Source organism: Aestuariivita boseongensis, from assembly GCF_001262635.1.
In the GTDB taxonomy this organism is placed as follows: domain Bacteria; phylum Pseudomonadota; class Alphaproteobacteria; order Rhodobacterales; family Rhodobacteraceae; genus Aestuariivita; species Aestuariivita boseongensis.
The window spans coordinates 1-180,906 of sequence record NZ_JXYH01000002.1 but is presented as its reverse complement, the minus strand read 5'-3'; the positions used below and the strand labels follow the sequence as shown (position 1 = coordinate 180,906).

General features: G+C 60.8%; 178 protein-coding genes, 4 tRNA genes and 1 other RNA gene. 103 read left to right on the top strand and 80 right to left on the bottom strand.

Annotation, left to right across the window (positions count from 1 at the left end; all coding sequences use genetic code 11):
* The 3 genes from TR61_RS01880 to TR61_RS01870 all read right to left on the bottom strand — a co-directional run.
* Positions 1–2,520 (bottom strand): type I polyketide synthase (locus TR61_RS01880; RefSeq protein WP_157440796.1); only part of this gene is annotated, 2,520 nt, incomplete at its 3' end.
* A gap of 263 nt (positions 2,521–2,783) precedes the next feature.
* A tRNA-Asn gene (locus TR61_RS01875) sits at positions 2,784–2,858 on the bottom strand.
* Positions 2,859–2,951: 93 nt separating this feature from the next.
* Complete coding sequence (locus tag TR61_RS01870) at positions 2,952–3,866, bottom strand: MBL fold metallo-hydrolase (RefSeq protein WP_050927839.1); 915 nt, start codon at positions 3,864–3,866, stop codon at positions 2,952–2,954.
* A gap of 39 nt (positions 3,867–3,905) precedes the next feature.
* Between TR61_RS01870 and TR61_RS01865 the strand changes: the two genes are divergently transcribed.
* Complete coding sequence (locus TR61_RS01865; protein WP_050927838.1) at positions 3,906–5,216, top strand: ATP-binding protein; 1,311 nt, start codon at positions 3,906–3,908, stop codon at positions 5,214–5,216.
* Positions 5,217–5,263: 47 nt separating this feature from the next.
* On the opposite strand, the gene TR61_RS01860 is transcribed toward TR61_RS01865, so the two are convergent.
* Positions 5,264–5,340: transfer RNA gene (locus tag TR61_RS01860), tRNA-Ile, on the bottom strand.
* A gap of 113 nt (positions 5,341–5,453) precedes the next feature.
* Here TR61_RS01860 and purM point away from each other — a divergent pair.
* From purM to rnd, 3 genes are all read left to right on the top strand, one after another.
* The gene (gene purM / locus TR61_RS01855) at positions 5,454–6,503 is read left to right on the top strand and encodes a phosphoribosylformylglycinamidine cyclo-ligase (protein WP_050927837.1); all 1,050 of its coding nucleotides are present in this window, start codon (positions 5,454–5,456) and stop codon (positions 6,501–6,503) included.
* Positions 6,500–7,099, top strand: coding sequence for a phosphoribosylglycinamide formyltransferase (purN, locus tag TR61_RS01850; RefSeq protein ID WP_082181802.1), 600 nt, complete (start codon positions 6,500–6,502; stop codon positions 7,097–7,099). The genes purM and purN overlap by 4 nt, the downstream gene beginning before the upstream one ends.
* A gap of 147 nt (positions 7,100–7,246) precedes the next feature.
* Complete coding sequence (gene rnd / locus TR61_RS01845) at positions 7,247–8,404, top strand: ribonuclease D (protein ID WP_050927836.1); 1,158 nt, start codon at positions 7,247–7,249, stop codon at positions 8,402–8,404.
* A 6-nt stretch (positions 8,405–8,410) separates the two neighbouring features.
* On the opposite strand, the gene TR61_RS01840 is transcribed toward rnd, so the two are convergent.
* Positions 8,411–8,935, bottom strand: a complete 525-nt coding sequence (locus TR61_RS01840; protein WP_050927835.1) for a hypothetical protein — start codon at positions 8,933–8,935, stop codon at positions 8,411–8,413.
* Positions 8,936–9,069: 134 nt separating this feature from the next.
* On the opposite strand from TR61_RS01840, the gene TR61_RS01835 reads away from it, so the two are divergent.
* Entirely contained in the window at positions 9,070–9,483 is a 414-nt protein-coding gene (locus TR61_RS01835) for a SufE family protein (RefSeq protein WP_050927834.1), read from the top strand.
* Positions 9,484–9,516: 33 nt separating this feature from the next.
* On the opposite strand, the gene TR61_RS01830 is transcribed toward TR61_RS01835, so the two are convergent.
* Both TR61_RS01830 and TR61_RS01825 read right to left on the bottom strand, forming a co-directional pair.
* Complete coding sequence (locus TR61_RS01830; protein WP_082181801.1) at positions 9,517–10,179, bottom strand: DUF1638 domain-containing protein; 663 nt, start codon at positions 10,177–10,179, stop codon at positions 9,517–9,519.
* A gap of 94 nt (positions 10,180–10,273) precedes the next feature.
* Positions 10,274–10,975 (bottom strand): corrinoid protein, encoded by a 702-nt coding sequence (locus TR61_RS01825; protein ID WP_050927833.1) that lies wholly within the window; start codon positions 10,973–10,975, stop codon positions 10,274–10,276.
* Between the two features lie 215 nt (positions 10,976–11,190).
* Between TR61_RS01825 and TR61_RS01820 the strand changes: the two genes are divergently transcribed.
* The gene (locus TR61_RS01820) at positions 11,191–12,291 is read left to right on the top strand and encodes a PA0069 family radical SAM protein (protein WP_050927832.1); all 1,101 of its coding nucleotides are present in this window, start codon (positions 11,191–11,193) and stop codon (positions 12,289–12,291) included.
* Positions 12,292–12,350: 59 nt separating this feature from the next.
* Here TR61_RS01820 and TR61_RS01815 read toward each other — a convergent pair whose 3' ends face one another.
* A complete protein-coding gene (locus TR61_RS01815; RefSeq protein ID WP_050927831.1) occupies positions 12,351–12,833 on the bottom strand; it encodes a fasciclin domain-containing protein in 483 nt (160 codons plus the stop codon).
* 591 nt (positions 12,834–13,424) lie between these two features.
* Between TR61_RS01815 and TR61_RS01810 the strand changes: the two genes are divergently transcribed.
* From TR61_RS01810 to TR61_RS01785, 6 genes are all read left to right on the top strand, one after another.
* Positions 13,425–13,811, top strand: coding sequence for a hypothetical protein (locus TR61_RS01810; RefSeq protein WP_050927830.1), 387 nt, complete (start codon positions 13,425–13,427; stop codon positions 13,809–13,811).
* A gap of 140 nt (positions 13,812–13,951) precedes the next feature.
* Positions 13,952–14,176 carry a hypothetical protein gene (locus tag TR61_RS01805; protein WP_157440795.1) on the top strand — a complete coding sequence of 75 codons (225 nt, stop codon included), beginning with the start codon at positions 13,952–13,954 and terminating at the stop codon, positions 14,174–14,176.
* A complete protein-coding gene (locus TR61_RS01800; protein WP_050927828.1) occupies positions 14,169–14,537 on the top strand; it encodes a hypothetical protein in 369 nt (122 codons plus the stop codon). Before TR61_RS01805 ends, TR61_RS01800 begins: the two co-directional genes overlap by 8 nt.
* Positions 14,524–15,153, top strand: coding sequence for a hypothetical protein (locus TR61_RS01795; protein ID WP_157440794.1), 630 nt, complete (start codon positions 14,524–14,526; stop codon positions 15,151–15,153). Before TR61_RS01800 ends, TR61_RS01795 begins: the two co-directional genes overlap by 14 nt.
* Before the next feature lie 456 nt (positions 15,154–15,609).
* Positions 15,610–15,801, top strand: a complete 192-nt coding sequence (locus TR61_RS01790) for a hypothetical protein (RefSeq protein WP_050927826.1) — start codon at positions 15,610–15,612, stop codon at positions 15,799–15,801.
* Positions 15,798–17,462: a hypothetical protein gene (locus tag TR61_RS01785; protein ID WP_050927825.1), complete on the top strand. Its 1,665-nt coding sequence runs from the start codon at positions 15,798–15,800 to the stop codon at positions 17,460–17,462. The genes TR61_RS01790 and TR61_RS01785 overlap by 4 nt, the downstream gene beginning before the upstream one ends.
* A 276-nt stretch (positions 17,463–17,738) precedes the next feature.
* Here TR61_RS01785 and TR61_RS01780 read toward each other — a convergent pair whose 3' ends face one another.
* The gene (locus TR61_RS01780) at positions 17,739–18,002 is read right to left on the bottom strand and encodes a hypothetical protein (RefSeq protein WP_050927824.1); all 264 of its coding nucleotides are present in this window, start codon (positions 18,000–18,002) and stop codon (positions 17,739–17,741) included.
* A gap of 252 nt (positions 18,003–18,254) precedes the next feature.
* On the opposite strand from TR61_RS01780, the gene TR61_RS01775 reads away from it, so the two are divergent.
* Positions 18,255–18,902 carry a recombinase family protein gene (locus TR61_RS01775; protein ID WP_050927823.1) on the top strand — a complete coding sequence of 216 codons (648 nt, stop codon included), beginning with the start codon at positions 18,255–18,257 and terminating at the stop codon, positions 18,900–18,902.
* Between the two features lie 127 nt (positions 18,903–19,029).
* On the opposite strand, the gene TR61_RS19815 is transcribed toward TR61_RS01775, so the two are convergent.
* From TR61_RS19815 to TR61_RS19810, 7 genes are all read right to left on the bottom strand, one after another.
* Entirely contained in the window at positions 19,030–19,209 is a 180-nt protein-coding gene (locus TR61_RS19815; RefSeq protein WP_157440793.1) for a hypothetical protein, read from the bottom strand.
* 822 nt (positions 19,210–20,031) lie between these two features.
* Positions 20,032–20,535 (bottom strand): HNH endonuclease, encoded by a 504-nt coding sequence (locus TR61_RS01770; RefSeq protein WP_082181800.1) that lies wholly within the window; start codon positions 20,533–20,535, stop codon positions 20,032–20,034.
* Positions 20,536–20,581: 46 nt separating this feature from the next.
* Complete coding sequence (locus tag TR61_RS01765) at positions 20,582–22,648, bottom strand: ATP-dependent DNA helicase (protein ID WP_050927821.1); 2,067 nt, start codon at positions 22,646–22,648, stop codon at positions 20,582–20,584.
* 22 nt (positions 22,649–22,670) lie between these two features.
* Entirely contained in the window at positions 22,671–23,765 is a 1,095-nt protein-coding gene (locus TR61_RS01760) for a hypothetical protein (protein ID WP_157440792.1), read from the bottom strand.
* A gap of 11 nt (positions 23,766–23,776) precedes the next feature.
* Complete coding sequence (locus TR61_RS01755) at positions 23,777–24,310, bottom strand: type I-E CRISPR-associated protein Cas6/Cse3/CasE (protein WP_050927819.1); 534 nt, start codon at positions 24,308–24,310, stop codon at positions 23,777–23,779.
* Positions 24,307–25,107: a hypothetical protein gene (locus tag TR61_RS01750; protein WP_050927818.1), complete on the bottom strand. Its 801-nt coding sequence runs from the start codon at positions 25,105–25,107 to the stop codon at positions 24,307–24,309. The genes TR61_RS01755 and TR61_RS01750 overlap by 4 nt, the downstream gene beginning before the upstream one ends.
* A complete protein-coding gene (locus tag TR61_RS19810) occupies positions 25,107–25,796 on the bottom strand; it encodes a hypothetical protein (protein ID WP_157440791.1) in 690 nt (229 codons plus the stop codon). The genes TR61_RS01750 and TR61_RS19810 overlap by 1 nt, the downstream gene beginning before the upstream one ends.
* A 194-nt stretch (positions 25,797–25,990) precedes the next feature.
* Between TR61_RS19810 and TR61_RS01740 the strand changes: the two genes are divergently transcribed.
* Positions 25,991–26,440, top strand: a complete 450-nt coding sequence (locus TR61_RS01740; protein WP_172676918.1) for a hypothetical protein — start codon at positions 25,991–25,993, stop codon at positions 26,438–26,440.
* 60 nt (positions 26,441–26,500) lie between these two features.
* Here the strand turns inward: TR61_RS01740 and TR61_RS01735 are convergent, their stop codons facing one another.
* Entirely contained in the window at positions 26,501–26,743 is a 243-nt protein-coding gene (locus TR61_RS01735; RefSeq protein WP_050927815.1) for a hypothetical protein, read from the bottom strand.
* Between the two features lie 417 nt (positions 26,744–27,160).
* Positions 27,161–28,360, bottom strand: coding sequence for an integrase family protein (locus TR61_RS01725; RefSeq protein WP_050927813.1), 1,200 nt, complete (start codon positions 28,358–28,360; stop codon positions 27,161–27,163).
* Between the two features lie 118 nt (positions 28,361–28,478).
* On the opposite strand from TR61_RS01725, the gene TR61_RS01720 reads away from it, so the two are divergent.
* Positions 28,479–28,564, top strand: a tRNA-Leu gene (locus TR61_RS01720).
* Between the two features lie 20 nt (positions 28,565–28,584).
* Here the strand turns inward: TR61_RS01720 and TR61_RS01715 are convergent.
* Positions 28,585–29,505 (bottom strand): hydrogen peroxide-inducible genes activator, encoded by a 921-nt coding sequence (locus TR61_RS01715; protein WP_050927812.1) that lies wholly within the window; start codon positions 29,503–29,505, stop codon positions 28,585–28,587.
* A 231-nt stretch (positions 29,506–29,736) separates the two neighbouring features.
* Between TR61_RS01715 and TR61_RS01710 the strand changes: the two genes are divergently transcribed.
* The 8 genes from TR61_RS01710 (at position 29,737) to TR61_RS01675 (ending at position 38,370) form a co-directional block, all read left to right on the top strand.
* Entirely contained in the window at positions 29,737–32,004 is a 2,268-nt protein-coding gene (locus TR61_RS01710) for a putative monovalent cation/H+ antiporter subunit A (protein ID WP_082181798.1), read from the top strand.
* The gene (locus TR61_RS01705; protein WP_050927811.1) at positions 32,001–32,420 is read left to right on the top strand and encodes a Na+/H+ antiporter subunit B; all 420 of its coding nucleotides are present in this window, start codon (positions 32,001–32,003) and stop codon (positions 32,418–32,420) included. Before TR61_RS01710 ends, TR61_RS01705 begins: the two co-directional genes overlap by 4 nt.
* A gap of 3 nt (positions 32,421–32,423) precedes the next feature.
* Complete coding sequence (locus tag TR61_RS01700) at positions 32,424–32,789, top strand: Na+/H+ antiporter subunit C (protein WP_050927810.1); 366 nt, start codon at positions 32,424–32,426, stop codon at positions 32,787–32,789.
* Positions 32,786–34,285 carry a Na+/H+ antiporter subunit D gene (locus tag TR61_RS01695; protein ID WP_050927809.1) on the top strand — a complete coding sequence of 500 codons (1,500 nt, stop codon included), beginning with the start codon at positions 32,786–32,788 and terminating at the stop codon, positions 34,283–34,285. The genes TR61_RS01700 and TR61_RS01695 overlap by 4 nt, the downstream gene beginning before the upstream one ends.
* Positions 34,282–34,764: a Na+/H+ antiporter subunit E gene (locus tag TR61_RS01690; protein WP_050927808.1), complete on the top strand. Its 483-nt coding sequence runs from the start codon at positions 34,282–34,284 to the stop codon at positions 34,762–34,764. Before TR61_RS01695 ends, TR61_RS01690 begins: the two co-directional genes overlap by 4 nt.
* Complete coding sequence (locus TR61_RS01685) at positions 34,761–35,066, top strand: MrpF/PhaF family protein (protein ID WP_050927807.1); 306 nt, start codon at positions 34,761–34,763, stop codon at positions 35,064–35,066. The genes TR61_RS01690 and TR61_RS01685 overlap by 4 nt, the downstream gene beginning before the upstream one ends.
* Positions 35,063–35,407 carry a monovalent cation/H(+) antiporter subunit G gene (mnhG, locus tag TR61_RS01680; RefSeq protein ID WP_082181797.1) on the top strand — a complete coding sequence of 115 codons (345 nt, stop codon included), beginning with the start codon at positions 35,063–35,065 and terminating at the stop codon, positions 35,405–35,407. Before TR61_RS01685 ends, mnhG begins: the two co-directional genes overlap by 4 nt.
* A 692-nt stretch (positions 35,408–36,099) precedes the next feature.
* Positions 36,100–38,370 (top strand): Hint domain-containing protein, encoded by a 2,271-nt coding sequence (locus TR61_RS01675; protein WP_082181796.1) that lies wholly within the window; start codon positions 36,100–36,102, stop codon positions 38,368–38,370.
* Between the two features lie 79 nt (positions 38,371–38,449).
* Here the strand turns inward: TR61_RS01675 and TR61_RS01670 are convergent, their stop codons facing one another.
* Both TR61_RS01670 and TR61_RS01665 read right to left on the bottom strand, forming a co-directional pair.
* Entirely contained in the window at positions 38,450–39,058 is a 609-nt protein-coding gene (locus tag TR61_RS01670) for a nucleotidyltransferase family protein (RefSeq protein ID WP_050927806.1), read from the bottom strand.
* Positions 39,059–39,096: 38 nt separating this feature from the next.
* Positions 39,097–41,505 carry a GcvT family protein gene (locus tag TR61_RS01665; RefSeq protein ID WP_050927805.1) on the bottom strand — a complete coding sequence of 803 codons (2,409 nt, stop codon included), beginning with the start codon at positions 41,503–41,505 and terminating at the stop codon, positions 39,097–39,099.
* 303 nt (positions 41,506–41,808) lie between these two features.
* On the opposite strand from TR61_RS01665, the gene TR61_RS01660 reads away from it, so the two are divergent.
* The gene (locus TR61_RS01660) at positions 41,809–44,223 is read left to right on the top strand and encodes a GcvT family protein (protein ID WP_050927804.1); all 2,415 of its coding nucleotides are present in this window, start codon (positions 41,809–41,811) and stop codon (positions 44,221–44,223) included.
* Positions 44,224–44,258: 35 nt separating this feature from the next.
* On the opposite strand, the gene TR61_RS01655 is transcribed toward TR61_RS01660, so the two are convergent.
* The 5 genes from TR61_RS01655 to TR61_RS20110 all read right to left on the bottom strand — a co-directional run bounded on the left by TR61_RS01655 (position 44,259) and on the right by TR61_RS20110 (position 49,945).
* Positions 44,259–45,884, bottom strand: a complete 1,626-nt coding sequence (locus TR61_RS01655; RefSeq protein ID WP_050927803.1) for an MFS transporter — start codon at positions 45,882–45,884, stop codon at positions 44,259–44,261.
* Between the two features lie 4 nt (positions 45,885–45,888).
* A complete protein-coding gene (locus TR61_RS01650) occupies positions 45,889–47,223 on the bottom strand; it encodes an HlyC/CorC family transporter (RefSeq protein WP_050927802.1) in 1,335 nt (444 codons plus the stop codon).
* A 105-nt stretch (positions 47,224–47,328) separates the two neighbouring features.
* Positions 47,329–48,276, bottom strand: a complete 948-nt coding sequence (locus tag TR61_RS01645) for a site-specific tyrosine recombinase XerD (RefSeq protein ID WP_050927801.1) — start codon at positions 48,274–48,276, stop codon at positions 47,329–47,331.
* A gap of 4 nt (positions 48,277–48,280) precedes the next feature.
* A complete protein-coding gene (locus TR61_RS01640; RefSeq protein ID WP_050927800.1) occupies positions 48,281–49,789 on the bottom strand; it encodes a hypothetical protein in 1,509 nt (502 codons plus the stop codon).
* Between the two features lie 6 nt (positions 49,790–49,795).
* Complete coding sequence (locus TR61_RS20110) at positions 49,796–49,945, bottom strand: hypothetical protein (protein WP_172676917.1); 150 nt, start codon at positions 49,943–49,945, stop codon at positions 49,796–49,798.
* 80 nt (positions 49,946–50,025) lie between these two features.
* Between TR61_RS20110 and TR61_RS01635 the strand changes: the two genes are divergently transcribed.
* Positions 50,026–50,616, top strand: a complete 591-nt coding sequence (locus TR61_RS01635) for a shikimate kinase (RefSeq protein WP_050927799.1) — start codon at positions 50,026–50,028, stop codon at positions 50,614–50,616.
* A complete protein-coding gene (aroB, locus tag TR61_RS01630; RefSeq protein ID WP_050927850.1) occupies positions 50,616–51,722 on the top strand; it encodes a 3-dehydroquinate synthase in 1,107 nt (368 codons plus the stop codon). The genes TR61_RS01635 and aroB overlap by 1 nt, the downstream gene beginning before the upstream one ends.
* 379 nt (positions 51,723–52,101) lie before the next feature.
* On the opposite strand, the gene ssb is transcribed toward aroB, so the two are convergent.
* A complete protein-coding gene (gene ssb / locus TR61_RS01625; RefSeq protein WP_050927798.1) occupies positions 52,102–52,587 on the bottom strand; it encodes a single-stranded DNA-binding protein in 486 nt (161 codons plus the stop codon).
* A 187-nt stretch (positions 52,588–52,774) separates the two neighbouring features.
* On the opposite strand from ssb, the gene TR61_RS01620 reads away from it, so the two are divergent.
* Together TR61_RS01620 and TR61_RS01615 are read left to right on the top strand one after the other, a co-directional pair.
* Entirely contained in the window at positions 52,775–53,359 is a 585-nt protein-coding gene (locus TR61_RS01620; RefSeq protein WP_050927797.1) for a lytic transglycosylase domain-containing protein, read from the top strand.
* Positions 53,360–53,433: 74 nt separating this feature from the next.
* Entirely contained in the window at positions 53,434–54,840 is a 1,407-nt protein-coding gene (locus tag TR61_RS01615) for a sulfotransferase family protein (protein ID WP_050927796.1), read from the top strand.
* A 51-nt stretch (positions 54,841–54,891) separates the two neighbouring features.
* On the opposite strand, the gene TR61_RS01610 is transcribed toward TR61_RS01615, so the two are convergent.
* From TR61_RS01610 to miaA, 4 genes are all read right to left on the bottom strand, one after another.
* Positions 54,892–56,979 (bottom strand): dipeptide ABC transporter ATP-binding protein, encoded by a 2,088-nt coding sequence (locus TR61_RS01610; RefSeq protein WP_050927795.1) that lies wholly within the window; start codon positions 56,977–56,979, stop codon positions 54,892–54,894.
* 105 nt (positions 56,980–57,084) lie between these two features.
* Positions 57,085–58,278, bottom strand: a complete 1,194-nt coding sequence (locus TR61_RS01605) for an ABC transporter permease (protein WP_050927794.1) — start codon at positions 58,276–58,278, stop codon at positions 57,085–57,087.
* A gap of 13 nt (positions 58,279–58,291) precedes the next feature.
* Positions 58,292–59,344, bottom strand: a complete 1,053-nt coding sequence (locus TR61_RS01600) for an ABC transporter permease (RefSeq protein WP_050927793.1) — start codon at positions 59,342–59,344, stop codon at positions 58,292–58,294.
* Positions 59,345–59,625: 281 nt separating this feature from the next.
* Positions 59,626–60,492 (bottom strand): tRNA (adenosine(37)-N6)-dimethylallyltransferase MiaA, encoded by an 867-nt coding sequence (gene miaA, locus TR61_RS01595; protein ID WP_050927792.1) that lies wholly within the window; start codon positions 60,490–60,492, stop codon positions 59,626–59,628.
* A gap of 115 nt (positions 60,493–60,607) precedes the next feature.
* Here miaA and pyrH point away from each other — a divergent pair, with 115 nt between their 5' ends.
* The 7 genes from pyrH (at position 60,608) to TR61_RS20105 (ending at position 66,293) form a co-directional block, all read left to right on the top strand.
* On the top strand, positions 60,608–61,345 hold the full coding sequence (pyrH, locus tag TR61_RS01590; RefSeq protein ID WP_050927791.1) for a UMP kinase: 738 nt from the start codon (positions 60,608–60,610) through the stop codon (positions 61,343–61,345).
* A gap of 60 nt (positions 61,346–61,405) precedes the next feature.
* A complete protein-coding gene (frr, locus tag TR61_RS01585; protein ID WP_050927790.1) occupies positions 61,406–61,969 on the top strand; it encodes a ribosome recycling factor in 564 nt (187 codons plus the stop codon).
* An 8-nt stretch (positions 61,970–61,977) separates the two neighbouring features.
* The gene (locus TR61_RS01580; RefSeq protein ID WP_050927789.1) at positions 61,978–62,733 is read left to right on the top strand and encodes an undecaprenyl pyrophosphate synthase; all 756 of its coding nucleotides are present in this window, start codon (positions 61,978–61,980) and stop codon (positions 62,731–62,733) included.
* Positions 62,733–63,524 carry a phosphatidate cytidylyltransferase gene (locus TR61_RS01575; RefSeq protein WP_050927788.1) on the top strand — a complete coding sequence of 264 codons (792 nt, stop codon included), beginning with the start codon at positions 62,733–62,735 and terminating at the stop codon, positions 63,522–63,524. The genes TR61_RS01580 and TR61_RS01575 overlap by 1 nt, the downstream gene beginning before the upstream one ends.
* Entirely contained in the window at positions 63,524–64,699 is a 1,176-nt protein-coding gene (gene dxr, locus TR61_RS01570; RefSeq protein ID WP_050927787.1) for a 1-deoxy-D-xylulose-5-phosphate reductoisomerase, read from the top strand. Before TR61_RS01575 ends, dxr begins: the two co-directional genes overlap by 1 nt.
* A gap of 6 nt (positions 64,700–64,705) precedes the next feature.
* On the top strand, positions 64,706–66,058 hold the full coding sequence (rseP, locus tag TR61_RS01565; protein ID WP_050927786.1) for an RIP metalloprotease RseP: 1,353 nt from the start codon (positions 64,706–64,708) through the stop codon (positions 66,056–66,058).
* A 79-nt stretch (positions 66,059–66,137) separates the two neighbouring features.
* Positions 66,138–66,293 carry a hypothetical protein gene (locus TR61_RS20105; RefSeq protein WP_172676916.1) on the top strand — a complete coding sequence of 52 codons (156 nt, stop codon included), beginning with the start codon at positions 66,138–66,140 and terminating at the stop codon, positions 66,291–66,293.
* 22 nt (positions 66,294–66,315) lie between these two features.
* On the opposite strand, the gene TR61_RS20100 is transcribed toward TR61_RS20105, so the two are convergent.
* Positions 66,316–66,471 carry a hypothetical protein gene (locus TR61_RS20100; protein WP_172676914.1) on the bottom strand — a complete coding sequence of 52 codons (156 nt, stop codon included), beginning with the start codon at positions 66,469–66,471 and terminating at the stop codon, positions 66,316–66,318.
* On the opposite strand from TR61_RS20100, the gene bamA reads away from it, so the two are divergent.
* From bamA to lpxB, 6 genes are all read left to right on the top strand, one after another.
* A complete protein-coding gene (gene bamA / locus TR61_RS01560) occupies positions 66,470–68,755 on the top strand; it encodes an outer membrane protein assembly factor BamA (protein WP_050927785.1) in 2,286 nt (761 codons plus the stop codon). The two genes, TR61_RS20100 and bamA, sit on opposite strands and share 2 nt — an antisense overlap.
* A 7-nt stretch (positions 68,756–68,762) precedes the next feature.
* Positions 68,763–69,326, top strand: a complete 564-nt coding sequence (locus TR61_RS01555) for an OmpH family outer membrane protein (protein WP_082181793.1) — start codon at positions 68,763–68,765, stop codon at positions 69,324–69,326.
* Positions 69,327–69,398: 72 nt separating this feature from the next.
* Positions 69,399–69,863 (top strand): 3-hydroxyacyl-ACP dehydratase FabZ, encoded by a 465-nt coding sequence (gene fabZ, locus TR61_RS01550; protein ID WP_050927848.1) that lies wholly within the window; start codon positions 69,399–69,401, stop codon positions 69,861–69,863.
* Positions 69,860–70,654 carry an acyl-ACP--UDP-N-acetylglucosamine O-acyltransferase gene (gene lpxA, locus TR61_RS01545; RefSeq protein WP_050927784.1) on the top strand — a complete coding sequence of 265 codons (795 nt, stop codon included), beginning with the start codon at positions 69,860–69,862 and terminating at the stop codon, positions 70,652–70,654. Before fabZ ends, lpxA begins: the two co-directional genes overlap by 4 nt.
* Entirely contained in the window at positions 70,654–71,568 is a 915-nt protein-coding gene (locus tag TR61_RS01540; RefSeq protein ID WP_050927783.1) for an LpxI family protein, read from the top strand. The genes lpxA and TR61_RS01540 overlap by 1 nt, the downstream gene beginning before the upstream one ends.
* The gene (gene lpxB, locus TR61_RS01535; protein ID WP_050927782.1) at positions 71,568–72,728 is read left to right on the top strand and encodes a lipid-A-disaccharide synthase; all 1,161 of its coding nucleotides are present in this window, start codon (positions 71,568–71,570) and stop codon (positions 72,726–72,728) included. The genes TR61_RS01540 and lpxB overlap by 1 nt, the downstream gene beginning before the upstream one ends.
* Here lpxB and mnmA read toward each other — a convergent pair.
* Entirely contained in the window at positions 72,725–73,870 is a 1,146-nt protein-coding gene (gene mnmA / locus TR61_RS01530; RefSeq protein ID WP_050927781.1) for a tRNA 2-thiouridine(34) synthase MnmA, read from the bottom strand. The genes lpxB and mnmA overlap by 4 nt on opposite strands.
* 137 nt (positions 73,871–74,007) lie before the next feature.
* On the opposite strand from mnmA, the gene sciP reads away from it, so the two are divergent.
* The 5 genes from sciP (at position 74,008) to TR61_RS20465 (ending at position 79,684) form a co-directional block, all read left to right on the top strand.
* On the top strand, positions 74,008–74,286 hold the full coding sequence (gene sciP / locus TR61_RS01525) for a CtrA inhibitor SciP (protein ID WP_050927780.1): 279 nt from the start codon (positions 74,008–74,010) through the stop codon (positions 74,284–74,286).
* Between the two features lie 100 nt (positions 74,287–74,386).
* Positions 74,387–75,103, top strand: coding sequence for a response regulator transcription factor CtrA (ctrA, locus tag TR61_RS01520; protein ID WP_050927779.1), 717 nt, complete (start codon positions 74,387–74,389; stop codon positions 75,101–75,103).
* Between the two features lie 142 nt (positions 75,104–75,245).
* A complete protein-coding gene (ligA, locus tag TR61_RS01515) occupies positions 75,246–77,363 on the top strand; it encodes an NAD-dependent DNA ligase LigA (RefSeq protein WP_050927778.1) in 2,118 nt (705 codons plus the stop codon).
* The gene (recG, locus tag TR61_RS01510; protein ID WP_050927777.1) at positions 77,360–79,450 is read left to right on the top strand and encodes an ATP-dependent DNA helicase RecG; all 2,091 of its coding nucleotides are present in this window, start codon (positions 77,360–77,362) and stop codon (positions 79,448–79,450) included. The genes ligA and recG overlap by 4 nt, the downstream gene beginning before the upstream one ends.
* A 111-nt stretch (positions 79,451–79,561) precedes the next feature.
* Positions 79,562–79,684, top strand: a complete 123-nt coding sequence (locus tag TR61_RS20465; RefSeq protein ID WP_281178026.1) for a hypothetical protein — start codon at positions 79,562–79,564, stop codon at positions 79,682–79,684.
* A 257-nt stretch (positions 79,685–79,941) separates the two neighbouring features.
* On the opposite strand, the gene TR61_RS01500 is transcribed toward TR61_RS20465, so the two are convergent.
* On the bottom strand, positions 79,942–80,394 hold the full coding sequence (locus tag TR61_RS01500; protein WP_050927847.1) for an iron-sulfur cluster assembly scaffold protein: 453 nt from the start codon (positions 80,392–80,394) through the stop codon (positions 79,942–79,944).
* Between the two features lie 67 nt (positions 80,395–80,461).
* Between TR61_RS01500 and hisI the strand changes: the two genes are divergently transcribed.
* Complete coding sequence (gene hisI, locus TR61_RS01495) at positions 80,462–80,821, top strand: phosphoribosyl-AMP cyclohydrolase (RefSeq protein ID WP_050927775.1); 360 nt, start codon at positions 80,462–80,464, stop codon at positions 80,819–80,821.
* 58 nt (positions 80,822–80,879) lie between these two features.
* On the opposite strand, the gene gluQRS is transcribed toward hisI, so the two are convergent.
* From gluQRS to TR61_RS01475, 4 genes are all read right to left on the bottom strand, one after another.
* On the bottom strand, positions 80,880–81,713 hold the full coding sequence (gluQRS, locus tag TR61_RS01490; RefSeq protein WP_050927774.1) for a tRNA glutamyl-Q(34) synthetase GluQRS: 834 nt from the start codon (positions 81,711–81,713) through the stop codon (positions 80,880–80,882).
* Positions 81,710–82,315 (bottom strand): class I SAM-dependent DNA methyltransferase, encoded by a 606-nt coding sequence (locus tag TR61_RS01485; protein WP_050927773.1) that lies wholly within the window; start codon positions 82,313–82,315, stop codon positions 81,710–81,712. Before TR61_RS01485 ends, gluQRS begins: the two co-directional genes overlap by 4 nt.
* 21 nt (positions 82,316–82,336) lie before the next feature.
* On the bottom strand, positions 82,337–83,692 hold the full coding sequence (gene trmFO / locus TR61_RS01480; protein WP_050927772.1) for a methylenetetrahydrofolate--tRNA-(uracil(54)-C(5))-methyltransferase (FADH(2)-oxidizing) TrmFO: 1,356 nt from the start codon (positions 83,690–83,692) through the stop codon (positions 82,337–82,339).
* A 212-nt stretch (positions 83,693–83,904) separates the two neighbouring features.
* The gene (locus TR61_RS01475; RefSeq protein ID WP_050927771.1) at positions 83,905–84,690 is read right to left on the bottom strand and encodes an enoyl-CoA hydratase; all 786 of its coding nucleotides are present in this window, start codon (positions 84,688–84,690) and stop codon (positions 83,905–83,907) included.
* A 58-nt stretch (positions 84,691–84,748) separates the two neighbouring features.
* Here TR61_RS01475 and TR61_RS01470 point away from each other — a divergent pair, with 58 nt between their 5' ends.
* On the top strand, positions 84,749–85,207 hold the full coding sequence (locus tag TR61_RS01470) for a PaaI family thioesterase (RefSeq protein WP_050927770.1): 459 nt from the start codon (positions 84,749–84,751) through the stop codon (positions 85,205–85,207).
* On the opposite strand, the gene TR61_RS01465 is transcribed toward TR61_RS01470, so the two are convergent.
* Together TR61_RS01465 and TR61_RS01460 are read right to left on the bottom strand one after the other, a co-directional pair.
* Positions 85,204–86,244: a TFIIB-type zinc ribbon-containing protein gene (locus TR61_RS01465; protein WP_050927769.1), complete on the bottom strand. Its 1,041-nt coding sequence runs from the start codon at positions 86,242–86,244 to the stop codon at positions 85,204–85,206. The genes TR61_RS01470 and TR61_RS01465 overlap by 4 nt on opposite strands.
* Complete coding sequence (locus TR61_RS01460) at positions 86,244–86,552, bottom strand: hypothetical protein (RefSeq protein WP_050927768.1); 309 nt, start codon at positions 86,550–86,552, stop codon at positions 86,244–86,246. Before TR61_RS01460 ends, TR61_RS01465 begins: the two co-directional genes overlap by 1 nt.
* 254 nt (positions 86,553–86,806) lie before the next feature.
* Here TR61_RS01460 and rplM point away from each other — a divergent pair, with 254 nt between their 5' ends.
* Positions 86,807–87,265 (top strand): 50S ribosomal protein L13, encoded by a 459-nt coding sequence (rplM, locus tag TR61_RS01455; RefSeq protein WP_050927767.1) that lies wholly within the window; start codon positions 86,807–86,809, stop codon positions 87,263–87,265.
* A gap of 5 nt (positions 87,266–87,270) precedes the next feature.
* Positions 87,271–87,777: a 30S ribosomal protein S9 gene (gene rpsI, locus TR61_RS01450; protein ID WP_050927766.1), complete on the top strand. Its 507-nt coding sequence runs from the start codon at positions 87,271–87,273 to the stop codon at positions 87,775–87,777.
* A gap of 154 nt (positions 87,778–87,931) precedes the next feature.
* On the opposite strand, the gene TR61_RS01445 is transcribed toward rpsI, so the two are convergent.
* Positions 87,932–88,249, bottom strand: coding sequence for a DUF1476 domain-containing protein (locus TR61_RS01445; protein WP_050927765.1), 318 nt, complete (start codon positions 88,247–88,249; stop codon positions 87,932–87,934).
* 163 nt (positions 88,250–88,412) lie between these two features.
* Here TR61_RS01445 and purC point away from each other — a divergent pair, with 163 nt between their 5' ends.
* The 6 genes from purC to TR61_RS01415 all read left to right on the top strand — a co-directional run bounded on the left by purC (position 88,413) and on the right by TR61_RS01415 (position 96,480).
* Entirely contained in the window at positions 88,413–89,171 is a 759-nt protein-coding gene (purC, locus tag TR61_RS01440) for a phosphoribosylaminoimidazolesuccinocarboxamide synthase (RefSeq protein ID WP_050927764.1), read from the top strand.
* Positions 89,172–89,242: 71 nt separating this feature from the next.
* Positions 89,243–89,473 (top strand): phosphoribosylformylglycinamidine synthase subunit PurS, encoded by a 231-nt coding sequence (gene purS / locus TR61_RS01435; protein WP_050927763.1) that lies wholly within the window; start codon positions 89,243–89,245, stop codon positions 89,471–89,473.
* Positions 89,474–89,477: 4 nt separating this feature from the next.
* The gene (gene purQ / locus TR61_RS01430; RefSeq protein ID WP_050927762.1) at positions 89,478–90,146 is read left to right on the top strand and encodes a phosphoribosylformylglycinamidine synthase subunit PurQ; all 669 of its coding nucleotides are present in this window, start codon (positions 89,478–89,480) and stop codon (positions 90,144–90,146) included.
* A 165-nt stretch (positions 90,147–90,311) separates the two neighbouring features.
* Positions 90,312–91,988, top strand: a complete 1,677-nt coding sequence (locus tag TR61_RS01425) for a sensor histidine kinase (RefSeq protein WP_245626791.1) — start codon at positions 90,312–90,314, stop codon at positions 91,986–91,988.
* Between the two features lie 26 nt (positions 91,989–92,014).
* Positions 92,015–93,349 carry a sigma-54-dependent transcriptional regulator gene (locus TR61_RS01420; RefSeq protein ID WP_050927761.1) on the top strand — a complete coding sequence of 445 codons (1,335 nt, stop codon included), beginning with the start codon at positions 92,015–92,017 and terminating at the stop codon, positions 93,347–93,349.
* Between the two features lie 452 nt (positions 93,350–93,801).
* Complete coding sequence (locus tag TR61_RS01415; protein WP_050927760.1) at positions 93,802–96,480, top strand: Rne/Rng family ribonuclease; 2,679 nt, start codon at positions 93,802–93,804, stop codon at positions 96,478–96,480.
* A gap of 136 nt (positions 96,481–96,616) precedes the next feature.
* Here the strand turns inward: TR61_RS01415 and TR61_RS01410 are convergent, their stop codons facing one another.
* On the bottom strand, positions 96,617–96,850 hold the full coding sequence (locus tag TR61_RS01410; protein WP_050927759.1) for a sulfurtransferase TusA family protein: 234 nt from the start codon (positions 96,848–96,850) through the stop codon (positions 96,617–96,619).
* 135 nt (positions 96,851–96,985) lie between these two features.
* Between TR61_RS01410 and TR61_RS01405 the strand changes: the two genes are divergently transcribed.
* From TR61_RS01405 to TR61_RS01390, 4 genes are all read left to right on the top strand, one after another.
* Complete coding sequence (locus TR61_RS01405; RefSeq protein WP_050927758.1) at positions 96,986–97,744, top strand: cytochrome c biogenesis CcdA family protein; 759 nt, start codon at positions 96,986–96,988, stop codon at positions 97,742–97,744.
* A gap of 92 nt (positions 97,745–97,836) precedes the next feature.
* The gene (locus tag TR61_RS01400; RefSeq protein WP_050927757.1) at positions 97,837–99,099 is read left to right on the top strand and encodes a hypothetical protein; all 1,263 of its coding nucleotides are present in this window, start codon (positions 97,837–97,839) and stop codon (positions 99,097–99,099) included.
* Complete coding sequence (locus TR61_RS01395; protein WP_050927756.1) at positions 99,096–100,448, top strand: cytochrome P450; 1,353 nt, start codon at positions 99,096–99,098, stop codon at positions 100,446–100,448. Before TR61_RS01400 ends, TR61_RS01395 begins: the two co-directional genes overlap by 4 nt.
* A 100-nt stretch (positions 100,449–100,548) precedes the next feature.
* The gene (locus tag TR61_RS01390) at positions 100,549–101,415 is read left to right on the top strand and encodes a fructose bisphosphate aldolase (RefSeq protein WP_157440789.1); all 867 of its coding nucleotides are present in this window, start codon (positions 100,549–100,551) and stop codon (positions 101,413–101,415) included.
* Positions 101,416–101,511: 96 nt separating this feature from the next.
* Here TR61_RS01390 and TR61_RS01385 read toward each other — a convergent pair whose 3' ends face one another.
* The 4 genes from TR61_RS01385 to fumC are packed head-to-tail and all read right to left on the bottom strand — an operon-like array spanning position 101,512 to position 103,542.
* Entirely contained in the window at positions 101,512–101,742 is a 231-nt protein-coding gene (locus TR61_RS01385) for a hypothetical protein (protein ID WP_050927755.1), read from the bottom strand.
* Positions 101,743–101,765: 23 nt separating this feature from the next.
* Complete coding sequence (locus TR61_RS01380; RefSeq protein WP_050927754.1) at positions 101,766–101,984, bottom strand: ribbon-helix-helix domain-containing protein; 219 nt, start codon at positions 101,982–101,984, stop codon at positions 101,766–101,768.
* Entirely contained in the window at positions 101,981–102,154 is a 174-nt protein-coding gene (locus TR61_RS01375) for a DUF4169 family protein (protein ID WP_050927753.1), read from the bottom strand. Before TR61_RS01375 ends, TR61_RS01380 begins: the two co-directional genes overlap by 4 nt.
* Positions 102,151–103,542: a class II fumarate hydratase gene (gene fumC / locus TR61_RS01370; RefSeq protein WP_050927752.1), complete on the bottom strand. Its 1,392-nt coding sequence runs from the start codon at positions 103,540–103,542 to the stop codon at positions 102,151–102,153. Before fumC ends, TR61_RS01375 begins: the two co-directional genes overlap by 4 nt.
* Before the next feature lie 195 nt (positions 103,543–103,737).
* Between fumC and TR61_RS01365 the strand changes: the two genes are divergently transcribed.
* Positions 103,738–104,301, top strand: coding sequence for a hypothetical protein (locus TR61_RS01365; protein WP_342669388.1), 564 nt, complete (start codon positions 103,738–103,740; stop codon positions 104,299–104,301).
* Here TR61_RS01365 and TR61_RS01360 read toward each other — a convergent pair whose 3' ends face one another.
* A complete protein-coding gene (locus tag TR61_RS01360) occupies positions 104,302–104,772 on the bottom strand; it encodes an SspB family protein (RefSeq protein ID WP_050927751.1) in 471 nt (156 codons plus the stop codon). It abuts the gene before it with no gap.
* A 304-nt stretch (positions 104,773–105,076) separates the two neighbouring features.
* Here TR61_RS01360 and TR61_RS01355 point away from each other — a divergent pair, with 304 nt between their 5' ends.
* Positions 105,077–106,846, top strand: a complete 1,770-nt coding sequence (locus TR61_RS01355) for a LysM peptidoglycan-binding domain-containing protein (RefSeq protein WP_172676915.1) — start codon at positions 105,077–105,079, stop codon at positions 106,844–106,846.
* 16 nt (positions 106,847–106,862) lie between these two features.
* Here TR61_RS01355 and ssrA read toward each other — a convergent pair.
* Positions 106,863–107,210, bottom strand: a transfer-messenger RNA (tmRNA) gene (ssrA, locus tag TR61_RS19570).
* A gap of 1 nt (position 107,211) precedes the next feature.
* The gene (locus TR61_RS01350; protein WP_050927749.1) at positions 107,212–107,562 is read right to left on the bottom strand and encodes a DUF4345 family protein; all 351 of its coding nucleotides are present in this window, start codon (positions 107,560–107,562) and stop codon (positions 107,212–107,214) included.
* A gap of 122 nt (positions 107,563–107,684) precedes the next feature.
* On the opposite strand from TR61_RS01350, the gene TR61_RS01345 reads away from it, so the two are divergent.
* Positions 107,685–108,290: a M23 family metallopeptidase gene (locus TR61_RS01345; RefSeq protein ID WP_050927748.1), complete on the top strand. Its 606-nt coding sequence runs from the start codon at positions 107,685–107,687 to the stop codon at positions 108,288–108,290.
* Here TR61_RS01345 and TR61_RS01340 read toward each other — a convergent pair.
* Complete coding sequence (locus TR61_RS01340; protein WP_050927747.1) at positions 108,277–109,017, bottom strand: FadR/GntR family transcriptional regulator; 741 nt, start codon at positions 109,015–109,017, stop codon at positions 108,277–108,279. The two genes, TR61_RS01345 and TR61_RS01340, sit on opposite strands and share 14 nt — an antisense overlap.
* A 72-nt stretch (positions 109,018–109,089) precedes the next feature.
* On the opposite strand from TR61_RS01340, the gene TR61_RS01335 reads away from it, so the two are divergent.
* The 16 genes from TR61_RS01335 (at position 109,090) to TR61_RS01260 (ending at position 125,578) form a co-directional block, all read left to right on the top strand.
* Positions 109,090–109,869 (top strand): DUF2182 domain-containing protein, encoded by a 780-nt coding sequence (locus TR61_RS01335; RefSeq protein ID WP_050927746.1) that lies wholly within the window; start codon positions 109,090–109,092, stop codon positions 109,867–109,869.
* Positions 109,870–109,872: 3 nt separating this feature from the next.
* Positions 109,873–110,577, top strand: coding sequence for a DUF1326 domain-containing protein (locus tag TR61_RS01330; protein ID WP_050927745.1), 705 nt, complete (start codon positions 109,873–109,875; stop codon positions 110,575–110,577).
* Positions 110,577–111,092, top strand: coding sequence for a DinB family protein (locus TR61_RS01325; protein WP_050927744.1), 516 nt, complete (start codon positions 110,577–110,579; stop codon positions 111,090–111,092). Before TR61_RS01330 ends, TR61_RS01325 begins: the two co-directional genes overlap by 1 nt.
* Complete coding sequence (locus TR61_RS01320) at positions 111,083–112,186, top strand: dimethylsulfoniopropionate demethylase (protein ID WP_050927743.1); 1,104 nt, start codon at positions 111,083–111,085, stop codon at positions 112,184–112,186. The genes TR61_RS01325 and TR61_RS01320 overlap by 10 nt, the downstream gene beginning before the upstream one ends.
* A gap of 60 nt (positions 112,187–112,246) precedes the next feature.
* Positions 112,247–113,236, top strand: a complete 990-nt coding sequence (acuI, locus tag TR61_RS01315) for an acryloyl-CoA reductase (protein WP_050927843.1) — start codon at positions 112,247–112,249, stop codon at positions 113,234–113,236.
* A 189-nt stretch (positions 113,237–113,425) separates the two neighbouring features.
* Positions 113,426–113,842, top strand: a complete 417-nt coding sequence (locus TR61_RS01310; protein WP_050927742.1) for a universal stress protein — start codon at positions 113,426–113,428, stop codon at positions 113,840–113,842.
* Between the two features lie 49 nt (positions 113,843–113,891).
* Entirely contained in the window at positions 113,892–115,625 is a 1,734-nt protein-coding gene (locus TR61_RS01305) for a BCCT family transporter (protein WP_050927741.1), read from the top strand.
* Positions 115,626–115,693: 68 nt separating this feature from the next.
* Complete coding sequence (locus tag TR61_RS01300; protein WP_050927740.1) at positions 115,694–116,917, top strand: aminotransferase class V-fold PLP-dependent enzyme; 1,224 nt, start codon at positions 115,694–115,696, stop codon at positions 116,915–116,917.
* Between the two features lie 74 nt (positions 116,918–116,991).
* On the top strand, positions 116,992–118,416 hold the full coding sequence (locus TR61_RS01295; RefSeq protein ID WP_050927739.1) for a cryptochrome/photolyase family protein: 1,425 nt from the start codon (positions 116,992–116,994) through the stop codon (positions 118,414–118,416).
* Between the two features lie 79 nt (positions 118,417–118,495).
* Positions 118,496–119,704 (top strand): SAM-dependent methyltransferase, encoded by a 1,209-nt coding sequence (locus TR61_RS01290; protein WP_050927738.1) that lies wholly within the window; start codon positions 118,496–118,498, stop codon positions 119,702–119,704.
* Positions 119,705–119,714: 10 nt separating this feature from the next.
* On the top strand, positions 119,715–120,167 hold the full coding sequence (locus TR61_RS01285; RefSeq protein WP_342669387.1) for a TrgA family protein: 453 nt from the start codon (positions 119,715–119,717) through the stop codon (positions 120,165–120,167).
* The gene (locus tag TR61_RS01280) at positions 120,158–121,288 is read left to right on the top strand and encodes a gamma-glutamylcyclotransferase (RefSeq protein WP_050927736.1); all 1,131 of its coding nucleotides are present in this window, start codon (positions 120,158–120,160) and stop codon (positions 121,286–121,288) included. Before TR61_RS01285 ends, TR61_RS01280 begins: the two co-directional genes overlap by 10 nt.
* 55 nt (positions 121,289–121,343) lie before the next feature.
* Positions 121,344–122,378, top strand: a complete 1,035-nt coding sequence (locus TR61_RS01275) for a cysteine synthase A (RefSeq protein WP_050927735.1) — start codon at positions 121,344–121,346, stop codon at positions 122,376–122,378.
* Positions 122,378–124,711: a DUF3772 domain-containing protein gene (locus tag TR61_RS01270; RefSeq protein WP_050927734.1), complete on the top strand. Its 2,334-nt coding sequence runs from the start codon at positions 122,378–122,380 to the stop codon at positions 124,709–124,711. The genes TR61_RS01275 and TR61_RS01270 overlap by 1 nt, the downstream gene beginning before the upstream one ends.
* Positions 124,711–125,430, top strand: coding sequence for an alanyl-tRNA editing protein (locus TR61_RS01265; protein ID WP_050927733.1), 720 nt, complete (start codon positions 124,711–124,713; stop codon positions 125,428–125,430). Before TR61_RS01270 ends, TR61_RS01265 begins: the two co-directional genes overlap by 1 nt.
* Positions 125,431–125,488: 58 nt before the next feature.
* Positions 125,489–125,578: transfer RNA gene (locus tag TR61_RS01260), tRNA-Ser, on the top strand.
* A 256-nt stretch (positions 125,579–125,834) separates the two neighbouring features.
* Here TR61_RS01260 and TR61_RS01255 read toward each other — a convergent pair.
* The 8 genes from TR61_RS01255 to TR61_RS01220 all read right to left on the bottom strand — a co-directional run bounded on the left by TR61_RS01255 (position 125,835) and on the right by TR61_RS01220 (position 134,774).
* Complete coding sequence (locus TR61_RS01255) at positions 125,835–126,953, bottom strand: serine hydrolase domain-containing protein (protein WP_245626789.1); 1,119 nt, start codon at positions 126,951–126,953, stop codon at positions 125,835–125,837.
* Positions 126,954–126,997: 44 nt separating this feature from the next.
* Positions 126,998–127,831: a CPBP family intramembrane glutamic endopeptidase gene (locus tag TR61_RS01250; protein ID WP_050927731.1), complete on the bottom strand. Its 834-nt coding sequence runs from the start codon at positions 127,829–127,831 to the stop codon at positions 126,998–127,000.
* 193 nt (positions 127,832–128,024) lie between these two features.
* The gene (locus tag TR61_RS01245; protein WP_050927730.1) at positions 128,025–128,270 is read right to left on the bottom strand and encodes a MoaD/ThiS family protein; all 246 of its coding nucleotides are present in this window, start codon (positions 128,268–128,270) and stop codon (positions 128,025–128,027) included.
* A 3-nt stretch (positions 128,271–128,273) separates the two neighbouring features.
* The gene (locus TR61_RS01240; RefSeq protein WP_050927729.1) at positions 128,274–130,523 is read right to left on the bottom strand and encodes a xanthine dehydrogenase family protein molybdopterin-binding subunit; all 2,250 of its coding nucleotides are present in this window, start codon (positions 130,521–130,523) and stop codon (positions 128,274–128,276) included.
* Positions 130,523–131,002, bottom strand: a complete 480-nt coding sequence (locus TR61_RS01235) for a (2Fe-2S)-binding protein (protein WP_050927728.1) — start codon at positions 131,000–131,002, stop codon at positions 130,523–130,525. Before TR61_RS01235 ends, TR61_RS01240 begins: the two co-directional genes overlap by 1 nt.
* A complete protein-coding gene (locus TR61_RS01230; protein WP_050927727.1) occupies positions 131,002–131,862 on the bottom strand; it encodes an FAD binding domain-containing protein in 861 nt (286 codons plus the stop codon). Before TR61_RS01230 ends, TR61_RS01235 begins: the two co-directional genes overlap by 1 nt.
* Before the next feature lie 58 nt (positions 131,863–131,920).
* A complete protein-coding gene (locus TR61_RS01225) occupies positions 131,921–132,304 on the bottom strand; it encodes a nuclear transport factor 2 family protein (protein ID WP_050927726.1) in 384 nt (127 codons plus the stop codon).
* A 10-nt stretch (positions 132,305–132,314) separates the two neighbouring features.
* On the bottom strand, positions 132,315–134,774 hold the full coding sequence (locus TR61_RS01220; protein WP_050927725.1) for a GcvT family protein: 2,460 nt from the start codon (positions 134,772–134,774) through the stop codon (positions 132,315–132,317).
* 188 nt (positions 134,775–134,962) lie between these two features.
* On the opposite strand from TR61_RS01220, the gene TR61_RS01215 reads away from it, so the two are divergent.
* Positions 134,963–135,742 (top strand): methyltransferase domain-containing protein, encoded by a 780-nt coding sequence (locus TR61_RS01215; RefSeq protein WP_050927724.1) that lies wholly within the window; start codon positions 134,963–134,965, stop codon positions 135,740–135,742.
* On the top strand, positions 135,739–136,329 hold the full coding sequence (locus TR61_RS01210) for a GNAT family N-acetyltransferase (protein WP_050927723.1): 591 nt from the start codon (positions 135,739–135,741) through the stop codon (positions 136,327–136,329). Before TR61_RS01215 ends, TR61_RS01210 begins: the two co-directional genes overlap by 4 nt.
* Positions 136,330–136,341: 12 nt before the next feature.
* Here TR61_RS01210 and TR61_RS01205 read toward each other — a convergent pair whose 3' ends face one another.
* Genes TR61_RS01205 through TR61_RS01185 form a run of 5 tightly spaced genes read right to left on the bottom strand, consistent with a single transcriptional unit; the run spans position 136,342 to position 142,843 of the window.
* Positions 136,342–137,133 carry a phytanoyl-CoA dioxygenase family protein gene (locus TR61_RS01205; protein WP_050927722.1) on the bottom strand — a complete coding sequence of 264 codons (792 nt, stop codon included), beginning with the start codon at positions 137,131–137,133 and terminating at the stop codon, positions 136,342–136,344.
* Complete coding sequence (locus TR61_RS01200) at positions 137,126–138,502, bottom strand: aminotransferase (RefSeq protein ID WP_245626788.1); 1,377 nt, start codon at positions 138,500–138,502, stop codon at positions 137,126–137,128. Before TR61_RS01200 ends, TR61_RS01205 begins: the two co-directional genes overlap by 8 nt.
* Positions 138,503–138,516: 14 nt before the next feature.
* Complete coding sequence (locus TR61_RS01195; RefSeq protein WP_050927720.1) at positions 138,517–139,695, bottom strand: aminomethyl transferase family protein; 1,179 nt, start codon at positions 139,693–139,695, stop codon at positions 138,517–138,519.
* A complete protein-coding gene (locus TR61_RS01190; protein WP_050927719.1) occupies positions 139,692–141,209 on the bottom strand; it encodes a phytoene desaturase family protein in 1,518 nt (505 codons plus the stop codon). The genes TR61_RS01195 and TR61_RS01190 overlap by 4 nt, the downstream gene beginning before the upstream one ends.
* Positions 141,206–142,843, bottom strand: a complete 1,638-nt coding sequence (locus TR61_RS01185; RefSeq protein ID WP_050927718.1) for a phytoene desaturase family protein — start codon at positions 142,841–142,843, stop codon at positions 141,206–141,208. The genes TR61_RS01190 and TR61_RS01185 overlap by 4 nt, the downstream gene beginning before the upstream one ends.
* Before the next feature lie 128 nt (positions 142,844–142,971).
* Here TR61_RS01185 and TR61_RS01180 point away from each other — a divergent pair, with 128 nt between their 5' ends.
* Complete coding sequence (locus TR61_RS01180; RefSeq protein WP_050927717.1) at positions 142,972–143,610, top strand: TetR family transcriptional regulator C-terminal domain-containing protein; 639 nt, start codon at positions 142,972–142,974, stop codon at positions 143,608–143,610.
* Between the two features lie 6 nt (positions 143,611–143,616).
* Here the strand turns inward: TR61_RS01180 and TR61_RS01175 are convergent, their stop codons facing one another.
* Genes TR61_RS01175 through TR61_RS01165 form a run of 3 tightly spaced genes read right to left on the bottom strand, consistent with a single transcriptional unit; the run spans position 143,617 to position 147,014 of the window.
* Positions 143,617–144,909 carry an NAD(P)/FAD-dependent oxidoreductase gene (locus tag TR61_RS01175; protein WP_050927716.1) on the bottom strand — a complete coding sequence of 431 codons (1,293 nt, stop codon included), beginning with the start codon at positions 144,907–144,909 and terminating at the stop codon, positions 143,617–143,619.
* A complete protein-coding gene (locus tag TR61_RS01170; protein WP_050927715.1) occupies positions 144,906–146,237 on the bottom strand; it encodes a flavin monoamine oxidase family protein in 1,332 nt (443 codons plus the stop codon). Before TR61_RS01170 ends, TR61_RS01175 begins: the two co-directional genes overlap by 4 nt.
* A 3-nt stretch (positions 146,238–146,240) precedes the next feature.
* The gene (locus TR61_RS01165; protein WP_050927714.1) at positions 146,241–147,014 is read right to left on the bottom strand and encodes a cupin domain-containing protein; all 774 of its coding nucleotides are present in this window, start codon (positions 147,012–147,014) and stop codon (positions 146,241–146,243) included.
* Between the two features lie 276 nt (positions 147,015–147,290).
* Here TR61_RS01165 and TR61_RS01160 point away from each other — a divergent pair, with 276 nt between their 5' ends.
* From TR61_RS01160 to TR61_RS01130, 7 genes are all read left to right on the top strand, one after another.
* Positions 147,291–148,412 carry an ABC transporter substrate-binding protein gene (locus TR61_RS01160; RefSeq protein WP_050927713.1) on the top strand — a complete coding sequence of 374 codons (1,122 nt, stop codon included), beginning with the start codon at positions 147,291–147,293 and terminating at the stop codon, positions 148,410–148,412.
* Positions 148,413–148,483: 71 nt separating this feature from the next.
* Complete coding sequence (locus tag TR61_RS01155) at positions 148,484–149,419, top strand: ABC transporter permease (RefSeq protein ID WP_050927712.1); 936 nt, start codon at positions 148,484–148,486, stop codon at positions 149,417–149,419.
* The gene (locus TR61_RS01150) at positions 149,416–150,237 is read left to right on the top strand and encodes an ABC transporter permease (RefSeq protein ID WP_050927711.1); all 822 of its coding nucleotides are present in this window, start codon (positions 149,416–149,418) and stop codon (positions 150,235–150,237) included. The genes TR61_RS01155 and TR61_RS01150 overlap by 4 nt, the downstream gene beginning before the upstream one ends.
* A gap of 1 nt (position 150,238) precedes the next feature.
* A complete protein-coding gene (locus TR61_RS01145) occupies positions 150,239–151,342 on the top strand; it encodes an ABC transporter ATP-binding protein (RefSeq protein ID WP_050927710.1) in 1,104 nt (367 codons plus the stop codon).
* Positions 151,343–151,387: 45 nt separating this feature from the next.
* Positions 151,388–152,047 (top strand): TetR/AcrR family transcriptional regulator, encoded by a 660-nt coding sequence (locus tag TR61_RS01140; protein WP_050927709.1) that lies wholly within the window; start codon positions 151,388–151,390, stop codon positions 152,045–152,047.
* Positions 152,048–152,122: 75 nt separating this feature from the next.
* Positions 152,123–154,213, top strand: a complete 2,091-nt coding sequence (locus TR61_RS01135; RefSeq protein WP_050927708.1) for an oxidoreductase — start codon at positions 152,123–152,125, stop codon at positions 154,211–154,213.
* Between the two features lie 3 nt (positions 154,214–154,216).
* Positions 154,217–154,489: a hypothetical protein gene (locus TR61_RS01130; protein ID WP_157440786.1), complete on the top strand. Its 273-nt coding sequence runs from the start codon at positions 154,217–154,219 to the stop codon at positions 154,487–154,489.
* On the opposite strand, the gene TR61_RS01125 is transcribed toward TR61_RS01130, so the two are convergent.
* Together TR61_RS01125 and hemB are read right to left on the bottom strand one after the other, a co-directional pair.
* Positions 154,479–155,045 carry a lipid-binding SYLF domain-containing protein gene (locus tag TR61_RS01125; protein ID WP_050927706.1) on the bottom strand — a complete coding sequence of 189 codons (567 nt, stop codon included), beginning with the start codon at positions 155,043–155,045 and terminating at the stop codon, positions 154,479–154,481. The genes TR61_RS01130 and TR61_RS01125 overlap by 11 nt on opposite strands.
* Before the next feature lie 140 nt (positions 155,046–155,185).
* Positions 155,186–156,187: a porphobilinogen synthase gene (gene hemB / locus TR61_RS01120; protein ID WP_050927705.1), complete on the bottom strand. Its 1,002-nt coding sequence runs from the start codon at positions 156,185–156,187 to the stop codon at positions 155,186–155,188.
* A 109-nt stretch (positions 156,188–156,296) separates the two neighbouring features.
* Between hemB and TR61_RS01115 the strand changes: the two genes are divergently transcribed.
* The 3 genes from TR61_RS01115 (at position 156,297) to TR61_RS01105 (ending at position 160,877) form a co-directional block, all read left to right on the top strand.
* The gene (locus tag TR61_RS01115; RefSeq protein WP_157440785.1) at positions 156,297–156,827 is read left to right on the top strand and encodes a component of SufBCD complex; all 531 of its coding nucleotides are present in this window, start codon (positions 156,297–156,299) and stop codon (positions 156,825–156,827) included.
* 33 nt (positions 156,828–156,860) lie between these two features.
* Positions 156,861–160,325, top strand: coding sequence for a transcription-repair coupling factor (mfd, locus tag TR61_RS01110; RefSeq protein WP_050927841.1), 3,465 nt, complete (start codon positions 156,861–156,863; stop codon positions 160,323–160,325).
* Positions 160,326–160,529: 204 nt separating this feature from the next.
* Positions 160,530–160,877 carry a hypothetical protein gene (locus TR61_RS01105; RefSeq protein ID WP_216595347.1) on the top strand — a complete coding sequence of 116 codons (348 nt, stop codon included), beginning with the start codon at positions 160,530–160,532 and terminating at the stop codon, positions 160,875–160,877.
* Positions 160,878–160,938: 61 nt separating this feature from the next.
* On the opposite strand, the gene TR61_RS01100 is transcribed toward TR61_RS01105, so the two are convergent.
* The 6 genes from TR61_RS01100 to TR61_RS01075 all read right to left on the bottom strand — a co-directional run bounded on the left by TR61_RS01100 (position 160,939) and on the right by TR61_RS01075 (position 167,100).
* The gene (locus TR61_RS01100) at positions 160,939–161,496 is read right to left on the bottom strand and encodes a hypothetical protein (protein ID WP_050927703.1); all 558 of its coding nucleotides are present in this window, start codon (positions 161,494–161,496) and stop codon (positions 160,939–160,941) included.
* 159 nt (positions 161,497–161,655) lie between these two features.
* On the bottom strand, positions 161,656–163,320 hold the full coding sequence (locus tag TR61_RS01095; protein ID WP_050927702.1) for a tetratricopeptide repeat protein: 1,665 nt from the start codon (positions 163,318–163,320) through the stop codon (positions 161,656–161,658).
* A gap of 18 nt (positions 163,321–163,338) precedes the next feature.
* A complete protein-coding gene (locus tag TR61_RS01090) occupies positions 163,339–164,547 on the bottom strand; it encodes an MFS transporter (RefSeq protein WP_050927701.1) in 1,209 nt (402 codons plus the stop codon).
* A 48-nt stretch (positions 164,548–164,595) separates the two neighbouring features.
* Entirely contained in the window at positions 164,596–164,943 is a 348-nt protein-coding gene (locus TR61_RS01085) for a potassium channel family protein (protein WP_050927700.1), read from the bottom strand.
* Positions 164,940–165,587: a DsbA family oxidoreductase gene (locus TR61_RS01080; protein ID WP_050927699.1), complete on the bottom strand. Its 648-nt coding sequence runs from the start codon at positions 165,585–165,587 to the stop codon at positions 164,940–164,942. Before TR61_RS01080 ends, TR61_RS01085 begins: the two co-directional genes overlap by 4 nt.
* Positions 165,580–167,100, bottom strand: coding sequence for a class I adenylate-forming enzyme family protein (locus TR61_RS01075; RefSeq protein ID WP_050927698.1), 1,521 nt, complete (start codon positions 167,098–167,100; stop codon positions 165,580–165,582). Before TR61_RS01075 ends, TR61_RS01080 begins: the two co-directional genes overlap by 8 nt.
* 65 nt (positions 167,101–167,165) lie before the next feature.
* Here TR61_RS01075 and TR61_RS01070 point away from each other — a divergent pair, with 65 nt between their 5' ends.
* The gene (locus TR61_RS01070) at positions 167,166–167,789 is read left to right on the top strand and encodes a helix-turn-helix domain-containing protein (protein WP_050927697.1); all 624 of its coding nucleotides are present in this window, start codon (positions 167,166–167,168) and stop codon (positions 167,787–167,789) included.
* Here the strand turns inward: TR61_RS01070 and TR61_RS01065 are convergent.
* From TR61_RS01065 to TR61_RS01045, 5 genes are all read right to left on the bottom strand, one after another.
* Positions 167,786–168,028: a hypothetical protein gene (locus TR61_RS01065; RefSeq protein ID WP_050927696.1), complete on the bottom strand. Its 243-nt coding sequence runs from the start codon at positions 168,026–168,028 to the stop codon at positions 167,786–167,788. The two genes, TR61_RS01070 and TR61_RS01065, sit on opposite strands and share 4 nt — an antisense overlap.
* 98 nt (positions 168,029–168,126) lie before the next feature.
* Positions 168,127–168,789: an aquaporin gene (locus TR61_RS01060; protein WP_050927695.1), complete on the bottom strand. Its 663-nt coding sequence runs from the start codon at positions 168,787–168,789 to the stop codon at positions 168,127–168,129.
* Positions 168,786–169,268 (bottom strand): arsenate reductase ArsC, encoded by a 483-nt coding sequence (locus tag TR61_RS01055; RefSeq protein ID WP_050927694.1) that lies wholly within the window; start codon positions 169,266–169,268, stop codon positions 168,786–168,788. The genes TR61_RS01060 and TR61_RS01055 overlap by 4 nt, the downstream gene beginning before the upstream one ends.
* A 73-nt stretch (positions 169,269–169,341) precedes the next feature.
* Positions 169,342–171,057, bottom strand: a complete 1,716-nt coding sequence (locus TR61_RS01050) for an extracellular solute-binding protein (RefSeq protein WP_082181788.1) — start codon at positions 171,055–171,057, stop codon at positions 169,342–169,344.
* Positions 171,058–171,354: 297 nt separating this feature from the next.
* Positions 171,355–172,386, bottom strand: coding sequence for a dipeptidase (locus tag TR61_RS01045; protein WP_050927692.1), 1,032 nt, complete (start codon positions 172,384–172,386; stop codon positions 171,355–171,357).
* A 197-nt stretch (positions 172,387–172,583) separates the two neighbouring features.
* On the opposite strand from TR61_RS01045, the gene TR61_RS01040 reads away from it, so the two are divergent.
* From TR61_RS01040 to TR61_RS01030, 3 genes are read left to right on the top strand one after another with little or no spacing between them, the layout of a single operon-like run.
* Positions 172,584–173,357 (top strand): 3-hydroxybutyrate dehydrogenase, encoded by a 774-nt coding sequence (locus TR61_RS01040; protein ID WP_050927691.1) that lies wholly within the window; start codon positions 172,584–172,586, stop codon positions 173,355–173,357.
* A complete protein-coding gene (locus TR61_RS01035; protein ID WP_050927690.1) occupies positions 173,354–173,680 on the top strand; it encodes a pentapeptide repeat-containing protein in 327 nt (108 codons plus the stop codon). The genes TR61_RS01040 and TR61_RS01035 overlap by 4 nt, the downstream gene beginning before the upstream one ends.
* Positions 173,677–174,708 (top strand): patatin-like phospholipase family protein, encoded by a 1,032-nt coding sequence (locus TR61_RS01030; protein WP_050927689.1) that lies wholly within the window; start codon positions 173,677–173,679, stop codon positions 174,706–174,708. The genes TR61_RS01035 and TR61_RS01030 overlap by 4 nt, the downstream gene beginning before the upstream one ends.
* A gap of 1 nt (position 174,709) precedes the next feature.
* On the opposite strand, the gene TR61_RS01025 is transcribed toward TR61_RS01030, so the two are convergent.
* Positions 174,710–175,366: a PAS domain-containing protein gene (locus TR61_RS01025; protein WP_050927688.1), complete on the bottom strand. Its 657-nt coding sequence runs from the start codon at positions 175,364–175,366 to the stop codon at positions 174,710–174,712.
* Positions 175,367–175,588: 222 nt separating this feature from the next.
* Here TR61_RS01025 and TR61_RS01020 point away from each other — a divergent pair, with 222 nt between their 5' ends.
* From TR61_RS01020 to TR61_RS00990, 7 genes are all read left to right on the top strand, one after another.
* Positions 175,589–176,479: a YicC/YloC family endoribonuclease gene (locus TR61_RS01020; protein WP_050927687.1), complete on the top strand. Its 891-nt coding sequence runs from the start codon at positions 175,589–175,591 to the stop codon at positions 176,477–176,479.
* Between the two features lie 9 nt (positions 176,480–176,488).
* Positions 176,489–177,130, top strand: coding sequence for a guanylate kinase (gmk, locus tag TR61_RS01015; RefSeq protein WP_050927686.1), 642 nt, complete (start codon positions 176,489–176,491; stop codon positions 177,128–177,130).
* On the top strand, positions 177,127–177,648 hold the full coding sequence (locus TR61_RS01010) for a gamma carbonic anhydrase family protein (RefSeq protein WP_050927685.1): 522 nt from the start codon (positions 177,127–177,129) through the stop codon (positions 177,646–177,648). The genes gmk and TR61_RS01010 overlap by 4 nt, the downstream gene beginning before the upstream one ends.
* 3 nt (positions 177,649–177,651) lie before the next feature.
* Complete coding sequence (locus TR61_RS01005; protein WP_050927684.1) at positions 177,652–177,975, top strand: hypothetical protein; 324 nt, start codon at positions 177,652–177,654, stop codon at positions 177,973–177,975.
* Positions 177,972–179,162 (top strand): trans-sulfuration enzyme family protein, encoded by a 1,191-nt coding sequence (locus tag TR61_RS01000; RefSeq protein WP_050927683.1) that lies wholly within the window; start codon positions 177,972–177,974, stop codon positions 179,160–179,162. Before TR61_RS01005 ends, TR61_RS01000 begins: the two co-directional genes overlap by 4 nt.
* A gap of 3 nt (positions 179,163–179,165) precedes the next feature.
* The gene (locus TR61_RS00995; RefSeq protein WP_050927682.1) at positions 179,166–180,218 is read left to right on the top strand and encodes a sensor histidine kinase; all 1,053 of its coding nucleotides are present in this window, start codon (positions 179,166–179,168) and stop codon (positions 180,216–180,218) included.
* An 85-nt stretch (positions 180,219–180,303) separates the two neighbouring features.
* Positions 180,304–180,906 (top strand): phosphate ABC transporter ATP-binding protein (locus TR61_RS00990; RefSeq protein WP_050927840.1); only part of this gene is annotated, 603 nt, incomplete at its 3' end.

Below are 180,906 nucleotides of genomic sequence, written 5' to 3'. Positions count from 1 at the left end.
GGCGGTGGGGCCTGCCAGCGTGGCATGGGGCCCAAGTTCGACAAAGGTGGTCGCGCCCAGTTTCAGCGCAGCTTCGATGCCCGCCTGGAACATCACCGGCTGGCGCAGGTTCTGCCAGCCATATTCGATGTCGAACCGTGTTTCGGGTTTGCCTGTGACGGTCGAAATGAAGGGGATCCGGGGCACGCGCCAGTCGATCTGGCGAACTTCGTTGCGGAACCATGCCTCGCCCGCATCCAACTGATAGGAATGCCAGGCGGTGTCCACCTTCAGGATACGGATGAAAGTGTCAGGCTGGGTAAAGCTGAACTCTTCGACGAAATCATGGATCGCGTCGTAATCGCCGCTGATGGTGACCGATCCCGGCCCGTTGACCGCGGCAATGCCGATCAGCCCGTGATCGGGCAACAGCGCCTCGACATCCTCGCGGGCAAGCCCGATGGCGGCCATGGCCCCTTTGGCACCCAGCTGATCGCGGATCGCGCCGCGCTTCGACAGGAAGCGTGCCGCGCCATCCAGGCTGATGCCGCCTGCGACGTAAGAGGCCGCAGCCTCCCCGATGGAGTGGCCCACGACCATGTCAGGCCGCACGCCCATATGCGCCCAAAGCGCCGCCAGCCCCGATTGGATCGCGAACAAAGCGGGCTGTGTGACCGTGGTGTCGTCGATGCGAGAGCTGGCCTCGTCGCGCAAAAGCTCTTCGCGGATCGACCAGCCGGCGGCTTTGACGAAATGCGCATCATACTCTTCGACCGCTTTGGCGAAGATCGGCTCGTCTTCCATGAACTGGCGGGCCATGCCCCACCATTGGCTGCCTTGCCCTGCGAACATGAAGCACAGTTTGCCGCCGTCGCTTACCTGCCCGCGGCGGATGTTGGGGTTTGCCTCAAGCGCTTCGGCATCGTTTTCGGCCAGCGCGGTGAGGGCGGAGGCAAGCTCCTTGCGGCTGCGCGCCAGGATCACGGCGCGCTGGGTCTTGTGCGTGCGGGTGTTGGCAAGGCTTGCCGCGATGGCGGAAAGCGGCGCGTCTTTCAGCTGGCGGCGGTCTTTCAGCGCGTCACGCAGCGCCGCAGCTTCCAGCGCCAGCCCTTCGGCCGTGCCGGCGCTGATCGCGAAGACATGGGGCCAGTGATCGGTATTCAGACCGGCGCGGGCAGGGCGCGTGGCCGCGGGCACGATCCGGCGGATTGCAGGCTCCGGCGGCGCGGAGGAGACCAGCGCGCTGGCATTGGTGCCGCCGAAGCCGAAGGAGTTCACCACGGCGACCCGCATACCGTCCTGTTCCGGGAAGACCTCGGGCTTTGTGGGCACTTTGAGGTTCAGCGCGTCAAAGGGAATGTTCGGATTGGGGCTTTCGAAATTGATATTGGGCGCAATCTGTTTGTTGCGCACCGACAGGATCGCCTTGATGAAGCCGGTGATGCCGGCGACGGGTTCCCCGTGCCCCACATTGGCCTTGCCCGATCCCACGAAAACCGGCCCCGACAGCGCCTGCTGGCCGATCACCCGGCCGATCGCGCCCGCTTCGATCGGGTCGCCCACCGGGGTACCGGTGCCATGGGCTTCGACATAGCCCACCTGATCGGGGCGCAGTCCGCTTTTGTGAAACAGCCCCTCCAGCATGTCGATCTGCGCGCATTGGCTGGGCGCGGTGATGGTGCTGGTGCGGCCGTCCTGATTGCAGTTCGTGGCGTGGATCACACCATGGATGCGGTCGCCGTCGCGCAGCGCCTCCGCATAAGGTTTGAGACCCACGACCCCCACACCTTCGCCGCGCACAAAGCCGTTGGCCTTGACGTCAAAGGTGCTGACCTGGCCCGTATTCGACAACATGCCAGCGCGGGAAAAGGCAATGAAACTGGAGGGATGCGCGATGATGTTCACGCCCGCGACAATGGCGCGGTCACACCCGCCCGATGCAAGGCTCTGAACCCCTTCATTCAGCGCCACCAGCGAGGATGAACAGGCCGTGTCCACCGCAAAGCTGGGCCCCGAAAGGTTCAGCCGGTGCGAGATCCGGTTTGCATTGATACACAGGGCATAGCCGGTGCCTGCAAAGGATTCCGGGTTGGTGGGGCGCAATTCCTGCAAGGTGCGGTAATCGGATTGGCTGACACCCACGAACACGCCCGTTTTCGCGGCCTGATAGGCCTCAAGCGGCGTGCCGCTGTCTTGAACGGCTTCATAGGCAGCTTGCAGCAGCAGGCGCTGCTGGGGGTCCATCGAATCCGCCTCGCGCGGGGAAATCCCGAAAGCGCCCGCATCAAAGCTTCGGATATCGTCCAGAAATCCGCCCCATTTCGACACGGATTTGGCGATGGCATCGGGGTTTTCGTCGTAAAATGCCTCGGCCTGCCAGCGGTCCTCGGGCACCACCCGGATGCCGCAGCCTTTCTTCAGCAGGAATGACCAATAATCGTCGGGAGTGGTGTTTCCGCCAGGAAGCCGGCACGCCATGCCGACAACTGCGATCAGGTCCTCGGTCGAGCCAAGGTCGTCCGTCCGCGATAAACTATTCACTCAAATGTCCCCAGTATCCATGGGTGCCCGAAAAGCAGCATGGGCCCCTTTTTTTTCGGAGTATTCGTCGAAGGGCCAGTAGCGTCAACACGCATCGCCGAAAAACAAGGGCTTTCTGTGCGGTGCATGCCGCTTTTTGCGGCAGGTTCCAGTCTGGCGGGAAATTGCCGTATTTCGTGCAATCTGAGGTGGAGCCGCTTGCTGTGAAAATCGCGCGGCACAGGCGCGACTTGAACGCGGTCAGTCGAAGCGAAGAAGGATTTTGGCTCCGGCGGTAGGGATCGAACCTACGACCAATTGATTAACAGTCAACTGCTCTACCGCTGAGCTACGCCGGAACGGTTTGGGCGATATAGCAACCTCTTTTTGCTGCGTCCATAGGGTTGGTGCGGAAAATTGCGGATTTTTTCACCCTGGCGCGCGGGTGCGGGTCAGACCCGTTCGAAACGCGCAAGCGCCGAAAGCTGCCCCTGTGCGGAAACGGATTTTTTGCCATGAAGATCAACAAGATGGGCGAAAACGTTGCGCTCGGCAGCGGGCAGCAGGGCGGGCGGGGTTTCGGTATAGATCGTCTCGGCGAGGGTTCGTGCGGTTTGTGGACCGGCCTCCAGCGCCTGCAAAATCGCCGCCTCGCGCGCCCGTCTGTGGCCCACCAGCCAGTCCAGCCGGCCCGCCGGATCGTCGATGGGCGCGCCGTGGCCGGGGTGGAAAACGGACCAGTTTCGCGCCTGCAGACGCGCGCAGGACGCCATGAAATCGGTCAGATCCCCGTCCGGAGGAGAAACCAGCGAACTGGCCCAGCCCATCACGTGATCGGCGGTAAAGCAGATCTCGCCCCAGGCAAGAGCGATGTGGTTGCCGATATGGCCGGGGGTGTGAATCACCTCAAGCGCCCAGTCGCTGCCTGAGATGAACTCGCCATCCGCCACGGTTCGGTCCGGGGCGAAATCGGTGTCCACGCCTTCGCCGCCGCCGGCAAGCCCGCCCTGGGCCAGCTGCGCCATCACCGCGCTGCGCCCGGCGGTGGCATCGCCAAAGGCCAGGACCGGTGCACCGGTGGCCCGGGCGAGGGGGCGTGCAAGCGGCGAATGGTCGATATGGGTGTGGGTGACGATGATCCGGGTGATCTCTTGACCGGGGCCCACCGCATCGAGGATCGCCTGCAGATGTGCAGGCATATCGGGGCCGGGATCAATCACGGCCAGATCGCGCGTGCCCACCAGATAGGTGTTCGTCCCGCGATAGGTCATGGGCGAGGGGTTGGGCGCCACGATCCGGCGCAGACTGTCCGACAGGGTGACAGGCTGGCCGATGGGCGGATCAAAATCGTCAGGAGGGGTCTGCATGCTCTTTCTCTCGCGGGTGCGGGCGGTTAGGGTTCGCCCATGTCGTTTGGCTGGCTCAAGAACTATATGCCGCGCGGGCTTTATGGGCGGGCCGCGCTGATCCTGATTGTGCCGGTTGTATTCGTGCAACTTGTTGTCTCGATCGCCTTTATCCAGCGTCATTTCGAAGATGTCACCACCCAGATGACACGCACCCTGCTGCGCGAGCTGGTCTTTGTCTTTGATGCCGCCGATCAGGCCGGCACGCAGGAGGCGGCGCTGGATCAGATGGCGCCCTACATCGAACCGCTGAATTTCGATGTGAGTTTCGAACCGATGCCCGCGGAAAACCGGCTCAGGTGGTACGATTTCTCGGGCCGGGTGATGATCCGGACGATGAATGAACGCGCGCCGCAGGTGCAGCGGTTTGAACTGCCCGACAACCGGATGGTGGTGATTTATGCGGATACGCCCCTTGGGCCGATGCGGATCGGGTTCGAACGCTGGCGGGTGTCGGCGTCCAACCCTCATCAATTGCTGGTGACGATGGTGTTCTTCGGCGCGCTGATGACGGTGATCGCCTATATCTATCTGCGCAATCAGCTGCGTCCGATCACCCGGCTGGCGGATGCGGCGCAGGCTTTCGGGCGGGGGCGGCATGTGCCTTACAACCCGCGCGGCGCGATCGAAGTGCGCGCGGCGGGCGCGGCTTTTCTGGATATGCGCGCGCGGATCGAACGGCAGATCGAACAGCGCACGATGATGTTGTCGGGCGTCAGCCATGATTTGCGCACGCCTCTGACCCGGCTGAAACTGGGGCTGAGCATGCTGGACGAGGACGAGGCCCAGCCGCTGCTGCGCGATGTCGATGACATGCAGCGCCTGTTGGACGAATTTCTGAATTTCGCCAAGGGCACGGCCGAGGGAGAGCCCGAAGAGGTGGATCCCATCGCCCTGATCCAGTCGGTGGTGGCCGATGCCCAGCGTGAAGGCAAGGATGTGCGCCTTGCGCTGATCGAAGGCGAAGGGTCTGTCATGCTGCGCCCGGTGCCCATTCGGCGCGCGATGGAGAACCTGATCGGCAATGCGGTTCGCTATGGCACGAAGGCCGAAGTGTCGGTGCAGCTGACCGACAAATCCCTGCGCCTGCGCGTGGAGGACAATGGTCCCGGTATTCCCGAGGACAAGCGTGGCGAGGCGCTGAAGCCGTTTTCCCGGCTGGATCCTGCGCGCAACCAGAACAAGGGCTCGGGCGTGGGGCTGGGGCTGGCCATCGCGTCGGACATCGCGCGGGCCCATGGCGGCGTGCTGCGGCTGGGAGAAAGCGAAAGCCTTGGCGGGTTGCGCGCCGATCTTGTCATTGCGCGCTAGACCGGGCGCTTGAGGTCCCGGATCAGGTCCGGGACGCGCTGGCGATATGGTAGGCCCGGCAGGACTCGAACCCGCAACCAAAGCGTTATGAGCGCTCTGCTCTAACCAATTGAGCTACAGGCCCGCCATCATTGTTGGGTAGCATGATCGCCGCCCGCGTCAAGCCTTCCCGTTGCGCAAGCGCGCCGGATCGTCTAACCCGCGCATCACGGCAATGCCCAATGGAAGGACCCCGCGATGAGCGATGGAAAGAACGGCCTGACCTATGCCCAGGCGGGCGTGGATATCGACGCGGGCAACGCGTTGGTGGAGCGGATCAAACCGGCGGCGAAATCCACATCGCGCAGCGGGGTGATGGCGGGTCTGGGCGGCTTTGGCGGGCTGTTCGATCTGAAGGCCGCCGGGTACGACGATCCCATTCTGGTCGCCGCCACCGATGGCGTGGGCACCAAGCTGCGCATCGCGATCGACACCGGCAATGTGGACGGGGTCGGCATTGATCTGGTGGCGATGTGCGTCAACGATTTGGTCTGTCAGGGGGCGGAGCCGCTGTTTTTCCTGGATTACTTCGCGACCGGCAAGCTGGAGGTGGATCAGGCCGCGCGCATCGTGGAAGGGATCGCTGCGGGCTGCCGCGCGTCGGATTGCGCGCTGATCGGCGGCGAAACGGCGGAGATGCCGGGCATGTACCCCGCTGGCGATTTCGACCTGGCGGGTTTTGCCGTGGGTGCGCTGGAACGCGGCACCGATCTGCCGCGCGATATCGCGGCGGGCGATGTGCTTTTGGGGCTGGCCTCGGATGGGGTGCATTCCAACGGCTATTCACTGGTGCGCCGGGTGGTCGAGCTGTCGGGGCTGGGCTGGGACGCGCCGTGCCCCTGGGATGACAGTGTCAGCCTGGGCGCGGCGCTGCTGACGCCCACGCATCTTTACGTGCGCGCGGTTCTGAAGCCGCTGAAGGCGGGGCATGTGAAGGGGCTGGCCCACATCACCGGCGGCGGGCTGACCGAAAACGTCCCGCGCATGCTGCCCGAGGGTTGCGGGGCCCAGATCGATCTGGGCGCCTGGTCGCTGCCGCCGGTCTTTGCCTGGCTGGCCGCTCTGGGTGGGCTGGAACAGGCCGAGCTTCTGAAAACCTTCAACGCCGGAATTGGCATGGTCGTCGCAGTGCCCGAGGCGGCGGCGCAGGATGCGGCGGCCCTGCTGGCCGATGCGGGTGAAACCGTCATTCCGCTGGGTCGCGTGATCGATGGGCAGGGCGTAAGCTATACCGGGCGGCTTTCGTGACGAAACGCGTGGCCATCCTGATCTCGGGCGGGGGGTCGAACATGCTGGCGCTTCTGGACAGCATGACGGGCGACCACCCGGCGCGGCCGTGTCTTGTGGCCTCGAATGATCCGGCTGCGGCGGGTCTGGCGCGCGCGGCCGAGCGCGGCGTGCCCACGGCCGCCGTCGATCACCGCCCCTTCAAGGGCGATCGTCAGGCTTTCGAGGCGGCCTTGATGGAACCGCTGCTGGCGGCGAAACCGGATATCCTGTGCCTTGCCGGTTTCATGCGCGTGCTGACCGAAGGCTTTGTCAGCCAGTGGCAGGGGCGGATGCTGAATATCCACCCCTCGCTTTTGCCGAAATACAAGGGGCTCAACACCCATGCCCGCGCGCTGGAGGCCGGCGACGCCCAGCATGGCTGCACCGTGCACGAGGTCACCGCCGCGCTGGATGACGGACCCATTCTGGGCCAGGCGCGTCTGGATATCCAGAACGATGATACGCCCGAAACCCTTGCCGCGCGGGTTCTGAAGCTGGAACACCAGCTTTATCCGGCGGTTCTGCGCCGCTTCGCAGCCGGTGACCGCAGCCCCGTTTTCCTTCCCGAGCCCTGAAAACCCTGGTCTTGCGCTGCGATTTCGCTCCGTTTAGACGCAAGCTGTTGTGCATGTCGCGGTTCCTCGCCTAATATCGGTGCAAGTGGGGCGTCAGACCGGGAAGTCTCGGTACAACCGCAATAAGAATAAAAAGACAGAGACCTGATGAAGACACTGACCACCACGGCCGCGCTTGAGGACTTCTGCAAAACCGCGCGCGAATTTTCCTATGTGACGGTGGATACGGAGTTCCTGCGCGAACGCACCTATTATTCCAAACTGTGCCTGATCCAGCTGGCCTATCCGTCCGATGACGAAGACAGCGCGGTTCTGGTCGATCCGCTGGCGGGCGATCTGTCGCTTGAGCCGCTTTACGATCTGTTCCGTGACCAGAGCGTGGTCAAGGTGTTCCACGCCGCGCGGCAGGATCTTGAGATCTTCTATTTCGATGCCGGCGTCTTTCCCAAACCCCTGTTTGACACGCAGGTCGCCGCGATGGTCTGCGGGTTCGGTGAACAGGCGGGCTATGAAACACTGGTGCGCAAGATCGTGCGCAAGCCTTTGGACAAATCCTCGCGCTTTACCGACTGGTCGCGCAGGCCGCTGTCCGAGGCGCAGAAAACCTATGCGCTGGCCGATGTGACCCATCTGCGCGATATCTATGAACATCTCGCGGCCGAGCTGAAGCGTACCAACCGCTCGCACTGGCTGGAGGAAGAGCTTGAGATCCTCACCAATCCCGACACCTATGACAGCCATCCCGAAGATGCCTGGCAACGGGTGAAGACCCGGTCGAACGCGCCGCGTTTTCTGGCGATTGTGCGGGAACTGGCGGCCTTCCGGGAAACCTATGCGCAGGAAAAGAACATCCCGCGCAACCGGGTGTTCAAGGACGACGCGCTGGTCGAGCTGGCCTCGACCAAACCTAAGACGGCGGCGGATCTGGGCCATCTGCGGCTTTTGCTGCGCGAGGCGCGCAAGGATCCCATCGCGCAGGGCATACTGGATGCGGTGGCGCGCGGCGTGGCCTGCCCGCAGGACAAGCTGCCCGTGCCCGATCAGGGGCGCGGCAAGGCGCAGGTCAATCCGGCGCTGGCCGATCTGCTGCGGGTTCTGCTGAAGGCGAAAACCGAAACATCGGGCGTTGCGGCCAAGCTGATCGCCAACAGCGCGGATCTGGATGCCATGGCGTCGGGGATGCGCGATGTGCCGGCGCTTGTCGGATGGCGGCGCGAGGTTTTCGGCGAAGATGCGCTGCGGCTGTGCGAGGGGCGCGTGGCGCTGGCGGCGAAAGGTCAGACGGTGAAGGTCATCGACCTCTGACCCGGATCAGCGGCGGCGCGTTTCGCGCGCGTTGCTGGCACCCACCACGCGCACAACGCGGGTCTGCGCCAACGTATCATTCGAGATGGACCGCGCCACCGTCACCCGGCGCACCGCCTCGGACCCCACGGCGGTGTTGTATTCAGGATAGACGATATCAAAGCTGTAGCTCAGCACGCCATCGACCGGCTCATCATCGACATTGGCCGGCGTCAGCTGCACGTCATAGGGCCCCTGGCGCGCCGCGATCCCTTCGACCAGGATGATCGCACCGCTGCGCGTGCGTTCGATGCGCAGTTCGGTCACCGTCTGGATCGGCACACCGGGATAGACGTAATCGGGCCGCGCGAACATCGACCGGCGCTGGTTCGGGATCAGCGGGTTCACGTCGCCTTCGGTTTCCGATACGGCCACTTCGCGGCTGTTGCCGAACCAGTTCAGCGGGTTCAGCCGCGTGTTGCATCCGGCCAGAACCATGGCTGTCAGCGTCAGCATCAGGATGGGTTTGGCGGCTCTTGCGCGTGTCGTCATGAAACTCTGCCCCGGAACTTCTTTGTGACCATTGGGTTAGCGCATCCCGTGCCTGTTGAAAAGCGTCAACCGTGGTCTGGACAGCGCACGGCCCGCATCATAGGTGAGATTGCGCATCACCAAGAGGACGAAATATGGCCAGCCAAGCCTTTGAAGAGATTGTCGAGGATTTCGAATTCCTGGAAGACTGGGAAGACCGCTATCGCTTTGTGATCGAGCAGGGCAAGGATATGGACCCGCTGGAGGATGCGCTGAAAGTGCCCGCCACCAAGGTCACGGGCTGCGCCAGCCAGGTCTGGCTTCACCCCACGATCACCGATGGGCGGTTTCACTTCGACGGCGAAAGCGATGCGATGATCGTCAACGGCCTGATCGCGGTTCTGCGCAAGCTGTATAACGGTCTGACCCTGGCCGAAGTGCTGGCCGTCGACGCCCGCGCCGAGATGGAGCGGCTGGGCCTGAACGACCATTTGTCGGCGCAACGGTCGAACGGGCTGCGGTCGATGATCGAGCGCATCCGCGAGGTCGCCGCGGCCGAGCTGGGCTGAGGGCCCGGATTTTCGCAGAAGAAATCCTGTCCGTCAGACCGGGCGCTGCGCCCAGTCTTTCAGAGTGACAGCCAGATCGCCATAACCCGTCTTGCGATGCTCGAACGCCAGCCCCAGGCGTTTCGCGCAGTCCTGCGCCTTGGCCAGAAGCGCCGGATCGTCGGTCTGCGCCTGATAGACCAGCTTGGTGTAATGGCCGAAATAGGCCTCAAGCAGTTCGGGGTGGCGATCAAGGCCCAGCGGTTTCCAGACAAAGGCATCGAATTGCCGGGTCAGGAAATCGGTCAGGTAAAAGGCGGTGATTTCGTCTTCATGGGCACCAAAGACCGCGTTGCCTTCGAAAAAGCTGTAACAATGCGGGCCCTTGATCATCTCGACCCCCAGCGCGTCGCAGGCCGCCTGAAGCTGACCGCCCGTGCCGCAATCGGCATAGGCCACATAGATTGCCTGATACCGTGCACGGTGTTTTTCCACGGCGGCCCGGACCGCATCGGTGATCTTTTCGGGGTGGTTGTGCAGGATCGCAGGCAGGCAGGTCAGGTCCAGATGAGACCAGCCGCCCCGTGCTTTCAGATCCAGGATTTCCCGCGCCAGCGCACCGCAGGCGACGATCAGCACACGGCCTGTGCCGCTGGGCGGGATGCCCTGTTGGGTCAGCTCGTCAAAGCCGGGCAGGGGGGCGGGCTGGTCGATCACCTGGAATGATCCCTGTCGCGCCGCTCAGGGGCGCTAAAAAGAAAACACCCGCGCGGGATGTCCGGCGCGGGTGCGTGCATGCTCATGGCGGCGCTTACGCGCTCATCTGGTTGTGCTTGCGCGCCACGAAATCCTTGGCCGTTTCCACCGCCACGGCGGCATCGCGGCAATAGGCGTCGGCACCGATGGCTTTGCCGAATTCCTCGTTCAGGGGTGCGCCGCCCACCAGCACGATGTAATCGTCGCGAATGCCCTGTTCGACCATCGTGTCGATCACGACCTTCATGTAGGGCATCGTGGTGGTCAGCAGGGCCGACATGCCCAGAATATCGGGGCCTTCGGATTCCAGCGCTTCGAGATAGTTTTCAACCGGGTTGTTGATGCCCAGATCGACCACTTCGAACCCTGCGCCTTCCATCATCATCGACACCAGGTTCTTGCCGATATCGTGGATATCGCCCTTCACCGTGCCGATCACCATCTTGCCCACGCGCGGTGCGCCGGTTTCGGCCAAAAGCGGCTTTAGGATCGCCATGCCGCCCTTCATCGCGTTGGCGGCCAGCAACACTTCGGGCACGAACAGGATGCCATCGCGGAAGTCATCGCCCACGATCTTCATACCGCCCACCAGAGCCTTGGTGAGAATGTCATAGGGCGCCCATCCGCGTTCCAGCAGGATGTTCACACCTTCTTCGATTTCTTCCTTCAGACCATCATAGAGGTCATCGAACATCTGTTGGACAAGCTCATCATCGTCCAGCTCGGACAGGATGATGTCGTCTTCTTCCTCGGACATAAGCGCGTTCCTTCAATACACGTGCCGACTGTCTGGATCGGCCCATTCGCTGTGGCCCTTCTGGACTGAAGGGTGATTCCAGACTGCGACAATTGCGACGTCGCCGACACTGCAACCGACCATTAGCGCGGTTTGGGCGGAAATGGTAATGAAGATTGCGCATGAGAATTATGGGTTTATTGCAAGGGTTCTTCTTTTGTTCTATTCCGGGACTCATGCACGATCCCACCCTGCCAGATGGCGAAAATCGCCCCATTGATCCTGCGCGCCGCGCCGGGCGGGGGGCGGTGCAGAATGCCTCAAGCCGGTTCGATCTGGCGCGGTTGGAAGAAGGCGACGGATGGGACATTCCCGAAGACAGACCCGGTTTCAAAACCCAGGTGTCGATTGAAAGGCCACGCAGCATCATCACCTATAACCGCTCGCCCGATCTGCCCTTTGATCGGTCGATCAACCCCTATCGCGGGTGCGAACATGGCTGCATTTACTGCTTTGCCCGGCCCAGCCATGCCTATCTGGGGCTGTCGCCGGGGCTGGATTTCGAAACCCGGCTGGTGGCGCGGCCGCAGGCGCCCGATGTGCTGGCGCGGGAACTGGCGGCAAAGTCCTACCGGGTGGCCCCCATCGCAATCGGCACCAATACCGACCCCTATCAGCCCTGTGAGAAAGAGCATCAGATCACGCGCGCCTGCCTGCAGGTGCTGTCCGATTTCAACCATCCGGTTGCCATCGTCACCAAGGGCGCGCTGATCGAGCGCGATATCGACATTCTGGCGCCCATGGCCAAGCGGGGGCTGGCGCGGGTGGGGATCTCGCTGACCACGCTGGATGCCGACCTGTCGCGCCGGATGGAGCCGCGCGTGCCCGGCCCAAAGCGCCGTCTTGCGGTAATCCGGGCGCTGTCCTCTGCCGGGATCCCTGTGCGCGTGATGACCTCGCCCATCGTGCCTGGCCTCACTGATCCGGAGATCGAACATCTGCTGCGCGCCGGAGCCGAGGCCGGGGCGACATCTGCCAGCTGGATCATGCTGCGCCTGCCGCGTGAAGTCTCGGAGATCTGGCAAAGCTGGCTGGCGGAACATTACCCGGACCGGGCCGAAAAGATCATGGCCCGCCTGCGCGAAATGCATGGCGGCAAGGACTATGACCCGCGCTGGGGCCACCGGATGCGGGGGGAGGGGGTTTACGCCGAACTGATCGGCCAGCGCTTCAAGGTCTATGCGCGCAAACTGGGTTTGGCGATCACTTCCACGCCCATGCGCTGTGATCTGTTCGCGGTTCCGCCCAGACCGGGCGATCAGCTGTCGTTGTTTTAAACAAAAAAGGGCCGGACCCCGGTGAAAAGGTCCGACCCACGCAAGCAACAGTGTCCCGATTAGTTCGGCAGGATCACTTCGTCGATGACGTGGATCACGCCATTCGACGTCTCGATATCCGCTTGAACCACTTGCGCGCCGTCAACCAGCACGTCGCCAAAGGCGTTGATGTCCACGGTGTCGCCGTTGACAGTCGGAGCGGAGGTCTGCGTGCCCTGCAGATCGGACGACATCACTTTGCCCGGCACAACGTGGTAGGTCAGAATGGCCACCAGCTGATCGCGGTTTTCGGGCTTCAGCAGGTTTTCAACGGTGCCGGCGGGCAGCGCTGCGAATGCTTCATCTGTCGGAGCGAAAACGGTGAACGGGCCATCGCCTTTCAGCGTGTCGACCAGACCGGCAGCTTGCACGGCAGCGACCAGAGTGTTGAAGCTGCCTGCGGACACGGCTGTGTCGACAATGTCAGCAGACGAGGCGTTCGACACGGTCGGCAGGGCAAAAGCGGCTGCGGCGGTGACGGACAGAAGTGTTTTACGAAGCATGGTTTGGCTCCCCCTTGTTTGGTTACAACGTAAAGGTTTACGCAGGGGTCATCTTTTGGATCACAGCGGCCGTTCACGCTTTCGTCAGAATTGTGACCGCGCCTGCTGCGCACACGCGAAATCTCTCTTGCCGCCCGCCACGCGTCCTGCAATAACGCCCATACCCTTCACGGGCCCAAGTGGCGGAATGGTAGACGCAGGGGATTCAAAAGAACCTGTGACCCCTATATAAATCAACCACTTACACTTCTCTCATTTCAAAAGATAGACACAAGGTAGACACCTGAATTCAGTCTTTTGTCTGCAAAAATATGCAACCTTGGGGTGTGTCTGCAGTACTTTGGCAAATCTGTCAACAAAAAAGTTTATAACAAAAACAATAGCTTAGAAAGAATTTTCCATAAAGCCCTCATTTTTTTCTTGACAACCTCCCAAAACATGTTAGAATATCACTATAGGACAGAGATGCGTCCTCTTGTTCCGTTTGGAACATGACTTTCCGTGGCATGGGCAGGTTAGCCTGATACGCGTGTCACAATCGGGGCGGTGGATTTCCCCTTTCAGAAACATTTGCTGAGAGGTGGGCCACTAATGCGCCATAAGTATATCCGTCGTCACTATTCCAAGTACCAAGTTCGTCTAGAGGGGAAGACAGTTCCCTTCTCTGACCTTGATGCAGCTATCGCCTATCGCAACAAGACCTTGGGCTATGACCCTGATCCATCTTTCGTCGTTCGGAAGACATCAAAGGTGGTCAGCCTGCAGGAGTTCGGCGATTGGTGGCTGGATAATCCTAGCTACGATCCTGTCTTCTCTTCTCTGGTCCAAGAGGCAAAGGCAAAGGCTGAAGCTGGTACGCTGACCGGGAAAGATTTCGACAAGCTGAAGAAGATTATAGCGGATAGCTGGGTGCCTTGGAATGACGACGAGGTAGCCGAACAGAAGGCTTATTCGAAAGCTGTCAAAGCAGCTAGATAAGCTCATTTTGGCCGCCCCCGGTACCCCCCTACCTGACCCCGGCCAAACGTGCGCTGAGAGCCCTTATTTTTATTGCTCAGATTTAGCGAAATCACGGGGGGTATACCCTGTTCCAAACAGTCAACAGAGAAAGGAAAACTATGACTGATCGAAAACCCAAAACCATGTCGGAATATCAAGACATGAGACGTAAGGCACCACGCCAATATTACTCCACCAAAGTCCAGAACGAGATGCTGAAGGACCGAGTTGATCTTGGTGACAAGTTCTACGGCCAGCCTGCGTCTGCTGCGTCTGATGAGTTATCTCTAGAAGATCTTCAACGTCTTCATGCCCTTTTGACCAAGGAGAAGGCGAATGACTAAGAGTTCTCTTCCTGATCTCCGCGACCTGATGGACCAGTACGACGAGGCCACAGAGGAAACCGAGGTGTTTCTTGTCTGGCTGTACAAGGTCGGGGCACTGCCCACCCGTAAGTCTACGTCCATGAGTGAGCGTCATCTAGCTTTGGCCTATGCGCTGAGCCGTCTGAAGCCCTTCGTCTGCCGAAGGCTGAACATCACGACATTCGATAGTTGGATGAAAGATACGATGGTCAAGCTTCTGGCCTATGGCGTCATCAAGGAAGTGGACGTGGTGGATGAGCTTCTGCCCGTCTACGTGCCTACCCAGAGAACGATGTCGGAACTATCGAAGATTGTGGAGGTGACCCATGCTGCGTCCTAAGCATCGCGCACCGGAGAAACCCGTACAGGTCATGGAGCTTGGCGAGGACTGGACATTTGAATACGTGTCTGACGTTCACGCCACTGACGACCTCTATGCTGTGATCAAGTCCAGCAAGTACCCGTCGCCTGTCCAAGTACGGAAAAGCAAGCTCTCTGGTTTGTTCTACTTCTCCGCAGAGTGGGCTTTGCCTTCCGCTGTGTCTGACGGAAGCTACACTACGCTGACCACCTTGCTGCGACATGCTGGGCTTCATCTACACCCAGAGAAGATAGGTTCACCCAAGGCTGCCCCTGCACGTGATGAGCCAAAAGCTGTGGACGTTATCAAGACTGCAGAGAAGCCGACCCAAGTTAATCAGGGTGAAGTAGATGGTATCCAGTACGTCGAGAAGTATTACCGCACATCTGCCATGTCGCATGACCTGTCAGTGACCTTCACCCACCCGGACTTCCCTGAGCCTCTGGTTGCTATTCGTAAAGCCAATGAGCCTCACCTGCGCTTCTATGACGACGGCAGGTTACCTGTGGAGTTGATGGGTTACTACACCACGGCTGCTGATGCCCGGCAGGCAATCAGTAAGTACGTCGAAGCCAAAGCTTTCGAGCAATCCTGACTAACTAACCCTCCTAGTTTCTCCCAACTGGCCACCTGAGCTTCCTGTGCTTGGGTGGTCCTTTTTCCCCAATCAAGGAGACCTGATGCCCAGATATACACCGATTCCGCATAGTCGGAGAGATAATGCCAACTGCCTGCGATGTAGCACCAATCCCGTACATCACGCCCAACGCACCTTCTACAGCCTTTGTCATTCATGCCTGAGAGACACGCAACTAGGTCCATACAAACCACGATACCCAGCCTTCCAGTATCCGGAGCGGACCATCTCTCAAAAGAAGCCTGATAATCCCAATCAAGGACTGTGTCGGAACCTGCTGAGCAGAAACCTATCGCAAGGCAGACTTAGGAAGCCCCAGAGACCCGCACAGCGGCCTCGGATCATCCCAGACGATAACCAACAGAGAGAGCCATACAGGCCCCCCACAGACCCCTTTGAGGAGAGAGAAATCAAATGAAGTTCACCAAGAAAGAATTTGAAGAGACGTTTACGCCTGATGCGGACAATGAACACCTGTTTCACAACATGCTTATGTGCGCCAAGTGTGGGAAAGAACCACGCCACACCAATGATCGCGGTATGCAGTTCCGCTACGGATACAACTGCCTAGCCGAGCTTCGCAAAGAGCGGGGTGTCTGGGAATGAGCGTAGTTGAGCAAACCCATGAAGCTGTCTGGGAGGCCGTTGGGGCGTGTCCCGATGGCTTGTATTGGAACAAGGGCAGCTTGCGGTTCTTCACGGCTGAAACTGGTCTGGGCAAAACGACAGGGTTTCGCAAAACGATCAAACGCCTCTGGGATACCTATTGGCAGGACATGCCTGTTCTGATCATGGTGCCTACCCGCAGGGATGCGGACATCATGTTTCAGGAGATGGAGAAGATCGAACCCGGTGCTTCAGCCGTTTGGACCCAGTGGCATGACCCTGAAAACACTCAAGTGCCTGCGTTCACTCCGTCTGCCAAGTTCAGCAAGCATGAGGCATCCAAGAGAAAGTGTCTGATCCTGACACATAACGCAGGAAGGCAAGCCGAGGAGTGGGTAGGACGAAGAGACTTGGTGTTCGTAGATGAATACCCACAGCCTGCCAGTAGCGACACATTCGAGCCTTACCACTTCACGAAGGCCAGAGATGACGAGGCTAAGAGCGGTCCACTTGGTGATCTGTTCCGCATGGCGTCAGATTGGGCTGAAATACAGGAAGAACAAGGCTTGCGGCCCGTTGTGGTGCCTGAGTGGGTGGACAAACTGTTGGCTGTCTCCCCTGTCACCGAAGCGGGACGACATCTGCAAAAGCTGGCTCAAGGTATCAAGGAGGGTCGAGCCTTTCAGACGAAAACCAAGACATGCTCGTGGACCTGCTTTGATTTTGATCTCCCGTTCCAAGACCGGACAATCATCTTCAGTGCTACCGCTCAGTTTGAAGGTTGGCAGTTCGGTGTCGATTACGACATTGGGAAGGATGGACCACAGGTTGATTACAGCAACGTGGTGTTCAATTGGCATCCTTGGCCGGAGGGTGTGAGCACGTTTCATCGTAATATCTTGTCGAACAGAGATCAGCGTGAGGTCTTCTTTGAGCATATCCGTCAAATGGTCCAATGGGCTGATGAACACACGTTGATCATTTCGCCAAAGGACTTTGAATCGGACATCCAGCACATGTTCGAGGAGGCTCATGTCACCCACTACGGCTGTGATGTTGGTTCAAATGAATACAGGGACTGCAACCGTGTTTTCCTGATTAGTGAGTTTCACAAGCCCGCTCATGTCCATCGTGCAAACTATTTGGCGCATAGAGGGGTGGAGAAGGTCACCGAGGACAACTTGAAGCCTGTCAGCAATACACAAAGCTCCACTTACGCCAAAGTCAGAGACAATAACTACTCGGTTCATCTCAAGCAGATGGTGTCACGGGGAACCTGTCGCTATGTGAATGACAAAGGGGTGGCCAATGCTATGGAGGTCACTTGCATGATCGACAAGGATCGGTTTGCGAGATTGGTCCCTGAGTTGTTTCCCGGTGCTGTGTTGATCTACCCGGAGGGGCAGGAGCCAAAGATCAACAACGTGCGTGGTAAGCGTCAATCAACTGTTGAGAAGTTGATGATCTACCTGCCCACAGTGCCTGATGATCAGAACGTGGTGACGTCTGTTTGCCTGAAAGACGCTGACATCATCATCAAGGGGGCACAACGGAAGAAACAGATCACCGAGGCAGGTGACATCTTCGTCTCTTTGGGTTGGACGTTTGAAGAAGGTACGGCAGGTAGATACGGCAAGCCTGCGGGCTTCGTGCGTGTCTAAAGGTAGACCCGGAGCGTCGGGGTGGTTTCTTCTTAGTTGAGAGAAGAGACAAAAAGGAAAGGAGAATATGTACCTGAGTAAGAGGAAAAACCTGTGGGGGCGATGGGTGTGGACCCGGTAGCGTACCGTGTAGTCTCCCGAGAAAGGAGAAGAGTTTTTAAAGGTTCATTATCTAAGGATATCTATATAGATGATTGACCTTTAGAAATTCCATAAGTTCCGCCTCGACCTTTAAACTTCCGGGTTCGTCTCCTCTCTCTTAGGGAACTGTGACACTTAAAGTGGCGTAGAGTCCTTCTTCTTAATCAGGAGATACTTCCCTTCCTTCTTCGCCTTGAACCCTAGATTCTTTGCTGTCTGATCATCCTCGGGCTGGTAGTTAGCTACTTTCTTCTGAAAGTCACTCCAGTCCTTCGAATCTCTCTTGATACCAGCCACAGCAGACTCAAAAGCCTTCCTAAAAGCCTCCACTTGCTGCTCTTCTTCAATCATCTTCTTATACTTGCCGTAGAGCTTGGAAGGTACTTCAAGTTTGGGCATGAGTCTTCTCCTCTTCTCTGTCTAATCCACGACCATAACACGTCAGGAAAAAACTACGAGAAAATTTTTAGGTGTCATTCAGAATATAGGAGACCCCCCGTGCCCCCCGGGGTGCCCCCCAAGGCCATCATCTCTTCCTCTGTCTCATTAAATTTCCCCGGGAAAGCTGGGATTTTACACGTTAACGAACGTTGATGTTTGTGTTTCCATGTGTATATCTTCAATGAAGATAGATGGTGATGGAGGTAGATCATGTATGTGACCTACAAGAGAGTGAGCACCAAGGAACAAGGCAAGAGTGGACTGGGCCTAGATGCACAGCAACGGGACATAGGTCTGTATCTGTCGAACTACGCAGATGAAGCAGAGGTGGTAGGTGAGTACACCGACGTACTGTCAGGAACAAACAGCGACAGACCAGAGCTAGCAAAGGCTATAGATCACTGCAAAAGGGTGGGAGCCACATTGCTTGTCTCCAAGCTGGATCGTCTCTCTCGCAAGGTCTCGTTCATTGCCAAGCTGATGGAAGACAAGAACCTATCGTTCAAGGTAGCCCAGATGCCCCACGCGGACGCCTTCCAGCTTCATATCTACGCTGCACTTGCTGAACAGGAGAGGGACTTCATCTCGAAGAGGACCAAGGCTGCACTGGCAGAGGCAAAGGCACGAGGCGTCAAACTAGGTGGAGCACGTGACGAACTGAATGCACGACACAAGGCAGTGAGGGAACAGGCGGACAGGGATGCTCAGAAGGTGGCCAAGTTGATGTTACCTCTTCGTGACGCAGGCCAAACGCTGCAACAGATCGCGGATAGTCTCAATTCAAGTGGAGTGACAACAGCCAGAGGTGGCCAATGGCACCCTACGTCAGTGCGCAGGACGCTGGAGAGACTGAGCTAAGGGGTGCGTCACACCCAGACAAACCAAGTCTGTCTCTAACCCATTGATTTAAAACAGAGGTGAGAGATATTCGCCTAGCTGCACTGTTGGGAAACTGCCACCTGAAGTGTAAACGTTTTTCGCGGTGCTAGTTCCATCCGCCATTGCATTGGAGGTGGGCCATGGGGATATTCTTATCAGACGCTGAAGGAGCAAGCGCTCTCATACAGGAATGATACGGTGAAAAAAAGGTCAGGATTGCTGCTGACATGATAATCGAAAGCCCAAGAATTAATGCAGCTTTTTGTAAATCTGTCACTTCTTTCATATTGGTTCCTCATGAATTGGTCGGTCTTTGAATTTACTCAAATTTAAGAAGAGCGCAGTCCGTTAAAGCGCAGAAAATTGGCTATCCGTACATGATATGAGTCAATGCGTTTAGCCCAGCGGGTAGCAGACCAACCCGACGCCAAGGTTCGGATGGCTCCTGACCTCGGTCTTTCGATAAATTTAGCGACCTGGAGGCGTGACGAAATCTCATGCACTTCCATCGAGTAATGGTTAGCCCACAATTATGGGGCTACAGCGTCCTCTGCTCAGAAGGCGTCCATGAAGTGCTGGTTGTCGCTAGCCCACAAAGCAGGGGCTATAGTATCGACCGGTATCATCGACGAGTACTGCGAGGTGCTATCGCTAGCCCACAGGAGAGGGGCTATTTGCTACGCTTCGGCATACTCCCACTGAGGTTGCATTTTCGCTAGCCCGCAATACAGGGGCTATAGCATCCAGTCTGCAAGACGCCGCATCCCTAATCTTGTTTTCGCTAGCCCGCAAAGCAGGGGCTACAGCATCAAGCCTGAGTTAATGGGACAGATAGGCATCAATTGTCGCTAGCCCACAAAGCAGGGGCTAAAAATTTGGAGCGGCATGCTACCGATGCGGCAAACCTTTTGTCGCTAGCCCACAATGTAGGGGCTACAGCATCGACCACGGCTGACTGGGGTGTTACCTCAGAGTTGTCGCTAGCCCACAATGTAGGGGCTACAGCATCCGGCCCTCTCGTAAGCATTTGCCATTATTTAGCTTTTCTCCTTTTCTGTCGAAATATTCCATCTACTCTCTCTTATTAAGAAGCTTATTTTCGGATTTTTCATCCTAGGACTGGCCAGTTTCGCTTGTCCTTTGGCAACGTCAGGGTTTTGTTGTGTGCCCATTCGTAGTGCAGCATTGCTTCGGGTGCGACCTCGTAGATGGCGGTATCTCCGGTCCGACTTATTCGTGCCAAACCAGCGTCGAACAGGCGATGGAGATCGGTCCGTAACAGAATGCCATGCCGTGCTTCATTCATGTCCAGCCAGGCTCCTTTCGGTCCAACATGCGCTGCGTCCAAAACCGCACGAATATCGCAACCGGTCACAGCACAACTCCAATCATATGCATCACCGACAGCTTTGCGGAACTTGGCTTGATCCTTACGGACCTCCGTCTCCCTCGTTTCAGGATCTGCCACCTCGACATCAAAGAGGGGATTAGCTTCCAGCCACGTGGCCACATCTTCTGCAGAGTTCGGGTCACCACTGAAGTTTCGGTATCTTTCCATAGAAAGTGACTGAGGTGTGATGCGACCCTTTCTAACCAATTCGGATGTCTTCATGCTCGGATTCCGCTACTTCGTTTAGACCGCTTCGATCATGTAAATTTCATGCTGTCGTTGGTTTCTTGGCGGCGGACGCTTCAAGTATTTTCGCTTGGCGAAATGAGCCAAACGGACCTGCAAATCGTTCCGGGATCACAGACAGAAAATCAGTCCATTCCTTTGCGGACCCCTGCGCCAACCGTAATCTGAGATTTCGACGAAGAGCTTCTGGTATGGGGAACCTTGGGTCAAGGATCCACACTTTGCAGTGATCATCACGAACCCGAATGCCTCTACCTTGTCCTTGGGCCATTCTTCTTTTCGCATCTGCTCGAGACTGGGCCATTAGTTCGAAACCAATCGTATCGACAGGCCTGCCCCTGGCCAATCTGTGCGCGCGAATGACCTTTTCTCTCAATTCATCTGGGCGAGACATGGGAAGCCTTGGAATAACGACATGATCCACCATGTGAGGCAGATCAACGCCAGCCCATGCGCATGGAGAAAACAAGACAGCGTCTTTTACTGCCTGAAAAGCCTCCACCAGCTTGGTGAGCGCCATGCCTCTCTCGTGGACAAGCGCGTCCTCAAGTCCTTCACTGAGAACGATGGCATCATCATACGAAGCGGTTAAGACAAGAACGCGACCACCTTCACGGCGAGCGGCCTGAATGCCTTCTTTCGCATATGCGACCCAATCGAGGTTACGCTCTGGTTCTTGTCCTTCGATATGAACCCAGGGGCTGGGCACTTGTCGATCCGCCAAGACAAATTCACATGACCCGAATGTGCGATGGTCCCAGTTCTTCGACCGATGCTCCGCAATGTTAGACCAGCGGTCGTTCACTCCTAAGCGCCGGCAAAAGTCTGAAAAGGGCCTCTTTTCCCCGGGGACTGAAAGTGTGCCAGACATGAATGCCATGGCGCGGAGTATGGGTTCCCGTCCGTCTCGTGGTCTATGCCAAAGACGCCCAAGGATGCGGGCGGGTTCCAGCGCCACGGTCTGAAGCGATGGGTATCTTCTGACAGGCGAGTAAACGACACCAGCCGATGCGTTCTTATCTTCGTCATTAGCCTCTGCCAGGTCTAAAGCGGTCGATTGCAAATCAAAGGCCAGAATAGGGCGATCTTCCCGCACCTCCGTCGCCAACGTCCGCAGTTCTTCAACAAGGGCATCCACGGCTTCTCGGATAGCAAGATGCTCTGGAATATCATGCTGCAAAATAACTGAAAGCTTTTCAGCTTCGAGAATGTCCATTGATTGCCAAAGTGCAGAAAGCTTGGACTTTGCTACTTCCGATCCTTCAACCCGATCCAGCAGCCTCGCTACACTTCTTAGCGCGATCTGACGTTCCGCCATTCCCTGTGCCAAAGAAGGTAGAACATCGGCCTCGTCAAATATTGCGACCGTACGCGGTAGCTCGCCCTCAGGAGATGATATTCTTGCACCGTACAGACGAGCATCAAGAAGCATCGTTGCATGGTTTGTGATTATGACATTGGACGCAAGCGCTCCGGCACAAGCCAGATTGTACTCTTTCTTAGCTGAATCGCTGGAACCGGAATGAAGGCAAATGTGCTCTTGTCGTACCCCGTTTGGGATACTCAGGTTAAAGATCTGTTCCGCCTCGTCAAACCGTACCGGACGTGTTTCGGCATCTAACCAGAGATCAAGCTCAGCGATGTTCTCTTTCTCCCGGACGCGCTGCAAACGCTCCCAATCGATCCAGTTTCTTAGGCCAACATAAGTTCCAGCCGTCACCTCGACGCCTGTTAGATCACGAGTGACCGGTGCGATAACTCTGACGAATTCCTCCAGCAATTGGCGCTGCAGCTGGATGGTCGCTGTGCTGATTATCACTTGCTCGCCGGTCAAAGCTGCATGCAGAGCCATCGGGCCCAAGGCCGCTATACTTTTGCCCACGCCAACAGGGGCATTGAACAGCGTGATCTGACCTTCCAATTGATCGGTTGGTTGAGGAGCAGCTATCACCGCAGCGATCCTATCTGCCAGGTCAAGCTGAATGTCTCTCGGAGCGAAGCCGGGCAAGTACTTCGTCAGACTGCCGCCCTTTAGCAGATTTTCTGTTGCACCCCTAAGTGGGTAGCCTGTTTCTTGGAGTGTTATCATCTCGCGTACTTTGTCGAGGCTGTCATGTGTCTGATGTCACAAGCTTTTCGTCGGGTCTCTGCCAAGCGTCCCATGACGCCACCCAGTCTCCAATTTCAGTCCCATCGATTTCCACACCAGCCGGACTAAACGAGACGCGACCCGCGTCTTTCCAAACTGATCGGAAGCCACCGTCCCTGACTTCAAGGGTCATCTGTCCTGAGAACACACCGCGACCCTGTGAACGGTAGGCTCCAAGCCGACAGCCCTCATCGTTCAGGATACCATCGGCCCAACGTTGCAGCGATCTAATGAGTAATCCGGCTTGCTCCTTAGAGATTCCTCGAGCGGATAGTCTGGATGACCATCTTCCGCCTGCTCCAACATACTCAGTTGGTGGAAGAGGCATACCGATAGCGTTGTCAGATCCGGCAGCACTGGCGACGGCCTTTGCTTGTTCTAGTCGTGCATCTGCGGCTGAAAGCTGTTCATTGAGTTCATCAACGGCTGACTGTTGGCCTTGACCGGTTTTTACCGCATCTTGAGCCTTTCGGAGTTCGCGTTTGAGGGACTTCACCTCTGCATCTGCTTTTGCTCGCGCTCGGTTAGCATCGATGTAGATCTCCGCGCTCTTTAAACCGTCTTCACTCAAGAGTTCCAATTCAGCATCACGGACATGAGAACGTACACCCTCGGCTTTGAACAGAAGTCCAAGGTCCGCTTCATCCAGGTAGGCTGGTTCAATGCTCACCTTGGATGGTACAAACCGGCCGATCCCGACTTCACCCCCACCGAATAGGTCGATCTCTGGATGTCTACGCAAGAATTCTCTTGCTTCTTCCAGTTCTGCTTTGCCTGCTTTGTCAGATCCTTTAACTCCTCCAACGCTGAGACGAGTGTATTCCACGAAGTCCATTGGCCCTTCGCGTTCAATAATCTCCTCGGCCATGCCTCTGCGAAGAACGGCCTTCAATTGACGAGCGGGAACAGTTGGCACTTCGTATGGGGTGCCGCCGTGGCTCATCCGTCGCTCTTTGTACGTGCGTGACGGTTGACCCTTTCCTCCTCCAAATCCAGGGGGATTAGTGGCAAAGGCCGTAATGTTTTCCATTGTGAAACGTGATGTTCGAATGTCCATGGAGATTACTCCTAGCTTAAATGAATTGTGAGCAAGCCGCAGCCGAAGCTACGCATGCTTGATCCGACACCGTGTGCCATGGCTTGGGCCAATTTCGTTTTGTCTTCGACCTTCAGGCGACCGTAGTAAGTGGTTCTTCGAAAGCCCCATTCCTTCCCAGCCTTCTTGATTTTGACCTTCTCGGTTTCGATTGCTGGCGCACCTAAAAGTTTAAAACCGCAAGCCACGCTGCGATCTTTGAGCCACTGAAGTCTTTCTTCGTCGCTTTTGCATGTGAATCTCTTTCCCCCGCCACTGCGCGCAGCATGTGAAGCGAGGGTGAATTCCAATTCTGAACCAACTTCTGGAACAATTACCTCTTGCCCGACATGTGCCAGGTGTTCAGGCGGGTCGCTCAAGCGAACGGTGGCCACGCTGCTTCCTGGAGTGCGTCTATAGAGCGGGAACTTCTGGCCTGCGTCCTTTCCTGAACCGAACGCCTCAGCAATCGCAGTATGAAGGCGATACTCGTCCTGCTCCAGGCTTGTGATCATGAAGTCCTTCACGACGGTTCCTCCTGATCCATGGCCACCCTTAATAGGCTCCATGCCGCTGCCTCATGCTGAGCTGGTAAGGTTTCCGCTATGTCGCAAAACTTAGTGTAGTCCATTCCCAGCTTTTGAAGCAGTCTATCGATCTCTCGGTCTATGGAGGGTTCATTTCCGATCTCCATGATGCGCCGGTGAGCCAAAAGCCCAATTCTTCTAACGTCCGCGTAGCTCAAGCTTGAGACCATCTCCAATGCGTTATCGAACTGAGATTTATCGATAAATATTGGACCGCTTGGCTTGTTTATTGCCACTCGAATGCTGCCCTTTGGCGTAGTTACCAAGGTGGCAGGATCGAGTGCTTCGCGTTCAGGCCAGATCAGTATTCGGTCAACATCATTTCTGATGCCTCGCATCAAGACACCGATTGGATCGTTGATCGCTGTGACCTTGTTTGTCTCAACGGGCACTCTGACCGCTGCACCGATCTCGGTACCTTCTTCTGTGATGACAATCGTTGTCAGTCCACTACCCAATCGAACATCGGGCAGTCTTTCACGTTTTTGCGATTTTACTGTTACGTCTTGCACGATCCGTTTTTCAGCTTCGCTCAACAGCTCTCCGTCACGAAGGGGGGCCAGGCTCTCAGTTGAAAGCACGGTTGCCCACCAATCTCTCAGATCCTTGGGCTTAGCTCTTTTGAACTCGAGGGACTTCGTGTGACGAGGGATGTCTTCAAGAAGGTGCGGATAAACTGCGCTGAGAGCCTCTTGTGGAGTGCGCCCTAAAGGATCTGCGAAATGCTCTTTTATCATTACAAGCTCAAAAGATCCTGTGTGCTTGGGACCACGCACAACTCTGGTTCAACACTCGTATCCCAGTATGGAACACGCCAACGCTGCATTGCTATCGCAGCAGGGCCTCCTTTCCACGACCGCACAGGAATTGGACGCAATGGTTGTCCGTTTTGGACGAGGGCCCATGTTTCCGGATCTTCATCGACTCCAAAAACATCGACTTTCTCGATGGCTCCCATTCCTTTGTTGCGATGTTGGCCAACAGCAGGGGTGCCTTCCAAGATTGCCCTGACCAGTTCGATTTCTCCAACCCCGCGATACTCAATCAACTCGACAGCGCGTGTCCGGACCACGTATCCGACATTTTTGCCACCCGCGCCGCATCCTTTTCCAATATCAGTGGTTGGCGCTGGCCATGAGACAAAGCGGTCTGCGGATCTTTTGTTCTCATCCCAGTTTCGACTATGGCTCGAAAATAGCTGCTGCTCAGTGACTGTCTGTTCGCCAAGGAAAAAACCTTGGCTAGCATGAGGCACGCCTTCTTCAGTGTAGGCTAAAGGAAGCTCGTCCGGGTAATCTGGGAATGCCTCTCCGCTTGCCAATGCTATCTCTGCGGCTAGCACGGCGTCCAAGGTGGGCACACTGTCACCTGCGAAAGGAGTGCTCAAATACAAATGAGCAGCAAATGGTTTTAATCTGTCTTGCATAATCCTGGCGCAATAAATCTTTTAAAAATTTGACCTGCCTTTGAATGCAGATCAACCTTATCGTTCCTTCAGCTTAGGGTAGATCTCGTTCGCGCGGCAAGTATCGTTTCCCAGATGCGCAAAAGGAGCCTGACGCCAAGTTTGACAGGCTGCCCCTGCCTGTGTTCGGTTGTCTCTGTTTGATGGAGGTTGCTTTGAAGAAGTTGATTTGTGCGCTGGCCGTTGGGCTTTTCATCACAGCATGTACAGATTCATTCTATAATAAAGAGCTAGAAGAAATTGGTGCATTGCCTGACTTATCTGGCGTCTCTTCCGTCGACATATGTGATGCAGCGGCATACTTCACTTACGACGCACCATCAGGGGACAAAGCAACAGCACGTCGTTTGCTGTCCGAAGTACTTAAGCGGCGCGACATCTCGCAAAAAGACTACAACAGCGCGCTCACTGGAGACGTGGAGCTAGGGATGGACGATTTGGCGGCAACCTGTGCTTGGGGGCTGCCTGACGAGGAAGAAGAGTTCTACTTGGCAAATGGACGAAAGTTCACTCGTTGGACATACCGATACGGGGAATATGGTCTCGATCGAGATACTATTGAGCTCATCGACGACCGGGTCGTTTCAATCCATGCTGGTGGATGAGATATTCAATTGCCTACCGTTCTGACGACGATTGGCTAATTCAATACATCGGAGTGGCTCTCAGGGCTTCTGCTGTTTTTCATCTCGCAAGGATTCTGCTAGCTCCTTCAAAAACCTTGGCTGACCTTCAAGCCATTCGTCAATAAATTCCGGACCATAACCTCCTCCTCCGCTTGCTAAGCTCTCAAGTACACTGCTGATGTTCCGTGCCCCCATCTCGCGCCCGTACTTTTCTCCAAGCTTTTCGCCCCATTTGTATGCGATTGGAATTGCTATAAAAGCTAGAAGGCAGGCCGTTTCCATATCAAAATCCTTTCCAAGTTTTTAACTCGCATTGCCAGCTCAGTAAAATTAAGTATCGACGAACAGGCGCGTTATCTCAGCCCAACGGGTAGCAGACCAACCTGACGCCAAGGTTCGGATGGCTCCTGACCTCGGTCCTTGTCTCCCCTACATTCCGCTCCAACCAAGCCACCGTGTCTGAGCGATTGTTCTGCACCCACACCTCAACCCAATCCGTCTCGTATGGGGACTTTGGCCGGAATGGCCCGCAGACACGTGTCACCTGCAAACCGTTCACATCCCAATTCTCTGTCTCGAAGCAGAGGTCCAGCGCTGACTCCTCATACGGAAAGCCGGAGACAACCATTTCTAGCGCAAGTGGTCTCCAATCAGGGTCAGTCACCCCGTTGCACGTCAGCAGGGCCAGCAACATAGCCTTCATGTCGGATCGTCCCAGCCTTCTTGATACCGTATGTCCGGCATGTCCACGACATAACCCCGGTACTGTCGCTGCAACTTCTCGTACACGCCTCTCAGCGTATCCAGCTTGGCGAGTTCCCCTCTAGCGTAGTGGCGTTGTGTGACCCCCGTAGGCGAATGGTTCAGGGCTGTGCCAATACTTCCTACGTCCACACCAGCAAGCTCACAGTGCTCCGCAACGGTTCGTCTGAGGTCATGCGTGGTCCAGCTACTGTCAAACGCAACATAGTCTCGGAACTTGTCGAGCTTCGTCCGATACGTGCTCTCCCCGTAATCGAATATCTTGTCTGATCCGCTGGCCTCTATCGCCCTTTCGACAATGCCCTTGATCAATCCGTATGTCGGTATCCGGTGGTCCTTGTGGTTCTTCGTGTCCTTGAATACCAACGTCCCATTCTCCGCAGAGTAATCCGTCTTTTTCAGGTTCAGAGCCTCGTTCTTCCTCGCTCCTGTCAGCAGGTAGAAGAAAATCAACTCAACAAACAGATCGGGTGTCCCATCTCCCTTGGTGGTCAGTTCCATGATCCGCTGTATCTCATGGTGGCGCAGGAACCTCTCTCGTACCGTTGGGGTCGTGGTCACCCCGCTTTGGGACAGGAACAGCGCCACAGGGTTCAACGCTAGGCCAGAGCTATTCAGGATCGCCTTGAGGGACCGTAACGCCTTCTTGATGTATGCATCACTCTTCCCAGCGTCCTTGAGCTTTCGATACCGCTCGGCAACCATCTCCTTCGTGATCCGATCCACCTCAAGCGGCTTCCAATCGTCAAAGCAGTTATTCAGGATTTTCCTGTAATCGCTCTTCGTGCTCTCGGCCAAGTTCACCCGCATGGCGATATAGCGATCAAAGACAGCTTGCAGGCTGGTCTCGACAGTTGGCGCAGGTGGGGGCAATCGGGCAACGTCTACCCCTTGGCTGAGTTGCAGCAGGATTTCACGAGCTTTGATCCGTGCATCATCCAGAGACAGCAGGTCCACGTCTCCGATCTTCTTTCGAACCACACGCCCGCCTCTGACGCGTTTCTCTGCGAAATACGTGGCTTTCCCCGTAGGTGTGACTTTGATACCAAAGCCTTGCAGGGACGAATCTCTGACAAACTGAGTTGATCCGGTGGGGCTGAGCCCAGCTATTGTTAGCTGATTGATTCGGGTAGTCATGGAAAAGTCCCCTGAGACAAACGGTAGACGGCTAGTAGACGAATAAAGCCTAGTAGACCGGGAATCTCAGAGCAAGCTTTTAGGGTGAGTTCTTTAAAAACAAGGACTTAACCTACGGGCCCAAGTGGCGGAATGGTAGACGCAGGGGATTCAAAATCCCCCGCCTTTGCGGGCGTGCCGGTTCGAGTCCGGCCTTGGGTACCACTTTCATCCGAATGCCGGATTTACCCCAGCACGATCACTTCCTTCGCGCGGTCTTTCAGGATCGCGCAGATCATGGCGGCCAATTCGCGGAACTCGTCTTCGCGCGCGGTCCCCTTGCGCCAGATCATCCCGATGGTGCGCGAGGGTGGCGGGCCGGTGAAATGCCGCGCCACGACGATATCCTGATGCGCGACCTCGGATTTGACGTAAAGCGCGGGCATCAGCGACAGACCCATGCCCATCGCCACCATCTGGCGCAGCGTATCGAGCGAGGTGCCCTCGTAATCGCGTGACAGCTCGGCCCCGTATTCTTCGCAGATGCGGCGCACCTGTTCGTAAAGCTTGTGACCGGGCTCCAGCGACAGGATCGTCTCGCCGCGCAGCATCTCGGGCGCGATCCGGGCGCGCGCGGCAAATGGGTGGTCATGGGGCAAGACCACCTCGATCGGTTCGCGGAACAGAGGCAGGCTGTCGAAATCCGCGTGGCTGACGGGCAGGGGGAAGAACAGCAGGTCAAGATTGCCGTCCGACAGGCTTTGCAGCAGGAAATCGGGCAGGCCTTCGCGCATATAGAGTTTCAGTTGCGGGTGGGTTTCATGCAGGCCGGGAACGATCAGCGGCAGCAGGTACGAGCCCAGAGACTGCACCACGCCAATGCGGATCGTGCTTTGCAGATGACTTTGACTTCGGATCGCAAGGTTATGAATTTCCTTGACTTCCCGAAGCGCACGGCGGGCGCGGCTGACCACTTCACGCCCCAGGGGCGTGATGATCACGCGCGACCGGCTGCGTTCGACCAGCTGCGCGCCCAGCTTGGCCTCCAGCTCTTTCAGCTGGGCGCTGAGCGTGGGCTGGGTGACGTGGCAGGCCTCGGCCGCGCGGCGGAAATGCAGCGTGTCGGCAAGGGTCGTGAGGTACTTCAATTGCTGCAGGCTGGGCATTGCGACCCCTTTGATAGAGAATTTCTATCGAAATAATCCTGATTTTCGATTGGATCAATCAGCTATTGCGCCCTATCTCCCCGGTATCCGAGGGGAGCAGCCGGTGAACAGGACATTGAACTTCCGTGCCAGTGCGGGGCCATTCTGCGCGTCAGGCGTCGTCTTTGACGGCGCTGCTTGCGTATGCGCACCCGTTGCACCCTGTTGCCCGGCCCAGAAGGCGCTTGCGGCATGAGCGCCGCCGCCGCAGATCAGCCCAAGGGCAATGGCCTGACGGGCCTTGCGCCCGCGATCATCTCGGCGGCGCTTTTTGCGTGGTTTCTGACCTTCACGCCCGCCATCGGCGCGGGGGAAAGCCTGCGCTATGTCATCGACTGGGTGCCGTCCCTGGGTATTTCGCTGTCCTTTCTGCTGGACGGCCTGTCGCTGACCTTTGCGCTTCTGATCACCGGGATCGGGACGTTGGTGTTCCTCTATTCCAACACCTATCTGGCGGGGCATCCGCAGTTTAACCGCTTTGCGCTGTTTCTGTTCAGCTTCATGCTGGCGATGCTGGGTCTGGTTCTGTCGGACAACCTGATCGGGCTGTTCGTCTTTTGGGAACTGACGACGATCACCTCCTACCTGTTGATCGGGTTCGGGCACGAGACGACCAAGGGCCGCCGCTCGGCCCTTCAAGCGCTCTTTGTGACGGGTGCGGGCGCTTTGGCGCTGCTGGCAGGCTTTATCCTGCTGGGCATGAGCATGGGCAGCTTCGAGATGTCCGAAATCCTAGCCCGTGCGGACGATTTGAAGGCGCATGCGCTCTATGTCCCGATCCTGATCCTGATCTTGGCGGGCACCTTCACCAAATCCGCGCAATTCCCGTTCCACTTCTGGCTGCCCAACGCCATGGCCGCGCCCACGCCCGTGTCGGCCTTCCTGCATTCGGCCACGATGGTGAAGGCAGGCGTTTACCTGATGGCGCGGCTGCATCCGGGCATGTCGGGCACCGATATCTGGATGTGGACGCTGACCATTTTCGGTGCGGTCACGGCCGTGTCGGCCAGCATCTTCGCTCTGCGCCAGACCGATCTGAAACAGGCGCTGGCCTATACGACGCTGATGGCGCTTGGCACGCTCACGCTGTTTCTGGGGCAGGAGAGCGGATATGCCATGACCGCATTCGCGACCTTCCTGATCGTGCATTCGCTGTACAAGGCGGCGCTGTTCCTGGTGGTGGGCTGCATCGACCATTCCACCGGCACGCGGGAGGCCGAGGTGCTGGGCGGTCTGGGCCGCGTGATGCCGTTTACGGCTTTTGCCGCTGCCCTGGCTGCGATGTCGATGGCCGGCTTCCCGCCCTTCCTGGGCTTCATCGGGAAAGAGCTGAAATACGCAGGTGCCCTTGGCGTCGCATCCGAGCCATTATTCGTTGTCATTGCCGTGCTCGCCGCAAACTCCCTTATGTTTGCCGTCGCGGGCGTTGTGGCCCTGCGCCCCTTCTGGAACAAGCCCGGCGGAGAGATGCCGGTGACACCGCATGAAGCGCCCTGGCAGATGTGGATTGGCCCGGTCATTCTGGCGGTGCTGGGCGCGTTCTTCGGCCTGTTTCCGGACGTGCTGCAGACCAGCCTTGTGACGCCCCTGGTCGCCAGCCTTCTGGGCGGGGCCGAGGATGTGAAGGAACTCAAGCTCTGGGCCGGTGTGAACATGCCGCTGATCCTGTCGATCATCACGGTGGTCGCGGGCACGGTGCTGTATCTGGCGCACCGGCCACTGCGCAATGGCCTGATCCGCGCGGATGAGGCGACACCGTCTTTCGACAACGGCTGGGACAAGTTCCTGGAGGGTTTCAAGGCCTTTGCCGCCTGGCAGACCCGCCTGATCCAGTCGGGCGTGCTGCGCAGTTACATGTTTGCGACCTTCGCCACGGTTCTGGTGGGACTGGGCGGCACGATGATCCTGCGCGATGTGGGCATCGCCAATCCGGATCTGACGGATGTGACCTGGAAAAACCTTGCGCTGACGCTGTTGATCATCGGTGGTGCCATCGTGGCGACGCTGACCTCATCCCGCATTGCGGCGATGGCGGCGCTGGGGGTCGTGGGGATCGCGGTGGCGATGATCTTCATCGTGTTCTCGGCGCCTGACGTGGCGATCACCCAGCTGCTGGTGGAAACGCTGGTGGTGGTGCTGGTGGCGGTTGCCCTGCTGCGTCTGCCCACTCTGGATTCCGACGGGCGCAAATGGCGTCCGGTGGATGCGATCCTGGCCGCGGGCGTGGGTGCTGTGGTCACGCTGATCCTTCTGGCGGTGCTGGCGACGCCGCTCGATCGCCGCCTGACCAGCTTCTTCGAACTGGCCAGCTGGCCCGAAGCCTATGGCCGTAACATCGTCAATGTCATCCTCGTCGATTTCCGCGCGCTTGATACCTTCGGTGAAATCGCCGTGGTCGTGATCGCCGCACTTTCGGCCTATGCGCTGTTGCGCACAACCACGAAGGGGCAGGGCAAATGAACTCGGTCATCCTGCGGGCGGGCACACGGTATCTGGCGGGGCTTTTGCTGATCTTTTCGGCCTATATGCTGCTGCGTGGCCATAACGAACCGGGCGGCGGTTTTATCGGCGGGCTGATCGGATCGACCGGTTTTGTGCTGTTCGCCGTGGCCTGTGGCGTCGAGGATGCGCGCCGCGCGCTGCGTGTTCAGCCGCAGAATATCGCCATGGTGGGCCTGGGCATCGCGCTTCTGGCGGGGCTGTTCGCGGCGCTGTTTGGCGATGCGCTGTTCACCGGCCAATGGCTGTTCATCGGCGCGACGGACACCGAAAAGGGTCTGCCCATCTCGACCGTGCTGGCCTTTGATATCGGTGTTTACCTGGTGGTCTTCGGATCCGTCCTCACCCTTGTGTTCGCGATGGAAGAGGAGATCTGAGCCATGGAAGCCCTTCTTGCCATCGCCATCGGCGTGCTGGTGGCCGCGTCGGTCTATCTGATGCTGGCGCGCAATGTGTTGCGCTTCATCTTCGGGCTGGTGCTGATCTCGAACGCGGCGAACCTGACGATTTTCGTCGCGGGCCGCCTGACCGAAGGCGCGCCGCCGCTGATTGCCGAGGGGGATCTGGCCCCGGTGGGCGAGGTGGCCAATGCCCTGCCGCAGGCGCTGGTGCTGACGGCCATCGTGATCGGCTTTGGCCTCTTTGCCTTTGCGCTGGTGCTGGTCTTCCGCGCCTACACCTCCCTTGGCACGCTTTATTCCGATGAGATGCGCGTGGCCGAACCCCGGGCGGAGGACAAGGCATGAGCTGGTACCTGGCCACGCCTCTGGCGCTGCCATTCCTGACCGCCGTTGTCGCTTTCCTTCTGCGCAATGGCCCGGCCGGCCGCTGGGCCAGTGTGTTGGGCAATGGCCTGCTGCTGTGCGTCGCGGCTGTTCTGATGGCGCGCGTGCTGAAAGATGGCGTGATCGCCGGGCAGATGGGCGGCTGGTCCGCGCCTTTCGGGATCACGCTGGTGGCCGATTATCTGGGCGCCGTGATGGTGGTGATCACCGCCATCACCGCCTTTGCCGTGTCGATCTATGCGCGGGCAGATATTGACGAACGCAAGGAAGGTCTGGGCTATCACGCGCTGTTCAACGTGTTGATCGGCGGGGTGACGGGGGCGTTCCTGACGGGCGATCTGTTCAACCTGTACGTCTGGTTCGAGGTCATGCTGATCTCGTCCTTCGGGCTGCTGATCCTGGGCGGATCGCGCGAGCAGATCGACGGCGGCATCAAATATGTGACGCTGAACCTTGTGTCGACCATCCTGTTCCTGTCGGGCATCGGGTTGCTTTACGGCATGACTGGCACGCTGAACATGGCCGATCTGGGCCGCGTGGTGCCTGCGCTGGAAAACCAGGGGCTGGTGACCACGGTGGCCATGATGTTCATGATCGCCTTCGGGGTGAAGGCCGCCGTCTTCCCGCTGTTTTTCTGGCTGCCCGCGTCCTATCATACGCCCGCCTTTTCGGTCTCGGCGGTGTTTGCGGGGCTGCTGACCAAGGTAGGCGTCTATGCGCTGATCCGGATGTTCACGCTGGTCTTCAACGCTGACACCGGCTTCACCCATACGATCCTTCTGTGGGTTGCGGGCTTTACCATGGTGACCGGCGTTCTGGGGGCTGCAGCGCAGAACGATATGCGCAAGATCCTGTCGTTCCATATCGTCAGCCAGATCGGATACATGATCCTGGGCCTTGCGTTGATGACGCCCTTCGCCATCGCGGGCGCGGTGTTCTATCTGGTGCACCATATCGTGGTGAAGGCGAACCTCTTCCTGATTGCAGGCGTGGCCGAACGCATCGCCGGGTCGACCGATCTGGGCAGGATCGGCGGGCTTTACAAATCCGCGCCGCTTCTGGCGGTGCTGTTCCTGATCCCGGCCTTTTCGCTGGCAGGCTTCCCGCCGCTTTCGGGCTTCTGGGCCAAATATATCCTTGTCGCCGCCTCTCTTGAGATCGAGGCGTGGATCATCGCGGGTGTCGCCCTGCTGGTGGGTCTGCTGACCATCTATTCGATGACCAAGATCTGGGCCGAAGCCTTCTGGAAAGCTCATCCCGAAGGGATGGAACCCGCGCTGACCCGTCTGGACGGCCGCACACGCGCCGCACTTCTGCTGCCCATCGCGGGGCTGGCGGCGATGACGCTGGTGATCGGCTTTTTCCCCGAACCCTTCGTGATCTTCGCTGAAACGGCGGCGGCGCAACTTCTCGATCCTACGCCCTATATCGTGACAGTGTTGGGAGAGGGCGCATGAACACATTCGTCGTCAATCTGCTGTTTGCAGTCGTCTGGGCGCTGTTTTTCGGCGCGTTCAACTGGCTGACGCTGGGTTCGGGGCTGGTGCTGGGCTATGCGGTGCTGTGGCTGCTGCAACCGCTGACCGGAGGGCCGTCGGGCTATTTCATGCGGGTGTGGTACTGGATCAAGCTGATCGTGATGTTCCATTACGAACTTGTCGTATCCTCCTTCCAGGTGCTGTGGGACATCGTCACGCCGCGCCACCGCGCGCGCCCGGCAATCATTGAGATGCCGCTGGATGTGCAAAGCGACGCGGGCATCCTTTTGGTGACCAACCTCATTTCGCTGACCCCGGGCACGCTGTCGCTGGATGTGTCCGAGGATCGCAAGACCCTCAGCCTGCATGCGATGTTTGCCGATGATCCCGACGCGGTGGTCCGGCAGCTGAAGGACGGGATGGAGAAATGGGTGATCGACGCGGTGGAGAGGACATGACAGCAGATCAGTTTCTGGACGCCTGCGTCAGCTTTGGCTTCGTGATGGTCTTTCTGACCGTGGGATTTGCCTTCTGGCGGCTGGTGCGCGGGCCCAGCCTGCCCGACAGGGTGGTGGCGCTGGACATGATGACCGTGGCGATCGTGGCCTTTTGCGGGCTGGCGGCGGTGCGTTCGGGCGATGCGGCCTTCCTGGACGTGGCGCTGGCGCTGGCGCTGGTGGGCTTTCTGGCCACCGTGGCGCTGGCGCGCTTTGCCGAACGGCAGCGCCTGCGCAACAAAACCGGGGGGGAGGAGACATGAGCGCCGTGATCGCAGGCCTTCTTCTGGCCCTGGGCGGGGCCTTCACCCTGATCGCGGGCATCGGCATCTTCCGCATGCCCGATGTGTTTATCCGCATGCATGCCTCCACCAAGGTGGGTACGCTGGGCTCGGGCCTGATCATGGCGGGCGTCTGCGTGCATTTCGCCGAACCGCTGGTGATCTTCAAAGCGATCCTTGTGATCCTGTTCCTGCTGCTGACCGCGCCCATCGGGGCGCATATGATCGGTCGCGCGGCGCTGCGCATCGGGGTCAAACCCTGGGGCATCGCGGATGCCGATGCGCAGAATGCGGGCGGAAAGCCGCGTTCGGACGACCTCTGATAAGCTGAATTTGGCCTGTATCGGCGCATCTTGGCCGGGCGTGGTCACAGTTCCGTCCGAATCATGTATTCTGGTTTTCGGTATGTGAATAGTCGCCGGATACAGGCGCGATTGGTTCCAGAGTGGGAACGCAATCCAACCGAAGCAGCCGCATATTCGCCATTTTTCAATCAAAGTTAACGGCGCGGGGAATTGTTTCCGTCTTCCGAACAGTGTGACGCGTTTCGCGCCGTCCCGGCGGGTTTCTTGCGTATTTGATCGGCATTTGAAGCAAATTTGGAAACAACTGTGCTGAATGCCGTCTCCAATCCTGTCCGGTTCGCGGTCCAATTATGGCCATACCGGGCAAGGAAAACACCAATTTCGTCACATTTCGCTTTGAGCGCCGCATTCTCGCCGGTATTTCTTTAACTGCCCACTGGGGGGCGATGTCTGTTGGTCACGGGGGCGACCACGCAGAGCTTGCATCCGGGAATGCAAGAGAGATGTGAGCGCAGCGCTGCCGTCACAAAGTGCAGCTGCAACCTGCAAGCAAGGCGTCGGCCTTGCCCGCTAAAGGTGTGCTTTCTCTTCTCTTTTCCGGAACCGATCCCGAAGACATGCGTCTTCGCGCATCCGGTTCAGGCTTTGCTCGGGAACGAAGTGATCCGCCGTGAGCGGATGGCATCCTTGGGTGCCGTAAGGAGAGTACGATGGCGAATAATTTCAACGATCCCTACGCGGCGAACCTGGTCGGTCTGTGGGACTTCCTGAACGGAAGCGAGAACGCAGATACCGGCCTGGATGACGGGTTCGCGCAGAACGGCACCTTCGTGGGCGGGGCCGCTGCCGTGGGCGATCAACTGGTGACCGAAGGCGAACCCGAACGGTTCGATGTGGGCGGCAATGATGATCCCTTTGACCTGGCCGAAGGTACGATCATCACCGAGTTCACCCAGAACGACAACAGCATCGGCGCGTTCCAGTCGGTTGTGAACCGGGGCGAGTTTTTCGACAGCGCCTCCGAAGGGTATTTCGAAATCCAGGTCACCTATGACGGCGCGGTGCAGGTCACCCATATCTCGAACGGTGTGACCATCGTGGAAACCACCGGCGCTGGCTTTGCCGATGTGGGCGACACGGTGCGCGTGACCTATGAATGGTCGGAAACCGAGGGCGGTCAGTACATCGTCAACAACCTGACGCAGGCGACCGATTACCAGGTCGACACGGCGGCAGGCGTGAACATGGATATCGGTGACAATGACGGCACCAGCTTCACCTTCGGCGCCCGTGAAAACGTGGACGAGACGCTGGTGGGCGACAATATCCCCGACAACTTCATCAAGTATTTCGACGGCAAGATCGACTATGTCGCCGTTTATGACGCCAAGATCACCAACCCGCCCGAAGGCGAGCCCGACGGCATCGTCACCAATGGCGATGACGCGGCGCTGATCGACGGGGATTACACCGGCGATCCCAATGGCGATGTGGTTGATGGCGGCGACGCGATCTTCCCGCGCACCGGCACCGATGACGATATCATCATCGCAGGCGGCGGGGATGACACGATCGAAGCAGGCGAAGGCCGCGACGAGGTCTTTGGCGGTGACGGCAATGACATCATCAACACCGATGCCGATCCTGCCTCCGGCCTGCCGGATCTGGGCTTCCCGTCCTATCAGGGCCTGCCCGAAGTGCCCGCCGACCCGATCCCCGATGATGATCTGGACACCGTCTTTGGCGGCGCGGGCGATGACACGATTTCGACCGGGGACGACGCCGATGTCATCTTCGGCGAATCCGGCAATGACGACATCAATGGCGGTCTGGATGCCGACCTGATCGATGGCGGCACCGGTGAGGATTTCATCGTCGGCGGCGAAGGCTCCGACACCATCCTGGGCGGCGACGACAATGACACCATCTATGGCGGTCTTGGGCCGGGCTTCCCCGATGGCACCAATATTCCTGACGACCTGCCCGGCGATCTGGCCGATCCGCGCCCCGATAACGGGCAAGACATCATTGACGGCGGCGATGGCGACGACCTGATCTTTGGTGAGGACGACAACGACACCATCGTGGGTGGCGCTGGCAACGACACCATCGACGGCGGTATCGATCAGGATGACATGTTGGGCGGCGATGACCGCGACACATTCGTCAACCTGAACGAGGGTGACATCGTAGACGGCGGTGAAGGCTTCACCAACTCGCCCGACGATGATTTCGACACGCTGGATCTGACCGGTGCGGCCGAGAACTCGAACCCCGGCGGCTCGCTGAACGTGGTGCTGGACGAAGGGAACCCGGAAAACGGGACGGTGTTCTTCCGCGATGCGGATGGCAACCAGACCGGCACGCTGGAATTCACCAATATCGAACGGGTCATCCCCTGTTTCACCCCCGGCACCCGCATTGCCACCCCGCGTGGCGAGGTTCTGGTCGAAGCGCTGGAAGTGGGCGACAAGGTCATCACCCGCGACAACGGCATTCAGGAGATCCGCTGGCTGGGCACCCGCACGCTCTCGGGCGACGAGATGAATGCGGCCCGTCACATGCAGCCGGTTCTGATCCGTCAGGGTGCTCTGGGTGGCGGTCTGCCGGAACGGGACATGATGGTGTCCCCGAACCACCGTGTGCTGGTGGCCAATGACAAGACGGCGCTTTACTTCGACGAAAGCGAAGTGCTGGTCGCGGCCAAGCATCTGGTGGGCAAGCCGGGCATCGACTGGGCCGAGGTACCGACTGTCACCTATATCCACTTCATGTTCGATCATCACGAAGTGGTCCTGTCGGATGGCGCCTGGACCGAAAGCTTCCAGCCTGGCGATCATTCGCTGGCCGGGATCGGTGACGAGCAACGCGAAGAGATCTTTGAGCTCTTCCCCGAATTGGCCACAGTGGAAGGCGTCAACGCCTACACGGCCGCGCGCCGGTCGCTCAAGCGTCACGAGGCGTTCCTTGTGATGAGCTAAGAGTTGCAGCCTCCGCAAGGATAGGGGGCTAAGACTTGCGGAATACGGGAAAGCGAGGCGGGAGACTGCCTCGCTTTTCTCATATGCGGGTGGGGTTTGCTGCGCGCCAGGCGGCCCAGGCCTCGGGCGTGTCCAGATCATGCCGCGCGCGCTGGCCGGGCAGGGGGATCAGCTGGACCTTGCCTTTGGCCATGGCGATAACCTCGCGCCCCCCGCTGTCGCCGGTCAAACTGGCGAAGGCCGGGATCAGATCACGGTGAAACACCACTGGATGTCCAGGCGCGCCATCTTCGGTCGCGCCGCGCCAGACAAGAGTGATTTGCGAATAATCGACTGCGCCGAGCACCGCGCGAAGATCGTCTTCATAAAGGTCCGGCAGGTCGGCCAGCAGCAGCATGAAGCCCGGCGCATCGGGCGGCAGCGCGGCCACAGCCGCGCGCAGGCTGGCGTTCATCCCCTCTGCAGCATCGGGCACAGAGCAGATTTCTACAGGCAGATCGGCCAAAGCGTCGTGCCGGCGGTGCGGGGCAGGTGGCAAAGCAACGATCACCGGCCCATCGGTGACAGCCAAGGCCAAGCGTGCTTGGCGGGCCAGCAGCGGCTGGCCATCGACATGCTGTAACAGCTTGTCCGCGCCGCCCATGCGCGACGAGGCTCCAGCCGCCAGAATGATCACCGGAAGATCCATGGCCCGCAGCCTAACCCTTGGCCGCGCAAGGAAAAGCCCTAACCGCGCATCCGCCCGCCATTGGCGTCAAAAAGCGGCTCGGTGATCAGGGTTGCCTTGCGCATGTGGCCCAGAATTTCGATCTCGACCTCCAGCCCCGGTTTGGCACGCTCGGTTGGTACGAACCCCTGTGCGATGGATTTGCCCGCCCAATGCGAATACCCGCCCGAGGTGCAAAAACCCTGCACCGCACCATCCAGCCAGATGGGCTCATACCCATGCACATCCGCATCATCGGCCTGAACCTCAAAGGCGCAAAGCTGCCGGGCAGGGGGCTTGGCCCGCTGGGCCTCTGCCGCCGCGCGGCCGATGAAATCGGCGTCTTTCTTCCAGTGAATGAAGCGATCCAGCCCCGTCTCCGCCGCCGTGTAATCGGGCGAAAACTCCGACAACCACGAGCCAAAGAACTTGTCCAGCCGCAGCGACATCATCGCGCGCATGCCAAATGGGATGATGTCAAAGGGCTGACCGGCCTCCCACAAGGTCCACCACAACCGACGTTGATCCATCGCGTCGCAATAGATCTCGAACCCCAGATCACCGGTGTAGGACAACCGCTGCACAAGGCACTCCACCTGTCCAACGGTCAGGCGACGCAGATCCATGAAGCGGATATCCGATAGGTCACGCCCCACTGCCGCCTCCAACAGTTTCCGCGCGTTTGGCCCCGCGATCTGAAATCCGGTGCGCGTATCCGAGACATTCTCGACCGTGATCCCACCGGCCAGATTTTGCAAAAACCACCGCATATGCACCGCCTGCGCTCCGTAGGAGCCGGTGATCTGGAACTCTTCCTCCGACAGGCAGGAAATCGTGAAATCCCCAATCAGCCGCCCCTTGGGCGACAGCATCGGCGATAGGCTCACGCGCCCCGGCGCGGGCACACGGCCTGCGAAAATCCGATCCATCCAGGCCCGCGCCTCATCACCGCGCACCAGATATTTCCCGAAATTCTGCACCTCATTGATGCCGACGCTTTCCCGAACCGCGCGCACCTCACGCCCCGTGGCGTCAAACGCGTCCGAGCGGCGGAAGGACGGCGTTTCAAAATCCGGCTCCGCCCCTTGGGCAAAGTAATTGGGCACCTCCAGCCCGTATTGATGCCCCCAGACCGCGCCCAGATCTGAAAAGATGTCATACATCATCGTCGTGCGATGCGGCCGCGCGGCGGGCAGTTCTTCATTCGGATAGGCCACGGAAAACCGCTTCTGGTAATTCTCGATCACCTTGGGCCGCGTATATCCCGGCCCGATCCAATCACCGTATCGTGCCACATCCATGGCCGTCACATCGCGGTCGCATTCCCCGTCGATCATCCATTGCGCCAGCATCAGGCCCACGCCACCGCCCTGCGAAAACCCGGCCATGACCCCACAAGCCGACCACAGCCCCGGCTTGCCCGGGATCGGCCCGACCAAGGGGTTCCCGTCAGGTGCAAAGGTAAACGGCCCGTGGATCACCGATTTCACCCCGGCCTTTTCCAGCACGGGGAAGCGCTTATAGGCGAAATCCACACTATCCGCGATCTTGTCGAAATCGTCTTGCAGCAACTCATGCCCGAACTCCCACGGCGTGCCATTCACCGCCCAAGGCTTGCAAGGCTGTTCGTAAAACCCGATGCAAAGCCCGCGCCCCTCCTGCCGCAGGTAACTCTCACCCGCCGGGTCCATCACATGGGGGTGTTCACTGTGACGCTCATAGATCTCAGGGATCTCATCGGTGACCAGATACTGATGCTCCATCGGATGCAGCGGCGTATAGACCCCCATCATCGCGCCTACCTCGCGCGCCCAAAGGCCACCGGCATTCACCACATGTTCGGTCTGGATCGTGCCCTTATCGGTCACCACGTCCCACCCGCCCGCCTTGCGCGGCACGATCTCCCGCACCATGCAATGCGTCTCGATCGTGGCCCCGCCCATGCGTGCCGCTTTGGCATAGGCATGCGTCGTGCCGGACGGATCCAGATGCCCATCCAGCGGATCATAAAGCGCGCCGATAATGCCGTCGGTATTGGTGATGGGCGCGACCTTACGGATCTCTTCCGGCCCGATAATCTCCGTCTCCAGCCCCATGAACCGGTGCTTGGCGCGTTCAGCCACCAGCATGTCAAACCGGTCCTGATTGTCCGCCAGCGTCACACCACCCACATGGTGCAAGCCACAGGACATCCCCGTGATCTCCTCCAGCTCCTTGTACAGCTTGATCGTATAGCCCTGCAGAGCGGCCATATTCGTATCGCCGTTCAGAGTGTGAAACCCGCCCGCCGCGTGCCAGGTCGATCCAGACGTCAGCTCGGACCGCTCTACCAGCATCACATCCGACCACCCCAGTTTGGTCAGGTGATAAAGAACCGAACAGCCAACGACGCCGCCGCCGATCACAACAACTTGGGTGGTGGTTTTCATCGCGCTTGTCCTTCTTTTCCGCGTTACAGCAGTCCTAGCCAGTCAAACCCGGAAGAAGGCCGCCCGAAAACGACAGATGCTGTCGCTTGCTTCTTTCTGGCCCAAAATACCCCCAGACCATGCCCGCCAAAAGCACCTCACGTGGATCTCCAGCAAAAAGGGGGACGACAAAGCGCATCCACCCTTCAATGTTTTCAGGGCCCGGGCTGTTTGCAAGCGACAGAACATGTCGCCATTGCACAAGTGAACACTGTGCTTCCGCGCCAAGGTGGCGGGCAGCGAAGCGTCAGAAAAGGCAAACCCATGCGCACCCACGCTCAGGCCGTCGTGATTGGCGGCGGCGTTATCGGATGTTCGATCCTCTATCACCTGACCAAGCTGGGCTGGACCGATGTGGTGCTGCTGGAGCGGGACGAGCTGACCTCCGGTTCCACCTGGCACGCCGCCGCGAACATCCACGGGCTGCATGACAGCACCAATATCAGCCGCATCCAGCACTATACGATGAACCTCTATAAAGAGCTGGAGGCCGAAACCGGCCAGGGCTGCGGCGTCTTCCAACCCGGATCTCTCTATCTGGCGCAGACCGAGCAGCGCGAACACCAGCTGCGCCTGCAAGCGGCCAAGGCCAAGCTTTACGGGATGAACTTCCATGAGGTCTCGCGCGACGAGGCCGAACGCCTCCACCCGCTGGTCAACTTCGACGGCATCCGCTGCATCATGTGGGAACCCGATGGCGGCAATGTAGACCCCTCGGGCGTGACCAACGCCTATGCGGCGGGCGCGCGTCAGCGCGGGGCCGAGATTATCCGGTTCTGCCCCGTCACAGGGACCGAACAACAACCCGACGGCACATGGATTGTGCGCACCGAAAAGGGCGATATCGCCTGTGAGTGGGTGATCAACGCCGCCGGTCTCTGGGGCCGCGAAGTGGCGGCTTTGGCCAGGATCGAGCTGCCGCTGCAGCCCACCGAACACCAGTATTTCGTGACCGAAACCATTGCCAAAATCGCCGCGATGGACCGCCGTCTGCCATCTGTGGCCGACCGCGACGGCGAATACTACCTGCGGCAGGAGGGCAAGGGCCTCTTGGTCGGGGCCTATGAAAAAGACTACCGCCTCTGGGCCGAAGACGGCACACCGCAGGGCTTTGGCCATGAGCTTTTCGCCGATGATCTGGAGCGGATCGAAGACAACATGATGCGCGCCATAGACCGGGTGCCTGCCGTGGGCGAGGCGGGGATCAAACGCGTGATCAACGGCCCGATGATCTGGTCACCGGATTCGAACGTGCTCTTTGGCCCCGTGCCGGAACTCTCGAACTATTTCTGTTGCAACGGCATCATCCCCGGCTTTTCGCAATCGGGCGGCATGGGGCAGGCTGTGGCCGAATGGATCATCGAGGGCGAGCCGAAGATGGACCTCTTCGCCTGGGACATGGCGCGGTTCGGGCCTTGGGCGGGTAAGGCCTTCACCAAGGCGCGGGTGGGCGACCAGTATGCCCACCGCTTCAAGATCCACTTTCCGGGCGAAGAACGCGAGGCCGGTCGCCCCGTGCGCACGCGTCCCGCGTACGCCCTGCAAAAGGACAAAGGCGCGGTCTTTGGTTTGAACTACGGCTGGGAACACCCGCTCTATTTCTCACACGACGTGCCCGACAGCGCAGGCTTCACCCGCCAGCCCTGGTGGGACGTGGTGGGGGCCGAGGCGCGGATGCTGCGCGACACCGCAGGCATCATCGACATCTCAAACTTCGCCAAATACCGCTGCAAAGGCCCCGGATCTGAGGATTGGCTGAACGCGGTTTTCGCAAACCGCATGCCCAAATCCGTGGGCTGGTCCTGCCTGACGCCCCTGATCGGCGTGCGCGGCGGGATCGCGGGGGATTTCACCGTCACGCGGCTGGCCGAAGACGAATTCTGGATTATCGGATCGGGCATGGCCGAACGGTATCACAAGCGGTTCTTCAAGGCTGTACCGCTGCCCGAGGGCACCAGTTTCACCTCTGAAACCGATGCCATGTGCGGCTTCAACGTCGCCGGTCCCAAATCGCGCGAGATGTTGCAGCGCCTGACCAACACCTCTCTGGCAACGACGGATTTCCCCTTCATGCGCAGCTCCTGGATCGATCTGGCCGGTGTCCGCTGCCTTGCGCTGCGTGTGTCCTTCACCGGCGATCTGGGCTGGGAACTGCACTGCGCGGAAGGAGACCAAACCCGCCTCTATCAAGCCCTGCTCGATGCGGGCGAGGAGTTCGGCGCAGGCCCCGTCGGCTCCCGCGCGTTGATGAGCTTGCGGGTTGAGAAGGGCTATGGCTCCTGGAGCCGGGAATACAGCCCCGAATACTGGCCGCAGGAAGTAGGTCTGGATCGCTTGTGCAAGATGGACAAGGACTTCCTCAACAAACCCGCCGCCGAAACCGTGATGCAAAACGCCCCTCGAGAGGCGTTGATGTTGCTCGCCCTTGATGAGGCCGACGTCACAGCCTCCAACGCCGATGCCACAGGCGGGGAGCCGATTTTCAAGGATGGTCAAGGGGTTGGAAGGGTGACTTCAGGCGCTTACGGCTACTCTGTCGGCATGAGTCTGGCCATGGGATACATCAAGGGCGCGGAGCCGGGCGACGAGGTAGAGGTCATGGTTCTGGGCCGTCCGCACAAAGCCCGTATTCTGCACGTGCCGCCCTTCGATCCCAAAGGCGAAAAGCTTCGGGCCTAAGCGCCCAAGGCGTTTCGAAACGCCTTGGCCCCCGATCACTCGTTGGTGCGCAGTTTCGAGCTTTGGACCATCCAGATGGCAATCAGCGGCGCCACAACGGTGACCGAGGCCACGGAAATCAACAGCCAGCCCAACTGCGAATAATCCGCGGGCACGGTCACAAGTCCCGTGGCCGGATCCACCACCTCCCGTGTGACGACAAACACCTCGTTGATGTATCGCGTCGCCAGTTGCGAGGCCGAGAGCGCCAAATTGGTAAACGACGCCATCACCGCAAAAAACGTGGCCTTCAAATGCCCCGGCGCATTGCGCGCGATCCAGGCCAGCATCGGGATCATCGCGACCTGTCCCAAGGGCGATTCAATCGCCGTGTCCAGCACCGCGATGAAGCGGGCATCGACCACACCGCCCGTCATCGCGGCTGTCCAGTGATGCACGCCGTAATAGAGCCCCAGATTGGGCAATGACAGCACGCCCGCCGCGATGGTCAAGAGGATGATGATATAGACAATCGTCCGCCGCGCCATCAGCGGTCGCAGAATGATCATCCCGGCCAAGGTCAATAGCCCCGTGAGCAGCGACAGCACCGACAGGAACTGCTGATCGAACTCCAACACATCGATATTGAACCACGTAAGCCCCGCCCCGGGCCCCGGCATCGCGCGAAAGACAAAGATGATGATCGCCGTGCCCGCCAGCACCCGCGCCTGCGCCGGGTCCAGCGCCTTGATCAGCTGGCGCATCAGCAGCAGAACCACGGTCATCGACCCTGCAAACACGATCTCTTGGGAAAACGGCACATCGCTCAGCCCCACGGCCAGTGTCAGCGCCACGAAAGCCGCGCCGCCGGTGAAATACCAGTGGTTCGCCTTCACCTGCTCGGGGTTGTGAAAGACCTGTGCGACCGCTTCCGCCCGGTCCATCCCGGCGCGCACCAGCGTCCGCACGCGGCCCCGCGCCATGATCCCCGCCAGCACCACGCCGGAGATTGAGATCACCGGCAACACCAGCGCCAAAAGATAGATGCGGGCGTAAACCGCCTCCTTCTCCGCCTGCGCCAACGCCTCAACCCCATCGAAGAGATAGATATTTACCGCCGCCACAATGCTGATCCCGCTGATCAGCGCGACGCGACCCAGGGTCTGCATGGTTGTGTGTTGCACGCGCAGCGCGTCCTGGGGCAGGGGAGTGCCCTCGGCATCCATCTCGGGCACCGCCTCCACCGACATCGCATCGGCCACCGCGTCCTGAATGACATATCCGCAAGGGGCCAGAAGCACCGCCAGCACATACCAGGCGGTCATGCTCATAACCTCCGCCATCCAAGGCGTGCGGGAGGCCAGCCCGTACATGATCAGGAACGAACAGGCCATCAGCGCCGCCCCCAGCCACACCAGCCAGCCTTTCCAGCGCCAGATCAGATCGACCAGATGGCCCAGCGGCATCTTCAGCGCCCAAGGCAGTCCCGCCCAAAACCCAAGCCCCGCCAGGAACGCGGCAGAGACATCGAGGTATTCTTTGACGAAAAACGTCCCCACGATCGCGGTCAGGCCCGACGCGCCAAAGGCGAAATAGACCATCAGCGGCGGCAGGAACGACCACCGCATCTGCCGCGCCAGATCCAGGAAGATCGCATCGAACCAGCGGGCCACAGCCACCATGGGATCACAAAGGCCTGATTTTCAGCTGGGTGATCCGGTTGCCCTGACGGTCCAGCACCTCGAACCGGAAGTTATGGAAGGAAAAGACCTGCCCCTTGGTGGGGATCATCTGCGCCTCATGGATCACTAGACCGGCGATGGTGTTGGCTTCCTCATCGGGCAGGCTCCAATCCGTGGCGCGGTTCAGGTCGCGGATCGTCATGGCGCCATCGACCACGTAATTGCCGTCTTCGCCCTTCAACACAGGGTGTTCGGCGTCGGGGTCGAACTCATCGGTGATCTCGCCCACGATTTCTTCCAGGATGTCCTCCAGCGTGATCAGACCCTGAAGCGAGCCATATTCATCCACCACCAGCGCAAAATGGGTCCGCATGCGCAGAAACTGTCGCATCTGGTCGTCCAGCGTGGTGGTTTCCGGCACGAAATAGGGCGGCATCGCCACATCGGTGATCTTGAAGTTCTTTAGTTCCTTGGCATCGCCGTCCGGCCCGCCGATCAGCTTGTTGATCGCGCGCAGCAGATCTTTGGCGTGGATCAGGCCGATGATGTTTTCTGGATCATCCTTGAAGACGGGCAGGCGCGTATGGTTCGACTGCAGACATTGCTCAAGGATCGCCTCGGGCGTGTCGTCGGCATTGATCATTTCGATATTCGAACGGTGGAGCATGATTTCCTCCACAAACCGTTCCGACAGGTCCAGCGCGCCCAGAATACGGTCGCGGTCTTCCTTTTCGACCACGCCTTCGGAATGGCCCAGCGTCAGCGCGCCTGCGATTTCTTCGCGCACGGCCATGATGTGGCTGTCAGGATCGGTCTGCACGCCAAACAGGCGCAGCACACCGCGCACGAACCAGCGCACCGCAGATACGACCGGCGCAAAAAGCGTCACCACCACGCCAATGGGGGCCGACACCAACGCGGCCGCTTTTTCGGCATTCGTGATGGCATAGGTCTTGGGCAGCACCTCGGCAAAGATCAGGACCAGAAGCGTCATCACCAGTGTGGCCAGCGCCACGCCGCTTTCGCCCAGCACCTTGGTAAAAAGCGCCGTCGCCAGCGAGGCCGCAAGGATGTTCACAAGGTTATTGCCCAGAAGGACCGACCCGATCAGGCGTTCATTATCCTCGGTGATCTTCAGCGCCCGCTCCGCGCCTCGCGATCCCTTGTCGGCCTGGCTGCGCAGTTTGCCCCTTGAGGCCGCCGTCAGCGCCGTTTCCGAGCCCGAGAAAAACCCCGACATCACCAAAAGAAACAGGATCACGCCACAGGTGATCCAGAATGCGCTGTCCAAAGTGCCAGTATTTGCGGCCTGGGCAAGCGCGTCGGTTGCAGGTTCCATTGGTGGTCAGGTCATCCTTGTCAATTGCATTGGGCTGGTTATGGGCATCCCCACGCCCCCGATCAAGAGGGGGCCGCGATTTCGCGCGGGCCTGTGCCCCTTGCGTCAGCCCTTGTCGCGGTCGACCTGGGTGGCCAGGGGGTGATGTTCAAGTACCAGTTTCTGCAGCCGTTCTTCCAACACATGTGTGTAAATCTCGGTCGTGGCGACATCGGCATGTCCCAGCAGCGTCTGGATCGATCGCAGATCGGCCCCATTGGCCAGAAGATGCGTGGCAAAGGCATGGCGCAGCGTATGCGGAGTGACCTTTTCGGGTGACACCCCGCCCGCAACCGCCAGATCCTTGATCAGCAGATAGAACCGGTGTCGCGTTAGATGGCCCGACTTGCCCCGCGACGGGAACAGGAACCGGGACCGCACACCGCCTTTGGCCAGCGCGGCCTCCTCGGCCGTGTCGCGTTCGGTCAGCCAGGCCGCCAGCGCCTCGCGCGCGGGGGGCGACAGGGGAACCATGCGTTCCTTCCCGCCCTTGCCCAAAATCAACAGCATGCGCGGATCGCCCCGTGCGGCAGACACCGGCAGGCCCACCAGTTCCGACACGCGCATGCCGGTGGCATACAGCACTTCCATCAGGCAGGTGTTGCGCAGCTTGTCGGCCTTGGACCGCCCATGGTTCCGCGCGGCGGTAAGAAGCCGGTCAACCTCCGCCACGTCCAGCGTCTTGGGCAGGCGCTTTTCGCGGCCCGGTCCCTTGATCTGGATGGCCGGATTGTCGCCGCGCCACCCCTCGTCAAAGGCAAAGCGATAGATCTGCTTTATCGCCGACAAGCGCCGCGCGCGGGTGGATTTGGCCAGCCCCTGATCGGAGCAATGGATCAGATAGGCCTCCACCTGATCGCGGTCGGCGCTGGCAAAGCCGCTGCCCTGACCGGCCAGCCAGTCCGCGAAATCCTTCAGATCGCGCCCATAGGCCAGCTGCGTGTTGGTTGCGGCGCCCGGTTCAGCCGCCTGCGCGTCCAGAAATGTGGAAATCCACTGAATGTCAGACGGCATGGGCCTAACCCTCCTGACCGATCAGCACCTGAAGCGAGGCGCGGCGCGCCACATCCTCCAGCCCCAGCGCGCGGAACACGGTCAGCGCGGTGGTCAGATCGTCTAGATTGCCGTCCGCGCCACGGTCAAACAGCGCGATGGCGCGCAGGATCGTTTCGCCAAGGGCCTTTCCGAACAGGCTTTGCGGCATGTTCGGAGCAGTCTGAAACCCCTCTGCAATCGCGCGCGCAAGCGGCGACGGGGCCGCGCCCGGTTCTCCCTGCGCAAGCGCCAGCCAGAAGGCTTCGTCCTCCGAAGCCGGGGTGATCGCGCGCGCCAGTGTCTCATAGGCGGGCGACAGCAACATCAGCTCGACCGCCCGGTCACGGGCCGGGCCCGTGGGCAGGCCAAGGGGCGCAAGGCTTTCGGCGAAAAGATCAGCAAAGGGCACCGCCAACCCGGCACGCCCCATCCGCGACCAGGCATCGGGCAGCGTCTTGGCCACTGCATCGGCGCTGCCCGTCTCGATCGCTGTCTCAAGCCGTTGGAGGGCCGACACCCGGTCCCACACCCCGCCCGAGGCGGCGGCCAGACGTTCGGTGTAAAACCCAAGCAGCGTGTTCGACGATATCGCGCCGGTGCGCGCCAGCCGCTCGGCCGCCTCCAGCTGCGCTTTCCAGCCGGCCACGTCGCGCAGATCCGCCGCCGCAAAGGCGCGCGGCAGCGACGCCGTGGGCACCCGTTCGCCAATCGCCTCGAACAGCCGGAACGTCAGGGGCGAGGGGTCGCGCGGCTGTGGCAGAGGGGCGGCGTCTTCGAACAGCTCGGGATGCAGGAACCGGTCCAGCGCGGGCGCGACCTCTTCGCGCAGCTCACCCAGCGCAAGGCTGGTCTCGAACAGCAGCGTCGCCCGGTTCAGATCGCCCCGCCGGGCCACGCAGAAAATCAGCGTTGCACGGTCGGGCGCCAGATGGGGAGTGTCGGCCAACACGGCGCAGACGTCATCCTCGTTCCCGGTGAGGAACGCCATATCGACCCAGCGCGCGAACAGATCGGCACTGCTGGCCGGGCCAGCTGCCTCGACCAGGGCCTTTGCGGGGTCAATCGCGCCCAGATCCAGAAGCCGGTCAATGCGGGCCAGAAGCAAGCTGTCATCGTCGCGAATGCCCTGCGCCTCGGTCAGAAGAAGCGAATACAGCAACGCCTGCAACGCGGGGTGCTCCGTCACCGGCGCGGCAGCAATCAGCCGGGTCAGAACCTGCGGATCGCTGCCCTGCCACAGATCGACGGGCAGTCCGGTGACCGATGACGGCACGATGCCCACGGGTGCGTCAGGGGCGTCGAGCGTCTGCACCTCGATCTGGGGCTGAAGCGCGGTTTCGGTGACCGGGGGATCGGTCTGCGTGGCGGCGGGATCTTCCGTCTCAAGCCAGTCGATGATCGACAGCGGGGCCTGCGCCAGCCCGGCCTGGGCGCTGAAGACCCCCATACCGCAAGCCAGAATTGCCGACCGGATCGACCGCGCGCCACCCATGGCAGATCAGTTCCCCTCAAGCGTGACGGGCTGGCGGATTTCGGTCTGCGGGGCCGAAAAATCCACCCCGAAAAACGGACCCAGATAGGCATAGCCCACCAGCGCGATACCGCCCAGAATGATCAGGTAAATCAGGAATTTAAACAGTCGCCCCATATGGTCCTCGATGCCTGCCTCAGCAATTTTGTGCCATTTATATATGGCCTTTTTATCAAGATCACGTCATTCACAAGGGAATGAGCGGAATTAAGCATAACATCGGTGTGACTGCCGTAAAGCCAAAGCCTTACAGGCTGCATAAAACCGTTGTGATGGTCGGCATGATGGGTGCGGGCAAGACCGCCGTGGGCCGGGCGCTGGCGGCGCGGCTGGGCGTGCCCTTTCTGGACAGCGATGCCGAAATCGAAGCCGCCGCCAACATGACCATCCCCGAAATTTTCGAACGCGACGGAGAGCCGTTTTTCCGCGACAAGGAAACCCGCGTGATCGAACGGCTGCTGACCGAAGCGCCGGGGATCCTGTCCACCGGCGGTGGGGCCTTTCTGGCCGAACGCAACCGTCAGGCGATCTCGCGGAAGGGCGTGTCGGTCTGTCTGGTGGCCGAGCTGGACGTGCTGTGGAACCGGGTCAAACACAAGGACACCCGGCCCTTGCTGCGCTCGCCCGATCCGCGTGCGACACTCAAGGGCCTTTATGATGCGCGCATGCCGATCTATGCCCTGGCCGATCTCAAGGTCGTCTCGGATGGCGAGACGTCGATCGAGGCGATGGTGGACCGTGTGATCTCGGTTCTTGAAACCCGCCCCGATGTATTGACGGAGGCATGATGCGCGACACCGTGCATGTGGATCTGGGCGCGCGCGCCTATGACGTGGAAATCGGCCCCGGCTTGATTGATCAGGCGGGCGACCTGATCGCGCCACATCTGGCCCGCCCGCGCGTGACGGTTCTGACCGATGAAACCGTGGCGGGTCTGCATCTTGACCGGCTGCGCGTGGGTCTGGCCGCAGCCGGGATCAAGATGGAGGCGCTGGCGCTTCCGCCGGGTGAGGGGACGAAAAGCTGGCCTTACCTGACCCAATCCGTCGAATGGCTGCTTGAGCAGAAAGTAGAACGCCGCGACGTGGTCGTGGCCTTTGGCGGTGGCGTGATCGGCGATCTGGCTGGCTTTGCCGCCGCGATCCTGCGCCGGGGCGTGCGCTTCGTTCAGATCCCGACGTCGCTTCTGGCGCAGGTGGACAGCTCGGTGGGCGGCAAGACCGGCATCAACACCGCACAGGGCAAGAACCTTGTGGGCGCGTTTCACCAACCGTCGCTGGTGCTGGCGGATACGGACGTTCTGGACACGCTGACCCCCCGCGATTTTCTGGCCGGGTATGGCGAGGTGGTTAAATACGGGCTTCTGGGCGATGCGGAATTCTTCAGCTGGCTGGAGGGACAGGGCCCCGCGCTGGCTGCAGGCGATATGGCTGCCCGGGTGCGCGCCGTGACCCGCTCGGTCGAAATGAAGGCCCGCATCGTCGAACGGGATGAAACCGAACAGGGAGACCGCGCGCTTTTGAACCTGGGCCACACCTTCTGCCACGCGCTTGAGGCCGCCACGGGCTATTCCGACAGGCTCTTGCATGGCGAAGGCGTTGCCATCGGCTGCGCGCTGGCGTTCGAGCTCTCGGCGCGGCTGGGCCTGTGTTCGCAGGAAGCGCCCAGCCGGGTGCGCGCCCATCTGCGCGACATGAAGATGAAGACCGATCTGTCTGATATCCCTGGGGATTTGCCCGATGCCGAAGGGCTGATGGCGCTCATGGCGCAGGACAAGAAGGTCGTCGATGGCCAGCTGCGTTTCATCCTTGCGCGCGACATCGGGGATGCGTTTGTCGCCACGGATGTGCCAAGCGACGCGGTTCTGACGCTTCTGCGCGATGCGCTGGGGTAAGCGCACCCGTCCCGGGCCTGACCCTGGACCTCTGGCCACCGTACGCAGCTCTCAGACCAAATTAACCGCTTCGGGTCTACATCTTTGCGCGGATATCCAGCGGCGTGTCGGCCTATCAACCCGGCATATCGCACATCAGGAGAATACAACGCGCCCCGGATGGGAAACCCCATCCAAGGCGTGACGTTCAGACGGCCAGAGCGGGATTAAAACCCCCGCGATGAACGGTGCCGGAGCATTCCGGGCCTGTCTCCGCCCCTTGGCGGGCCCGCCTTTTTCGCTCCGACCAGAAGAAAAAACCGCACCGGACAAGCCTGATGCGGTCTCTCGATCAACCCCCTGCACGGGCCTAAGCGCCCTGCGGGGTCTTCGGTCTGTCTTAAAACGGGATCTCGTCGTCCATATCGCGCGACGGTGCCGGGCTGCCGCCGCCCATCGGGTCGGACGGCCCGCTGTCATAGCCGCCGTAACCGCCGCCCGATCCACCGATCTGACCGCCACCGCCGCCGCCGTCGCGGGCATCCAGGAAGGTCAGTTCACCCGCATAGGGGCGCAGCACCACTTCGGTCGTATAGCGGTCCTGACCGGACTGATCCTGCCATTTGCGCGTCTCAAGTTTGCCCTCGACATACACCTTCGAGCCCTTGCGCAGATATTGTTCCGCCAGCCTGGCCAGGTTTTCGTTGAAGATGGCCACGCTATGCCATTCCGTGCGTTCGCGCCGTTCACCGGTGTTGCGGTCCTTCCAGGTCTCCGACGTGGCGATGCGCAGGTTGCACACCTTTCCGCCATTCTGGAATGTGCGCACTTCGGGGTCGCGCCCCAGATTGCCGATGAGAATGACTTTGTTGACCGATCCAGCCATGATGCCCCCTGCGTTTCTTCACGTGATACCGGGGCTGTCGTCGAATCTGCCCCCGGCGTTTGGATGAGCCTACACTCTCCCTCAAGGCCTTAAAACTGGTTAACGGCGCTTGCGTCCGCAAACTCTGGCAAAATGGCGAAAATTGGATATAATCGTCCAAAGCACTGGACCTGGGGCCGCTTCAGAGATGAAACGTGTAACGATTGCTTTTGTAGTGTGCGGTATGATGGCACCTGCCACGGCCTCGGCCGATATCTTCTCTTCGAAAAGCCGCAAACAGCTCTTCACCTCGCAAACGCGGGTGCTGGATACGCGTGCCTCCAAGCAATACGCCGCATCGGTCCGGCTGCAGCCGCAGACGATCCATACGCCGGGTCTGGGAGGCATTCCGCAATATAACGGCAAGTATCGCGGCCAGTATCTGGGCCTTGCGCGCGACGCGGCCCGCCGTCACGGCATCCCCGAGGATCTGTTCCTGCGGCTGGTCCAGCAGGAATCGGGCTGGAACCCCAATGCGCGCTCGCACAAGGGCGCGATGGGCCTGGCCCAGCTGATGCCCGCCACGGCGCGGTATCTGCGCGTCGATCCCAACGATCCGCGCGACAATCTGGAGGGCGGCGCGCGCTATCTGGCTGAACAATATCGCGAATTCGGCTCGTGGCGTCTGGCGCTGGCGGCCTATAACGCAGGCCCCGAGGCGGTCAGAAAGCACAATGGCGTGCCGCCTTACCGCGAAACCCGCAACTATGTGCGGATCATTCTGGGCAGCTAGGCCCGGCGTTTACCAGACCTTCACCGCTTGGATGCTAGGACAGACCCATCTTTCGCCGGATGGAGAACCTCCGCATGCTCGCAGCGCCGCTTGTTCTGCCGCGCGCCGCAAGCCCCGCGCGCAGTGACGCGGATCTTGTGGCCAAACTGATGGGTGACGGGGCCTATGGGGCCGCCTGGGCGCTGTTGCGCCCCCGGATCGTCGGGGGCAGTGCCGATCCGGTGGCGCTGGATCAGGCCGCCACCTGCCTGTGGCACCTTGACGATGCGGCACAGGCCATGGCGGTGTTGCAGCGGCTGGTCGACGGCTGGCCGCAACTGGGCCGGCCTTGTGTGAAACTGGCCTCCTATGCCGCCAGTTGTGGCGACCGGGCCCGCGCGCTTGCCGCGCTGGACCTGGCGTTTTCCCGCGGCGCGCGCACCGCGCAGGGGCTGGCGCTTCTCAACCGGCTCGACCCGATTGCCCGCGACGGGGCTTTGGCGCGGCGGCTCAAGGGAATGGCGGGCGATAGCTCTCTGCCGAAACTGGATCAGGCCATCGCCCAGAACACCCTTGGCAGGATCGAAGACCGCGCCGGGCGCACCCGCGCCGCCTTCCGCTGGTTCAGCGCCGCGAACCGCAGCCATGGCGCGCCTTATTGCCCGGACGACATCTCGGCCCTGGTGGCGGGGCAGGTCAGGCTTTTCGATCCCGCGTGCATCCCCGACGACGAGGCAGAAGGGCCGCGCCTTGTCTTCATCACCGGCCTGCCGCGATCCGGCACCACGGTTCTGGACCACAGCCTTGCGCGCCACAGCCAGATCCGCCCGCTGGGCGAAAGCCCCGCCTTGTCGCGCACCGTCATGGCCATGCGCCGCGAGGTGGGCAGCACCGGTGCCTGGGATTGGCTGCTGCGGCTTGGCCCGACCGATCGCACCGCCTTCCGGCGCTATTTCCTGTCCTACCTGCCTGTCGGCGCGGTTGAGGACGGGCAGGTCCTGATCTCAAAAATGCCGCTGGATTGCTTCGATCTGGGGGCGGCTGCATGGCTCTGGCCGCAGGCGCGTTTCGTGCATCTGTCGCGTCACCCGATGGATGTGGGCCTGTCGAATTTCACCACGCTTTTTCATCAGGGCCACGGGTTTTCGCGCAGGCTGGACTGGATGGCCCATATGATCCGGGCCGTAGACCGATCCGTCAGCGATTACCGCGCCAAGCTGGGCGATGCGCTGCGCGTGCAATCCTACCGCGCGCTGGTCGATGACCCGGAAGGCGTACTGCGCGCGATCCTGTCCCATATCGGCCTGCCATGGGAGGGGGCCTGCCTGTCGCCCGAAACAGGCGGGCGACCTGTGCAGACTGCATCGATCGGGCAGGTGGATCGGGGGGTCAACCGGGATGGTCTGGGCAAATGGCACCGCTATGCCGATCAGCTGCAGCCGCTGGCGCATGCGCTCGACCCGGAATGGCTCCGGAATTGGGAGGCGCAGGACGCGTCCTGACAACCGGGCCGCCCCTTGGGACGGCCCGCGCTTTTGAAGAAAGCCTCCGGGTTATTCGGCGGCGACCTTGATCACCGGCTCCATCTGGTTGAGGATCGCATCGCTCAGATGGCATTTGATCTGATGGCCACCCTCCAGCATCTGCACCGGCGGCACCTCTTTCTCGCACAGCCCGCCCGGCACTTCGGATTTCCACCGGCAGCGCGTCTGGAACGGACAGCCCGGCGGCGGGTTCATCGCCGAGGGGATATCGCCTTCCAGCACGATATGCTTCTTCTCGACCGAGGTATCGGCGATGGGCACAGCCGACAAAAGCGCCTCCGTATAGGGGTGATAGGGCGGGGAGAAGACCTGTTCGGTCGTGCCCAGCTCGACCACATGGCCCAGATACATCACCATCACGCGGTCGCTCAGATAACGGACGATCGAGAGGTCGTGGCTGATAAAGAGAAGCGTTGTCTTATGCTCCCGCTGGATCTCCATAAGCAGATCGGTCACAGCCGCCTGCACCGACACATCCAGCGCCGAGACAGGCTCATCCGCCACCACGATCCGCGCATCGCCCGCAAAGGCCCGCGCGATACCCACACGCTGTTTCTGCCCACCCGACAGTTGCCGTGGCATCCGGTCGGCAAAGGCGCGCGGCAGTTTCACCAGATCCAGAAGCTCCAGCATGCGCTGCTTGCGCTCGCGGTCGTTGTTGCCCACGCCGAAAATCTCCAGCGCGCGCATGATCTGCCGGCCCACCGTCATCGACGGATTCAGCGTGTCGAACGGGTTCTGGAAGACCATCTGCACCTCGCCCACGGTCTTGGCGTCGCGTTCTTCAATGGGGATGCTTTCGATATTGCGGTTGTCCAGCAGGATCTGCCCTTCGGTGGCGGTCTCAAGCCCCATCAACACCTTGGCGAAGGTGGATTTGCCGCAGCCAGATTCGCCCACAATGGCCAGCGTTTCGCTTTCGCGGGCCTCAAACGACAGCGTTTCATTGGCCTTCACGACCTTCTTATCGCCCCCGCCGAACAAGGCATTGGCCGCCACCTCGTAATATTTCTTGAGGTTGTCCATCTTCAGGACGACATCGCCGATCTCACCCTTTTCCTTCTGATCGGCCAACTCAAGCGGCGCGTTCCAGTCGATCTCCTGGAACTTCAGGCAACGCGTGGCGTGACGGTCATTGCCCGGCACGTCGAACATCGGAATGTCCTTGGCATCGCAACGCCCGGCCTCGAAATAATCGCAACGCGGGCCGAAGTTGCAGCCATTGGGGCGCTCATGGGGCAGGGGGAAGTTGCCGGGGATCGCCACAAGCGGACGCGAATTCTTGTCCGCGCCCGGCAGCGGGATCGACCGGAACAGCGCCTGCGTATAGGGGTGCTGCATCTCGTCGAAGACGTCCTCGATGGACCCGCGTTCGACAGCTTCCCCGGAATACATCACGCAAAGCCGGTCGCAGGTCTCAAGCACCAGACCCAGATTGTGCGAGATAAACAGCATCGAGGTGCCGTATTTCTTGCCCAGATCCTTGACCAGTTCGACCACAGCGGCCTCCACCGTCACGTCCAGCGCGGTGGTGGGTTCATCCAGGATCAGAAGCGACGGTTTTGACATCAGCGCCATGGCAATGACGATCCGCTGCTGCTGGCCGCCCGACAGCTGATGCGGGAAGCTGCGCAACATGCGTTCGGGGTCGGGCAGTTTCACATCCGTGACCACCTCCAAAGCGCGCTGATAGGCTTCGCTTTCGCTGACGCCCTCATGGATCATCGGCACTTCCATCAGCTGCTTGCCGATCCGCATGGCCGGGTTCAGAGAGGCCATCGGCTCCTGATAGATCATCGCGATTTCATTGCCGCGAATGTCGCGCAATTCCTCGGCGCTCATTTCGCTCAGATCACGGCCCTTGAATTTGATCGTGCCGCCCACGATCCGGCCGTTCTTGCCCAGATCCTGCATCACGCCCAGCGCCACGGTGGATTTCCCGCAGCCGGATTCGCCCACAAGGCCCACGGCCTCGCCGGGTTGCACCGCGACCGAGAAATCCATCACGGCGGGGATTTCCCTCAGCCGAGTGAAAAAGGAAATCGACAGCTTGTCGATCTCCAGGATCGCGCCGTCATATTCTGCCAGTTTGCTCATCGTTTAGTCCTTTGTTCCGTCGCCGTCCCGGGCTTGACCCGGGACCTCGGTGTTTCAGCGAGACCCCGGATCAGGTCCGGGGTGCCGCCGCCCCAAAGGGCGACGTCAGTCCTTCAGGCTTTCTTCACGCAGCCCGTCTGCCAACAGGTTCAGCCCCAAGACCAGCGACAGAAGCGCAAGCGCGGGCGGAAGCGCGGGATGCAGATAGATCGACAGAAGTTTCCGACCTTCGTTGATGGTCGATCCCCAATCCGGGCTTTCCGGGGGCAGGCCCAGGCCAAAGAAGCCCAGGGTGCCCAGAAGTATGGTGGTGTACCCAATCCGCAGGCAGAAATCGACGATCAGCGGCCCGCGTGCATTGGGCAGGATCTCCCACAGCATGATGTACCACGGGCCTTCGCCACGGGTCTGTGCGGCGGCCACATAGTCGCGTGTCTTGATGTCCATGGCGAGGCCACGAACGATCCGGAACACCGTGGGGGAGTTCACAAAGACCACCGACACGAAGACCACCAGAATGCCGCCCGGAATGTCGAACAGATCCAGAATGCCAGGCAGCACATGCACCTTCGATCCCACCTCGGAAATCAGCGACAGATAGACCCAGATCATCACGCCCAGCACCCCGATCAGAAGCGGCGTGCGGAATTTCGGCTGCGTGTAATAGCGCGAATTCAGCAACACGCCGACAAAGATGATCGGGAAGACGAACAGGACAGTGGCCATGTAATTGGGCACCCCGGTCGCCACGATCTCGGGCGTCACCAGCAGGTAGAACAAGAGGATCACCGGGAAGGCCAGGATCAGGTTTGCAAGGAAGGACAGAAGCGTATCCAGCTTGCCGCCGTAATATCCCGCCGGCAGACCCAGCGTGATGCCCACCATGAAGGCGAACAAAGTGGCCAAAGGCGCGATCTGCACCACCACCCAGGCGCCATCCACCATGCGCGAGAACACGTCCCGCGCCAGGTTGTCGCCACCCAGAAGGTAGTACATGTATTCGCCGTCCTCGGCCCCGCGCATCGGCGTGCCGGGCACCTTGTTCTTCATCCCCGAGACCTGCGCCAGCGGGTCATGGGTGATAATCAGGTCCATCGCACCGAAGATGCCGGTAAAGACCCAGAACATCACAAGGCCGAAGCCGATCAGCCCGATCGGGCTGTCATAAAGCTTGCCGTAAAGGCCCAGTTTGCGTTTGAACGCGGCCGAGACCGCGAAAAGAACGATCAGCGCAATCCATACGGGCATGAATTGCCAGAACATACGGCCCAGAATTTCGGCCCAGGTTAATGGTTCCATGGCTCGGCCCCCCTTAAGAAATGCGGATACGTGGGTTCAGGAAGACATAGCCGATATCCGATATCAGCTGCGTCACCAGCACCACGATGACCGAGACGACCGAAACCGCCAGAAGCAGCTCGATGTCATTGTTGCCAGCCGCCTGAACCAGCAGCCATCCAAAGCCCTTGTAGTTGAACAAGGTCTCCACGATGACCACACCGTTCAGCAGCCAGGGGAACTGAAGCATGATTACCGTGAACGGCGCGATCAGCGCGTTCCGCAATGCATGTTTCAATACGATATTGGGGAAGCTCACCCCCTTCAGACGGGCGGTGCGGATATATTGCGCCGTCATCACCTCGGTCATCGAGGCGCGCGTCATCCGCGCGATATAACCCATCCCGTAAAGCGCGATGGTCAGCACCGGCAGGAAGAAGTTCTCGAAATTGGCGTCTTCCATGGCCGCGGTGGCCGTGCCCTTGAACCATTTCAGCCCCACGGCAGACGAGGCAAAGACCGCGATGAAAATCACGCCCGAAACATATTCCGGCGTGGCCGTCGTCGCGATCGAGAAGGTCGACAGCGTCCTGTCCGTCTTTGACCCCTCCTTCATCCCCGCCAGAACGCCCACGATCAGCGCCATGGGCACCATCAGAAGAAGCACGAAGAACATCAGCTTGCCGGTCAGCCCCAGCCGGGTCGCCACAAGCGTGCCCACCTCATCCTTGAACACCGTGGAATAACCCCAGTCGCCCTGCAGGATGCCGCAGAAGGTGGGGGCGGCGTCCAGTTCCTCGCGGGTGACGGTGCCGCGCGCGCAGCGCCCGCGCCAGCCGTTTTCCACCTCGCGCTCCCAGCCGGGCGCGACGCCCAGCCATTGCGCGTATTTCAGATAGACCGGCTGCAGATAGCCATTGTTCTCCAGATAGCTTTCCACGGCCTCGTCCGACATGCGGAAGTTGCCTTGGGTTTTGGCCAGCTTCTCCAGGTTCGGATAAAGGTTGGTCATGAAGAACACGATGAAGGTCAGGCACAAGGCCGTCAGGATCATCACGCCTGTCCTTCGTAAGATAAACAGTCCCATTGGATCCCCTGTTGGTCAGGTTTGTGTTGCACCATAGCTCTGGCGCTTATCTGTTAGGCGCCCCGGCGGTGACCGAAGCGAAAATGGTGCTGAAGATCCGAAGACATCATGCCCCGCCAATTGGCAGGACGCACCCTGTTGCTTGCATGGGGTTTTGGCTTTTCTGGTTCCCCTTGCCTGCATTCGGCACGGATTCTCAAATCACGTCAACGGCTGCTTTCGCCATTTCATGTAAAAAAAGCGACATCTACCTTTTCCGAAAGCGACATTTCGGCGGGGTACTAGGCGCTTGCAGGGTTGATCGCGTGCCAGTCTCGCATCCGTTTGCGAAACCAGGTGCGCTGGCGCTTGGCAAATTGCCGGGTCGAGATCGACGCGGCCTCGCGCGCCTCATCCAGCGACAGCGCGCCTGTGACATGGCCCATCAGCTCGGGCACGCCGATGGCGCGGAAGGCCGGTTTTGCAGGGTCGTAATGCGGCGCCATGGCACGCACCTCGTCCAGCGCGCCTTGGGCCACCATGGCGTCGAAGCGCCGGAAAATGCGCGCCTCCAGCCAGGCCTTGGGCGCGTCCAGCACGATCCGCGTGCAGGCCTCTGGTGGCAACAGGGGCGGCGGCGTGTCGTCCTGCCAGGCAGCCAGTCCCCGGCCCGTGGCGCTGAGCACCTCCCAGGCGCGCTGCACGCGGGCGCGGTTGGCGGTGTCGATGCGCGCGGCGGTCTCAGCGTCAAGCGCGGCCAGCAGCGTGGGCAGATCCAGGGCATCGCCCTTGGCCCGGATGTCGGGCGGGGTTTCGGGGATATCGGCCATCCCTTCGGTCAGCGCCATGAAATAAAGCCCCGTGCCCCCCACGATGATAGGCCGCTGTGACGCTTTCAGAATCGCGCCCACCTCGCGCAGCCAGTGCCCGGCGGAATAGGGCGCGTCCCAGGCGATATGGCCATAAAGCGCATGGGGCAGGGCGGCCTCGTCCTCGGGCGACGGGCGGGCGGTGACCACGCGCCAGCAGTCATAGACCTGGCTGGCATCGGCATTCACGATCACCCCGCCATGGGTTGCTGCAATCTCCATCGCCAGGGCCGATTTGCCCGATGCGGTGGGCCCGGCGATCAGAACCGGCAGATCATCAGGGATGGGGGGCAGGGTCATCGTGCAGGACGGCTTTCGATTTTATCACGGCGGCGGGGCTTGCGGCGCATTGAATCCCGCCGCGATATGGGACATTTTGCGCAGAACTAAAACCCGTGCCAAAGCGGAGCGCAATATGACCGAGCCCCAGACCGACCTGCCCGAGACGACATTCAAACGTGTGATGTTGAAAATTTCCGGGGAGGCGCTGATGGGCGATCAGGGCTTCGGCCTGCATCCTCCCACCGTCGAGCGCATCGCGGACGAGGTCAAATCGGTCCATGATCTGGGCGTACAGATCTGCATGGTGATCGGCGGCGGCAACATCTTCCGGGGCCTGCAAGGCAGCGCACAGGGGATGGAGCGCACCACGGCCGATTACATGGGGATGCTTGCCACCGTGATGAACGCGCTGGCGATGCAGAGCGCGCTTGAGGCCAAGGGCGTCTTCACCCGCGTGATTTCAGCGATCACCATGAACGAAGTGGCCGAGCCCTATATCCGCCGCCGCGCCGTACGGCACCTGGAGAAAAACCGCGTCTGCATTTTCGCGGCGGGCACCGGCAACCCATATTTCACCACCGACACGGCGGCCACGCTGCGCGCCAACGAGATGTCGTGTGAGGCGATCTTCAAGGGCACCAAGGTGGACGGCGTCTATGACAAGGATCCGGCGAAGTTTCCGGACGCCAAGCGCTATGACGAGGTCAGCTATGACGATTGCCTGGCCAAGCGGCTGGGGGTCATGGATGCCTCGGCCATTGCCCTGGCGCGCGACAACAACCTGCCGATCATCGTCTTTTCGCTGGATGAACCGGGCGGGTTCCGGGGTATCCTGGCGGGGCGCGGCACCTATACCAAGGTGCATGGCTGAGCTATGGCCAGCTTGCGTTAAACCGTTTATAGCACTTTCACCCTAAAGAAGAGCAGGCACATGTCAGACGATTTCATGCTTGATACCGACGATCTGGAACGCCGGATGGATGGGGCGATCACCTCTTTGCGGACGGAATTCGCGTCCTTGCGCACGGGCCGCGCCAGCGCGTCGATGCTTGAGCCGGTGATGGTCGATGCTTACGGCGCGATGACACCGATCAACCAGGTGGGCACCGTGAACGTGCCCGAACCGCGCATGGTCACCGTGAACGTGTGGGACAAGGGCCTTGTGGGCAAGGTCGAAAAGGCCATCCGTGAAAGCGGGCTGGGCATCAACCCGCAGACCAATGGCACGATCATTATGCTGCCCATTCCCGAATTGAACGAAGAACGCCGCCGCGAACTGACCAAGGTCGCGGGCCAGTACGCCGAAGGCGCGCGCGTGTCGATCCGCAACATCCGCCGCGACGGGATGGACCAGATCAAGAAGGCGAAATCCGACGGCCTGTCCGAGGACGACCAGAAATTCTGGGAGAACGAGGTGCAGGAGCTGACCAACAAGATGATCGGCGCGGTCGACAAGGCGCTTGAGACCAAGCAAGCCGAAATCATGCAGGTCTGACCCCGGATATGGCCAGCGAACCCGCCCATGATCTGACCGCCACGGCCCCCGCGCCGGCGGGATTTGATGGCCCCAGACATGTGGCCATCATCATGGACGGGAATGGCCGATGGGCGCAGAAACGCGGGCGGCCGCGGTTGTTTGGGCATCACGCGGGGGCGCAGCGCGTGCGCGAAGTGGTGGAATGCTGCCCGCGCCTGGGGATCAAATATCTGACGATCTTTGCCTTCTCGACCGAGAACTGGAAGCGCACGCAGGTCGAAGTGGCGGGGCTGATGAAGCTGTTCCGCCGCTATATCTCGAAAGAGCTGCGGGAGCTCGACAAGGAAAACGTCCGGGTGCGCTTCATCGGCGACCGCGACCGGCTGGATGCCAAGCTGATCCAGCTGATGGACGAGATGGAAGAGGTCACGCGCAACAATGACCGGGTGCACCTAACCATCGCGCTGAATTACGGCGCGCGCGACGAGGTGGCCCGCGCCACCCGGCTTCTGGCCGAGGATGTTGCGCGCGGGGCGCTCAAACCCGAAGATATCGACGTGGAAACGCTGCCCAGATATCTTGACACCCGCGTCTTGCCCGACCCCGATCTGGTCATCCGCACCAGCGGGGAGGCGCGGATCTCGAACTTCCTGCTGTGGCAATCGGCCTATGCGGAATATGAATTCATCGACACGCTCTGGCCCGATTTCACTTCGGCCGAGCTGGAACGCCTCTGCCGGTCCTATGGCAAACGGGACCGCCGCTTTGGTGCCGTGAGCTGATGACCACGTCCGAGCAATGGCACGACCTTGCCGTGCGCATGGGATCGGGCGCGGTGATGCTGATTGTGGGCATGGGCGCGGTTGCTGCGGGCGGCGACATTTTCCACGGCTTTGTGGCGATCATCTGCGGCGCGATGGTGTGGGAACTGGTGCGGATGCTGGCGCCGGATGCGCCGCGCGTGGCGCTGCAGCTGGGGCTGTTGTCGGGCGTTGTGTCGATGGTTGCGATTTATCTGCCGCCGGTTGCGGCTGTGCCTGTGTTGCTGGCGCCGGCCTTTGTGGGGCTGAGCCTGATCCGGGATCACAGGGCGATCTATCTGGTCTTTGTGGCCGGCGTTTTGCTTGCGGGATATGGCATGATGTCGGTGCGCGATGATCTGGGGTTCATCTGGATGCTGTGGCTGGCGCTTGTGGTGGTTTGCACGGATGTGGCGGGCTATTTTGCGGGCCGGATGTTTGGCGGCCCGCGCTTCTGGCCCCGCGTCAGCCCCAAGAAAACATGGTCCGGCACCGGCGCGGGCTGGGTGGCGGCGGCGGTTCTGGGGCTGGTGTTCACGTTTTTCACCGAAGCGGGGCTGATGCTGGTGGTGCTGTCGGCGCTGCTGTCGTTTGCTTCGCAAATGGGTGATATCGCGGAAAGTGCCGTGAAGCGGAAGATGAACGTGAAGGATTCCAGCGCGCTGATTCCCGGCCATGGCGGGTTGCTGGACCGTTTTGACGGGATGCTGGGTGCGTCGATTGTGATCCTGCTGATCATTCAGCTTGCCGGGCTGCCGGCGGGGATGGGCTGATGGCGCGGCGGGTGTCGATCTTTGGGGCGACAGGTTCGATCGGGCAGAACACGATCGACCTGATCGCGCGCGCGCCGGATGATTATGACGTGGTGGCGCTGACAGGGTCGTCGAATGTCGCGCAACTGGCCAGGGATGCCATTGCGCTGAAGGCGGAGGTGGCCGTGACCGCGCGCGAGGATCTTCTTGACGATCTGCGCGCGGCCCTTGCCGGATCCGGGGTGGAGGCCGCCGCCGGGCAGGAGGCGCTGGAGGAGGCCGCAAGCCGGCCTGCCGACTGGGTGATGTCTGCCATCGTGGGCAGTGCCGGGCTGAAGCCCGGCCTACGGGCGCTGGAACAGGGCGCTGTGCTGGCGCTGGCCAACAAGGAATCGCTCGTTTGCGCCGGTGAGCTGATCCTGAAAACCGCGCGGGAGAACAACACGCGGCTCTTGCCCGTGGACAGCGAACATTCCGCCGTCTTTCAGGGGCTGGTGGGCGAAGACATGGCGGCGGTTGAACGCATCATCATCACCGCCAGCGGCGGCGCCTTCCGCGACTGGCCGTTCGAGGCGCTGCAGCACGCCACCCTGGCCGAGGCCTCCAGCCACCCCAACTGGGACATGGGGCAGCGGATCACCATCGATTCCGCGTCCATGTTCAACAAGGCGCTGGAACTGATTGAAACCAAGGAATATTTCGGCGTCCGTCCCGACCAGATCGAAGCCGTTATACACCCTGAAAGCCTGATCCACGCCATCGTGGGCTTTGTCGATGGCGCGCTGATGGCCCATGTGGGTCCGCCGGATATGCGCCATGCGATTGGATATGCGCTGCATTACCCGGAACGGCGCGATTTGCCCGTGGCGCGGCTGGACCTGCCGCAAATCGCCCAGCTGACCTTTCGGGAACCGGATCTGCGCCGATACCCCGCGCTGCGGCTGGCGCGCGAGGTGATGGAGCGGGGTGGTCTGTCGGGCGCGATCTTCAACGCGGCGAAGGAACGCGCGCTGGATGCCTTCATCGCCGAACGCATCGGATTTCTTGAGATGGCCGAGGTCGTGGAAGAGGTTCTGACCCGATTTGAGGCCGATCCCGGTCGTATTGACGCCCCAATGACCCTTGATAACGTGATGCAAACAGACCATCTCGCCAGAGAGATGGCAGATCACGTGATGGCAGAACGAGCAGGGTAAGAGCTTTTGGATATCGTAGGACTGTTTCCCCAATTCGGTGGGCTGGCGCTGACCATTCTGGCCTTTATCCTTGCGCTGTCCATTATCGTGGCAGTGCATGAATACGGCCATTACATCGTGGGACGGTGGTCTGGCATTCATGCCGATGTGTTCTCGATCGGCTTTGGCCCGGTTCTGTTTTCGCGGGTGGATAAGCGCGGCACGCGCTGGCAATTGGCCGCGCTTCCCTTCGGCGGGTTCGTGAAATTCGCGGGCGATGCCAACGCCGCATCCGGCAAGGATAGCGAGGCGATGGAGGAAGCCGCCCAGGATCCCGCCGCGCTGCGCCGCACGATGCATGGTGCGCCGCTTTGGGCACGCTCGGCCACTGTGGCGGCGGGCCCTGTCTTCAATTTCATAATGTCGATCCTGGTCTTTGCCGGGATGATCTTCCTGCAAGGGGAGCCGAAAAACCCGCTGACCGTGGGCAAGCTTCTTGTGCTGCCACAGGACGGCTATGAGCTGGCCGTGGGTGATGAGATCGTTGCCATCGAGGGCCAGCGCGCGCCGTCATTCGGGGATGGCCCTGGCTGGGACAGTTTCCGCGAGGCGATGCCCGAGGCGGCCGTGCTGGACTATACCGTGCGCCGCGACGGGGCCGAGATTACTGTCACAGGCCCCGCGCTGATGCCGCCCTATGTGCAGCAGGTGGCCCCGCGCAGTGCGGCCGATGATATCGACCTCAAGCCCGGCGATGTGATCACGGCCATCGACGGGGAGCCGATCGCTGTCTTCGACCAGCTGCGTCAGGCGGTCGAAGGGTCGCAAGGCCGCGTGCTGCTGCTGGATGTCTGGCGCGCGGGCGAGATGCTGGAATTCGCGCTTGCCCCCAAACGGGTGGACGAACCCCAGCCCGAAGGCGGCTTCAAAACCGAATGGCGCATCGGTGTCGTGGGCGGCATGGCTTTTGATCCGGCCACCGAAGGCACCGGGTTTGGCCAATCGCTTTGGGGCGGGGTGGCGCAGACGGGCGCGGTGATCTCGAATTCGCTGTCGGGGCTGTATCACATGATCACGGGTGCGATCAGCACCTGCAACATGAGCGGCGTGATCGGGATCGCAGAGACCTCCGGTTCCATGGCCAGCCAGGGCGCCGACAGCTTTATCTGGTTCATCGCGGTGCTGTCGGTGGCGGTGGGTCTTCTGAACCTGTTTCCGATCCCGGCGCTGGATGGTGGGCATCTGGTGTTTTACGCCTATGAGGCCGTGGCGGGCAAACCGCCCAGCGACCGCGCGCTTCAGGTGATGATGGCCACCGGGCTTGCGTTGATCCTGACGCTGATGGTCTTTGCCATCGGCAACGATATCTTCTGCCCCTGATTTCAGAGATTTTGCCAAAAAACGGCCATATTCGGCTGATACCCCCTGAGCTGCGCACCTAAACACGCAGGGGAGTCACATGGCATATCTGATCAAATCCTACCGCAGCCTCGACCTGGTTTTCGAGCTGAACTGGGATCGCATTATCTATGTCGTTGTGATGGCGCTGTCGCTTCTGGCGGGGCTTTATGTGGGCTCTTTTGCGCCGCAGCTCAGCGGGTTCGATTTTCTCTGATCCGAACTGGTTTTTTTCTGCATCATTCTTGGTTTTGACAAGAATAGGCAATCCCGATAACCACGTCGTAACATTCCTGGAATAAAAATGGATTGGCGATTATGGGTTTGGGCAAGTCATCGCGCACATTCTGCGGGTCAACAACAGGCAAACTCCACATCTTGTGTGCCTGGACCATGGGAATTTTCCTTGCTTTTGCAACGGTCTTAGCGGTTTCGGGAAGCCCCGCTTACGCGCAAACCTATCGGTTCAATTCGGTCGTTGTCGAAGGCAACCAGCGCATCGATACGGCCACAATCGCCACATATGCGGGAATCGGTCGGGGCCAGGCGGTGACCGGCGGAGAACTGAACGACGCATATGAGAGAATCCTTGACAGCGGCCTTTTTGAAACGGTCGAGCTTGAGCCGCGCGGGTCCACTCTGGTCATCCGGGTCACGGAATTCCCCACGATCAACCGCATCAATTTCGAAGGCAACCGCCGGATTGATGACGAAGATCTGGCCGGTTTCATCGAAAGCCAGCCGCGCCGGGTGTTCAACCCCACCGTCGCCGAACGTGACGCCAACACCATTGCCGAGGCTTATGCCCAGCAGGGGCGCGTTTCGGCCACCGTCACACCGCGGATCATCCGCCGGTCGGAAAACCGCGTCGACCTGATTTTCGAGATCGGCGAAAGCGGCGTGATCGAAGTGGAGCGTGTGAGCTTCGTCGGCAACCGTGCCTATTCCGACCGCCGCCTGCGCCGCGTGCTTGAGACCAAGCAGGCGAACTTCCTGCGCGCCTTCATCCGCGCGGATACGCTGATTGAAGACCGGGTGGAATTCGACAAACAGGTGCTGACCGATTTCTATCGCTCGCGCGGGTATATCGATTTCCGCGTGAACAGCGCCAATGCCGAACTGACCGAGGAACGCGATGCTTTCTTCCTGGTCGTGAACGTGACCGAAGGCCAGCAATTCAAGTTTGGCGAGATCACGACCGTCAGCGAATATGACGGGGTCGAGGCCGACGAATATCAGGACAGCCTGCGCATCAAGCCCGGTGTTGTGTATTCGCCGTCGCTGGTTGAAAACTCGATCGCCCGGATGGAACGTCTGGCCGTGCGCAATGGCGTGGATTTCCTGCGGATCGAACCGCGCATCACCCGAAATGATCGCGATCTGACGCTGGACGTGGAATTCGTTCTGACCCGCGGGCCGCGCGTCTTCGTCGAGCGGATCGATATCGAGGGCAACACCGCCACTTTGGACCGCGTGGTGCGCCGCCAGTTCCGCGTAGTGGAAGGCGACCCCTTCAACCCGCGCGAGATCCGCGAAAGCGCCGAACGCATCCGTGCGCTCGGATATTTCTCGGAAGCTGCGGTCGAGGCGCGCGAAGGCTCCAGCACTGATCAGGTCATTGTGGATGTGGATGTGGAAGAGCAGCCCACAGGCTCGCTCAGCCTGGGAGGCAGCTATTCGCGCAACAACGGCTTCGGGATTGCGATTGGCCTGCAGGAAACAAATTTCCTGGGCCGTGGTCAGACGGTCGGCGTGACATGGTCCGGCGCGGAAGACGCCGAACAATATGTCTTCAGCTTTACCGAGCCGTACCTGCTGGGCCGCGATCTGCGCTTTGACCTGAATATCGGCTATGTCGAGGAACAGTCGGGCTTTTCGAATTACGACAGTGACCGTCTGTTCTTCCAGCCGTCCTTGTCTTTCCCGCTGGGCGAACGCACACGTCTGTCGGTGCGGTATTTCTTCAACGAAAGCGAAATGAAGACCCGCCCCGGTGCCGTGACCAGCGCGACCATCACGAACGAGATTGCGCAGGGCAGCCTGTCTGCAACCGGCATCGGCTATACCTTCAGCTATGACAGCCGCCTTGTGGGTCTGAACCCGAACGCAGGTGTGCTGTTCGAGTTTGGTCAGGATTTTGCCGGGCTGGGCGGGGACAACGAATATATCAAGACCTCGGCCCGGATCATCGCACAGACGCGCGTGCTGAACGAAGAGGTGACCCTGCGCGCCTCGCTGGAAGGCGGTGCGCTGAGCTGGAGCGGCACAAATGCAAGCCGCGTCACGGATCGCTTCCTGCTGACACCGGCAATCATGCGTGGATTTGAACCGGCAGGGCTTGGCCCGCGCGACCAGTCAGCCGGTGTGGATGACGCGATTGGCGGCAACCTCTTTGCGGTTGCGCGGTTCGAAGCAGAGTTCCCCATCGGCCTGCCCGAGGAATTGGGCATCCGGGGCGGTGTGTTCTACGACATCGGCAACCTGTGGGATCTGAAAGATGCCAACACCGCGGGCGGCACCATCGTGGGCGCAAACGGGTCGTTCCGCCAGGTGATCGGTCTGTCGCTTTTCTGGGACACGCCGCTTGGGCCGCTGCGTTTCAACTTCACGCATGCGCTTGAAAAAGAAGCCTTCGACAAGGAACAAACCTTCGACTTTACCCTGTCGACAACGTTCTGAGGATGTCATGCGGTGGCGGGCCTTTCTTCTCGCCGGTTTGATGGCGTTTGGCGGGCCTTTCGGGGGCCCGGCGCCATCAGCTGCGCAGCAGATTGGCACGGTGCAAAGCCCGATCCTGACGATCGAGACGGACAGGCTGTTTGCCGAGTCGGATTTCGGCGAACGGGTGGCGCAGGAGCGTGAAGCCGAAAGCGCCGTTCTGTCGGCCGAAAACCGGCGGATCGAGGCCGAACTGATCGAGGAAGAGCGCGACCTGACCGACCGCCGGGCCGAGATGGAGCCTGACGCCTTCCGCACCCTCGCGGATGCCTTTGACGCCAAGGTGCAGGAGATCCGCCGCACGCAGGACGCCAAGGCCCGCGCCCTGAACCAGCGTGGAGAGGCGGACCGCGTGGCCTTTCTGCAGGCGGCCGTGCCGATCCTGGAACAGCTGATGCTGGAGGCGGGCGCAGCGGTGATCCTGGAACGCGGCAGCGTCTTCATCAGCCTGAACGCCACTGACGTGACCGAGGCCGCGATTGCGCGTATCAATGCCGCCATCGGCGATGGTTCGGACCTGAGCAAAGAGTAACCGCCGCGCCTTGCCCTGAACCCGGCGGCTTGTTACTCAGATTAAGACCAAATGACCAAGGCTGACATTTCCATGACAACTGAGCTTAAAAGCGCGGATATCGGACTGATCCAGCGCATTATTCCCCACCGCTATCCCTTTCTTCTGGTCGATAAGGTGGTGGACATCGACGGGTATCAATCCGCTTTGGGCATCAAGAATGTCACCATGAACGAGCCGCATTTTCAGGGCCATTTCCCCGGCAACCCGATCATGCCGGGCGTCACCATCGTCGAGGCGATGGCGCAGACAGCGGCCGTGATGGTGGGGGTTGCGCTTGATTATGCCGACCGGGAGATGAAGGTCTATTTCATGGCGATTGACGGCTGTAAGTTCCGCCGCATGGTGGTGCCCGGAGATGTGCTTGAAATGCGGCTGACAACCCTGCGCGGACGGCCCGGTGGCAAGGTCTGGCGCTTTGGGGGCAAGGCCACGGTCGAGGGCGAAATGGCGGCCGAGGTGGAATTCACAGCCATGATGGATATGCCCGCGGAATGAGCGCCGCGTCCGACATTCATCCCAGCGCCGTGGTAGAGCCGGGCGCGCAAATCGGCGCCGGCTGCGTGATCGGGCCGTTCTGCGTTGTGGGCTCTGACGTGGTTCTGGGCGAGCGGGTCACGCTGAAAAGCCATGTCGTGGTCACGGGCGACACGGTGGTGGGCGATGACACGGTGATCTTCTCCTTTGCGGTGATCGGAGAGATCCCGCAGGACAAGAAATTCAAGGGCGAGAAAAGCAGCCTGCGCATCGGCGCGCGCAATCGCATCCGGGAACATGTGACGATGAATGCCGGCACCGAAGGCGGTGGCGGCGTCACGCGGATCGGTGACGATGGGCTGTTCATGGCGGGCTGCCATATCGCACATGACGCCATCGTGGGTGACCGGGTGATCGTGGTGAATTCCGCCGCCGTGGCGGGGCACTGCGTGCTGGAAGACGATGTGATCATCGGCGGGCTGTCGGGCATTCACCAATTCGTCCGCATCGGCCGGGGCGCGATCATCGGCGCCGTTACGATGGTGACGAATGACGTGATCCCTTACGGCCTTGTGCAGGCCGCGCGCGGGGAACTGGACGGGCTGAACCTTGTGGGGCTGAAGCGCCGTGGCGTGGACCGGTCCGACATCACCGCATTGCGCGCCGCGTTCCAGATGCTGGCGCAGGGCGAAGGCACCTTCCAGGATCGCGCCCGCCGTATGGGCGATGAACAGGACAGCCAGTATGTGCAGGATATCGTGCGCTTTGTGCTGGGCGACAGCGACCGGTCTTTCCTGACACCGGGCAAGTGATGGGGCAGGCGGCGCTGATTACCGGCTCGGGCGCGTTGCCTGCTGCCGTGGCGCGGGCGATGGATGCGCCGCCCCTGGTCTGCAGCCTGAGCGGGCATACCCCTGAAGGGATAAAGCCCGATCTGACCTTTCGGCTGGAGCATCTGGGGTCGCTGATCGAAACGCTGAAATCCCGCGATGTGACCGAGGTCTGTTTCTGCGGCGCCGTGACCCGGCCTGAGATTGATCCCGCCGCGATTGACGCCGCCACCAAGCCTCTGATCCCCGCGCTGCAACGCGCGTTGCAACCCGGCGATGACGGGGCGTTGCGGGCAATCATTTCGGTTTTTGAAGAGGCGGGTTTCGCCGTGAAAGGCGCGCATGAGATTGCACCCGCGCTGTTGCCTCCCCTGGGCGACCTGACGCGCAAGACCGCGGATGAGGGCGTGAGGGTCGAAAGCGTCACGGCGCGGGCCGTCTTGCAGGAGATGGCGCGGATTGACGAAGGCCAGGCCTGCGTCCTGCGCGGGGAAACGGTGCTGGCGCGCGAGGACACGCGCGGCACCGATGCCATGCTGGCCGATCTGGCCGCGCCGCGTGCGAAACCTTTGCCCAGTGCGGCTGATCCCTTCAACTGGGTGATGGACAGCGTGGCGGAAGCGCTGGACGACACCGCCGACTGGCTGGCGGGTGCGGGGGGTGAAAAGGCCGCGTGCAAGGGTGCGGGCGGTGTTCTGTTCAAGGCCCCGAAGCCCGGACAGGACCGCCGCGCCGATCTGCCCACCATTGGCCCCGAAACCGTGCGCGGCGCGGCACGGGCCGGTCTGCGCGGCATCGTGATCGAGGCGGGCGGCGTGATCGTTCTGGACCGGGATACGGTGATCCGGCTGTGCGATGAGGCGGGGCTGTTTCTGTCGGTCAGGGCTGTGCTCTGATGCGGGTGTTCATCCTTGCGGGCGAACCTTCAGGCGACAAGCTGGGCGGCGCGCTGATGGCGGGGCTGAAGGCGCTGGTGCGCGATGTCCGCTTTGAAGGCATCGGCGGCGAGGCGATGGAGCGGGAAGGGCTGTCATCGCTGTTTCCCATGCAGGAACTAAGCGTGATGGGGCTAGCCGAGATCCTGCCCAAATATTTTCACCTCAAACGCCGGATCGCCCAGACGGCCGAGGCGGTGCTGGCCGCCAAGCCTGATGTGGTGATCACGATCGACAGCCCGGATTTTTCCCTGCGCGTGGCAAAGATCGTCAAGGCGCGGTCCGATATCCGCACCGTGCATTACGTGGCGCCGACGGTCTGGGCCTGGCGTCCGAAACGCGCGGCCAAGATGGCCAAGGTCATCGATCAGGTGCTGGCGCTTTTCCCGTTCGAGCCGCCCTATATGGAAGAAGAAGGTATGCGCAGCGATTTCGTGGGCCATCCGGTGGTGGCCGAACCTGTGCCGTCCGAGGGCGACATGGCGGCGCTGCGCGACGCGGCGGGCTTGGGCGACGCGCCGATCCTTCTGGTGCTGCCGGGATCGCGGGCGGGCGAAGTGGCGCGGCTGTCCGAGCCTTTCGGCGACGCGCTGCGCCTGTTTCTGGCCGACAAGCCCAACTGGCGCGTGGTGATCCCTGCCGCGCGCCCTGTGGCGGATCAGGTGCTGGAACTGACCCGCGATTGGCCGGGAGAGCCTTTCGTCATCGACCCGCGCCAATACCCGGGCGAGACGGCCGCTCAGCTGAAACGCGGGGCGTTCGGCGCGGCACGGCTGGCGCTGGCGGCCTCGGGCACCGTTTCGCTGGAACTGGCGGCGGCGCGGACTCCGATGGTGATTTCCTATCGCTTCAACGCCCTGACCTGGGCCATCCTGCAGCGCATGGTGCTGATCGACACCGCAACGCTGGTCAATCTGGTGTCCGGGACGCGCGTGGTGCCCGAATGTCTGGGTGCCGATTGCGAGGGTGCAAAGATCGCCGCCACTTTGGAGCAGGTGCTGGCCGACCCCGAGGCGCAGAAAGACGCGATGGCCCTGACGATGGAGCGGCTGGGGCAGGGTGGCGAGGCGCCCGGCTTGAGGGCCGCGCGCGCGGTGCTGGACGGGCTTGGGCGCGCTTAGTACCCGCGCCAGATCCAGCCGCCACCGAAGATGCGGCTGCCGCCCGTTTCATAGAACACACAAGCCTGACCGGGGGAGACGCCTTCTTCGGGGCTGAGCAGTTCGACTTCAGCCTCGGTCGCCGAAATGGGCCGGATGATCGCCTCCCGAGGGGGGCGGGTAGAGCGGACCTTGACCGACACATGCCATTCGCTTTGGCTGTCGAAGGGCGCATCGCCCAGCCAGTTGATTTCGCGCACCGGGATGGTGCGGGTGGCCAGCATCTCTTTCGGGCCGACGACGACCTGTTTTTTGTCCACGTCCAGTTTGACCACGTAAAGCGGATCGGAAAGGCCGCCGATTCCCAAACCTCGGCGTTGCCCGATGGTGTAATGGATCACGCCCTTATGGGTGCCGAGAACATTGCCTTCATGGTCCACGATCTCACCGGGATCGGCGGCGCCGGGGCGCAGTTTTTCGATCACCGCGGCATAGTCGCCATTGGGCACAAAGCAGATGTCCTGGCTGTCGGGCTTGTCAGCCACGCTCAGCCCGTATTGCGCGGCCAGATCACGGGTCGCGTCCTTCGACGGCAGATGGCCCAGTGGAAAGCGCAGGAAATTCAGCTGTTCCGGCGTGGTCGAGAACAGGAAGTAACTTTGATCGCGGTTCGCATCCTCGGCGCAATGCAATTCGGGGCCGTTGGGGCCGTCCTTGCGCTGGATGTAATGGCCTGTAGCCATACAATCGGCCTCAAGATCCCTGGCGGTTTCCAAAAGATCCTTGAATTTCACCCGTTCGTTGCAGCGGATGCAGGGCACCGGCGTCGCACCCGCCAGATAGCTGTCGGCAAATTCGTCGATCACGGCATCCTTGAAGATGTTCTCGTAATCCAGAACGTAATGCGGGAAGCCGCGTTCCTCGGCCACGCGGCGTGCGTCGTGAATGTCGATGCCCGCGCAGCACGCGCCCTTCTTGGCCAGCGCCGCGCCATGGTCATAAAGCTGCAGCGTCACGCCCACCACGTCATAGCCCTGTTCGGCCAGATGCACCGCCACGACCGAGCTGTCGACACCACCCGACATGGCCACCACCACCCGCGTTTCCGAGGGCGGTTTGGCAAAGCCAAGCGAATTCAGCGTGCCGGGTTGGTCAAGCGCCATTTCATGGATCCTTAAGGTGCAGGGGGCAGGTTTCGAGCGGAATATAGGAAAATCCTATCTACTCTCAAGCCCTGGTTTCATCACATGTTAAGGGGCATGGGCCAGAGTGCACCTCGCGAACACGAGGAAGCAGTGCGATGTATCTGAAGAAAATCAACGGTCCGCGAACCGTGACCCTTCCGGATGGGGCGATCATGAGCCTGGCAGACCTGCCCGATTCCGGCACCACGCGATGGGTCGCGTCACGCAAGGCGCGCGTGGTGAAAGGTGTGTTGGCGGGTCTGATCACGCAGGATGAGGCATTGAAACGCTATGGCCTGAGCGAGGAGGAGTTCCGCGAATGGGTCGTGGCGATTTCGGAACATGGGGAAGATGCCCTGAAAGCCACGCGTTTGAAGGAATACAGACAACCTTAGGTTGCAATAAATTAAAATCACCGTACAGTAACGGGTAGTTAACTTTTTTTGTTCACGTTTGGTCCCAAGCGATTTGGGGAAAGCGAACGGAGACTGCAGAATGCGAATCCTTTTGGTTGAAGACGATCCAACGACATCGAAAAGCATTGAGCTGATGCTGACCAATGCGAATTTGAATGTCTATTGCACCGATCTGGGTGAGGAAGGGATCGATCTTGCCAAGCTCTATGACTATGACCTGATCCTTCTGGATCTGAACCTGCCGGATATGCATGGCCATGATGTTCTGCGCCAGCTGCGCCTGGCGCGTATCGAAACGCCCATCCTGATCCTGTCCGGCGCGGATGATACGGAGAACAAGATCAAGGGGTTCGGATTTGGTGCGGATGATTACCTGACCAAACCCTTCCACCGCGAAGAACTGGTGGCGCGCATCCACGCGATCATCCGCCGGTCGAAGGGCCATTCGCAATCGGTTATTCATACAGGCAAAATCGCCGTCAATCTTGACGCCAAAACGGTGGAAGCAGACGGCAGCCCGGTGCATCTGACGGGCAAGGAATACCAGATGCTGGAACTTCTGAGCCTGCGCAAAGGCACCACGCTGACCAAGGAGATGTTTCTGAACCATCTCTATGGCGGCATGGACGAGCCGGAGCTGAAGATCATCGATGTGTTCATCTGCAAGCTGCGCAAGAAGCTCAGCACCGCCACTCACGGAGAGAACTATATCGAAACGGTCTGGGGCCGCGGATATGTGTTGCGCGACCCCGAAAGCGGCAGCGCCGATGGACACCGGATGGCTGCGACGGCGTGACCTGATCCGCGGGGCTGAACTCGCCTGATCGCTACGTTCAGGTGAAACAACCAGAATTGGCAGGCCGCGTCTGGACGTCTGATCAGCCGCGGCCTATCACTTTGCATCGTATCCCAAGCCAAAAGCGCCGGTAGAACGCACGATGTCAAAGCCCGATATTTCAACCCTCAGCGAAGACGAGGCGCGCGCGGAACTGGAGCGTCTGGCCAAGGCGCTGGCAGAGGCCAATGCGGCTTACCACCAGAAAGATGCGCCCGAGATCAGCGATGCGGAGTATGACGCGCTGAAACTCCGTAATGAGGCGATCGAGGCGGCATTTCCCCATCTGAAACGGGCCGACAGCCCCTCAGATCAGGTGGGGGCCACCCCATCGGACGGCTTTGCCAAGGTCACCCATGCGGTGCGGATGCTGTCGCTGGGCAATGCCTTTGACGAGGAAGATGTGGAGGCGTTCAAGACCAGCATCCGTAAATATCTGGGCCTTGGTCCGGATGCCAGTCTGGCCTTTACCGCCGAGCCGAAGATTGACGGGCTGTCACTGTCGCTGCGCTATGAACAGGGCGTGCTGGTGCAGGCGGCCACACGCGGCGACGGGGCCGTGGGTGAAAACGTGACGGCCAATGCGCGCACAATCGACGACATCCCGCAGGAGCTGTCCGGTGCGCCGGAGGTGCTCGAAGTGCGCGGCGAGGTCTATATGAGCCACGCGGATTTCCAGGCGCTGAACGACCGCCAGGCGCAGGCGGGGGGCAAGACCTTCGCCAACCCGCGCAATGCCGCCGCCGGATCGCTGCGCCAGCTGGACGCATCGATCACAAGGGGCCGGCCTTTGCGTTTCTTCGCGTATGGCTGGGGCGAGTTAAGCGAGGATCTGGCGCAGACGCAATATGACGCCATCGCGCGTCTGGCCGATCTAGGCTTTCAGACCAACCCGCTGACGCGGCTGTGCAGCAGTGCCGACGATATGATCGCCCATTACCGCCAGATCGAGGCGCAGCGCGCCACGCTGGGCTATGACATCGACGGGGTGGTTTATAAGGTCAACGACCTGGCGCTGCAGGGGCGGCTGGGGTTCCGGTCGACCACGCCCCGCTGGGCGATTGCGCATAAGTTTCCGGCGGAACTGGCCTGGACCCGGCTTGAAAAGATCGAGATTCAGGTGGGCCGCACCGGCGCGCTCAGCCCCGTGGCGCGGCTGACGCCTGTGACCGTGGGCGGCGTCGTAGTGTCGAACGCGACGCTCCATAACGAGGATTACATCGCGGGTCGTGATGCCAAGGGCAATGAGATCCGCGGTGGCAAGGATATTCGCGAGGGCGACTGGGTGCAGGTTTACCGCGCGGGCGATGTGATCCCGAAAGTGGCCGATGTGGATTTGTCGAAACGCCCCGAGGGGGCTGCGCCCTATGTGTTCCCGACACTGTGCCCGGAATGCCAAAGCGAGGCGATCCGCGAGGAAGGCGATGCGGTGCGGCGCTGCACCGGGGGTTTGATTTGCCCCGCCCAGGCGGTGGAGAAGCTGAAGCATTTCGTCAGCCGTCAGGCCTTCGACATCGAAGGGCTGGGCGCGAAGCAGGTGGAGCAATTCTATTCCGATGGGTGGATTGCGGAGCCTGCGGATATCTTCCTGCTGAAGGATCGGTATGGCCAGGGGCTGCAACAGCTGAAAAACCGCGAGGGCTGGGGTGAGAAATCGGCCAATAACCTTTTTCAGGCCATCGAAGACAAACGCACAATCCCGCTGGGTCGGGTGATTTTTGCGCTTGGCATCCGCCATGTGGGCGAAGCGGCGTCGAACCTTCTGGCGCGCAACTATGGCAGTTGGGATGCCTTTGAAAGCGCCGTGACCGAGGCGGCGGGCCGTGAAGGTCCGGCGTGGGACAGCCTGCTGAATATCGACGGCGTGGGCGAGGTGATGGCGACGGCACTTGTCACGGCCTTTGCGCAGGAGAGCGAGCGCGCCTCGATCGACCGGCTGGTGGCGCAACTGACCATTGAAGACGCGGCCCAACCCGACACCGAAGGCAGCCCCGTGGCGGGCAAGACGGTGGTGTTTACCGGCACGTTGGAAAAGATGACACGCGCCGAGGCCAAGGCGCGGGCGGAGGCTTTGGGGGCCAAGGTGTCGGGTTCGGTCAGTGCCAAGACCGATCTGCTGGTGGCGGGCCCCGGTGCGGGATCGAAGGCCAAGAAGGCGGCTGAGCTGGGTATTGAAACGCTGGATGAAGACGGCTGGCTTGAGCTGATCGGGGCGGCATGACAGGCCGGCCCGAAGCCCTGTTCCCCCTCTTTGCGGCGCTTGAGACGCTGGAGGGGATCGGTGCGAAAACGGCGAAACTGCTGCCGCATCTGGGGGTGGAGAAACCCCGCGATCTGGCGCTGCATCTGCCTTATGCGCTGATCGACCGGCGGCGGCGTGACACGATCCGGGGGGCGGAGGCTCCGGTCACCCTGACTGTTGCGGTGACGGTGGGGGCGCATCGTGCACCACGCAACAAGGGCGGCGCGTACCGGATCCATGTGGAAGACGCCGAGGCCGATTTCCAGCTGGTCTATTTTCATGCGCGCGGCGACTATCTCAAGCGTCTGTTACCGGAAGGATCGCGCCGCGTGGTGTCGGGCAAGCTGGAGATTTTCGACGGCATGGCCCAGATGGTGCATCCCGATTACGTGCTGCCCGAGGCCGAGTTGGAGGAGATCCCGGAGGTCGAACCCGTCTATCACCTGACCGCCGGTGTGACGCAGAAGACCCTGTTCAAGGCAACGGACCATGTGTTGCGCGACCTGCCGGATCTGCCGGAATGGATCGACCCGGCGCTGAAGAAACAGGAGGGCTGGCCGGACTGGCGTGACGCGATGCGCGCGGCCCATCGGCCGGAGCGGTTGGAGGATGTGATGCCGATGGCTCCTGCCCGTGCGAGGTTGGCCTATGATGAGCTGTTTGCCCATCAACTGACCCTGTCGCTGGCCCGGCTGCGGTTGCGCCGCGCCAAGGGGCATCCGACTGTGGGCACCGGCGCGCTGCAGGCCAAAGTGCGTGAGGCGTTGCCGTATCAGATGACGGGAGCGCAGACGCGTGCGGTGGCCGATATCGCGGGCGATATGGCGCAGCATTTGCGGATGAACCGGCTGTTGCAGGGCGATGTGGGGGCGGGAAAGACTCTGGTTGCGTTCATGGCGCTGCTGATCGCGGTGGAGGATGGCGGGCAGGGGGTGATGATGGCCCCCACCGAAATTCTGGCACGGCAGCATTTGGAAGGGTTGCAGCCCTTGGCCGAAAGCGCGGGCGTTGTGGTGGAGATCCTGACCGGGCGCGATAAGGGCAAGGAGCGGGCCGCGAAACTGGCCGCTTTGGCGCGGGGGGATATTCATGTGTTGGTGGGCACCCATGCTGTCTTTCAGAAGGACGTGGAGTTTCAGGATCTTAGGCTTGCGGTGATCGACGAACAGCACCGCTTTGGCGTGAGCCAGCGGCTGGAGTTGGGTCGTAAGGGGGCGGCAGTGGATGTGCTGGTGATGACTGCCACGCCTATTCCGCGCAGCCTGTCGCTGGCTCAATATGGGGATATGGATGTCTCGATCCTGGATGAAAAGCCGCCCGGACGGAAGCCGATCAAGACGGCGGTGGTGTCGGTCGAGCGGATGCAGGAGGTCGTGGAGCGGATGCGCGCGACCATCGCCGAGGGCCGGCAGTGTTACTGGGTGTGCCCTTTGGTGGAGGAATCCGAAAAGCTGGATCTGACGGCGGCGGAAGAGCGCTTCAAGCATCTGCGCGCGGCGTTGGGCGAGGGGGTCGTGGGGCTGGTGCATGGTCAGATGCCGCCTGCGGAGAAGGACGCCGCCATGGCGAAGTTCCAGGCGGGCGAGACCAAGGTTCTGGTGGCGACCACGGTGATCGAGGTGGGTGTGAACATCCCCAATGCCACGATCATGGTGATCGAACGGGCCGAGATCTTTGGCCTGGCGCAGCTGCACCAGCTGCGGGGGCGCGTGGGTCGGGGAGAGGCGCAATCGACCTGTCTGCTGATGTATCAGCCGCCGCTGACCGAAGGCGGGCGCAAGCGGCTGGAGGTTCTGCGGGAGACCGAGGACGGGTTTCGCATTGCCGAAACGGATCTTGAGATGCGCGGGGCGGGCGATGTGATCGGCACGGCGCAATCGGGATTGCCGCGGTTCCGGGTTGCGGATCTTGAGCGGCAGGCGGGGCTGATGGCGACGGCGCAGAAGGATGCGCGGAAATTGCTTGAAGACGATCCGGCCTTGGAAAGCGACCGGGGCCGCGCGGCGCGGCAGCTTTTGTGGCTAATGAGCCAGGAAGAGGCGATCCGTTTGATTTCAGTGGGTTAGGCGAAAAATCACTAAAAGTTCGCAAATGTTCTCAAAAAGTTCTTTACAGAACGCGTTCAAAATGAGAACAAAGGGTCAACAAACGATTAACCGCAACCCGGAGCCGAGCAGATGTTCACCCAGATCAAAACCGCAGCGCAACGTTCTTCTTCGACCTTTCTGGCCGATCTGATCGGTGTTGGCGCGCTGGCGGTGATGCTGGTTGTTGGCCTGCACCTGCCGGGGATCGTTTAACCTGTTTCTGCCTGCGACCTCATGCCGGACGCTTCCCGCAATCTGTCCCCAACTGATGCGAGGGTGACCTGCCTGTCCCAAGACCCTCGGAGATCTGCCTCAATGATCTCTTCCGGAGCGTAAACCGGGTCCCACATGAGCAAGCAATACCTGCCGCCGCCATTCCGCCCGGGATGCGCGGCGGTTTTTTTTGCGCGGGGCATGGCTTTTGGAAAAGCCATGCAAGCGTTTTCGAAAACGCTTGCCCGCGCGGTGTGTCAGGCGCAGTTGGCTTGTTCGGCCTTTTCCATCGCTTCAGCCGCCGCGTCGAGGGCGAGCATGATGGAGGCGTGGCGGTTCTTGTAATCGCGCGCGGGGATCAGCACCTCGAGCCCTTCGAAGGGCTCGTCCGGCGCAGCGGCACCCTCTTTCAGCATGGCTTTGAGCTGGTCGCGGGCGGTTTCGACCTGCGCCCGCGTGGCGCCGATGATGGCCGACCCCACGACGGAGGCGGCGGCCTGGCCGAGTGCGCAGGCTTTCACGTCCTGGCCGTATTCCGCAACCTTGCCGTCTTCCATGTTTATATCGACCGTGACGGTGGACCCGCAGAGCGGCGAGCGTTTCTTGACGGTCGCTTGCGGGTTCTCCAGCCGGTCCAGATGCGGGATATCCGCCGCCAGGGCGAGGATCTTGGACGAATAAAGCTTGATCAGGTCGGTTTCGCCGGACATGGGTTTCCCTTTGTCTGCCTTAATCATAGATAAGGGAGCCGCATCCCTTTGCAAAAGGTTTTTAGCCATGTCTTTCGATCCCGCAACCCTGCGCTTCAATGAGGCCGGTCTGATCCCCTGCATCGCGCAGGAAGAGGCGACAGGTGAAGTGTTGATGATGGCCTGGATGAACGCGGATGCCGTGCTGCGCACTCTGGAGACCGGGCGGGTGACCTATTGGTCGCGGTCCCGGCAGGCGTTCTGGGTCAAGGGCGAAAGTTCGGGCCATGTGCAGGAGCTGGTCGATTTGCGGGTGGATTGCGACCGTGATTGCCTGCTGGCGGTGGTGCGGCAGACGGGGCCTGCGTGCCATACCAATCGGCGGAGTTGTTTTTACACGGCCCTGCGGGGCGGGGATGAGGTGGAGTTGATGGCGCCTATAGTTTGATAGGACGCCTGTGGCTGGCGGTGTGTTGGGGTATTTTTAGCCAGAAAGAAGCAGCAGGTCAGAGCCCGATCATCTGACGGATGTCCTGGGGGCTGAGCCCGTCGGCGCGATATTTGGCGATGGCGCGGGCGTCGTCGCGTTTGGCGAGGCGTTTGCCATGTTCGTCGCGGATGAGGCGGTGGTGGTGATAATCCGGGGGCCGGTGGCCGAGCAGCGTCAGGAGCAGGACCTGGATCGGGGTGAAGTCGAAGAGGTCTTCACCTCGGATGACTTCGGTGATGTTCTCGTAGATGTCGTCGAGGGCGGAAGCGAGGAAATAGGCGGTGATGCCTTCCTTGCGGCCGATGACCACGTCGCCGGAGGTTTCGATTAGGTGTGTGGGGTCGAGGCTGTGATGGCCTGGATGGATCGGCCCGGTGTCGGTGAAGCTGGGCAGGGTTGGCAGGTGGTCCAGAGCGGCGGAGAGGTCCAGGCGCAGGGCGTCGCCCGGTTTGTGATCGCTCAGAGGGCGGTGGCGACAGGTGCCGGGATAGGGGCCGGGGATGGCACCTTCCTGCGGGGCGGAGAGGGCCGCGCGGATGTCGGTGCGGGAGCAGGAGCAGGGGTAGAGGAGGTCCATGTGGGCCAGCTGATCGACCGCCTTCTGGTAGCGTGGCAGGTGGTCGGACTGGCGTAGTGGAGGCTCGGGCCAGGTGAGGCACAGCCAGCGGAGGTCGTCTGCGATGGCGGCGATCCATTTGTCTTTGCTGCGCTCCAGGTCGGTGTCTTCGATGCGGAGCAGAAAGGTGCCGCCTTGTGCCTTGGCGCGGTCATGGGCGAGGATCGCGGAATAGGCGTGGCCCAGATGCAGTGGCCCGGTGGGAGATGGGGCAAAACGCGTGCGGAATATCACAGTTTTTCAAGCACGTAGACGTTGGACTTCATGTCGAGGCCCGGCAGGTGGGGGCCGTAGTCTTTGACCAGAAGCCGCGCGGCGCCGCAATCGCACCATTCGGCGACGCGGCCTTCATTGACCGGATCGGCGAGCGCGTGGTCGTTGAAGGACAGCACGAAGTACCCGCCCTTGGGCAGCGCCTTCATGATCAGATCGAAGGTGCTGATGGGTGCCGCGCCCGCGCCGATCACACCGATGGCGGCGATGGCTTTGCACTCACCGGTTATCGCTGCGCCCGGTTCGATTTGGGTGAGGCTGCGGTAGACGGATTTGTCTTTGGCCTGCGCCAGCATGTCGGCGGAAAGGTCGACGCCGTCGATGGTGGTGAAGCCGGCAAGCTTTAAGGCAAGGCCGGAAAGCCCTGTGCCGCAACCGAAATCGAGGATCGGCGCGTCCTTGTCTTTGAGGTGTTTGGCCAAAGCCTCCGCGCAGCGACCGGGGGTGGCATAGCCGTTTTCGGCAACCTCGGCCTCGTAGCTGGCGGACCAGGCGTCGTAAAGCTCGCGCGTTTCGTCGGCTGTGCGCGCGTCGTAGACTTTGTCGAGAAACTTGTCGGTCATGGCCTAAGGTTAGGCAGTGGCTTAGGCAGCGTCCAGCTTTTGTTGGGCGAGCCATCCCTGCCAGTCGGCCTTGGCGCGGTCAGTATAGGCCTTGTAGCGGTCCTTGCGGCCGCGGCGGCCGCCCTTCACGCCATCGACAGGCGGGAAGAGGCCGAAATTGACGTTCATCGGCTGGAAGGTTTTGGCATCCGCGCCGCCGGTAATGTGAGTGACCAGCGCGCCCATGGCGGTTGTGGCGGGGGGCGCTTCAATAGATGCGCCCAGCAATTCACCCGCGGCCATGCGGCCCGCAAGAAGGCCCATGGCGGCGCTTTCGACATAGCCTTCGACGCCGGTTATCTGGCCTGCGAAGCGGATATTGGGGCGGGATTTCAGGCGCATTTGCCCATCCAGCAGCGTGGGGGAGTTGATGAAGGTGTTGCGGTGGATGCCGCCGAGGCGGGCGAAAGAGGCGTCTTGCAAGCCGGGGATCATTTTGAAAACAGCGGTTTGCGCGCCGTACTTCATCTTGGTCTGGAAGCCCACGATGTTGTAAAGTGTGCCAAGCGCGTTGTCGCGGCGCAGCTGAACAACCGCCCAGGGCTTCACATCGGGTTGGTGCGGGTTTGTGAGCCCCACGGGTTTCATCGGGCCGTGGCGCAGGGTTTCGCGGCCGCGTTCGGCCATCACTTCGATGGGCAGGCAGCCGTCGAAATAGGTGGCGGTTTCGCCTTCGTGGAATTCTGTTTTGTCAGCCTCCAACAGCGCGTCGATGAAGGCCTCATATTCGTCCTTCGTCATGGGGCAGTTGATATAGGCGGTGCGCTCTTCCTCGGTCTCGCCCTTGTCGTAGCGGGACTGCAGCCAGGCCTTGTCCATGTCGATGCTGTCGAAATAGACGATGGGGGCGATGGCGTCGAAAAAGGCGAGCGCGTCGGCACCGGTTTCCGCGGCGATCGCTTCGCCCAGCGTGCCGGAGGTCAGGGGGCCGGTGGAGATGATCCAGTGGCCGTTTTCGGGCAGAGAGGTGATTTCTTCGTAAGAGACAGATATGCGCGGATGCGCCTTGAGCCGTGCGGTGACGGTTTCGGCGAAGGGTTCACGGTCTACGGCGAGCGCTCCGCCAGCGGGGAGGCGGTGCTGGTCGGCGGTGGCCATGATCAGACCATCGGCGGCTCGCATTTCCCAATGCAGCAGGCCAACCGCGTTTTGTTCGTCATCATCCGAGCGGAAGGAGTTGGAACACACCATCTCGGCCAGATTGCCGGTTTGATGGGCAAAGGTGCCGACCTTGGGGCGCATTTCGTGGATCACCACGTTGACGCCCATGTTCGCAGCCTGCCAGGCGGCCTCCGATCCGGCCATGCCGCCGCCGACGATATGCAATGTCTTGTCCATGCGCGCCGATTTAGGCCGGTTTGGCCGCCTGCGCAATATGATCGGGGGGTGTTTCGGGGCCGCCGGGGGAACTGTGAGTGACCGGGTGAGAGTTCGGTCTGGAGGGGCGTTCAACCACGGCGGCCCGAATTTTGTGTGCTGATCTTTTCAGCGCCCCTTTTGTGACACATTCTTGCCCAATTCTCAAGTGCTTGGGCCGAAACAGTCACGTGTTATTGTTTCCAATCAGGGTCGCGCTTTTCAAGGAATGCAGCGATGCCTTCTTCAGTATCACGAACCATCATGTTCTGCACCATGACGTCTCCGGTATAGGCGTAAGCCCGCTCAATCGGCAGTTCGAGTTGGTGATAATATGCCTGTTTTCCGATTTTTACCGCTGTGGCCAGCTTCCCGGCGATGGTTTCGGCCAGATTGCGGGCTTCGGTTTCCAGTTGACCGGCGGGCACCGCGCGGTTGATCAGGCCCAGAGATTCGGCCTGATCGGCTTCAATGAAGGTTCCGGTGGTCAGCATTTCGAAGGTTTTCTTGGTGCCGATATTGCGCGAAAGCGCCACCATGGGGGTGGAACAGAAGAGGCCAATATTGACGCCGTTGACGCCGAATTTTGTCCCTTTTGCCGCAATTGCCAGATCGCAGGTGGCCACAAGCTGGCATCCGGCGGCGGTTGCGATGCCGTGGACCTGGGCGATCACGGGCTGGGGCAGCTTGCGGATCGTCAGCATCATTTTCGAGCAGCGTTCGAACAGATCCTTGAAATAGGCCTGCCCGCCATCTTCGGCCTGACGGCCCTGGGTCAGCTGTTTCAGGTCATGGCCCGCACAGAAGGCTTTGCCGGAACCCGACAGAATCACTGCGCGGATCGAACGGTCGTCCATCAGGCTGTCGAATTCGGCCTGAAGCGCGGCCAGCATTTCGTCCGAGAGGGCGTTGAGCCTTTCGGGTGCATTCATGTTCAGATGGGCGATCCCACCCGTGTCGTGACGTTCCAGAATTGACATCTTGCCTCCCCTTCGATTGGGGGTGAGTTTAAGCGCAATTGAAAAGCGAGGGAAAGAGATGCCGAAGGACGCAGATCTGGCGATGGATCAGGATGCGCTGAATGCGTTCCTGCAGAAGGTATTTCCGCAGGTGAAAGACGATTTTTTCGTTGAGCATGTGGCGCCCTATGAGATCACGTTGCGCCTGATCGTGGGTCCGCAGCATCTGCGCCCAGGCGGGACGGTGTCGGGACCGTCGATGTTCGGGCTGGCGGATGTGACGGTCTATCTGATGACGCTGGCGATGATCGGGCCCAAGGCTTTGGCGGTGACCACGAACAGTTCGCTTGATTTCCTGCGCAAGCCCGAGGCGGGCAGGGACCTGATCGGCAAGGGGCGTCTTCTGAAGCTGGGCAAGTCGCTGTCGGTGGGTGATGTGCTTTTGTATTCGGAAGGGTCGGACATGCCGGTGGCGCGGGCGGCGATGACCTATGCCATTCCGCCTGCGGGGTCGGCGGCAGCGTCCTATACCGGCTAAAGCAGGCCTGCCGCGCCCCAAAGCCAGCCGGTGACGATCGCCAGCGCGGACAGGGTGGCGGAATAGGCCGCGAGTTTGAGTTTGGAGAAGGGGCGTTCGCCGAAGGTGCGGCCGCGCAGGCCGCAGACGACGACTTTCATCGCGCTCTCGCCATAATGGTAATGCAGGATCCAGACCGGCAGCAGGATGCGCCGGTAATGGATGCCGGAGGTATGGGTTTTATAGCCGATATCGACGATCCGGTTCTTGTTTACATGGGTGCGGATACGGTTGCGGATCAGCAGATCCTTGTCGGATGCGTTTGCCTCCAGACCTTCGGGGACGCTGAGGTGGTGGCGTTCGGCGGCAAAGCCCGACAGGAACGCCGGCTGGTAGGGGCGCAGGTCTCTCGGGTGGAAGTCGTGCAGGATACCGTCGCGGATCATCGGCGTGACATGGGGTGAGGCAGGGGCCAGAAGATCGTCGAAGGCGATCTTGATCCGGCCGCGGGTTTTGCGGGTGCGGGCGTTTTTGCCGCTGCCGGTGCGGTAGGAAGCCCAGTAATCGACCACCTCGTGACTGTCGAAGGTGAAGAAGGGCGCATAAAGCCCCGCGACGCGGCCCTGTGCGACGATATCCGTCAGATCGCCCGGCGCGGCGATGCGGCGGTTCACCCAATCCAGAGCACGGGCCTGCGCCTGATCGGCGGTCAGGCGGAAGGGGATCAGCCCCATGGTCAGGAAGCTCTCATCGCCCGGGCGCAGCACGACCGGCCCGTCGCAATAGGCGCAGCGGTCCGACAGGGCCGGGCCGGTGAAGATCACCTCGCCCCCGCAGGTTTCGCATTGATGGATACGGTCGCGGGTCAGAACGGGTTGTTCGGTATGGGGCGTGTCTGGGTGGTAGTGAAACTCTTCCGCCGGGTCATAGGAGGCATCGACCGCGATGGCATGCGCCGCGCCGCAGCTTTCGCAGGAGAGCATCTGTTGCGCCGGGTCGAACACGCATTGCCCGCCACAGGCGGGGCAGAGGAGGGCGCGCTGGCTGGCCTGCTCCATCAATCCGAATCCGCCAGAGAGGCCGCGATTTCCAGAAGGATGCGCAGTCTGAGCATGGAGCGGTCCACCGCGCCTGCAAGGTCATGGGTAGCGGCCCAGTCGCCAAGGATCGTGGCAACAAACCATGTGGCCATCAGCCAGAAGGCGATGACCGCCCAGCCCGCAAGTGACCGGATGAAGCCTGCGGAGCCGTGTTTGAGCTCGTGCCGGGCCTCGTGAATGCGGATCAGTTTGACGACAGGCGCGATGCCAATGGCTGTGGCAAGGGCCAGAAGGCCGAGGGCCGCGAGATAGGGTTCGATCAGCATGGAGGGCGGGCGAAATCAGGCATGGTCAGGCGCAGTGTTGCGAAAGCGGGCGGGGAATGGCAAGGGCGGAGCGGGCAGGGGTGTCTTGGGGTTGGGGTAAAATGATACCTTATTTGCAAGATATTGTTTTAACGATATATTTTCGTGCGCAGGTCTCTTGACGTGGTTTGGTGCGGTCTGTAGAACCCGCCCATCGAATTCGGGCGAGGTGTATTGGACGCCTCGCCTTTCACGTCAAACAGGATGATCCTGCCATGAAAACCTTTTCTGCAACACCAGCAGATATCGACAAGAAATGGATCCTGATCGACGCCGAGGGCGTTGTTCTGGGCCGTCTTGCCTCGATCGTTGCCATGCGCCTGCGTGGTAAGCACAAAGCGTCGTTCACGCCCAACATGGATATGGGCGACAACGTAATTGTCATCAACGCGGACAAAGTCCAGCTGACCGGCAAGAAGCGTGAAGAAAACTATTACTGGCACACAGGCCATCCGGGCGGGATCAAGTCGCGCACGAAAGCGCAGATCCTGGAAGGGGCGCATCCTGAGCGTGTCGTGATGCAAGCCGTCAAGCGCATGCTGCCGGGCAACCGCCTGAGCCGCAAGCAGATGACCAACCTGCGTATCTATGCAGGGGCAGAGCACCCCCATGAGGCGCAAAGCCCTGAAGTTCTGGATGTCAAATCCATGAACAAGAAAAATACCCGGAGCTGAGTGATATGGCTGACGAAATCAACACATTGGAAGATCTGGCCGCAGCCGTGACCGAGGATATCGGTGCGGTTCAGGGCTCCACCGCCGAAGAGGCGCTGGCCGCCCGTGAACCCGTTCGCGACGAACTGGGCCGCGCCTATGCCACCGGCAAGCGGAAGGATGCGGTGGCCCGCGTCTGGATCAAGCCCGGTTCCGGCAAAGTGTCGGTGAACGGCAAGGAATTGAACGATTATTTCGCGCGCCCCGTGCTGCAGATGATCCTGCGCCAGCCGTTTTCGGTTGCAGGCGTCGAAGATCAGTTCGACGTGCAGGCCACCGTCAAGGGCGGCGGTCTGAGCGGTCAGGCCGGCGCGGTCAAGCACGGCATTTCAAAAGCGCTGCAGCTGTATGATCCGTCCCTGCGCGCGGCGCTGAAAGCGGCCGGTTTCCTGACCCGCGACAGCCGCGTGGTCGAGCGGAAGAAATACGGCAAGGCCAAAGCGCGTAAGAGCTTCCAGTTCTCCAAGCGTTAAGCCGTTTGCCTCGAAAAAAAGAAGGCCGCCTCGGATCCGGGGCGGCTTTTTTGTTTTGGCGCGGAAAGTTTTTCGAAAAACTTTCCGGCTTTTGGTTGGCCGGTCGCGGTGGGGCGCAAAGCCTTTCGAAAGGCTTTGCCCGTTGCGCGTGGCGTCAGCCGACCTCTGACATGATCTGCGCCTTGGCCTCGGCCATAAGTTCGCGCATTTTGGTGCGGATGGTGGGCTCATCCGCCAGATCGCCCAGATCGCCCGCAACCTTGCGATAGACGTCTTCGTCGCCGGCTTCTTCGAAATCGGCTTTCACGACCTCTTTGGCATACTCAGCCGCCTCATCACCGGTCTTGCCCATCAGCTCGGCCGCCCAGAGGCCCAGCAGCTTGTTGCGGCGCGCTTCGGCCTTGAACTGCATTTCTGCGTCATGGGCGAATTTGTTTTCAAATGCGTGTTCGCGATCATCGAAAGTGGTCATGGCAGGATCATCCCTTGGTCGGTCCCGGTTTCTTGTTGTTCCTGATGTGACATCCGGGCCGCACATGTGCAAGAGGGGGCGCGCCGCTTGCGACGACAAGGCCCTTGGCGTAAGAGGGCGCAAAGGCAGGGGTGAGTCCCCCTGCGCTGCTGAAAGGACGCCCATGGCCCGGCGGAAGAAAATCTACGAAGGCAAAGCGAAAATCCTGTATGAAGGCCCCGAACCGGGCACGATCGTGCAGTATTTCAAGGATGATGCCACCGCCTTCAACGCCGCGAAAAAGGACGTGATCGAAGGCAAGGGGGTTCTGAACAACCGCCTGAGCGAGTTCTTCATGACCGGCCTGAGTTCGATCGGGGTGCCGAACCATTTCCTGAAACGGCTAAATATGCGCGAGCAGCTGGTGCGCAGCTGCGAGATCATTCCGCTGGAGATCATCGTGCGCAATTATGCCGCGGGGTCGATGTCAAAGCGGCTGGGGGTCGAGGAAGGCACGCAATTGCCGCGCCCCATCGTGGAATATTGCCTGAAGGATGACGCGCTTGGCGACCCGCTGGTCAGCGAGGAGCATATCGCCGCCTTCGGCTGGGCCAGCCCGCAGGATATGGACGATATCCTGAGCCTTGCGCTGCGGGTGAATGATTACATGTCCGGCGTCATGTATGCGGTTGGCATCCGTCTGGTGGATTTCAAGATCGAGGTCGGCCGGATCTATGAGGGCGATTTCCAGCGGCTGGTGGTGGCCGATGAGATCAGCCCCGACAGCTGTCGTCTGTGGGATATCGAGACCGGGCGCAAGCTGGACAAGGACGTGTTCCGGCGCGATCTGGGATCGCTGACCGATGCCTATGCGGAAGTCGCGCGGCGTCTGGGGGTGATGCCCAAGGGCACGGGCGTGACGAAGCCGACATTGATCAACTGACACCCGCGAGGCCGGTGGCGGCGGCGGGATACCGTATTTGAGAGCAAGAAGAAGCAGGGGACGAGCGCATCATGAAAGCACGGGTACACGTCATGCTGAAGGCAGGGGTTCTGGATCCGCAGGGCGAGGTGGTACGTCACGCGTTGGGCGCGATGGGCTTTGACGGGGTCGAGGGCGTGCGTCAGGGCAAGGTGATCGACCTGGAGCTGGCCGACGGCACCACCGAGGATCAGGTGCGCGAGATGTGCGAAAAGCTTTTGGCCAATACGGTGATCGAATCCTATTCGATCGAGATGGGGTAAGACCATGAAAGCAGCCGTCGTCGTTTTTCCGGGTTCGAACTGCGACCGTGATCTGGCGGTGGCGTTCCGTCAGGCCGGGTTCGATGTGTCGATGGTCTGGCACAAGGATGCCGATCTGCCTGCAGGCGTGGATATCGTGGGGGTTCCGGGCGGATTTTCTTATGGCGATTATCTGCGCTGCGGGGCGATTGCCGCGCAATCCACCATCTGCGGCGCGATCAAGGCCCATGCAGAGCGGGGCGGCTATATCCTGGGGGTGTGCAACGGGTTTCAGGTTCTGACCGAAACCAAGCTGCTGCCCGGCGCGCTTTTGCGAAATGCGGGTCTGAAATATATCTGCAAGACGGTCGGGCTGCGGGTCGAAACCTCGAATTCGGTGTTCACCGAAGGGTATAATGCGGGTGACGTGATCAGCATTCCGATCGCGCATCATGACGGCAACTATTTTGCCGATGACGAGACACTCGCGCGGCTGGCCGGAGAGGACCGGGTGGCGTTCCGCTATACCGAAAACCCCAACGGGTCGCGCGATGATATCGCCGGTATCCTGTCGGAAAACCGCCGCGTGCTGGGCATGATGCCCCATCCCGAACGCGCCGCCGATCCGGGCCATGGCGGCACCGATGGCGCGGCGATGTTCCGGGCCATGGCAGGTGCGCTGACCGAGGCCTGAGCCGCGACAGAGGCGCTTGGCGCAGGGCGCGTTGCGGTGTAACCTGCGCTCATGAGCGAGAGCAGTTCGCCTTCGACACATTCGAACGTTCCGGCGCTGGCCCCGAAACCGCGGCCGGACCGGTCGGTCTGGTATTTGCGCGGGGCGTTTCTGGTTATTCTGGCGATGGCCATGGTCACCGTATCGGTCACCAATCAGTGGCTGACCCAGCGGTTTACGGAAAGCACGAAATCACGCGCGGAACTGCGCCTTGTGCTTTATGCGGGCAACCTGCTGTCCGAGTTGCAGCGCAATTCCATCGTGCCGCAAATCCTGGCGCGCGATCCCACGCTGATCGGCGCGCTGAATTCCAATGACTTCAGCACCTCGACCCAGCGGCTGATTTCCTTTGTCGAAGAGATTGGCGCGGCCTCTCTCATGCTGTTGGACAGGGAGGGGCGCGTGGTGGCCGCCACCGATCGCAGCAGGTTGGGATCGGCGCACCGGGCCGAGCCTTTCTTTGTCGAGGCGTTACGGGCAAATTCCACGGTTTTCTCGGTTATTCAAAGGGATACGGGGGCTTATTCATTCAGTTATTCGCGACGGATCGAAAGTGGATCGCAGGTATCGGGCGTTATCGTCGTCGAGGTCGACCTGGCGAAGTTCGAAAACCAGTGGGCCGGGATATCGGATGCGGTCCATGTGAGCGACAGCACCGGCACGATCATCCTGTCGACCGAACCGCGCTGGCGGGGGCTGAACGAGGCACAGGCGCTGGCCCGCGAAACCCCGCAAAGCGCCATTGACCGCGCGATCCGGGCCACGGCCGATTGGACCGCCTTGCCGGCGGATGCCTATTTGCAGGGCCAGGCGGTGATGCGCAGCGAGGGGCGGATCCAGTTCCAGGGCTGGCGGATCGTGTCCTATACGACCTATGCCAGTGTGCGCGAACGGGTGAACGGAGTTCTGGCGCTGGAGATCATGGGCTTTGCGATTCTGCTGGCGATCGTTTTCTATTTTCTGAGTAGAAAGAGTGCCTTGCGGGTCGCCCTGTTCCAGCGGGAGTCGGCGGAGCTTCGCGCACTGAACGCCCGGCTGCAGCGGGAAATCGCCGAGCGCGAACGTGTGGAAAAGACGCTGGAAGTGGCCGAACAGACGCTTGCGCAAAGCTCGAAACTGGCCGCGCTTGGCGAGATGTCGGCCGCGGTGAGCCATGAGCTGAACCAGCCGCTTGCGGCGATGAAGACCTATCTGGCGGGGGCGCGTCTGCTGCTGCGGCGCAACCGGCCCGAGGAGGCGCTGGCCAGCTTTGGCCGTATCGACGGGCTGATCGAGCGGATGGGGGCGATCACGCGGCAGCTGAAATCCTATGCGCGCAAGGGAAGCGACACGTTTGTGCCTGTAAACATGGGCGATGCGCTTGCCTCATCCCTGTCGATCATGGAGCCTCAGCTGCGTCAAAGGCAGGTGCGGATCGCGCGGGTTCTGCCCAATGAGCCGGTTTTTGTGATGGGTGATCGGGTGCGGGTGGAACAGGTGATGATCAACCTCTTGCGCAATGCGCTGGACGCCACCAAATCCGTGAAAGACCCCGAGATCGAGATCATTCTGGCGGCGGGCGATACGGTGACCTTTACTGTGCGAGACAACGGGCCGGGGATCGAGGATTTGGATGCGCTGTTCGAGCCGTTCTACACCACCAAGCAGCCCGGCGATGGTGTTGGTTTGGGACTTGCGATATCGTCCGGGATCGTGAACGACCATGGCGGGCGTCTGACCGCCCGGAATTCGCAGCAGGGCGGTGCGGTTTTCGAGATGCGCCTGCCGGTTGCGCCAGATGACAGGATTGAAGCCGCCGAATAAGCGGCGAGAAAGCTGAGGACCCCGCGATGGCACAGGCCATGAAGATTGCGATTGTGGATGACGAACAGGATATGCGTCAGTCGATCAGCCAGTGGCTGGCGCTGTCCGGCTATGACACCGAAACCTTTCCAAGCGCGGAAGATGCGCTGAAGGTGCTGGGGCCGGATTACCCGGGGATCGTGATTTCGGATATCAAGATGCCGGGGATGGATGGGATCCAGTTTCTGAAAAAGCTGATGGGCAATGACAGTGCGCTGCCGGTGATCATGATTACCGGCCATGGCGATGTGCCCATGGCGGTGGAAGCGATGCGGATTGGCGCGTTCGATTTCCTGGAAAAGCCGTTCAATCCCGACCGGATGAGCGAGCTGGCCAAGAAAGCCACCATTGCGCGCCGTCTGACGATGGACAACCGCGCGCTTCGGCGTGAGCTGTCCGATGGCAGCCAGCTGATGAAAAAGCTGATTGGCTCGTCGCCCGTGATGGAGCGGCTGCGCGAGGATATTCTGGATCTGGGCCAGGCTGATGGCCATGTGCTGATCGACGGGGAAACCGGCACCGGCAAGACCATGGTTGCGCACGCGCTGCATGCGGTGGGCAGCCGCGCGGGCAAGAAATTCGTTCTGATCAGTTGTTCGGCCTATGAGGAAGAGGCGCTGGCCAAGCGGCTGTTCGGGCCGGTGAACCCCGAAGATACGCAATTGCCCGCCATCGAGGAGGCGCGCGGCGGCACGCTGGTTCTGGAGGATATCGAGGCGTTATCCGAAACGCTGCAGGCGCGGCTTTTGAGCGTGATCAACGAACAGGGCACACCGGCCGAGACGCGGATCGTGGCCATTTCCAACATGCAGGAGCAGGATCGCACGATCGAGGATACGATCCGGCCCGATCTGTTTTATCGTCTGGCGGCGCTGCGGATCACCGTGCCGCCCTTGCGCCAGCGGGGCGAAGACATTCTGACGCTGTTCACGCGCCTGTCCGAACAGTTTGCCGAGGAATATGGCTGTGACGCGCCTCAGGTCAGTGCGCAGGAGGCCGCGCAGTTGCTGCAGGCACCCTGGCCCGGCAATGTGCGTCAGCTGATCAATATCGCCGAACGGGCGGTGCTGCAGTCGCGGCGCGGGTCCGGGACGATTGCGTCGCTTCTGATGTCGGATCACGAGGAAATGCAGCCGGTGATGACCACCGAGGGCAAGCCGCTGAAGGAATATGTGGAAGCGTTCGAGCGCATGTTGATCGACAACACGATGCGCCGCCACAAGGGGTCCATCGCGTCCGTGATGGAAGAGCTGTGCCTGCCGCGCCGAACCTTGAACGAGAAGATGGCGAAGTACGGGCTGCAGCGGTCGGATTATCTGTAGGCCCAGAAATTAGGCGTACACAGACCGTTCACTGCCCGTGCTCAGCGCGTCTGACATCCATGCATCACGATTGGGCATTGTCTTGAGGTACCTGCTGGCCTTATGGTGCCGGAACGGAGGGTGCTTTTGCGCATTGCTCCGATATCGAGTTTCGCTGTCTGGGTCCGGTTGCGGGAAAACCCGCCCGATCAGACAGACCGATTTGCCCCGCCAAACCGGGGTAACTGCAACGCCTTTGACCATTTGGGACGAAGGAAAGAATGGGCGGGAGCGCGTGGCGCCACCCGTCGGAGAAGAACCGCGATGACGCGCGTGAGAGCATTGAGCATCCAAGCAGGGGGTTATGATACCCGCGCCTGCCGCGCGTCTGATATCGCTCAGACAAGACACGAAACCTTACCCGCGAGGCCCCCGGGCCTGCGCGCGCGAAGGCTTTTGTGCATCAAGGACACATGGCAAAGAAAATGCTTATCGATGCCACCCACGCGGAAGAGACGCGCGTTGTGGTGGTCGACGGAAACAAGGTTGAGGAATTTGACTTTGAATCCGAAAACAAACGTCAGCTTGCAGGCAATATCTATCTAGCGAAGGTTACGCGGGTCGAACCGTCGCTTCAGGCCGCTTTCGTCGATTACGGCGGAAACAGGCATGGCTTCCTGGCGTTCTCCGAGATCCATCCGGATTACTATCAGATCCCTGTCGCGGACCGTGAGGCCCTGATGGAGGAAGAGCGCGCCTATGCCGAAGCGCAGCGCGCCAAGGAAGACGAAGACGAGGGCAAGCCCAAACGGTCGCGGCGCGGACGCGGGCGCGGCAAATCCAAGGCCGAGGCCGTCAAAAGCGATGACGTGGTGGAGACCGCCGAAGTCACCGGGATGGAGACCATCGACCTCGATGACGAGGCCGATGAGGATGCGACCGAGGTTCCTGAAGGGTCTTCTCCGATGGAGACGGTGGCGGAAACGCCGGTAGAGACGCCTGCGGCGGATGAAGAGGACGAAGACGATAGCGCAGAAGACAGCGCATCCGAGGATGACGAGGACGAGAACGCCGATGCTGCCGCCAAGGATGACAGCATCGAATCCGTCGCCGAAGAAGATGACAGCGAAGAGATCCGCCCGGTGCGCAAACCGCGCCCGCGCCGCTACAAGATCCAGGAAGTGATCAAGGTGCGCCAGATCCTTCTGGTGCAGGTCGTCAAGGAAGAACGTGGCAACAAGGGTGCCGCGCTGACCACCTATCTGAGCCTTGCGGGCCGCTATTGTGTTCTGATGCCCAATACCGCCCGTGGCGGTGGTATCAGCCGCAAGATCACGAATGCCGCTGATCGCAAGAAGCTGAAAGAGATTGCGAACGAAATTGATGTGCCCAAGGGCGCGGGTCTGATCGTGCGGACGGCGGGCGCCAAGCGCACCAAGGCCGAGATCAAGCGCGATTACGAATACCTACAGCGGATGTGGGAACAGATCCGCGAGTTGACGCTGAAGTCGATTGCGCCGGCCAAGATCTATGAGGAAGGCGACCTGATCAAACGGTCGATCCGGGATCTGTATAACCGCGATATCGATGAGGTGCTGGTGGAAGGCGAAGGCGGGTACCGCATCGCCAAGGATTTCATGAAGATGATCATGCCGTCGCACGCCAAGAACGTGAAACGGTATGAGGACAGCTTGCCGTTGCTGGCGCGCTATCAGGTGGAAAGCTACCTCGCGGGGATGTTCAACCCGACGGTGCAGCTGAAATCCGGCGGGTACATCGTAATCGGCGTGACCGAAGCGTTGGTGGCGATCGACGTGAACTCGGGCCGGGCCACCAAGGAAGGCTCGATCGAGGAAACTGCGCTGAAGACCAACCTGGAGGCCGCTGAAGAGGTGGCGCGGCAGTTGCGTCTGCGCGATCTGGCCGGCCTGATCGTGATCGATTTCATCGACATGGACGAGCGCAAGAACAACAACGCGGTCGAGAAGCGTCTGAAAGACAAGCTGAAAACCGATCGTGCGCGCATTCAGGTGGGCCGCATCTCGGGTTTTGGCCTGCTGGAGATGAGCCGCCAGCGTCTGCGCCCCGGCATGCTGGAGGCGACAACGCAGCCGTGCCCGTCCTGTCATGGTACCGGTCTGATCCGGTCGGATGACAGCATGGCGCTGACCATCCTGCGCCAGATCGAGGAAGAGGGCACCCGCCGCCGGACCCGCGAGGTGCTGGTGAAATGCCCGGTGAACATCGCCAACTTCCTGATGAACCAGAAGCGCGAACATATCGCCCAGATCGAGCTGCGCTATGGTCTGTCGGTGCGGGTTGAGGGTGATCCGCACCTGGTCAGCCCCGATTTCACGATGGAGAAGTTCAAGACCGCGACCCGGTCCATCGTGGCGGCGGCCACGCCGGTCGTGTCTGTCGACAGCTCGATCATGGATGAGATCGACGCCGATGAAGAAGACGTGTCGGATGAGGTCGAGACCAATGACGAGGAGGATGGCGAGGCCAAGCCCAAGCGCCGCCGCCGCCGCCGCCGTCGGGGCCGGGGCCGCAAGGACAGCAATGGCGATGAGAACGGATCTTCCGAAAACGTTTCAGACGAGAATGGGTCCGAGGAAGGGGCGTCGGAAGAGGCTGCTTCGGAGGAAGAGACTCCTGCCGCTGAGGAGGCTGCAGAGGTCGAGGAGAAGCCCAAGAGGACACGCTCACGCGGTGGCCGTAGCCGGAAACCTTCAAAATCCGAGGAGAAGGTGAGCGAAGAGGCCGCCGCGGAAGACGCGCCCGCGGTGGCTGAGGCCGAAGCAACGCCGGAGGCCGAGGCGACTGAGGCCGAGGAGAAGCCGAAGAAAACCCGCAAGCGCGCACCGCGCAAGACCAAGGCCCAGAAGGAAGCGGAAGCCGCCGAGGCCGAAGCTGCCGAAGCTAAGGAAGCCGCCGCTGAGCCTGTTGTTGCTGAGGAGCCAGCGGCAGAGGCAGCGCCGGAGCCCGCGGCACAGGCGGAGCCCGAACCGGTGGCTGAAACAGCGCCCGAGCCGGTAGCCGAGACCCAGCCTGAGCCGGAACCCGCGCCGGAGCCGGAGCCGGAACCGGTTGCGGAAACGGTGTCCGACGCGCCGCCCAAGCCCAAGCGGCGGGGCTGGTGGTCAGCCTGAAAGCGTAAAACGTAACATCAGCGGGTCGCCTTCGGGCGGCCCGTTTCGCGTTTGTGGCAGTCTGTCCCGGACTTGATCCGGGATCTCCTCGCGAAAAGAACAGAGGCCCCGGTGCAGGGACCGGTGCAGCTCAGCGTCAGCTTCCCTTGCGGATGACGTAGAACTGGGCGGGGCCATCCTCGCCCTGGGTCAGAAGCTCGTGGCCCGCTTCCATGCAGAAATGCGGCACATCCACGATGGCGGCCGGATCGTCGGCCAGCACGCGCAGCACCTGGCCCGCGCCCATGGATTTCAAACGCTTGCGCGCTTTCAGAACGGGCAGGGGGCAGAGAAGCCCGGTCGCGTCAAGGATGTCGTCGATCTTGGTCATGCCGCCCGTTTAGCGCAGTTTGCGGGCGACCGGAATGGGCCTTGAACGTATCCGGGCGGCTTGTTTCAGAGGGGCCACAAGGATGTGACCTTTGGTATGGGTGACGGGGCGCGGGAAATCCCCTAGACGGGTCATATGTTCGGAATCGAAATCAACCTGATTGACGCCAGCCTTCTGCCGGCCCTGCTGATCGCGCTGAGCGCGGGGGTCATCAGTTTTCTGTCGCCTTGCGTGCTGCCGATCGTGCCGCCCTATCTGGCCTATATGAGCGGCGTGTCCATGAACGACATGCAGGGCGAGGCCGCCGCCCGGCGCAAGGCGACGCTGTCGGCGCTGTTTTTCGTAATGGGTCTGTCGACCGTCTTTTTGTTTCTGGGCTTTACCGCATCGGCCTTCGGGCGGTTCTTCCTGACCAATCAGGAGATCTTCGTGATGGGCGCGGGCGTGGTCATCATGATCTTTGGCGCGCATTTCATCGGGGTGTACCGCATTTCGATCCTGGATCGGGAGATGCGGATGGATGCGGGCGACCGGGGCGGATCGGCCTTTGGCGCCTATCTTTTGGGGCTGGCCTTCGCTTTTGGCTGGACGCCTTGTATCGGCCCGATCCTGGGCACGATCCTGTCGCTGGCCGCGACTGAGGCGGATATGGTGCGGGGAACGGCCCTCTTGGCCACCTATGCGGTGGGTCTGGGCCTGCCGTTTCTTCTGGTCGCAGCCTTCTTCCCACGCATGCAGGGGCTGATGGGCTGGATGAAGCGGCATATGGACCGGATCGAGAAGATCATGGGCCTTTTGCTGTGGACCGTTGGCCTGCTGATGCTGACCGGCAAATTCACCGATTTTTCCTGGTGGCTGCTGGAAACCTTCCCGGGACTGGCCGCTTTGGGATAGGGCCCCCACGCCTTACTCTTGCCAAAAATTTCGACTATGCTTTGGCTCAACGACCCGGAATGATGGGCGAGTGAGTACAGGCGTTCAACGTGATGCGTGACAGCGAAACAGCCAAGGTGCAGCGGCGCCGGGTGTTTTACATTCCCGGTTATGACCCGATTCATCCCCGTCGGTATCGCGAGCTTTATCGCAAGGAAGGCAAGGCGCAGGCCGAGATCTCGGGCTATGAGATCGGGCTGAAGCCCAAGGCGGGTGAGGGGAATTACGGCTGGCAGGTCGCGTCCCGGATGGACGGGGACATCGTGCAGGCCGATATCGACGTTCTGGTCTGGTCGGATATTGTGCGCGACAGCATGTCGAACACGATCCCCGCGACCTATGCGCAGCTGGTCCGGACCGCGTGGATCTACATCACCTCTGGCGCGCTCAGCCGGTTGATGCGGATGCGCAAGGGGCCGGTGATCGCAGCGCTTTACCCGGTCGGCATGCTTCTGGCGCAGTTGGGCGTGGCGCTGTTGGTCTTTGGGCTGTTGCAGGATCTGATCATGGACGCGGGCGAGTGGCTGATGGCCGCGATTGGCGGCTGGCGCTGGCTGGTTTACCCGTTTGCGTTGCTGTCCTGGGGCATCGGTGTGGCGGCCTTCATCTTTGTGCTGCGTTGGTTCAAGGCGCAGGATGGCAAGCTGTTTGCCTATTACCTGATGCATGATTTTGCCTATTCCGCACGGTGGAAAGGGGCGAACCCTCCGGAGTTGGAGGAGCGGATGGCGCAGTTTGGCGAGGAAATCGCGCGGGCTCTGGCCTCTGACGTGGATGAGGTGCTGGTGGTTGGCCATTCCTCGGGCGCGCATCTTGCGGTGTCGATCCTGGCCGATCTGATCCGGGCTGGCAAAGTGCCCGGAAACGGTCCGGCGCTGGGGTTTTTGTCGCTGGGTCAGGTGGTGCCGATGGTGTCTTTTCTTCCCAAGGCGCACAGACTGCGCGCCGATCTGCGGTATCTGAGCGCGCGTGATGAACTGGCCTGGGTCGATGTGACCGCGCCGGGCGATGGCTGCGCCTTTGCGCTGTGCGATCCGGTGGCGGTGACGGGTGTGGCGCCGGACAACAAGAAATGGCCTTTGGTGATTTCGGCGGCTTTCACGCAGACCCTGTCGGAAGGGCGCTGGAAAGAGCTGCGCTGGCGGTTTTTCCGGCTGCATTTCCAGTATCTTTGTGCCTTCGACAAGGTGCGTGATTACGATTACTTCCGGATCACGGCGGGCCCCGAGACCTTGCGCGCGCGGTTTGACGGACGCGAACCGTCGCGATCGCGTATCGACGTGCCGGTGTCGAAATACAGAACGATCGCTGCATGACGGCTCAGCCGCCCAAGCCTGCATCGCGCGCCGACCGCGTGTCACCGTGGCAGTATGCGAAGCTGTTTCGGCAAGACATCCTGTCGGCCCAGCCCGAACGGCTGTATCGTGCGTGGATGGCGGAATTCAAAACGCCGTTCTTCCGGTCTTACCTGGTGAACCAGCCGGATCTGGTGGCGACAGTTCTGAAGGAAAGGCCCCGCGATTTTCCGAAATCCGACCGGATCGGAGAGGGGCTGCGCCCACTTCTGGGCGACAGTGTTTTCCTGACCAATGGCGCGCAATGGGAGCGCCAGCGGCGCATCATCGACCCGGCGTTCGAAGGCGGTAAGCTGCGCCATTCCTTCGGGCCCATGTGGGAGGCTGGCGAGGCGGCTGTCGCGCGGATGTCGTCCGGAGAGGTGGAGATCGAGGCGGAAGCGAGCCATGCCGCCGCGGACGTGATCTTTCGCACGTTGTTTTCCATCCCGATCGAACATGAGATTGCAGCGCAAGTCTTTAACCGGTTTCGCGATTATCAGCGCAGCCAGCCGATATTGAACCTGGCGGCGTTTTTGCCCCTGCCCGGATGGATGCCACGCCCCCATCGCCGCAAGACGTTGAAGGCGGCGGGTGAGATCCGGGCGCTGATCACCCGGCTGACCGCAGAGCGGATGGCAGCGATCGAGGCCGGAACGGCCCCCGATGATCTGGCCACGCGGATCATGACCACGCCCGATCCCCAGACGGGCGCGCGGTTCAATACCGCCGAAATGGTCGATCAGGTGGCGATCTTTTTCCTGGCGGGGCATGAGACAAGCGCCTCAGCCCTGGGGTGGGCGTTGTATCTGATGGCGCTTTATCCTGAATGGCAGGAGAAGCTGGCACGGGAAGCAGCGGTGTTGGAGGATATGCCGCGCGATTTCGCGGTCATGTCGCGCCTGAAACTGTCACGCGATGTGTTTCGCGAGGCGCTGCGGCTTTACCCGCCGGTACCGATGATGGTGCGGCAGGCAACCTGTCCGGAACGGTTCAGGGACCGCGACATCAAGCCCGGCGCGCAAATCGTGCTGAGCCCCTGGCATCTGCATCGCCACAGCCGGTTGTGGGACAATCCCGACGGGTTCGACCCGGCGCGTTGGGGAACCGAAAACGGCAAGGCCTGCATGCGGGAGGCATACATTCCCTTTTCAGCCGGTGCGCGGGTCTGTCCCGGTGCGGGCTTTGCCATGGCCGAGGGGCCTTTGCTGTTGTCGATGATTCTGGCGCGATTTGCCGTGGAGCGGATCGAAGGGCGCGATCCGGTGCCCGTGGCGCATCTGACGGTACGCTCAAAAGACGGGATCTGGCTGCGTTTGCGCCCGCGTTAGCGCCATCGGCCCTACCAATCGGGGCAGGATTGAATTATCCATCGCGCATCATTCAGAGAGTATTCGCGAGGGGCCGATGCCAGCAGATTTGACCGCCACCATGACTGATCGTATCGCATCCGCGCCGGGGTTCATCGCCGCGCTGGATCAAAGTGGCGGGTCCACACCCAAGGCGCTGAGCCTCTATGGCGTGGAGCCTTCGGACTATGACGGGGAAGAGGCGATGTTCGCCGAGGTGCAGGCGATGCGCGCGCGGATCATGCAGGCGCCGGATTTCACAAGCGAGAAGGTGATCGGCGCGATCCTGTTCGAGCGCACGATGGGCGAGGTTGTGGGCGGCAAACCTGTTCCGGCGTATCTGTGGGAAGATCGCGGTGTCGTGCCGTTTCTGAAGGTCGACAAGGGATTGGCCGATGAGGAAAACGGCGTTCAGATGATGAAGGACATGCCTGACCTTGCTGCGCTGCTGGAGCGCGCCAAGGCGGCGGGGGTCTTCGGAACCAAGATGCGTTCGGTCATTCACGACGCAAATGCCGAGGGGATCAAGGCCGTCGTGGCGCAGCAGTTTGCCATCGGCGATCAGATCCGCGCGGCGGGTCTGGTACCGATCATCGAGCCGGAGGTGAATATCCATTCCGCAACCAAGGCGGAGGCGGAGGCGATCCTGCGCGATGAGCTGGCCGCGCATATTGACGCGATGGAGGGCGAGGGGGCCATCATGCTGAAGCTGACCTTGCCCAGCGAGGCGGGTCTTTATGCCGGTCTGCAGGACAAGGTGTTGCGGGTCGTGGCGCTGTCGGGCGGGTATTCCACGGATGAAGCCTGTGCGAAACTGGCGGACAATCCTGGCATGATCGCCAGTTTTTCGCGGGCGCTGACGGAAGGTCTGAGCAAGCAGATGAGCGATGCGGAATTCAACGCCGCGCTTGGGGCGAATATCGACAAGATCTATAGAGCGTCGGTGTAGGCGGAAACTGACTCAGTTTCCGCGGCATTTCTGACGCAGAAATGCTGTTCTGAGACACTGCGTCAGTGTCTCGGGAGGTTTTGCGTCAAAACCTCCCTACCGGATCACGCGGACGGGTTCCTGATTGCAGAAGACCACGATTTGGCCTGCGTTTTCGATCGCATGGAAACCGCGCCGAGCCAGTTCCGCTTCAAATCGGGCCCGTCCCACATAGCGCTCCATATCCGCGCTGCGTCGTCGCACAACACTGCCGGATGCTGCGGCTTTTGAAGAGAAGAGGTGCAGCAGCCATCCTTCGGCACTGAGATGTCGATCGAGTTGGGTCATGTCGCCACTCTCGCAAAGAGTGGTTAATGATCCCTGAACCAGGCCAGCACATAAAGCCGGATCGCAGACGCAAGGCCCATATCCACGCCCCGTTCCGCGTCGATTTCAGCGGCTAGCTGGTTTATGGGTTTTCCTTGCGCTTCGGCAATATCGCGGAAGGCGGTCCAGAACGGTTCTTCCAGGGACACGCTGGTGCGATGCCCCTTCAGCGTGAGCGAGCGTTTGACAGGCCGCCCGGTCATTCCTGTTTCTTACCATCAAGATCGCGCGCGGCCTTGTCGGCCAGCGCGCGCATCTGGGTTTTTTCCGCCTTGGTCCGACCGAAGGCCACGGCGTTCTGGTCGGCGCGGGCTTTCTTTTCGGCCCGCGCCTTTTCCTTGCGAAACCGGTTCAGGTTGACCGGTTTGCTCATTTTGGCCCAATCATCTTTTCGGGCCGGACGACTTCGTTGAACCGCTCTTCAGAGACAAAGCCCAGCTTCACCGCTTCCTCGATCAGGGTGGTGCCGTTCTTGTGCGCGGTCTTGGCCACGGTGGTCGCGTTGTCGTACCCGATTTCGGGGGCCAAAGCGGTCACCAGCATCAGCGATTCCCGCATCAGCTTGTCGATGCGCACTTCGTCTGCCTTCAGGCCCACCACGAGGTTGTCCGTAAAGGCGACCGAGGCATCGCCCAGCAGCTGCATGGACTGCAGCACGTTATAGGCCATCATCGGTTTGTAGACGTTCAGTTCGAAATGGCCTTGCGATCCTGCAAAGCCCACGGCCGCATCATTGCCCATGACATGCGCGCAGACCTGTGTGAGCGCCTCGCATTGCGTGGGGTTCACCTTGCCCGGCATGATCGAGGAGCCGGGTTCGTTTTCCGGCAGGATCAGTTCGCCCAGACCGCAGCGGGGGCCAGAGCCCAGAAGGCGGATATCATTAGCGATCTTGAAAAGCGAGGCTGCCACGGTTTTCAGCGCGCCGGAGATTTCCACCATCGCGTCATGGGCGGCCAGCGCCTCGAATTTGTTGGGCGCGGTCACGAAGGGCAGGCCGGTGATGTCGGCCATATGGGCAGCCACGGCCTCGGCCCAGCCTTTGCGGGTGTTCAGCCCGGTGCCCACTGCCGTGCCGCCCTGGGCCAGCTCATAGATACGGCCCAAGGCGCCCTTCACCCGTTCAATGCCCATGGCGACCTGATGGGCATAGCCGGAAAACTCCTGGCTGAGCGTCAGGGGGGTGGCGTCCTGCGTATGGGTGCGGCCGATCTTGATGATGCCGTCGAAGACTTTGATCTTGTCCTCAAGCGCGGCGTGCAGTTTCTCAAGCCCGGGCAGCAGCACATCATGGGCAGTCATCGCCGTGGCGATATGCATGGCCGTGGGAAAGGTGTCGTTCGAGGACTGGCCCATATTGCAATGGTCATTTGGATGCACCGGGTCTTTCGTGCCCAGCGTTCCGCCCAGGATTTCGATGGCGCGGTTGGCGATCACTTCGTTCGCGTTCATGTTCGACTGCGTGCCCGATCCGGTCTGCCACACGACCAGCGGAAAGTTGTCGTCGAATTTGCCTGCCACAACCTCGGATGCGGCCTGAATGATCGCATCCGCGAGCTTGGCATCCAGCGTGCCTTGCACCTTGTTCTGCATCGCACAGGCCTGTTTGATCACGCCAAGCGCGCGCACGATCGCCACGGGTTGCTTTTCCCAGCCAATCGGGAAATTCAGGATCGAGCGCTGCGTCTGCGCGCCCCAATACTTGTCGGCGGGAACCTCAAGAGGACCGAAACTGTCGGTTTCCGTGCGGGTTTGAGACATGGTATGCTCCGTCTGTATACGATTGCATGCCGTCTAGCGCCCAAGCCTTAGACGCGCAACTGGCCAGTTGAGCGCAGTCTGCACTTTCTACTGCCGGTCCGAAAGGGTGATGCCAGAGGGGCGAAACATGAGCTTTCGCTTTAAAAAGCCCGCCAGCATGCTTATCTTTGTTCCATATATGCAGGAGGATAAATCGTGACCCGGGCCGATATGGGTTCTCACCTGATCTTGCGCTTTGTGATGATCCTCGCGATGTGGATCAGCATGGTTGGCCTGGCTTTGGCTCAGGACGCAGTGCTGGATGCGTTTGAAGGGTATTACTCCGGCTCGGCCGAGGTGGTCCGATCCGACGGCACCAGCGCAAACCGGGATATGAGCGTTGAGATCGCGAAAACCAAGTCCGGGTTCTCGGTCGCATGGTCGACCACATCCGTGCGCGCCGATGGCAGCATCAACGAAAAAGATTACCTGATCGAGTTCGTGCCCAGCGAACGCGACGGCGTTTACTCTGCCGCGATGGAGCGGAATGTTTTTGGGCACGAGGTGCAGCTGGATCCGATGAAAGGCGAACCCTTTGTCTGGGCGCGGATCAAGGACGCCACGCTGACCGTGTTTTCCCTGTTTGTCGATGAGGCCGGCGATTACGAGCTGCAGCAGTTTGACCGCACCCTTGTGGAAGGCGGTCTTCAACTGGCGTTTCGCGTGGTGCGCAACGGTGAGGTCACGCGCAGCGTTGATACGTTTCTGACAAAAGGCTGATTACTTGCGGAAGCGGTCGAGCGAGACGATCTCGGCATCGGCGTGGGGCTTTTCATCCTCGGACCCGCTGTCACTGCGTTTGCCGGGATCGGGATCATCATCGTCGTCGTCTTCCCCGTCTCCGGTTTCAAACCGCAAGCCGAATTCAACCGACGGATCGACAAAGGTCTTGATCGCGTCATAGGGGATGTAAAGCGGCTCGGGCTGGTCACCGAAATTCAGCGTCACGGCAAATCCGTCTTCGCTGACCTCAAGGTTTTCATACCAGTGCTGCATCACCACCGTCATGTCGGAAGGATAGCGTTCCCGCAGCCAGTCCGCGATTTCCACATCGTCATGGGTGGTGTCGAAGGTGATGAAGAAATGATGCGCACCGGGCAGCCCGTGTTCGGCCACATCTTCCAGCACAGTCTTGATCAGCCCGCGCATGGCGCGGTGCATCAGATTTCCATAGTCAATATCGCGTGCCATTGATGTGTCACTCACCTTTGACATTACTCTATTGGATTCGTTGCGAAACGAAAGGGGCCTGTGGGGTTTGTCCGGATTCTCATCAGATGACCCGGGGCTATGCCGTGTTTTTGCAAATCGCAATCCCGACAGCGATCCGAAGCGCCGGAACGGCGCGCAGCATGGACGACATATTTCCGCCTTTGGGTATGGATATTCTGACTTTGCTTCAGTTTGACCCAGCGTAAGCTTTGATCATTGAGCCCCGGTTTCATGATGTTGAAAGGTTTCTTTTATGTTTGTCCGCTTTTTCTTAATCCTTTCTTTGTTTCTCGCTTCGACCAGTTCCGCATTGGCCGAGAAATGCGATGAATATGATCTGTTTCAGTTCGGCTTTTTTGCAAAGATTGGGGCTGGCTTTTCGGGGGTGCCGCCCAAGTTCTGCAAATCCTGCGGGGGCGAAGGCGAATTGGCCTGCGGTGACGATGACGAACGAACCTGCGACAGGGGGCTTGTTGTTTATCCCCGTATCAGCGGTCTGGCTGACCGGATCGAAGACAAGATGAGCGGCACCAGCCTGCCGGATTTCGCGATCGACGAGGTCAGCGACATCGTCAACCGTATCCGGTTTTGTTTGCCGGCGACGCCATTAGCGCGCAAGCCCCTTCCGGCCACACCGCCCGACATCACGGGCGAACGCGGTGCGCGCAGTTTTCTGCTGATCCCTGGCATGGGGGGAAACATCCCGGCAAACGCGTTCCTGGATCCTGCCAATTCCGTGCGCCGCCTTATGGAAGAGAAGTATCACCGTGTCTATGCCGTGAATTACAACGCAGGCCATGCGCGGGAAAATGGCCGTCTGCTGCCAGTTCAGATCTTCCGGGTCGAGGCGGACGGGACACAAACTCTGGTTTATTCCGGGACGCGCCCGATCGACGGGCGCGCGTTGGATTTCCTGTCGATTGCCCGGCAGATTGTAACCGGCTTGCAGCAGATCGACATGGATGAGGATCTGACGATTACGGCCTATTCGATGGGCGGCTATGTGGCCAAGACGATCGTCTATAACCACTTTGAAGAACTGCTGCGCAGCAATATCCGTATCCGCGACATGGTTTTTGCCGCACATCCGCATTTTGCCGAAGGTGGGTTGTCTGGGTCGGATATCGCGTCGCTTTTCTGTTCCGAGCTTGCGCAGGGCACGTTCCTGGATGGGTTTGCGCATGAGGACGGGCAGGTCGATTTGCCTGCAGAGGTCGATTACGACAACCCGGTTGAAATGACGCTGCGTCTGCGGAACGAGTTGCGCGCGGCAGCGGCGCCGGTTTTCGACGAATTGACCGAGGTGTCGACAGCGGGCTCTCTCTCACTCGGAGGTGGGAGCGCGGATGCACAGGTTGTGATCGGGCAAACCTGCACATTGGGCAAATGGTTGCATTCGTGGAACATGATGATGTTCCAACGCGTTTTGCGCCGTGACCAGCCGCGTACCATTGATGCGCGTGATTATCCGTTCATCAACTGGACGTTTCTTGCCGGGGCCAACAGCGTGACCGAGCCCGATGACATGAATTTCTATACCGAAGACACGCCCAGCGATGGCCGCACCCCGGTCTACAGCGCGATGGGCCGCGACGGGGCGAGAAAATTCACGGGGCCCAACGAATTGGCCGCGGATTTTCGCAGGGCGTATCCGGATTGCGGACATGATTACGACTGTCTGGTTCTGAAGATCCTCGACAGCATCGATCAGGGACCGCCACGCCCTGGCGTGCCTTATGCGGTGAAGTCCGAGGAATCGCTTTGGTCGGTTGCCCAGGCTGCAATGGCGGCGCGGGGGGAAGACCCCGACAGCGACAAGGTGGATGCGTATTGGCGGCTTCTGGCGGATGCCAACGGGATGTCGCTTGCCAGCAGCGCCGCGCTGGCGCCGGATCAGGTGCTGAACATGCCGGTCCCCGGACGCGTCGTGCAGGAAGGCGACACGCTTTACGATATCGCGGGCGGCGATTGGACCGATCTGCATCGTGGTGGTCGGGCCAGCTTTGGCGGCAATCCGGATCTGATTTATCCCGGCCGGTACATTCCGGAGTAGGCGCGAGGAGGGGGGAAGTGCAGGCTTCTGTTGCCAGGTGCCTGCGAACCCCGCCTTACGCGGCTAGGCGCAAGGGCTTAAGTTTCGGTCTTGTTACTGCTTACGCAGCAACGGCAACCGGAGCACGATTGTCATTTGCAATTGTACTTGTCGGACCGATAACGGTGGTACCCCGCCGAGACAAAGCTAACCCCTTTAGACGTTCGTCGATCCTGTTTCGGCCCCATGATCCCCAAATGAAGGATATTTGGTGGAGCCGCCGGGTACCGCCCCCGGGTCCGATCCGCTTATTACGAGCGCGTTTATGTCCATAGTCCCGAAGGACATCCAATATATATGCAGGATTTGCGGCCCGTTCAACGGGGTCAGAGGTGGATCAGAAGAAATGCGGCGGCCAGCGCCGCTTCGATCCCGCCGAACAGAAGCACTTTGCCTACGGGCGGTTTGTCGAAGATCAGCGACAGCACGCGGCCCAGGGCGGCGCCGACGAAGGCAAAGCCGATCATGGCATATGCCAGCGGCTGATCCAGCCAGAGCGCGGCCAGACCCGACACTACAAAAAGCCCGCCCACCGAGGCGCGCATCTCGCTGAGGCCCATGGTGGAGCCTTTGGGTTCAAGATCCAGCGCCCCGGCCGTGTAGCGGGGGGCCAGAAAGCCGAAAAGACCGAAGGCGATGGTCAAAAGCGTGGCGATAAGGGTGATCCAGTCTGTCATGGGGCGGAGGTAAGCCGCGCCGTGGATTCTGCAAGCCTTTCCGGTTGCTGAGCCGCAGGTCTTCCAGAATGGACAGGCCGGGTTGGCGCCGTATAGTCTGATCAAGGGTAAGGATGACGGGAATGGTGCTGCGGGTTTTGCTTGTGCTGGTCGCGGTCGGTCTTGCGGGCTGTGATCGCGACGATCTTTACGGGCGATATGATTACTATGCGCCCGGCGTCAGCTATGCGGTCGATATCGAGATGCCGCCCAATGCTCCGTTCATTTCGGAACAATTCCGCAAAGGGTCAGAGATCGGCACCGACGCTCATCCGGGTCTGGATGTCTGGGCGAAGCTGCGCACGCCCATCCTTGCGGCGGCCGGCGGCACCGTGACGGCGTCCTATTATGAACCGGCCTTCGGCAACCGGGTGGAGATTTTCCACGGGAAGGATGCGCGAGGCGTCGATTACAAGACGGTCTACATGCATCTGAAAGAGCGTCTGGTGGAAGAGGGCGCGACAGTGGCGCGCGGCCAGCAGATCGGTACGATGGGGGCGACCGGGGCGATGGGGATGTTCGTGCACCTTCATTTCGAAGTGCATGAAGGCGCGGACGCCAATCAGAGGCGGCAGGTCGATCCGCAGCTTTACTGGGTACGTGGGCCGGGCAAGGTGACCTGTTTCGACCCGGCGATAAAAGTGCCGGAGGGTCAGTTCCGGATCACCTATCCGGTCAAGTGCCGCTAACACGCGCGGCGCGGGCTGCCAGCACGTCGCGGGCCAGTTGGCGCGTATATCGTTCCAGTTCGGCCAGTTGGGCATCGGCGGCGGGCGCGTCCTGCGCTTCGATCGCATCGGCAATGGCCGTGTGCAGCGACACGATCGCCGCGCGGTCACGGGCGGTGAAGGTGATCATGTTCATCAGCGGTTGCATCGCCTCGACCGCGCCGGCCAATTGATAGGAGATCACCGGGTTGCCTGCGCCATCGACCAGCGCCCGGTGAAAGGCCACGTCGGAGGCGCAAAAGGCCTCATCCGTCAGGCCGGGTTGAGACTGGCGGTGGATTTCGGCTCGCATGGTGGCCAGGTGATCGGGGCTGCGCCGTTGCGCTGAAAGTGGTGCACAGGCCCGTTCCAAAGCATAGCGCGCCTCGCAGGCCGTGTCGAAGCTGACCGCATTCATGCTGAGCAGGAGGGTCGAGGTGGTGATCTGCTGGGAATAGGCGTCTTCGAAACTGAGCCGGTTCACGAAAGCGCCGCCCGTGGCCCCGCGCTGGGTCCGGATCAGCGATTGCGCGGCCAGCCGTTTCAGCGCCTCGCGTACCGTGGGGCGGGAGACGTCGAATTGATCGGCAAGCTCGGCCTCCGAGGGCAGGCGTTCGTCAACGATCAGACGCCCGCTGATGATCGCCTCGCGGATGGCATCTGCGATCTGGGCCGACAGATCGGTGCGTTTTTCGGGATCAATTTTCATTTGTCAGACATTTAAAAGTCTGACATTTAAATTGCAAGTTCTGAGTCGGGGAGGGCTCTTGTGTCGCAACCGATGATCCGCAGCATTCTCTGGCTGGGCTTTTTTGCCGGGATCCTTCTGGCGTGGTGGTGGCTTTACACCATGGCGACAGGGATGGATCTGGATCTGATCGGCCGCCCCGGGCCTATGGCGCAGGCGATGGCGGCGATGGATCCGCGCATGGACATGTATATGCCTATGGCCGAGTTTGGCCCGCTGTTTTCCATGTGGGCGGTGATGATGGCGGCGATGATGCTGCCCACCATGGTGCCGACCTTGAGCACGTACGAAGATCTGATGGTCAGCGCCAATGGCACGCGCGCCGGATGGCTGGGCGTGCTGACGGGGTATTTCATCGTCTGGGTGGCCTTCGCGGCCCTGATCGCGGGTGTACAACTGGCGCTGTTGTTTTCCGGCGTGATCGACATGCTGGGCATTCCGACCTCGCGCTGGTTCGCGGCCGGGTTGCTGATCGTCGTGGGGGCCTTCCAGTTCACCCGAGCGAAAGAGCTGTGCCACGGGGTCTGCCATTCGCCGATGAGCTATTTCCTGACCCGCTGGCGGCCCGGTGCCCTGGGCGGCCTGCGTATGGGGCTGGGTCTGGGCGTCTATTGCGTGGGCTGCTGCTGGGGCTTCATGGCGCTGGGGTTCGTGGGCGGCATGATGAGCCTTCTCTGGATGGGGCTTGCCACGCTGTTCATGGTGCTGGAAAAGCTGCCCCAAATCGGACATTTCGTCGTAAAACCAATGGGTTTCGCATTGATCTTGGGCGGGTTCGCCGTGATCATGTGGCCCTTTTTCATGGGAGTGTAAATCATGGCCGTCAAGAAACGTCCCGACGCCGACAGGTTGCCCGTCAGCCAGCGGATCGACCAGCGGATGGAAAACCCCAAGCGGCGGCAGATGCGCCCCACGGAATGGGCCATCAAGGGGGAGCTGTTTCTGAACTGCTCGTGCACCGTGTTCTGCCCCTGCGTGGTCAGCCTTGGTGCGCACCCGCCGACCGAGGGGCATTGCTATGCCTGGATGGCGATTGCGATTGATGAGGGCCATTTCGAGGGCGAAGACCTGAGCGGTCTGAACGTAGGTCTGATGGTCGAAATCCCCGGCCGGATGGGCGAGGGCGGCTGGAAGGTCGCGGCCTATGTCGATGATCGTGCGTCGGGCAAGGCATATAACGGGCTGTTGCAGATTTTCTCGGGCGCGGCGGGCGGCACCACGGGCCTGTTCACCATGCTGGTGAGTGACATCGTGGGTGCGGAACGCGAGAAGGTCGAGATCGTGCGCGACGGCAAGAAGCGCGGGCTTTACATCGGGCGCAAGATCCAGGGTGAGATCGAGATGATCGACGGGCTTTCGGACGATCATCCGGTCATGATCACCAATTCGAAATACTGGATGGGGCCGGATATCATCGCGGCGCGCGGCACCAAGTCGAAGGTGCGCGATTACGGCCGGATCTGGGATTTCGGTGGCAAATCGGCCGAGATCTGCCCGATCGACTGGAAAGGCCCCAAGTGATGATCACGCCTGCCTATGCGCAGATGATGGCGCGGTATAACGCCTGGCAGAACCAGTGGATGTTTCAGGCCGTGGACGCGTTGGACGAGGCCGCGCGGGAGGCAGATCGCGGGTTGTTCTGGGGATCGATCAGAGGGACGCTGAGCCACCTGCTGTGGGCCGACATGATGTGGATGTCGCGCTTTGATGGGGGAGAGGCTCCGGCAAGACCGCTGACTGAAACCGGAAAGGCCTATGATTGGCCCGCATTGATGCGCGGGCGTCCGACCCTGGATTCCCGCATCGCCGCCTGGTCCTGGAGTGTGGCAGAGGACGCATTCGAGGGTGATCTGACCTGGTATTCGGGGGCTTTGGGACGGGATATGTCCAAGCCTTATGCCATGTGCGTGGCCCATTTCTTCAATCACCAGACGCATCATCGCGGGCAGGTTCACGCCGCGCTGACCGCGCTTGGGGTCGAGACGGTGGATACGGATATTCCCTTCATGCCAGATGAGGCCCCAGAATGGCGCTGATTTCCCCGTCCCGCCGGTTGCGGCGCACCCCTTTTTCCGACGGTGTCGAAGCAGCGGGTGTCTCGGCCTACACGGTCTATAACCGCATGCTGCTGCCCACAGTTTTCGAGAGCGTGGAGGCGGATTACCGGCATCTGAAGGACCATGTGCAGGTCTGGGACGTTGCCTGTGAACGCCAGGTCGAACTGCGCGGCCCTGATGCGGGACGCCTGATGCAGATGCTGACGCCACGCGATCTGCGGCGGATGCTGCCGGGGCAGTGTTTCTATGTGCCCATCGTGGATGAAACCGGCGGTATGCTCAACGATCCGGTCGCGGTGAAGCTGGCCGAGGATCGCTGGTGGATTTCCATTGCCGACAGTGACCTTCTGTTGTGGGTCAAGGGGATCGCCAATGGCTACAGGCTGGACGTGCTGGTGGATGAACCTGACGTGAGTCCTCTGGCCATTCAGGGCCCGAAATCGGATGATCTGCTGGCCCGCGTCTTTGGCGACCGGGTGCGCGATATCCGGTTCTTCCGCTTTGACATGTTCCAGTTCATGGGGCGCGATCTGGCGATTGCGCGCTCGGGCTATTCGAAACAGGGCGGGTTCGAGATCTATGTCGAGGGTTCGGACCTGGGCATGCCGCTTTGGAATGAGCTTTTCAAGGCGGGCGAGGATCTGAACGTGCGCGCAGGCTGCCCCAATGGCATCGAGCGGATCGAGGCGGGGTTGCTGAGCTACGGCAATGACATGACCGATGACAACACGCCCCATGAATGCGGGCTGGGCCGATTCTGCGACACGCAGACGGCGATTGGCTGTATCGGACGGGACGCTTTGTTGCGCGTGGCCAAGGAAGGCCCGGTGCAACAGATCCGCGCGATTGCCATTGACGGCGACAAGGTGCCCCGCTGCGACCGCGCCTGGCCGCTTTACGCGGATGGCAAGCGGGTGGGGCAAGTCACCTCGGCGGCATGGTCGCCTGATTTTCAGACCAACGTGTCTATCGGGATGGTGCGGATGACCCACTGGAACGAAGGCACCCGCCTTGAGGTTGAAACCCAGGATGGCATGCGCATGGCCACCGTGCACGAGAAATTCTGGCTGTAGCGCCCGTTGCGGGCCTGCGGAATTCGTATTTTTGGCAAGAAGAACATGGGAGTTGGCGAGATGAAGGCACTGGTTGTACGCAAGGACGAAGAGAGCGGGAAGACATCCGCGGCCGTGGAAGACCTGAGCGTCGCGGATTTGCCCGAGGGCGATGTGACCGTTGCGGTCGAGTATTCGACTGTGAACTACAAGGACGGCCTCTGCATCGGTCCGGGTGGCGGTCTTGTCCGGCAATACCCGCATGTGCCGGGTATCGATTTTGCCGGCACGGTCGAGGAAAGCAGTGATGACCGGTACAAACCCGGCGACAAGGTGGTGCTGACCGGCTGGCGTGTGGGCGAGGTGCATTGGGGCGGTTATGCGCAGAAAGCCCGGGTGAAGGCCGATTGGCTGGTGCCGCTGCCCGGCGGTCTGGATAGCCGCCAGGCCATGGCTGTCGGAACAGCCGGGTTCACCGCGATGCTGGCGGTGATGGCACTGGAAGATCACGGTCTGAAACCGGGGCAAGGCCCGGTGCTGGTCACTGGTGCTGCTGGCGGCGTGGGGTCGGTGGCAACGGCGATCCTGGCCAATCTGGGATATGAGGTGGCCGCAGTCACCGGGCGGCCCGAAACCGCCGATTACCTGACATCGCTGGGGGCCACGCAGATCGTACCGCGCGAAGACATCAACGAGACCACCAAGCGCCCGCTGGAGGGCGAAACATGGGCCGGTTGCGTCGACGCCGTGGGCGGCGCGATGCTGGCGCGGGTGCTGGGGCAGATGAAATATGGCGGCTCGGTCGCCGCTGTGGGCCTTGCAGGCGGCGCGGCCTTGCCTGCAACCGTCATTCCGTTTCTGCTGCGTGGGGTGAACCTTCTGGGCATCGACAGCGTGATGCAGCCCTATGACAACCGTCTGCGCGCCTGGGAGCGGATCGCCAGCGACCTGCCCATGGAAAAGCTGGAGGCGATGGCGCATCCGGCAACCCTTGCGGACCTGCCGCAACTGGGTGCCGATATCCTGAAGGGCCAGGTCAAGGGCCGCGTCGTTGTCGACGTGAACGCCTGATACAGCCCTTATTGACAGCCTGATGCGTCGCTCCCGGGCGACAGCTGGTCGCGTGTGTTTGCATTTCTGCAGGCACGCGCGTTAGGCTCCTCCTATCTCAGGTGCCAAAAAAATAGGCGCCGGGACACGCTCGTCGAGCGTTGGTCTGAGACGGCGCCCTGTCATGGGCGCGCTGAGGAGGAGGGACAATTGTTCAGCAAAATCATGGTACCTGTCGATCTTGCCCATGCGGCTTCGCTGGATCGCGCTTTGACATGCGCGGCCGGTCTAGCGGGTCAATACGGGGCGGAAATCGTCTATGTCGGGGTCACGGCACAGACGCCGGGGTCAGTGGCGCATACACCAGCGGAGTACAAATCCAAGCTGGCCGATTTCGCTGCAGGCCAATCCGGCCAGCACGGAATCACCGCCACGAGCCATATGGTCGAAAGTCACGACCCGGCGGTGGATATGGATAAGGCGCTGCTGAAGGCGGTGGCCGATACCGGCGCGGACCTTGTCGTGATGCAAAGCCACAAGCCGGGTTTGAGTGACTACATATTTGAAGGCCACGGGCCGTATCTGTCGCAGCATGCCAAGGCTTCGGTCATGCTGGTCCGTGACTGATCCGGCCGGGCACGCCTGAACCAAAAAGCATAACAGGAGGGAAGGCCACATGGCCGATGAAACAGTAAACCAGGGTATCCCTGCGCCAGAAGGCGCGTCGGATATCATCGAGACCGATTACGAGATCGGTCAGGACAATATCGAAACGAGAATCGGGCCTTTCCGGCTTGATATTCACAACCCCGTCTTCGTGGTTTCGGCCGTAATGGTCGTGCTGTTCGTGGGACTGGCGCTGATCGCGCCCGAGTGGTCGCGTGACACATTCCTTGCGATCCGGAACTATGTCAAAAGCCAGTTCGATTGGTTTTTCCTGATGTCGGCCAACCTGTTCGTGGTCTTTGCGCTGATCCTGATCGTGACACCCTGGGGATCGGTCCGGCTGGGCGGGTCCGAGGCGCGGCCGGACTACAGTTATCCTGCGTGGTTTGCGATGTTGTTTGCTGCAGGCATGGGTATTGGCCTGATGTTCTTCGGCGTGCTTGAGCCTGTCTACTATTTCGGCACCCCATGGGGAGACCAACCCCTGGGCGGCGAGCTTGGTATCGTCGATGGTGTCGTGGCGGATGCGGCGCAGGTTGAAGCGGCGCGGCAAATGGCGATGGCGGCGACGATTTTCCACTGGGGTCTGCACCCTTGGGCGATCTATGCGATCGTGGCGCTGGCGCTTGCGCTTTTCAGTTACAACAAGGGATTGCCGCTGACGTTGCGCTCGGCCTTTTATCCGCTCTTGGGCGAACGGGTCTGGGGGTTCTGGGGCAATGCGATCGACACGATTGCCGCCTTTGCAACGCTGTTCGGTCTGGCGACCTCTCTGGGGTTTGGCGCGACGCAGGTCGCCTCGGGTCTAACCGAGGTGTTCGGGTCGGGCAGTGCCGAGGACGGCACGCGCAACTTCATGGGCTTTCTGTGGGGGAATGCGGATGCGTCCAATGACAGCTCGGTGCTGCTGGTTCTGATCATCGCCTTTATCACCGCGATTGCGCTGATTTCGGTGGTGCGCGGTCTGGATGGCGGGGTGAAGGTCCTGTCAGAAATCAACATGGGCCTTGCCGCGCTTTTGCTTGTCTTCGTGTTTATCGCAGGACCGTCCATCGCGATTCTGGGCGATTTCTTTGGCGGGCTGGCAGCCTATGCACGTGAGATCGTGCCGCTGTCGAACCCGGTTGGTCGTGAAGACACCGGATTCCTGCATGGCTGGACAACCTTCTATTGGGCGTGGTGGATTTCCTGGTCGCCCTTCGTCGGCATGTTTATCGCGCGTGTTTCCCGCGGGCGGACGGTGCGTGAATTCGTGGTCTGCGTCCTGCTGATCCCGTCGCTGGTCTGCGTGTTCTGGATGGCGACATTCGGTGGCACGGCGATCAGCCAGGTGATTGCCGGTGCGACCGACTCGGGCGTGTTCCAGAACGTGATTGCGGCGTATAAACCCGAAATCTCGCTGTTTGCGATGCTGGGTGAGCTGCCACTGGCCTCGATCACGTCGGTTCTGGCGGTGGTGCTGGTGATCATCTTCTTCGTGACATCGTCGGACTCTGGCAGCCTTGTGATCGACACGATCACAGCTGGCGGCAAGGTCGATGCGCCTGTGTCGCAGCGGATCTTCTGGTGCATCTTCGAAGGCGCCGTGGCGGCAGTGCTGCTTCTGGGGGCTGCAGGGACCGCTGGTCTGGACAGTCTTCAGGCGATGGTGATCTCGACCGGATTGTTCTTCACCGCGGTCTTGCTGGTCATGTGTTTTGCGATCTTCCGCGGACTGATGACCGAGCGGCGGGAAATGAAGTAACGGTCCATTTGTGACCAAGGTGCGCGCCGGGCTTGACGAGGCCCGGCGCGCGTCGTTTTCTGCGGCGCATGACACTTGATCTTGATTTCGTGCGGGCGCAGTTCCCTGCTTTTTCCGAACCTTCGCTGCAGGGCCAGGCCTTCTTTGAAAACGCCGGTGGGTCTTACGCCTGTGGTGCCGTCATCGACCGGCTGACGCGGTTTTATCGGCAGCGTAAGGTGCAACCCTATTCCGCCTATGAGGCCAGCCGTCTGGGTGGCGAAGAAATGGACGAGGCGCGCACGCGCTTGTCCGCGATGCTGGGTGTGGCGCGGGACGAGCTGTCTTTTGGCCCGTCGACCACGCAGAACACTTATGTTCTGGCGCAGGCCTTTCGGCAATGGATGTCGCCGGGCGAGGCAATCGTGGTGACCAACCAGGATCACGAGGCCAATTCCGGGCCCTGGCGCAGGCTGGCCGACGACGGGATCGAGATTCGCGAATGGCAGATCGACCCGGATAGCGGGCGTCTGAACCCCGAAGACCTGGAAGACCTGCTGGACGAGAAAGTCAGGCTGGTCTCTTTCCCGCATTGCTCCAACGTGGTGGGCGAGATCAACCCGGTGATCGAGATCACGGCAATTGCCCATGCGGCAGGGGCTTTTGTCTGTGTAGACGGTGTGTCTTATGCACCGCACGGGTTTCCGAATGTGGGCGAGCTGGGGCCGGATATTTATCTGTTCTCCAGCTATAAAACCTATGGGCCGCATCAGGGGATCATGGTGATCCGCCGTGCTTTGGGGGACATGCTGCCCAATCAGGGCCATCACTTCAACGGCGGCACGCTTTACAAGCGCTTCACGCCTGCTGGCCCGGATCACGCCCAGGTGGCGGCCTGTGCGGGGATGGCCGATTACGTCGACGCGCTGGCCGGCCACCATGGCGGCGGCGATCTGGATCCGGCAGGGCGCGCGGCGCTGGCCCATGATCTGATGCGCGCCCATGAGGTCGAGATCCTGCAGCCCCTGCTGGATGCGGTGAAGTCGCGCAACGCGGTGCGGCTTCTTGGCCCCTCGGACGCAGAACATCGCGCGCCCACGGTGGCGCTGGCGCTGAACCGGCCCGCTGAACCCGTGGCGGCCAAGCTGGCCGAGTATGGGATTAATTGCGGGGGCGGAGATTTCTATGCTCACCGCCCGCTGGAGGCGATGGGCGTCGATCCGGAACAGGGCGTTTTGCGCCTGAGTTTCGTCCATTACACCAGCCGGGCCGAGGTCGACCAGTTGCTGAACGCGCTGGATGATGTTCTGTGACCAATTAACGTAACGGTAATTGATCCGCAGCTTCCCCCGGCGCGTATTCCTTTCAAAAGAAGGAACAGGCAGTCATGGCAGGCGATAGCTCACCGATTATCCTTTGGTACCGGCGGGATTTGCGGGTTTCCGACCACCCGGCTTTGCACGCGGCTTGCGAAAGCGGGCGACCGGTGACCCCTGTTTTCATCTGCGATGATTTGGTTGACGGCCTTGGCGCGGCGCCGAAATGGCGCCTGGGGCTGGGTTTGGAGCATCTGGCCGGGACGTTAAAGGACAAGGGCAGCCGGTTGATCTTGCGGCGGGGCAAGGCGCTGGAGGTGCTGCGCACGCTGATCAAGGAGACGGGGGCAGGGGCCGTGTACTGGTCGCGGCTTTATGATCCGGATAGCGTGTCGCGGGACAAGACAATCAAAAGCACGCTGAAGGAAGACGGGATCGAAGCGAAATCCTTCGGCGGTCATCTGATGTTCGAACCCTGGACGGTCGAAACGAAGACTGGCGGGTTCTACAAGGTCTATACGCCGTTCTGGAAAATGGTCAGGGACAGGGATGTGGACAGCCCGCTAAGCGCTCCGGGAAAGATCGACGCGCCTGGCAGTTGGCCTGCGTCCGACGATCTGGATGATTGGCAGCTTGGTGCCGCGATGAATCGTGGTGCGGACATCGTGCGCCCCCATGTGCGGTTGGGCGAAGGGGCGGCGCAGGATCGACTTGGGTATTTCATCGACGAGATCGTCAGCGGCTATGACAGTTCGCGCGACCGGCCGGACAAGGACGGCACGTCGAACCTGTCGGAAAACCTCGCTTTGGGAGAGATCAGCCCGCATCAATGCTGGCATGCCGGACGGCGCATGATGGAAGAGGGTAAGAAGGGTGCGGAAACCTTTCTGAAAGAGCTGGTCTGGCGCGAATTTGCCTATCACCTGATGCACCATACGCCGCGCATTCTGACCGGAAACTGGAAGGAAGACTGGGACGCCTTCCCCTGGAACAACGATGAGCGGAAATCCGAAGTGATCGCGTGGAAGCGGGCGCGCACGGGCATCCGCTTTGTCGATGCGGCGCTGCGTGAGATGTATGTGACGGGCCGGATGCACAATCGCGGGCGGATGATTGTCGCGTCTTACCTGACCAAACATCTGATGTGCCACTGGCAGATCGGTTTGAAATGGTTCGAAGACTGCCTGATCGACTGGGATCCCGCCAGCAACGCGATGGGCTGGCAATGGTCGGCGGGCTCTGGCCCGGATGCGACGCCTTACTTCCGTGTCTTCAACCCGGTGACGCAGCTGGACAAGTTCGACCCTGACAGGGCCTATGTGCGGCACTGGATTGCCGAGGGGATGGCGAACCCATCGGACGCGGCGCTGTCCTATTTTGAGGCGATCCCGCGCCGCTGGGCCATCTCGCCCGACGATTCCTATCCTGATCCGATCGTGGCGGCGGATGAGGGGCGCAAGCGCGCGCTTGACGCCTATGAAAATCGGAATTTCTGAGAAATATGAACGACATGGCTTGCTGTATGGGGCCTGCCCCCCTAGCCTGACACGCAATCAGAACCACAGAGACCAGTAAATGATCCTGACTTCGACCGACGGTCAAAAGAACCTGCCCCGCTATTTCAAGCCAGTCTTCGATATGGCCGAGCATTTGAACCACGGACGTTTGGACATGGTTTTGCCCGATGGTCGCGTCTTTCGGGCCGAGGGGAAGAACCCCGGTCCGGTGGCGGAAATGCATATTCACAGCGATGACGTCTTTGCCCGCCTGATCCGGGAAGGCGATCTGGGGTTCTGCGATGCCTATCTGGATGGCGACTGGTCCACGCCCGATCTGCAGGCGTTCATGGATCTGGTCCATGCGGATAACGAAGGGATCTATGACGGGTTCCCCGGTATGGGTCTGGTGCGCGCCTTTGAAAAGCTGCGCTTCTGGTTTCAGCGCAACCACAAAAGCCAGGCGCGGAAGAACATCAGCTATCACTATGATCTGGGCAATAACTTCTACAAGCTGTGGCTGGATGACACGATGACCTATTCCTCGGCCCTGTTTGAGACGGGTCAGGAAAGCACCGAGAAGGCGCAAACCGCCAAATACGCCTCCATGATCGACCAGATGGGTGCGAAACCGGGCGATCATATCCTTGAGATCGGCTGCGGCTGGGGCGGTTTTGCCGAATACGCTGCGAAGGAGCGTGGCATGAAAGTCACCGGCCTGACCATCAGCGAAGAACAGTTTAAATACGCCAAGGAGCGCATTGAAAAAGCTGGTCTTTCCGATCAGGTCGAATTCAAGCTTCAAGATTACCGGGACGAGCGGGGATCCTATGACGGGATCGCGTCCATCGAAATGTTCGAAGCGGTGGGCGAAAAATACTGGCCCATCTATTTCGAAACGGTGCGCGACCGGCTGAAGCCCGGCAAGAACGCGACATTACAGATCATCACGGTGGCTGACCGGCGCTGGCAGGTCTACAAGCGCGGGGTCGATTTCATTCAGAAATACATCTTCCCCGGTGGCATGCTGCCCAGCCCCAGCGTGTTGCGCGAACAGGTCGAAAATGCCGGCCTTTCGGTGGTGCGGTCGGTAGAGTTCGGCCAAAGCTATGACCTGACGCTGCGCCGCTGGCATGAGACCTTCAATGAAAAGTGGGATCAGGTGGCCGAGCTGGGGTTTGACGAGCGGTTCCGCAGGATGTGGAATTTTTACCTCACCTCATGCGCATCTACTTTTCACAGTGGAAATTGCGACGTGACCCAGATTACGATTTCCCGACCAAGCTGAGGGAAGGCCCGTGCAAACCATTATGCCAAATGCAGCCAGTCTGTTTGCGGCGGTGAGCCTTGCTGTCATTGCATTCATCGTTTCGGGCCAGATCATGCCGCTTTTTCCGGAAGGCAAGGACTTTGGCTATTTCACCTTTGTGAACATGGCCATTGGCGCGGCGGTTGGCTGGAAGGTCATGGGAACGCGCGCGGGGCGCGGCTTCACTCCGGGGATCAATAACGGGCTGACGGGCGTTGCGGTGATGGTGTTCTGGGCACTTTTCGTGCAGGGCTGTTACGAGATGTTCCGCCTTGCGATGCGCAACCGCTATGACGGTGCGTTCGACGCGATCATGGGTATTTTCGAGGTAAGTTATGACTATGCCGTCACCATCGCCCAGCCCAATATCATCGCCACCTTGCTGATCGGTGCGGTCTGCGCCGGGCTTGTGACCGAATATGTCTCGCGCAAATGGCGCTGAGGCCGCTTTTCTTTTACGGAACGCTACGCCACCTTCCGCTGCTTGAGCGGGTTCTGGGCCGCTCTGCCCAGGCCATGGATCTGGTCGAGGCGACGTTGCCTGACCATGCCGTGCATTGGGTCGCTGGCCAGTGCTTTCCGATGATTTCCAAAGCTCAGGGAGGACAAGCCAGGGGGCTTATCCTGCGCAGTCTGAGCGCGGAAGATATCGCGCGGCTGAACTATTATGAGGGCGGGTTTGCTTACGATCTGCGCGATGTCACGGCTGTGGCGCCGGACGGAGAAACCATCGCTGCGCAGGTCTATTTCCCACAAGAGGGCGGGTTTGAAAAAGGCGATCCGTGGTCGCTTGACGCCTGGATCCGCGATTGGGGTGAGGTCAGCCTGATCGCCGCGGCAGAGGCCATGGCCCATTACGGGCAATGGAGCGCGCAGGAGCTTGCGCATAAACTGCCGATGATGCGCAGGCGGGCCGACACGATGCGCGCGGCCCGGTTGCGCGGGCCATCGCCCGATCATCGGGATGGCGCTGAGCGGGTTGAGATCCTGTCGCGCAACCGGGTGCATAGCCATTTCTTTGCGCTGGATCGCATGGAGATGCGCCATCCGCTTTATGATGGCGGAATGTCCGATCCCCTTGATCGGGAGGCGTTCTTTGCGGGGCAGGCCGTGGTTGTTCTGCCCTATGATCCGGTGCGCGACGCGGTTCTTCTGATTGAGCAGTTTCGTGTGAACGTTTATGCCGTGGGCGATCCGTCGCCATGGGTGATCGAGGCGATTGCAGGGCTGGTCGATCCGGGCGAGGCGGCGGAAACCACTGCAATGCGCGAGGCCGAAGAGGAAGCAGGTTTGACGCCAATCCGGTTGGAGAAGATCAGTGCCACCTATTCCAGCACCGGGTCCAGCACGGAGTTTGTGACTGCTTTCCTTGCCTTGGCGGATTTTTCCACTTTGGGTGATGGTGGCGGCGTGGAGAGTGAAGGCGAAGATATCCGCCGTATTATCCTGCCCTTCGACGACTTTGCCAAAGGGCTGGAAACCCACCGGTTCCGCGATGCGCCATTGGTGGCGGCGGGCTTCTGGCTGATCAACAACCGCGCGAGGTTGCGCAGTTCAGCTTGAGGTCGCAGTGGCCGGGCGATACACCAGTTCCACTGAATGAATTTGGGGGCGCATCATGCGTATCGCACAGGATCTGGCCGACGCGGTTGGCAACACACCTTTGATCAAACTGCGCAAGGTCAGCGAGGAAACGGGTTGCGAGATCCTGGGCAAGGCCGAGTTCATGAACCCCGGTCAGTCGGTCAAGGATCGCGCGGCACTGTTCATCATCCGCGACGCCATCGCGCGTGGTGAATTGAAGCCGGGTGGAACAATCGTGGAAGGCACCGCCGGGAATACCGGCATCGGACTTGCGCTTGTTGGCGCGTCCATGGGGTTCAAGACGGTCATCGTCATCCCCGAAACCCAGTCCGAAGAAAAGAAGGACATGCTGCGCCTTGCCGGGGCCGAGCTGGTTCAGGTGCCTGCCGCACCCTATCGCAACCCCAATAATTTCGTGCGTTATTCCGAAAGGCTGGCGCGCGAGTTGAACAAGACCGAACCGAACGGCGCGATCTGGGCCAACCAGTTCGACAATGTCGCCAATCGTCAGGCCCATATCGAAACCACCGGCCCCGAGATCTGGGAACAGACCGACGGGAAAGTCGATGGGTTCATCTGTGCCTGCGGATCGGGCGGGACGCTGGCCGGCGTGGCCGAAGCGTTGCAGCACAAGGGTGTGAAAATCGGTCTGGCCGATCCGATGGGCGCGGGGCTTTATTCCTATTACACGACCGGCGAGATCAAGATGGAAGGCGGCTCCATCGCCGAGGGGATCGGCCAGGTGCGGATCACCAAGAACCTGGAAGGGCTGACGCCCGACTTCAATTACCAGATCCATGACGAGGAAGCGCTGCCATATGTCTTCGACCTGCTGCGCGAAGAGGGACTGGTTTTGGGTGGGTCTTCCGGCATCAACATCGCCGGCGCCGTGCGACTGGCGCGGGAATTGGGGCCGGGTCATACGATCGTGACGATCCTTTGTGACTATGGCACGCGGTATCAATCCAAGCTGTTCAATCCTGATTTCCTGCGTGAGAAAGAGCTTCCTGTGCCCGATTGGATGACGCGGGCGCCGGCCTCCATTCCCGGTGTGTTCGAGGACGTATGATGCGCCGCACTTTCCGATGGCTGACCTTTGTCTTTGCCCTTTTGACGGCATCGGCCGTTTGGGCTCAGGGTGAGGCGGGGCAAGGCGTTGATTTCGAACAGTGGCAAGTGCTTGCCCAACGCGCGGAAGGGGCTATTGATGCCGGTCGCGCGTCTGATGCCGCGTTTGAAGCAGTGCGCGCTGAACTGGTGCGCAGCAGGCAGGCCTTTCTTGAAGCCAGTCGGGTCAACGCCGAGCGGATCAGCACGCTGCAATCGCAAATCAATGCTTTGGGGCCTCTGCCCGAAAGCGGAGAGGAACCGGCGGAAATAGCAGCCAGGCGGGCCGAACTGAACCGGCAGCTGCAGGCCGCCCGTGCACCGATCCTTGCAGCAGAGGAGGCTTACAATCAGGCCGATGGGCTGATCCGCGAGATTGACGGAATTCTGGCAGAGCGGCGCGCGGATGATCTTCTGGCGCGCGGCCCCTCTCCGTTGAACCCGATCCTGTGGCCACCGGCCTTTGAACGGCTGACGGGTGCATGGGGCGAGGTTCTGGGGGAATTCGGACGGGCCTGGCAGGGCGACGCGACGCGTCAGGAGTTTCAGGACAATCTTCCTCTGATCGGTGTCCTGTTGGGCCTGGGGCTGGTGTTGATCATCAAAAGCCGCCCTTGGGTGCTGCGTCTGGCCAATTATCTCAGGCGGTTCGGTGGAACAGGTGCCGGCGTTTGGAGTTTTCTTCTGTCGCTGGGCCGCATCGTGTTTCCGGTCATCGGGATCATCTTCATCACCGAGGCGCTTTTTGCCACGGGGTTGGTGGGACTGCGGGGCACACGTGTTCTGGAAAGCCTGCCGATCTGGGGTGCGGTTCTTCTTGGGCTGCGCTGGCTGTGCGAACGGCTGTTTTCCCGAAATGACGACGACGCGCTGATCCCGTTTTCCGCCGAAAGACGAACAGAGCTGCGGTTCTACGGCACGCTTCTGGCAGTGCTTTATGTTGTTAGGGACATCCACACCACCCTGATGGAGATTGGCAATAGCAGCGATGTGGAGCGCCAGACCCTGGCCTTCCCGGTCCTGGTGGTTGCGGCGATCATCCTCTTCCGCTTGGGTCAAATCCTGGTCAGCGGCCCAAAGATAGCAGATGCGAACGAAAGTGAACCCGTGACACCCACGGGTTTCGAGCGGTTTCTGAAACTGTTTGGTCAGGCGTCGATTGCAGTCGCGGTCGCCGCGCCGGTGGTTGCAGCGGTTGGATATACCCATCTGGCCATGGCCATCCTGTACCCGACCATTCAGTCGCTGGCGCTCTTTGGTCTGGTGGTCGTTCTTCAGCGCTTCTTTGCGGATCTTTATGGGTTGATCTCGGGCAAGGGCGCGGCTGGACGCGACAGCCTGGTGGCTGTGTTGATCGGGTTCCTTCTGATTGTCGTCCAGCTTCCCTTCCTGGCTCTGATCTGGGGCATGCGGCCGGCCGAACTGCTGGAGATCTGGACGCTCTTCAATGAAGGCTTTGCCCTTGGGGAGACACGGATCTCTCCGTCCAATTTCCTGGCGTTCGTCCTGATTTTCGTCGCGCTCTACATGCTGACGCGCCTGTTCCAGGGCGCGTTGAAGACATCGCTTTTGCCCAAGACCAAGCTGGATACCGGCGGGCAGAATGCGGTGGTGTCCGGCGTGGGGTATCTGGGGATTTTCCTAGCTGCCCTGGCCGCGATCACCGGCGCGGGCATCGACCTGAGCGGTCTGGCCCTTCTGGCCGGTGCGCTGAGCGTTGGCATCGGTTTTGGCCTGCAGAATATCGTGCAGAACTTCGTGTCGGGCATCATCCTGCTGATCGAGCGCCCCATCGCCGAAGGTGACTGGATCGAGGTGAACGGCAGCATGGGCTATGTGCGGGATATCTCGGTACGCTCCACCCGCATTGAAACCTTTGACCGTACGGATGTGATTGTTCCCAATGCCGATTTCGTCAGCGGGACCGTAACGAATTATACCCGAGGCAACACCGTCGGACGGGTGATCGTGCCTGTAGGCGTGGCCTATGGAACCGATACGCGGAAGGTTGAGGCCATCCTGCGCGAAATTGCCGAGGCGCATCCGATGGTTCTGGCCAACCCCGCACCCAATATCGTGTTCCAGGGCTTTGGCGCGGATTCCCTTGATTTCGAGATTCGCGCAATTCTGCGGGACGTGAACTGGGTTCTTTCGGTCAAATCCGACATGAACCATGAAATCGCGAAACGCTTTGTCGAAGAAGGGATCGAGATCCCCTATGCCCAACGCGATATCTGGATCCGCAACCCCGAAGCCCTGACGGGCGGCGGCGGCCACGGTGGAGAGGAAAGCTGATGACTGAACCACTCTATCTGCAAGACGCCTATCTGCGCAAAGCCACCGGGCGCGTCGTGGCCCATACACCTGAAGGCGGCATCGTTCTGGATCAATCGGTGTTCTATCCGACCTCAGGCGGGCAGCCCGGCGATAGCGGTCATATCACCTGGGATGGGGGAGAGATGCCGGTGGCGTCGGCTGCGAAGGCCGATGGCGGTGCCATTGCCCTCGTTCCCGGCGCCGCGCATGGGCTACCGCCCATCGGGGCCGACGTGCTGCAGGAAATCGACTGGACCCGTCGCTTTGCCCATATGCGAGTGCATACGGCGCTGCATCTTCTGTCGGTTGTGGTGCCTTTGCCTGTGACCGGTGGGTCGATTTCCGTGGGCAAAGGGCGCCTGGACTTCGACATGCCTGATGCCGAGATCGACAAAGACGCGCTGGCCGCGCAGTTGAACGAGATCGCTGCGCGGGATCTTGCGGTGACGGAAGACTGGATCACCGATGCCGAGCTTGATGCACAACCCGAACTGGTCAAAACCATGTCTGTTGCACCGCCGCGCGGGGCAGGGCGCGTCAGGCTGGTGCGCATTGGTTCCGGGGACGATCAGGTCGATCTGCAGCCCTGTGGCGGGACACATGTGAAATCGACGGCTGAAATCGGCGTCATGCGTATCGGTAAGACCGAGAAAAAGGGCCGTCAGAACCGACGCATCTATTTGCACGTCGAGGGCTGATCTTTCCTTGATTTGCGCCTTGCAATGGCGCGCGCGATCTTGCAAAAGTCGGCCCCACGGAGCGGTGGCCGAGTGGTCGAAGGCGCACGCCTGGAAAGTGTGTAGGCGGGAGACCGTCTCCAGGGTTCGAATCCCTGTCGCTCCGCCACAATATAGCGCATTGATTTCAAAAGGCTCTGCGCCTCTGGTGTTGTGGTGAGATTTCCACGGCTTTCCTGACCCTTTGTCCGTTACAGGCCTGAAATCACGGGTGAGCTGTCCATTCGTAACCTCAGGCCAAAGCCGGCAGCCGAAAGCGCCACTATTTAATTAATTGCGCCGGTCACCGTTCGGTTTCCCAGGAGAGCCATTTTTCGAGTTCACGAACCAGATTTTGTCGCTTCCGTCGCCGCTCAGGGATCTGATTATTGGTTTTCACGCCTGTCGACATTGCCGATCGCCAGATCGGCCAGCGCCGCCTCTAAGGCAGGCACAAGGTCTGTGCTGCCCACATCGGTGTTGATCTGGAACGCGACCGTTACGCCGTGATCGGCGTAGTGGCGCAGGCTGGAGACATAGCCGGGGATCCAGCCACCGTGCCCATAGACAGGACCCCGCGGTGTCGTGGTGTAGATCGCTATGCCTGTCCCGTAGAAAATGCCGGGCGCGTCTTGAGAAACAGGAACGGCGTCGAGCAGCCTGTCGAGATAGGGCTCCTTCATCGCCTCTCCTTCGAACAGCGCATGACCCCAGATGGCGAGGTCACGCGAGGTGGAGAGAAAACCGCCGCCCGTCCATTCCATGCCCGGATCCCAAAGCAGGCGGCCCGCGTCGTCCGCTGTTCTTGGCGGCAATCCGAAGGGATTGTCGTTTGCAACATAGCCTATGGCGAGCCCCGGCAGGTCGGGACGGTCCGAAGGGGCGGTCTGGTCCAGTGACAGCGGGACAAGAAACCTCGAGCCCACAAGGTCGTAGAAGCTGCGTCCGCTGACCTCTTCGATGACGAGTCCGAGGAGCAAATACCCGGTATCGGAGTAAGCCCAGCCCGAACCGGCCGGAAACAGGGGGTCCGCACCAAGAACAAAACTGATGGCCTCTTCGGGTCGCATCGCGGCGCCACCTGTCGCTGTGCGCGCGCGCATTTCGGCCTGAAAGGTTGCGAGGTAAACGTGGTCGGGCAGGCCCGACCCATGGTGCAGAAGGTCGCGCAGCGTCATGGTGTCGTGGTTGGGCAGACGTCCGAACCACTCGCGCTCGCCAAGATACCGCGCGACAGGATCGTCTGCAGACAAAAGGCCGTCGTCTTCCAGCGCCAGCACTGCCATCGCGACGAAGCTCTTGCCGATGCTCGCCGCCAGCATTGGTGTGTCCGGGGTCATTGGCGTCCCGGCCTCACGATCCGACACGCCAATGGCGGCCGTCACGATAAGCCCATCGGGCGATGCGATGGCGGCCGTCGCACCCGGGAAGCCGTATTTTTCGTGAAACCCGGTTAACACGTTCTGCAGGCGGGTCTGAAGCGTATCGGCGGCGACAGGTGTCATGAAGGCAGATATCGTTGCGATTAAGACGGAGAGGATGCCGTGCCTCATTGCCGATCTTCCCCCGGGATCATTTCCGTCATCGCACCATCGCGCGAGAACATCTCGTCGCGTTTCCACCAGATTATGATGATCGCCACGCCGGTGAGGATCCAGCTGTCCCACGGCTGCGCGTCCGGCCAGAACGGGTTGATGAGTTGCCAGTGGAACAGCATCGGAAGAAGAAGGCTGCCACGAGCCGCGTTGAAGATCGGCGTCACGAGAACGGCCAGCGTGATGTTGCCGATCAGGAAAGGAAGGAAGCTCCAGTTCTCGTAAACCACGCCGGCGAGGTAGAAGGCGGGCAGGTGCCAGACACCCCAAATCGTGCCGATCAGCGCCCCGGTCCAGAACGGAACAAGGAAGCGCTGCAGCAAGGGCTGCGCGACGCCGCGCCAGCCGAATTCCTCGATCGGCCCGAGAAACAGCATCATCAACATGAGCCCAAACATGGCACCTGCACCCTCGGGCGGGATCGGAGCGAAGAGCGGTCCACCCTTGATCAGCGATCCGGCCATGAAGACAAGCGGAATCCCGAGCAGGATGAACAGCCACCACACGCCTGGGCAGCGCCACATCAGAAGTCGCGAGCAGAAGCGTTTCAAACCGGAAAATCCAGCAGAGATCAGCACAACCGATAGCCCGGCGATCGCCGGAGCCCAGGTGGCGATAAAATAGAGCGGATGCGAGCCGCTGACCGCACCGAAACGGGCGCTCATGGCGTCAGGCCAGAGAATGTAGCTACCGATAATGCCCCAGGTGATCGCAAAGGTTATGGCGACGAATACGAAGATCTTCACCAGATCACGTGTGTTGTCATGACGGGCTTGCAGCGTTGACAAAGCGAATCTCCCCAATGCCAGTTGCGCCCCGATTGTAATTTAGTATTGCGGCTTCGTCTGTGATCCGGCTCAAGGCAACAGGACCTTCATATGTTGCGGCCAGCGCCACGGTAAGGCCCCGTGCTGAGAACGTCCGGTATCAGACCCGTTCTCTCTGCCGAACTCTTCTACCTTGCCGGGCCTGCGCGGTGTGCTAACCGCCTTTCAGCCGGGCCAGCAAAACAACCTCGCTGTCTTCGCGGATGGGCGTGAACCAGCTGTCGTTGTAAATCCTGCCGTCGATTGAGACCGAAACACCACGGTCCAGTTGCGGGCGCATCGCTGGATAGGCTGCGGCCAGCCCATCCAGCAATTCGCGCAGGTTCTTCGCCTCGATCTCGACCTGTGACTGATCGTCGGCGAAAGCCGCCAACGATCCCCAGATCTTGACCTGTACCATGGCTCAGCCCTTGGCGTGCAGGGCTGCCAGCAGCTTCGGCGGAGACATCGGCAGGTCCGTCATTCGGACGCCCGCCGCGGCCGATACCGCATTGGCGACAGCCGCAAGCGGGGGGACAATCGAGGTTTCGCCCACACCTCGAACGCCATAGGGGTGGCCGGGGTTCGGGATCTCCAGAATGACCGCGTCGATCATCGGAAGGTCTGAGGCCACCGGAACGCGGTAATCCAGGAAACCGGCATTCTGCAGAATGCCGTCATCACCATAGATATACTCCTCGTTCAATGCCCAGCCGATGCCTTGCGCCGCACCGCCCTGGAACTGCCCTTCGACATAGGCCGGGTGGATCGCCTTACCCGCGTCCTGGAACACGGTATAGCGCAGGATTTTCGCGGCACCTGTATCCGGGTCGACCTCCACATCGCACATATGGGTGGCAAAGCTGACGCCGGCACCCTCGGGGTTGGCCTCGTGATGGCCGGCGATGGGGCCGCCGGTGTTGGACGCGGTCTCAGCAATCTCGGCCAGGGTCATGGGCGGGAATTTTCCGGCATTGGGGCCTGCTGGCTGTGCGGCGCCATCGACCCATTCCACGGCCTCTTCATCGATGCCCCAGATCATCGCGGCGCGCTTGCACATTTCGCGCTTAGCCGCGCGGGCGGCTTCGATCGTGGCCAACCCCACCGCGAAAGTAACGCGAGAGCCGTCCGTGACCTCGTTCTGACCCAAGCTGCCCGTGTCGGCGACGATGGTGCGGACCTTCTCATAGGGAATGCCCAGCTCTTCAGCCGCCATCATCGACATGGACGCGCGGGAGCCGCCAATATCCGGGTTGCCTTCGGAGACGGTCACGGTGCCATCCGGCGTGATGTTCAGCGTCACACAGGTATCGCCGCCAAAGTTGAACCAGAAGCCACAGGCCACACCGCGGCCCTGGTTCTCGCCCAGGGGCGCGGACCAATGCGGATGGTCCTTGGCGGTGCGCAAGGTCGCTTCCAACCCGATGGCGGGGTAGGTGGGCCCGTAAGACGCCTTCGTGCCTTCACGCGCCGCGTTTTTCAGGCGCACTTCCAGCGGGTCGAGGCCGAAATGGCGGGCCAGTTCGTCAATCGCGCTTTCCACGGCAAATGCGGCCATGGGCGCACCCGGCGCGCGGTATGCGGCGGCTTTGGGACGGTTGGTGACAATGTCCCAACCAATCGTTTTCACATGCTCCAGATCATAGGGCGCAAAGGCCGACATGGCGCCGAATTCGACGGGTGATCCGGGATAGGCGCCGCCCTGGTAACGCATTTCGGCAAAGCCGGCGGTGATCTTGCCGTCTTTGGTCATACCGATTTTCACGTCGATGGAGGTCGATGCGGTCGGCCCCGTCGCGCGCAGCACCTCGGAGCGTGTCATGACCATTTTCACCGGGCGGCCGGATTTCTTGGCCAGCATCAGCGCGACAGGTTCCAGGAAAAGCGTGGTCTTCCCACCGAACCCACCGCCGATTTCTGACGCGGTGACGCGCAGCTGGCCTTGTTCGATCCCGAGGATCGCAGCACAGGTATTGCGCACCATGTAATGGCCTTGCGTACAGACCCACAGATCGCCCTGACCATCCGGACCCATCTGCGCCAGACACGCGTGAGGTTCGATATAACCCTGGTGCGTGGCTTCGGTTTTATACGTTCTTTCAACTACATGATCGGCGTTCTTCAACCCCTCTTCGGGGTCGCCATGGCCAAACTCATAACGCGACAGCACATTCGGCGACATGCCCGCAGGCACGGTTTCATCGCTACGGCCTTCATGCAGAACGGGCGCGCCGTCCTCGATCGCCTCATCCACGTCTGTCACGTGATCCAGCTTTTCATAGGTCACGTCGATCAGCTTCAAAGCCTCCCGCGCGATCTTGGTCGAGGACGCAGCCACAGCCGCAATCGCATGCCCGTCATAGAGCGCCTTTGCGCCCGCCATGCAGTTATCGAGGATATCAGCGGTGAAATCGTCATCCGTGATTTCGCGGAAATCCTTGCGCGTGACCACGGCATGTACGCCCGCAAGGGCTTCGGCCTTGGACGTATCGATCGACACGATCCGCGCATGTGCGTGTGGGCTGCGCAGGATCAATCCCGTGAGCATCCCGGGCGCGGACATGTCCGCCCCGAACCGCGCGCGGCCTGTCACCTTGTCGATGCCGTCAGGCCGGGCAGGGCGGGTGCCCACGACTTTGAATTGGGGAAGATCCGATTTGCTGTCGAGTGCCATTACGCTGCCTCCCGCATCTCTTTGGCCGCATCCATCACGGCGCGAATGATTTTGTCATAACCGGTGCAGCGGCAGAGATTGCCCGCCAGCCAATACCGTGTCTCTTCTTCGGTCGGGTCGGGGTTTTTCTCCAAGAGCGACTTGGCCGCAACCAACAGACCCGGTGTGCAGATCCCGCATTGGAGCGCTGCATGTTCGATGAACTTCTTCTGCAGCACATGCAGGTTTTCACCCTGCGCCATGCCTTCGATCGTACCGATCTCTTGCCCTTCGGCCTCGGCCCCCAGCACCAGGCAGGAACAGACCAGCCGCCCGTTCAAAGTAACCGAACAGGCGCCGCAATCGCCCGTGCCGCAGCCTTCTTTCGACCCGGTCATGCCCAGCCGGTCGCGCAGCACATCCAGCAGGGTTTCATCCGGCTCGCACAGGAATTCCGTGGGATCGCCGTTGATCGTGGTTGTCACATGAACCTTGGTCATCATTTGCCTCCTGCACGGGTTTTGGCGATCTTGGTCGCGCGGCGGGCCAGAACGCCTGCCACATGGGTGCGGAATTCTACCGTTCCGCGTTTGTCGGAAATCGGCGTGGCGGCTGCACTACAGGCTTTGGCCACCGCCTCCAGCACGGCGTCATCCAGCGTGGTGCCGATCAACGCCTCTGCCGCCTCGGGCACAAGGATCACGGTGGGCGCAACCGCACCCAGCGCGACCCGCGCATCGGTGCATGTGCCGTTTTCGTCCAGCGTCACCGATACGCCGCAACCCACGACGGCAATGTCCATTTCGGTGCGCGGGATAAAGCGCAGATAGGCATCGCCCGACCGGTCAGGCCGTGCAGGTAAAAAGATCGAAGTGACGAATTCGCCCGGTGCGAGGGACGTTTTGCCAGGACCTGTCGGCACTTCGGCCACGGGCAGGTCGCGCTGGCCATTCGGGCCGGCAATCCGCGCCACCGCATTCGCGGCCACCATAGCGGGCACAGAGTCCGCGGCGGGTGAGGCGTTGCACAGGTTACCCGCCATCGTCGCGCGGCCCTGGATCTGGGTTGACCCGATGAGACCCGCAGCCTCAACCACGCCGGGCCAGGCGGCGACCAGATCGGCATTTTCGGACATTTCAGCGCCCGAGACCCCGGCGCCGATCCGAAAACCGCCATCTTCGTGCAGAATGTCGCGCATCCCTTCGATACGTTTGATGTCCACGATGGCATCGGGTTCGGCAAAGCCCGATTTCATGCGCACCAAAAGGTCGGTGCCCCCGGCAAGGATGCGGCAATCGCCCGTCTGGGCTGCCAGCATGGCCACAGCATCGTCGACCGTTGTCGGTGAGAGATAGTGCATGTCGTTCCCTCCTGATTTCACGTTTGGGATCCGAGATCCGCGAGTCGTTTGTCCAAGCCTATTCCTGCTCCAGAGTATTTGCACCCGCCATATAGACGGAAACGCGCGAAAAACGCCCGTTTCGGATATCGAAGAAATTGCAGTTCGACTTGTGTGTGAGCGACCCGTCATGTTCGGTATTTTCCACCAGGAACTGGGCCGCGATCCGTTCCGCCAAAGGGTCGGCCACATATCTGAACTGGTGGTGCCGCACCGCCTTGTGATTGGCCCAAAGCCGTTTGAGCATCCCGGAAATCTCATCCGTCCCGTTCAGCACAACACCATGGGTTTCCACGGTAAAGCAGCAATCTTCGGTGAGTGTGGCCAGAACGCCGGGCAGGTCCTCGGCATCGACGGCGGTGAAATACCGCGTGACCAAGGCGATCTGATCTTCCGCTGTCATGGGCGGGTCCCTAGCATTTGATCTTCTCCATCCCCGGATCATAAAGCGGCTTCAGCGAGGCCGTCGCGGGGTATTTCACATCGGCAATCTCGATGAACCAGTCGCTGTTATTCACGATGTCCGCCGTCAGCGGCTCATCCAATTCGGCAAATCCGATGCCAACGGCCCCGCCCAGAGAATGGCCATAGCCGCCCACCTGAATATACCCGACCTGCCGGTCGCCCAGATAGATCATCTCGTTGCCATACATAAGCGGTTCGGGGTCTTTCAGCAGGAATTGCAGCATCCGGGTTTTCGGCGTGCCCTGCGCCTTGATCTCGGCCAGCGCGTCGCGACCGATAAAGCCGCCGGGTTTGTCCAGCTTCACGGCAAAGCCAAGCCCAGCCTCGATCGGGTTGTCGGTGTTGTCCACATCAATGCCGAAGTCACGATAGGCCTTCTCAAGCCGCAGGGAATTCAGCGTCTGCATTCCCGCATCGCGCAGGCCCAGATCCTTGCCCGCTTCCTTGATCAGGTCATAGGTCTGCACCGCATGGACCGTGGGCACGTGCAGCTCCCAGCCCAGTTCGCCGATGAAGGTCACGCGGTAGGCCAGCACATTGGCATAGCCCACATCGATCTCCCGCGCGGTCATGAAGGGGAAGCCCTCATTCGACAGGTCCGCGCCTGAAATCCGCTGCAGCAATTCGCGCGATTTGGGACCATGCACGTTGATCTGGGTCCGGCCAAAAGTGACATCCGTGATCACCACGAACTCACCGTCCTGCACATTGCGGCGCATCCGCATCTCGGTATGACCGTGGGAGTTTTCGCCCACCACGACCATGTATTTGTCCTGCGCCAGCCGCGTGACAGTCAGATCCGCCTCGAAGCCACCACGTTCATTGACCCAGGCGGTGTAGACAACGCGCCCCACCTCCACATCCACCTCGTTGCACGACAGGCGGGACATCAGCGCGCAGGCATGCGGGCCTTCGACCATGAAGCAGGACATGGTCGACATATCCATCACGATCACATCCTCGCGCGCCGCGCGGTGTTCTTCGGCGTGCCAGTCAAACCAATTCTGGCGATACCAGCTGAGCTTGTCGATCTTGGCTTCTTCCGGGGAGGGCGCAAACCAATCCGGCATCTCCCACCCATGGCCTTCGGTGAAATAGGCGCCATTGGCCTTGAGCCGATCGTGCAGGACCGAGCGTTTGACGTCGCGCGCGGTCTTGAACCCTTCATTATGGAAATGCTGGCCAAAGAGCTTGCCCAGGAGTTCCGGCGTGCGATCCCGGCGAAAAGCAGGCGTCGCCTCGCATTTGGTGAAACGGTTCACGTTGATGCCTGTCACGTCGATGGGCGGCAGTCCGTCGACAATCCAATGGGCCAGAACCATACCGGTACCCGCGCCGTTCAGAATGCCCAGGCTATTCATGCCGCAGGCGACCCAGAGGTTGCGCATCTCAGACGTCGGCCCGACCAGAGGCGCCAGATCGGGGGTGAAGCTTTCCGGGCCGCAGAAGAGTTTTTTCACCCCGTAATTCATCGTTTCCGGCACGCGGGAATAAGCCTTTTCCAGATCCGGGCCGACGCGGTTCCAATCCGGTTCGATCTCTCCAAACTGGAAGTCATCGGGAATGCCGTCCAGCTTCCAGGCGGCCGCGCCGGGCTCAAAAAGACCCAGCATCATGCCCCCCACTTCCTCGCGGTAATAGGTATAGGTGGACGGGTCTTCCAGCACCGGCAGATCGCGGGGCAGATCGGGAATGGCTTCGGTAATTAAGTAATAATGTTCAGCGGCTTGCAGCGGCAAGTTCACGCCGTGTTTCTCACCCAGTTGCCGAGACCACATGCCCCCGCAGATCACGACATTCTCGGCCGTGATCACCTGCCCATCTTGTGTCCGCACGCCGGTGGCGGTGCCGTTCTTCGACAGGATCTCGGTCACCCGCACCCCTTCGAAAATGCGCGCGCCGCCCATGCGCGCACCTTTGGCAAGCGACATGGTGACATCCACAGGGTTCGCGCGCCCATCTTCGGGGATCAGAAACGCGCCCAGCACATCGGACAGATCGCCGATGGGGAACATGTCCTGGGCTTCCTTCACCGACACTTCGTGATTGTTGATCCCGAAGCGACGCATGAAGGCCGCCACGCGCCGCATCTCGTGCAGGCGTTCCTCATTCGTGGCGATCTGCAGATATCCCACATCACGGAACCCGGTCGGAATGCCTGTTTCCTGTTCCAGATTGGCATAGAGGTCGCGCCCATGGGTATAGATCGCGCATTCGGCCTCCGATTTCAAAAGCCCGGCTACGATCAGTCCGGCAGCGTGCCAGGTCGTGCCAGAGGTCAGCTGACCCTGTTCCAGAACGATCACATCTTTATGACCCAGCTTGGTCAGATGATAGGCCGTATTCGTCCCGATCGACCCGCCGCCGATAATCACGGTCTGGGCATGGCTGGGCAGGGTGTCCGACATCAAACTCTCCTTCAGAATGTCGCCTTTTTCGTGTCCTAGCAAGCGTCTGACCGCAATTCAATTGATTGAATGTCCATTCAATGGGCAAATGTCGATTTCCCCCGAGACTGCTTAGCAAAAGGGCTTGTGACCTGTTCGCAAAGCTTAAATAGTTATCGCAAAGCGCTGCAAAACAGGGGGAACACGCGATGTCGGACGAAGATCTCTATACCACTCAGCATATTGATTTTCTTGAAGAGCTTTGGGGCGAAGGGTTTCTGTCTCCCGGCGGACCGGACGAAGTGGCGCGCGTTTTTCAGGGTGTGGACATCGCGGGCAAGCATGTCATGGATATCGGCTGTGGCTCGGGCGCGATTGCTGTGTCGCTTGTGCGCGATTACGGCGCGGCGCATGTCACCGGCATTGATGTAGAGGATCCGGTGTGCAACGCCGCTCGTGCGCGCGCGGAAGGGGCAGGGGTCGCGGACCGGATTACCATCCAGAAGGTCACCCCGGGGCCGTTCCCGTTTAAAGACGCCACGTTTGACGTGGTCGTATCCAAGGATTCCATCATCCATATCCCCGACAAGGAAGCGATGGCCATGGATGCGTTCCGTGTGTTGAAACCGGGCGGGCAGTTCGCGGCCTCGGATTGGCTGATGTCGCATGACGGCCCGCCGTCGGATCAGATGGCCGAGTATATCGCGGCCGAAGGTCTGGATTTCGCGATGGCTTCGCCCGAACGCTATGCGAAGGCCATGGCGGATGCCGGTTTTGTCGATGTGGAACTGGTGAACCGCAATCCGTGGTATGCGGACGTTGCTGCGGGCGAATTGGCGGAACTGTCTGGCCCAAATCGCCCCCGATGGGAGGAAAAACACGGCAAGGATTTCATCGCCCATCAGGTCGAGATCTGGGAGAAACTGGTGGGCGTGCTGCGCAAGGGCGAGCATTGTCCGCACCATATCCGGGGCCGCAAACCCGCATGATCACGCCGCTTCCTCCTGAGGCGCTGGTGCTTGAGACGGACCGTCTGCGCCTGCGACCCTGGGGGGATGGTAACGCTGACTTTGGCCGCGATCTTCTGATGGACGCGCGCGTCATGCGCTATGTCACGGGCGATCCGCTGTCGGCGGAAGACGCCGACAAACACCTTGCCCAGGCGGCCAGACGCGGGGCAGGCGGACGCATCGGTATCTGGTGTGCGGAACTGAAGACAACCGGGGAACCCATTGGCGATGGCGTTCTGACGCCGATCCCGGTGGAAGACGTCGATGTGGACTGGTCGCAGGTGGTGCCGGATGCCTACCCCACAGACCAGATCGAAGTCGGCTATCTTCTGAAACCGTCCGCCTGGGGGCAAGGTTACGCAACAGAGATCTGCAGATGCCTTTTGCGGTTCGGGTTCGAGCAAACCAGCCTTGAGTTGATCGTTGCCTGCACCGATCTTGAAAATCACGCCTCGAAGCGCGTTTTGTCCAAGGCCGGCATGTATTCCTATGGCACCGGGCGCGCCTATGCTGAAGACGTGGCATGGTTCGAACTGCCCCGCAGCGATTGGGCGGCGCGGCAGTAGTAACACGCGGGTTCAGCTGTCGTAAAAATGACCGTCCGGATCGCCGGGATAGACGCCCAGATACGGCCCGTGCGACTGGTACCCCATCAACCGCCGGATAGGGTCGGGGTAACTGTCGGCCACCTCGCGCGGGATGGTGAGGTAATGGTTTTCCTCCTGGCGAAGCCAGCCCAGCGAATAGGTTGTGATCAGCCCCGTGCGCGGCACTTCGGTGTTGTTCTTGCCGCCCGCGTGTACCGAACGGCCTAGATAAAACAGAACCGATCCGCGCGGCATCACAGCTTGCGTGACTTGATCGTCGGTGATGCTGTCGATCTCACGCATGTCCTGCGATCCGGGCACGACGCGCGTGGCCCCGTTTTCCAGGGTGAAATCCGTCAGCGCGACCATGGCTGAGATCTGGAATTCGACGCCCGGGATGCGGATGGGATAGAAGTCATCGTCCCGATGCAGCACCTGGTTGCCTTCGCCCGGCATGATCTCAATCGCGGTGGACGACCCGATGCGATAGACCTCGCAATGGCGTTTGAGCACATGATCCGCCACGCCAAGGATCAGCGGATGGGCAAGGACATTCGCCGCCGCACGGCTGATGCCCAAAATCCCGCTGAGCCGCCGCGTTTTGTAGCCGTTGAAATCATTGGTGAATCTCAACCCCTGCTCATCAAACGGCCCGCGCAAATCGGTCAGAACCGCGTCGATCAGATCCGGCTCGAACAGGGTTTCGACAATGACCGCACCATCGGCCAGAAGGCGTTGGCCAACGGCATCCGCATCGGGGGGAAGGCGCGCGATATCAGGCATTGTATTCATCGCTGATCTGTCTCAGCCCTTCTTCCATGATGTCGAACATGGTGTCGATTTCCTCCATGCTGATGACCAGCGGCGGGGAAAAGACCGCCATATTGCCGAAAGGCCGCAGCAAGAGGCCCATCTTTTCGCAGGCATCATCCAGCTTCTGGCCGAACTGCAAGTGCGCGTCATAGGTCTCGCGCTCCAGATCGGGGCGGCATTCGATGCATCCCAGCAACCCTTCGCCCCGCACATCGCCCACGATGTCGAATTTTTCGCCGATCTGGTGCAGCCGTTCCTGGAAATGCGGCGTGACCCGGCGGACATGGCCAAGGATGTCTTCACGCTCCATGATCTCGATGTTTTTCAGCGCGGCGGCGCAGCTGACCGGATGCCCGGAATAGGTATAGCCGTTGTAAAACACGTCGTCGCCATCGACATCCTGCATCCGCTCCATCAGCGCGTCCGAGATGATGCAGGCCCCAAGCGGCAGATAACCGGAGGTCAGCCCCTTGGCGCAGGTGATCATGTCGGGAACGATGTCGTAAACCTCTTCCGAGGCGAACCAGTGGCCCAACCGGCCAAAGCCTGTGACCACCTCGTCCGAGATATAGAGGATGTCGTGCTTGCGGCAGATATCGAGTGTGCGTTTGTGATAGCCTTTGGGGGGCACGATCACGCCGCCGGAACACAGGATCGGTTCGGCGATGAAGGCGCCGATCCTGTCCGGCCCCACTTCGGCGATCAGGTTTTCCAGATCGGCGACCTTCGCGTCGCACCAGGCCTCGACACTCATGCCCTTCGGCCGGTGATACGGGTTCACGTCCGGCAAAAAGCGAACGATATCAGCGTTATCGAACTTGGTCTTGAACCGTTCTTTCCCGGTGACGGTCGAGGCCAGATAGGTCGATCCGTGATACCCTTTCTCGCGGGCAATGATGATCTTCTTTTTCGGTCGGCCCAGACGGTTGTTCAGAAACTGCACGGCGCGCAAGGCCGTGTCCACGGCGGTGGAGCCACCCGTTGTGAAATGCACTGTATTCAGATCGCCCGGTGTCATATCGGCGATCTTCTTGGCCAGCACCGCCGCCGGGCTGGTCGTGAAGGCCCAGGGGGAGGCATAGGGCATTTCCATCGCCTGTTTGGCGATGGCATCCGCCATTTCCTGCCGCCCGTATCCGATCTGGACACACCACATGCCGCCAGGACCGTCGATGTATTTCTGGCCCTGATCGTCCCAGACATAGATGCCATCGGCCGTGTTTACGCGCATGTATTCGTCATTGCGCCAGCCGTCGACGCTGCCCCAGGGGTGCAGGTGGTGGTCGCGGTCCCAGTCGGTCAAATCCTGGGACGAGGGGCTATTGGCGAGATCGTTCATCACAGTCTCCTTCATCAGATACGGGCCGGGGGCGTGGCACGGGCGCGGGGCGGCGCGAAGAACGCGCCCTGAATCGGGGTCAACCGGGCCATGCGGGTGTCCCATTTGCCTTCTTCAAGGGTATAGATTTCGGCCCAAAGATCGCTTGGGCGCTTCCCGGCCCAGGGCATTTGGACATGGGCCAGCGCGATGTTGCGTTTGGCCGTCGGTGACCAGAGGCCCGAGGTGATGTGGCCGACCTCGCGCTTTTTGCGATGATAAATCAGCGCGCCTTTGGCGGGTTTGAAGCCTTCCACATCGACCTTCATCACCACGCTGCGCGGGGCGTCCTTGGCCTTCAACAGGGCACGTCGGCCGTTGAAATGGCCCTTGTCCAGATGGACGAGACGGCCGAAGCCCAGCTCATACGGTGTCAGGCCGCGATGCAGCCTCTCGGTTCCGCGCGCGGGCTGGAAATCGACGCCTGCGGTCAGGAATCCCGCTTCAAGCCGGGCGTAATCCACCGCCTCATAGCCGATGGCGCGCAGACCCCAGAGATCACCCGCCGCCCAGATCTTGTCCCAGACAGCCAGGGCGTCGTCCCAGGGCATCCAGATCTCATAGCCCAGATCGCCGGTGAAGCCCGTGCGGGAGATCAAAATGCCCGGCGCAACCTCGGCCATGTCAAAGGGCCGCAGCGCGCTGACATCCCAGCCGGCGCTTTCGAGAACGGCGAAGGTGGAGGGGCCTTGCAGCGCAAAGCCCGCAACCTCTTTGCTTTCGTCGGTGATCTCGACATCAAACCCCCAGGCCGCATCAAGAAGCCAGGTCAGCATCTGTTCCTGACAGCACAGCCGCCAGTCATCATCGGCGAAGCGGAACAGCGTGCCATCGTCGATGACCATGCCTTCCTCGTCACACCATAAGGTGTATCCAACGCGGTTCGTCCCGATCTTCGTGATATCGCGCGTCATCATGCGGTTCAGCATCGCTTGGGCCTGCGGCCCGCGAATGCGGTATTTGTGCATGGGTGAGACATCGAACAAAGAGGCCTGATTGCGCAGGGCGAAATATTCGAACTCCACCGTGTCCAGCACGGCAGGCGCGGCATAGCCTGCCCAGTCATACCAGGACTTGGCGCGGCTTTGCGCCTCGAGCCTTGGTTGCACGGGGCCGTCGATCAGCCCCAGTTTGGGATCGACAAAAAGGCTCATTTACCCACCTCCAAAGCCGCGCGGGCAGCATTGCGACCGGCCAGACCCATCAGATCTCCGCCCGGATGCGCGCCCGCACCACACAGATAGAGGCCCTCAGGCCCCATCGCATAACGGCCCATGCCATTGGCGGGGCGCAGCGTCAGAAGCTGGTCCAGCGCCATTTCCGCGTGATGCCAATGCCCGCCCGGCGCGCCGGTTTCCGCTTCGATCTGATCGGGGGTGATCACCTCGGCCTGCGCAACGGCGTCTTCCAGCCCGGGCAGATAGGGGGCAAGCGCAGAGAGAGTAACCGCGCGCAGCTTGTCTTTTGCGGCATCGGTCCAGCCGCCATCCAGATCGACGGGCGCATATTGGACCATGAGGGAGAAGGTCTGCGCGTCAATGCGCAGCGCTTCGATCACCGGAGCCTCGGACATCTGACGGTATTTCGCGGGATTGAACGCGCGTTCGACATATTCGGCCGTGGGCGCAAGGACCAGCCTGGCCGGACACATGTCGTCGGTCAGACCAGCGACAGACACGGGTTTGGTTAGTGTCAGGTTGATCTTGGCGACGGTTCCCTTGACGCGGATATTACGCAGGCGGCGCGCGGCTTCGATATCGAACGCGTCTACCCCGGCCATGTGCGCGGTACGCAAAGCGCCGGTACTGCTGAGAACGGTTTTTGTTTCGATCACGTCACCGCCGGTGGTCTCGACCGCCCGGACACGGTCACCAGCCAAAAGAATGCGTGCGACGCCAGCATTCAGTCGAATGTCGACACCGGCTTTCTGCGCGGCCCCCTCAAACGCTGTGACGACCGCCCCCATACCGCCCTCGGGCCATGTGACCTCGCCGCCATGGCCCATCCGGTAGATCAGTGAAAACACCGTTCCGGGCGAGCGCGGTCCCGCAAAACCGCCGCGCACGGCATCGGCGGCCATCATACCCGCCAATGGACCGTCTTTCAGATCATCGAGGATCAGGTCATAGGCGTTTGACAAAAGCATCTGCAGAAAGCGCCGCATCTCGGACTTGTCAATGCGTTTGAGCTTTCGTCCGATCCGGCCAAGGCGCCACAGCTCTTTCAGCCCGCTGATCGAGCTCAAGCGCCCTTCGATGCCCAGCGGGCCACCCTCCGCCAGACCGCGCAGGATATCGGCATAGCGGATCAACTGTCCGTTCAACTGCCGATAGGCCTCCGCTTCGGGGTGGGCGGAACCATCGGCCAGCTGCGCTTTTTGCCCCCGTATCACCACATGCGGCCCGTCAGGGTTCAGTGCCACCGTTGAAACCGGGGTCAGCTTGAAGGGCCATTTATGGGCGTCCATGCCAATTTCGCGACGCACCAGCGGGCTGAGGTTGTAAAGCAGATGCGCCATGCGCGCCCCGCCATCAGGCCCAGGCGCGGCCAGGCCACCCAGATGGCCTGACTGTTCAAGCAGGCAGACCTTCTTACCGCCGCGCGCAAGCACGCTTGCCGCCACAAGCCCGTTGATCCCGCCGCCGATAATCACCGCATCAAAGCTCATGCCGCATAACCTTTCATGCGGGTGTGCTTTGCCTCGCGCCGGATGATGGCGCGCGCAGCATTCGCCCCCGGCGCGCCCATCACGCCACCACCGGGGTGGGCGGAAGACCCGCACATGTAAAGCCCCTTGATGGGCGTGTCATATTGCGAATAGCCGGGCAGGGGGCGGTTGAAGAACAACTGGTCAAAGGTCAGCTCACCCTGGAAGATGTTGCCTTCGGTCAGACCCACCTCATTTTCCAGCTCCAACGGCGACCGCACCTCCATATGCAGGACCCGGTCGCGGATATCGGGGCAGGCAATGGCGATCTGATCCAACACCGTGTCCGCCATGGCCTTGCGGTGGGCATCATCCCAGTTCCTGCCCGCACGCGTGCCGTCGACTGCCAGATCATAGGGGGCGTATTGCACGAAGACCGTCATCATATGGCTGCCGGGCGGGGCCATCGTCGGGTCGATCTGGCTGGGGATCAGCATGTCGATATAGGGCTTCTCCGACCAGGTGCCGTTCTTCCAGTCGTCATAGGCGCGTTCCAGCTCCCACAGGGATTCCGAGGTATGCATGTCGCCCCGGATAAAGCTGGCATGTTCCGGCGCCGCGGGGAATTCCGGCAGCCGATCCAGCGAGAGATTCAGCTTGGCCGATGAGCCACGGATCTTGAACCGCTCCACCGCCTTTGTGAAATCCAGAGGCAGGGCATAGCGGTCCACATGTTCCAGGAAGGTCCGCTTCACATCCATGTTCGACGCGACGATGGGGGCGTAGAACTCCTTGCCGTCTTCAAGCGCGACGCCCACAACCTGCCCATTCTTCGTCAGGATCTCTTCGACGCCCGCACCTTTGTGGATCGTGCCGCCGTGATCTTCGAAACAGGCCCCAATAGCGTTTGAAATCGCGCCCATGCCGCCGCGCGCGAAACCCCATGCGCCGATGCCGCCGTCGATATCGCCCATGTAATGGTGCAGAAGCACATAAGCGGTGCCGGGCGAATAGACGCCCAGGCCGGTCCCGATGATACCGGGGCCAGCCAGATGGGCCTTGATCAGATCGTTCTCGAAGTACTCATCCAGAAAATCGCCAATGGACATGGTCCAGAAGCGCAGCGTTTCCCCCAGTTCCTTCTTGCCCAGACCGTGGGCCTTTTTGACAAGATACGCCATCTCACCCAGATCGCGCGGACGCATCGAAGTCGGATCGGGTGCGTCACGAAGCAGGAAGGGTCGGATGAACCGGCATTGCCGCATGATCGCCTGGTTATACGCCTGATAGGCATCCGCATCACGCGGGCAATGGCGCGCCATTTCCCGTTTCAGCGCATTCTTTTCGGAATAATAGGCGAAGTAATCGCCATCCTGCGTAAAGGTCGCCCCACCTTCATAGGGGATCACCTGAAGCCCGTATTTGGGAAGGTCCAGATCGCGCGCGATTTCGCGGCGCAAAAGAGAACAGACATAAGAGCAATTGGAATAGGTCCAGCCCTCATGCAGTGACCGGCTGACTGCGGCACCGCCGATCCAGTCGTTCTTTTCCACCACCAGCACCTGCAGACCGGCCCGCGCCAGATAGGCGGCCGCGGTCAGGCCGTTGTGCCCGGCACCAACGACAATCGCATCATATGAAGATTTCAGTGACATGGGCGATAGCCTAGCGAGCGGCCTGTGACTCGTAAAGTTTTTTTGAGCGCTCAAATAAATTTCGTGACGCCGCTTGCGCCAGATGGTTAAATATGTCCAGAAATCAGGCAGGTTTTAAGGAGCGCTTCATGTCCGAGGCCCAGTTGAAACGGCCCCGCAAAGAGCGGAAGGAAAATGCGGAACGACGCCGGCGGCAATTGCTGGACGCGGCGCGGAGGTCGATTCTGACCCATGGGCTGGCCAAGACGACCCTTGCAACGGTGGCCGATGAGGCGGGGCTCAGCCAGGGCGTGGCGGTCTTCTATTTCAAATCCAAAGCGGGGCTGCTGACAGAGACCTTGCGCGATCTTTACAGCGGTTACGAGGCCCTCTGGACTTCTGCATTGGAAGGGGCAGGGGACGACCCGGTGGATCAGCTTCGCGCCCTTCTCGATGCCGATTTCGAACCTGCCGCCTGTGGCCCGGATGTCCTGCCGCTGTGGTTCGCCTTCTGGGGCGAGCTGCATTTCACCCAAACCTATGACGAAGTGGCCGACAGTTTTGATACACGGCGCAGCGAGGCGCTTTCGGCGGTCTGGCGCTCGGTTCTGCGCGATGCGTCCGAGGAAGAGGCCGCGCAGATGGCCGAATGGATGGACACGCTGACCGACGGGTACTGGCAGCGGCTGCACCTTGCACCAGGCAGCTTTGATCGAAGGGACGCGCGCCGCGCTGCTCAGGAATGCATTGCACGGCTGGTGCCACAGCTGGGCCGCATCGCGGAGTGAACCCGTTTAAACGCCCAGTTTGTCCAGCAGGCGCAGGCGCAGAACTTCGGCCTCCACCATCCATTCGCGGGCAAAGGCGAAGGGCAACGGTTTCAGCGGCGTCAGCGGAAAATCCAGATCCTGTTCGGGCACGCCGCGAGCCCAGTCGGCCATGACCCGGCCCATCGCCGTGGCAATTGCGACGCCCCGTCCGTTATAGCCCAACCCCGCCAGAACACCGGGTTCAAGCAGGTGCAGATGCGGGTAATGGTCCCGCGTCAGCGCCACGAAGCCGCCCCAGGCATGTTGCCACTGGGTGCCTTCAAGCTGGGGGAAAAGCTCCACCGAGATTTGCCGCAGCCAGTCGATCTGCCGCTGGGTCGAGGCATCGCTGTATGTCCCGCGCCCACCCATGATGAAACGCCCGTGGGCGTCCATCCTAAAATACAGAAGCAACCGACGCGCATCCGACAGCGAATTCAGCTGCGGCAGGATCGAGGCGCGCAGATTGTCCGACAGCGGCACGGTTGCCACCTGCACCGATCTTACCGGCAGCACCGATTGCGCCAGCGGGCGGTGGAAGTCACCGGTATAAGCGTTGGTGCCGATGAGAACCTTGTCGGACAGCACGGCCCCCTTTTCGGTGCGCACACGGTATCCTTGCCCATCCCGTGCGAGCGTTTGCACCGGCGACTGACCGTGAAGGCGTGCCCCCGCCGCCTCGGCCGCATTGGCCAGACCCAGGGCATAGTTCAGCGGATGCAGATTGCCGCCGCGCCGGTCGATCAGCCCGCCGATATAGGCAGAAGTGCCTGTCAGTCTTTCGATCTGCGCCGCATCCAGCGGCTCGACCGCCGCGCCCTGTGTCGTCCAATCGGCGGCGAGATCATGCAGGGTCCGCAAGGTCTTGGGCGTATGCGCTGCGCGGATCCATCCCGGGCGCTGCGCATCGCAGGCGATCTCATGCGTGTCGATCAGGGCAAAGACCAGATCGGCGGCCTTGCCAGACATCTCGATCATCCGCTGGCCCTGTTCGCGGCCAAAGCTGCGCAGGATCTGGCCCGGCCCGTCTTTCAGGCCCGGATTGATCTGCCCGCCATTGCGACCCGACGCGCCCCAACCGGGCTGTTGCGCTTCCAGCAGGATCACCTGCGCGCCTGTTTCCGCCAGATGCAGCGCGGCAGACAAGCCCGTGAAGCCGCCGCCGATCACGGCCACGTCGCAGCGCGCCTCGCCCAAGAGCGGGGGATAGTCCGGCACGCGATTGGCCGTGGCGGTCCACAGGCTGTCTGCGATGACCGGGCGTTCATTGGGGATCATGGCAGCGCCTTTGCCAATGCCTTCGCCGTTTTCCGGCCGCTGTTATAGGCCCCGTTTACCAGCGCCGAATAATCCCCGCCCATCGCTTCGCCAGCAAAATAAAGCTTGTCCGCCAAAGGCTCTGCCAGAATGTCCAGCGCCGCCAGTTTTCCCGGTCGCGGCGCGCCATAGGCCCCCAGCGTCAGCGGATTGTCCGCCCAATCGATGGCGATCCCTTTGACGAAATGTTTGCGCGCATGGCTGCCCACATTGCGCACCAGTTCCTCCAGCGCGTAATCGACCACGGCATCATGGCCTTCGGCATAAAGCTCCCAGCCGAAGCGGCCCCCGATATTGCCAAACAGATAATCATGCCCACAGGGCCAGGCCACAAAGTAGCAGGCTCGCCCGGCCTGATCTTCGGGGATGCGGTAGGTGACCCAGTTGTTCTCGGGAATATCCAGACGTGCGCCGTCAAAAAGCAGCGGTACCTTCAACAGCAGACCCATCGGGATATCCTGAACAGCTTCCTGTTTGGCCAGGGGCAGGGAGGGGGTGAAGGCGATGGAACCCGCCGCCAGAACACCGGTTGACACAGTCACCAGACAGGCTTTGGCCGCGATCGTGCCCTGTGCCGTTTCAACCCGCACGCCGGGTCCACTGTAATCGATGGCGGTCACCGGCGCATTCAGGACGATGGGCAACCCTTCGGCCAACGTCGCCACGATGGCGCCAAGGCCTTCCTTGACGATGAAGCTGGGCTGGTCCGATCCCGAATTCCAGTAATCCGCCGTCGACAACTGGTCGAAATCCACGCCGTAATCCATCGCGCCAACCCAGGATTGCACGGTCGCGGAATATGGCATCTCTGGCACCACGGAGGAGGCGGCAATATCCTTTCCCGCGCGCCCGGCATTCGACAGCGCGCGATCAACCGCACCCCAGGCCCTGTCATAGGCGGCCCATTCCGCGTCACTGGCCGGGTTGCCGTCCAGATCGAACAGCGTCGAGCCCGCCGTCGTATGGTTGACCAGGGTAAATCCGCCCCGCCGTCCATAGCCCGTGAACACATTCCCGTCCGAGCCTGAAATCCAGGAACAGCCGATATCCACGGGCTGCCCGAAACTGTGGCTTTCGGTATAGGCGCGCCCGCCGACGCGGTCTGCGGCCTCTACGATCACGAAGGAGACGCCCTGTTTCTTCAGCTCAATGCCTGCGGCCATCCCTGCCGCGCCCGCGCCGATGATCACGACATCGGGATTGCTGGGCGGCGTGCTGGCGAATGCGGGGCGCGATCCGGCCATGGCCAGCCCGGCCAGGACCGCACGGCGTGAAATCTGGGCTGCCATGGTTCAGCCCCCGGGATGGATGCTGGGATCGAGGGCGGCGTAGTACTTCTTGAGATAAGCCAGCACATGCCAGCCCACAGGTGTGCCCGCAGGTATGAAAAAGCACTCACCCGGTTTGAACACGTGCCGGGCGCCATCGGCATCGGTCAGGGTAACCTCACCCTCCAGAACCTGGCAAAACTCGTGATAAGGGAACGGCGCGACTTCGCTTGTGAAGGCAACGCTGTCCCAGCACCCGACTTCGAAATTGCCGTGATCATTGGTGAACAGCACTTTCTCGCGCTGTTTGACCGAACTGTCAGGCAAAATATCGTCATCGGTCAGCGTAAACTCGGGGTCCAAAGCCTGAATGCCGCCTTTGGCACTCAGCCCTTCGGGCGTGGCTGCCCGCGGGTCGGTGTATGTGATGTAGAATTTCTTGAGGTAATCATGCTGCTTCCAGCTGACCGGCACGCCGTTGCGAAAGATCACGCTTTGCCCCTTGGAGCAGGCCACGTTTTCGCCCGAGCCATCGACCGTATCCATCATGTCGAAATGCCCTTCAAGCACATGGATGAACTCGTCGCCAGGGTAGGGGCCAAAGGGCTCCTGCATCGGCGTGGTGTCCCAGACGCCGACGCTCATGCCCAGCTCTTCGTCTTCGAAATATACATGGAGGTTTTGCTGTTCGGGGCGGGTATGGAACTCGTAAGGCGTCAGGTCCATGGGTTTCAGACCGGCGGGTCCGTTGGGCTCAAACCGGATGAGACGCAGCTGGTTTGTCGCAGTATCTTTCATCTTTGGATCTCCTTGAAAGCGCATGCATGCGCATGGCGGTGCGCGCCGGTGCACGATTTTTGAGCGCAGTGCCCAATTCACTTTTCTGAATTGCCAAAAGGCTTGACTCGATTCGGGTGCCGTTTCAATGATTGAATGATCATTCAGTCAAAGGGCCCATGAAAACAAGCCGAATGCCGCGAAATCAGGCAGAACGGACCCCAGCCCCGGTGACGATGACCACACAGGCCCCGAAGTCAAAAGGGGTCGCTGTCCAATAGGGGAGATATAGAACCAATGGATGTTGTCGATCAGTTAGGAGCCGTGCGGGAAGGCAAGCTCAGCCGCCGGAAGTTCACCCAAGGTTTGCTGGCCGCCGGTGTGGCGATGACCACGCTTCCCGTTTCGGCGCGGCGCGCTGCGGCCTCCGGCGATGAGGCCACTTTCTTCACCTGGGGTGGCTATGACATCCCCGAGCTGTTCAAGCCCTACGAGGCCAAGAACGGTGCGCTGCCGAATTTCTCGATCTTCGGCGGATCTGAAGAAGCGCTCACGAAAATGCGCGGCGGTTTCGTGGTGGATGTTTCACACCCCTGCAACCAGGCGCTGCCGCGCTGGGTGGCCTCGGGCCTGTTCCAGCCGATCGATGTAACGCGGTTGTCCAACTGGTCGGATGTGATGCCCGAACTCGTGGATCTTCCGGGTAATGCTGCCGATGGCGGCAATGTCTGGATGGCGCCGTTTGACTGGGGACAAACCTCCGTCACGTATCGCACCGACATGTTCGAGCTGGAAGGCGAGGAAAGCTGGGACATGCTGTGGGACAAGCGCTATGCGAACCGGCTGGGCTCTCTGGCGTCGGGCGCGGATGCCTGGTGGTGCGGCGCGATCAAGGCCGGCGTCGATTTCGCCGATATCGCGACGGACGAGGCGTTTGAGAAAATCGCGGCCGTGATGCGCGAACAACGCCCGCTGATCCGGACCTATACCGATGACACGACAACCCTGGAACAGGCGCTGTCGTCGGGAGAGATGGTTGCGGCCATGACATGGAACAGCTCGGCCACATTGCTGAAATCCGAAGGTGTTCCAGTCAAGTTCGCGGCACCTAAGGAAGGCGCACTGACCTGGGTCTGCGGTGTTGTGATCCACAAGGATGCCCCGAACCTGGATCGCGCCTATGATGTGATCGACTCGCTGCTGAGCGTGGAGTCGGGCAAGTTCATGATCAACGACTATGGCTATGGCCATTCGAACATCAAATCCTTCGATGAATTCGACGCGGCGACGCTGCAGGATCTGGGCCTGTCCAAGAACCCGTTCGAAATCCTCGAAGCGGGTCACTTTCAGCAGCCCCAGTCGCAAGACTGGGAAACCCGCATGAACGAGACGTTTGAGCAGATCAAGGCTGGCTTCTAACCTGCCCATCACCAGCGCCCGCCGCATTCCCGGCGGGCGTTTTTCGTCCCTCAACCCAAGAATTGAGACGAATGGCCGATACCTCGCTTCCCGCCTCTGAAAGTCCGCCGCAAACGCGCCAGTACCGCGCGTCCCGCTTGTCGGGCTTTTTCCATCGAAGCGAGACAGCGCGCGGATATGCGTTGATGTCGCCCACATTGGCGATCATGACAGTGGGAATTCTGGTGCCCTTCATCATCCTCTTGGTGATCAGCTTCTGGACGCGCGACGGCTTTGGCTTCGACACCACATTCACCACCAACAACTATGTCCGCGCCTGGAGCGAGCCGATCTTTGGAGCGCTATTACAGCGGTCTTTCTGGATTTCCGGTGTGGCCACCCTCGTGACGGTACTGCTGTGCTATCCGATGGCCTATTACGTCGCCTTCCACGTGCATCGCAACAAGATGATGTGGATCATCCTGATGACGCTGCCTTTCTGGACCAGCTACCTGCTGCGCGTCTTCGCCTGGAAGGTGATCCTGGGCTATGAAGGGGTGATCAATTCCGGTCTGATGACCGTGGGATTGATCGACCAACCCCTTGAATTTCTGCTTTATTCGCAAGAGGCGGTGATCATCACGCTGGCCCATGCCTGGGCCGCCTTCGCGATCCTGCCGCTGTATGTGAGCCTTGAAAAAATCGACAAATCGCTGCTTGAGGCGGCCACCGATCTGGGCGACGGGCCGGTCGCAAGGTTCTTCCGTATCACGCTGCCCCTGTCGATGCCCGGCGTGATCGCCGCCTGCTTCCTGATCTTCATCCCGACCACCGGCGATTACATCACGCCCGCATTGCTGGGCGGCCCGGACGGCGCGATGATCGGCAATTTCATCCAGCTACAATTCGGGCGGGTGAACAACTGGCCCATGGGCGCGACGCTCTCGATCGTGCTGATGTTGTGGATTTCGCTGATCGCCCTTGTGTTCCTGTTCATCACCCGCAAGGCGCAGGAGAAGATCGCATGAGCGACCACGGCACGTATATCAAGCGCCCGAACCGGCCCTTGCAGATCTATGCGGTGATCTTCCTGATCGTGCTGTACGTGCCGGTCCTGTTCATCCCGCTATTCAGCTTCAACGAGTCGATCTATGTCCGCTTCCCGCTCGAAGGGTTCACTTTCCGCTGGTATAGGGAGCTTTGGACGCGCGAGCCGGTCTGGAATGCGCTGTTCAACTCGATCAAGGTGGGTGCCTGCGTGGCGGTGATTTCGACTATTCTGGGCGTGATCGCAGCCCGTGCTATCACCCGATACCGCATGCCGGGTAAATCCGCCTTGGTGACCTTCATCATGATGCCGCTTGTCATCCCCGGCATCATTTTTGGTGTGGCGCTTCTGGTGCTGCTCAGCCGGATGGGCATTCCGCTGACGCTTTATACCGTGGGGCTGGGCCATCTGATCGTCTGCCTGCCTTTCGCGGTGGCCACGCTGCTGCCGCGCTTTGAAGGGTTCGATCCGTCGATGGAAGAAGCCAGCGCCGATCTGGGCGAAAACGGGTGGTGGACCTTCTGGCGTGTGACCTTCCCGATGGTTTTCCCCGGCGTCGTAGCAAGCCTTCTGCTGACCTTCACCATCTCCTTCGATGAATTCATCATGGCCTTCTTCCTGACCGGAACCGACCCGACCTTGCCCATGTACATCTGGGGGCAGTTGCGCTTCCCGCAGGAATTCCCGTCCGTTTTGGCGCTTTCGTCGCTGATCCTGTTTGTCTCCTTCATCCTTGTCTTTTTCGCCCAATGGGTCGGGCGCATGGGGTTGGATGAGCAAAACCAAGAGGCGCTTTGACATGTCATCCTCTGACGCCTTCATCTCGATCCAGAACGTCAATAAGTTTTTTGGCAGCTTCCAGGCCATCAACAATGTGTCGATGGACATCAAACAGGGGGAGTTCTTTTCTCTGCTGGGTGCTTCGGGCTGCGGGAAAACGACCCTGCTTCGGATGCTGGCAGGGTTTGAAAGCACCTCGTCGGGTGAGATCTATATCGACGGTCAACCCACCGCAGATGTGCCGCCGCATCACCGCCCGGTGAACATGGTGTTTCAAAGCTATGCGATTTTCCCGCATCTGAATGTGGCCGACAACATCGCTTATGGGTTGCGCAAACAGCGGCTGTCCAAGGCCAAGCGGGCCGAGATGGTGGATGAGATGCTTGAGCTGATCAAACTGCCCGGCTATGGCCAGCGCAAGGCCAACGAACTGTCGGGCGGCCAGCGCCAGCGCATCGCACTGGCCCGTGCGCTGATCCTGCGGCCCAAGGTCCTGCTTCTGGATGAACCGCTGGGCGCGCTGGACAAACAGCTGCGTGAGCAGATGCAGCTGGAGTTGCGCGCTTTGCAGCGGCAAGTGGGGATCACGTTTGTTTTCGTGACCCACGATCAGGAAGAGGCGCTAACGCTTTCGGACCGCATCGCGGTGATGTCGGGCGGGCAGGTGCTGCAAGTCGACACGCCTTCCCGGCTGTATGAAACGCCCCGCACGCGAGAGGTAGCCAGTTTCATCGGCAATATGAACTTCTTCCGTGGAACCGTGCGGCGCAACGGATCGGCCATGGGCGCGGTCGAGGCCGAAGGGCTGGGGCACATCCCAGTACCTCTTGAAAACCTGACCAAACCCGATGGCGCCACCGTCCAGATCGCCTTGCGGCCCGAGAAATTTCTGCTTACCGAACACAAGCCGGATGCGGAATTCGCCATTCAGGGCAAGGTCGCCAATGCCGCCTATCTGGGGGAGCGGAGCCATTATTACGTCAGCGTTGACGGGAAAGAAGAACCGATTGCCGTTTCGGCACAAAACCTCGACCGCGTGAACGGAGCGGCCGCAGCCCCCATGGGTGCGCCCATGTGGCTCTCGTGGTCACCCGATGCTGTGGTTGTTCTGGACGCGGATTAAGAAGGGATATCGCCCACCTCTGGGGGAGGAGGGCGCGGAAGTGACATGAACCAGACGCTCAGGAAGCCAAAAGCCGAAGGAAAAGCGCCCCGTCGTACGGAAAGCAAAGAGGTGCGCCGCCAACAGTTGATCGAAGCCACGATCAAATCCATCGCCAAACACGGGATTGGCGGCACCACGATGTCCAGGGTGACCGAATATGCAGGTCTGTCCATCGGCATTGTGAATTTCCATTTCGAAAGCAAACAGAACCTGTTCGAGGAAACCCTGATCCACCTTGCGCGGGAACATCACGACCATTGGTTGAAGGCCTATCGCGATGCGGGGCTTTCCGCGCCGGAAAAGCTGCAGGCGATTGTGGATGCGCATTTCCATCCCAAGATCTGTTCTCAGAAAAAGCTGGCCGTCTGGTACGCCTTCTATGGCGAGGCCGGCCGCCGCAAGACCTATCGGAAACTGATCGAAACCATTGATATGGAGCGGTTCGATATCTCTTTGGCCCTGTGCGAACAGATCCGCGCGGAGGGGGGATATACCGGCCTCTCCGCCCGGCAGGTCGCCAATATGCTCGAAGCTTTCTACGACGGTATGTGGCTTGAACTTCTGACCTATCCGGAGACCTACACGCGCGAGGGTGCGCGCGACCATGTCATTGCATATCTGGCGCAGGTGTTTCCCCAGCATTTCAACATGCCTGGCCCCTGACACGAACCGCCTGTCCGACATCACACACGGTTCGGGCCGCCCCTGACCGGATAATCCCCTGCAGAGTGCTGAAAGATGACCCGAGATCCCCGTTATGACATTCTGTTTGAACCTGTGAAGATCGGTCCTGTCACGGCCCCGAACAGGTTTTACCAGGTGCCGCATTGCACCGGCATGGGCCATCTGAGACCACGCACACTGGCGGCCATGCGCGGGATGAAGGCGCAGGGCGGATGGGGGGTTGTCTGTACTGAATACAACTCGATCCATCCGTCATCGGATGACCTGCCACATCCTTCGGCCTCGCTTTGGGATGACAGCGATGTGCGCGCGCACAGGCTGATGACGGATGCGGTGCACGAACATGGCAGCCTTGCCGGGGCCGAGCTCTGGTATGGCGGGGCGCGCACGATCAACCTGATGACGCGCCTGCCGTCGATGGATGTGGATAGCGTGCCCAACCTGGCCGGCCACCCGTTCCAGACGCGCGCCATGGACAAGACCGATATCCGCAATTTCCGCCACTGGCACAAACGCGCCGCATTGCGGGCGCGCGATGCTGGATTTGACGTGGTTTATGTCTATGCGACGCATGGGTATCTGATCTCGAACTTCCTCAATCCGCGCATGAACACGCGCAGCGATGAATATGGCGGCAGCCTGGAAAACCGGGTGCGCCTGACCCGTGAACTGATCGAAGAAACGAAAGAGGCCGTGGGCGACCGCTGCGCCGTGGCGGTGCGCTTTTCAGCGGATGAAGAGATTGGCGAAGACGGCCATCCCATCCTGGGCGAACGGCGCGAGATGTTTCAGATGCTGGCCGATCTGCCCGATCTTTGGGACATCAATATCGCCGACTATTCGCTGGAAATGGGCGTGTCGCGCTTTGTGAAAGAAGGCGCGCTTGAGCCCTACATGGAATGGGTCAAATCGGTCACCGATGTGCCCGTTGTCACCGTGGGGCGCTTCACGTCACCCGACACGATGGTCAGCCAGATCAAGCGGGGGATCTCCGATTTCATCGGGGCCGCGCGCCCCTCGATTGCTGATCCATTTCTGCCGAACAAGATCAAGGAAGGTCGCCTGAGCGCCATCCGCGAATGCATCGGCTGCAATATCTGCTATTCCGGCGACAGCCTGGGCGTGCCCATCCGCTGCACCCAGAACCCGACAATGGGCGAAGAATGGCGCCGCGGTTGGCATCCCGAGATCATCAGGCAAAAAGCCTCAGACAGCCGCGTTCTGATCGTCGGGGCAGGGCCCACGGGGTTGGAGGCGGCCCGCGCGCTTGGCGCACGCGGCTATGATGTGATGCTGGCCGAAGCCACGCGCGAGTTGGGCGGCCGCGTCACCCGCGAAGCCGCCCTGCCGGGGATGAGCGAATATATCCGTGTGCGTGACTACCGCGCGCAGCAGCTGATCGACCTGCCGAATGTCGAGCTCTTCCGCGAAAGCCGTCTGACCGCGCAGGATGTTTTCGCCGTCGCGGCCGATCACGTCGCCATTGCCACCGGTGCGACCTGGCGGAAAGAGCGGTTCAACGAAGAAATCTTCCTGCCCATCGCCAATGGAGAGGCCCTGACACGGGTCTTCACCCCGGATGACATCATGGACGGCAACCTGCCAGACGGCCCCACGATCGTCTTCGACGGGGAGGGGTATTACATGGCCAGCGTCATGGCCGAACGCATCCGCGCCGAAGGGCATGAGGTGACCTATGTCACTGACAGCGACAGCGTGTCCCGCTGGGCGGGCAATACTTCCGAGCGATGGCGTATCCGGGCGCATCTGATGTCTTTGGGCATCCGGATCGAAACCGCGCAGACGCTGACCGGTTTTGACGGCCAGACGGCGCAGCTGGAATGCGCCTATAGTGGTGCGGTGGCTGATCTTTCAGCCAGCAATGTGGTCATGGTCACGGCGCGCCGGCCCAATGATGCGCTTTATCGCGCGTTGCACGATCAGGCAGGGCCGGAGGGATTGCCCTTCACCCTGGCCAAAATCGGCGATTGCGACGCGCCCGCGATTATCGCCGCAGCGATCTATGCAGGGCACCGTTATGCCCAGGAGTTGGAGGGCCAGATTAATCCGGACCTGCCTTTGCGCCATGATCGCGTGGATGTGGGCCTGGGAACAGATGCCGTTTCACCTGCCAAGTGGAAATAGAGCATGGGTGAGGTTTCGCGCTTAAGAATCTGGAAAACAGGGATAATAGCGGCTGTTGTGACCTGCGGCCTATGGCCTGTGGCTGCGTTTGCCAATGAGAACGCTCAGCCCACGGACACAGTCCAACAACCGGAATGCAACAGCTGCACGGCCCGTCACAAGGCCCTGCAGAAATTGCAGGCTGCCCGCGCTGAACAGGACAATGGGCAGAACACGCTGGCCGTGTTGCCACCGCCAGCGCCTGAAAAAGAAGAAGATGCGCCCGTTAAGGAATGATCCGGGTGTACTTGCTGCCTTCCAGCGTCGCTCCGATCCGCAGACCGGCCTGACCGAACACCGCCGCCAGAACAGGCGAAAGGACGGTGGTGGTATCGGCAGCCAGGCTCGCGCCTTCGTCGCTGATCACATACTCCACATCCGCGCCGGCCGCCCAGCCCGAGGAGCGGCGGAAATCAGACAGCGCCTCTTGTGTCATGAAAAACAGCACATGCGCGTATTGCTGCGCGCCGATCTGCAATCCGCCGGACCCTTTGATGACGGAATAGTAATCCACCGTCACGTCATTTACCCGCAGCGCACCACGGCCATAGGCGCCGCCCAGACCAAGCCCCGCTTCGGTCACCAATGGCATGACCAGAAGACCGACGGCTTTGCTCGAAAGCTCAACGGTGTTGGGATATTGCCGGTACATTTCGGCCAGCGTCGCATCCACGCGCGCGTCGATGGTGGCGGGGCCTGTGGAGCCGATGCCATTGCCGCATGCGGCGGTCACGGTGACGCCAGCCAGCGCCGCAAGGGTGAAGGCCCGCCGGGAAAGGATAGGGGTGGTCATGATATCTCTGCCTGATTTACTGCCTGATTTATCTTTGTGGCCGCCTGTCTTGACGGTCTTGGCGGCAAATATACGCCGATTAACCCGGGCTGTCACCTATATCTGGTAGGTCTTTGGCAGATTTCCGCCTTCCTATGGTATCAGTTGCCGCGCAGCAGACGCGCCACGGCAGGTGCGAAATAGGTCAGGATCCCGTCGCAGCCCGCGCGTTTGAATGACATGAGGCTTTCGACCATCGCCTTTTCGCCGTCGATCCATCCGTTCTGGCTGGCCGCCTGGATCATCGCGTATTCGCCCGAGACCTGGTAAGCGAAGGTCGGCACGCCAAAGGTGTCTTTCACCCGGCGGCAGATATCCAGATAGGGCATGCCCGGTTTGATCATCACCATATCCGCGCCTTCCTGCAGGTCGCGTTCGATCAGGCGCAGCGCCTCGTTCGAATTTGCCGGATCCTGCTGATAGGTTTTCTTGTCACCTTTCAGCGCACCTGACGCGCCAACGGCATCACGGAACGGTCCGTAAAATGCGCTGGCATATTTCGCGGCATAGGACAGGATCATCACCTTGTCATGGCCTGCCTCCTCCAGCGCGCGGCGCATGGCACCGATCCGGCCATCCATCATGTCGCTTGGCCCGATGATGTCGGCACCCGCTTCGGCCTGGCTGAGGGTCTGTTTCACCAACGCCTCGACCGTGCGGTCATTGACGACCTCGCCATTTTCAACAAAGCCGTCATGGCCGTTGATGTTGTAAGGATCGAGCGCCACATCGGTCATCACGGCAATGCCCGGCACCTGGGCCTTGATGGCGCGGGTGGCGCGGTTTGACAGGTTGTCGGGGTTCCAGGCTTCGGCGCAATCCTCGGTTTTCAGCGCTGGGTCGGTATAGGGAAAAAGGCAGATCGCCGGGATCCCCAGATCGCGCGCTTCCTTCGCGGCCTCAACGATCTTGTCGACCGACCGGCGCATCACCCCGGGCATCGAGGGGACGGGTTCCTCAACCCCTTCGCCATCGCGCACGAAAACCGGCCAGATCAGATCGTCCGTGGTCAGGGTATTTTCGCGCACCAGGCCGCGAATGGCTTCACTTTGGCGCGCGCGGCGCAGACGGGCCAGAGGGAAGGGGGCGACAGTCGGTTTCATCGCAAAGGCTCCTTGCACATTTTCCTATTGGGTGGCATGGATTAGCCCCCATCACAAGAGCCGGTCCCACCCGGCCTTGAAAGGCATCTGTGCAACCCAGGTTTTCCGCGTGAATTGGTATCAAGAGCTCTTCGAACTGATCGACATGCGGTCCTTCTCGAACCTGTGGTTCTGGATTGCACTTGCGGTTATGTGGTCATCGGCCAGCCATTGGGTGTTGGGCGTGCCCTTCGACATGGTCGCGCGCGCACGGCGTGACAAATCGGGCCGCGCCGCGGCGGATCTGGTCGCCATTGCGCAGGTGAATGTGAACCGCATCCTAATGATCGCGCGTGTGTCTGGCCTTTGGATTTTCGGGTTTACCTGTTTCATGATGACCGGGCTGGTGATGCTGGGCTGGGTCTATTGGGTGGAATTCGCGCAGGCCCTGTTCCTTCTGACCTTCCCGATCTGCCTTGTGGCATTGCAAAGCCTGCGCACGGCGCAACGGCTTGAACATGAAACCCCTTCGGCGGACGACCTGTGCAAAATCCTGGCCCGCCAACGGCTGGGCACGCAGATCCTGGGCACAGTTTCGATCTTCATCACCTCGGTTTGGGGGATGTATCAGAACCTGTCAATTGGGCCATTGGGCGGTTGACGCGCCCTGCGCGAAACCCATGTGACGATGCAGATGGCTGATCCCAAACATATCCGCGTCGGCGGCGCGCCCGAAGGTTTTGACGCCCGGCTGATCATCGACGAACTGGCACGCGCCAAGGGCCCCGTGCTGCATGTGGCGCGTGACGACAAACGCCTGGCCGCCATGGCCGAGGCGCTGGCCTTCTTCGCCCCCGAAATGCCGGTTCTGACGTTTCCCGCCTGGGATTGTCTGCCCTTCGACCGGGTGTCGCCCAATGCCGATATCTCGGCCATGCGCATGGCGGCGCTGGCGGCCCTGGCCCATGGGGCGATGCCAGACCGGTTCGTGGTGCTGACCACGCTGAACGCGGCCACGCAATATGTGCCGGCCCGCGAGGTTTTGCGCGAAGCGGCCTTCACCGCGCGCGTGGGCCATCGCGTGAATGAAGAGGTTCTGCGCCAATTTCTTGTCCGCATGGGCTTTTCCCAAAGCCCGACGGTGATGGAACCGGGTGATTACGCCATCAGGGGCGGCATCATCGACATCTATCCGCCGGGGGAAGGGGGGCCGGTGCGGCTGGATTTCTTTGGCGACGTTCTGGACGGCGCGCGCCGGTTCGATCCGGCCACGCAAAGAACGACCGAAAAACTGGACGTGGTCGAGCTGGCCCCGGTGAGCGAGATCATTCTGGACGAGGCCGCTGTGACTCGGTTTCGGCAGAATTACCGGCTGGAATTCGGGGCCGCCGGTTCCGACGATCCGCTTTACGAGGCGGTGAGCGCCGGGCGCAAGCATCAGGGGATGGAGCATTGGCTGCCCTTCTTCCATAACCGGCTTGAGACGCTGTTCGATTACCTTCCCGGCGCGACGGTGACGCTGGATGACCAGCTTGAACCGGCACGCATTTCCCGGTGGGAGGGGATCGCCGATCAGTATGAAACGCGCAAGCTGGCGTTGGAGAACAAATCCCGGCTGGACAGCGTTTACAAACCCGTCCCGCCGGGCGTGCTCTATCTCGATGAGGCGGCCTGGGACAAAGCCGTGGACGGGGTGCGGGTGCTGCAGTTCTCGGCCCTGCCACAGGCCGGCGGTCCGGGGGTGATTGACGCGGGCGGGCGCATCGGACGGAACTTCGCGCCTGAGCGGCAGCAAGAAAATCTGAGCCTTTTCGGGGCTTTGGCGGATCATGTGAAAGCGCGGCTCGAGAAGGGCCCGGTGGTGATTGCAAGCTATTCCGAAGGCGCGCGGGAGCGGCTGTCGGGCCTGATCGAGGATGAGGGCCTGGCTGAGGCCATTGCAATCCCGAACGGCACGCGCATCGGGAAGCGCGGTCTGCATCTGGCCGTCTGGGCGCTGGAACACGGGTTCGAAACGCCCGAAATGACCGTGATCAGCGAACAGGATGTGCTGGGCGACAGGCTGATCCGTGCGCCGAAGAAACGCCGCAAGGCAGAGAATTTCCTGACCGAAGCGCAATCGCTGTCACCCGGCGATCTTGTGGTGCATGTTGATCACGGGATCGGCCGGTATCGCGGTATGGAGGTGGTGACGGCGGCAGGCGCTGCGCATGAGTGTCTTTTGCTGGAATACGCCGAAGACTCAAAGCTTTACCTGCCGGTCGAGAATATCGAGCTACTCTCCAAATACGGGCATGAGGAAGGTCTTCTGGACCGGCTGGGCGGGGGCGCGTGGCAGGCCAAGAAAGCCAAGCTGAAAGAGCGCATCCGCGAGATGGCCGACAGGCTGATCCGCGTCGCCGCCGAGCGCGCCTTGCGCCGCGCCCCGGTCCTGGAGCCCGAGCATCACGCCTGGGAGGCGTTTTCCGCGCGGTTCCCCTATCAAGAGACGGACGACCAACTGAGCGCGATTTCCGACGTGCTGGAGGACATGTCCGCCGGGCAGCCGATGGACCGGCTGGTTTGCGGCGATGTGGGCTTTGGCAAGACCGAAGTGGCCATGCGCGCGGCCTTCGTGGCGGCGATGTCGGGCATGCAGGTCGCGGTGATTGCGCCGACGACCCTGCTGGCGCGCCAGCACTATGCCAGTTTCGCCGACCGCTTCCGGGGCTTTCCCGTTCGCGTCCGGCAACTCAGCCGGTTTGTGTCGGCCAAGGACGCCGCGGCCACGCGCAAGGGCATGGCCGATGGCACCGTCGATATCGTCATCGGCACCCATGCCCTTCTGGCCAAAGGCATCTCGTTCAAGTCATTGGGCCTGCTGATCATTGACGAGGAACAGCATTTCGGTGTGGCCCATAAGGAGCGGCTGAAACAACTGCGATCAGACATTCACGTTCTGACCCTTACCGCGACGCCCATCCCGCGGACCCTGCAACTGAGCCTGACGGGCGTGCGCGATCTGTCGATTATCGGCACGCCGCCTGTCGACCGGCTGGCCATTCGTACCTATGTCAGCCCGTTCGATGCAGTGACCATACGCGAGGCGTTGTTAAGAGAGCATTACCGGGGCGGTCAAAGTTTCTATGTCGTGCCGCGCATCACCGATCTGCCTGAAATCGAAGAGTTTTTGCGCGAACAGGTCCCAGAGGTCAGCGTGATCACCGCCCATGGTCAGATGGCCGCCGGTGAGCTGGATGACCGGATGAACGCCTTTTACGACGGCAAATATGACGTGCTTCTGGCGACGACGATCGTGGAATCGGGTCTGGATATCCCGACTGCCAACACGATGATTGTGCATCGCGCGGATATGTTCGGACTGGCGCAGCTTTATCAGATCCGGGGCAGGGTCGGACGCTCGAAAACGCGGGCATATGCGTATTTGACGACGAAACCGCGCGCGAAACTGACACCAGCTGCGGAAAAACGGCTTCGCGTATTGGGCTCTCTCGATACGTTGGGGGCGGGGTTCACGCTGGCCTCGCAAGACCTCGACATCCGCGGGGCGGGCAACCTGCTGGGCGAGGAACAGTCGGGCCAGATGCGCGATGTGGGCTATGAGCTCTACCAGTCGATGCTGGAAGAGGCGATTGCCAAGATCAAGGCAGGCGAGTTGGAAGGGCTAAGCGATGCCGACGATCAATGGGCCCCGCAGATCAATCTGGGCGTGCCGGTCCTGATCCCCGAAGATTATGTCCCCGATCTGGATGTGCGGCTGGGATTGTACAGGCGCCTCAGCAGCTTGTCGTCCAAAGTTGAACTGGAAGGCTTTGCCGCCGAGCTGATCGACCGCTTTGGGAAACTGCCGCGCGAGGTGAACACGCTGATGCTGGTCGTGCGCATCAAGGCGATGTGCAAGAAGGCCGGGATCTCCAAGCTGGATGGCGGGCCGAAAGGCGCGACGATCCAGTTCCACAACGACAAATTCGCCTCGCCCGAAGGGTTGGTGGAATTCATCCAGGCGCAGAAAGGACTGGCCAAGGTCAAGGACAACAAGATCGTGGTCCGGCGCGACTGGAAGAACGATGCCGACAAGATCAAGGGCGCCTTTGCCATCGCCCGGGATCTGGCAGAGAAGGTGGTCGCCAAGAAGAAAAAGGCGCAGAAAACGGGCTGAAAACACTGTGCACAATCTGTGCATCAGGCGCGCACCGACTGTGCTGCTTTTGACGCGCAACTGCCGCCGGCGACGGGCGGCTCTGTCAATACGTCGCAATAGGCATCTGGATCTTGCATTCCCGTTTAAGCTGAAATCTGCTTTGACCGATACTGCCAAAATCAAAGGAGCAACTCAGTGAAGATTTCGATTGCCGTGGCCGGTTTGACGGTGGCCCTTTTTCTTGCCGGGTGCGGCGTACCGGCTGAAGAGATGGAAGCGCGCAAGGCACAGTTTGTTGGCAAACCCTTGTCGGATGTGTCTGCAGCCATTGGACGCCCTTCGGCGCAGGACCGCAAACAGGCGATCTGGACCTACAAGAACAGCTATGTGACCCGGATACCGATCCAGAGTCTGCGGAATGGAACGTGGGTCACGATCGGTTATCGCAATCAAACGAACACGGTCAGCTGTACTCTAACCGCACAGGTTTCTCAGGGCGTTGTGGTGTCGACGCAATATGAAGGAAACAGCTGCGCCCGTTTCGCGCCACCTTTGTCAGATGCCGCCTAGGTTCAAATTCTCGAACTGAGACAGGGAGCGGGAGGGCCATCGCCCTCCCGCTGAGGTCAAGTCAGTTTATTGACTCAAGTGCTTGTTTGGAAAAGCTATCTGTCACTTCTGTATAGCGCTTTTCAGGGCTGGTGTTTGAATTCACAGCCATCGCAACAAGAATGCCAAAGCCTGATCCCGTCATCGCACCGGATACGCCGGTCACATTTTGAACGGCAATCACTTCTCCGCTGCGCGCATCGCGCAGGATTACGTTTCCGGACATCCGGCTGTTCGCTCCCATCAGCACGACGCCACCATCTGTGGCCATTTGCACGCCGGTGACCTGGGCCTCGACATTAACGGGTGTCTGTCCGGTGAAGGCCGGTACAAAATTAGTCTGCATTGCACGGGTGAGATAGGATTTCAGCGTCTCGACCGTCTGTTCCTTTGGCTCGTTCTTGAACCGGGGCAGTTCGTTGACGCGGACGTCTTCTGATACAGAGATCGTGAGCGCGTTGACCTTGTACGTCGCTGTGGCAGCCGGTGCTTTCGATGCAGTTGTGGCCGTTGTATCCCCGCAGGCCGTCAGCGCAAAGGCAAGGCAGAATCCCAGGGCAAGTTTCAGGCTTCCGTACATAAGTGTTGTGTTCCTTGTTCTACTCATGATTGTACAAGGTAGTGGTACGGCAGGACGTTTGCCAACGCAATCCGAAGCAACGCGAAGTCGACATTTTGGAGTGTTCCGAGCGTATGACCTTGGGTCACGCGCTTATGCGCAGGACGTTCTGGCTGCGCTCTACTGAGCGGCACGCATCGCCGCCTGAGCACAGAAGCACGACGCCGCCACGGCACGGTCGGCCCGTGCAAGAGCGATATCGAGGCGTTGCCTGATCTGGACGATCTCGACCGTTTCACCGCGCGCTTTCAGGCAGTCGTGAAGACCGCGCAAGGACCACAGGTTGTCGGGATGCACCGTTGCGCGGCTGAGCTGACCGCCAAGGCCCAGATCCTCGCGGTAGACGGCTTCGGCCTCGTCCACGCGGCCCTGTTCGAACAAGAGCGCCCCAAGCGCATGGCGCGTGGGCTGCATCCAGCCCCAGGGTTCGTCATAGGGCAGGGTGTCGTCAATCTGGACCGACCGACGGAGATGGGCGAAGGCCGCGTCGTAATTGCCTTTGCGGTACTCAATCTCTCCGCGCAGCATTTCAACCGCGATGCCCAGCAGATCCTGCACGGTGTTGTTGTGCAACAGTCGCGTGTCAGGCACGCGGGCCTTGGCGGCAAGGAAGACCTGTTCCTCGGCCTCGGCCTCTTCCACCCGGCCAAGGGCGGCGAAGGCCACGGCGCGGGCGTAATGCACATTCGCGGTGAGGGTCGCGTAAAGCGCCTGATCTTCGGGCGGCTCCATCGCGATCAGGTCGTCCCAGCGGCCGAAGCGGACAAGGATATGCGGCTCCATCGCCAGGTAGCTTTCGAAATAGTCGGCCATTGGCGGGCTTTTGATCCGCAGCATGTCTTCGGGCGTGGTGTCGGCCATGCCGCGCACGGCCTCCAGCGCCGGTTCGATCTGGCCCAGAAACAGCGCGCCATACATGATGAAATGGTAATTGTGCTGGCGGTAGCCGGTATAGATATTGAACGCCCCTTCACGGGCGTAATATTTCAGATCCGCCTCGACCGCTTTCTGGTTCCAGTAGACCACGTCGCGATACTGACCACACAGCACATCGATATGGGTGGGCATGTGCACCAGATGGCCCGCGTCGGGGCAAAGCGTGCGCAGCACGTCACCTGCTTTCAGCGCTTTTTCCGGGGTCGGGGACATCTCCATCAGGTGGACGTAAAGATGCAAGAGCCCCGGATGGGCCATGGCACCCGGCTGACCCTCCATCGCGTCTTCCAGAACCTTCTGGCATTCCAGCGTTGCGGCCCCTTCGGCGGGTCCGCCTTTGGCCAGATCCCACATATTCCACGGGGTGAGGTTCAAAAGCGCCTCGGCATAGATCGTGCGCAGGTCCAGATGATCGGGCTGTTGGGCGAAGGCTGCGCGCATGGCGTCGGCGAAGTCGTGGTTCCACCGATCCATATCCTGGGCCAGATCGGCCTGCGGATAGCGGTCGGGCAGGGCGCGGATCAGCGCGGCTTCGGGGCCGGTGACACCGTCCAGGCGCGAAAGTGCCTCTTGCGTGGCGGCGTGGGATGTGGCCAGCGCCTCGGCCCGGCCCTGATCGTCAAAAAGCTCCCACGGCATGTTGTAATTGGGGCCAGAGGCATAGGCGATGCCCCACCACGCCATGGCACACATGGGATCGGCGGCGGCGGCTTTCTGAAAGCATTTCACCGCCTCTTCATGGTTATAGCCATAGGTCCAGATCAGGCCCCGGTCGAACCAAAGCTGCGCGTCGGCCGAAGTGGTTGTGATCGGGCAGGAATAGCTGCCAAGATCATAATAGTCGTCCATAATCTGTCCCCTTGTGCCTCAGGCAGTCAGGCGCCTTTCCACCCGGCCCATTTGCAGCATCAATCCAAAGCCTATCGCAGCAAGTACGAAAATGCCAAATGTCAGCGGAAAGAGGGATCCGTTGAAGGTCAGCCCGATGGGTGCTGCGATGGCCGCTGCCGAAATCGTGGCAATGCCCGAGATGGTGGAGGCTGCCATGCCCGCGATATGGCCCATCGGTTCCATCGCGATGGCGTTGAGATTGCCCATCGTGGTGCCGGCCATGAAGAACACATAGGACTGCCACAAAAGGAACAGCGCAAACAGCGTCGTGCCATCCATGTTCGACATGCCCACCGGCACCATGGCACCGGCAAGGATCACCTGCAGACCCAGCGACCAGGTTACCATGCGTCGCATGCCCACGCGCACCACCAATGCGGCGTTGACGAAACTGCCACTGGCCGAGACCGCGGCGATGGCGCCAAACCAATAGGGGAAGGTTTCGGCGCGGTCGAAGATCACCTCATAGACGGGGTGCACAAGCGACAGCATCAGAAACAGGATCGCCAGGCAGAGCGATTGCACCAGGATCGACATGCGCACCGCGGGATGGGCAAACATCTCTTTCACCGCAGCCCAGAGAAGATGCGCGCGGAAGGGGCGGCGGTTTTCCATCGCCAGCGACTCGGGCAGGCGCAGCCACATCCAGGTGACAAAGATGCAGGCAAACAGGATGAAGGCCAGAAAGATCGACCGCCAGCCCGCCAGCGCGATGATGCCTGCACCCATCAGCGGGGCAAAGGCGGGAAAGATCGTGAAGATCATCATCGCAATGGAGACGATGCGCGCCATTTCGCGCCCCGCGTAAAGGTCGCGCACGACCGCCAGCGACACGATCCGCGGTGCGGCGGCCCCCAGCCCCTGCACCACGCGGGCAGCCAGAACGACCTCAAGCGAGGTGCTGAAATAGGCCACCGCGGCAGCGATGATGTATAGCGCCGCCCCGGCCACGATCACGCGTTTGCGGCCGAAAGCATCCGACAGAGGGCCGGTGAAGAAGGTGCCCACGCCGATACCCAGCACAAAAGACGTCAGGATAAGCTGCGCGTTGTTCATCGCGTCGGGGCTGAGCTCGCGCCCGATCTCGGGCAGGGCGGGCAGCATCGCGTCGATGGAAAAGGCAATCGCCGCGAACATCATCGCGATCAGCGCAATGAATTCGGCGCGGGACATGGGATGGTTCATGCCGCAGCTTTGTCGCAAAGCGCCCGCTGCGGCAAGGGCCGTTCGGGCTCAGCCGTCCTGTTTCGGCTTTTGGTCCTTGTTGGCGCTGGCCGACCGGTCAAGCCGGCCCACAAGCCATTCGGTATGCTCTTCCCGCTTGCGCATGGTGTAGAGGCCGAATTGCTGGATCGCCACGGCGAAAACGCCAAGTCCAACGAAGATGAACACCGTGGTGCCGATCTTACCCAGGGCCGTGGCCGGAACGAGAGAGCCATAGCCCACCGTCGACAGCGTGATGACGGTAAAGAAATAGGCGTCGAGCCAGCTCCACCCTTCCACGAGACGAAAGAAAACCGTGCCGGAGGTCACGACCAGCACAAGGCTGAAGACAAGGGTGGCGACCTTGAACGGGATCATGCGGAGATCTGCTCCTTCAGTTCCTCGATCACTTTGACCCACAGATCGGGCGGCTGCGCACCGGGCACGGCATGTTTGCCGGCCACGATGAAGGTAGGTACGGAATTGACGCCCATCTTGCGGCTGTGGGCGTCGCGGGCGCGGATCTCATCCCGGTCGCTGTCCGAAGCCAGAAGGCGCAGGATCACGGCGGCGTCCATTTCAATCGCGTCGGCGATATCGGCCAGAACCTCGTGATCGCCGATATCGCGCCCTTCCTCGAAATAGGCTTTGAAAAGTGCCGAGACAGCGGCTGTCTGCCGCCCTTCGATGCCTGCCCAGTGGATCAGGCGGTGGGCATCCAGCGTGTTGGGCGTGCGCTGCATCTTTTCGAACTGGATCTTCAGCCCAGCCTTTTCGGCATGTTCCACCACGGGGGCATAGGCCCGCACGGCCCCGTCCTTGCCGCCGAATTTCCCCTCCAGATAGGCACGGCGATCCATACCGCCCTCGGGCATATCGGGGTTCAGCTGGAAGGGGTGCCATTCGATCATGAAGGGATGATCGGGCACCTGGGCCAGCGCCTGATCCAGGTGGGCCTTGCCGATATAACACCAGGGGCAGATCGGGTCGGACAGGATATCAAGTTTGATCGTTTCAGCCATGGGTCGCGTCCGGGACAAGGGATTTCAGGGACCGGCGCAAAAGCTTGCCATTGGGGCCGGTGGGCAGTTCGGGCAGATAGATATACATGCGGGGTTGTTTGTAACGGGCCAGGCGCGTGGCTGCAAATGCGGCCAGATCAGCCTCGGGGATGGGGGCGGGACCGGTATAGAAGGCGGCGATCACGCGGGCGTCCTGTTTCACCTCAACCTCGGCGCAGCCGACGGCGGTGATGCCGGGATGGGTGGTCAGCGCCTGCTCCACCTCGATCGGGGAGACGCGATAGCCGCCGGCGTTCATCATGTCATCGGCGCGGCCCAGATAATGGACCTGATCATCGGCAGCCATGATCCCCTGATCGCCCGTCAGGAACCAGTCGCCCTGAAACCGCGCGGCAGTGTCTTCGGGAGCGCCGAGATATTCCAGCATCAGGCCCGGATCGCCCCTGTGCACGGCGATTACCCCCTGTTCACCGCGTGGCACCGGCCCGTGATCACCCAGAATGGCGATCCGGCGGCCCTGCTGCGGTTGACCCAAGGCATTGTCGCGCGCCGGATGATCGGGAGAGGCGGAGATAAAGGTGGAAATCTCGGACATGCCATAGGCTTCATAGACCGGTTTGCCGGTGGCGTCCTCCCAGGCGGTTTTGAGGGTGGGCGAGAGCTTCTCACCGGCGGAAAGCGCATGGCGCAGGGCTGGCAAGTCGAGCGTGTCATGCTGCTTGAGGATCTGGCGGTAAACACCCGGAGCCGCTGCGAATATCGTGGCTTCATGTTGTCGAAGCAAAGCGGGGATATCCGCAGGAGCGGTGCCCGGTGCGGTGATCAAGGCGGTTGCGCCCATGGTCCAGGGATCCATGACGCCGGTGCCCAGCGTATAGGTCCAGTTGAAGGCGCCCGCATGTAGCAGCCTGTCTTCTGCCGTCAGCCCGTACCAGCCCCGCATCATCATCTGGCGCGCCCAGATGGCGCGATGGGCATGAAGCACCGCGCGCGGCTGGCCTGACGTGCCCGAGGTATAGACGATGTAACCGGGCCGGTCGGGATCACCCATCGCAAAATCCGCAGGTGAAAGCCTGTGCATCGGCTCCAGCGCCGAGGCATCCAGCCTCGCGGGATGACCGGGGCAGGGCACGCCCGGCTGGTGCAGGATCAGCGCCGGGTTCAGATCGGCGATGATCCGCGCCACCTCGGCTTCGGTCAATTGGGACGAACTGGGGACCGGCAAAAGCCCCGCTGTAATGGCCCCCAGATAGGCCAGCGGAAATTCCGGCGTGTTGCCCAGACGCAGAAGGACGATATCACCCGGCATCAAACCCAGGGTCAGAAATCCGGTGGCAATGCCGCGTACGGCCGCTTCGATCTGGGCATAACTCCAGTTCTCGGCACCGTCCCGGCCCAGTACGGACAGGGCGATCTTGTCAGGCTGGTTTTTTGCGCACGACAGCACATGCGCGGCCATATTAAAGGGCGCGGGGCAAGGGGCAGGCGGGCCTTGATCGAAGACGGAGTCCATGGTCCACCGCTAGCCGTACCTGCACGGCGTTGCAAGGGCGCGCGGTGCCGCCTATAGATCAGGACATGAGTTCGAAAGACCCACGCGCATTGATCCGCATCGCCCGCGCAAGCGGCGAGGATGCCTTGGCCGAGCCCCTTGATCTGGGTGCGCGTGTACGCGCGCTCCGCAAGGCACGGGACTGGACGCTGGAACAGGCCGCCAGTCAGGCGGGGCTGGCCCGGTCGACCCTGTCGAAGATCGAAAACGGTCAGATGTCGCCCACCTATGAGGCGCTCAAGAAGCTGGCGGTGGGGCTTGAGATTTCGGTTCCGCAGCTGTTCACCCCGCCGCAGGACGATCGTGTGAACGGGCGAATGGCAGTGACCAAATCGGGCGAGGGTTCAGCCCATGTGACTGCCACATATGAGCATGAGCTTTTGGCCGATACCTTGAGCAAGAAGCAGATGCTGCCCTATCGCGCGCGGGTGCGCGCGCGGTCGATGGAGGAATTCGACGGCTGGGTGCGCCATGATGGCGAGGAATTCCTCTATGTGCTGACCGGCGTGATCAAGCTTTATACCGAGTTCTATGAACCGGTTGAGATGCGCCGGGGCGACAGCGCCTATTACGATGCAACGATGGGCCACAATGTCGTATCCGTCAGCGACGAGGATGCAACAATCCTGTGGGTGACGTCTTTGGCTTAAGCCTCGGAACGTGCGCGGAAATCGAAGGCTTCGCGCGCAAGCTGTTCGACGAACAGGAAATCGTCCAGTTCTTCGCGTGCTTCGTTCAGCGTCAGGTCGTGGGTATCTGCGAGATAGGCCTCAAACCGCGCCCGGTCGGTTTTGGCAAAAGGCATCGCCCCATCATCAAGGTTTGGGAAGCGGTGCTTGATACGGGCAAACCATTCGCCCCAATTCATTGTCAGATCAGACCAGGTCATAGTACTTCTCCCTATGGCTCCCGATCCGTGACTTGGCGAAGGTCCGGACTTGTTCGCGCTTGATTATGCGACAGCATTTGGCGCTGTCTGCATTAAAATCAAGCAGAATCTGAATCGAAAAGCGGACGAAGGGTCAGATGTGCGATACCGACGGCTGCGATCTGAGCCAGAATGAAGAGCGGAATGTGACCCGGATAGATACCGGCGAAGGTGTCTGTAAAGCCCCGTGCGATGGTCACGGCGGGGTTGGCGAAACTGGTGGATGCGGTGAACCAGTAAGCCCCGGTGATGTAGAGCGCGACAAGCGTGGGCACGGCATCCGGGCGGCTTTTCAGCCCGCCGAAGATTACGAACAGTAGCCCGAACGTGGCCACGGCTTCGGCGAACCATTGCGCGCCGCCGGTGCGGTGCATGGTGGTTGAGCTTTGCAAAAGCGCCAGATCGAACATCCCATGCGCGGCCCAGACGCCCAGAACCGCGCCGATGATCTGCACCGCCACATATTGCAGCGCAAGGGAGGGTGCGATCTCGCCCCGCAGCAGGAAGGCAAACGTCACGGCGGGGTTGAAATGCGCGCCTGAGATCGGACCCAGAACGGTGATGATCGCATAAAGCATGCATCCGGTGGCAATCGCATTGGCCAGGAGCGCCAGCCCGATAAGATCGTTTGAGAGCTGTTGGGCCATGATGCCCGAACCAACCACACTGATCAGAAGAAGGGCGGTGCCAAGGGCTTCAGCGGCAAGTCTGCGGGCGGTCATGGCAGTTTCCCGATCTGGTTCAGCGCGTTCTGAAGGCCCGCGCGGTCTTCGGACAGGGTGTCGAGAGGGAGAGACAGAAATGCCTCCGCCCGGCGGCGCAGAGTGTCATAGGCATCTGCGAACGCCTTGGGTTGATCCGCTGCCGTGGCTGCGGCCGGGTCTTCCACGCCCCAATGGGCGCGCACGGGGGCACCGGGCCAGATCGGGCAGGTCTCTTCCGCGGCGGAACCGCAAACGGTGATCACCACGTCCATCTCAGGTGCATCCTCTGCCGCGAATTCATCCCAGCTTTTCGACCGGGCAGCGCTGGTGTCATAGCCATGCGCGTCCAGCAGTTTCAGCGATTGCGGATGGACCTCTCCGGCGGGCTGGCTGCCAGCGGAATACGCGGTCACCCGGCCCGCGCCGTGATGGTTCAGAATGTGTTCCAGAAGGATAGAGCGGGCCGAATTGCCGGTGCACAGAACCAGGATATTCATGGGTCTTCCGTTTGGTGGGCATGTGCGCCTCGCTGTAACAGCCCCTCTGTAACAGTTTTACGACAGATGGGCGTCAATCCGCCTCGGACCACCAGACATGGGGCATCCATTCCACACCGTCGCCATAGACCGGCACTGTGTCAGGGAATTTCAGATGCGCGGCATGGGCGATGCGGCCCACGTCGAACTGCCAGATCGGGATGACATAGCGCCCGGCCGTCAGCACCCTGTCGAGCGCGCGGACGGCGGCCTGAAACTCTTCGGCCCTTTCGGTGTTCAACATGGTGTCGATCATCGCATCCACCGCGGGCGAGGCCACACCCATCAGGTTGCGCGTACCTTCTCTATTGGCGTTTTCGGACCCCCAGTAAAGCCGCTGCTCGTTGCCCGGCGACAGCGACAGATCGCGGCGGAAATCGGTCATGTCGAAATCCAGCGCGGCGATGCGTTCATTATACTGCGCATCATCCACCACAGACAGGGTGGTGGCGATACCCAACCGTTCCAGCGCCTGGACGTAAATGTTGATCATTGTCTGCAGATCGCTTGCACCCTGCCGCAACAGGATATCAAAGGTGAAAGGTTGCCCGCTGGCGTTTGTCAGCACACCCTCGGTGACGGTCCAGCCCGCCTCGGCCAGAAGCCGCGTGGCTTCGCGCAAGTTCCCACGGTTGCGGGCGCTGCCATCGCTTTGGGGCAATACATAGCCGTCCAGAGCGCCAGGGGGCAGGTCATCGGCGAAAGGCGCAAGCAAGGCGCGCACACGGCCTTCGGCGGGGCCGGGGCGCATGGCCAAGGCAGAGTTCGAGAAATACGAGGTGATGCGCGGCTGCACGCCGCCCGTCATCGTGTCGTTGATGAATTCGAAGTTATACGCGTGGATCATCGCGGCGCGCACGCGCCAGTCGTCAAAGGGCGGTTTGCGGGTGTTCATCACGAAACCCGTCATGCCTGACGGTTTGGAGTGCGGAATTTCCGATTTGATCACACGGCCATCGCGGATAGCCGGGAAATCATAGCTCGAAGCCCATTTTTCCGCGTTGAATTCCCGGACTGCGGTCAGTTCGCCGGCCTTGAACGCCTCGAACAGGACGGTCTGATCTCCGAAAAACTCGATCCGGATCGTGTCGAGGTTTTGCGTGCCCCGGCGCAATGGCAGGTCGCGACCCCAATAGTCGGGGTTGCGGTTCAATTCAAGAAACCGCCCGGCCTCGAAATCCCGGGGCACATAGGCGCCGGTGCCGATGGGCACCTGATCAAGGCCGGACTGGGTGAAATCCGCGCCCTCCCATTGCGCCTTTTTCAGGATCGGACGCAGGCCTGCGATCAGCGCCAGTTCGCGGTTGGCCTCGTTAAAGCGGATGCGCACGGAACGGGGTCCGGTTTGATCGATCCCGTCGATCCGGCCCCAAAGCCCGCGATAGCGCAGGTGGCCCACGGTCCCCAATGTCTCGTAGGACCAGATAACATCTTCGATCGTGACGGGAGTGCCGTCCCAGAACCGGGCCTCCTCCCGCAGGGTGAATTCGACCCAAGACCGGTCTTCGGCGGCTTCCACTGATTCGGCCAGAAGCCCGTAAAGCGTGAAGGGTTCGTCCCAGGATCGGCCCATCAGACCCTCGTAAGACAGAAATCTCAACTGCCAGGGTGGGGTGCCTTTCGGGATGAACGGGTTGAGGCTGTCGAAGCCACCGGTATTGCCAAAGACAACCCGCCCGCCTTTGGGCGCGTCAGCATTGACATAACTCAATGACACAAAATCCGGTGGAAGCGCCGGGTCGCCATACATAGCTATGCCATGGCGTGGCTCGGCCCCTGCCGGAATCGCCGCGAGAATCGCCAATCCGGCGAGCGCCGCACGCAGATTTGCTGAGAAAAAAACTGATGTCACTTCGGCAACAATCCTGCTCGGACCCTATTTTATTATGCCCTGAGCGTAGCGGGACAGTTATTGATTTTCAAACTTTTAGCTTGGATGCCGCGGGGGAATTGCCTATAAAGGGGTTACTGCTCGATAGGTTTCTTGCCTGTATGAAACCTGCCTCAATAACTTAACGCCCGCTTCGTGCGGGCGTTTTTTTTTGGCTCAGCGCCAGGTGGCGTCCAGGACGCGCATCCAGTTTTCAAAACAGATCTTTTCGATCAGCCCGGCAGGGTATCCATGACGCTGCATAGCGTCAACGAGACGGGGCAGGCCGCCCGCATCGCCGATGGGTTTGGGCACGACCGCGCCATCAAAATCCGATCCCAGTGCGACGCAGTCGCTGCCTGCCTTGGCCATCATGTGATCCAGATGGGCCAGCATCACATCAAGCCCCAGTTCGGGCAGCATCTTGCCATCGGCGCGCAGCATGGCGGTGGCGAAGTTCAGGCCCGCAATGCCGCCCGTCTCGCCAATGGCGCGCAGCTGATCGTCTGTCAGGTTGCGGCTGTGGGGGCAAATCGCGTGGGCATTGGAATGGGTGGCGATCAGCGGATCCTGACTGCTGCGCGCCACGTCCCAGAAACCCGCTTCGGTGATATGCGACAGATCCAGCGCGATGCCCCGTGCGTTGCACTGCGCCACCAGATCAAAGCCCAGAGGGGTCAGCCCACCACCGGTATCTGGGGAAGAGGGGAAGCGGAACGGCACGCCTTCGCCGAAAGCTGTCGGTCGGCTCCAGACCGGCCCGAGGGAGCGCAGCCCCATCTCATAAAGCCGGTCCAGCATGGCGAAATCGGGATCAATCGGTTCACAGCCTTCCAGATGCAGGATGGCTGCGATCTGCCCTGTGTCCGCGCAGGCGCGGATCTGATCGGTTGAGGTGCAGATGGTCAGATGGCCCGCCTCCTGCAGGGCCAGAAGGTATCCGGCCTCGATCAGGGCTGTCTCTTGCGCGGGCTCCAGATCAATGGCCGGTGGCAGCGGCAAATCATAGCTGTCCTTGCGCATCTCGGCGGTCAGTGCGGCCAGATCGCCCTTGGACGGCACCCAGATCGCGAAGAACCCGCCGACCATTCCACCCCGTTGCAGCTTGGGCAGGTCGATATGTCCCGGCAACCCGGTATCAAACCCGGCGATCCCGTCACGGCGCAGAAGCTGGGTCAGAAGGTCGTTATGGCCGTCAAAGATTTTCATGAGCTGTCCTTTCGGAGGCGGGCGGGTCTCGTCTTACCCATCCTATGGGGCGATGGCCGGGTCAAGCCGGGGCCGCAAGCGACTTCGGCCCGGCATGGGCAAAAGCCGCCGACCACGGAAAATTGCGCGCAAGGGCTGTTTTCTTTGCAGGTGCAGCATGTCACTCTGACTGCAAACCAATCTGGAAGGAATGTCTTATGTCTCTGACGGGAAAAACTGCTGTCATCACCGGGTCGAATTCCGGGATCGGGCTGGGAATTGCGTGGGAGCTGGCGCGCGCAGGCGCAGATGTGGTGCTGAACTCCTTCACAGACCGGGACGAGGATCATGCCATCGCGACAGAGATCGCCCAGGAAACAGGCGTGTCCGCGCAATATATCAAGGCGGATATGTCGAAGGGCGATGAGTGCCGGGCGCTGATCGAACAGGCCGGTGCCTGCGATATTCTGGTGAACAATGCCGGTATCCAGTATGTCTGCCCAATCGACGAATTTCCGGTCGACAAATGGGACGCGATTATCGCGATCAACCTGAACTCGGCGTTCCATACGACGGCGGCCGCCCTGCCGATGATGCGCAAGGCAGGCTGGGGCCGGGTGATCAACATTGCCTCGGCCCACGGGCTGACGGCCTCGCCCTACAAGGCGGCTTATGTGGCGGCCAAGCACGGGATCGTGGGCATGACCAAGACCGTGGCGTTAGAGACCGCACGCGATCCGATCACGGCGAATGCAATCTGCCCCGGCTATGTGCTGACCCCGCTGGTCGAAGCGCAAATCCCGGACACGATGGAGAAATACGACATGGGCCGCGAAGAGGTGATCGAGAAGGTGATGCTGGAACGCCAGCCTTCGAAGGAATTCGCGACCGTGGAACAGCTGGGTGGCACGGCGGTATTCCTGTGTTCGGATGCGGCCGCGCAGATCACCGGCACGACGATCAGCGTGGATGGCGGGTGGACCGCGCTATGAGTGATGAACCGACAACGCCCGTTTCCCTTGTTGTGGAAGAACGTGACGCAAGCGACGCCCGCTTTCGCGCAGTGCTGCTGGATCGCGCCACGTTCCGCGACGTGTCGATGACGGATACGCATTTCTCCGACACCACCCTTGCAGGGAGCCGGTTCGACAATGTGAACCTGTCGGAGGCCCGGCTGCGCAATGTGCGGATGGAGGACGTTCGTATCGACAATGCCAACCTGACCAATGTGTCCATCACCAATGCCAATATGTCCGGCATGACGATCAACGGCATTCTGGTCAGCGATCTGCTGGACAAGTGGATGACAGAGTGACCGCACGGCGCATCAATCTGGCTCTGCAGGGCGGCGGCGCGCATGGTGCGTTCACCTGGGGCGTGCTGGACCGGCTGCTTGAGGAGGACGATCTTGAGATCGCGGGCATCTCGGGCACCTCGGCGGGGGCGCTAAACGGGGCCGCTTTGAAAGCCGGGCTGGTCGCGGGGGGCCGCGAGGCGGCGCGCGCGAACCTGGACTGGCTTTGGGCACAGGTGGGCGCGGTGCACGACATGCGCATGACCACCTGGATGCGCGGGCTTGAGCCGTCGTTCATCGCGCAGGCCATCGAATATTCAGTGCCATTTTCGGTGGCGGATACATGGTCGCGGATGGTGTCGCCCTACAGCTATGGGCCGTTTTACAAAAACCCCCTGCAATCCATCGTCGAACGGTTCGATTTCGGCCGGGTCTGCGCCGATCAGGGGCCGGATCTGTTCATCTGCGCCACCTGCGTGCGTACCGGCAAGATCCGCATCTTTGACGGTGAAGACATCAGCACCGATGCCATCCTGGCCTCGGCCTGTTTGCCCACGCTGTTTCAGGCGGTCGAGATCCACAACCCCGAGACGGGGGAGATGGATGCCTATTGGGATGGCGGCTATACCGGCAACCCGGCGCTGTTTCCGCTTTTCGCCGATCATCTGCCCGCTGACATCGTGATCGTGAACATCAACCCGCTGGAACGCGACCAGCTGCCGGTCACCCCTCAGCAGATCCAGAACCGGATCAACGAGATCAGCTTCAATTCCTCGCTCTTTCGGGAGCTGCGGGCGATTTCATTCGTTCAGCGCCTGCTGGACGAGGGCAAGCTGGAGCCGGGATCGATGGCGCGGTTGTACCTGCACATGATTGCCGATGACCAGTTGATGAATGATCTGTCCGTGGCCACGAAACTGGTGCCCACCGCGCCGGTTCTGGACCGGCTGAAGCGCGCCGGTCGCGCGGCGGCCGAGCGGTTCCTGGACGAAGACGCCCCGCGTCTGGGGCAAGCCAGCACCGTCGACCTGCGCGAGATGTTTGGCTGAGTTACGCGTCTTCCTCGGCGGAATATACCAGCTTGATGCGCGGCTGACGTTCGAACGGTGCGGGCGCTTCGGCGAAGGCCCGGTTTGGCGCGGGCGCTGTATAGGTCGATTGAAACACCGGCTTGATGGATGTTTCGCCCAGTTCCATCCGATACGCGTCAGAGGCCAGAGGGCCCGCCATCTTGATCGCGCCAAGGATCCGGCTGACGCGGCCCATGTCGCACAGCATCGGCAAAAGTACCATGCGCCCTGGCACATCGGGCGCGCGCTGCAGACTGCGGGCTTTCAGGTCGGCCTCGATAATGGCGGGGGTGTCGAGACAGGCTTCAACGGCCGAGGTCATGTCCTGCCTGCCGGTGCTGCGGAAGAAGGACGAGATCGGCATGCCGCGCACCTCCATGCCCGCAAGCTGGGTCCAGTCGCTGCCGGCGATGCGAAACCGCGCGACACCGGGCGCGATGCGTTCCAGAATGAAGACATGTTCCAGCACATCGACCAGCCCGCGGGGATTGATCTGCGATCGTTTGGGCAGGTCATTGCCCGTGCGCAAAGCCGACCAATAGCCTTCGACCATGCGCAGAGGATTGACCTTTTGGCCCAGGCGGAACCTGTCCAGCGGGATGATATTCTCACTTGCTCCATCAGATCTGTGCGTCATCTCATGCTCCCATCACAATGGCGCTGGCGGGTCGTCCGGCGGGGTGCCCCCATCCCGCAAAATCTCGGACGCGCCGCGTCGCGCTGATCGCAAAATGACACAAATTCCTATAAAACTCTCAGCACTTTTGTAACCTTTGGTTAATCCGGCGGCGGTTTTCCGGGGGGTTGCCCTGCGCGGGGCATTTGCTTTAGGTGCGGCCAAGCGAAAGCGGGGGATTTCATGATCAGATCCATGACGGGCTTTGCCTCGGCCAAGGGGGCGCTGGCGCCGTATTCCTGGGGATGGGAGCTGCGTTCGGTCAACTCCAAGGGGCTGGATTTGCGCCTGCGGGTACCGGACTGGATTTCAGGCTTGGAAGCCGGGCTGCGCGCGCAGCTGGGCCGGGCGGTGCAGCGGGGCAGCGTGACCCTGTCGCTGCGCGTCATGCGCGAAGACACCGGCGGTGTGATGCAGCTGAACCGCGCGGCGCTGGAGGCCGTGCTGACCGCACTGGCGGAGGTGGAGGCCGAAGCACTGGAACGCGGAATGACCCTGGCGCCGTCCAAAGCGGCTGATCTGATGAGCCTTCGGGGCGTCCTGGAAACCGGCAGTGACGAGGATGACACCACGACGCTTGCCAAAACGCTTCTGGCCGAAGCCGAAGCACTGATCGCCGATTTCCTGAAGATGCGCGCGGAAGAGGGCGTGGCGCTGGACAAGATCCTGCGCGGCCAGCTTGACCAGATCGCCGTGCTGACCGATCAGGCCGCCGCGCTGGCCGAGGCGCGCAAAGACGACATGGCGCAGGCGCTCAAGGCCAATCTGGCGCGCGTGATGGACAACACAGACAGCGCCGATCCCCAGCGCGTGGCGCAGGAACTGGCCCTGATCGCCGTGAAGGCGGACGTGACCGAGGAAATCGACCGGCTGCGCGCCCATATCGACGCGGCGATCACCCTTCTGGACGAGGCGGGCGCGGTCGGCCGGAAGCTGGATTTCCTGATGCAAGAGTTCAACCGGGAGGCCAACACGCTTTGTTCCAAGTCGCAATCGACCGATCTGACCGCCGTGGGGCTGTCGCTGAAGGCGGTCATTGACCAGATGCGTGAACAGGTCCAGAACGTCGAATAAGGGGACAGCATGAGCAAGCGTCGCGGACTTCTGATTATTCTCAGCTCGCCTTCCGGGGCGGGTAAATCCACGCTCGCGCGGCGGCTGCGCGACTGGGATCCGACGATCGTGTTCTCGGTCTCGGCCACCACCCGCGCGCCCCGTCCGGGGGAGGTGGATGGCACAGACTATCGCTTTACCAGCGAGGCCGAGTTCAAGACGATGGTGGCTGAAGGTCAGATGCTGGAACATGCGCATGTCTTCGGCAATTTCTATGGCTCTCCCATGGGGCCGGTGCAGGACGCCATCGAAGACGGCAAGGACGTCCTGTTCGATATCGACTGGCAGGGCGCGCAGCAGATCGCCAATTCGGCGCTGCAGGATCATGTTCTGTCGATCTTCCTGCTGCCACCGTCCATTTCCGAACTGCATCGCCGGCTGGTTGACCGCGCTCAGGATGATGCCGCGACCATTGCCCGGCGCATGTCCAAAAGCTGGGACGAGATCAGCCATTGGGACAGCTATGACTATGTGCTGGTCAACGACGATCTGGACGCCACCGAAGCGCGGCTGCAAACCATCGTCTCGGCCACGCGCCTGCGGCGCAGCCAGCAGCCCGGCATGCTGGACCATGTGCGTGCCCTGCAAACCCAATTCGAGGATTTGACATGACCATCTATGCCCTTGGCGACAAAACTCCGCAGATCCATCCCGACACATGGGTGGCACCTGATGCCAACCTGATCGGGCTTGTGGTGCTGGAAGAAGGCGCCTCGGTCTGGTTCGGGGCGACGATCCGCGCCGATCACGAGGAAATCCGCGTGGGCCGTGGATCGAATGTGCAGGAAAACTGCGTGATGCATATTGATGCTGGTCTGCCGCTGAGCATTGGCGAAAACTGCACCATCGGCCACAAGGTCATGCTGCATGGCTGTACCATCGGCAACAACACCCTGATCGGGATGGGGGCCACGGTGCTGAATGGTGCCAGGATCGGCAATAACTGCCTGATCGGGGCAGGGGCGCTGATCACCGAAAACAAGGTCATCCCCGATGGCAGCCTTGTGATGGGCGCGCCAGGCAAGGTCGTGCGCGAACTGGATGACGCCGCCATCAAGATGCTGGAAGGCAGCGCCCTGCATTACCAGCAACAGATGCGAACCTATCGCGACAGCCTGAAAGCGCTCTGACCCATGCCGCATGCCGATCTGAAATACTCCGCCGATCTTGAGATCGACGCGCCCGCCCTGCTGGAAGGGATCGAAGCGATCCTGCAACGCCATGACCCCGGATCGGGCGATTGCAAGGGCCGCGCGTATCCTGCCGCGATCAGCCATCACCGGCATCTGATCGTCGATATTTCACTACTTCCCAAAGCCCATCGCGACGCGGCTTTCATGGCCGCCCTGCGCACCGATCTGGCGAACTATCTGAAAGACGCGCTGCCGCGCCCCTGCTGGATGTCGCTTGAGCTGCGTTTCAGCGGCGAGAACTATGTGACGGAGTTTCTGGAATGAGCCGCAATCACAAGGGCTCTCTCATCCGCCCGGTGCCGCTGCCTGAAAGCGCCAGCGCGCCTGTCGTCACGCCTTTGTCGCCTTCGGTGGTCTATTCCAGCGACACGCCCGATGCGCTGGATGCGCAATATGAAGGCCGCGTGCATGGCTATACCTATGCGCGCGAAGGCCACCCCAATGCCGATGTGGTCGCGCGCCGAATGGATGCGCTGGAAGGCTATGAAAACGGCATCGTTCTGGGGTCGGGCATGGCGGCGGTTTCGGCCGTGCTGCTGGGGCTTTTGAACACCGGAGATCATGTGGTGGGCGGCAACCAGCTTTATGGCCGGTCGCTGCGCCTGATGGCAGAGGATTTGCCGCGCATGGGCATCACCACCACGCTGGCCGATCCCGGCGATATCGCAGCGGTCAAGGCCGCGATCCGCCCCGAAACCAAAATGATCCTGGTCGAAGTCGTGTCGAACCCGACGCTGCGGCTGGCCGACATCGAAGGCATCGCGACACTGGCCCGCGACAAGGGGCTTCTCTTCGTGGTCGACAACACGTTTACCACCCCGCGCGGCTTCCGGCCTGTCGATTGGGGCGCCGATATTGTCATCCAGTCACTGACCAAGCTTCTGGCGGGTCATTCCGATGTGACATTGGGCTATGTGGCGGCGAAAGACCCGGGTCTGAACGACCGGATGCGCGTTTTCGCCGTGACCACTGGCATGACGCCCAGCCCCTTTGACTGCTGGCTGGCCGAACGCGGCATGCTGACTTTCGATCTGCGCTTTGACCGCGCGCAATCCACCGCGCGGCTGCTGGCCGATCATCTGGCCGCGCTGCCGGGGGTCAAACAGGTGCTATATCCAGGCCGCACCGATCACCCCGATCACGCCCGCGCCACGACGCTTTTGGGCGATCGGAGCGGCAATATGGTCAGTTTCGAGCTGAAGGGCGGCCGCGCCGAGGCAAATGCGTTCACCCGTGCCGCGCAAGGACTGAGTTTTGCGCCAACGCTGGGGGATGTGGGCACGACGCTGTCGCATCCCGCGTCCTCTTCTCACCGGGCGTTGACGCCTGAGGGGCGCGCGGCCCTGGGCATTTCCGAAGGGTTCTTCCGCGTCTCGGTCGGGCTGGAAGACCCCGACGCGCTGCTGGGCGTGTTCTCCACCGCGGTGGCCGAGGCTACGGGGCAGGGATAACCCATGACCGGATCCGCCAGCATCATCAGCGCCGCCTTGGCCGCCGTGCCGATGCCCGCCTTGCTGGTCGATCGCACCGAACGGATCGTGGCGGCCAATGCCGATGCGCAAACCCTGCTGGGCCCGCAGATCGAAACCCGCCATTTCGCCACCATCCTGCGTCAGCCTCCGATACTGGATGCCATCGAAGCCTGTCTGCGCGACAGCCTGCCCAAGACCGCGCCGTTTCTGTCGAATGACGGCGCGCAGGACACGACCTTTACCGCCACCTGCCGCTTTGTGCCCGGCGTGGGTGCGCGCGAAGCGGGCGGTGTTCTGGTCAGCTTTCAGGATATCACCCATGTGGAACAGGCCGGCCAGATGCGCCGGGATTTCGTCGCCAATGTCAGCCATGAACTGCGCACGCCGCTAACGGCCCTGATGGGATTCATCGAAACCCTGCGTGGCCCTGCCAAGGACGACCCAGAAGCGCGCGCGCGGTTCCTGAACATCATGAAGGGAGAGGCCGCGCGCATGAACCGGCTGGTGGGTGATCTGCTCTCGCTCAGCCGGGTGGAGGGGGAGGAGCGTATTCGCCCCACCACGCGGGTGGACCTTGCGGCGCTGCTACAGTCCACGATCCGCAGCCTGCGACCCCTTGCCGACGAAGCCGGGACGACGATCACCTTTGAGGGCGGTGACACACCGCTGATGATCCCGGGCGATGCCGACCAGTTGCAGCAAGTTTTCACAAACCTGGTGGAAAATGCGATCAAGTATGGGCACAAAGGCGGCCACGTGACGATCAGCCTGACCGAAAGCGACCGCGACGGGGCCCTGCGAGGGCCTTCCGTGCGGGTGCAGGTGGCCGATGACGGCCCGGGCATCGACCCGGTGCACCTGCCGCGCCTGACCGAACGGTTCTACCGCGCCGACAGCCACCGGTCGCGGGAACTGGGCGGCACGGGGCTGGGCCTGGCCATCGTCAAACATATCGTGAACCGCCATCGCGGGCGTTTGCGTGTGTCGAGCGAATTGGGCGAAGGATCGGTGTTCACCGTCATCCTGCCGAAATAGATACCGGGCATCCGGGCTTGGAAGATGGGGAACGGGCCTCTAGGGTCGCGCCAGTGCGAATCCGGTGAAATATGGGAAACCGTGCATGGAAGACACAGCAGACATCGCAGAGGTGGCAGAGATCGACACCGCCAAGATCAGCGCGCGGCACGTGAACGTCTTTTACGGGGACAATCACGCCATCAAGGATGTCAGCGTCGATATCGCCGACAAGACGGTCACGGCCTTCATCGGCCCGTCAGGCTGCGGGAAATCGACATTCCTGCGCTGTATCAACAGGATGAACGACACAATTGATGTGGCACGGATCGAAGGCGATATCCTGCTGGATGGCGAGGATATCTATGACGCTAAGGTCGATCCGGTGCAGCTGCGCGCCCGTGTAGGCATGGTGTTTCAGAAACCCAACCCCTTTCCGAAGTCGATCTATGACAACGTGGCCTATGGGCCGAAAATCCACGGCATGGCCAAGAACAAGGCCGATCTGGACGACATCGTCGAGCGCGCCTTGCGCCGCGGCGCCATTTGGGACGAGGTGAAAGACCGCCTGCATGAGCCCGGCACCGGGCTGTCGGGCGGCCAGCAGCAGCGGTTGTGCATCGCGCGGGCCGTCGCGACCGAGCCAGAGGTCTTGCTGATGGACGAGCCATGCTCGGCGCTGGACCCCATCGCCACCGCGCAGGTGGAA

Coding starts and splice junctions, on each gene's coding strand:
- TR61_RS01870 (WP_050927839.1), bottom strand. CDS start 3,866: ATGCAGACCCCTCCTGACGATTTTGATCCGCCCATCGGCCAGCCTGTC.
- TR61_RS01865 (WP_050927838.1), top strand. CDS start 3,906: ATGTCGTTTGGCTGGCTCAAGAACTATATGCCGCGCGGGCTTTATGGG.
- purM (WP_050927837.1), top strand. CDS start 5,454: ATGAGCGATGGAAAGAACGGCCTGACCTATGCCCAGGCGGGCGTGGAT.
- rnd (WP_050927836.1), top strand. CDS start 7,247: ATGAAGACACTGACCACCACGGCCGCGCTTGAGGACTTCTGCAAAACC.
- TR61_RS01840 (WP_050927835.1), bottom strand. CDS start 8,935: ATGACGACACGCGCAAGAGCCGCCAAACCCATCCTGATGCTGACGCTG.
- TR61_RS01835 (WP_050927834.1), top strand. CDS start 9,070: ATGGCCAGCCAAGCCTTTGAAGAGATTGTCGAGGATTTCGAATTCCTG.
- TR61_RS01825 (WP_050927833.1), bottom strand. CDS start 10,975: ATGTCCGAGGAAGAAGACGACATCATCCTGTCCGAGCTGGACGATGAT.
- TR61_RS01820 (WP_050927832.1), top strand. CDS start 11,191: ATGCACGATCCCACCCTGCCAGATGGCGAAAATCGCCCCATTGATCCT.
- TR61_RS01815 (WP_050927831.1), bottom strand. CDS start 12,833: ATGCTTCGTAAAACACTTCTGTCCGTCACCGCCGCAGCCGCTTTTGCC.
- TR61_RS01810 (WP_050927830.1), top strand. CDS start 13,425: ATGCGCCATAAGTATATCCGTCGTCACTATTCCAAGTACCAAGTTCGT.
- TR61_RS01805 (WP_157440795.1), top strand. CDS start 13,952: ATGACTGATCGAAAACCCAAAACCATGTCGGAATATCAAGACATGAGA.
- TR61_RS01800 (WP_050927828.1), top strand. CDS start 14,169: ATGACTAAGAGTTCTCTTCCTGATCTCCGCGACCTGATGGACCAGTAC.
- TR61_RS01795 (WP_157440794.1), top strand. CDS start 14,524: ATGCTGCGTCCTAAGCATCGCGCACCGGAGAAACCCGTACAGGTCATG.
- TR61_RS01790 (WP_050927826.1), top strand. CDS start 15,610: ATGAAGTTCACCAAGAAAGAATTTGAAGAGACGTTTACGCCTGATGCG.
- TR61_RS01785 (WP_050927825.1), top strand. CDS start 15,798: ATGAGCGTAGTTGAGCAAACCCATGAAGCTGTCTGGGAGGCCGTTGGG.
- TR61_RS01780 (WP_050927824.1), bottom strand. CDS start 18,002: ATGCCCAAACTTGAAGTACCTTCCAAGCTCTACGGCAAGTATAAGAAG.
- TR61_RS01775 (WP_050927823.1), top strand. CDS start 18,255: ATGTATGTGACCTACAAGAGAGTGAGCACCAAGGAACAAGGCAAGAGT.
- TR61_RS19815 (WP_157440793.1), bottom strand. CDS start 19,209: ATGAAAGAAGTGACAGATTTACAAAAAGCTGCATTAATTCTTGGGCTT.
- TR61_RS01770 (WP_082181800.1), bottom strand. CDS start 20,535: ATGAAGACATCCGAATTGGTTAGAAAGGGTCGCATCACACCTCAGTCA.
- TR61_RS01765 (WP_050927821.1), bottom strand. CDS start 22,648: ATGATAACACTCCAAGAAACAGGCTACCCACTTAGGGGTGCAACAGAA.
- TR61_RS01760 (WP_157440792.1), bottom strand. CDS start 23,765: ATGGACATTCGAACATCACGTTTCACAATGGAAAACATTACGGCCTTT.
- TR61_RS01750 (WP_050927818.1), bottom strand. CDS start 25,107: ATGATAAAAGAGCATTTCGCAGATCCTTTAGGGCGCACTCCACAAGAG.
- TR61_RS19810 (WP_157440791.1), bottom strand. CDS start 25,796: ATGCAAGACAGATTAAAACCATTTGCTGCTCATTTGTATTTGAGCACT.
- TR61_RS01735 (WP_050927815.1), bottom strand. CDS start 26,743: ATGGAAACGGCCTGCCTTCTAGCTTTTATAGCAATTCCAATCGCATAC.
- TR61_RS01725 (WP_050927813.1), bottom strand. CDS start 28,360: ATGACTACCCGAATCAATCAGCTAACAATAGCTGGGCTCAGCCCCACC.
- TR61_RS01715 (WP_050927812.1), bottom strand. CDS start 29,505: ATGCCCAGCCTGCAGCAATTGAAGTACCTCACGACCCTTGCCGACACG.
- TR61_RS01710 (WP_082181798.1), top strand. CDS start 29,737: ATGAGCGCCGCCGCCGCAGATCAGCCCAAGGGCAATGGCCTGACGGGC.
- TR61_RS01705 (WP_050927811.1), top strand. CDS start 32,001: ATGAACTCGGTCATCCTGCGGGCGGGCACACGGTATCTGGCGGGGCTT.
- TR61_RS01700 (WP_050927810.1), top strand. CDS start 32,424: ATGGAAGCCCTTCTTGCCATCGCCATCGGCGTGCTGGTGGCCGCGTCG.
- TR61_RS01695 (WP_050927809.1), top strand. CDS start 32,786: ATGAGCTGGTACCTGGCCACGCCTCTGGCGCTGCCATTCCTGACCGCC.
- TR61_RS01690 (WP_050927808.1), top strand. CDS start 34,282: ATGAACACATTCGTCGTCAATCTGCTGTTTGCAGTCGTCTGGGCGCTG.
- TR61_RS01685 (WP_050927807.1), top strand. CDS start 34,761: ATGACAGCAGATCAGTTTCTGGACGCCTGCGTCAGCTTTGGCTTCGTG.
- mnhG (WP_082181797.1), top strand. CDS start 35,063: ATGAGCGCCGTGATCGCAGGCCTTCTTCTGGCCCTGGGCGGGGCCTTC.
- TR61_RS01675 (WP_082181796.1), top strand. CDS start 36,100: ATGGCGAATAATTTCAACGATCCCTACGCGGCGAACCTGGTCGGTCTG.
- TR61_RS01670 (WP_050927806.1), bottom strand. CDS start 39,058: ATGGATCTTCCGGTGATCATTCTGGCGGCTGGAGCCTCGTCGCGCATG.
- TR61_RS01665 (WP_050927805.1), bottom strand. CDS start 41,505: ATGAAAACCACCACCCAAGTTGTTGTGATCGGCGGCGGCGTCGTTGGC.
- TR61_RS01660 (WP_050927804.1), top strand. CDS start 41,809: ATGCGCACCCACGCTCAGGCCGTCGTGATTGGCGGCGGCGTTATCGGA.
- TR61_RS01655 (WP_050927803.1), bottom strand. CDS start 45,884: ATGGTGGCTGTGGCCCGCTGGTTCGATGCGATCTTCCTGGATCTGGCG.
- TR61_RS01650 (WP_050927802.1), bottom strand. CDS start 47,223: ATGGAACCTGCAACCGACGCGCTTGCCCAGGCCGCAAATACTGGCACT.
- TR61_RS01645 (WP_050927801.1), bottom strand. CDS start 48,276: ATGCCGTCTGACATTCAGTGGATTTCCACATTTCTGGACGCGCAGGCG.
- TR61_RS01640 (WP_050927800.1), bottom strand. CDS start 49,789: ATGGGTGGCGCGCGGTCGATCCGGTCGGCAATTCTGGCTTGCGGTATG.
- TR61_RS20110 (WP_172676917.1), bottom strand. CDS start 49,945: ATGGGGCGACTGTTTAAATTCCTGATTTACCTGATCATTCTGGGCGGT.
- TR61_RS01635 (WP_050927799.1), top strand. CDS start 50,026: ATGAGCGGAATTAAGCATAACATCGGTGTGACTGCCGTAAAGCCAAAG.
- aroB (WP_050927850.1), top strand. CDS start 50,616: ATGCGCGACACCGTGCATGTGGATCTGGGCGCGCGCGCCTATGACGTG.
- ssb (WP_050927798.1), bottom strand. CDS start 52,587: ATGGCTGGATCGGTCAACAAAGTCATTCTCATCGGCAATCTGGGGCGC.
- TR61_RS01620 (WP_050927797.1), top strand. CDS start 52,775: ATGAAACGTGTAACGATTGCTTTTGTAGTGTGCGGTATGATGGCACCT.
- TR61_RS01615 (WP_050927796.1), top strand. CDS start 53,434: ATGCTCGCAGCGCCGCTTGTTCTGCCGCGCGCCGCAAGCCCCGCGCGC.
- TR61_RS01610 (WP_050927795.1), bottom strand. CDS start 56,979: ATGAGCAAACTGGCAGAATATGACGGCGCGATCCTGGAGATCGACAAG.
- TR61_RS01605 (WP_050927794.1), bottom strand. CDS start 58,278: ATGGAACCATTAACCTGGGCCGAAATTCTGGGCCGTATGTTCTGGCAA.
- TR61_RS01600 (WP_050927793.1), bottom strand. CDS start 59,344: ATGGGACTGTTTATCTTACGAAGGACAGGCGTGATGATCCTGACGGCC.
- miaA (WP_050927792.1), bottom strand. CDS start 60,492: ATGACCCTGCCCCCCATCCCTGATGATCTGCCGGTTCTGATCGCCGGG.
- pyrH (WP_050927791.1), top strand. CDS start 60,608: ATGACCGAGCCCCAGACCGACCTGCCCGAGACGACATTCAAACGTGTG.
- frr (WP_050927790.1), top strand. CDS start 61,406: ATGTCAGACGATTTCATGCTTGATACCGACGATCTGGAACGCCGGATG.
- TR61_RS01580 (WP_050927789.1), top strand. CDS start 61,978: ATGGCCAGCGAACCCGCCCATGATCTGACCGCCACGGCCCCCGCGCCG.
- TR61_RS01575 (WP_050927788.1), top strand. CDS start 62,733: ATGACCACGTCCGAGCAATGGCACGACCTTGCCGTGCGCATGGGATCG.
- dxr (WP_050927787.1), top strand. CDS start 63,524: ATGGCGCGGCGGGTGTCGATCTTTGGGGCGACAGGTTCGATCGGGCAG.
- TR61_RS20105 (WP_172676916.1), top strand. CDS start 66,138: ATGGCATATCTGATCAAATCCTACCGCAGCCTCGACCTGGTTTTCGAG.
- bamA (WP_050927785.1), top strand. CDS start 66,470: ATGGGAATTTTCCTTGCTTTTGCAACGGTCTTAGCGGTTTCGGGAAGC.
- TR61_RS20100 (WP_172676914.1), bottom strand. CDS start 66,471: ATGGTCCAGGCACACAAGATGTGGAGTTTGCCTGTTGTTGACCCGCAG.
- TR61_RS01555 (WP_082181793.1), top strand. CDS start 68,763: ATGCGGTGGCGGGCCTTTCTTCTCGCCGGTTTGATGGCGTTTGGCGGG.
- fabZ (WP_050927848.1), top strand. CDS start 69,399: ATGACAACTGAGCTTAAAAGCGCGGATATCGGACTGATCCAGCGCATT.
- lpxA (WP_050927784.1), top strand. CDS start 69,860: ATGAGCGCCGCGTCCGACATTCATCCCAGCGCCGTGGTAGAGCCGGGC.
- TR61_RS01540 (WP_050927783.1), top strand. CDS start 70,654: ATGGGGCAGGCGGCGCTGATTACCGGCTCGGGCGCGTTGCCTGCTGCC.
- lpxB (WP_050927782.1), top strand. CDS start 71,568: ATGCGGGTGTTCATCCTTGCGGGCGAACCTTCAGGCGACAAGCTGGGC.
- mnmA (WP_050927781.1), bottom strand. CDS start 73,870: ATGGCGCTTGACCAACCCGGCACGCTGAATTCGCTTGGCTTTGCCAAA.
- sciP (WP_050927780.1), top strand. CDS start 74,008: ATGTATCTGAAGAAAATCAACGGTCCGCGAACCGTGACCCTTCCGGAT.
- ctrA (WP_050927779.1), top strand. CDS start 74,387: ATGCGAATCCTTTTGGTTGAAGACGATCCAACGACATCGAAAAGCATT.
- ligA (WP_050927778.1), top strand. CDS start 75,246: ATGTCAAAGCCCGATATTTCAACCCTCAGCGAAGACGAGGCGCGCGCG.
- recG (WP_050927777.1), top strand. CDS start 77,360: ATGACAGGCCGGCCCGAAGCCCTGTTCCCCCTCTTTGCGGCGCTTGAG.
- TR61_RS20465 (WP_281178026.1), top strand. CDS start 79,562: ATGTTCACCCAGATCAAAACCGCAGCGCAACGTTCTTCTTCGACCTTT.
- TR61_RS01500 (WP_050927847.1), bottom strand. CDS start 80,394: ATGTCCGGCGAAACCGACCTGATCAAGCTTTATTCGTCCAAGATCCTC.
- hisI (WP_050927775.1), top strand. CDS start 80,462: ATGTCTTTCGATCCCGCAACCCTGCGCTTCAATGAGGCCGGTCTGATC.
- TR61_RS01485 (WP_050927773.1), bottom strand. CDS start 82,315: ATGACCGACAAGTTTCTCGACAAAGTCTACGACGCGCGCACAGCCGAC.
- trmFO (WP_050927772.1), bottom strand. CDS start 83,692: ATGGACAAGACATTGCATATCGTCGGCGGCGGCATGGCCGGATCGGAG.
- TR61_RS01475 (WP_050927771.1), bottom strand. CDS start 84,690: ATGTCAATTCTGGAACGTCACGACACGGGTGGGATCGCCCATCTGAAC.
- TR61_RS01470 (WP_050927770.1), top strand. CDS start 84,749: ATGCCGAAGGACGCAGATCTGGCGATGGATCAGGATGCGCTGAATGCG.
- TR61_RS01465 (WP_050927769.1), bottom strand. CDS start 86,244: ATGGAGCAGGCCAGCCAGCGCGCCCTCCTCTGCCCCGCCTGTGGCGGG.
- TR61_RS01460 (WP_050927768.1), bottom strand. CDS start 86,552: ATGCTGATCGAACCCTATCTCGCGGCCCTCGGCCTTCTGGCCCTTGCC.
- rplM (WP_050927767.1), top strand. CDS start 86,807: ATGAAAACCTTTTCTGCAACACCAGCAGATATCGACAAGAAATGGATC.
- rpsI (WP_050927766.1), top strand. CDS start 87,271: ATGGCTGACGAAATCAACACATTGGAAGATCTGGCCGCAGCCGTGACC.
- TR61_RS01445 (WP_050927765.1), bottom strand. CDS start 88,249: ATGACCACTTTCGATGATCGCGAACACGCATTTGAAAACAAATTCGCC.
- purC (WP_050927764.1), top strand. CDS start 88,413: ATGGCCCGGCGGAAGAAAATCTACGAAGGCAAAGCGAAAATCCTGTAT.
- purS (WP_050927763.1), top strand. CDS start 89,243: ATGAAAGCACGGGTACACGTCATGCTGAAGGCAGGGGTTCTGGATCCG.
- purQ (WP_050927762.1), top strand. CDS start 89,478: ATGAAAGCAGCCGTCGTCGTTTTTCCGGGTTCGAACTGCGACCGTGAT.
- TR61_RS01425 (WP_245626791.1), top strand. CDS start 90,312: ATGGCCATGGTCACCGTATCGGTCACCAATCAGTGGCTGACCCAGCGG.
- TR61_RS01420 (WP_050927761.1), top strand. CDS start 92,015: ATGGCACAGGCCATGAAGATTGCGATTGTGGATGACGAACAGGATATG.
- TR61_RS01415 (WP_050927760.1), top strand. CDS start 93,802: ATGGCAAAGAAAATGCTTATCGATGCCACCCACGCGGAAGAGACGCGC.
- TR61_RS01410 (WP_050927759.1), bottom strand. CDS start 96,850: ATGACCAAGATCGACGACATCCTTGACGCGACCGGGCTTCTCTGCCCC.
- TR61_RS01405 (WP_050927758.1), top strand. CDS start 96,986: ATGTTCGGAATCGAAATCAACCTGATTGACGCCAGCCTTCTGCCGGCC.
- TR61_RS01400 (WP_050927757.1), top strand. CDS start 97,837: ATGCGTGACAGCGAAACAGCCAAGGTGCAGCGGCGCCGGGTGTTTTAC.
- TR61_RS01395 (WP_050927756.1), top strand. CDS start 99,096: ATGACGGCTCAGCCGCCCAAGCCTGCATCGCGCGCCGACCGCGTGTCA.
- TR61_RS01390 (WP_157440789.1), top strand. CDS start 100,549: ATGACTGATCGTATCGCATCCGCGCCGGGGTTCATCGCCGCGCTGGAT.
- TR61_RS01385 (WP_050927755.1), bottom strand. CDS start 101,742: ATGACCCAACTCGATCGACATCTCAGTGCCGAAGGATGGCTGCTGCAC.
- TR61_RS01380 (WP_050927754.1), bottom strand. CDS start 101,984: ATGACCGGGCGGCCTGTCAAACGCTCGCTCACGCTGAAGGGGCATCGC.
- TR61_RS01375 (WP_050927753.1), bottom strand. CDS start 102,154: ATGAGCAAACCGGTCAACCTGAACCGGTTTCGCAAGGAAAAGGCGCGG.
- fumC (WP_050927752.1), bottom strand. CDS start 103,542: ATGTCTCAAACCCGCACGGAAACCGACAGTTTCGGTCCTCTTGAGGTT.
- TR61_RS01360 (WP_050927751.1), bottom strand. CDS start 104,772: ATGGCACGCGATATTGACTATGGAAATCTGATGCACCGCGCCATGCGC.
- TR61_RS01350 (WP_050927749.1), bottom strand. CDS start 107,562: ATGACAGACTGGATCACCCTTATCGCCACGCTTTTGACCATCGCCTTC.
- TR61_RS01345 (WP_050927748.1), top strand. CDS start 107,685: ATGGTGCTGCGGGTTTTGCTTGTGCTGGTCGCGGTCGGTCTTGCGGGC.
- TR61_RS01340 (WP_050927747.1), bottom strand. CDS start 109,017: ATGAAAATTGATCCCGAAAAACGCACCGATCTGTCGGCCCAGATCGCA.
- TR61_RS01335 (WP_050927746.1), top strand. CDS start 109,090: ATGATCCGCAGCATTCTCTGGCTGGGCTTTTTTGCCGGGATCCTTCTG.
- TR61_RS01330 (WP_050927745.1), top strand. CDS start 109,873: ATGGCCGTCAAGAAACGTCCCGACGCCGACAGGTTGCCCGTCAGCCAG.
- TR61_RS01325 (WP_050927744.1), top strand. CDS start 110,577: ATGATCACGCCTGCCTATGCGCAGATGATGGCGCGGTATAACGCCTGG.
- TR61_RS01320 (WP_050927743.1), top strand. CDS start 111,083: ATGGCGCTGATTTCCCCGTCCCGCCGGTTGCGGCGCACCCCTTTTTCC.
- acuI (WP_050927843.1), top strand. CDS start 112,247: ATGAAGGCACTGGTTGTACGCAAGGACGAAGAGAGCGGGAAGACATCC.
- TR61_RS01305 (WP_050927741.1), top strand. CDS start 113,892: ATGGCCGATGAAACAGTAAACCAGGGTATCCCTGCGCCAGAAGGCGCG.
- TR61_RS01300 (WP_050927740.1), top strand. CDS start 115,694: ATGACACTTGATCTTGATTTCGTGCGGGCGCAGTTCCCTGCTTTTTCC.
- TR61_RS01295 (WP_050927739.1), top strand. CDS start 116,992: ATGGCAGGCGATAGCTCACCGATTATCCTTTGGTACCGGCGGGATTTG.
- TR61_RS01290 (WP_050927738.1), top strand. CDS start 118,496: ATGATCCTGACTTCGACCGACGGTCAAAAGAACCTGCCCCGCTATTTC.
- TR61_RS01280 (WP_050927736.1), top strand. CDS start 120,158: ATGGCGCTGAGGCCGCTTTTCTTTTACGGAACGCTACGCCACCTTCCG.
- TR61_RS01275 (WP_050927735.1), top strand. CDS start 121,344: ATGCGTATCGCACAGGATCTGGCCGACGCGGTTGGCAACACACCTTTG.
- TR61_RS01270 (WP_050927734.1), top strand. CDS start 122,378: ATGCGCCGCACTTTCCGATGGCTGACCTTTGTCTTTGCCCTTTTGACG.
- TR61_RS01265 (WP_050927733.1), top strand. CDS start 124,711: ATGACTGAACCACTCTATCTGCAAGACGCCTATCTGCGCAAAGCCACC.
- TR61_RS01255 (WP_245626789.1), bottom strand. CDS start 126,953: ATGACACCTGTCGCCGCCGATACGCTTCAGACCCGCCTGCAGAACGTG.
- TR61_RS01245 (WP_050927730.1), bottom strand. CDS start 128,270: ATGGTACAGGTCAAGATCTGGGGATCGTTGGCGGCTTTCGCCGACGAT.
- TR61_RS01240 (WP_050927729.1), bottom strand. CDS start 130,523: ATGGCACTCGACAGCAAATCGGATCTTCCCCAATTCAAAGTCGTGGGC.
- TR61_RS01235 (WP_050927728.1), bottom strand. CDS start 131,002: ATGACCAAGGTTCATGTGACAACCACGATCAACGGCGATCCCACGGAA.
- TR61_RS01230 (WP_050927727.1), bottom strand. CDS start 131,862: ATGCACTATCTCTCACCGACAACGGTCGACGATGCTGTGGCCATGCTG.
- TR61_RS01225 (WP_050927726.1), bottom strand. CDS start 132,304: ATGACAGCGGAAGATCAGATCGCCTTGGTCACGCGGTATTTCACCGCC.
- TR61_RS01220 (WP_050927725.1), bottom strand. CDS start 134,774: ATGTCGGACACCCTGCCCAGCCATGCCCAGACCGTGATTATCGGCGGC.
- TR61_RS01215 (WP_050927724.1), top strand. CDS start 134,963: ATGTCGGACGAAGATCTCTATACCACTCAGCATATTGATTTTCTTGAA.
- TR61_RS01210 (WP_050927723.1), top strand. CDS start 135,739: ATGATCACGCCGCTTCCTCCTGAGGCGCTGGTGCTTGAGACGGACCGT.
- TR61_RS01205 (WP_050927722.1), bottom strand. CDS start 137,133: ATGCCTGATATCGCGCGCCTTCCCCCCGATGCGGATGCCGTTGGCCAA.
- TR61_RS01200 (WP_245626788.1), bottom strand. CDS start 138,502: ATGAACGATCTCGCCAATAGCCCCTCGTCCCAGGATTTGACCGACTGG.
- TR61_RS01195 (WP_050927720.1), bottom strand. CDS start 139,695: ATGAGCCTTTTTGTCGATCCCAAACTGGGGCTGATCGACGGCCCCGTG.
- TR61_RS01190 (WP_050927719.1), bottom strand. CDS start 141,209: ATGAGCTTTGATGCGGTGATTATCGGCGGCGGGATCAACGGGCTTGTG.
- TR61_RS01185 (WP_050927718.1), bottom strand. CDS start 142,843: ATGTCACTGAAATCTTCATATGATGCGATTGTCGTTGGTGCCGGGCAC.
- TR61_RS01180 (WP_050927717.1), top strand. CDS start 142,972: ATGTCCGAGGCCCAGTTGAAACGGCCCCGCAAAGAGCGGAAGGAAAAT.
- TR61_RS01175 (WP_050927716.1), bottom strand. CDS start 144,909: ATGATCCCCAATGAACGCCCGGTCATCGCAGACAGCCTGTGGACCGCC.
- TR61_RS01170 (WP_050927715.1), bottom strand. CDS start 146,237: ATGGCAGCCCAGATTTCACGCCGTGCGGTCCTGGCCGGGCTGGCCATG.
- TR61_RS01165 (WP_050927714.1), bottom strand. CDS start 147,014: ATGAAAGATACTGCGACAAACCAGCTGCGTCTCATCCGGTTTGAGCCC.
- TR61_RS01160 (WP_050927713.1), top strand. CDS start 147,291: ATGGATGTTGTCGATCAGTTAGGAGCCGTGCGGGAAGGCAAGCTCAGC.
- TR61_RS01155 (WP_050927712.1), top strand. CDS start 148,484: ATGGCCGATACCTCGCTTCCCGCCTCTGAAAGTCCGCCGCAAACGCGC.
- TR61_RS01150 (WP_050927711.1), top strand. CDS start 149,416: ATGAGCGACCACGGCACGTATATCAAGCGCCCGAACCGGCCCTTGCAG.
- TR61_RS01145 (WP_050927710.1), top strand. CDS start 150,239: ATGTCATCCTCTGACGCCTTCATCTCGATCCAGAACGTCAATAAGTTT.
- TR61_RS01140 (WP_050927709.1), top strand. CDS start 151,388: ATGAACCAGACGCTCAGGAAGCCAAAAGCCGAAGGAAAAGCGCCCCGT.
- TR61_RS01135 (WP_050927708.1), top strand. CDS start 152,123: ATGACCCGAGATCCCCGTTATGACATTCTGTTTGAACCTGTGAAGATC.
- TR61_RS01130 (WP_157440786.1), top strand. CDS start 154,217: ATGGGTGAGGTTTCGCGCTTAAGAATCTGGAAAACAGGGATAATAGCG.
- TR61_RS01125 (WP_050927706.1), bottom strand. CDS start 155,045: ATGACCACCCCTATCCTTTCCCGGCGGGCCTTCACCCTTGCGGCGCTG.
- hemB (WP_050927705.1), bottom strand. CDS start 156,187: ATGAAACCGACTGTCGCCCCCTTCCCTCTGGCCCGTCTGCGCCGCGCG.
- mfd (WP_050927841.1), top strand. CDS start 156,861: ATGGCTGATCCCAAACATATCCGCGTCGGCGGCGCGCCCGAAGGTTTT.
- TR61_RS01100 (WP_050927703.1), bottom strand. CDS start 161,496: ATGTACGGAAGCCTGAAACTTGCCCTGGGATTCTGCCTTGCCTTTGCG.
- TR61_RS01095 (WP_050927702.1), bottom strand. CDS start 163,320: ATGGACGACTATTATGATCTTGGCAGCTATTCCTGCCCGATCACAACC.
- TR61_RS01090 (WP_050927701.1), bottom strand. CDS start 164,547: ATGAACCATCCCATGTCCCGCGCCGAATTCATTGCGCTGATCGCGATG.
- TR61_RS01085 (WP_050927700.1), bottom strand. CDS start 164,943: ATGATCCCGTTCAAGGTCGCCACCCTTGTCTTCAGCCTTGTGCTGGTC.
- TR61_RS01080 (WP_050927699.1), bottom strand. CDS start 165,587: ATGGCTGAAACGATCAAACTTGATATCCTGTCCGACCCGATCTGCCCC.
- TR61_RS01075 (WP_050927698.1), bottom strand. CDS start 167,100: ATGGACTCCGTCTTCGATCAAGGCCCGCCTGCCCCTTGCCCCGCGCCC.
- TR61_RS01070 (WP_050927697.1), top strand. CDS start 167,166: ATGAGTTCGAAAGACCCACGCGCATTGATCCGCATCGCCCGCGCAAGC.
- TR61_RS01065 (WP_050927696.1), bottom strand. CDS start 168,028: ATGACCTGGTCTGATCTGACAATGAATTGGGGCGAATGGTTTGCCCGT.
- TR61_RS01060 (WP_050927695.1), bottom strand. CDS start 168,789: ATGACCGCCCGCAGACTTGCCGCTGAAGCCCTTGGCACCGCCCTTCTT.
- TR61_RS01055 (WP_050927694.1), bottom strand. CDS start 169,268: ATGAATATCCTGGTTCTGTGCACCGGCAATTCGGCCCGCTCTATCCTT.
- TR61_RS01050 (WP_082181788.1), bottom strand. CDS start 171,057: ATGTATGGCGACCCGGCGCTTCCACCGGATTTTGTGTCATTGAGTTAT.
- TR61_RS01045 (WP_050927692.1), bottom strand. CDS start 172,386: ATGAAAATCTTTGACGGCCATAACGACCTTCTGACCCAGCTTCTGCGC.
- TR61_RS01040 (WP_050927691.1), top strand. CDS start 172,584: ATGTCTCTGACGGGAAAAACTGCTGTCATCACCGGGTCGAATTCCGGG.
- TR61_RS01035 (WP_050927690.1), top strand. CDS start 173,354: ATGAGTGATGAACCGACAACGCCCGTTTCCCTTGTTGTGGAAGAACGT.
- TR61_RS01025 (WP_050927688.1), bottom strand. CDS start 175,366: ATGACGCACAGATCTGATGGAGCAAGTGAGAATATCATCCCGCTGGAC.
- TR61_RS01020 (WP_050927687.1), top strand. CDS start 175,589: ATGATCAGATCCATGACGGGCTTTGCCTCGGCCAAGGGGGCGCTGGCG.
- gmk (WP_050927686.1), top strand. CDS start 176,489: ATGAGCAAGCGTCGCGGACTTCTGATTATTCTCAGCTCGCCTTCCGGG.
- TR61_RS01010 (WP_050927685.1), top strand. CDS start 177,127: ATGACCATCTATGCCCTTGGCGACAAAACTCCGCAGATCCATCCCGAC.
- TR61_RS01005 (WP_050927684.1), top strand. CDS start 177,652: ATGCCGCATGCCGATCTGAAATACTCCGCCGATCTTGAGATCGACGCG.
- TR61_RS01000 (WP_050927683.1), top strand. CDS start 177,972: ATGAGCCGCAATCACAAGGGCTCTCTCATCCGCCCGGTGCCGCTGCCT.
- TR61_RS00995 (WP_050927682.1), top strand. CDS start 179,166: ATGACCGGATCCGCCAGCATCATCAGCGCCGCCTTGGCCGCCGTGCCG.